At 31.2% G+C, this 230,686-nt stretch carries 227 protein-coding genes, 4 tRNA genes, 2 pseudogenes and 1 riboswitch (2 of these 234 cut by a window edge); of the genes and pseudogenes, 145 read left to right on the forward strand and 88 right to left on the reverse strand.

Features of this window, described 5'->3' with window-relative positions; all coding sequences use genetic code 11:
• The 4 genes from ABD766_RS00825 to ABD766_RS00840 all read left to right on the forward strand — a co-directional run.
• Positions 1-160, forward strand: the end of a protein-coding gene (locus ABD766_RS00825; RefSeq protein WP_344814935.1) for a hypothetical protein. The gene continues 569 nt to the left of window position 1, outside the view; only the last 160 of its 729 coding nucleotides appear in the window; the start codon falls outside the window, past its left edge; the stop codon is at positions 158-160.
• A gap of 123 nt (positions 161-283) precedes the next feature.
• Positions 284-784, forward strand: a complete 501-nt coding sequence (locus ABD766_RS00830; RefSeq protein WP_344814936.1) for an RNA polymerase sigma factor — start codon at positions 284-286, stop codon at positions 782-784.
• A 25-nt stretch (positions 785-809) separates the two neighbouring features.
• The gene (locus ABD766_RS00835; protein WP_344814937.1) at positions 810-1,721 is read left to right on the forward strand and encodes a hypothetical protein; all 912 of its coding nucleotides are present in this window, start codon (positions 810-812) and stop codon (positions 1,719-1,721) included.
• A 30-nt stretch (positions 1,722-1,751) separates the two neighbouring features.
• Positions 1,752-2,102, forward strand: coding sequence for a carboxypeptidase-like regulatory domain-containing protein (locus tag ABD766_RS00840; RefSeq protein ID WP_344814938.1), 351 nt, complete (start codon positions 1,752-1,754; stop codon positions 2,100-2,102).
• A 142-nt stretch (positions 2,103-2,244) separates the two neighbouring features.
• On the opposite strand, the gene ABD766_RS00845 is transcribed toward ABD766_RS00840, so the two are convergent.
• A complete protein-coding gene (locus ABD766_RS00845; protein WP_344814939.1) occupies positions 2,245-3,879 on the reverse strand; it encodes an ABC-F family ATP-binding cassette domain-containing protein in 1,635 nt (544 codons plus the stop codon).
• Between the two features lie 247 nt (positions 3,880-4,126).
• On the opposite strand from ABD766_RS00845, the gene ABD766_RS00850 reads away from it, so the two are divergent.
• Complete coding sequence (locus ABD766_RS00850) at positions 4,127-5,356, forward strand: MFS transporter (protein WP_344814940.1); 1,230 nt, start codon at positions 4,127-4,129, stop codon at positions 5,354-5,356.
• 71 nt (positions 5,357-5,427) lie between these two features.
• Here ABD766_RS00850 and ABD766_RS00855 read toward each other — a convergent pair whose 3' ends face one another.
• The 14 genes from ABD766_RS00855 to ABD766_RS00920 form a co-directional block, all read right to left on the reverse strand.
• On the reverse strand, positions 5,428-5,727 hold the full coding sequence (locus ABD766_RS00855) for a type II toxin-antitoxin system RelE/ParE family toxin (RefSeq protein WP_344814941.1): 300 nt from the start codon (positions 5,725-5,727) through the stop codon (positions 5,428-5,430).
• Position 5,728: 1 nt separating this feature from the next.
• Complete coding sequence (locus ABD766_RS00860; protein ID WP_290836053.1) at positions 5,729-5,974, reverse strand: hypothetical protein; 246 nt, start codon at positions 5,972-5,974, stop codon at positions 5,729-5,731.
• Between the two features lie 34 nt (positions 5,975-6,008).
• Complete coding sequence (locus ABD766_RS00865) at positions 6,009-6,224, reverse strand: DUF2007 domain-containing protein (RefSeq protein ID WP_298307043.1); 216 nt, start codon at positions 6,222-6,224, stop codon at positions 6,009-6,011.
• A 112-nt stretch (positions 6,225-6,336) separates the two neighbouring features.
• A complete protein-coding gene (locus ABD766_RS00870) occupies positions 6,337-6,957 on the reverse strand; it encodes a DEAD/DEAH box helicase (protein ID WP_298307045.1) in 621 nt (206 codons plus the stop codon).
• A gap of 78 nt (positions 6,958-7,035) precedes the next feature.
• The gene (locus tag ABD766_RS00875) at positions 7,036-8,199 is read right to left on the reverse strand and encodes a sigma-54-dependent transcriptional regulator (protein WP_344814942.1); all 1,164 of its coding nucleotides are present in this window, start codon (positions 8,197-8,199) and stop codon (positions 7,036-7,038) included.
• 202 nt (positions 8,200-8,401) lie between these two features.
• Positions 8,402-9,709: an ABC transporter permease gene (locus tag ABD766_RS00880; RefSeq protein ID WP_344814943.1), complete on the reverse strand. Its 1,308-nt coding sequence runs from the start codon at positions 9,707-9,709 to the stop codon at positions 8,402-8,404.
• An 87-nt stretch (positions 9,710-9,796) separates the two neighbouring features.
• On the reverse strand, positions 9,797-10,717 hold the full coding sequence (locus ABD766_RS00885) for an ABC transporter ATP-binding protein (protein WP_344814944.1): 921 nt from the start codon (positions 10,715-10,717) through the stop codon (positions 9,797-9,799).
• A gap of 163 nt (positions 10,718-10,880) precedes the next feature.
• Positions 10,881-12,005: a molecular chaperone DnaJ gene (gene dnaJ, locus ABD766_RS00890; protein WP_344814945.1), complete on the reverse strand. Its 1,125-nt coding sequence runs from the start codon at positions 12,003-12,005 to the stop codon at positions 10,881-10,883.
• A gap of 66 nt (positions 12,006-12,071) precedes the next feature.
• On the reverse strand, positions 12,072-12,590 hold the full coding sequence (locus tag ABD766_RS00895; RefSeq protein WP_396144748.1) for a nucleotide exchange factor GrpE: 519 nt from the start codon (positions 12,588-12,590) through the stop codon (positions 12,072-12,074).
• Positions 12,591-13,060: 470 nt separating this feature from the next.
• Positions 13,061-13,966, reverse strand: a complete 906-nt coding sequence (locus ABD766_RS00900; protein WP_344814947.1) for a TIGR01777 family oxidoreductase — start codon at positions 13,964-13,966, stop codon at positions 13,061-13,063.
• 307 nt (positions 13,967-14,273) lie between these two features.
• On the reverse strand, positions 14,274-15,005 hold the full coding sequence (locus ABD766_RS00905; RefSeq protein ID WP_344814948.1) for a head GIN domain-containing protein: 732 nt from the start codon (positions 15,003-15,005) through the stop codon (positions 14,274-14,276).
• A gap of 2 nt (positions 15,006-15,007) precedes the next feature.
• Positions 15,008-16,756, reverse strand: coding sequence for a PspC domain-containing protein (locus tag ABD766_RS00910; protein ID WP_344814949.1), 1,749 nt, complete (start codon positions 16,754-16,756; stop codon positions 15,008-15,010).
• Between the two features lie 5 nt (positions 16,757-16,761).
• A complete protein-coding gene (locus ABD766_RS00915; protein WP_035126226.1) occupies positions 16,762-17,091 on the reverse strand; it encodes a PadR family transcriptional regulator in 330 nt (109 codons plus the stop codon).
• A 95-nt stretch (positions 17,092-17,186) separates the two neighbouring features.
• Positions 17,187-17,642 (reverse strand): DUF4870 domain-containing protein, encoded by a 456-nt coding sequence (locus ABD766_RS00920; RefSeq protein ID WP_298303850.1) that lies wholly within the window; start codon positions 17,640-17,642, stop codon positions 17,187-17,189.
• A 198-nt stretch (positions 17,643-17,840) separates the two neighbouring features.
• Between ABD766_RS00920 and ABD766_RS00925 the strand changes: the two genes are divergently transcribed.
• Both ABD766_RS00925 and ABD766_RS00930 read left to right on the forward strand, forming a co-directional pair.
• A complete protein-coding gene (locus ABD766_RS00925) occupies positions 17,841-18,293 on the forward strand; it encodes a DUF4442 domain-containing protein (RefSeq protein WP_344814950.1) in 453 nt (150 codons plus the stop codon).
• A 66-nt stretch (positions 18,294-18,359) separates the two neighbouring features.
• The gene (locus ABD766_RS00930) at positions 18,360-19,193 is read left to right on the forward strand and encodes a GIN domain-containing protein (RefSeq protein WP_344814951.1); all 834 of its coding nucleotides are present in this window, start codon (positions 18,360-18,362) and stop codon (positions 19,191-19,193) included.
• Positions 19,194-19,293: 100 nt separating this feature from the next.
• Here ABD766_RS00930 and ABD766_RS00935 read toward each other — a convergent pair.
• A tRNA-Pro gene (locus ABD766_RS00935) sits at positions 19,294-19,368 on the reverse strand.
• A 152-nt stretch (positions 19,369-19,520) separates the two neighbouring features.
• Between ABD766_RS00935 and trxB the strand changes: the two genes are divergently transcribed.
• The 4 genes from trxB (at position 19,521) to ABD766_RS00955 (ending at position 24,509) form a co-directional block, all read left to right on the forward strand.
• Entirely contained in the window at positions 19,521-20,468 is a 948-nt protein-coding gene (gene trxB / locus ABD766_RS00940; protein ID WP_344814952.1) for a thioredoxin-disulfide reductase, read from the forward strand.
• 278 nt (positions 20,469-20,746) lie between these two features.
• Positions 20,747-20,992, forward strand: a complete 246-nt coding sequence (locus ABD766_RS00945; RefSeq protein WP_344814953.1) for a hypothetical protein — start codon at positions 20,747-20,749, stop codon at positions 20,990-20,992.
• 63 nt (positions 20,993-21,055) lie between these two features.
• Positions 21,056-21,811 (forward strand): GLPGLI family protein, encoded by a 756-nt coding sequence (locus ABD766_RS00950; RefSeq protein ID WP_344814954.1) that lies wholly within the window; start codon positions 21,056-21,058, stop codon positions 21,809-21,811.
• A gap of 37 nt (positions 21,812-21,848) precedes the next feature.
• Entirely contained in the window at positions 21,849-24,509 is a 2,661-nt protein-coding gene (locus ABD766_RS00955) for a peptidase associated domain and porin domain-containing protein (protein ID WP_344814955.1), read from the forward strand.
• A gap of 226 nt (positions 24,510-24,735) precedes the next feature.
• On the opposite strand, the gene rho is transcribed toward ABD766_RS00955, so the two are convergent.
• Positions 24,736-26,484, reverse strand: coding sequence for a transcription termination factor Rho (gene rho / locus ABD766_RS00960; protein ID WP_344814956.1), 1,749 nt, complete (start codon positions 26,482-26,484; stop codon positions 24,736-24,738).
• Positions 26,485-26,666: 182 nt separating this feature from the next.
• On the opposite strand from rho, the gene ABD766_RS00965 reads away from it, so the two are divergent.
• A complete protein-coding gene (locus ABD766_RS00965) occupies positions 26,667-27,080 on the forward strand; it encodes a DUF4293 domain-containing protein (protein ID WP_344814957.1) in 414 nt (137 codons plus the stop codon).
• 156 nt (positions 27,081-27,236) lie between these two features.
• Here the strand turns inward: ABD766_RS00965 and ABD766_RS00970 are convergent, their stop codons facing one another.
• The 4 genes from ABD766_RS00970 to ABD766_RS00985 form a co-directional block, all read right to left on the reverse strand.
• Positions 27,237-27,947 carry a HesA/MoeB/ThiF family protein gene (locus ABD766_RS00970; RefSeq protein WP_298306816.1) on the reverse strand — a complete coding sequence of 237 codons (711 nt, stop codon included), beginning with the start codon at positions 27,945-27,947 and terminating at the stop codon, positions 27,237-27,239.
• Positions 27,944-30,514, reverse strand: coding sequence for a DUF4132 domain-containing protein (locus ABD766_RS00975; protein WP_344814958.1), 2,571 nt, complete (start codon positions 30,512-30,514; stop codon positions 27,944-27,946). Before ABD766_RS00975 ends, ABD766_RS00970 begins: the two co-directional genes overlap by 4 nt.
• Positions 30,515-30,525: 11 nt before the next feature.
• Positions 30,526-30,915, reverse strand: a complete 390-nt coding sequence (locus ABD766_RS00980; RefSeq protein WP_344814959.1) for a hypothetical protein — start codon at positions 30,913-30,915, stop codon at positions 30,526-30,528.
• A gap of 146 nt (positions 30,916-31,061) precedes the next feature.
• A complete protein-coding gene (locus tag ABD766_RS00985) occupies positions 31,062-31,556 on the reverse strand; it encodes a metallophosphoesterase family protein (RefSeq protein WP_298306807.1) in 495 nt (164 codons plus the stop codon).
• Positions 31,557-31,798: 242 nt separating this feature from the next.
• On the opposite strand from ABD766_RS00985, the gene truA reads away from it, so the two are divergent.
• The 15 genes from truA (at position 31,799) to ABD766_RS01060 (ending at position 48,145) form a co-directional block, all read left to right on the forward strand.
• Positions 31,799-32,548 carry a tRNA pseudouridine(38-40) synthase TruA gene (gene truA / locus ABD766_RS00990; protein WP_344814960.1) on the forward strand — a complete coding sequence of 250 codons (750 nt, stop codon included), beginning with the start codon at positions 31,799-31,801 and terminating at the stop codon, positions 32,546-32,548.
• 52 nt (positions 32,549-32,600) lie between these two features.
• Positions 32,601-34,355: an ABC transporter ATP-binding protein gene (locus tag ABD766_RS00995; RefSeq protein ID WP_344814961.1), complete on the forward strand. Its 1,755-nt coding sequence runs from the start codon at positions 32,601-32,603 to the stop codon at positions 34,353-34,355.
• A 45-nt stretch (positions 34,356-34,400) separates the two neighbouring features.
• Positions 34,401-35,039, forward strand: coding sequence for a DUF2238 domain-containing protein (locus ABD766_RS01000; protein ID WP_344814962.1), 639 nt, complete (start codon positions 34,401-34,403; stop codon positions 35,037-35,039).
• 4 nt (positions 35,040-35,043) lie between these two features.
• Complete coding sequence (locus tag ABD766_RS01005) at positions 35,044-35,499, forward strand: hypothetical protein (protein WP_344814963.1); 456 nt, start codon at positions 35,044-35,046, stop codon at positions 35,497-35,499.
• 173 nt (positions 35,500-35,672) lie between these two features.
• Positions 35,673-37,061: a dihydrolipoyl dehydrogenase gene (gene lpdA / locus ABD766_RS01010; RefSeq protein WP_344814964.1), complete on the forward strand. Its 1,389-nt coding sequence runs from the start codon at positions 35,673-35,675 to the stop codon at positions 37,059-37,061.
• A gap of 180 nt (positions 37,062-37,241) precedes the next feature.
• Complete coding sequence (locus ABD766_RS01015) at positions 37,242-38,852, forward strand: ice-binding family protein (RefSeq protein ID WP_344814965.1); 1,611 nt, start codon at positions 37,242-37,244, stop codon at positions 38,850-38,852.
• A 158-nt stretch (positions 38,853-39,010) separates the two neighbouring features.
• On the forward strand, positions 39,011-39,592 hold the full coding sequence (locus ABD766_RS01020) for a histidine kinase (RefSeq protein WP_344814966.1): 582 nt from the start codon (positions 39,011-39,013) through the stop codon (positions 39,590-39,592).
• Positions 39,593-39,670: 78 nt separating this feature from the next.
• Positions 39,671-41,431, forward strand: a complete 1,761-nt coding sequence (locus ABD766_RS01025) for an Ig-like domain-containing protein (RefSeq protein ID WP_344814967.1) — start codon at positions 39,671-39,673, stop codon at positions 41,429-41,431.
• Between the two features lie 42 nt (positions 41,432-41,473).
• Positions 41,474-43,474: an OmpA family protein gene (locus ABD766_RS01030; protein ID WP_344814968.1), complete on the forward strand. Its 2,001-nt coding sequence runs from the start codon at positions 41,474-41,476 to the stop codon at positions 43,472-43,474.
• A 216-nt stretch (positions 43,475-43,690) separates the two neighbouring features.
• On the forward strand, positions 43,691-44,254 hold the full coding sequence (locus ABD766_RS01035; RefSeq protein WP_344814969.1) for a helix-turn-helix domain-containing protein: 564 nt from the start codon (positions 43,691-43,693) through the stop codon (positions 44,252-44,254).
• Between the two features lie 135 nt (positions 44,255-44,389).
• The gene (locus ABD766_RS01040) at positions 44,390-45,172 is read left to right on the forward strand and encodes an MlaE family ABC transporter permease (protein WP_344814970.1); all 783 of its coding nucleotides are present in this window, start codon (positions 44,390-44,392) and stop codon (positions 45,170-45,172) included.
• On the forward strand, positions 45,169-45,918 hold the full coding sequence (locus tag ABD766_RS01045; protein ID WP_344814971.1) for an ABC transporter ATP-binding protein: 750 nt from the start codon (positions 45,169-45,171) through the stop codon (positions 45,916-45,918). Before ABD766_RS01040 ends, ABD766_RS01045 begins: the two co-directional genes overlap by 4 nt.
• An 8-nt stretch (positions 45,919-45,926) precedes the next feature.
• Entirely contained in the window at positions 45,927-46,883 is a 957-nt protein-coding gene (locus tag ABD766_RS01050; protein WP_344814972.1) for an MlaD family protein, read from the forward strand.
• Between the two features lie 114 nt (positions 46,884-46,997).
• On the forward strand, positions 46,998-47,711 hold the full coding sequence (locus ABD766_RS01055; protein WP_344814973.1) for an SIMPL domain-containing protein: 714 nt from the start codon (positions 46,998-47,000) through the stop codon (positions 47,709-47,711).
• A gap of 80 nt (positions 47,712-47,791) precedes the next feature.
• Positions 47,792-48,145 carry an iron chaperone gene (locus ABD766_RS01060; RefSeq protein WP_344814974.1) on the forward strand — a complete coding sequence of 118 codons (354 nt, stop codon included), beginning with the start codon at positions 47,792-47,794 and terminating at the stop codon, positions 48,143-48,145.
• Position 48,146: 1 nt separating this feature from the next.
• Here ABD766_RS01060 and ABD766_RS01065 read toward each other — a convergent pair whose 3' ends face one another.
• The 3 genes from ABD766_RS01065 to ABD766_RS01075 all read right to left on the reverse strand — a co-directional run bounded on the left by ABD766_RS01065 (position 48,147) and on the right by ABD766_RS01075 (position 50,076).
• Complete coding sequence (locus ABD766_RS01065) at positions 48,147-49,268, reverse strand: cysteine desulfurase family protein (RefSeq protein ID WP_344814975.1); 1,122 nt, start codon at positions 49,266-49,268, stop codon at positions 48,147-48,149.
• Positions 49,269-49,349: 81 nt separating this feature from the next.
• On the reverse strand, positions 49,350-49,913 hold the full coding sequence (locus ABD766_RS01070; protein WP_344814976.1) for a Smr/MutS family protein: 564 nt from the start codon (positions 49,911-49,913) through the stop codon (positions 49,350-49,352).
• On the reverse strand, positions 49,894-50,076 hold the full coding sequence (locus ABD766_RS01075; protein ID WP_344814977.1) for a hypothetical protein: 183 nt from the start codon (positions 50,074-50,076) through the stop codon (positions 49,894-49,896). The genes ABD766_RS01070 and ABD766_RS01075 overlap by 20 nt, the downstream gene beginning before the upstream one ends.
• Before the next feature lie 97 nt (positions 50,077-50,173).
• On the opposite strand from ABD766_RS01075, the gene ABD766_RS01080 reads away from it, so the two are divergent.
• Positions 50,174-50,455: a DUF2752 domain-containing protein gene (locus ABD766_RS01080; protein ID WP_344814978.1), complete on the forward strand. Its 282-nt coding sequence runs from the start codon at positions 50,174-50,176 to the stop codon at positions 50,453-50,455.
• 26 nt (positions 50,456-50,481) lie between these two features.
• Positions 50,482-50,814, forward strand: a complete 333-nt coding sequence (locus tag ABD766_RS01085) for a CCC motif membrane protein (RefSeq protein ID WP_298306765.1) — start codon at positions 50,482-50,484, stop codon at positions 50,812-50,814.
• Between the two features lie 58 nt (positions 50,815-50,872).
• Here the strand turns inward: ABD766_RS01085 and rocD are convergent, their stop codons facing one another.
• From rocD to tnpA, 5 genes are all read right to left on the reverse strand, one after another.
• Positions 50,873-52,153: an ornithine--oxo-acid transaminase gene (gene rocD / locus ABD766_RS01090; protein WP_344814979.1), complete on the reverse strand. Its 1,281-nt coding sequence runs from the start codon at positions 52,151-52,153 to the stop codon at positions 50,873-50,875.
• A gap of 189 nt (positions 52,154-52,342) precedes the next feature.
• Positions 52,343-53,044 carry a DUF1003 domain-containing protein gene (locus ABD766_RS01095; protein WP_344814980.1) on the reverse strand — a complete coding sequence of 234 codons (702 nt, stop codon included), beginning with the start codon at positions 53,042-53,044 and terminating at the stop codon, positions 52,343-52,345.
• Between the two features lie 138 nt (positions 53,045-53,182).
• Positions 53,183-53,593 (reverse strand): OsmC family protein, encoded by a 411-nt coding sequence (locus tag ABD766_RS01100; RefSeq protein WP_344814981.1) that lies wholly within the window; start codon positions 53,591-53,593, stop codon positions 53,183-53,185.
• A gap of 159 nt (positions 53,594-53,752) precedes the next feature.
• A complete protein-coding gene (locus ABD766_RS01105) occupies positions 53,753-54,292 on the reverse strand; it encodes a DUF1697 domain-containing protein (RefSeq protein ID WP_344814982.1) in 540 nt (179 codons plus the stop codon).
• Positions 54,293-54,452: 160 nt separating this feature from the next.
• On the reverse strand, positions 54,453-54,914 hold the full coding sequence (gene tnpA, locus ABD766_RS01110) for an IS200/IS605 family transposase (RefSeq protein ID WP_344814983.1): 462 nt from the start codon (positions 54,912-54,914) through the stop codon (positions 54,453-54,455).
• Positions 54,915-55,229: 315 nt separating this feature from the next.
• Between tnpA and rlmD the strand changes: the two genes are divergently transcribed.
• From rlmD to ABD766_RS01130, 4 genes are all read left to right on the forward strand, one after another.
• The gene (gene rlmD / locus ABD766_RS01115; protein ID WP_344814984.1) at positions 55,230-56,645 is read left to right on the forward strand and encodes a 23S rRNA (uracil(1939)-C(5))-methyltransferase RlmD; all 1,416 of its coding nucleotides are present in this window, start codon (positions 55,230-55,232) and stop codon (positions 56,643-56,645) included.
• A 73-nt stretch (positions 56,646-56,718) separates the two neighbouring features.
• A complete protein-coding gene (locus ABD766_RS01120) occupies positions 56,719-57,222 on the forward strand; it encodes a DUF6452 family protein (RefSeq protein WP_344814985.1) in 504 nt (167 codons plus the stop codon).
• Entirely contained in the window at positions 57,194-57,925 is a 732-nt protein-coding gene (locus ABD766_RS01125) for a DUF6048 family protein (RefSeq protein WP_344814986.1), read from the forward strand. Before ABD766_RS01120 ends, ABD766_RS01125 begins: the two co-directional genes overlap by 29 nt.
• 19 nt (positions 57,926-57,944) lie before the next feature.
• Complete coding sequence (locus ABD766_RS01130) at positions 57,945-58,445, forward strand: hypothetical protein (protein ID WP_344814987.1); 501 nt, start codon at positions 57,945-57,947, stop codon at positions 58,443-58,445.
• 21 nt (positions 58,446-58,466) lie between these two features.
• Here the strand turns inward: ABD766_RS01130 and ABD766_RS01135 are convergent, their stop codons facing one another.
• Together ABD766_RS01135 and ABD766_RS01140 are read right to left on the reverse strand one after the other, a co-directional pair.
• A complete protein-coding gene (locus tag ABD766_RS01135; protein ID WP_344814988.1) occupies positions 58,467-58,700 on the reverse strand; it encodes a hypothetical protein in 234 nt (77 codons plus the stop codon).
• A 41-nt stretch (positions 58,701-58,741) separates the two neighbouring features.
• Positions 58,742-59,908 (reverse strand): THUMP domain-containing class I SAM-dependent RNA methyltransferase, encoded by a 1,167-nt coding sequence (locus tag ABD766_RS01140; protein WP_344814989.1) that lies wholly within the window; start codon positions 59,906-59,908, stop codon positions 58,742-58,744.
• A 134-nt stretch (positions 59,909-60,042) separates the two neighbouring features.
• Here ABD766_RS01140 and ABD766_RS01145 point away from each other — a divergent pair, with 134 nt between their 5' ends.
• From ABD766_RS01145 to ABD766_RS01180, 8 genes are read left to right on the forward strand one after another with little or no spacing between them, the layout of a single operon-like run.
• The gene (locus ABD766_RS01145) at positions 60,043-60,807 is read left to right on the forward strand and encodes a class I SAM-dependent methyltransferase (protein ID WP_298306731.1); all 765 of its coding nucleotides are present in this window, start codon (positions 60,043-60,045) and stop codon (positions 60,805-60,807) included.
• Positions 60,807-61,475: a ZIP family metal transporter gene (locus tag ABD766_RS01150; protein ID WP_344814990.1), complete on the forward strand. Its 669-nt coding sequence runs from the start codon at positions 60,807-60,809 to the stop codon at positions 61,473-61,475. Before ABD766_RS01145 ends, ABD766_RS01150 begins: the two co-directional genes overlap by 1 nt.
• A 9-nt stretch (positions 61,476-61,484) precedes the next feature.
• Complete coding sequence (locus ABD766_RS01155; protein WP_344814991.1) at positions 61,485-61,841, forward strand: hypothetical protein; 357 nt, start codon at positions 61,485-61,487, stop codon at positions 61,839-61,841.
• The gene (gene murQ, locus ABD766_RS01160) at positions 61,838-62,647 is read left to right on the forward strand and encodes an N-acetylmuramic acid 6-phosphate etherase (RefSeq protein WP_344814992.1); all 810 of its coding nucleotides are present in this window, start codon (positions 61,838-61,840) and stop codon (positions 62,645-62,647) included. The genes ABD766_RS01155 and murQ overlap by 4 nt, the downstream gene beginning before the upstream one ends.
• A 19-nt stretch (positions 62,648-62,666) precedes the next feature.
• Positions 62,667-63,128 carry a hypothetical protein gene (locus tag ABD766_RS01165; RefSeq protein ID WP_298306720.1) on the forward strand — a complete coding sequence of 154 codons (462 nt, stop codon included), beginning with the start codon at positions 62,667-62,669 and terminating at the stop codon, positions 63,126-63,128.
• 1 nt (position 63,129) lies between these two features.
• A complete protein-coding gene (locus tag ABD766_RS01170; RefSeq protein ID WP_344814993.1) occupies positions 63,130-63,357 on the forward strand; it encodes a DUF6095 family protein in 228 nt (75 codons plus the stop codon).
• Between the two features lie 8 nt (positions 63,358-63,365).
• Entirely contained in the window at positions 63,366-63,740 is a 375-nt protein-coding gene (locus tag ABD766_RS01175) for a DNA topoisomerase IV (RefSeq protein ID WP_344814994.1), read from the forward strand.
• A gap of 42 nt (positions 63,741-63,782) precedes the next feature.
• Positions 63,783-64,640, forward strand: coding sequence for a TerC family protein (locus tag ABD766_RS01180; RefSeq protein ID WP_344814995.1), 858 nt, complete (start codon positions 63,783-63,785; stop codon positions 64,638-64,640).
• 117 nt (positions 64,641-64,757) lie between these two features.
• Here ABD766_RS01180 and ABD766_RS01185 read toward each other — a convergent pair whose 3' ends face one another.
• From ABD766_RS01185 to ABD766_RS01200, 4 genes are read right to left on the reverse strand one after another with little or no spacing between them, the layout of a single operon-like run.
• Positions 64,758-66,326 (reverse strand): hypothetical protein, encoded by a 1,569-nt coding sequence (locus ABD766_RS01185; RefSeq protein ID WP_344814996.1) that lies wholly within the window; start codon positions 66,324-66,326, stop codon positions 64,758-64,760.
• A 5-nt stretch (positions 66,327-66,331) separates the two neighbouring features.
• The gene (locus tag ABD766_RS01190; protein WP_344814997.1) at positions 66,332-66,742 is read right to left on the reverse strand and encodes a hypothetical protein; all 411 of its coding nucleotides are present in this window, start codon (positions 66,740-66,742) and stop codon (positions 66,332-66,334) included.
• A gap of 7 nt (positions 66,743-66,749) precedes the next feature.
• Positions 66,750-66,983, reverse strand: a complete 234-nt coding sequence (locus ABD766_RS01195; protein ID WP_344814998.1) for a hypothetical protein — start codon at positions 66,981-66,983, stop codon at positions 66,750-66,752.
• Positions 66,984-67,015: 32 nt separating this feature from the next.
• Positions 67,016-67,792, reverse strand: a complete 777-nt coding sequence (locus ABD766_RS01200) for a hypothetical protein (protein WP_344814999.1) — start codon at positions 67,790-67,792, stop codon at positions 67,016-67,018.
• 114 nt (positions 67,793-67,906) lie between these two features.
• On the opposite strand from ABD766_RS01200, the gene ABD766_RS01205 reads away from it, so the two are divergent.
• A complete protein-coding gene (locus ABD766_RS01205) occupies positions 67,907-69,133 on the forward strand; it encodes a hypothetical protein (RefSeq protein WP_344815000.1) in 1,227 nt (408 codons plus the stop codon).
• Positions 69,134-69,136: 3 nt separating this feature from the next.
• Here the strand turns inward: ABD766_RS01205 and ABD766_RS01210 are convergent, their stop codons facing one another.
• Together ABD766_RS01210 and ABD766_RS01215 are read right to left on the reverse strand one after the other, a co-directional pair.
• Positions 69,137-70,024 carry an EamA family transporter gene (locus tag ABD766_RS01210; protein WP_344815001.1) on the reverse strand — a complete coding sequence of 296 codons (888 nt, stop codon included), beginning with the start codon at positions 70,022-70,024 and terminating at the stop codon, positions 69,137-69,139.
• Positions 70,025-70,078: 54 nt separating this feature from the next.
• Positions 70,079-71,752: a formate--tetrahydrofolate ligase gene (locus tag ABD766_RS01215; RefSeq protein ID WP_344815002.1), complete on the reverse strand. Its 1,674-nt coding sequence runs from the start codon at positions 71,750-71,752 to the stop codon at positions 70,079-70,081.
• A gap of 172 nt (positions 71,753-71,924) precedes the next feature.
• Here ABD766_RS01215 and ABD766_RS01220 point away from each other — a divergent pair, with 172 nt between their 5' ends.
• Genes ABD766_RS01220 through ABD766_RS01230 form a run of 3 tightly spaced genes read left to right on the forward strand, consistent with a single transcriptional unit; the run spans position 71,925 to position 73,814 of the window.
• Positions 71,925-72,761 carry an alpha/beta fold hydrolase gene (locus ABD766_RS01220; RefSeq protein ID WP_344815003.1) on the forward strand — a complete coding sequence of 279 codons (837 nt, stop codon included), beginning with the start codon at positions 71,925-71,927 and terminating at the stop codon, positions 72,759-72,761.
• Between the two features lies 1 nt (position 72,762).
• Complete coding sequence (locus tag ABD766_RS01225; RefSeq protein ID WP_344815004.1) at positions 72,763-73,248, forward strand: RNA polymerase sigma factor; 486 nt, start codon at positions 72,763-72,765, stop codon at positions 73,246-73,248.
• Entirely contained in the window at positions 73,245-73,814 is a 570-nt protein-coding gene (locus ABD766_RS01230) for a hypothetical protein (RefSeq protein WP_344815005.1), read from the forward strand. The genes ABD766_RS01225 and ABD766_RS01230 overlap by 4 nt, the downstream gene beginning before the upstream one ends.
• A gap of 32 nt (positions 73,815-73,846) precedes the next feature.
• Here the strand turns inward: ABD766_RS01230 and ABD766_RS01235 are convergent, their stop codons facing one another.
• Genes ABD766_RS01235 through ABD766_RS01245 form a run of 3 tightly spaced genes read right to left on the reverse strand, consistent with a single transcriptional unit; the run spans position 73,847 to position 79,572 of the window.
• Positions 73,847-76,561 carry a DNA gyrase/topoisomerase IV subunit A gene (locus tag ABD766_RS01235; protein ID WP_344815006.1) on the reverse strand — a complete coding sequence of 905 codons (2,715 nt, stop codon included), beginning with the start codon at positions 76,559-76,561 and terminating at the stop codon, positions 73,847-73,849.
• A gap of 37 nt (positions 76,562-76,598) precedes the next feature.
• A complete protein-coding gene (locus tag ABD766_RS01240) occupies positions 76,599-77,702 on the reverse strand; it encodes a PDDEXK nuclease domain-containing protein (RefSeq protein WP_344815007.1) in 1,104 nt (367 codons plus the stop codon).
• 10 nt (positions 77,703-77,712) lie between these two features.
• Entirely contained in the window at positions 77,713-79,572 is a 1,860-nt protein-coding gene (locus tag ABD766_RS01245; RefSeq protein WP_344815008.1) for a DNA topoisomerase IV subunit B, read from the reverse strand.
• A 288-nt stretch (positions 79,573-79,860) separates the two neighbouring features.
• Here ABD766_RS01245 and ABD766_RS01250 point away from each other — a divergent pair, with 288 nt between their 5' ends.
• Complete coding sequence (locus tag ABD766_RS01250; RefSeq protein WP_344815009.1) at positions 79,861-80,262, forward strand: hypothetical protein; 402 nt, start codon at positions 79,861-79,863, stop codon at positions 80,260-80,262.
• A gap of 102 nt (positions 80,263-80,364) precedes the next feature.
• Here the strand turns inward: ABD766_RS01250 and ychF are convergent, their stop codons facing one another.
• Positions 80,365-81,459: a redox-regulated ATPase YchF gene (ychF, locus tag ABD766_RS01255; RefSeq protein ID WP_298306695.1), complete on the reverse strand. Its 1,095-nt coding sequence runs from the start codon at positions 81,457-81,459 to the stop codon at positions 80,365-80,367.
• A gap of 144 nt (positions 81,460-81,603) precedes the next feature.
• On the opposite strand from ychF, the gene ABD766_RS01260 reads away from it, so the two are divergent.
• Positions 81,604-84,279 (forward strand): TonB-dependent receptor, encoded by a 2,676-nt coding sequence (locus ABD766_RS01260; RefSeq protein WP_344815010.1) that lies wholly within the window; start codon positions 81,604-81,606, stop codon positions 84,277-84,279.
• Positions 84,280-84,426: 147 nt separating this feature from the next.
• Positions 84,427-84,966: a hypothetical protein gene (locus ABD766_RS01265; RefSeq protein ID WP_344815011.1), complete on the forward strand. Its 540-nt coding sequence runs from the start codon at positions 84,427-84,429 to the stop codon at positions 84,964-84,966.
• A gap of 53 nt (positions 84,967-85,019) precedes the next feature.
• Here the strand turns inward: ABD766_RS01265 and ABD766_RS01270 are convergent, their stop codons facing one another.
• Both ABD766_RS01270 and ABD766_RS01275 read right to left on the reverse strand, forming a co-directional pair.
• Positions 85,020-86,177 (reverse strand): hypothetical protein, encoded by a 1,158-nt coding sequence (locus ABD766_RS01270; protein WP_344815012.1) that lies wholly within the window; start codon positions 86,175-86,177, stop codon positions 85,020-85,022.
• 163 nt (positions 86,178-86,340) lie between these two features.
• The gene (locus tag ABD766_RS01275) at positions 86,341-86,691 is read right to left on the reverse strand and encodes a 4Fe-4S binding protein (protein WP_344815013.1); all 351 of its coding nucleotides are present in this window, start codon (positions 86,689-86,691) and stop codon (positions 86,341-86,343) included.
• Positions 86,692-86,835: 144 nt separating this feature from the next.
• On the opposite strand from ABD766_RS01275, the gene ABD766_RS01280 reads away from it, so the two are divergent.
• The 6 genes from ABD766_RS01280 to ABD766_RS01305 all read left to right on the forward strand — a co-directional run bounded on the left by ABD766_RS01280 (position 86,836) and on the right by ABD766_RS01305 (position 91,712).
• Entirely contained in the window at positions 86,836-87,894 is a 1,059-nt protein-coding gene (locus ABD766_RS01280; protein WP_344815014.1) for an acyl-CoA reductase, read from the forward strand.
• A gap of 134 nt (positions 87,895-88,028) precedes the next feature.
• Complete coding sequence (gene serC, locus ABD766_RS01285) at positions 88,029-89,099, forward strand: 3-phosphoserine/phosphohydroxythreonine transaminase (RefSeq protein ID WP_344815015.1); 1,071 nt, start codon at positions 88,029-88,031, stop codon at positions 89,097-89,099.
• Positions 89,100-89,171: 72 nt separating this feature from the next.
• Positions 89,172-90,125: a D-2-hydroxyacid dehydrogenase gene (locus tag ABD766_RS01290; RefSeq protein WP_298306678.1), complete on the forward strand. Its 954-nt coding sequence runs from the start codon at positions 89,172-89,174 to the stop codon at positions 90,123-90,125.
• Between the two features lie 131 nt (positions 90,126-90,256).
• The gene (locus tag ABD766_RS01295) at positions 90,257-90,817 is read left to right on the forward strand and encodes a DUF937 domain-containing protein (RefSeq protein ID WP_298306675.1); all 561 of its coding nucleotides are present in this window, start codon (positions 90,257-90,259) and stop codon (positions 90,815-90,817) included.
• A gap of 118 nt (positions 90,818-90,935) precedes the next feature.
• Positions 90,936-91,367, forward strand: coding sequence for a DUF6146 family protein (locus tag ABD766_RS01300; protein ID WP_344815016.1), 432 nt, complete (start codon positions 90,936-90,938; stop codon positions 91,365-91,367).
• Between the two features lie 30 nt (positions 91,368-91,397).
• Positions 91,398-91,712, forward strand: coding sequence for a DUF6787 family protein (locus ABD766_RS01305; RefSeq protein WP_344815017.1), 315 nt, complete (start codon positions 91,398-91,400; stop codon positions 91,710-91,712).
• Between the two features lie 9 nt (positions 91,713-91,721).
• Here the strand turns inward: ABD766_RS01305 and ABD766_RS01310 are convergent, their stop codons facing one another.
• Both ABD766_RS01310 and folE read right to left on the reverse strand, forming a co-directional pair.
• Positions 91,722-92,042, reverse strand: a complete 321-nt coding sequence (locus ABD766_RS01310) for a hypothetical protein (protein WP_344815018.1) — start codon at positions 92,040-92,042, stop codon at positions 91,722-91,724.
• Positions 92,043-92,092: 50 nt separating this feature from the next.
• A complete protein-coding gene (gene folE, locus ABD766_RS01315) occupies positions 92,093-92,764 on the reverse strand; it encodes a GTP cyclohydrolase I FolE (protein ID WP_298306666.1) in 672 nt (223 codons plus the stop codon).
• 157 nt (positions 92,765-92,921) lie between these two features.
• Here folE and ABD766_RS01320 point away from each other — a divergent pair, with 157 nt between their 5' ends.
• The 4 genes and pseudogenes from ABD766_RS01320 (at position 92,922) to ABD766_RS01335 (ending at position 96,637) form a co-directional block, all read left to right on the forward strand.
• Positions 92,922-93,584 carry an ABC transporter ATP-binding protein gene (locus ABD766_RS01320; protein WP_344815019.1) on the forward strand — a complete coding sequence of 221 codons (663 nt, stop codon included), beginning with the start codon at positions 92,922-92,924 and terminating at the stop codon, positions 93,582-93,584.
• A gap of 5 nt (positions 93,585-93,589) precedes the next feature.
• Positions 93,590-95,290, forward strand: a complete 1,701-nt coding sequence (locus ABD766_RS01325) for an LIC_10190 family membrane protein (protein ID WP_344815020.1) — start codon at positions 93,590-93,592, stop codon at positions 95,288-95,290.
• Positions 95,283-95,798: pseudogene (locus tag ABD766_RS01330) on the forward strand (DUF2400 domain-containing protein); the annotation flags it as partial. The gene ABD766_RS01325 and the pseudogene ABD766_RS01330, both read left to right, overlap by 8 nt.
• A 71-nt stretch (positions 95,799-95,869) precedes the next feature.
• Positions 95,870-96,637: a TIGR02757 family protein gene (locus ABD766_RS01335; RefSeq protein ID WP_344815021.1), complete on the forward strand. Its 768-nt coding sequence runs from the start codon at positions 95,870-95,872 to the stop codon at positions 96,635-96,637.
• Here ABD766_RS01335 and ABD766_RS01340 read toward each other — a convergent pair.
• A complete protein-coding gene (locus ABD766_RS01340; RefSeq protein ID WP_344815022.1) occupies positions 96,634-97,059 on the reverse strand; it encodes a hypothetical protein in 426 nt (141 codons plus the stop codon). The two genes, ABD766_RS01335 and ABD766_RS01340, sit on opposite strands and share 4 nt — an antisense overlap.
• Before the next feature lie 188 nt (positions 97,060-97,247).
• On the opposite strand from ABD766_RS01340, the gene ABD766_RS01345 reads away from it, so the two are divergent.
• From ABD766_RS01345 to ABD766_RS01375, 7 genes are all read left to right on the forward strand, one after another.
• Positions 97,248-97,733 carry a T9SS type A sorting domain-containing protein gene (locus ABD766_RS01345; protein ID WP_344815023.1) on the forward strand — a complete coding sequence of 162 codons (486 nt, stop codon included), beginning with the start codon at positions 97,248-97,250 and terminating at the stop codon, positions 97,731-97,733.
• Positions 97,730-98,341, forward strand: a complete 612-nt coding sequence (locus tag ABD766_RS01350) for a hypothetical protein (RefSeq protein ID WP_344815024.1) — start codon at positions 97,730-97,732, stop codon at positions 98,339-98,341. The genes ABD766_RS01345 and ABD766_RS01350 overlap by 4 nt, the downstream gene beginning before the upstream one ends.
• A gap of 14 nt (positions 98,342-98,355) precedes the next feature.
• A complete protein-coding gene (locus ABD766_RS01355; RefSeq protein WP_344815025.1) occupies positions 98,356-101,163 on the forward strand; it encodes a DUF7151 family protein in 2,808 nt (935 codons plus the stop codon).
• Positions 101,164-101,350: 187 nt separating this feature from the next.
• A complete protein-coding gene (locus tag ABD766_RS01360; RefSeq protein ID WP_344815026.1) occupies positions 101,351-102,028 on the forward strand; it encodes a hypothetical protein in 678 nt (225 codons plus the stop codon).
• Positions 102,018-102,476, forward strand: coding sequence for a hypothetical protein (locus tag ABD766_RS01365; protein ID WP_344815027.1), 459 nt, complete (start codon positions 102,018-102,020; stop codon positions 102,474-102,476). Before ABD766_RS01360 ends, ABD766_RS01365 begins: the two co-directional genes overlap by 11 nt.
• A 29-nt stretch (positions 102,477-102,505) precedes the next feature.
• Positions 102,506-105,856: an Ig-like domain-containing protein gene (locus tag ABD766_RS01370; RefSeq protein ID WP_344815028.1), complete on the forward strand. Its 3,351-nt coding sequence runs from the start codon at positions 102,506-102,508 to the stop codon at positions 105,854-105,856.
• Position 105,857: 1 nt separating this feature from the next.
• Complete coding sequence (locus ABD766_RS01375; RefSeq protein WP_344815029.1) at positions 105,858-106,775, forward strand: PorP/SprF family type IX secretion system membrane protein; 918 nt, start codon at positions 105,858-105,860, stop codon at positions 106,773-106,775.
• A 175-nt stretch (positions 106,776-106,950) separates the two neighbouring features.
• Here ABD766_RS01375 and ABD766_RS01380 read toward each other — a convergent pair whose 3' ends face one another.
• Entirely contained in the window at positions 106,951-107,145 is a 195-nt protein-coding gene (locus ABD766_RS01380) for a hypothetical protein (RefSeq protein WP_344815030.1), read from the reverse strand.
• Positions 107,146-107,258: 113 nt separating this feature from the next.
• Positions 107,259-107,897: a recombinase family protein gene (locus tag ABD766_RS01385; RefSeq protein WP_344815031.1), complete on the reverse strand. Its 639-nt coding sequence runs from the start codon at positions 107,895-107,897 to the stop codon at positions 107,259-107,261.
• Positions 107,898-108,314: 417 nt separating this feature from the next.
• Between ABD766_RS01385 and ABD766_RS01390 the strand changes: the two genes are divergently transcribed.
• Entirely contained in the window at positions 108,315-109,889 is a 1,575-nt protein-coding gene (locus ABD766_RS01390; protein ID WP_344815032.1) for a DUF5131 family protein, read from the forward strand.
• A gap of 198 nt (positions 109,890-110,087) precedes the next feature.
• Here the strand turns inward: ABD766_RS01390 and ABD766_RS01395 are convergent, their stop codons facing one another.
• A complete protein-coding gene (locus ABD766_RS01395) occupies positions 110,088-111,584 on the reverse strand; it encodes a hypothetical protein (RefSeq protein WP_344815033.1) in 1,497 nt (498 codons plus the stop codon).
• Positions 111,585-112,084: 500 nt separating this feature from the next.
• On the opposite strand from ABD766_RS01395, the gene ABD766_RS01400 reads away from it, so the two are divergent.
• Both ABD766_RS01400 and ABD766_RS01405 read left to right on the forward strand, forming a co-directional pair.
• On the forward strand, positions 112,085-113,881 hold the full coding sequence (locus tag ABD766_RS01400; protein WP_344815034.1) for a recombinase family protein: 1,797 nt from the start codon (positions 112,085-112,087) through the stop codon (positions 113,879-113,881).
• A 14-nt stretch (positions 113,882-113,895) separates the two neighbouring features.
• A pseudogene (locus ABD766_RS01405) lies at positions 113,896-114,165 on the forward strand (DUF2400 family protein); the annotation flags it as partial.
• 1 nt (position 114,166) lies between these two features.
• Here ABD766_RS01405 and ABD766_RS01410 read toward each other — a convergent pair.
• Positions 114,167-114,904 carry a hypothetical protein gene (locus ABD766_RS01410; RefSeq protein ID WP_344815035.1) on the reverse strand — a complete coding sequence of 246 codons (738 nt, stop codon included), beginning with the start codon at positions 114,902-114,904 and terminating at the stop codon, positions 114,167-114,169.
• Between the two features lie 229 nt (positions 114,905-115,133).
• Between ABD766_RS01410 and udk the strand changes: the two genes are divergently transcribed.
• The 7 genes from udk (at position 115,134) to ABD766_RS01445 (ending at position 121,500) form a co-directional block, all read left to right on the forward strand.
• Positions 115,134-115,742, forward strand: a complete 609-nt coding sequence (gene udk / locus ABD766_RS01415; RefSeq protein ID WP_344815036.1) for a uridine kinase — start codon at positions 115,134-115,136, stop codon at positions 115,740-115,742.
• 17 nt (positions 115,743-115,759) lie between these two features.
• Positions 115,760-116,113 carry an FtsB family cell division protein gene (locus ABD766_RS01420; protein WP_344815037.1) on the forward strand — a complete coding sequence of 118 codons (354 nt, stop codon included), beginning with the start codon at positions 115,760-115,762 and terminating at the stop codon, positions 116,111-116,113.
• A gap of 242 nt (positions 116,114-116,355) precedes the next feature.
• Positions 116,356-117,729, forward strand: a complete 1,374-nt coding sequence (locus tag ABD766_RS01425; RefSeq protein WP_344815038.1) for a methylmalonyl-CoA mutase subunit beta — start codon at positions 116,356-116,358, stop codon at positions 117,727-117,729.
• Positions 117,730-117,755: 26 nt separating this feature from the next.
• Complete coding sequence (locus tag ABD766_RS01430) at positions 117,756-117,989, forward strand: hypothetical protein (protein WP_344815039.1); 234 nt, start codon at positions 117,756-117,758, stop codon at positions 117,987-117,989.
• Complete coding sequence (locus tag ABD766_RS01435; RefSeq protein WP_344815040.1) at positions 117,979-118,272, forward strand: type II toxin-antitoxin system RelE/ParE family toxin; 294 nt, start codon at positions 117,979-117,981, stop codon at positions 118,270-118,272. Before ABD766_RS01430 ends, ABD766_RS01435 begins: the two co-directional genes overlap by 11 nt.
• An 11-nt stretch (positions 118,273-118,283) precedes the next feature.
• Positions 118,284-120,407, forward strand: coding sequence for a methylmalonyl-CoA mutase (scpA, locus tag ABD766_RS01440; protein WP_344815041.1), 2,124 nt, complete (start codon positions 118,284-118,286; stop codon positions 120,405-120,407).
• Positions 120,408-120,444: 37 nt separating this feature from the next.
• A complete protein-coding gene (locus ABD766_RS01445; protein ID WP_344815042.1) occupies positions 120,445-121,500 on the forward strand; it encodes a hypothetical protein in 1,056 nt (351 codons plus the stop codon).
• Between the two features lie 71 nt (positions 121,501-121,571).
• On the opposite strand, the gene ABD766_RS01450 is transcribed toward ABD766_RS01445, so the two are convergent.
• The 4 genes from ABD766_RS01450 to ABD766_RS01465 all read right to left on the reverse strand — a co-directional run bounded on the left by ABD766_RS01450 (position 121,572) and on the right by ABD766_RS01465 (position 128,879).
• Positions 121,572-122,672, reverse strand: a complete 1,101-nt coding sequence (locus tag ABD766_RS01450; RefSeq protein WP_344815043.1) for a homoserine dehydrogenase family protein — start codon at positions 122,670-122,672, stop codon at positions 121,572-121,574.
• The gene (locus tag ABD766_RS01455) at positions 122,659-123,654 is read right to left on the reverse strand and encodes an alpha/beta fold hydrolase (RefSeq protein ID WP_344815044.1); all 996 of its coding nucleotides are present in this window, start codon (positions 123,652-123,654) and stop codon (positions 122,659-122,661) included. Before ABD766_RS01455 ends, ABD766_RS01450 begins: the two co-directional genes overlap by 14 nt.
• Positions 123,655-123,763: 109 nt before the next feature.
• On the reverse strand, positions 123,764-125,056 hold the full coding sequence (locus ABD766_RS01460; protein WP_344815045.1) for an O-acetylhomoserine aminocarboxypropyltransferase/cysteine synthase family protein: 1,293 nt from the start codon (positions 125,054-125,056) through the stop codon (positions 123,764-123,766).
• A 574-nt stretch (positions 125,057-125,630) separates the two neighbouring features.
• Complete coding sequence (locus ABD766_RS01465; RefSeq protein WP_344815046.1) at positions 125,631-128,879, reverse strand: VIT domain-containing protein; 3,249 nt, start codon at positions 128,877-128,879, stop codon at positions 125,631-125,633.
• Between the two features lie 119 nt (positions 128,880-128,998).
• On the opposite strand from ABD766_RS01465, the gene ABD766_RS01470 reads away from it, so the two are divergent.
• The 8 genes from ABD766_RS01470 to ABD766_RS01505 all read left to right on the forward strand — a co-directional run bounded on the left by ABD766_RS01470 (position 128,999) and on the right by ABD766_RS01505 (position 136,603).
• Positions 128,999-130,126 (forward strand): methionine aminotransferase, encoded by a 1,128-nt coding sequence (locus ABD766_RS01470; protein WP_344815047.1) that lies wholly within the window; start codon positions 128,999-129,001, stop codon positions 130,124-130,126.
• Between the two features lie 58 nt (positions 130,127-130,184).
• The gene (locus ABD766_RS01475; RefSeq protein WP_344815048.1) at positions 130,185-131,066 is read left to right on the forward strand and encodes an SDR family oxidoreductase; all 882 of its coding nucleotides are present in this window, start codon (positions 130,185-130,187) and stop codon (positions 131,064-131,066) included.
• 214 nt (positions 131,067-131,280) lie between these two features.
• Positions 131,281-132,048 (forward strand): ParA family protein, encoded by a 768-nt coding sequence (locus tag ABD766_RS01480; protein WP_344815049.1) that lies wholly within the window; start codon positions 131,281-131,283, stop codon positions 132,046-132,048.
• A 3-nt stretch (positions 132,049-132,051) separates the two neighbouring features.
• Complete coding sequence (locus ABD766_RS01485) at positions 132,052-132,951, forward strand: ParB/RepB/Spo0J family partition protein (protein WP_344815050.1); 900 nt, start codon at positions 132,052-132,054, stop codon at positions 132,949-132,951.
• Between the two features lie 71 nt (positions 132,952-133,022).
• Entirely contained in the window at positions 133,023-133,511 is a 489-nt protein-coding gene (locus tag ABD766_RS01490; protein ID WP_344815051.1) for a DUF5683 domain-containing protein, read from the forward strand.
• A gap of 49 nt (positions 133,512-133,560) precedes the next feature.
• Positions 133,561-134,262 carry a 4-hydroxy-tetrahydrodipicolinate reductase gene (gene dapB / locus ABD766_RS01495; RefSeq protein ID WP_344815052.1) on the forward strand — a complete coding sequence of 234 codons (702 nt, stop codon included), beginning with the start codon at positions 133,561-133,563 and terminating at the stop codon, positions 134,260-134,262.
• A 90-nt stretch (positions 134,263-134,352) separates the two neighbouring features.
• Positions 134,353-135,936 (forward strand): signal peptidase I, encoded by a 1,584-nt coding sequence (lepB, locus tag ABD766_RS01500; protein WP_344815053.1) that lies wholly within the window; start codon positions 134,353-134,355, stop codon positions 135,934-135,936.
• 52 nt (positions 135,937-135,988) lie between these two features.
• Complete coding sequence (locus ABD766_RS01505; RefSeq protein ID WP_344815054.1) at positions 135,989-136,603, forward strand: WbqC family protein; 615 nt, start codon at positions 135,989-135,991, stop codon at positions 136,601-136,603.
• On the opposite strand, the gene ABD766_RS01510 is transcribed toward ABD766_RS01505, so the two are convergent.
• The 6 genes from ABD766_RS01510 to ABD766_RS01535 all read right to left on the reverse strand — a co-directional run bounded on the left by ABD766_RS01510 (position 136,604) and on the right by ABD766_RS01535 (position 142,724).
• Positions 136,604-137,650 carry an endonuclease/exonuclease/phosphatase family protein gene (locus tag ABD766_RS01510; protein ID WP_344815055.1) on the reverse strand — a complete coding sequence of 349 codons (1,047 nt, stop codon included), beginning with the start codon at positions 137,648-137,650 and terminating at the stop codon, positions 136,604-136,606.
• A 76-nt stretch (positions 137,651-137,726) separates the two neighbouring features.
• Entirely contained in the window at positions 137,727-138,593 is an 867-nt protein-coding gene (locus tag ABD766_RS01515; RefSeq protein ID WP_344815056.1) for a rhomboid family intramembrane serine protease, read from the reverse strand.
• Positions 138,594-139,343: a rhomboid family intramembrane serine protease gene (locus tag ABD766_RS01520; RefSeq protein WP_344815057.1), complete on the reverse strand. Its 750-nt coding sequence runs from the start codon at positions 139,341-139,343 to the stop codon at positions 138,594-138,596.
• Positions 139,340-141,193: a DNA mismatch repair endonuclease MutL gene (gene mutL, locus ABD766_RS01525; RefSeq protein WP_344815058.1), complete on the reverse strand. Its 1,854-nt coding sequence runs from the start codon at positions 141,191-141,193 to the stop codon at positions 139,340-139,342. Before mutL ends, ABD766_RS01520 begins: the two co-directional genes overlap by 4 nt.
• Before the next feature lie 163 nt (positions 141,194-141,356).
• Entirely contained in the window at positions 141,357-141,854 is a 498-nt protein-coding gene (ribH, locus tag ABD766_RS01530) for a 6,7-dimethyl-8-ribityllumazine synthase (RefSeq protein WP_344815059.1), read from the reverse strand.
• Positions 141,855-141,929: 75 nt separating this feature from the next.
• Positions 141,930-142,724 carry a tetratricopeptide repeat protein gene (locus tag ABD766_RS01535; protein ID WP_344815060.1) on the reverse strand — a complete coding sequence of 265 codons (795 nt, stop codon included), beginning with the start codon at positions 142,722-142,724 and terminating at the stop codon, positions 141,930-141,932.
• Between the two features lie 142 nt (positions 142,725-142,866).
• Between ABD766_RS01535 and recF the strand changes: the two genes are divergently transcribed.
• From recF to ABD766_RS01595, 12 genes are all read left to right on the forward strand, one after another.
• A complete protein-coding gene (gene recF, locus ABD766_RS01540) occupies positions 142,867-143,946 on the forward strand; it encodes a DNA replication/repair protein RecF (RefSeq protein ID WP_344815061.1) in 1,080 nt (359 codons plus the stop codon).
• Positions 143,947-144,000: 54 nt separating this feature from the next.
• Complete coding sequence (locus ABD766_RS01545; protein WP_344815062.1) at positions 144,001-144,720, forward strand: rhodanese-like domain-containing protein; 720 nt, start codon at positions 144,001-144,003, stop codon at positions 144,718-144,720.
• 78 nt (positions 144,721-144,798) lie between these two features.
• Positions 144,799-145,473 carry a DUF2461 domain-containing protein gene (locus ABD766_RS01550; RefSeq protein WP_344815063.1) on the forward strand — a complete coding sequence of 225 codons (675 nt, stop codon included), beginning with the start codon at positions 144,799-144,801 and terminating at the stop codon, positions 145,471-145,473.
• A 96-nt stretch (positions 145,474-145,569) separates the two neighbouring features.
• Positions 145,570-146,583: a UDP-N-acetylmuramate dehydrogenase gene (gene murB, locus ABD766_RS01555; protein ID WP_344815064.1), complete on the forward strand. Its 1,014-nt coding sequence runs from the start codon at positions 145,570-145,572 to the stop codon at positions 146,581-146,583.
• A 2-nt stretch (positions 146,584-146,585) separates the two neighbouring features.
• On the forward strand, positions 146,586-147,317 hold the full coding sequence (locus tag ABD766_RS01560) for a phytanoyl-CoA dioxygenase family protein (protein ID WP_344815065.1): 732 nt from the start codon (positions 146,586-146,588) through the stop codon (positions 147,315-147,317).
• 57 nt (positions 147,318-147,374) lie between these two features.
• On the forward strand, positions 147,375-148,481 hold the full coding sequence (locus ABD766_RS01565; RefSeq protein ID WP_344815066.1) for a glycosyltransferase: 1,107 nt from the start codon (positions 147,375-147,377) through the stop codon (positions 148,479-148,481).
• Positions 148,472-149,023 carry an RNA polymerase sigma factor gene (locus ABD766_RS01570; protein WP_298308368.1) on the forward strand — a complete coding sequence of 184 codons (552 nt, stop codon included), beginning with the start codon at positions 148,472-148,474 and terminating at the stop codon, positions 149,021-149,023. Before ABD766_RS01565 ends, ABD766_RS01570 begins: the two co-directional genes overlap by 10 nt.
• A 337-nt stretch (positions 149,024-149,360) precedes the next feature.
• Entirely contained in the window at positions 149,361-150,176 is an 816-nt protein-coding gene (locus ABD766_RS01575) for an energy transducer TonB (protein WP_344815067.1), read from the forward strand.
• Positions 150,177-150,351: 175 nt separating this feature from the next.
• Complete coding sequence (gene lipA, locus ABD766_RS01580) at positions 150,352-151,221, forward strand: lipoyl synthase (protein WP_344815068.1); 870 nt, start codon at positions 150,352-150,354, stop codon at positions 151,219-151,221.
• Positions 151,222-151,225: 4 nt separating this feature from the next.
• Positions 151,226-152,107: a cation diffusion facilitator family transporter gene (locus ABD766_RS01585; protein ID WP_298308376.1), complete on the forward strand. Its 882-nt coding sequence runs from the start codon at positions 151,226-151,228 to the stop codon at positions 152,105-152,107.
• Positions 152,100-153,092, forward strand: coding sequence for a type I glyceraldehyde-3-phosphate dehydrogenase (gene gap, locus ABD766_RS01590; RefSeq protein WP_344815069.1), 993 nt, complete (start codon positions 152,100-152,102; stop codon positions 153,090-153,092). The genes ABD766_RS01585 and gap overlap by 8 nt, the downstream gene beginning before the upstream one ends.
• Positions 153,093-153,133: 41 nt before the next feature.
• Positions 153,134-155,302 (forward strand): ATP-binding protein, encoded by a 2,169-nt coding sequence (locus ABD766_RS01595; RefSeq protein ID WP_344815070.1) that lies wholly within the window; start codon positions 153,134-153,136, stop codon positions 155,300-155,302.
• 33 nt (positions 155,303-155,335) lie between these two features.
• Here the strand turns inward: ABD766_RS01595 and ABD766_RS01600 are convergent, their stop codons facing one another.
• Positions 155,336-156,148 (reverse strand): purine-nucleoside phosphorylase, encoded by an 813-nt coding sequence (locus tag ABD766_RS01600; RefSeq protein ID WP_344815071.1) that lies wholly within the window; start codon positions 156,146-156,148, stop codon positions 155,336-155,338.
• Positions 156,120-157,136 (reverse strand): tetraacyldisaccharide 4'-kinase, encoded by a 1,017-nt coding sequence (gene lpxK, locus ABD766_RS01605; protein ID WP_344815072.1) that lies wholly within the window; start codon positions 157,134-157,136, stop codon positions 156,120-156,122. Before lpxK ends, ABD766_RS01600 begins: the two co-directional genes overlap by 29 nt.
• Positions 157,137-157,185: 49 nt before the next feature.
• On the opposite strand from lpxK, the gene ABD766_RS01610 reads away from it, so the two are divergent.
• The 5 genes from ABD766_RS01610 (at position 157,186) to rluF (ending at position 161,402) form a co-directional block, all read left to right on the forward strand.
• On the forward strand, positions 157,186-157,749 hold the full coding sequence (locus tag ABD766_RS01610) for a hypothetical protein (RefSeq protein WP_344815073.1): 564 nt from the start codon (positions 157,186-157,188) through the stop codon (positions 157,747-157,749).
• A 27-nt stretch (positions 157,750-157,776) separates the two neighbouring features.
• Positions 157,777-158,871 carry a Nif3-like dinuclear metal center hexameric protein gene (locus ABD766_RS01615; protein ID WP_344815074.1) on the forward strand — a complete coding sequence of 365 codons (1,095 nt, stop codon included), beginning with the start codon at positions 157,777-157,779 and terminating at the stop codon, positions 158,869-158,871.
• A 3-nt stretch (positions 158,872-158,874) separates the two neighbouring features.
• On the forward strand, positions 158,875-159,654 hold the full coding sequence (locus tag ABD766_RS01620) for a zinc ribbon domain-containing protein (protein WP_298306941.1): 780 nt from the start codon (positions 158,875-158,877) through the stop codon (positions 159,652-159,654).
• 34 nt (positions 159,655-159,688) lie between these two features.
• Complete coding sequence (locus ABD766_RS01625) at positions 159,689-160,528, forward strand: alpha/beta fold hydrolase (protein WP_344815075.1); 840 nt, start codon at positions 159,689-159,691, stop codon at positions 160,526-160,528.
• Positions 160,529-160,610: 82 nt separating this feature from the next.
• Complete coding sequence (gene rluF, locus ABD766_RS01630; RefSeq protein ID WP_344815076.1) at positions 160,611-161,402, forward strand: 23S rRNA pseudouridine(2604) synthase RluF; 792 nt, start codon at positions 160,611-160,613, stop codon at positions 161,400-161,402.
• A gap of 30 nt (positions 161,403-161,432) precedes the next feature.
• Here the strand turns inward: rluF and ABD766_RS01635 are convergent, their stop codons facing one another.
• From ABD766_RS01635 to ABD766_RS01670, 8 genes are all read right to left on the reverse strand, one after another.
• Complete coding sequence (locus tag ABD766_RS01635) at positions 161,433-161,924, reverse strand: GNAT family N-acetyltransferase (protein WP_344815077.1); 492 nt, start codon at positions 161,922-161,924, stop codon at positions 161,433-161,435.
• A gap of 1 nt (position 161,925) precedes the next feature.
• The gene (locus ABD766_RS01640; protein WP_344815388.1) at positions 161,926-162,810 is read right to left on the reverse strand and encodes a bifunctional 5,10-methylenetetrahydrofolate dehydrogenase/5,10-methenyltetrahydrofolate cyclohydrolase; all 885 of its coding nucleotides are present in this window, start codon (positions 162,808-162,810) and stop codon (positions 161,926-161,928) included.
• Between the two features lie 65 nt (positions 162,811-162,875).
• On the reverse strand, positions 162,876-164,213 hold the full coding sequence (gene ffh, locus ABD766_RS01645) for a signal recognition particle protein (protein ID WP_298306954.1): 1,338 nt from the start codon (positions 164,211-164,213) through the stop codon (positions 162,876-162,878).
• Between the two features lie 133 nt (positions 164,214-164,346).
• On the reverse strand, positions 164,347-164,811 hold the full coding sequence (locus ABD766_RS01650) for a hypothetical protein (protein WP_344815078.1): 465 nt from the start codon (positions 164,809-164,811) through the stop codon (positions 164,347-164,349).
• A gap of 74 nt (positions 164,812-164,885) precedes the next feature.
• Positions 164,886-166,661: an arginine--tRNA ligase gene (gene argS / locus ABD766_RS01655; protein ID WP_344815079.1), complete on the reverse strand. Its 1,776-nt coding sequence runs from the start codon at positions 166,659-166,661 to the stop codon at positions 164,886-164,888.
• Positions 166,662-167,047: 386 nt separating this feature from the next.
• The gene (locus ABD766_RS01660; protein ID WP_344815080.1) at positions 167,048-167,242 is read right to left on the reverse strand and encodes a hypothetical protein; all 195 of its coding nucleotides are present in this window, start codon (positions 167,240-167,242) and stop codon (positions 167,048-167,050) included.
• A 153-nt stretch (positions 167,243-167,395) separates the two neighbouring features.
• The gene (locus ABD766_RS01665; RefSeq protein ID WP_344815081.1) at positions 167,396-168,403 is read right to left on the reverse strand and encodes a 3-oxoacyl-ACP synthase III family protein; all 1,008 of its coding nucleotides are present in this window, start codon (positions 168,401-168,403) and stop codon (positions 167,396-167,398) included.
• Positions 168,404-168,559: 156 nt separating this feature from the next.
• Entirely contained in the window at positions 168,560-168,892 is a 333-nt protein-coding gene (locus ABD766_RS01670; RefSeq protein WP_298307712.1) for a YegP family protein, read from the reverse strand.
• A 568-nt stretch (positions 168,893-169,460) separates the two neighbouring features.
• On the opposite strand from ABD766_RS01670, the gene ABD766_RS01675 reads away from it, so the two are divergent.
• The 4 genes from ABD766_RS01675 to ABD766_RS01690 all read left to right on the forward strand — a co-directional run bounded on the left by ABD766_RS01675 (position 169,461) and on the right by ABD766_RS01690 (position 173,227).
• A complete protein-coding gene (locus ABD766_RS01675) occupies positions 169,461-170,015 on the forward strand; it encodes an REP-associated tyrosine transposase (protein WP_344815082.1) in 555 nt (184 codons plus the stop codon).
• Positions 170,016-170,237: 222 nt separating this feature from the next.
• Positions 170,238-170,873 carry a hypothetical protein gene (locus ABD766_RS01680; RefSeq protein WP_344815083.1) on the forward strand — a complete coding sequence of 212 codons (636 nt, stop codon included), beginning with the start codon at positions 170,238-170,240 and terminating at the stop codon, positions 170,871-170,873.
• A 117-nt stretch (positions 170,874-170,990) separates the two neighbouring features.
• A complete protein-coding gene (locus ABD766_RS01685) occupies positions 170,991-171,575 on the forward strand; it encodes a hypothetical protein (protein ID WP_344815084.1) in 585 nt (194 codons plus the stop codon).
• A gap of 1,046 nt (positions 171,576-172,621) precedes the next feature.
• Positions 172,622-173,227, forward strand: coding sequence for a hypothetical protein (locus tag ABD766_RS01690; protein WP_344815085.1), 606 nt, complete (start codon positions 172,622-172,624; stop codon positions 173,225-173,227).
• 109 nt (positions 173,228-173,336) lie between these two features.
• Here ABD766_RS01690 and ABD766_RS01695 read toward each other — a convergent pair whose 3' ends face one another.
• Positions 173,337-174,596, reverse strand: a complete 1,260-nt coding sequence (locus ABD766_RS01695) for a T9SS type A sorting domain-containing protein (protein WP_344815086.1) — start codon at positions 174,594-174,596, stop codon at positions 173,337-173,339.
• Between the two features lie 151 nt (positions 174,597-174,747).
• Here ABD766_RS01695 and ABD766_RS01700 point away from each other — a divergent pair, with 151 nt between their 5' ends.
• Entirely contained in the window at positions 174,748-177,156 is a 2,409-nt protein-coding gene (locus ABD766_RS01700) for a prolyl oligopeptidase family serine peptidase (protein WP_344815087.1), read from the forward strand.
• Between the two features lie 57 nt (positions 177,157-177,213).
• Here ABD766_RS01700 and ABD766_RS01705 read toward each other — a convergent pair whose 3' ends face one another.
• A complete protein-coding gene (locus ABD766_RS01705; RefSeq protein ID WP_344815088.1) occupies positions 177,214-178,134 on the reverse strand; it encodes an ABC transporter ATP-binding protein in 921 nt (306 codons plus the stop codon).
• A 193-nt stretch (positions 178,135-178,327) separates the two neighbouring features.
• On the opposite strand from ABD766_RS01705, the gene ABD766_RS01710 reads away from it, so the two are divergent.
• The 4 genes from ABD766_RS01710 to ABD766_RS01725 all read left to right on the forward strand — a co-directional run bounded on the left by ABD766_RS01710 (position 178,328) and on the right by ABD766_RS01725 (position 187,860).
• Complete coding sequence (locus tag ABD766_RS01710) at positions 178,328-179,743, forward strand: autotransporter outer membrane beta-barrel domain-containing protein (protein WP_344815089.1); 1,416 nt, start codon at positions 178,328-178,330, stop codon at positions 179,741-179,743.
• Positions 179,744-180,337: 594 nt separating this feature from the next.
• Positions 180,338-183,976 (forward strand): carbohydrate binding domain-containing protein, encoded by a 3,639-nt coding sequence (locus ABD766_RS01715; protein WP_344815090.1) that lies wholly within the window; start codon positions 180,338-180,340, stop codon positions 183,974-183,976.
• Positions 183,977-184,063: 87 nt separating this feature from the next.
• A complete protein-coding gene (locus tag ABD766_RS01720) occupies positions 184,064-186,031 on the forward strand; it encodes a beta strand repeat-containing protein (protein ID WP_344815091.1) in 1,968 nt (655 codons plus the stop codon).
• A gap of 227 nt (positions 186,032-186,258) precedes the next feature.
• Complete coding sequence (locus tag ABD766_RS01725; RefSeq protein WP_344815092.1) at positions 186,259-187,860, forward strand: hypothetical protein; 1,602 nt, start codon at positions 186,259-186,261, stop codon at positions 187,858-187,860.
• A 71-nt stretch (positions 187,861-187,931) separates the two neighbouring features.
• Here the strand turns inward: ABD766_RS01725 and ABD766_RS01730 are convergent, their stop codons facing one another.
• The 4 genes from ABD766_RS01730 to ABD766_RS01745 all read right to left on the reverse strand — a co-directional run bounded on the left by ABD766_RS01730 (position 187,932) and on the right by ABD766_RS01745 (position 191,285).
• Complete coding sequence (locus ABD766_RS01730) at positions 187,932-189,245, reverse strand: ABC1 kinase family protein (RefSeq protein WP_344815093.1); 1,314 nt, start codon at positions 189,243-189,245, stop codon at positions 187,932-187,934.
• 24 nt (positions 189,246-189,269) lie between these two features.
• Positions 189,270-189,941 carry a TetR family transcriptional regulator C-terminal domain-containing protein gene (locus ABD766_RS01735; RefSeq protein ID WP_344815094.1) on the reverse strand — a complete coding sequence of 224 codons (672 nt, stop codon included), beginning with the start codon at positions 189,939-189,941 and terminating at the stop codon, positions 189,270-189,272.
• A 154-nt stretch (positions 189,942-190,095) separates the two neighbouring features.
• Complete coding sequence (locus ABD766_RS01740; RefSeq protein WP_344815095.1) at positions 190,096-190,791, reverse strand: YiaD family glycine zipper/OmpA-like lipoprotein; 696 nt, start codon at positions 190,789-190,791, stop codon at positions 190,096-190,098.
• Between the two features lie 20 nt (positions 190,792-190,811).
• Positions 190,812-191,285, reverse strand: coding sequence for a lipocalin family protein (locus ABD766_RS01745; protein WP_344815096.1), 474 nt, complete (start codon positions 191,283-191,285; stop codon positions 190,812-190,814).
• Positions 191,286-191,460: 175 nt separating this feature from the next.
• On the opposite strand from ABD766_RS01745, the gene htpG reads away from it, so the two are divergent.
• From htpG to ABD766_RS01785, 8 genes are all read left to right on the forward strand, one after another.
• Entirely contained in the window at positions 191,461-193,347 is a 1,887-nt protein-coding gene (gene htpG / locus ABD766_RS01750) for a molecular chaperone HtpG (protein WP_344815097.1), read from the forward strand.
• A gap of 114 nt (positions 193,348-193,461) precedes the next feature.
• The gene (locus ABD766_RS01755; RefSeq protein WP_344815098.1) at positions 193,462-193,989 is read left to right on the forward strand and encodes a hypothetical protein; all 528 of its coding nucleotides are present in this window, start codon (positions 193,462-193,464) and stop codon (positions 193,987-193,989) included.
• Positions 193,990-194,106: 117 nt separating this feature from the next.
• Entirely contained in the window at positions 194,107-194,514 is a 408-nt protein-coding gene (locus ABD766_RS01760) for a DUF2721 domain-containing protein (protein WP_298306460.1), read from the forward strand.
• Positions 194,515-194,625: 111 nt separating this feature from the next.
• Positions 194,626-195,162 (forward strand): hypothetical protein, encoded by a 537-nt coding sequence (locus tag ABD766_RS01765; protein WP_344815099.1) that lies wholly within the window; start codon positions 194,626-194,628, stop codon positions 195,160-195,162.
• Complete coding sequence (locus tag ABD766_RS01770; protein ID WP_344815100.1) at positions 195,163-196,971, forward strand: tetratricopeptide repeat-containing sensor histidine kinase; 1,809 nt, start codon at positions 195,163-195,165, stop codon at positions 196,969-196,971.
• A complete protein-coding gene (locus ABD766_RS01775; protein WP_344815101.1) occupies positions 196,968-197,579 on the forward strand; it encodes a response regulator transcription factor in 612 nt (203 codons plus the stop codon). The genes ABD766_RS01770 and ABD766_RS01775 overlap by 4 nt, the downstream gene beginning before the upstream one ends.
• Before the next feature lie 119 nt (positions 197,580-197,698).
• Complete coding sequence (locus ABD766_RS01780; RefSeq protein ID WP_344815102.1) at positions 197,699-197,998, forward strand: hypothetical protein; 300 nt, start codon at positions 197,699-197,701, stop codon at positions 197,996-197,998.
• Between the two features lie 55 nt (positions 197,999-198,053).
• Entirely contained in the window at positions 198,054-198,917 is an 864-nt protein-coding gene (locus tag ABD766_RS01785) for a hypothetical protein (RefSeq protein ID WP_344815103.1), read from the forward strand.
• A gap of 59 nt (positions 198,918-198,976) precedes the next feature.
• Here the strand turns inward: ABD766_RS01785 and ABD766_RS01790 are convergent, their stop codons facing one another.
• A complete protein-coding gene (locus ABD766_RS01790) occupies positions 198,977-199,570 on the reverse strand; it encodes a murein L,D-transpeptidase catalytic domain-containing protein (RefSeq protein WP_344815104.1) in 594 nt (197 codons plus the stop codon).
• Between the two features lie 99 nt (positions 199,571-199,669).
• Here ABD766_RS01790 and ABD766_RS01795 point away from each other — a divergent pair, with 99 nt between their 5' ends.
• From ABD766_RS01795 to ABD766_RS01845, 11 genes are all read left to right on the forward strand, one after another.
• Positions 199,670-201,067, forward strand: coding sequence for a DUF1800 domain-containing protein (locus tag ABD766_RS01795; protein WP_344815105.1), 1,398 nt, complete (start codon positions 199,670-199,672; stop codon positions 201,065-201,067).
• A gap of 10 nt (positions 201,068-201,077) precedes the next feature.
• The gene (locus tag ABD766_RS01800) at positions 201,078-202,244 is read left to right on the forward strand and encodes a DUF1501 domain-containing protein (protein ID WP_344815106.1); all 1,167 of its coding nucleotides are present in this window, start codon (positions 201,078-201,080) and stop codon (positions 202,242-202,244) included.
• A gap of 71 nt (positions 202,245-202,315) precedes the next feature.
• Complete coding sequence (locus ABD766_RS01805) at positions 202,316-203,221, forward strand: DMT family transporter (protein ID WP_344815107.1); 906 nt, start codon at positions 202,316-202,318, stop codon at positions 203,219-203,221.
• A 77-nt stretch (positions 203,222-203,298) separates the two neighbouring features.
• Positions 203,299-203,670: a DoxX family protein gene (locus ABD766_RS01810; RefSeq protein ID WP_344815108.1), complete on the forward strand. Its 372-nt coding sequence runs from the start codon at positions 203,299-203,301 to the stop codon at positions 203,668-203,670.
• 28 nt (positions 203,671-203,698) lie between these two features.
• A complete protein-coding gene (gene aqpZ / locus ABD766_RS01815) occupies positions 203,699-204,421 on the forward strand; it encodes an aquaporin Z (RefSeq protein WP_344815109.1) in 723 nt (240 codons plus the stop codon).
• A gap of 67 nt (positions 204,422-204,488) precedes the next feature.
• Entirely contained in the window at positions 204,489-205,091 is a 603-nt protein-coding gene (locus ABD766_RS01820) for an alpha-ketoglutarate-dependent dioxygenase AlkB family protein (protein ID WP_344815110.1), read from the forward strand.
• Positions 205,092-205,125: 34 nt separating this feature from the next.
• Positions 205,126-205,953 carry a sterol desaturase family protein gene (locus ABD766_RS01825; RefSeq protein ID WP_344815111.1) on the forward strand — a complete coding sequence of 276 codons (828 nt, stop codon included), beginning with the start codon at positions 205,126-205,128 and terminating at the stop codon, positions 205,951-205,953.
• Between the two features lie 103 nt (positions 205,954-206,056).
• The gene (locus ABD766_RS01830) at positions 206,057-206,332 is read left to right on the forward strand and encodes a TIGR03643 family protein (protein ID WP_298306501.1); all 276 of its coding nucleotides are present in this window, start codon (positions 206,057-206,059) and stop codon (positions 206,330-206,332) included.
• Between the two features lie 53 nt (positions 206,333-206,385).
• Positions 206,386-207,318, forward strand: a complete 933-nt coding sequence (locus tag ABD766_RS01835) for an alpha/beta hydrolase family protein (RefSeq protein WP_344815112.1) — start codon at positions 206,386-206,388, stop codon at positions 207,316-207,318.
• Between the two features lie 51 nt (positions 207,319-207,369).
• The gene (locus ABD766_RS01840; RefSeq protein ID WP_344815113.1) at positions 207,370-209,229 is read left to right on the forward strand and encodes a M61 family metallopeptidase; all 1,860 of its coding nucleotides are present in this window, start codon (positions 207,370-207,372) and stop codon (positions 209,227-209,229) included.
• 85 nt (positions 209,230-209,314) lie between these two features.
• Positions 209,315-210,031 carry a DUF4369 domain-containing protein gene (locus ABD766_RS01845; protein WP_344815114.1) on the forward strand — a complete coding sequence of 239 codons (717 nt, stop codon included), beginning with the start codon at positions 209,315-209,317 and terminating at the stop codon, positions 210,029-210,031.
• A gap of 32 nt (positions 210,032-210,063) precedes the next feature.
• On the opposite strand, the gene bamM is transcribed toward ABD766_RS01845, so the two are convergent.
• Positions 210,064-211,092: a BamM family beta-barrel-assembly machinery protein gene (gene bamM, locus ABD766_RS01850; RefSeq protein WP_344815115.1), complete on the reverse strand. Its 1,029-nt coding sequence runs from the start codon at positions 211,090-211,092 to the stop codon at positions 210,064-210,066.
• Between the two features lie 79 nt (positions 211,093-211,171).
• Here bamM and ABD766_RS01855 point away from each other — a divergent pair, with 79 nt between their 5' ends.
• The 3 genes from ABD766_RS01855 to ABD766_RS01865 are packed head-to-tail and all read left to right on the forward strand — an operon-like array spanning position 211,172 to position 212,628.
• Positions 211,172-211,558: an RNA-binding S4 domain-containing protein gene (locus ABD766_RS01855; RefSeq protein WP_344815116.1), complete on the forward strand. Its 387-nt coding sequence runs from the start codon at positions 211,172-211,174 to the stop codon at positions 211,556-211,558.
• A complete protein-coding gene (locus ABD766_RS01860; protein WP_344815117.1) occupies positions 211,545-212,126 on the forward strand; it encodes a methyltransferase domain-containing protein in 582 nt (193 codons plus the stop codon). The genes ABD766_RS01855 and ABD766_RS01860 overlap by 14 nt, the downstream gene beginning before the upstream one ends.
• A gap of 4 nt (positions 212,127-212,130) precedes the next feature.
• Positions 212,131-212,628: a phosphoribosyltransferase family protein gene (locus tag ABD766_RS01865; protein WP_344815118.1), complete on the forward strand. Its 498-nt coding sequence runs from the start codon at positions 212,131-212,133 to the stop codon at positions 212,626-212,628.
• Here ABD766_RS01865 and ABD766_RS01870 read toward each other — a convergent pair.
• The gene (locus ABD766_RS01870; protein ID WP_344815119.1) at positions 212,620-213,138 is read right to left on the reverse strand and encodes a shikimate kinase; all 519 of its coding nucleotides are present in this window, start codon (positions 213,136-213,138) and stop codon (positions 212,620-212,622) included. The genes ABD766_RS01865 and ABD766_RS01870 overlap by 9 nt on opposite strands.
• Before the next feature lie 125 nt (positions 213,139-213,263).
• On the opposite strand from ABD766_RS01870, the gene ABD766_RS01875 reads away from it, so the two are divergent.
• From ABD766_RS01875 to ABD766_RS01915, 9 genes are all read left to right on the forward strand, one after another.
• Positions 213,264-213,336, forward strand: a tRNA-Lys gene (locus tag ABD766_RS01875).
• Positions 213,337-213,365: 29 nt separating this feature from the next.
• Positions 213,366-213,438, forward strand: a tRNA-Lys gene (locus tag ABD766_RS01880).
• Positions 213,439-213,479: 41 nt separating this feature from the next.
• Positions 213,480-213,561, forward strand: a tRNA-Leu gene (locus tag ABD766_RS01885).
• A gap of 265 nt (positions 213,562-213,826) precedes the next feature.
• The gene (locus ABD766_RS01890) at positions 213,827-214,306 is read left to right on the forward strand and encodes a hypothetical protein (RefSeq protein WP_344815120.1); all 480 of its coding nucleotides are present in this window, start codon (positions 213,827-213,829) and stop codon (positions 214,304-214,306) included.
• 193 nt (positions 214,307-214,499) lie between these two features.
• Complete coding sequence (locus ABD766_RS01895) at positions 214,500-214,910, forward strand: hypothetical protein (protein WP_344815121.1); 411 nt, start codon at positions 214,500-214,502, stop codon at positions 214,908-214,910.
• Positions 214,911-215,156: 246 nt separating this feature from the next.
• The gene (locus ABD766_RS01900) at positions 215,157-216,053 is read left to right on the forward strand and encodes a MerR family transcriptional regulator (RefSeq protein WP_298306538.1); all 897 of its coding nucleotides are present in this window, start codon (positions 215,157-215,159) and stop codon (positions 216,051-216,053) included.
• Positions 216,054-216,108: 55 nt separating this feature from the next.
• Positions 216,109-217,569 (forward strand): phytoene desaturase family protein, encoded by a 1,461-nt coding sequence (locus ABD766_RS01905; protein ID WP_344815122.1) that lies wholly within the window; start codon positions 216,109-216,111, stop codon positions 217,567-217,569.
• A gap of 11 nt (positions 217,570-217,580) precedes the next feature.
• Complete coding sequence (locus ABD766_RS01910) at positions 217,581-218,420, forward strand: phytoene/squalene synthase family protein (RefSeq protein WP_344815123.1); 840 nt, start codon at positions 217,581-217,583, stop codon at positions 218,418-218,420.
• A 3-nt stretch (positions 218,421-218,423) separates the two neighbouring features.
• Complete coding sequence (locus ABD766_RS01915) at positions 218,424-218,870, forward strand: sterol desaturase family protein (RefSeq protein ID WP_344815124.1); 447 nt, start codon at positions 218,424-218,426, stop codon at positions 218,868-218,870.
• 71 nt (positions 218,871-218,941) lie between these two features.
• On the opposite strand, the gene ABD766_RS01920 is transcribed toward ABD766_RS01915, so the two are convergent.
• The 5 genes from ABD766_RS01920 to ABD766_RS01940 form a co-directional block, all read right to left on the reverse strand.
• Positions 218,942-219,478, reverse strand: a complete 537-nt coding sequence (locus ABD766_RS01920) for a DUF4252 domain-containing protein (protein ID WP_344815125.1) — start codon at positions 219,476-219,478, stop codon at positions 218,942-218,944.
• 4 nt (positions 219,479-219,482) lie between these two features.
• Positions 219,483-219,998: a DUF4252 domain-containing protein gene (locus ABD766_RS01925; RefSeq protein ID WP_344815126.1), complete on the reverse strand. Its 516-nt coding sequence runs from the start codon at positions 219,996-219,998 to the stop codon at positions 219,483-219,485.
• Positions 219,999-220,022: 24 nt separating this feature from the next.
• Positions 220,023-220,475, reverse strand: a complete 453-nt coding sequence (locus tag ABD766_RS01930; RefSeq protein ID WP_344815127.1) for a hypothetical protein — start codon at positions 220,473-220,475, stop codon at positions 220,023-220,025.
• The gene (locus ABD766_RS01935; RefSeq protein WP_298306558.1) at positions 220,462-220,971 is read right to left on the reverse strand and encodes an RNA polymerase sigma factor; all 510 of its coding nucleotides are present in this window, start codon (positions 220,969-220,971) and stop codon (positions 220,462-220,464) included. Before ABD766_RS01935 ends, ABD766_RS01930 begins: the two co-directional genes overlap by 14 nt.
• A 136-nt stretch (positions 220,972-221,107) precedes the next feature.
• Positions 221,108-223,060, reverse strand: a complete 1,953-nt coding sequence (locus ABD766_RS01940) for a TonB-dependent receptor plug domain-containing protein (protein ID WP_344815128.1) — start codon at positions 223,058-223,060, stop codon at positions 221,108-221,110.
• Positions 223,061-223,141: 81 nt separating this feature from the next.
• Positions 223,142-223,481: riboswitch (cobalamin riboswitch) on the reverse strand.
• 240 nt (positions 223,482-223,721) lie between these two features.
• Here ABD766_RS01940 and ABD766_RS01945 point away from each other — a divergent pair.
• The 4 genes from ABD766_RS01945 to ABD766_RS01960 all read left to right on the forward strand — a co-directional run bounded on the left by ABD766_RS01945 (position 223,722) and on the right by ABD766_RS01960 (position 227,668).
• A complete protein-coding gene (locus ABD766_RS01945; RefSeq protein ID WP_344815129.1) occupies positions 223,722-224,858 on the forward strand; it encodes an ABC transporter substrate-binding protein in 1,137 nt (378 codons plus the stop codon).
• Between the two features lie 159 nt (positions 224,859-225,017).
• On the forward strand, positions 225,018-226,043 hold the full coding sequence (locus tag ABD766_RS01950) for an iron chelate uptake ABC transporter family permease subunit (RefSeq protein ID WP_344815130.1): 1,026 nt from the start codon (positions 225,018-225,020) through the stop codon (positions 226,041-226,043).
• A gap of 15 nt (positions 226,044-226,058) precedes the next feature.
• On the forward strand, positions 226,059-226,844 hold the full coding sequence (locus ABD766_RS01955; protein ID WP_344815131.1) for an ABC transporter ATP-binding protein: 786 nt from the start codon (positions 226,059-226,061) through the stop codon (positions 226,842-226,844).
• A 62-nt stretch (positions 226,845-226,906) separates the two neighbouring features.
• The gene (locus ABD766_RS01960) at positions 226,907-227,668 is read left to right on the forward strand and encodes a dienelactone hydrolase family protein (RefSeq protein ID WP_344815132.1); all 762 of its coding nucleotides are present in this window, start codon (positions 226,907-226,909) and stop codon (positions 227,666-227,668) included.
• Here ABD766_RS01960 and ABD766_RS01965 read toward each other — a convergent pair whose 3' ends face one another.
• From ABD766_RS01965 to ABD766_RS01980, 4 genes are read right to left on the reverse strand one after another with little or no spacing between them, the layout of a single operon-like run.
• A complete protein-coding gene (locus tag ABD766_RS01965; protein WP_344815133.1) occupies positions 227,669-228,496 on the reverse strand; it encodes a hypothetical protein in 828 nt (275 codons plus the stop codon).
• Between the two features lie 2 nt (positions 228,497-228,498).
• Positions 228,499-228,981, reverse strand: a complete 483-nt coding sequence (locus ABD766_RS01970) for a hypothetical protein (protein ID WP_344815134.1) — start codon at positions 228,979-228,981, stop codon at positions 228,499-228,501.
• A 3-nt stretch (positions 228,982-228,984) separates the two neighbouring features.
• Positions 228,985-229,437 (reverse strand): tRNA (cytidine(34)-2'-O)-methyltransferase, encoded by a 453-nt coding sequence (locus tag ABD766_RS01975; RefSeq protein ID WP_298306582.1) that lies wholly within the window; start codon positions 229,435-229,437, stop codon positions 228,985-228,987.
• 34 nt (positions 229,438-229,471) lie between these two features.
• Positions 229,472-230,056 carry a pseudouridine synthase gene (locus ABD766_RS01980; RefSeq protein WP_344815135.1) on the reverse strand — a complete coding sequence of 195 codons (585 nt, stop codon included), beginning with the start codon at positions 230,054-230,056 and terminating at the stop codon, positions 229,472-229,474.
• A gap of 89 nt (positions 230,057-230,145) precedes the next feature.
• Here ABD766_RS01980 and ABD766_RS01985 point away from each other — a divergent pair, with 89 nt between their 5' ends.
• A protein-coding gene (locus ABD766_RS01985) for a DNA recombination protein RmuC (RefSeq protein WP_344815136.1) crosses the window boundary here: on the forward strand, positions 230,146-230,686 show its 5' portion. 842 nt of this gene lie beyond the right edge of the window; only the first 541 of its 1,383 coding nucleotides appear in the window; the start codon lies at positions 230,146-230,148; its stop codon lies beyond the right edge, outside the window.

Consider the following 230,686-nt stretch of genomic DNA (forward strand, 5'->3'; position numbering starts at 1 on the left):
TAAAAATAAATTGGTAAATTTGGATGTCAATCAGGTAATATTGGATATACTTCCGAGTAAATCAAAATTTGGTAAAGAATTTAATTATCAAAACGTTATGGATAAGTATATAGATTGGTATATTCTAAGAGCTATTGAAAAAAACTTTCCTACAGAATGACAAACAACTTTTGAAACTGAAAACTTTTTTTCATCTCTTCCCAACCTTTTTATAAAAAATGTTCTCTTTATAATAAATACCTTAATTGTGATAAACGAAACGATACTTATTAACTGCCGAAAAATGCAACGCGATGCACAGCGACAAGTTTACGAACTGATGTCGCCTAAGTTGTATCGCACTTGTAAAAGGTATTTAAAAAAGGAAGAAGAGATTGAAGAAGTATTGGCCGATGCTTTCTATACTATTTTCACCAAAATGGATCAGTTGAAAGAATTGGGCGCTTTTGAAGCTTGGGCAAGAAAAATAACAGTAAATCAATGTTTGCATCAATTGAAAAGAAACGTAAACTTTAATATTTACATTGAAGACGCAAGTATCCAACTGCAACCTGAAACGTTGCCGGAGACTCATTTGGAAGAAGAAGATTTGTTGAATTTACTCAATTTTATTCCAGAAGGATGCAAAACTATTTTTAACCTCTTTGTGATTGAAGGTTACGGTCATAAAGAAATAGCAAGCATGCTAAAAATATCGGAAGGAACATCAAAATCACAATTGAATGTGGCTAAAACCAAACTAAAAGAATTAGTCAACAATCATTATTATCAACAAGTAAAATAGTACTGAAATACATTCAGCATATATCATGGACAATCAAGATAATTTATTCAACAAAATAAAATCGGCTGCTGAAAATGCTGAAACCAAAGATTTTCCCTCGATGGAAAAAGTTTGGTCGATAATTGATGCAAAACTAGATACCAAAGTTGAAAAGAAACATAACAACAATTGGAAGAAACTTTTAGTTGCAGCCTCAATTATATTAGTAGTTACCATTGGTTATCAGTTTTTTAAAACCGAAAAAGAAATTGTTTCACCCAATAATGAAATCGTAACAAAAGAAGCTGAAAAGCCAATAATTCAAGATTCATTAGAAAATCAAAATGCCATAGTTTCTACAGAAATTGAGAATCCGAATATTAAAGAAAATGTGGATGAAATTTTGAAAGAGCAAATTACAAAACCGAATCCAGTAGTTATCTCTGAAAAAGCAGAAGAAAAAGTTAAAGCAAAGAGTTATGATGATATTATGGAAGTACCAAGCGTAGTAAAAAATAATCAAGCTCCTAGAAATTCTAACACTACTTGGTATGGCAATAACAATTTTGAATCACGTGGAGTAACGTATGAAGAAGTTAAGGCAGAAAAGAATGATGATAATTTAAAAAAGAGTAAGGATACTAAAAAACTAGATCCAATTGTTGTAGTAGATGGTGAAGTTACTAGAGAAAAACTATCTAACATTAATGATGAAGATATTGAAATCATTTTAGAATTACCTGAGCCGCTTTATATTATTAATAAAATATATTACACCGAACAAGAATTATTTGGTCCGAATCCGACAAGTCCTTATGCGCCTTTGAATAAACAAAAGATTGAAAGTATTTCTATTTTACCTCCAGAAAAAGCAGTTTCAATTTATGGAGAAAAAGGAAAAAAAGGTGTTGTAATTGTAACAACAAAAGACGGAAAACCTATGCCTAAAAAGGAATAAACCATTTTTACATATTAAAAAAATCAAACCATGAAAAGTCTTAAACTTATTTCATTAGCTATAACTATGTTTTGTTGTTTCCTTAGTTTTAGCCAAGAAAAAACAATAACAGGAACCGTTTCTGATGAAAACGAAGTACTTCCATTTGTAGTTGTTCAAATAAAAGGAACTAAAACGTTTACTCATACCGATTTCGATGGAAAATTTTCTATCAAAGCAAAGGTTGGCGATACATTGCTATTTAGCTTTATCGGATACGATTCTGTTAAAGTAAAAATAAAGAAGCGAACAAATACCTTAAACATAGTCTTAATAAGTAATACCATTTTATTACAAGAAACTTATCCAGTTGAGAGTTCCATTAGAAAACAAAAAACTTAAACAGAAATAATTGAAATTTCAAAAGAAGCTATTGAAAAAACGTAGCTAGAAAATAATTAGGTTAAATTTGGTTAATTAAAAAACCCGATAAGTTCATAGAATTTATCGGGTTTTATATATTTAATTGTCTTAATACTAAAATCTACTTCTCAATCTCTTTCAAAGAATCCATTTTCTTGTGAGCTAAGAAACCTTTTATGTCTTCAAAATGTTCTTTTACTCGCTTGTTTCCGAATTCAAATACTTTGGTAGCCAATCCGTCAAGGAAATCTCTATCGTGTGAAACTAAGATTAAAGTTCCGTCAAAGTCACGTAAAGCATCTTTGATAATGTCTTTAGTTTTCATATCTAAGTGATTTGATGGCTCATCCAAAATTAGAAGATTTACAGGTTCTAACAATAATTTAATCATTGCCAAACGCGTTTTTTCACCACCAGAAAGTACTTTTACTTTTTTGGTTGTATCATCGCCATGAAACATAAAAGCTCCAAGAATATTTTTTATTTGAGTACGAACATCACCAACTGCAATGTTATCAATTGTTTCAAATATAGTAGCGTTTTCGTCTAATAAAGCTGCTTGATTTTGAGCAAAGTAACCAATTTGAGCATTGTGTCCAATCTCAACCGAACCGCTATTGATTTCGATTTCTTTCATGATGGCTTTAATCATAGTTGATTTTCCTTCACCATTTTTTCCAACAAATGCTACTTTATCTCCACGTTCAATTACGATATTGGCATCTTTAAAAATCAATTTATCACCATACGATTTCTCTAAATCTTTAACAATTACTGGATATTGACCTGAGCGAATTGATGGTGGAAATTTCAACTTTAAAGCCGAATTATCAATTTCATCAACTTCGATAGGAACAATTTTTTCTAACATTCTAACACGCGATTGAACGGCATCGGTTTTTGAAAAAGTACCACGAAATCTATCAATAAATGCCTGATTATCTGCGATATATTTCTGTTGTTCATCATATGCTTTTTGCTGATGAATACGTCTCTCTTTTCTTAATTCTAAATAATGAGAATATTTGGCTTTGTAATCATAAATTCTTCCCATTGTAACTTCGATAGTTCGGTTTGTAATGTTGTCTACAAAGGCTCTATCGTGCGAAATTACCATTACTGCTTTAGCTTGATTGATAAGAAAATCTTCCAACCATTCGATACTATCCATATCTAAGTGATTAGTTGGCTCATCTAGAAGAATTAAATCTGGTTTTGTCAATAAGATTTTAGCTAATTCAATTCGCATTCTCCATCCACCTGAAAATTCTTTCGTTGGACGATTAAAATCTTCTCTTTCAAATCCTAAACCTTTTAAAATTTTTTCAACTTCGGCTTCATAATTCACTTCTTCAATTGAATAGTATTTTTCAGATAGCTCCGAAACTCTTTCAATCAATTTCATATAGTCATCACTTTCGTAATCGGTACGAATGGTCAATTGTTCGTTGATTTCGTCGATTTCTTTTTTCATATTCAACACCGCAGCAAACGCTTTTGATGTTTCTTCCATTACCGTACAATTATCTTCTGTTAATAAATGTTGAGGCAAATAGGCAACAACCGCATCACTTGGCGCTGAAATATTTCCGCGTGTTGGTTTATTTGCACCGGCAACAATTTTTAACAAGGTAGATTTTCCTGCACCATTTTTACCCATTAAGGCAATTTTATCAGTTTCATTGATAGCAAATGTTACTTCACTAAAAAGAGTTGTTCCACCAAATTCAACGGCAATATCGTTAACTGTAATCATTTTTAATATGTTGGAAGTTAGAAGATGGAAGTTGGGTACTTCTATCTATTTAAATTTTTGAAGGTGCAAAGATAGATTAATTAAGGAATTTATCAATTTCAATATCAGAAAAAAAAGGTTTGTTTTTCAATGATTTATTAATTGAAATGCTAATTTTTTAAAGTTTAAATAATTCGGAAGATTTAGTTACATAATTTGAAAGACAAAAAATAAATTTAGAGTAATTTTGAAAATCTAATGAAACCTTATGCCATTAATTGACTATAGTTTTTTAAGCAAAATTTTACCTAAAGCGAAGATTAAAAAATCGTTCCAAAAAGCGAAACAATCTTATCTTATTCGAATAAGAATAGCAACTTCGTTATTTTTCTTCGGAATGGGTTTTTGCTTTGCAACTTGGGCAAGTAGAATTCCTGATTTAAAATTAAGTTTGAATTTAAGTGAATCTGATTTAGGTTCGATTTTATTTGCTTTACCGGCAGGTCAATTAATTGCTATGCCATTGTCTGGAATAGTTGTTGCAAAATATGGCAGTAGAAAAATAGCCATTTTAGGACTTTTTGTTTATGCTTTTTTCTTGACTTTATTGGGTTTACCTACCGAAAGTTGGCAACTAGCTTTAGGTTTATTTCTCTTCGGATTTTTTGGTAATTTTTGCAATATTGCGGTAAATATTCAAGGCGTTTTTACACAACAATTGTTTGACAAACCTATAACAGGATCGTTTCATGGTTCATGGAGTTTGGCTGGATTTTCTGGTGCATTATTAGCATTGTTGATGTTGTTTTTAAAACTATCTCCTTTTCAACATTTCTTAATAGTTTTATTGATTATAACTTTATTAATTGCAACTAATTATAATTATTTAGTAAAAGTCAAACCTCAAAAACCAATAGAAAAAGAAAAAACTTCCTTCTTTAAAATTCAAGATAAGACTTTGATTTGGTATGGTTTGATTTGTTTTTTATGTATGGCGAGTGAAGGAATAATGTTTGATTGGAGTGGCGTTTATTTTAAAGAAATTGTAAAAGCTCCAGGTGCATTAGCCATTTTGGGTTACACTTCCTTTATGATAACTATGGCAATTGGACGATTTTTGAGTGATATTTTAGTTCGAAAATTTGGTTCAAGAAATGTGATTCTTACAAGTGGATTTGTGATATCAATCGGATTATATTGCGCTGTTTTATTTCCTTATTTGATTCCTTGTACGATTGCTTTTATGTTAGTTGGATTTGGAGTTTCTAATGTAATTCCGATTGTATTTAATGCAGCTGGAAACAGTAAAAAAGTTTCAACAAGTGTTGCGTTAACAATAGTCTCAAGCATCAGCTTTGTCGGATTTTTAATTGGACCACCAATAATAGGTTACATCGCCGAACTTACAAGCTTGAAATATTCGTTTGCCTTTATTGGAGTTTTTGGAATATTGATTTCGGGCTTAACCTACCAATTAAAATTGTTTAAAGATCTATAAACTCAATCGAAATTCCTCAATTAAAGGACTTGCTTTTCTGTAATCAACTTCTTGAATGAATAATTCAATTACTATTTTTCTAGTTTTATTGGATTTTGCCGAGTGTCAAAAATTTGTAGAATTCTGATTTCTGTCTCAGATTGAATTTTATATATAATTTTATAATTTCTAACAACCATTCTTCTAAAAGGTTCTCCAAGAAATTCGTCAATTTGATATTGCTCTGCAAAATGGATGCTTTTACTTTGGATAATTATATCTCGAATAACATTTTTTGCTCCTTGAGGGGATTTTAATTTAATGAATTCAAAGATTAATTTCAAATCGGCTTTTGCTTGATTATCCCAAAGAATCTGTATTGGTTTTTTCATTCTACCAATTTTCAATTTCCTTTTCTAAATCTTCAATTGTTGTGAATTTTCCAGATGAAATTCTTTCGTCGGCTTCTTTAACCATATTGATATACTCTTCTTTATCAACAGGATAGCCACTAATTGTGTGCGCAACTACTTCTTTATCTAAAACTGATTTAAGTGCAATGATTTTTTTTAGTTTACTTTCATCATTTAGATTAAGTAGCCAATTAACTAATTCATTTTTTTTTGCAGTTATATCCATTTTAAATAGTTTTTAAAAAACAAATATACAAAAATTACAAACTCAATCTAAATTCCTCAATTACTGGACTTGCTTTTCCGTAATCAACTTCTTGAATGAATAATTCAGCAGCTTTTGATGTTTGAATACTTGGTAGAACATTCGCTTGATTGTTGTGTCTTAAAACTGTATTTATCCCAACTGCTTCTATCTTTTCTTGTAATGAAATAGCTAGAACTTCTTCTCCTGAAAATATTTTGATTAAACCCATTTTGTTGTATATTGTATTGTTGTATATTGTATGATTGTAATTTATTGTGAGATTCCTTCGTAATAACAAATTGAGTGGGAAGATCTGAAACCTGAAACCTGGAACCTGAAACCTACTCCTCGTCTTCCATTTCGAAGAAAAGCGGCTCAATCATGATTTTGTCAGCTAATACCTCAACTCTTTCTGTGATTTCTGAGCAAAAGAAAATGCGTTGTGTTTTTTCTACACTTGCTGAAAGGCGCAAAATGATGGCATCCATTCGTTGCTTGAATAATAAATCAGCATCATCAACGATAAACATTTTTATCGTATTCATATTGAATCCTGCTGACGAAAATAAGGCGTTGATTTTATTTGGTGTTCCAATAAGTATATCTAAACCCATAGAAATTACATTTTTGTCATAATCAGTATCGCCTTTATCGTGAACTCCAAAAATACTTAAATCAGTATAATTTCCGTATTTCAAGAAAAGCTCTTCCATTTCTAGAACTCGCTCTTTGTTTTCAACAATGATTAAGGCACGCGTACTCTCGTCGTGGGTTTTTTCTAATCGCTGAATCACATTTAAAACAATAGTTGTAGTTTTTCCTGTTCCGCTTGGTGATTGAATTACTGCGTCTTTCCCACTTTTAATTGTAGAAAATGTTTCTTGTTGCATTTCATTGGCTTCGATTAAATCGTTTTCAATTAGTGCTTGCTGTAGGTTTGGGTTTATTTTTTTTAATTGCATTTTTTTTCTAGTAAATAGTGAATAGTGAATAGTAATTAGCATTGACTTTTAACTAATTACTATTCACTAATCACTTAATTATTTGCTCGCGAATAACTTCACGTCTGTTTCAGAAATTTCGTTTCCTCCTAATATTATAAGGCGTTCTACTACGTTTCTTAATTCACGGATGTTTCCAGTCCAATCGTATTCTTGTAACAATTTGGTTGCTTCTTGTGAAAATGTTTTTTGTGCATTTCCTTGTTCTTCAGCTATTTTTGAAGCAAAATGTTCGATTAGCAAAGGTATGTCATCTCGTCGGTCATTCAATGCTGGAACTTTAATTAAAATTACCGCCAATCTGTGATACAAATCTTCACGGAAACGTCCTTCTTCGATTTCTTTTTTCAAATCTTTGTTGGTTGCAGCAACTACACGAACATTGACTTTTATATCTTTATCAGCACCAACCCTTTGAATCAAACTTTCTTGTAAAGCTCTTAAAACTTTAGCTTGTGCTGCTAAACTCATATCTCCAATTTCATCAAGAAAAATAGTTCCGCCATCTGCTGCTTCGAATTTTCCTGCTCTATCTTTAACCGCAGAAGTAAACGCACCTTTTACGTGACCAAACAACTCACTTTCAATCAATTCTGATGGAATTGCAGCACAGTTTACTTCGATTAATGGATAAGCCGCTCTTTCGCTTTTTTCGTGCAATTGATGAGCTACTAATTCTTTTCCTGTTCCGTTTGGACCTGTGATTAAAACTCTTGCGTCAGTTTGAGCTACTTTTTCAATCATTTGTTTGATGTGATTGATTGGTTCAGAATTCCCAATCATTTCGTAGTTTTTGCTGACTTTTTTCTTTAGAATTTTGTTTTCAACAACCAATTGTTTTTTGTCTAAAGCATTACGAACTGTATTCAAAAGACGATTTAAATCTGGTGGTTTTGAGATATAATCGAATGCGCCAAGACGCATAGTATTGATAGCAGTTTCCATATCGCCGTGACCTGAAATCATTACGATTGGAATTTCGGGTTTGATTTTTTTTACAGCTTCTAATAATTCTTCGCCGTCCATTTTTGGCATTTTGATGTCGCAAAGAACTAAATCGTAATCTGAATTTTTAATTTTTTCAAGCCCTTGAACGCCATCTTCGGCTTCTTCTACTTGGTAAGTATCATTTTCTTCAGAAAGAATTTTGGTTAAAACTCTTCTGATGGATGCTTCGTCTTCTATGATTAGTATTTTGCTCATGCTTTTTGTTTCGGGTTTCGGGTTGCGAGTTGCGAGTTTCGGGTTACAAAGTTAACAAAAATTAAAATGGTTATTCAATTTGCCCTGATTGAAATGGAAATCCTTTTTTCAATTGCCTCTGGTTTAAACCAGAGGCAATTGAAAAAAGATTGAAATGAAAAGCAGGAACAAGGATTACTGATAAAACCCGAGCCATTCGCTCCTAGTATTTAAGCCATTTGAATAGTTCTTTCCAAGTTGGTTTTTTACCGTACATTAGAATTCCGACGCGGTAAATTTTACTTGCGAACCAAACTACACCAAGAAATGTACCAAAAAGTAAGGTCATTGAGATGGCGATTTGCCACCAAGGCACACCAAATGGAATTCGCATCATCATTACGATTGGTGAGGTAAGCGGAATCATTGAAAAAACGGTTGCCACTGTTCCGTGTGGATCGTTTATTACGGTGAAAAATCCGATGTAAACTCCTAGAATTAAAGGCATTATTATAGGTAACAAAAATTGTTGTGAATCGGTTTCGTTGTCAACAGCTGCGCCAATTGAGGCGTAAAATGAACTGTAAAGAAAATATCCTCCTATGAAATAGAAAATAAATGATATTAGAATTGTTGCTATTGGCAAATTCCATAACTCTTTAATATACATTTGAATATCGCTACCCATTCCTTTTTGAGCCATTTGCATTGCTTCTTGTGTTTGTGCCGATGATGTTGCTCCCATTTGAACTCCAAAAATCGACGACATTATAAACATTGCTGTCATACCTAGTAATGCCCAAATCATGAATTGCAAGATTCCTGCTAATGAGGTACCGATGATTTTTCCCATCATTAATTGGAATGGTTTTACGGATGAGATGATGACTTCAATAATACGAGACGTTTTCTCTTCAATAACGCTTCTCATAACCATGTTACCGTAAATAACGATGAACATCATGATTAAATATCCAAATGCGCCACCGATTCCGATTTTGATTTCGTTTAATCCTTTCAAGGCAGTTTCACCCGAAGCTTTGTTTAGTTTTATAGAAACATCTGCTTTCGATTGATTGATTTTTAAGGTATCTAAACCTTGTTTTTGATAATTTTCAGCCGTAATTCTTTTAGCTATCACGTCTTCAATATCTTCCACGAACATAACACCTGGACTATCATTAGAAACATATTGAATGTTCTTTTGAAGTGAAGTATTATCAGTAGATCTTGGAATGATTAGAAGTCCTTCATAGCTTTCGCTGATGATGCTATCCTTTAGGACTTTTAAATCTACATTGGAAAGATTTAGGTATTTGTATTCGTCATCGCTTTTGAAATCATTGACAAATCTTCCGGTTTCGTCGTGTATGGCAATGGTTTTTAAATCGGCTTTCATTTGACTTAAATAACCAACAAAAACTCCAATTCCAACAAATAACAACGGACTCAAAAACGTCATTACAATGAAGGATTTATTGCGAACTTTGGCAATGAATTCTCTTTTTATGATTAGTAGTAGCTTGCTCATATATATTTTAAATTCCAATATTTTAAATTCCAAATTCCAAAATTTATTTCGCTTCTTTATTGGAATTTGGGATTTGAAAATTGATTTTTACTCTGTTACAGTTTTAATAAAAATATCGTTTACACTTGGGATTTTTTCCATAAAATGGGTTACTTGTCCGCGTTGAATTAAGGTATTTAATAATTCATTTGGAGTTGCAGTTCCAAGGTTGATTTCTAGTTTTAATTCGTCGTTTAGTGATTTGAAATCGGTTTGAGAAAGTGTGAATTTTTGTGATAAATCATACATTAAACCTTCGATATTGTTGCTTAGAATTCCGACTTCGTAACTGTTGGTTCTGAATTGTTTTTTGACATCAGTTAGTTTTCCTTCAATCAGTTTATTGGATTTGTGAATTAATGCAATGTAATCACACATTTCTTCAACGCTTTCCATTCGGTGTGTTGAAAAAATTACAGATGTTCCTTGCTTGTTCAATTCGATGATTTCGTCTTTAATCAAATTGGCATTTACTGGATCAAATCCTGAGAAAGGTTCGTCTAGAATTAATAATTTGGGTTTGTGCAAAACTGTTACCACAAATTGCACTTTTTGAGCCATTCCTTTGGAAAGTTCTTGCATTTTTTTGTTCCACCAACCTTGAATTTCTAGTCTATCAAACCAATAATCTAATTGCGTTTTGGCTTCTTGCTTAGATAAACCTTTTAGTTGAGCTAAATACAAGCATTGCTCACCAACTTTCATTGTTTTGTACAAACCACGTTCTTCTGGCATATATCCAATGAAGGCAACGTGTTCTGGTTTTAAAGGTTCGCCATCTAGGATTACTTCACCACTATCGGGCATTGTAATTTGGTTGATGATTCTAATTAAGGATGTTTTTCCGGCGCCATTCGGACCTAGAAGTCCGTAGATACTGCCTTTTGGAACTGAAAGAGAAACTTCGTTTAGCGCTGTGTAATCACCATATTGCTTTACGACATTTTTTACTTCGAGTATATTGCTCATTCTGAAAATTAATTTGTGTAAAAGTACTGAATTAGTAGCTATTTGAAAGTGTTTGTTACAAAAAAAACCCACCCTTATTTTGACACAAGGATGGGAAAAATTGCTATGAAAAAGAAATTACCTGTTTCCAAGTAATTAGTCAAATGTAGAAATTATTTTATAATTATGAAAACATATCTTTAACTTTTTCAAAAAAAGATTTATCGCTCTTTTCTGGATGAGGAATAAAGTTATCATCCGTCAGCGATTTTTCAAAGAATTGTCTTTGTTCTTTGTTTAATGTCTTTGGTGTCCAAACGTTTACGTGAACTAATAAATCACCACTTCCGTAGCTGTTTAAACTCGGAATTCCCTTACCTTTTAGCCTTAAAATTTTACCCGATTGGATTCCTTCTTCTAGTTTGATACGAACTTTTCCGTTTACGGCTTCAATTTCTTTAGAAACTCCTAAAGCGGCTTCTGGGTAACTTATATATAAATCGTAGTGAAGATTTTCACCTTCACGTTTCAAAAATTCGTGTTCTAATTCTTCAATGGCTACAATTAAGTCACCTGCAATTCCGTTTCCTGGTGCGTCATTTCCTTTTCCGGAAACTTTAAGCTGCATACCATCAACAACTCCTGCTGGAATTTTGATTGAAACAGTTTCATCTTCGAGAATCATTCCTTGAGCATCAGCGTTGGCTGGTTTGCTTTCGATTGATTGACCTGCACCACCACATGTTGGACAAGTAGTAGCGGTTTGCATTCTACCTAAAATAGTGTTGGTAACTCTCAAAACCTGACCTTGACCATTACATGCCGAACACGTTTTATAACGAACACCTGGAGCTTGGATTTTTCTTTTAACTTTTACTTTTTTCTCAACACCATTGGCAACTTCTTCTAAAGTTAATTTAACTTTGATTCGAAGATTGCTTCCTTTAACGCGACGTTGTCCACCAGAGTTTCCACCGAATCCACCACTGAATCCGCCACCGCCAAAAGCACTTCCGAAAATATCACCGAATTGGCTGAAAATATCATCCATATTCATGTGACCGCCACCACCATAACCTCCAGCGCCATCGAATGCTTGATGTCCGTATTGGTCGTATTTTGCTTTTTTGTTTGGATCGCTTAAAACTTCATAAGCTTCTGCACAAGATTTGAAATTTTCTTCCGCTTCAGCATTTCCTGGATTTTTGTCAGGGTGAAATTCTATGGCTTTCTTTCGATAGGCTTTTTTAATTTCTTCTGGTGTGGCACTTTTTGTGATGCCTAATATTTCGTAAAAATCTTTTTTCATGTTCTTGTATTAAGATTTAAGTATTGAGTATTAAGACCAAGTCAAAACCCAATACATAAAAATATATTATTGTCCTAAAATAACCTTTGGGAAACGAATTATCTTGTCTCCTAATTTGTAACCTTTTTCTATTACGTCAACGATTTTTCCTTTTAAATCGTCTGATGGTGCAGGGATTTGGGTAATTGCTTCTGCAAAATCGGCATTGAAAGCATCACCTGTTCTAATGTCAAGTTCTTCTAATCCTTTGGAAACTAGTGTTGATTTTAATTTTTCGTGAATTAATTCCACTCCTTTTAATAAAACCTCATCTTCAGATTTTGCTATTTGAATCATAGCTCTGTCAAAATCGTCAAGAACTGGCAACATGGCTTGCAAAACTTCTTGATTGGCAGTTCTGAATAAATCGATACGTTCTTTTGAGGTACGTTTTTTATAGTTTTCGAATTCGGCAAAAAGGCGTAGAAATTTATCTTTTTCTTTGGCTAATTCTTCTTCTAATTTTTGCTCAACGGTTAATTCTTCAGCGGCTTCAACTCCTGGCGTTGCTTCTTCAGTAGGGTTTCCTTCTGATTGGGTTGCCATTTCATTTTCATTTTCAAGAATTTCTTTATCAGTATTTTCAGTACTCATTGTGCTTTTATTTTTAAATATATTTTTGATGTTCATTGTGATTTTTTGAAGTGCAAAAGTACTGCCATTTCTTTAAAAATGTCAAATTGTCACGTATTTTTTACCACAAAGTCTCGAATAAAATACGAAGAGCATAAAGTTTAAATTTGTTATTTTAAGAAAATATCTTGTGAAAAACTGAATTTATAAGCCTAAAGATTGAGTTTAGCCGTGATGGGAGAAGTTACCATGTAACTCGGACAGCGCGAAAATGGATTAAAAAATGCCTGAAGTGATGCTTCTTAAAAACTTTAATAAAACTTTAAGAGTTTTGCTCCTCGAAATCGTTATATTTGGATTTATAAAAGGTTATGATTCGCTGAAAAGCAAAAGATATTATTAATTCAAGTTGAAAAAAGTTCTAGTAAAAGCTAGAACTTTTTTTATTTTATGATGTTTTCAAGCGCTTCTTTAACTGTTGGAAATTGAAATTTGAATCCTAATTCTTGTGCTCTTTTTGGAAGAATATTCTTGTTGTTGAAAAGCAGAATATGCATTTCACCAAGGATTAATTTCATTACGAATTGAGGAACATTTGGCAAAAACAAAGGTCTTTTTAGCTGTTTTGCAATGGCTTTAGTTAACTCTTGATTGCTAATTGGATTGGGTGAAACGGCGTTGATAATACCTTCTGTTTGATTTTGAATCACAAAATAATAAAGATTGGCAACATCGGTTAAATGAATCCATGATTGCATTTGTTTTCCAAAACCAAAACCTGAACCAACATACATTTTGATTGGTTTTATCATTTCTAAAAGTGCGCCTCCTTTTTCGGAAAAAACGATTCCGGTACGAAGTTTTGTAACTTTTAAATTTAGCAATTTGAATTGATCAGCACTTTCCTCCCATTTAATAACAACATTACCTAAAAAAGTAGTATCAATTTCTGTAGAGGATTCATCATATATTTTAGAATAACTATCAGGATAAATGGCTGTTCCTGATGCTGAGATAAAATGTTTTACTTGATTGGGTGCTTTCCTTATTAGATTGAAAAGTAAATTAGCAGATAATACACGACTTTCTATCAACTCTTGTTTGTAAGCATTAGTCCAACGTTGTGAAATAGATGCACCAGCAAGGTGAACAATAGTATCAACACCATCGAGACAATTATCATCGATTTTTCCTTCTTGTGGATTCCAATAAAAGCCGTAATAATTGGTTTTATTCTGGATTTTTTGTGGCGATGTTGTAAGATAGTGAACGGTATGATTGTTTTCTAGAAGCAACGCTACCAATTCTTTTCCTATTAAACCTGTTGCACCTGTAATTAAAACTTTCATTTTCTTTTTTTATTCAAAATTACGATTTATGATTCTAAAATGTACGTTAATTGTTATTGGTTTAACTTTTGTTGAATTTTGTCAACACTAATTTTTAGATTATCAGGTTGGAAAGTAGCCACGAATTACACGAATTGACACGAATTATTTTGAACTTATATTACACAAATTTAAAAGCACTTCGACTGCACTCAGTGCTACAAAATTAACTGAAACGAGTTCTTGAGAATCTGAAACGAGTTCAGATTAAATAAAAAATCCCAACTTTCGCTGGGATTTTCGTTACAACTAAAACTATAAATAAATTCTAAAGGCCTGAAACGCTTCCGCCTGAAGTTTCTTCTTTGACAATTGTCTTTGGTTTGTTGGTATATTCAATGGAACTTCCACTTGATGCTTTTGCTTTTAACAAGACTCTTGGATTAACCTGAGTTGAACTTCCGCTTGTAGATTGAGATACTACTTCGTTTGCTAAAAGATTTCCTGCTTCAATTTCGCTTCCGCTTGATGCTGCTGATGTGAATTTTAATGCCTTACCTGATAATGTAATATTACTTCCGCTAGTAGATTCGCTTGAAATAGTATCGAATTCGGCATTGACGTCTATTTCGCTTCCGCTACTTGATTTAACATACATTTTTGAACCTTTTATAACTGATGCGCTAGATAAATTAGAACCACTTGTTGTTTCAAAACCCTCAATTACAGGCATTGTAACTCTTACAACTTCTTTCTCAGCACTGTAAATATTTTCATCAGATGAAACTACTAAAGTTCCATTTTCAACCTTGGTTGTGATGAGTTTAAGCAAATTTTCATCGGCTTCAACTTCAACTTTTACAACATCACCTTGCTCAACGATTACTTCTATTCCTCTATTTACAGAAATTTTAGTAAAAGCTTCTGATATTTTTCGTTGCTCTGTTTGAACGTTTCCGTTTCCTTTAGTTCCATTAATTGCAAGATTACAAGAAGAAAAAAGTAATGATACAATTGCTATGACCAATATTTTTGTACAAAAAACTATAAATTTTATCATGACTATTTAGTTTTAATGATTATTCCGTCTTTGTTTATTGTTAAACTTCCTTTTTCGTCTTTTCCTCTTAAAGTTTGGATAACTTCTTTACCGTTCACTTTTACAGAAATAGTTTCTGTTGAATCATTTTCATCAATTACGTTGATTTCTTCTGATTGAATTTCATCCTTGTTTTCGTTATCTTCATTTGGACAATTTAAACAATCTAATTCGGTACCTTTTACTTTATATTTATAACCTTCTGGACCATAGTAGTAATCGAAATCTGCATTGTGTCCGCTTAAATAAGCTTCTACATTTTCGTTTGGATAATATACAATTCCCTCAGGTAAATAAAGATAAACCTCAACCATTTGACCTCTGAACTTGTTTTTTGTTTCTGTCGTAAAATAGTTATCTAAAATTAATTCATTACCAACTATTTTGTAGTTGTATTTAATTTTTTGAGCTCTTTGATTGGCTTCAGCAAATGATTTTCCTTGCGCTAATTTTTCAATTTGAACGTATGGGAAAGCTTTATCCGTTTTTTTCAAATGGATGGTAACATTTGTAGAGTGAATTACTTCATTTCCAAGTGAATCTTGTACAATTCTATATTCGCTTCTATCTTCAATTCTTTTTGAATAAAAATCATTGTAAGCAAATCTTACTTTTAAAGTATCCGTTGCTGCAACAGTCATACTTTGTTTTTCTAAAGCTTTTCCAGAATAAGCCAATTGATTAGCTTCGCTGATTCCTAATGAAATTAAAATTCCGATAGCAATAATCCAAAGAGCTAGCAAACTGTATTTAGCAATGCTTCCAATTGATTTTAAGTTAGTTACTAATAATTTCAATCCTAAAATTAGAAGAAAAAACAATGGAATTCCAGCTGCAAAGAAGAATAATATTCCTTGAGCCCATATTGGCGTTTCTAATCCGATTGGCGTTTTAATGAATTCAACAATTTTATTATCAGGCATTGATGATGAGAATAACATTACCACAGATGTAACTGAAACAACCAACAAAACAATTGAAGAGAAAACAACTATTAAAGCTCCCAATACTTTAGCAAAAGCTCCAAAAACTGATGTAAAAGCACCTCCTAATTTAGAACCTGCTGATTCGGCTCCTGACTTTATATGGTTTCCCATTTTGTCGTAATCTGCATTTTTTATTTTATCAGAAACGTTTTCAAACTCTTCTCTAACTTTTTTTTCAATGTTTGAAATGGTTACCGGTTCACCAGTCATTTCTAATTTTTCAGAAGTTGTAATGGCTTTTGGAGTTGCAATCCAAAGGATTAAATATACAATTAAAAACCAACCAAAACTTACTAATGCAAAAATTAAGAAAATTATTTTTATCCAAACAGAGTCAATTCCTGTGTAATGACCTAAACCTGTACAAACACCGGCAATTAAACCTCTATCCTTATCACGATATAATTTTTTAGTTTTATTTGGAGTATAAAATGGTTCGTTTTTAGAAGCTTCAGCATCATCGTCAATTCGATAATCTTCTGGTTGTCCCATAACGGCAACTACTTGATCAACATCAACATTATTGATAACATGTTTGTCGCTTTTTTGTCTTTCTGTAAAAAGCTCAGCCACACGCATTTCAATGTCTTTCATGATTTCATCTTTACCTGATGAATTAGAAAGTGAACGTTTTATAGCATCAAAATATCTTGATAACTTTTGGTATGCATCTTCATCTATGTGAAAGAATAAACCACCTATATTAATATTTACTGTTTTGTTCATGATTGTTATTTTTGATTGGTTATGATGTTTACGGCGTCAGAAAGTTCTGTCCAAGTTCCGTTTAATTCGTTTAAAAATGTTTTTCCTAATTCGGTCAACTCATAATATTTTCTTGGTGGACCTGAAGTTGATTCTTCCCAACGATAGTTGAGTAAACCGTCATTTTTTAATCTTGTCAATAGCGGATAAACTGTTCCCTCTACTACAAGCAATTTTGCGTTTTTTAAAGTGTCTAGTATTTCAGATGTGTAGGCTTCTTTTTCTTTTAAAACAGATAAGATGCAGAACTCTAAAACACCTTTTCGCATTTGGGCTTTTGTGTTTTCAATGTTCATAATTCGATTTTGATTTTTTAATTAAACTGTTCATTTTTTGATTTAATCTGAATTTAGTTCAGATTCTGATGATGATTTTTGATGATTGAAACTTATTATTTAAAGAATGGTATTGTTAAAGGATATTTATAACGCTCACCATTAGATGCTTTTACTGCTGCATATATGATAAGTATGAATTCAAATACTTTTAGAAACATAAAAAGTACAAATGCTACAATTGCAATTCCGATGAAAGTTGTGATTTCTTGATTTCTAAAACTATTGAATTCAATTTCAAAATTACTAAAGGTGCAATTGGTTCCTATCAAATCTACAAACCCATAGATTAAAAGCGGTAAAGAAATTAAAACTAAAATTAAACTATACATAAAAACGCTTAACTGAAAATTCAAAATTTGTTTTCCGTTATAGTCTACAAATTCAGAATCATTTTTTTTTGCACTCCATATAATTATAGGAGCAATAAAATTTCCTAATGGAAAAACATATTGAGCAAAGGAACTCAAATGTGTTACTGATGCAATGGTACGTTCGTTAGCTGGTGTCATTTTATTTTGATTTTTAATTGATGATTAAAACTTGATTTCAATAATACTATAGATAGCTTATTAATTTCTTATACAAAGATACAACTAAAAAAAGGTATTATGCATTACAAAGTACTTAAATTTAACATTTTATTAACATTAGTGTTTTAGTATGAGTGCATAGTATTTTTTGTATATTTACAACAAAATCAATACTTCATGGAATTTTCACCTTCAAAATTGAATACTTTTTTATTTTTCAAATTACCTTCTGCATTTTGGTGTGGAGTAAGAACAAAATACATTTCACCTGAAAAATGTGTTGCGACAGTAAAACACCGATGGTTTAATCAGAATCCGTTTAATTCAATGTATTTTGCGGTTCAAGCTATGGCAGCAGAGCTTACTACTGGTGCTTTAGTTATGTATCAAATAAAAAAAAACGGTAAAAATATTTCGATGTTAGTTGCCAATAACAAAGGAAATTTTACAAAGAAAGCAAAAGGAAGAATAACATTTACTTGCAATGATGGCACTATAATTGAAGATGCTATCAAGAAAACCATAGCAACTGGTGAAGGACAAACACTTTGGCTAAAATCAATTGGTGTTGATGAAAAAGGTGACCAAGTTTCTGAAATGGATTTCGAATGGAGTGTTCGTGTGAAATAATTATGATATATTTTATAATTCTATTAACATTGCTTTTTATAAATTTGACATCAAATTAAATACCTAATGAAAAAAACAATCTTCCTTACCTTATTATTGATAACTACTCTCTCCTATTCTCAAAAGAAAGAAAAAGTAAAAGGTTCAAAAATTGTAACTACAGAAATAAAAAAAATAGAGCCTTTTGAAGCTATAGAAGTTTTAGATAATATTGAAGTTTTTATTGTAAAAGGAACTGAATGTGGATTAGAAATTGAAGCCGACGATAATTTACATGATGCTATTGATATTGTTTTAAATGGCTCAACTTTAAAATTATCAACTTTAAAAAATGCTTTTGGTTACAAAAAATTAAGTGTTAGAATTACATATACAGATACTTTTAAATCAATAATTACTAGAAACGAATCAAGTGTGACTGCTCTTGCAGACATAGAGCTAGAAAATATTACTCTTAAAAGTTATGACGAATCCAAATTGTTCATCAATTCAAAAGCGAAGAATTTTACTTTAATTATGGATGATAAATCTAGAATTGAATTGAATTCAAAAGCGGATAAATCTTCGATAACGTTGAGTAAAAACGCTAAACTAAAAGCTTTAATCACTTCAAAAGATTTAACCTTTGATATGTATCAAAAAACGGATGCAGTTGTAGAAGGAGATGTTAACGATTTAAAACTTCGTTTAGATAATAACGCAACATTTGATGGAAAAAAATTAACATCAAAAAATGTTTCCGTCATATCGGAATCATACACTAATGTTAGTGTTTTATGTACTACACATATAATTATAGAAGCATCAGGAAAATCGGAAATAGATTTGTATGGAGATCAAAAAGTAGAATTAAAACGATTTGTTGATAGTGCTATTTTAAGGAAAAAACCAACGAAATAATTATTATAACCGAGTTTAGCTCGGTTTTTTTATTTTTAAAAATAAATATTGAATTTGTTAAAAAGAAAAAAGTCCTTTCAAATAAATGAAAAGACTTTTGTCGGGGTGGCAGGATTCGAACCTGCGGCCTCCTGCTCCCAAAGCAGGCGCGATAACCGGGCTACGCTACACCCCGAAAGCGAGTGCAAATATAATACTAAAAATTACTTCTCAAAATCTTTTCAAAGAATAATTAAAATTTATATTAAAATAGTTTTTTGTCAACTACTTTACATTAAAATATTTTAAGAAAAACTTACCTTTGCATTTCATAAAAACAAACAAGTCATGTCTGATACAATAGAAAAAGTAAAATGTCTTATAATAGGTTCTGGTCCTGCTGGTTATACAGCGGCAATTTATGCAGCTAGAGCTAATATGAATCCGGTTCTTTATCAAGGAACGCAACCTGGTGGACAATTAACCACTACCAATGAAGTAGAAAACTGGCCTGGAAATCCTGAAGGAATTACTGGACCACAAATGATGATTGGTATTGAAGAACAAGCCAAACGTTTTGGAACTGATGTTCGTGATGGTTGGGCTACAAAAGTAGACTTCTTAGGTGATATTCATAAAGTGTGGATTAATGACACTAAAGAAATTCACTGCGAAACCGTAATTATTTCAACTGGTGCAACGGCAAAATATTTAGGACTTCCATCTGAACAACATTATTTGAATATGGGTGGCGGTGTTTCTGCGTGTGCGGTTTGCGACGGATTTTTCTACAGAAATCAAGAAGTTGTAATTGTTGGTGCAGGAGATTCTGCGTGTGAAGAAGCACATTATTTATCTAAACTTTGTAAAAAAGTTACAATGTTGGTAAGAAGTGAGAAATTTAGAGCTTCTAAAATCATGGAACAACGTGTTAGAAATACTGAAAATATCACAATTTTAATGAACCACGATACAGTTGAAGTTCTTGGTGATGGTCAAGTTGTTACTAGCGTAAAAGCTTTAAACAAAACTACCAATGAAGAAATTGAAATACCTGCAACTGGATTTTTTGTAGCTATTGGACACAAACCAAACACTGATATTTTTAAAGACTATTTAACACTTGACGAAACTGGTTATATTGTAAATATTCCTGGAACTTCTAAAACGAATGTTGCTGGAGTTTTTGTTGGTGGTGATGCTGCTGACCACGTTTACAGACAAGCTATTACTGCTGCAGGAACTGGTTGTATGGCGGCTTTGGATGCTGAAAGATATTTAGCTGCTAAGGAGTAATTTGACACGAAGACGCTAAGTCACAAAGTTTAAAAAAAATAAATTATAAAAGCTGTTCCTTTATTGGAATGGCTTTTTTGTTTTATATAATCAATGTTTAATATTTGTAATATGTATAATAAATTAAGGCCATCAAAGTACAATCTATTAAAACATATTAATTTTAAATAATTGACAAAAATAATATCAATTTTAAATATATCTAAACAATTTTAGAGTATTTCGATAATTTTATTTATTGTAAAATTAATCATTATTAACTTTTAAATTATAAATTTATGAAAAAATTATTTTTTACAGCTATCGCATTGGTAGCATTTAGTAGTGCTTCTATGGCAAACACAATTACTGATGAGGAAATTATTACAGAAAATGAGAAAGATGTTCAAATTGTTAGAAATAAATGTATTGAAATTGCAAATGCTCTTATGGAACTTCATCCTGAAGCTTGGGGTGATCCTGGTACATATATAGCTACATGGTCAATCATCTACAGCAATTGTAATGATTCTCAACCAAAATAACTCATTATTTTAAGTCAGTATGTTTATCATACTGACTTATTTAATATTTTAATAAAATGAAAAATGAAAAAAAAATTTTCTTTCCTATTATTTATAGTACTTTTAAATAATTTATTCGGTCAAGAAAGTAATTATGCAAAGATAACTTACAAAGCTGTTTATAATGAACCTAGCGAAGTATCAGAATCTTTAAAAAAACTAAGAACAGAAAATCAACAATATGTAAAAGATTTTTTAGAAAGTTTTAAAAAAATTGAATTTAAATTACTTTATACCAAAAACGAAAGCTTGTTCGAAGTAGTTGAAGATATAGAAAGCACTGATGATATGCACAGAAAAATTGCAATTATTCAAATATCTGAAAACAAAATAAGATATGTTAATAATTTAACAAAACAGAAAATGGTACAATTGGAATTTATGGGTAATAAATTTAATGTACCTCAAAAATTCGAAAACTACAATTGGGAAATTACAAAAGATACGACTACAATTAATGGCTTAATGTGCTACAAAGCAACGACAACTAAGCAAATAGCCGGAATTGGAGAATTTACGGGTAAAAATTTGCTTGTTACAGCATGGTTTACTCCTTCAATTCCAGTTTCTTTTGGCCCAAATGGTTTTGATGGTCTTCCTGGTTTAATTTTATCTGTTTCTTATGGTTCAATACAATTAAATGCGTCTGATATAAATTTAGATTATAAAACTTCAAAAAAAATAGAAAAACCAAAAGGTGGAATAGATATAAAAGATGATAAAGAAATGACAGAAATAATGTTCAAAAAATATAAAGAACTCAATAGTGAAAAAAATTAAAAAAATTATCTGTATAATTTTAAATAAACTCATTTAAGTGAAATTTTTTTTTATTTTATTATTTTCACAATTTATTTTATCTCAATCCAAAAATATATCAGGCTTGGTCTCTGATGATAATGGTAAACCTTTAGAATATTCTAATATTATAGCAAAACCATTACAAGAAAAAGCGTCTTTAAAATTTGCTATCGCTGATTATAAAGGTCTCTATCGCTTAGAATTAGAATCTAATGTAAAATATGAAATAACTGTTTCTTACATTGGTTATATTAAAGAAGTATTAATTTTAGAACCTAACTCAAAAATAACTACGCACGATTTCAAACTAAAATCAACTGGTGAAGTACTCAAAGAAATCGTAATCAAACACGAATACAAACCAATTGTAATAAAAAAAGATACGCTTACTTATGATGTAAAAGCTTTTTCTAATGGAAATGAGCGAAAAATGAAAGAAATTCTTGAAAAGCTTCCTGGCATTGAAGTTGATAAAAAAGGTAATGTGACCGTACAAGGTAAAAAAGTTACCAGAATGATGGTAGAAGGAAAATCATTTTTTGGAGGTGGTTCCAAACTTGCCGTAGAGAATATTCCTGCTGATGCACTTGATAAAATTGAAGTAATTGATCATTTCAACGAAGTTGGTTTTATGAAACAAGTTTCTGATAGTGATGACTTGGCAATGAATGTAAAACTAAAAGAGAACAAGAAAAAATTTGTTTTTGGCGATGTTGAAACTGGAGCAGAAATTGCTAATGATAACGGTTTTCATTTAGCACATGCTGGATTATTCTACTATGCACCAAAAACAAACATAAGTTTCATTGGAGATATTAATAACATTGGTAAAAGTACTTTCGCTTTTGAAGATTTGATGCGATTTGATGGAGGTTCAAGTAGTTTTCTTTCAAATAGGAAATCATTGACAAATTTATTTCTTTTTACTAATGACAACAATGATGTTGTTGAAAATAAATCACAATTTGGTGCTCTAAACTTCAGTTTTGATACTTCACCTAAATTATCCATTTCTGGATTTGGTATATTTTCTAAAGTATTCATGCAGTCCAAAATTGAAAGTGAAAACGACTATCTTCAAAATAGTTTAGTATCTTTTGAGAATAAACTTCAAGATAACAACTCTAAAAGTCTGCTTGGAATTGGTAACATAAAACTAGACTATTCACCAAACAAAAAAGAAAAATGGTATTACAATTCACAATTTCAATCGAGTGCCAATGATATTGATAACATCATCAATTCCATTACAAATGTAAATTCAAATACTTTTGAAACTATTTCTAAAGCAGATAATGTTTCTGTAAAACAGTTTATGGAATGGCACAAAAGTTATAACGAACATCACACAACCACTTTTGTAGTAAATCAAGCTTACGAAAAAAATACACCTCAAAATCGTTGGTTAACTAATCAATCTTTTCTAACTGGTTTAATTCCGTTACAAAATGATATCATCTATACTATTGACCAAATTAAAAGAGTAAAAAGCAATAACGTTGATGCACTTTTCAAGCATTATTGGATTATCAATAACTTTAATCATTTATATACCAATATTGGAAACAACTATATAAATTCAAATTTTGAAACCTCAGAAAAGCAATTGCTTACTAACGGAACTATCAATAATTTTGGAAATAATGGTTTCGGAAATAATGTAAAATACCAGCTGAATGATACTTATATTGGTTTGGAATATAAATTCAAAATAGGAAAATGGACTAACAAACCCGGAGTATATTTACATTGGTATAACTTGAGCACTAAACAAAACCAATTGGATTATACAATTTCAAAAACCTTATTGCAACCTCAATTTAATAGTGAATTTGAATTTAATAAATCGGAGAGTTTAAACTTCAATTACAAATTATCAAATACATTTCCAGAAGTTAGCCAAATGGCAAATCAGTTTACTTTGCAAACTTATAATTCAGTTTTTAAAGGAAATGCACTTTTAGAAAACGAACAATATCACGCAGCTAACTTGAGATATTCCAAAATGAATATGTATCGCGGTATAGTTTGGAATGCAACAGCCAGCTTCAATAAAAAAGTAAAAACTACACGAAACGAAATACAACTAAGCGGAATTAATCAATTTTCTACTCCTATTTTAACCGATAATCCTGAAACAAATTGGAGATTTATGGGTTCGGTGAGTAAAAAAATTTATCGATTTAACTTAAAATTAAACTCTAATTTAAGTTGGTTTAATTATTTGCAATCGGTAAATAATGTTGCTACATCAAATGATAGAAATAATCAAAATATAGGATTGACTTTCAAAACGGCTTACAAAAAATGGCCCGACATTAGTATTGGTTACAACAAAGGATTCAGCCAATTTAACGGATTAACAAAAAGCAATTATCAATCTGATGAACTGACATCAGAAGGAGAATTTACTTTCAAAAAATATTTTACTTTTAGAATTGATTACGAAAATATAAAAAATACAGATAATTTTAATCAAACTAACTTTTATGATATCGCAAATACTTCTTTAAGATATCATAAAAAAAATAGTCCGTTTGGTTTTGAGTTATTTGTCAATAATCTATTTGACAACAAAGTAAAAAATGATTATTCGTTTTCAGATTTTATGATAACCGAAAGAAGAACTTTTGTTTTACCTAGAGTTTTTATGTTTTCTGTGAGTTATAAATTGTAGAAAATTTAAAAAAAGACAAATACTATCTAGCCCTGATTGAAGTGGAAATCCTTTTTTTGTTGCCTGAGGCTCTCGAAGGCAACAAAAGAAATGATTGTAATGGATAGCAGGAACACGGAAACCAAAAACTCCCAATCCATTCGCTACTGATATTTATCAGCACAAGTCCTAAAAACAAAAAAACCGAACATTGCTGCTCGGTTTATTATATATTGAATAATTGAAATTAATCATTCATCGAAATTAAAAACTCTTCGTTATTTCTAGTCTTTTTGATTTTATCATTTATAGTATCCATTGCTTCTACTGGGTTCATATCGGCTAGGAATTTACGTAGAATCCACATGCGTTTTAAGGTGTTTTCGTCTAATAATAAATCGTCGCGACGTGTACTTGAAGATGTTAAATCGATAGCTGGGAAAATTCTACGATTAGCAATTTTTCTGTCTAATTGTAACTCCATGTTTCCTGTTCCTTTAAATTCTTCGAAGATTACTTCGTCCATTTTTGAACCAGTTTCTGTTAAAGCCGTTGCGATAATACTCAACGAACCACCATTTTCTACATTACGAGCTGCTCCGAAGAAACGTTTTGGTTTTTGCAATGCATTGGCATCAACTCCTCCAGAAAGTACTTTTCCTGATGCAGGTTGAACCGTATTGTAAGCTCTTGCCAAACGTGTAATCGAATCTAAAAGTATAACTACATCGTGACCACATTCAACCAAACGTTTTGATTTTTCAAGAACAATATTGGCAATTTTAACGTGTTCCATTGGTTCACGGTCGAAAGTTGACGCAATAACTTCTCCACGAACGCTTCGTTGCATATCAGTTACCTCTTCTGGTCGTTCATCTATCAATAAAACAATTAAATATACCTCTGGATGATTGGCCGCAATGGCATTGGCAATGTCTTTTAACAACATTGTTTTACCTGTCTTTGGTTGTGCCACAATCATTCCACGTTGTCCTTTACCTATTGGTGAAAACAAATCGATTATTCTTGTTGAAGTGCTGGCTTGTCTGTCGGCAATTCTGAATTTTTCTTGCGGAAATATTGGTGTTAAATGATCAAACGAAACTCTATCGCGAACCACTTGCGGATCGTGACCATTTATTTTTAAAACTCTTACTAATGGGAAAAATTTTTCGCCTTCTTTTGGAGGACGCACTACTCCTTTTACAGTATCACCGGTTTTTAATCCGAACAAACGAATTTGTGATGTTGAAAGATAAATATCATCTGGTGAAGCCAAGTAATTATAATCTGATGAACGTAAAAATCCATATCCATCGGGCATCATTTCTAAAACGCCTTCACTTTCAATGATTCCGTCAAATTCGTAATCAGCATCACGGAAGTTGGGTTTGTTTTTATTCTTGAAATTAGGGTTTTGATTTGGATTCTGATTTGGATTCTGATTTGGATTTCCGTTACCATTACCGTTTTGATTCGGATTCTGGTTTGGATTCTGGTTTTTATGCTTCTGATTTGGATTTTGATGATTTACAGGAGCATTTTCTGAAGCTTCTTGAGTTCCTTCGTTTGAAGTTTCTTCTTCTTTTGGAGTACTTTCTGCTGTATTCTCTTTTGATGTAACCCTTGCTGGTTTTACAAATTTAGGTTTCTTTTGAAATTTTTCTGGTTTAGAAGCGACTTCGTTTATTGGAGCAACTTCTTCCTGAACTGAAGGTTCTGCTTGTTCAACAGGAGTTTCAGAAAATAAGTCTTTCGATTTTTTTTCAATTTTCGGAGAAGCATCAGGAGCGATTCTAGCTCTTTTTGGTTTTTCTTCTTTTGGCGCAGCTCCTTTTTCCTGAGAAGTATCAGATGAAGTTGCGGCTTGATGTTGTAAGATTTGCTCTATAAGCGCTTCTTTCTTTACACCGTTAAATTTTATGGTTTTGGCCAATTTGGCAATTTCTTGAAGTTCAGATAACTTCATTCCTTTTAATGCAGAACTATCAAACATAAATGTTTATATATATTTTAATGGATTGAATGACAATACAAAATGTGTGGTGATTTTTTTATTGGAACATCCGTGTTTTTGAAGTACTTACGGATTTATTATGCAATAATACGAATAATTTTCTATCAAGCAATAGTTTTTTAAAAAAAGAAAATATATTTTTGCGTTATAAATAAGTAATAATGTTACAAAGAATTCAAACCGTTTATTTAGCTATTGTATTCATTCTTGTAGGAGTGCTTCCATTTGTGTTTCCGCTTTGGAAATTTGAAGATGGAAAAGAATTCTATTTTATGAGTAAAATGCTATACCAAGTTTTGTTTGGATTGAGTACTGCTTTAACAGTATTAAGTATAATATCCTTTAAAAAAAGACAACAACAATTTGTTTTTAACAGATTGAATATGATATTAAATTTAATTTTATTAGGATTATTTGTTTATCGTTCACTAAATTTATCTGGAGAAACTCCTGTAGTTTCTGAGAAAGGTATTGGGATGTTTCTACCTATCATTTCTATCGTTATGCTGGTTTTGGCCAACAAAGCCATCAAGAAGGATGAAGATCTCGTAAAATCTGTTGACCGATTGAGATAAACCTATAAACTTAGTTTATTAGTGCGAAGAAAATCCTGAACGAAAGTTTGGGATTTTTTTGGTTTAATCTGAACTTGTTTCAGATTCTAAAATATATAAACTACATACAGATAAACATGTATTTATTACTAAATTCTAAATATTGCAAAAAGGCTATTAGCTAATATTTTTTTTAATATTTATTTTTCTTATTTGATTATTAAGTAGGTTAACATATAGGATTTTCCCTTCCAATACATCTTCAAGATTCAAAATAACCTTAATTGTTTCAGTCGTCATATAACTACCAATTATTCCACAAATAGGACTAATTACACCTATTTCAGAACAACTTTCGCTTTTTAAGTAGTTGTTAAAATCAAAAATATCTTTCAAACTAAAGCCGTTTAAATAATGAAAAACCGTTATATATCCTTGCCAATCTGAAACTGCTCCATGAACTAATACTTTCTTATGTTCAGCACAATAATCATTTATTATTGTTCTACTCATACCCTGATCTGTGCAATCGCAAATTATTTGATAATTTTTAGCAATTTCTATAACAGAATTTTTCTCAATCTTTTTCTCAATTCTATTTATAATAATATTAGGATTTTGCAGCCTTAGTTTTTCCGCCAATACCGAAACCTTGCTTTTTCCAATATCGCTAGGTGTAAAAAGTATCTGCCTATGTAAATTAGATACTTCTACTTTATCAAAGTCACAAATACCGATAGTACCTACTCCCATTGCAACTAAATATGATGCAACAATTACTCCTAATCCTCCTGCTCCAGTAATTAAAACAGATGCATTTGCTAAATGTTTCTGCCCAGATTCACCAATTTCGGGAATGACAATTTGCTTTTGGTATCTATCTATCATCTATTTATTTGTGAGGTGATTGTAGTATCAGTTATCTTATCATCATTTGCAAGTAACAGTGCTTTAGATATAATTACCGACAATCCGTTATCGCCTTCAAAAGGTAAAAACAAATTATTATTTGTTTCTTTTAAACTTCTATCGGGAACGATACATAAATATTGGTCATTAGGTTCCATCAAAATATTAGTACTCCCAATATGAATTTTATAGGTTCTTATTTTGCCTTTAACAACCACAAATCTATCCTCAATGTGCGTTACAGAAGCTATTTTTAATCTAGGAATAAGTCCAAGTAAAATTTCTTTTCTGTTTTTGGCAATTTCTGATAAATCACCAAAAGAATAAGACTGCCAATAATCTCTGTAAGTAAGTAAGCCTCCTGAGTCGCTCCAAGTAGGATCGTTACCAACGCTAGATACACCCACAAACAAATCAACATCTCGCATAACTTCTGAAAAAGCAATAGCTGGAATATCAACTAAATCAACTAATTCATTTGTTTCCGTATTTATGAAACGTATTTGGTCAGTTGTAATATAATTCCAAATTCCAGTTGCATTAAATTGGTCATCTGCATTTAAACTATTTACCCAAAATTCTGCACAAAGCTTATATTCAAGTAAATATAGTTTAGCAACATCATCGTCACCACCATCCCATGCACCTATTAATTTAGCTTTCCAATTTCTTCCTTTTGCTAGAGTAACATATTGATGTTGCTTCAAAATATGCGATGCCATCCGATTGCTATATGTCCTAGTGTTAACTTCGGCATCAGTTAACAAATAAATTTCTCGGTAAGCTTGCTTAAATGGTTGTTGAATTTGACCTTCCATTAAGAAATTTCTCCAATTTTTAACTTCTTGAGTGCTACTAGTAGCCGGATGCCAAAGTGAAACATGAGTGAACTTTTCTAATTCCAACACTTCAAAATCAATTGTATAGAATTGATCTTTTAGGTAAATTGCCAAAACATTTTTTGAATTATTTGAAAAATTAAAAATTATTTTTTGAATCACAAAAGAGAGTAATCCATGTTGTTGATATTTTTCTTTAAAGTAATCTAAAGTCATTACTCTGTCGCATCTAAGCATCCTGTCAATACGTTCCTTTTGTGCAGATGTGGTTTGGTCAATTTGCTTTTGTATGCTTTTTAGTTTTTTTAATTTGGCATCAAATTTATCTTTAACCAATTGCGGAACAGATTTCTGCTCTGTACCATCGGCTTTATACCATTTGATAATTGATTTACCCATCCCGATGAGCGAAAGAGTTCCTTTAATTTCATCAAATTGATAAGTAAATTCATGATTTTCTAGTTTAAAATCATCTACAGCTAAATCTTCAATTTCTGAGGAAGAAACCCCTAATTTAGTAGCTGCTTCTGCTATATACTTTTCAATTAATGCTAAAGTATTATTTTGTTTAATTTTTAATCTTAACCTAGATAATTGTGCTATACCGTCTAAACCTTTTGAAGCAAATAAAGTATATAAACACGCATTGCCTAATCCAGCCGAAACTGGTCCTTTTTCGGGAATTTTTTTAAAACATCTTTCAGATAACTTACTTATAGTGATTATAGTGTTGCTATCATAATACCATGAAGACATCCATACAAAGCCTTTTAAAATATCTACATTCGGACTTGATAAAAATTCTATTGAATTATATTGGTATTCTTGTTTATAATAAATTTGAGTATATGTAGTAATTGTTTCCTTTAAATTTATGATTTCTTGAAACCATTCTTGTGTTACTTTTTTAAACTTATCCGAACCTATTTTATCCATTGTTATTTTGGCTTCAGCTAAAAATTTTTGTGTAGGTTTTGCATCTGTAGCTTTTTGAGCCAATTGCATAAGTGTAAACCAATTTTGCTGGTCTTCTTTTTTGATTTGATCTAAAATTGCATTTCCAATATTTTTAAAATTGTCTTCACCAACAAAATATGTTGGTTTTACTGAATTCTCGTCATTTTCACTTTTAAATAAAAAGGATTTTATTTTTTCTTCTAATTTTAGTTGGTCTTTGTAATAATAAGAATTTGTCTCTTTTTCAAAACTTAAAATATCTTCCAGTATCGTTTTGATTGTGTTAGGAATATCAACATCAGGGTAATTAAACTCAATTTGTTTAAAAAAACCTGCTAAAGGCCACCAATGCATTTTATCATAGCCTTTCTCTGGAAAACTATTTTTAAAGGAACTGTACAAAGAAACAATTGTTCCTTCTGTAAATTTCATTTTACTTCTAAAAAGTGCGGGAATCATTTGGTTGGCCAACTGAAAATCTTTAGTTTCTTTTTTGGAGCCTTTTTGATAGCCTTTGAAGTTGCTATTCAAGGATTCTGTCAAGAAAACTATAAATAATCCTTTTTTCTCGTCATCCCATTTTTTGATTATCTGGTTGTAACTTTCAATATTGGAGAAATTAACAGTATAAAAATAAGAGGATTCTTTTGTAGCTTCTTCAACACAATTTTCGAAAACTGTTATGAATTCATTTGATTGCTGTTCTCCTTGGATTCCAAAAGCAGATTTTAATTTATCTAAAATTCCCATAATTTAAAAAATTAACCACCGACCAAAGGTGTAAGTTTAACAAAAGAAATAATTGATTGATTATTTAGATTTACTATTTGACTTAATTCTTCTAACTGTTGATTGTCAACTAATATAAAAAAACCATTTTTTTGAAATGCATCTAAAGCAACATATATTTGTTTTTCAACATCGATGATTTGCTTCGGCTTTAGTTTAAAACCATTAAGAGTCCTTTCAGCATCTGAAGGTTTCACCAAACCATTGAAATAATCGGGAAATTTCTTATTGTAGATTTCTATTTCATGCGTTACTCTCTTTTCTATGAGTTCTTGGATTGTAATGGATAATCTTTCGATTTCTATTTCAAATTGATTGGTAACTGTTCCATTTAATTGTTCGTCTTTGATAAGTACATTCATATATTTTACGTTTTAAAATATCAGCTAACATCAAAAATATGCGTAATTTCCGCAAATTGCAGTATTAAACTTTCTCAAAGTAACAAATTATTTTCAACTTAAAAAAACCTGAAATCAGGAATATATAGATAGTTCGCGAACTGTCACTATCGTTTCCCTATTTCCACAATCTCTAAACTTTGAATTTTATCGCCATCGATTTCAAATCGTAGCATTGTTCGCACTTGATGAAATCCTGAAATTCCGCAAGCTCCTGGGTTCATATGAAGCAAATTCAAACTTTTGTCAAATTGCACCTTTAATATATGGGAATGTCCACAGATGAATAATTTAGGTGGATTCATTTTTAATTCTTCACGAACCGCTTGGTTGTATTTTCCCGGATAACCTCCAATATGTGTAATCCATACATCAACACCTTCGCACAGGAAGCGATTATTTAAAGGAAATTCCATTCGAGCTTTGTCGTCGTCAATGTTTCCATAAACTGCTCGAAGTGGTTTTAGCTTTTTAATTGTATCGGTTACAACCAAATCACCAATATCTCCGGCATGCCAAACTTCATCAGCTAGATTTACATATTTTAAAATTGTATCATCAATATGACTGTGTGTATCGGAAAGTAAAAGGATTTTTTTCATATTATTTGCCGCAAAGGCACTAAGTCGCAAAGTTAATTATTTAGGAAAACTTTAAACATTTTATCAATTAAAATCTTTGTAAATTTGCCGAAGTGTTTCTAACTGAACACTGAACACTGAACACTGAACACTGAACACTGAACACTGAACACTGAACACTGAACACTGAACACTGAACACTGAACACTGAACACTGAACACTGAACACTGAACACTGAACACTGAACACTGAATACTAAATTTTGAGATATTTTCTAGAATTTGCTTACAAAGGAACTAACTATCACGGATGGCAATATCAGCCAAACGCAACTTCTGTTCAAGAAACTTTGACCAAAGCACTTTCCACGATTTTGAAAACAGATATTGAACTCGTTGGCGCAGGTCGAACGGATTCTGGTGTTCATGCCAAGCAAATGTTTGCACATTTTGATTTTGACCAAGAAATTGATATTCCTTATTTAAGTCACAAACTCAATTCATTTTTACCAAAAGATATCGCCATTTTGAATATTCATAAAGTTCACGATGAAGCTCATGCCAGATTTGATGCAACAAAACGAACTTACGAATACCATATCCATACCAAAAAAGATGCATTCGAAAGTGACGATTCATGGTACAATCAAAATGATTTGGACCTTGACAAAATGAATGATGCATGCAAAATACTTTTCAATTACATTGATTTTGAATGTTTTTCAAAAGTACATACGGATGTAAACACTTTTAACTGTAAGATTTTTGAAGCTAATTGGACCAGGAATGACAATCGATTAGTATTCACAATTTCAGCAGATCGATTTTTACGAAATATGGTTCGAGCAATTGTTGGAACTATGGTAAATATAGGATTAGAAAAAGTATCTTTGCAAGACTTTATTCAAATAATTGAAAGCAAAGACCGAAAAAAAGCTGGATTTTCAGTTCCTGCACACGGATTGTATTTGACGAAAGTGGAATATCCTTATCTAGTGATTAGTAAAGAGTGATTAGTGAAAAGTAAAGAAAAATAGTAAAGATACTGAAACAAGTTCAGCATTAATGAAAGCAAAAGCATTCGACATACGTTTATTTAAACGAATTTTAAAATATACAAAACCCTATAAAACAGTTTTTTATGGCGTAATTGCTGCTGCAGTTTTGTTAGCGGTTTTCGCTTCATTACGACCATATTTATTGAAACAAACCGTTGACCATTACATAAAACCTCATGATCAAAATGGGTTGTTACTTTATGTTTCATTGATGGGAGTTGTATTATTATTAGAAGGAGTTTTTCAGTTTTTCTTTGTTTTTTGGGCAAATCTTTTAGGACAAAACATTATCAAGGACATTCGAACCAAACTATTCAAACATATGTTGAGTTTCAGAATGAAATATTTCGATAATGCTCCTGTTGGTCAATTGGTTACACGTTCTGTATCCGATATCGAACAGATTGCTAGAATCTTCAGCCAAGGTTTGTTTATGATTATCAGTGATTTGCTAAAAATGTTTGTCTGTCTAATCATCATGTTTTACATGAACTGGAAACTAACTTGGATTGTAATTGCAGCCATGCCAATCTTGGTCTACATCACAAGAATCTTCCAACGAAAAATGCAAGTGGCTTTTGAAGAAGTAAGAAATCAAGTAGCAAATTTGAATACTTTCGTTCAAGAACGTGTTACTGGAATGAAAATCGTGCAACTTTTTAATCGTGAAGATATTGAATATCAAAAGTTTAAAGATATTAATCAAAAACACAATGTTGCTTGGATTAAAACCATTTTATACAACTCTATTTTCTTTCCAATCGCCGATATTATTTCGTCGCTAACATTAGGATTTGTAGTGCTTTATGGAGGTTTTCACATTTTAGATGGTGACAAATTTACAACCTTTGGAGATTTATTCTCCTATACAATGTTCATCGGAATGTTGTTCAATCCATTGCGTCAAATTGCAGATAAATTCAACGAGATGCAAATGGGAATGATTGCTGCCAACAGAGTTTTTGATATTTTGGACACTGAAGAAGATGTACAACAAACCGGAACTATTGAAGCCAAACATTTTGCAGGAAACATCAGTTTTGAAAACGTTCGATTCAGTTACATTAAAGATGAAGAAGTTTTAAAAGGTATTTCTTTAGAAGTAAAATCGGGTGAAACTATTGCGATTGTAGGTTCAACTGGCGCAGGAAAATCTACAATTATTAATTTACTAAATCGTTTTTACGAAATCAATTCAGGAACAATATCAATTGACAATCAAGATATTAACACCTTTACTTTAGAAAGTTTACGTGCTCAAATTGCGGTAGTTTTGCAAGATGTATTCCTATTTGCTGATACAATCTATAACAATATTACTTTAAACAATACTAATGTCTCTCGTGAAGAAGTTATCGCTGCTTCTAAGAAAATAGGTGTTCACGAATTCATTATGAGTTTGCCTGACGGTTATGATTATAATGTAAAAGAACGCGGCGTGATGTTATCTTCTGGGCAACGCCAATTGATTGCTTTTTTACGCGCTTATGTTAGTAATCCTAGTATTCTTATTTTGGATGAAGCTACTTCTTCTATTGATACCTATTCTGAAGAATTGATTCAAAGAGCAACAGAAACTATTACAAAAGATAGAACTTCCATAGTAATTGCACATCGATTAGCGACTATAGTAAATGCCGACAAAATCATTGTTATGGACAAAGGTCAAATTGTAGAATCTGGAACGCATCAAGAATTGGTTACCAAAGAAAATGGTTATTACAAGAACTTGTACGATTCACAATTTTCTGAAGCAATCTAAAAACCATTTCGTTTTTATTATATTTGATAAAAATTAAATAAAACTATGGCATTTACTATTGCAATTTCAGACGAAAGAACTCCTTTAAAAAACAATACTTGGTTAAAAATATTTATCGGATTTTTTCTGATAAATTGGATAAATTCTTATGTAGGAAATACCGATACAGCCAATTGGATTTTAGAAAATACCTTAGTCTTTCTATTTCTAGGTTTTATGATTTTTACCTATAAAAAATTTATATTCAGTGATTTAAGTTATTTATTAGTTTGCATTTACTTATGTCTTCACGTTTATGGTTCCAAATATACTTATGCCGAAAACCCTTTTGGCTATTGGCTTAAAGACGCTTTAGATTTATCTCGAAATCATTATGATAGAATTGTTCATTTTAGTTTCGGATTTTTATTGGCTTACCCAATGCGAGAAATGTTTTTGAAATGGTTAAAATTTCCTTCGTGGGTTGCTTGGACATTACCTATTGAAGTTACACTTTCTATTAGTGGCTTTTACGAATTGATAGAATGGGCAGTTGCCGATGTTTTCTTCAAAGCGCAAGGTGATGCTTATCTTGGAACTCAAGGCGATATTTGGGATGCGCAAAAAGATATTTTCTTAGCATTTTCAGGAGCCATAATTGCAACCACTATTGTTTCAATAATCAAAAGAATGATTACAAAATAATTTTATGAATTACAAAAAAGTAAAAACTAAAATTAAAGCCTATCACAATGAAGGAAAAACAATTGAAGCAGCAGAATGGTTGCTAAAAATGTTTGATATTCAAGATCACAATTTAAAAGGGTTTGCTTTAAGAGAAAAAGCAGATAGAACTTGTATAATGTTAACAGCTGAAGGCGATTTTGGAGAACAGCAAGTAATTAGAATGCCCGAAAATGTATTTGAATTTTCAATCCCATTGATACTTACTCTTTTGACACACGAAATGGTTCATGTGCGTCAAAAATCAAGAAAACCTTATGTTGAAGACCGATTAGAGCGTGAATGGCAAGCTTATTATGAAATGCTTTTTCACAAAATTTTTCCCAACTATCTTGAAGTTTCAAATTTTCATAAAAAGTTCTTTGCGAAAAAGCTTTTAGCTATTACAAAAGAATGGGTGAAGGTTCCGAATTACAACTAAAATATGCTGAGCAAAAGAAAGAAATAGAAGATTTAATTGCTTCATTAGGTTAGAAGATGGATGTTGGATGATGGAAGATGGAAGTCAATCAAACTTTTAAACTTCTAAACTCCTAAACTTTTAAACTTTTTTCTTAAATTCGCAGTCTCAATTAATTTAGAAAATCATACAAAATGAAATACGATATTATTGTTTTAGGAAGTGGTCCAGGCGGTTATGTTACAGCAATCCGTGCTTCACAATTGGGCTTTAAAGTAGCTGTAATTGAAAAAGAAAGTCTTGGTGGAATTTGCCTTAATTGGGGTTGTATTCCAACAAAAGCGCTTTTAAAATCGGCTCAAGTATTTGATTACCTAAAACATGCTTCCGATTATGGATTAACCATCAAAGAATTTGACAAAGACTTTTCTGCCGTTGTAAAACGTTCACGTGATGTTGCCGACGGAATGAGTAAAGGAGTTCAATTCTTGATGAAAAAAAATAAAATCGACGTTATTGATGGTTTTGGTAAAATAAAACCAGGTAAAAAAGTTGATGTAACAGCTGCTGATGGAAAAGTTACTGAATATTCAGCAGACCACATTATTATTGCAACTGGAGCTCGTTCAAGAGAATTACCAAATCTTCCTCAAGATGGTGTAAAAGTTATTGGATACAGACAAGCAATGACTTTACCTACTCAACCAAAGAAAATGATTGTGGTTGGTTCTGGTGCAATTGGAGTTGAATTTGCTCATTTCTATAATTCAATGGGAACAGAAGTTACTATTGTTGAATTTATGCCAAATATTGTCCCGGTTGAAGACGAAGATATTTCGAAACAAATGGAACGTTCTATGAAGAAAGCAGGTGTAAATATAATGACTAATTCTTCTGTAGAACGTATTGACACATCAGGAAGTGGCGTAAAAGCTTATGTAAAAACAGCTAAAGGTGAGGAAGTTCTTGAAGCTGACATTTTACTTTCTGCAGTTGGAATCAAAACAAATATTGAAAATATTGGCCTTGAAGAAGTTGGAATTGCAACAGATAGAGACAAAATTTTAGTAAACGCTTACAACCAAACTAATGTTCCAGGATATTACGCTATTGGTGATGTAACTCCAGGTCAAGCCTTGGCTCACGTTGCTTCTGCTGAAGGAATTAATTGTGTTGAAAAAATTGCAGGTTTACACGTAGAACCAATCGATTACGGAAACGTTCCAGGTTGTACTTATGCAACTCCAGAAATTGCGTCTGTTGGTTTGACTGAAAAACAAGCTAAAGAAAAAGGATACGAATTGAAAATTGGTAAATTTCCATTCTCAGCTTCAGGAAAAGCAAAAGCTGCTGGTGCTGCGGATGGTTTTGTAAAAGTAATTTTCGATGCAAAATATGGTGAATGGTTAGGTTGCCACATGATTGGTGCTGGTGTAACTGATATGATTGCAGAAGCAGTTGTAGCAAGAAAACTAGAAACTACTGGTCACGAAATTCTAAAAGCAATTCATCCACACCCAACTATGAGTGAAGCTGTTATGGAAGCTGTAGCTGCTGCTTATGATGAAGTAATACATTTGTAAGTAAGAAATACAAAGTTTAAATCAATCCGTCTTGTTTAATTACAAGACGGATTTTTTTTATTTTATTAATTTGAAATGAGTAAACAATGTAACATAAAGGTGAATATATGTAACTTTTAACAAAGCATATCTTGTTTCCTTTGTTGCGTAGAAACTAATCTACATCTTACATTAATTATTATGAGACTAATATTACATTTCAAATTATTCTTGACCTTTTTGCTTTTTATTCCATTAATCAGTTTTAGTCAAGCTCCAACTATTGGAACTGCAGAAAATTTTGTTCTTTTTACTTCTGTAGGAGCAATTACAAATACAGGAATTTCGCATTTAACTGGAAACATCGGATCTAACAGTGGATCAAGTACCGGATTTGGCAATGTTGATGGAGTAATGCATACTGGTAATTTAACTACCAATCAATGTGCAGCTGATTTAACAATTGCTTACAATCAATTAAATAATGCTATTCCAAATTTTTTTCCAGCATCCTTGTTAGGAAATGGACAAATACTAAATGCAGGTACTTACTCAATTCCAAGCGCAGCGACTCTTAACCTAGGTTTGACATTAGATGCCCAAAATAATCCTAATGCAGTTTTTATTTTCAAAATAGGTGGAGCTTTCTCGTCTGCGGCTAACTCACAAGTAAATTTAGTTAATGGAGCTCAAGCATGTAATGTTTATTGGAAAATTGAGGGTTTAGTTGATTTGGCAGCTGGAACAAGTATGAAAGGAACAATTGTTTCAAATAATGGAGCAATAATTATGGGTACAGGAGTAACTCTTGAAGGTAGAGCTCTTTCTACATCTGGAGCTATTTCGGTTGACGGAGTTTTATCTTTTAAACCTATTGGTTGCGGTAGTCCAACTTTAAATGGACCAACAGCACCAAATTTAAATAGTACAATTTGTTATGCAATTTTTTCTACAAATGGTTCTGTATCTAATGCTGGTATAACGTATGTTACAGGAGATGTTGGTACAAATGTAGGATTAACAACTGGTTATGATGCATTAAATGTTAACGGAACAATACATCCAATTCCAGATACTTCAACTGCTGCTGCTGCTGTAGATTTACTTACTGCATACAATTATTTAAACGTATTACCTTTTGATATTGAATTATTATATCCAGCACAATTTGGAAGTGATTTAGTTTTAACACCACATACCTATTTACTAAATGCTGCAACAGTGTTGACAAATACAGTTTATTTAAATGCTCAAAACAATCCAGATGCAATTTTTGTTATTCAAATTAATGGAGCACTAACTACTAGCACTTATGCCAAAGTATTACTTTTAAATGGAGCACAAGCTAAAAATGTTTTTTGGAAAATAGATGGAGCGGTATTAATAAGCGATTATTCACAATTTAAAGGTACAATTATCTGTAATAATGGAGCAATCGATTTGCTTACTGGAGTTGAACTTGATGGAAGAGCTATGACAACAACAGGTGCTTTAAGTACAGCTGCTATAACAGCAACAATGACACCTGGTTGCATTTCATTGGGAGTAAATCAAAATAGCGCTACTATTAATGCAGCCATTTTTTACCCAAATCCATTTAATGATTTTGTAAACATAACTTTAAATGATGCATCTTATTTGAATAATGCTCAACTAAATGTTTATGATATTTCTGGAAGAGAATTATATTCTATAACAATAACTGATTTGAATACGCAACTAGATATGAGCAAATTAGCTTCAGGTATTTATATTTATAAGATAAATAGCTTTGGCAAAAACATTCAGTTTGGAGAACTGATTGCAAGATAATTTGCAAGCGTTTTAGTTGAAAAGCCACAACAAATTGTTGTGGCTTTTTTTATTTCACTCATATGTGATTTTTATAATTATCATAACAATATATACAATTATTACTGCTAAACGTTTAGTAGTTTTGTGATATAAAATTCTCCTTTAAATATTTTAAAATGAAATCTTTAGCTATTAACACTATTCACTCAAAACAGAAATTCATAAATAGAAATGCAAATAAACGTGTTCATAATACAACAAATATTATAAGGCTTAAAAATGCAAATAAGCTTTTGCTTTTTCAAAATCAAGAATGTAAAAATAAATCTACAGAATTAAAAATAGCTAATAATAAACTTCAATTTCAAAACATAGAAAAAGAAAAAAGAGCATCAGAGTTAGTAATTGCAAATAAAGAATTAACATTTCAAAAAAATGAAAAAATTAAAAGAGCAAGTGAATTAAAATACCTACTCAAAGAATTAGAAAAAGCGGAAAAATTCCAAAACACATATATAAACGGATTAAAAGAAATCATATTTATTACTTCACATGACGTAAGACTTCCATTAGCTAACATAATTGGAATATCTGAGTTATTAAATGAAATTGACAATACACCTGAAGAAATAAACATGTGTATTGATTACTTAAAAAAATCTGCTCTTTTATTAGAAAATTCAACTAAAGAATTAACTTTCTATTTAACCAATTTAGAGCACTCAAGTAAAAAATATAATGCAATAAATTATATGTGAAAAATACAAGACTTAATTAAAACAATGTAACACAATTTTCATTACATCTAATCACCTTTGTTTCAAATAATATATAACATGAAACAAAAAAAAATATTGGTAGCTATGGCGATAGTCTTAGTTACAATAATTACAAGTTGTGCAAAGGATGATTTTCAGGAAACACTTGGGTTATGCCCAGTTGTTACATCAACAAATCCTATTAATGGTGCTACATCAGTGCCTCTTAACCAAGTTGTAGTTGTAACCTTTAATGAGGAACTTAATCCCAACACTATTAATGCTAATTCATTTATAGTAACCGGAAGTTCAACTTTATCTGGGTCGATAACCTATTCTGGATTAACAGCTTCATTTACACCTACAGTAAATTTATCTCCAAACACAACTTACTCCATAAAAATAACTACTGCTGTAAAAGATTTAAGAGGCAACGCTTTACAAGAAGATTACATCTTTACATTTAGTACTGGTGCTACATTACAACCTATTGTAATTTCAACTAGTCCAACATCCAATGAAACTGGAGTTGCATTAAATAAAGTGGTAAGAGCAACCTTTAACATGCCAATGGATGCAACTACCTTAAATACTTCAACATTCACTTTAAAACAAGGAACAACAACTATTACAGGAGTTGTTACCTATTCTGGAAACAACGCCTTTTTTACCCCAAGTACTAATTTAGTTTCAAATACAATATATACAGCTACAATAACAACTGGAGCTAAAAATTTAGCAAATACTCCTATAGCTTCAAATTATGTTTGGAGTTTTACTACAGGAACAATAGTTGCTCCAAAAGTTATTTCTACAGATCCAAGTAATAATGAAACTGGTGTATTACTTAACAAAGTTATTACCGCTACTTTCGATATGCCAATGAATCCTTTAACTATTAACTCATCAACATTTACTTTAAAACAGGGAACAACAACTATCGCAGGAACTGTAAACTATAGCGGAACAACTGCTTCGTTTTCACCAGCAAATCCGCTTTTGGCAGATGCATTATTTACAGCTACAATTAGTGTTGGAGCTAAAAACCTCGCAGGAACTTCAATTACTCAGGATTATGTTTGGAAATTTACAACGATAAATCCATCAATTGGTCCTAATTTAGGAACAGCATCACAATTTGGTGCTTTTGGAGGAAATGCTGGTGTAACTAATCAAGGAATTAATACTGTGGTAAACGGTAGCATAAGTACAACGGCTGCATCTACTCTAATTACTGGATTTCATGATGCAACGGCAATTTATACTGAAACACCTTTAAACAAAGGTCTTGTAACTGGTTCAATTTTTACAGCACCACCAATACCAGGAACAGCTGCTTCTTTTGCAATTGCAACTCAAGGATTGATTGATGCTAATGCAGCTTACATAAGTATTTCACCAGCAATGAAGCCCGGAGGAACTGATCCTGGCGCAGGAGAATTAGGTGGATTAACCTTAACACCCGGAATATATAAATCTGCTAGTGGCACTTTTAATATCTCAAATGGAAATTTAACTCTAGATGCTCAAGGTGATCCAAATGCAGTATGGATTTTTCAAACTGCTACAGGTTTAACCGTTGGTATTGCTGGCCTGACTGGAGCTAAAAGCGTTATTTTAATTAATGGTGCACTACCTAAAAATGTATTCTGGTACGTTGGAAGTGCTGCCACAATAAATGGTGCTGGTGGCGGAACAATGGTAGGAACTATTATCGCAAATTCTGGTGTTACATTTTCAACAGCCGGAAATTCAACCCAAACAATTTTAAACGGAAGAGCGTTATCACTTGTTTCATCTGTAACAATGGTTAATACTACAATTAATGTACCTCAATAACTATATAAAATGTCTTTAAAAGAGATTTATAAAACTTAAATTATGAAAATAAAAAACACAATAATCATTGAATCTCCATTGTTGAGAATCATAAATCAGCTTAAATTTCAAACATTAATTATAGTAACAATATTTGTTATTATGGGTTTGACTAACCTTTATGCTCAAGAAAAACAATATACAAAACCATCATGGAAGTTTGGTGTTGCAGCCGGAACAAACCTTAATTTTTATCGTGGTTCAACGCAAATGTTAAATGCTAATTTCACACCACCAACTGCTTTTCATAACGGATTTGGCGTAGGTTTATTTATTGCTCCCAGTATTGAATATTACAAACCAAATACAAGACTAGGATTTATTTTACAAGCAGGTTATGATAGTCGTCGAGGAAATTTTAGTGAAGTACTTACACCTTGCAATTGTCCTGCAGATTTAGAAACTAAACTTAGTTATATTACAATAGAACCAAGCTTGCGCTTTGCTCCTTTCAAATCAAGTTTTTACTTATTTGGTGGACCAAGATTTGCATTTAATCAAGATAAATCGTTTACTTATATTCAAAAAACAAATCCAGATTTTCCGCTTCAAGTTCAAAATCCAGATGTTAAAGGAGATTTTAGTAATGTAAACGAAAACATAATTTCAATGCAAATTGGATTAGGCTTTGATATTCCACTTAATGCGACAACAAGTAAAACACAATTTATAGTATCGCCATTTGTTTCTTACCATCCTTACTTTGGTCAAAATCCGAGAAGTACTGAAACATGGAATGTAAATACATTGAGAGCCGGTTTAGTTTTAAAATTTGGTCAAGGTCGTTTAATTGAAACTCCAGTTGACGGAAAAGTAACTTTTACAATTAATCCTCCAACAAATGTAGAAAATGTAAAAATTATAAGAGAAGTATTTCCTATTCGTAATTATATCTTTTTCAATACAAATTCTAATGAAATTCCAAGCAGATATGTTCTTTTAAATAAAAATCAAGTAAAAGATTTTAAAGAAGACAAAGTTCAATTCAAAGCTTCTAAAAATTCGTCTAAACGTTCTGAACGTCAAATGTTAGTGTATTACAACATATTAAATATTCTTGGCGACAGAATGGTTAAATACCCAAGTACATCAATTAACCTTGTAGGATCATCAGAAAATGGTCGAGAAAGCGCATTAACCATGGCTAAAAATGTAAAAACCTATTTGGTTACTATTTTTGAAATTAAAGAAAGTAGAATCACAATCGAAGGAAGAGATAAACCTGCAATTCCATCAGAAGTTGAAGGTGGAACTCGTGAGCTTGAACTAATAAAAGAAGGAAATAACAGAGTTTCTATTGAAAGTAATTCACCAGAATTATTGATGGAATTTCAAAGCGGAAAAGATGTTCCTTTAAAAGCTATTGAAATTGTAACTGGAAACGAAAACCCTAACGGTGATGTTATTTTTAATGTAAGTGGAGCAAAAGAAGCATTATCATCTTGGACCTTAAAAATTAAAGATGAAAAAGGAAAATCACAAAATTTTGGTCCATATAGTGAAGAACAAATTAGTCTTCCAAGAAAAACTATAATGAATAATCAACCTGAAGGCGATTATGTTGTTACTATGAATGGAATAACTAAATCTGGAAAAAACATATCTCATGAAAACATAATTCATCTTAAACCTTATGTTGCTCCAATTATTCAAGAAAGTATCCGATTTAGTGTGATTTATGAATATAACGAATCTAAATCAATAGCCATTTATGATAAATATTTAACTGAAATTGTTGCACCTAAAATTCCACAAAACGGAAGAGTTATTATTACAGGTCATACCGATATAATTGGTGAAGCTGATTACAATAAAGGATTATCATTAGCTAGAGCAAACGATGTAAAATCTATATTAGAAAAAAGTCTTGCAAACTCTGGTAGAACTGATGTGAAATTTGAAGTTCGAGGCGATGGTGAAGATGAAAATTTAGCACCTTTTGAAAACAAATTTCCTGAAGAACGCTTTTACAATAGAACTGTTGTAATTGATATTTTAAAATAAACCCCATAAATAAACCGTCTTTTATAAACATATAAGGCGGTTTATTCATTCATTAAAATGTATAAATAAAAATCTAAATCATATAAATCTAAAGGTATTCTAATAATTAGCTTTGCACCGCTAAAAATAGCTTACCTTTACAAGAATAGAAATTAGAAAAGTACATGATATAAATCAACAACTAGCTAATACGCTACTGTAAAATAGATTTATATTATGAAAATACACATAAAATACATGGTTTCACTTCGTTGCAAAATGGCAGTGAAAGAAGAATTAGACAAATTAAAACTGAAACACACTTCAATTGAACTCGGTGAAGTAAATCTGAAGAAAGATATTTCTGGAGATGACAGAGAATTTTTAAGAAAAGGACTTTTAAAAAAAGGACTTGAACTCATAGATGACAAAAAATCTTTATTAATAGAGAGAACTAAAACAACTATAATAGAACTTATTCATTATTCTGAAAAGAATCCGAAAGTTAATTATTCTGATTTTATAGGTGAAAAACTTGATTACAACTACAACCATTTAGCGTCACTTTTTTCTGAAGTAACCGGAACAACAATAGTTAATTACATAATAATCAACAAAATAGAAAGAGTAAAAGAACTACTTTTATATGATGAGTTGAGTCTTACAGAAATAAGTTTATTGATGGAATACAGTAGTGTTGCACACTTGTCACACCAATTTAAAAAAGTTACTGGCTTAACTCCTACTTATTTCAAAAAAATAAAACAATATAAAAAACGAATTATGCTAGAAGACTTATAAAATTTAAGCATCATAAAAAAATTAAATCTGTTTGTTATTCAAACGGATTTTTTTTGTTCATTTTTTTCACAATATATTCAATAAAATGTTGTAACTTTATTATAATCGTTTCATAATGAAACTAATTCTTTAAAAATGGACATGATTTCGAAGTTTATAGAATCTTTAAAATCGTTCTTTATTGAAATCGGTGAACTCTCCTATTTCACTGGTAAATTTTTTGTTGAAGTTTTCAAACGTCCTTTTGAGTTCAAAGAATTTATTCGACAATGCTATTACATGGGAAACAAATCCTTATTACTAGTTGGAGTAACTGGCTTTATTATCGGATTAGTTTTTACCTTACAATCAAGACCAACATTAGAAGAATTTGGAGCAGCTTCTTGGATTCCTTCAATGGTAAGTGTTTCATTAATTCGTGAAATAGGTCCAATTATAACAGCTTTGATTTGCGCAGGAAGAATTGGATCAGGAATTGGAGCCGAATTGGGTTCTATGCGAGTTACTGAACAGATTGACGCCATGGAAGTTTCTGGAACAAATCCTTATAAATATTTAGTTGTTACAAGAGTTTTAGCTACAACTTTGATGTTGCCTCTTTTAGTTTTTTTTGGCGATGTAATAGGAATTTATGGTTCTTACTTAGTTGAGAATCTAAAAGCTGACGTATCGCTAACGCTATATATCAATCAAGTAATAAATATTTTAGAATTTAGTGATGTAATTCCATCAACCATCAAAAGTTTTTTCTTTGGATTTGCCATCGGAATTGTAGGATGTTTCAAAGGATATAATTGTAAAAAAGGAACTGCAGGAGTTGGAAAAGCTGCTAATGAAGCAGTTGTTTTCATTTCTATGTTGCTGTTTATTATTGACTTCATAGCGGTTTTTGTAACTAATATATTTTATGATTTATGATGCAAAAAAAGAACATAAAACCAATTATTGAAGTAAAAGATTTACATAAAAGTTATGGAACGAATCATGTTTTAGATGGATTTCATTTAGACTTATATGAAGGTGAAAATCTTGTAGTTATGGGTAAATCGGGTTCAGGTAAATCGGTGATGATAAAATGTTTAATCGGATTAGAACAATCTGATAGCGGTACGATTATTATCATGGACAAAAACATGAACGATATTCATAGAGAAGATTTAGATGAAATTAGAACCGAAGTTGGATTTCTTTTTCAAGGAAGTGCTTTGTATGATTCAATGTCAGTAAGAGAAAATTTAGAATTTCCGTTACGAAGACATACCAAAAAATTTGGAGTAATTGAAGATACAACTCCACTTGTTATGGAAGCTTTAGAAAATGTTGGCTTGGCAAATACAATCAATTTAATGCCAAACGAACTATCTGGCGGAATGAAACGAAGAATCGCTTTAGCTCGAACTTTGATTCTGAAACCTAAAATAATTTTATACGACGAACCCACAACTGGTTTAGATCCAATTACATCAAAAGAAATTATTATGTTAATGAAATCAATTCAAGAAAAATATAAAACTTCATCAATTATAATCACGCATGATATTGACTGCGCAAGAGTTATTGCAAATCGTATGATTTTATTAATCGACGGAATTAATTATGCTGAAGGAACTTTTGCAGAATTATCTGCATCAAAAGATCCAAAAATTGAAGCTTTTTTTAAATAAAATAGAACATGGAAAAATCAACAAATCAAAAAATTAAACTTGGAATATTTGTCATAATTGGCTCATTATTTTTCATTATTGCTATCTATTTTATTGGTAATAAAAAAGATATGTTCAATGAAACCATTCAAATAAGTGCCGTTTTCAAAAATGTAAATGGTTTACAACACGGAAACAATGTGCGTTTTTCAGGAATAAACGTTGGAACTGTGAAAAAAATAATTATTGTAAATGATTCACTTATAAAAGTTGATATGCTAATCGAGGAAGATATTGCATCCCACATTAAAAAAGATGCTATGGCTTCAATAGGTTCAGATGGTCTAGTTGGAAACATGATTGTAAATATAATTCCAGGTAAAAAATCTAATGAAATGGTTAAAGATGGTGATGTCATTTTATCGGAAAACAAAACATCAACCGATGAAATTCTAAAAACAATAAATTCTACAAGTGAAAATGCTAAGTTAATAACAGATAATTTGGTAAAAATCACTAATCAAATCAATAGTAAAAAAGGTACCATCGGAATGTTGATAAACGATACCGTGATGAGTGACGATTTGAAACAAACAATATATAATTTAAAAGTAACAACCCAAAGTACTTCAAAATCAATGGCTAATTTGAATAAAATAATCACTGATTTAAACAATAAAGACAACGTTGTTGGAGCATTAAAAGATACTATCACAGGAAGAAAAATCAAAATGATTATTGTGAATTTAGAAAAATCAAGTGAGCAAATCAATAAAACCATAACTAATTTAAAAGACGGAAAAGGAGCTTTAAATTACCTTTCAAATGATCCTAAATTGGTAAAACAAATTGATTCTACTATGATTAATTTAAACCAAGCAAGTAGTAAACTGAACGAAAACTTAGAAGCTTTGAAACACAATTTCTTTTTCAGAGGATACTTCAAAAAACAAGAAAAAGCTAAAGCTAAAGCCGCAAAAAAATAAAACACAACATCAATTTAAAAAGATACAATCCTCAATTACAAAAAGTAGTTGAGGATTTTTTTATACTATTTAATAAAATAAATCGTTTTCAGAGGAAATCAAAACTATAACTAAATGAAAAACTTTTTCTTCTTAATTTGTTGCTTGTTTAGCAGCATTGTATTCTCTCAAAACGCTATTAATGATGACAGTACCATAAGTGTTGTAGGTGTTGGAACCAAATCTACTTTCCCAAATGCTGCACATATTACTATTGCCGTTAGATTTGTAAAACCAGCACTTCGTGACGCTATGAACGAAACTCAAAAAACTTCAAAAGACGTACTTACAATAATCAAAAAATACGTTTCAGACACTACCGATATTAAGGTAAGTCTAATTTATACTGACAAAGAATTCAAATACGACAATGCTCAAAAGAAAGAAGTTTTTGTAGGTTTTGAATCCAATCAAAAAATTATTTTTACTCTCAAAGACATCAAAAGAATGCAAGATTTTACCGAAGAAATTCTAAAAACTAAAATCTACGAAATTGAAAAAGTAGCTTATTTCCATACAGAAGCGGCCACTTTTATGAAACAAGCGCAAGAACTTGCCGTAGCTGATGCCATTGAAACAACCGAAAGATTAGCTAGAGCCGCAAAACTAAAAGTTGGAAAAATCACATATCTTAAATCCACTAACAGTCCTGTGAATGCAATTAATATGTCGGTAAACTCAGGAAATCTTCAAACGTATAATAAAAGTATGGGAGGCGAAGGCGTTTCAGCAAGTGGTCAATTACTGAATTATACAGCAAATGTAAATATGAATACTAAAATTGATTAATCTTTTTAAATGCCAAATACGAATCCTCAATTGCAAAAGTAGTTGAGGATTTTTTATATTTGATAGATTAAAAGACACAAATGGACAAACCAAAATCTACCGACGAGTACATTTCTAGCTTTCCAAAAGCAACACAAATTCTCTTACAAGAAGTTAGAGAAACTATAAAAAATGCCGCACCAAAAGCCAATGAAAGCATTAGTTATGGAATGCCTGCTTATAAATTAAATGGAAAAGCTTTGGTCTATTTTGCTGGTTACAAAAACCATATTGGATTTTATGCAACACCAACTGGACATGCCGAATTTACAGAAGAATTAGCTAAATACAAACAAGGAAAAGGTTCTGTTCAATTTCATATAAACGAACCAATGCCTTTAGATTTAATAACAAAAATTGTGAAATTTAGAATTTCAGAAGTACTCAAAAAATAATTTAAATCCCTTTCAACCCATCAATCAAAGCATCAATATCTTCTTTGGTATTGTAATGACTGAAAGAAATTCTTAAACTTGGTTTTTTCAAATCTTCTTCTGCTAAGATTTCTGATAATACGTGTGATGGTTTTACACTTCCACTTTGACAGGCGCTTCCGCGAGAAACAGCAATTCCTTTCATGTCTAAATTAAACAAAATCATAGCAGTCTTTTCTTCTGAAAAAGGAAGTAAAACATTCAAAATATTATAAAAAGTATCGCTTCCGTTAACTTTTATTTCTGGAAAATTAATTTTTAATTGTGATTCACAATAGCATTTCAAATCTGAAATAGCTTGTCGTTCTTCCACTAAATGTTCGTAAGATAGTTCTAATGCTTTAGCCATTCCAGCTACTTGATGCACTGCTTCAGTTCCGGCACGAAGTCCTTTTTCTTGCTCGCCACCATATAAAAAAGGCTGCAAAACGATACCTTTCTTTACGTAAGCAAATCCTGCTCCTTTTGGTCCATGGAATTTATGCGCACTTGCAACTGCGAAATCAATAGGAAGTTCGTGTAAATTAAACTCCTTTTTTCCAACAGATTGCACCGTATCACAATGAAATAAAGCATCATGCTGATGACAAATTCTACCTACTTTTTCAATATCTAAAACAGCACCAATTTCATTATTCACGTGCATTAATGTTACTAAAGTCTTTCCACTTTTAGCCAATAACGTTACCAAATGAGTAATATCAATAGTTCCTGAAGGCAAAATATTTACGTAATCAACTTCAATTCCGAATTGCTTCTGCAAATTTTTAACCGTGTATAAAGTAGCGTGATGCTCTACTTTACTAGTTATGATTCTTTCTACTTTCAAGTCATTTACAGCGCTTTTAAGAATCCAATTGGTACCTTCGGTAGCATTAGCTGTAAAAATAATTTCTTGCGCATTACAACCCATAAGTTTGGCAACAGACTTTCTTGATGTTTCTAAAATCGTTTTTGCACTTCTACCAAAACTATGTGTAGACGATGGATTTCCAAAATCATTTTGAAGTACTTGAATCATTTCATTGATTACTTCATGTCGAACTTGTGTTGTTGCAGCGTTATCGAGGTATATTTTTTTCATGAATTCTAAACTAGTTTCAACATCTTTTTGTGTTGAATTTACATTTCTATTTGGATATTATAAATGCAAAAATACTGATTATTATTTTACATTTTGCTTAAAATAAACTTCCGTTGCACCCAATCCATATTTTTGATAATTGGCATCTTGGAACGAAATATTATCATATCGTTTTAACATAAAATCCAATTCAGCTTTCAAAACTCCTTCACCAACACCATGTATAAAAACGATTTTCGGAATGCGATTTCTGATAGCAAATTCAATGTGTCTTTTTGCCGTTTCTGTTTGGATATTTAGGATGTCGAAATTGTTCATTCCACGAAAATTTTTAACTAATTTTTCGATGTGCAAATCAAATTCAGGGATGCCTTTTTCAATCTTATCCGACTTAAAAACTGGAACATTATTCTTTTTTTTAGGTGTTGAATCAATATTTTTTTTATGTAAAGTATCAGTTGTATTGATTGAACCTAAATAATTGATATTGTTTTCTTTAATTAATTCATTGACAAAATATGTCATCAAAAATCCGTCTGTAGTTTCGATAGTGATATCATTATTTTCAACAGCAACAACAACACCATTTATTGCCTCATCCAAAACCGAAACACTATCTCCTACTTCAAATTTTTTCGCTGTCATTTTCATCATCTTTTGGTGGAACTTTTGCCGATAATTTCATCATGCCAAACATAAAAATTAGGACGGCAATTATCGTAATATACAGGTTTGACTTCTCACTATTTTGGTTCCAAAAAGCAACAAAAAAAGCAATCAGCAAAATGGGAATTAATATTTTTTTCATCATCATTATTTTAAAAAATCAAAAATAGAAAACTTAATATTAGAATGATGTATTTTAATTTTTTATTTGTAAAATTGTAAAGTAATTAATCAGAACAATGGAAGAATATATGTTGCCTTGTTTTTTTAAATCCTACACCGGACTAGATTGTATTGGTTGTGGAATTCAACGCTCCATTAATTTTCTGTTTCATGGAGAGTTTATAAAAGCACTCGAGATTTTTCCGGCTATTTATACCACAATCCTATTCTTTGTATTTATTGGATTGCACCTTTTAGACAAAAGAAGAGAATACCATAAAGTGGTAATATTTTTAGCAATTGTAAATGCTAGTATTATGATTATTTCTTATGTTTACAAAATGAAATTTCTTTATTAAACTTTAAAACCAAAAACTATATAAAAATGGAAAATCGAAAATTACCCAACGCAACCGCAGTTTTAGTCTTAGGAATATTATCAATTCTTTTATGTTGGTGCTATGGTATCATAGGATTGATTCTAAGTATAATAGGACTAGCTATTTCAAGAAAAGATTTCGCAATGTACAATGCTGCTCCTCAAGATTTTGACAACTATCAAAACTTGAACATCGGTAGAATTCTTTCAATAATTGGAATCGTTCTGAACATTCTTGTACTTGCTTATTTCATTTGGATTATTTCAATGATTGGAATGGATGCATTAAGTGATCCTGCAGTATTACAAGAAAGAATTAAAGAATTACAAGGAAACTAATTCACATAAAAAAAACCGTCTCGTTTTACACAAGACGGTTTTTTTTTATCTAAATAATCTACTTTTCAAATTGCTTCAAAGTAGTTATAATAATCGAAATACAATCTAATAATTGTTCTTCGTTCATAACTAATGGCGGAGCGAAACGAATAATATTTCCGTGAGTTGGTTTAGCTAACAAACCGTTATCGCGTAATGCCATACAAATATTCCAAGCTGTGTCGCTTTCTTCTGTATCGTTGATTACAATCGCATTCAACAATCCTTTTCCACGTACTAAAGTTGCGATATTGGATGATTCAACAAATTCTCCTATTTTTTCTCTGAAAATTTTTCCTAAACGACGTGCATTTTGAGATAAATTTTCATCATTAACAACTTCCAAAGCAGCAATAGCAACAGCACCTGCAACAGGATTTCCTCCAAAAGTAGAACCATGCTGACCTGGTTTGATAACATTCATAATGTGATCATTAGCCAAAACAGCCGAAACTGGATAAGCACCACCTGACAAAGCTTTTCCAAGAATTAAAATATCTGGAGCTACATAAGTTGCTTGTTTTTCGCAAGCATTTTCGCAAGTACAATTTCCGCAAACTGCCAATATCGAACCTGTTCTTGCAATTCCGGTTTGAACCTCATCTGCGATAAACAAAACGTTGTTAGCTGCACAAAGAGCTTTAGCTTTCGCCAAATAATCTTCTGCTGGCGTATAAACTCCTGCTTCACCTTGAATAGGTTCTACAAGGAAACCTGCAATATTTTTAGACGATTTAAGCGCGTTTTCTAATGCTTCGATGTCATCGTAAGGAATTTTGATAAATCCTGCTGTATAAGGTCCGAAATTCTTTCTAGCATTTTCATCATTAGAAAACGAAATGATAGTCGTAGTTCTTCCGTGGAAATTTCCGTCACAAACGATAATTTGTGCTTCGTTTTCATTAATTCCTTTTTTCTCATACGCCCATTTTCTACAAAGTTTTAAAGCCGTTTCTACCGCTTCAGCACCAGTATTCATTGGAAGTACTTTATCAAATCCGAAGTATTTTGTTACAAATTCTTCATAAACTCCCAACTTATCGTTGTAAAAAGCTCTTGAAGTTAAAGTTAAAGTCTGCGCTTGATTAACCATTGCTCCAATAATTTTTGGATGACAATGTCCTTGATTTACTGCAGAATAAGCCGAAAGAAAATCGTAATACTTTTTTCCTTCAACATCCCAAACATAAACACCTTCTCCTCTACTCAAAACTACTGGTAGTGGATGATAATTGTGAGCTCCGTATTTATCTTCTAATGCAATAGCATCAGCTGAGCTCATTTTTTCTAAAACTGACATAATTTTTCTTTTTTTACCCAAACTCGTTATGGGCTATTCTAAAATATCAATTCCTTCTTGTGGAGAGAAATCATCCATAGTTGCCAAAATTACAAAAAAAGAAATTCCAAATTCCAATTACAATACTAAATATATCTAATTTAAAGATTGAAACTTCATGTTTGGATTTTGGAATTTTAAAATTGGAATTTATTTCTTAATCTTTTCCAAAATATCATTCATCATTTCGATTTGCACTTTTTGGATTTCTATTAATTCCTGTTGTTGGTGCATGATTAGATGATCTAATTTTTCGTCGAGCATTCTAATTTCGAGTTCCGATTTTAGATTAATCATATAATCTTTTTTGGCTCTTTCTCGGTCTTTTTCTTCTTGACGGTTTTGACTCATCATGATAACTGGAGCTTGAAGTGCAGCCAAACAAGACAAAATCAAATTCAGTAATATAAATGGATACGGATCAAATCCTTTGTTCATCAATAAGTATACATTTGACGCTATCCAAATCATAATAAAGATAAAAAACGATATAATAAATGTCCAACTTCCACCAAAAGCAGCTACTTTATCAGCAATGACTTGACCATACGTTCGATTATCTACTTTATCTTCAACCTTGTTTACAAAAGATTTATTGCCTTTAATAGATTTGACAACTCTCTTTTGTAAATCAGTAAGTTCACCAACTTCCGATTGAAGGAATTTAGAAATATACTTCTCACGATAAATATTCAATTCGCTATCTGCGATAAATTGATTGGAATCGAAATCGGGATGTTCTTCTTTGATTATGTTTAAAATAGGAATGCGTATAGAATTTCCCAAAACTTTTTCTTTCTGTGGGAATTCTATTCCTGAAATAGCGCTAGTAAATGTTGCTTTATCTTTCATAAATAATTTATTGATTTGCTTGTACAAACTTCAAGCTAATAATTTCAAATTTTAAATTCTTGCTAATTTACGATATTTTAAAAACAAAAAACCTCACTTCAATTAAGAAATAAGGTTTCTATTAACTATTTAAATCGATTAAACTAAAGTAGCTGTTGAAGTGATTTCTGTATTTAATAACTTAGAAATTGGACAATTTTTCTCTGCTTTAGTAACTAATGCTTGAAAATCTTCTTTAGAAATTCCTGGAATTTTTGCTTCAACTGTTAAATGTGAACTCACAATTGAACCAGTTACCAAATTGATTTCGCATTTGGTTTGAATGTTTTCTACTGTAAAGCCATCTTCTGTTAAAAAAGCCGAAAGTTGCATAGTAAAACAACCTGCATGAGCTGCTGCAACCAACTCTTCTGGATTAGTTCCAACGCCATCTTCAAAACGTGAGTTGAATGAATATTGTGTATTGTTTAATGTGGTGCTTTGAGTAGTAAGCGAACCTTTTCCTTCTTTTACCGAACCTTGCCATTGGGCTGTTGCATTTCTTTTCATAACTTTTTAATTTTAAATTTTACCAAAACTAAATAATGTTTGTTACAAGAATGTTACATAATTATTGTTATTTCTAATAAAAGAATAGCTTTTTCCTTCTGAAAGTTACATTTGTAATTTCTTATAACTTTTTACTTAGTATTTCGTACTTCGTACTTTCTACTCATATATTTCCAACAACTTTGTAACCGTATTCCAATTTCTGATGGTTGCTGTTACGTTTAGTTTTTTCTCGATGTATTTTTGGTCAAGTCTAGTTTTTCCTGCGCCGATGTCGTATTTTATGAAGATTCTGTTGCCATCAATAACGGCTTCGTCGGGTTTGAATTGGCTTATTTTTAATTCGTTTATAGCAGAACTTGACAATTCTTTAGAAATAAAAGCAACATACAATTTCTTAGTATCAACGTCTTTTTGTTTCAAAAAAGGATTGTTTTTAAAACACAACTCCAAATCATTTTTACCAATTACAATCACGGGAACTTCGTGACCAAAGGTTTTGAAAATTTCTTGTTTGATTTTGAAACCCACACCAAAACCGCTTTCTTCCTCAGTTTCAACAAAAACATTACCACTTTGAATATAAGTAACCACATTAGTAAACCCAATGGCTTCTAAGGTAGTTTTTAACGCTTCCATTTTTATCATGTTGTGTCCTGAGACGTTGATGCCGCGAAGTAATGCTAGGTATTTAGTCATAGTTACAAAATTATCAATATTATTAACCCATATGGAATAATTGCAAAATTACAGAAAGCAAACTACAAGTTCTTATCAATTACATTTTATTAATCCCGTAGGGATAAAATTTGGGTAAAGAAAATAACTTCCTTAAGAAAAAATCCCGTAGGGATGATATTTAGATTGGTTCTTTAAAAATATAATGCTCATCATACTCTATTTCAAATACTTTCAAAAATTTCAGATATTCGTCTCTAAAAGTTTCTTTTTTGTGATGATTCTCTTGATTTTGAATGTAATTAATGACATTATTGACGTGTGATTTGGAATATGAAAATGCGCCATATCCTTCTTGCCATTCAAATTTTACTTTTAAAAACTTCTTTTCATTTATCCATTTAGAAGAACTGCCTTTAATATCTTGCAATAAATTAGAAATTGATTGTGTTGGTCGCATTCCAATAAAAATATGCAAATGATCAGGCATTCCATTAATAGCAAGTAATTTATGATTGTTTGCTTTAATAATACCTGAAATATATTGATATAATTCCTCTTTGAATGATGCATGGATTAGTCCGTTACGGAATTTTACTGCAAAAACAAATTGAACATGTATTTGTGTGTAGGTATTTGCCATTTTTAAATATCGTCCCTATGGGACTTCGCATACTATTGAATTATTTTTATCTACCAGAATTTAATCCCTAACGGGATTTAGTGAATTGCTAAATTATAAAAATACTTTTATTCATTGTTATTCTAAATTTTAGGATATTGATAATGAAACTAATTTTCATATGTAAATATTATTTGTTATTGTGCATATGTATCACTATTTTCATTGGTGTTTGCAAGCAAACGACTTGATTATGGTGATTTCATAAAAACATAAAATAAATAAAATTTTGCCAAACCCAATCCAAAAAACAAACCAATACATTATTTTTGCCTCATGGGAAAAAAGAAGACAGACAGAATTATATTTGAAAACGTTACCGTACTTGATGCTGGTGCCAAAGGTGTTTCAGTAGCCAAAGCTCCTGAAGGACAAGTAATATTTATACCAAACGTTGTGCCTGGCGATGTGGTGGATGTACAAACTTTTAAGAAACGTAAATCGTATTTTGAAGGAAAAGCGATAAAATTTCACTCTTTTTCAGAAAATCGTATTGAACCGGTTTGCGAGCATTTTGGTGCTTGTGGCGGTTGTAAATGGCAAAACATGAAGTATGAACAACAATTGTTTTACAAAAATAATGAAGTCTTCAATAACCTAAAACGCATTGGTAAAATCGATTTACCTGACTTTGAACCGATTTTAGGTTCAGAAAAACAATTGTTCTACAGAAACAAAATGGAATTTGGGTTTTCAGATACGCGTTGGCTAACCGAAAGTCAGATTCAATCGAGTGAGGAAAATTTGAGCAAGAAAAATGCTTTAGGGTTTCACGTTCCGAAAATGTGGGACAAAATATTAGATATTGAAAAATGTTGGTTGCAAGAAGATCCATCGAACGATATTAGAAATTCGATAAAAGAATTTGCCGATAAAAACGGAATGACGTTCTTCAATGCAAGGAATCATGAAGGTTTGTTGCGAACTTTAATGATTAGAACCGCTTCGACTGGCGAGATTATGGTGTTGATTCAGTTTTTTGAAGACGACAAAGCCAATCGTGAGTTGATGATGGATTTCATTCATGAGAAATTCCCACAAATTACTTCGTTGCAATATGTAATCAATAGCAAAGCTAACGACACACTTTACGACCAAGACATCAAATTATATAAAGGAAGAGATTACATTTTGGAAGAAATGGAAGGTTTGAAGTTTAGTATCAACGCTAAATCATTTTACCAAACCAATTCCGACCAAGCGTATGAATTATACAAAATCACAAGAGAATTTGCTGGTTTAACAGGAAACGAAGTCGTTTATGATTTGTACACAGGAACTGGAACTATTGCACAATTTGTTTCTAAAAAAGCGAAAAAAGTAATTGGTGTAGAAGCTGTTCCAGAAGCAATTGCTGATGCCAAAGAAAACGCCAAACGCAATGAAATTACAAATTGTGAGTTTTATGTTGGCGATATGAAAAATGTTTTCAATGACGATTTTATTGCAAAACATGGTAAACCAGACGTTATCATCACCGATCCACCAAGAGACGGAATGCATAAAGACGTTGTTGAAATGTTATTAAAAACTGGTGCTCCGAAAATTGTTTATGTAAGTTGTAACTCAGCAACGCAAGCAAGAGATTTGGCTTTGATGGACGAAATGTATAAAGTTACTCGTGTGCGACCTGTAGATATGTTTCCGCAAACGCATCATGTGGAAAATGTCGTACTTTTGGAACTTAGATAAGTAAATAGTGAAAAGTGATGAGTAAATAGTCCTTGCTAATCACTTTTTACTAATCACTAATTACTAAAAAACTATGAAAAAGATATTTTTATTATTATTTGTGTTTTCGCTTTTAGGATGTGAGAAGGATGATATTTGTGATGCAACTACGCCTACTACTCCTAGATTAGTGATTGAATTTTATGATTTTAACGCATCTACTGAGACTTTGAAAAACGTAACTGCATTGGGAGTTATTGCACCAAGCTTTACAGAAGGAATAGGTTTTACTGGAGTTAACAAGATTCAAGTTCCATTAAAAACTACAGAAGATTCCACTACATTACGTTTCATTAAGAACGGAAGCGATACTGATGCAACTAATGATAACGAAGATATTTTACAGTTTAATTACTCAAGAAATGAAGTTTATGTTTCACGCGCTTGTGGTTTTAAAACTTTATTTACTTTAAATGCTACAAGTCCAATAGTTCCAACAGAACCATTTAGTAGCGCTAGCTCTTGGATAAAAAATATAGTAATTGTAAAAGCTAACCTTGAAAACGAAAATGAAGTACACGTTAAAATATTCTTTTAGTCTACTATTGCTAGTGGTTTCGTTTTTGGGAAATGCTCAAGAAGTGAAAGTCAAAGACAGTATCAAACCAAAAACAGAACGTTATGGTTTGCGAGTTGGTGTTGATTTGTTCAAATTAACTCGTTCGTTTTATGAAAAAGACTATCGTGGAATTGAATTAGTTGGTGATTTCAAATTGACCAGAAAACACTACATAGCAGCAGAAATTGGAACAGAAAACAAAACTGTAGATGATGACCGATTGAATTTTACTACCAAAGGAACTTACTTAAAAGCAGGTTTTGATTTTAATGGATATGAAAATTGGTTGGGCATGAACAACATGCTATACGTGGGTATGCGCTACGGATTTAGTTCGTTTAGCCAAACTTTGAATTCTTACACCATTTATAATCCCAATCCTTATTTTGGGCAAGCTCCAGAAATACCATCAGGTGAAAAATTCAATGGACTCACAGCACAATGGGTTGAAGTTTTGGCTGGTGCAAAAGCAGAAATGTTTAAAAATTTCTATGTTGGAATGAGTGTACGATTAAACTATTTAGTTTCCAACAAAAAACCAGATGGATTTGACAATCTGTACATTCCAGGTTTCAATAGAACTTACGACGGAAAATTTGGCGTAGGAATAAACTACACCGTTTCCTATTTTGTTCCTATTTTTAAATCCGAGGTTAAACCTAAAGAAGGAAAAAAGAAATAGTAAAGCGAAACATCATAAAATGATAAAAAATCTATTCAATTTAAAAAAAGTAAAAATTTGGGTAATTGGTGTAATGATTTTTTATATATTATTGTCTTATGAGTTATGCTACTTCTTAAGATTTGCAAAAAGTGAAACTCAGAGTCACTACCTTTACTTTTATGCTGTTTTTTCTCAACTATTTATTTATGCTTTTTTATATAAAGCATTGAGAGATATTAAAGTATATTTATTTATTTTTATTATTGGTGTTTTACACCTTTACCTATTTTTCATATTAAAAGAAAATGCATCGCTTATTGGTTTGAAAAATAATACAATTATTAGTCTTAGAAATACAATCATTCTACTAATTATATTTAAAGTCTTACAGTTTGTTAGTATAAAAACTCAAAATCAAGAATTAGTAAGTATCGGTAGAAATAATAAAGATGTCTATGGAACTAGAAATGTTACTAGAGTAGATTACATTCTAGAAATAATCTATATCACAGTAACTTTTATATTATTGATAAAGTAGAAAAACTATATCTAACAAACATTAATTTATCTCCTTCACTCCTTTTACAAAGATAACTTTCATAAACAATTTTTCACCGTCTTTAGTTTTAACGGCTTGAAATTTTGGAGCAAGTATTGTTGCTATAACAAAAGCTACAATCAAAATCCAAATTCCTTTCAAATCTGTAAACGCTTGGATAGCTACTTGCAACGGCAAAAAGAAAGCCGCAAAACTTAACATATTGTAAATAAATGATTTTGTTGATTTACTCATTTGTCTGTAGTGAAATTATATATTGTACTTTTATAAAACTGCTATTCGCCTTCTGCTATCTGAAACTTTGTTCGTTTACTTCCTTCATACATTTCGTATTTTACCAATCGCGCTTCTAAACTTCCGTTAAAAAGTTTAATTTTTCTCGAAGGTTTTAGTCCAACATGTTTCAATGCTTCTAAGTTTGCTGTAATAAACCAAGCATGAGTTCCTGGATAATTTTGTTTCATGGTATCGCCCATTTCTCTGTAAAAACGCTCTAAATCAATATCTAAACGTTCGCCATAAGGTGGATTGAAAACCATTTGCAACGGACCAGAAGTTTCTTTTTTAGTATCAAAGAAATTTTGTTGTTCTACTTTAATATAGTCATCAAGGTTGGCATTTTTTATATTATCAATAGCTTTATTGACAGCACTTGGCGCTTTATCGTATCCTTTTATAGTGTAATGAAATTCACGTGTGCGTTTCATTAATGCATCAATGATTTGATCAAACAAATCGTTATCCCAATCGTTCCATTTTTCGAAAGCAAATTCTTTTCTATTGATGTTGGCTGGAATATTACAAGCAATCATTCCGGCTTCAATAAGAATTGTTCCAGAACCACACATTGGGTCTAGAAAATCAGTTTTTCCTTCCCAACCAGCTAGCAATAACATTCCTGCTGCTAGAACTTCGTTTATTGGAGCAATGTTCGTTGCTGTTCTATAACCTCTTTGATGCAAAGAATTTCCAGAAGTATCCAAAGCCACCGAAACTTGGTCTTTATCGATGTGAATATTGATTCTTAAATCTGGATAATCTTTATCAATACTTGGACGAACTCCAGTTTTCTCACGAAATTGATCTACAATAGCATCTTTAGCTTTTTGCGATACAAATTGTGAATGTTTAAAAAAATCAGAGTGAATGGTAGTATCAATTACAAAAGTTTGATTGGCATTCAAATACTTACTCCAATCAATTCCTTGTATTCCTTTGTAAAGTAACACATCGGTTTTTGCTCTGAAATAATAAATTGGTTTTAAGATTTTTAAAGCGGTTCTCAAAGACAAATTGGCTTTATACATAAAACCTTTATCGCCTTTGAAACTTACCATTCTTGTCCCTATTTCAACATCTTGCGCACCTAAAACACGTAATTCTTGAGCTAATATTTCTTCAAAACCAAAGAAGGTTTTGGCAATCATTTTAAAATTTTCCATCTTTATAAAATCCAATATACAAATAACAAATTCCAAATAAATTTCAAAAGATAAAATATCAAACTTCAAACTTGGAATAACTTCTGCAAAAATACACTAAATTTGCACGCTAGGAATTTTATGAACAAGAATTAATGTCAGAAACAGATAAACCCGGAACTCGAAACTCGAAACTCGCAACCAATAACTGGTTCGCCTCTTGGTTTGATACACCTTATTACCACATTCTTTATAAAGATAGAAATTACCGTGAAGCACAGATTTTCATGGACAATTTAACGCATTATTTAAACTTACCTGAAAAGGCAAAAGTATTAGACTTAGCTTGCGGAAAAGGACGTCATTCTATTTACTTGAATCAATTAGGATTTGATGTAATTGGTGCCGATTTATCTGAAAACAGTATTGCTGAAGCTACTAAAAATGCGAATGCAACTTTACATTTTGAAGTGCATGACATGCGAGAAAAATTTGAAGATAAATTTGATGCTATCTTTAATTTATTTACCAGTTTTGGTTATTTTGAAAATGATAATGATGATTTAAAAACATTAGTTGCAATAAAAGAAAGTCTGACCGATTACGGATTCGCTGTAATTGATTTCATGAATGTGCATCAAGTAATTCCGAATTTAGTTCCTGAGGAAGTTAAAACTGTTGATGGAATTGATTTTCATATTAAAAGATATGTTGCCGATAATCATATCATCAAAGAAATTGATTTTGAAGATAACAATGAAAAATATCATTTTACAGAAAAAGTGAAAGCGTTGACGTTAGAGGATTTTCAAAATATGATGAACGATGCCGGAATTTATTTATTGGATACTTTTGGTGACTACAAGTTGAAGAAATTCCATAAAAATACTAGCGAACGATTAATTATGATATTTAAATAATGAATTATTTATTACCTTTATTATCGGTTTTAATTGGTTTTTTTATAGCGATAGCATTAAAACCTAGAGCCAAAAAGAATTTAAAATTACTATTAGCTTTTAGTGGTTCTTTTTTGCTTTCACTTACAGTAATTCACTTGCTTCCAGAAGTATACGAATACCATAATCACAATGTTGGGATTTTTATAATGATTGGTATTTTGTTTCAAATAATATTAGAATTTTTTTCAAAAGGAGCAGAACATGGTCACGTTCATGGACATGATAAAATGGCTCAAATGCCTTGGCTATTATTTATTAGTTTATGCATTCATGCTTTGTTAGAGGGCTTTCCTGTTGGTCATCATCACGAATTGGCGCTGGGAATTGCTATTCATCACCTTCCAATTGCCATCATCTTAACTACTTTTTTCTTGAATGCTGAGTTAAATAAAACTGCTTTGTTCCTTTTTATGTTAACCTTTGCCATAATGACACCGCTTGGGACTTTCATTTCTGATATTTTTCCAGCTTTAAATCAATACTATAATGAGATTACTGCAATAGTAATTGGAATTTTATTCCACATCTCTTCCACTATTATTTTTGAAAGTAGCGAAGGACATAAATTCAATATTGCAAAAATCTCTATGATAATTTTAGGAATTGTTTTGGCTTATTTTATGTAGATTTACAACATGAAAAGATTTCTATATTTTACATTATTTATACAATTACTTGCTTCTTGTAATAATGATATAAAATTTGATAAGAATAAATGGCAGGTAAATTCTGATGGGTTTTACATTCATAGAGATAAAATGATTAATGATTTATTTTCTAAACATAATTTATCAAATTTAACTTATGATGAAATTATAAATTTACTAGGTAAACCAGAAAATTATGCTAATGTTGATGAAAATGAAATTTATTACAATATCGTAACTGATTATGGATGGAATATCGATCCTGTTTATACAAAAAATTTAAAAATTCAATTCGACACACTAAATAAAGTCAAAGATTATAAAATTGAAGAAATAAAAAAATGAACTTCACTAAAACCACCGAACAATCTTCCAAATACGAGCATTTAGAAAAAATGTCTGTTTCCGAATTGTTGACAAACATCAATAATGAAGATAAAACCGTTCCGTTGGCAGTTGAAAAAGCTTTGCCTCAAATTGAGTCGTTAGTTTCAAAAGTGGTTGAAAAAATGAAACTTGGTGGACGACTTTTTTATATTGGAGCAGGAACTTCTGGAAGATTAGGAATCGTTGATGCTTCAGAATGTCCTCCTACATTCGGAGTTCCATTTGATTTGGTAAACGGAATTATTGCAGGTGGAGATAAAGCTATTAGAAAGGCAGTTGAAAATGCAGAAGATAACACAACACAGGCTTGGATAGACTTACAAGAACAAAACATTTCAGAAAACGATGTTGTAATAGGAATTGCTGCGTCAGGAACAACTCCATATGTAATTGAAGGTTTGAAAAAATGCAATGAAAATAATATTATTACTGGTAGTATCACTTGTAATGAGGGAAGTCCTTTGGCTCTAACAGCAAACTTTCCAATAGTCGTTGTCGTTGGACCTGAATTTGTAACTGGAAGTTCAAGAATGAAAGCAGGAACAGCTCAGAAATTAGTATTAAACATGATTTCAACTGCAACCATGATTCAATTGGGAAAAGTGAAAGGCAACAAAATGGTAGATATGCAATTGAGTAATGACAAATTAGTTGATAGAGGCGTAAAAATGATTATGGGTGAAATTCCTGTGGATTATGAAAAAGCCAGTCAGTTGTTGAAAGAATTTGGTAGCGTTAGAAAAGCCGTCGAAAATTGGAAATAAAAACTTTAAAAATAAAAATATGAAAAAAATACTTTTAACATTCGCATTATTACTTTCTGTTCTTTCCTTCTCTCAAGAAATCTCTTTAGAAAGAGGTAAATATTATGTAAACGGAAGTCAGATTTCTACAAGAGAAACCAAACAATTATTAGCTTCTAATGCTGAAGCTTTGAGTAAATTCAAATCTGGACTTGGTAAAGAATCTGCTGGTGGTTTCCTAATTGGATTTGGTGGTGCTTTGGTTATTACCGATTTGGTAGTAGGTTTGGTTTCAGATGTAAAATATCCAACTGCAGCAACCTATATTGGAGCTGGAGCCTTAATTGTTGCAATTCCTGTTTTATCTGGAAAGAATAAAAAAATTAAAGAAGGAATTGATTTGTATAATAGCGGTTTGAAAAATCTGGGAGAAACAAATTCAAATTTTGAAGTGAATTTAATCGGAAACCAAAGAGGTTACGGCATCCAAATTCGTTTTTAATATGGCAACTAACAAAGAACTTTTGGCTAAAGGTGTAAAGTATTTATTTGGCGCATTGCCGATGATGTTTATTGGACCAAGTTTAATGTATAATGCTTTCATGAACAAGCATACCAATTGGCATTATTTAATTTTAGTAATTGGTTGTGCTGTTTGTATAACATCGGTTTTTTTAGCTTTCAAAGGAATAAAAACTATGACTGATGCACTTTTTAATGATAAACAATAGTAAATTTTATGAAAAAAATAATGCTTTTCTTTTTTACAATAACACTTCTTAGTTGCCAAAACAAATTAGAGTGTAATCCAAAAGAGTTTAAAACTGGTAAATTTGAATTCGTTCAAGAAGTTAATGGCAAAAAAGAAATTACAACATTTGAACGAACAGATAAATTACAAATTGAAACCTACAACGGAAGAACTGATACGGCTTCGGTTCGTTGGGTAAATGACTATGAATTTGTTCTTCAAAAATTGTATCCTAGAAATATGGCTGAAAAAAAGGCAATTTCTATGCGATTCATTTCTACTAAAGGAAAAACCTATACCTTTGAATATTCTTTTGTAGGAGAATCAAAAAAACAAATGGGAACTGTAACAAAAATCGATTAATTCCGTAAAACCACTTTAACAATAACTTTTTTAAACTAACCAATGGAAGTATTATTTACCACAGATGCACTAATTGCACTTTTAACATTAACCTTTTTAGAAATTATTCTTGGTATCGATAACATCGTCTTTTTATCAATTGTATCAGGAAAATTAAGAGCCGAAGACCAACCAAAAGCTAGAAGAATTGGACTATTGTTAGCTATGGTTTTTCGTATCATTTTACTTTTCGGAATCACTTGGGTAATGAGTTTGAAAGAATCTTTCTTCGATTTTGACTTAGGCTTTTTCTCAGGAGGAATTTCTGGACAAAGTTTAATCATTTTTGGTGGAGGATTGTTTTTGTTATACAAATCTGTATCCGAAATTCACCACAAATTAGAAGGTGAAGACGAAGCAACTAGTGGAAAAGCTAGTAACAGTTTGTCATCAGCAATTATTCAAATCGCTTTATTAAACATTGTTTTCTCTTTTGATAGTATCTTAACAGCGATTGGTTTAGTAAGTTCTGCCGAACCACCAAAAGGTTTTGGACCAGCTGGAGCAATAGAAATTATGATTCTTGCTATTGTAATTTCAATCGTAGTAATGCTTGCCTTTGCAGGACCAGTTTCTAAATTCGTAAACGAACATCCAACCATACAAATTCTTGGACTTTCTTTCTTAATCCTAATTGGAGTAATGCTTCTTGCAGAAGGTTCGCACTTGGCACACTTTAGATTTGGTAATGATGTAGAAGTTCATAGTATACCAAAAGGATACTTATATTTTGCCATTTTCTTCTCTTTATTTGTAGAATTCTTAAACTTAAAAATGAAGAAAAGTAGCAGAAAACCTGTTGTTTTACATAACAGTAAAATAATTGATAAAAAATTAGAAGATAGCGATATTACTAATTAATCGTATATCTTTAAAAGCAAAAATGGTCACTTCGAGAGCCTCAGTGACTATTTTTGCTTTTCATTCCAATAAGGGTTAGATTTTATCAATATTAAGTTTTTAGATATTTAAAATTTATTACCAATTTGAAATTTTAAAAACCTTTTTATTAATAACAGTAATTAATAATTTTCTATCAGTATTTAACCCAAAACTACAATACAATTTATATCCATTAGGATACTCATCTCTGGATTTTATAACCCAAGCTTGCAAAGGAATTGGTAATAATTCTTCAGGCATACCAATTGTAATATTTCCATTTAAAGCATCATCAACATATTTTTTTCCATATTTTTTGGTCATATCTGCAATAACCTTTTTATTTCCTTGTACTCTATTTATTTCTTTTGTTTTTTCATTGTATAATTCTTTAGTTTCTCTTTTTAACTTAGATGTAAGAGAACGTAACATTTCAGTTGGGAAAAAACCGCCTGAATAGTAAGTTTTAAATTCTAGAACAGCTATTCCAATATTTGTCTTTTCATCTATATATTCTCTAGGCTGGTAAATCTCGTCTTTCTCAAAGTTTAATTTTGGAAAAGCAAATATGTTATTCAAGTCAGAATTTAAATTAATCGATAAAGCATCGATTTTCAAATCTGAAACATCTAAAACACTTTTAAATTTTTCTTCTTCTTTAAATATGTTCTCCCAATAATCATCCTTATTCATTCCATTTAAATCGTTTGTACTTTTAGATTCTAAATAGAAGTAAAAAGAATCTGAATCAGTTTTTGGAAAATTACCGTTCCAATCAGCAAAATAATTTTTATGTAATTTTGAATAATTAATTTTTGATATTTTTAAATTATTTAAACCAACTGAAATATTAGCTTTTATATTTCCACTATTGTCTTTAAAAGCATTTATATTATCAATACTTAAATCTTTACCATCTAAATCAATAATTTCTTTATAGTCAATATTAAAATTTAAACCATTTATTTGAATAGATTTTGAAAAATTAAAAGGAATATTTAAATCATAATTGTTTTTACTTAAAAAAACAGTCATAAACTTTCTACTTTTTCCAACATAATTATCATAATCATTTGAATTAACTATTTCCTTTTGTTGAAGTATTAACAATTTAAATTTAGATTTTTCTAAATTAACTTTAAATGAATTTATTTGATTTTCTAATTGCTTTAACTTATCAATCAAATTTATTAATTCTTTTTTTTCAATTACTAGATATTTATCTTTATAATCTCTATTATAAAGTTTACTCTGATATGTTATAAAATCTTTATATTCAATTAAATAATATTCATTTTCATCCTTTCTAAAACTAAATATATTATTTATTTTTTTTGATAAATCATTAAAGTAGATAATCTCATGTTTAGATTTAAAACCATTAGGAAAAAAAACCAATATTTCTGAAAAAACATCATTAATTTTTCCAATGAAGTAAAAATTAATTGGCCAAAAATCTGATAAATTGTATTTGTTTAATAGCTCAATTTCTTCATCAAAATTATCAACGTTAGAAACATCTTTTATCTTAAAATAATTATTTATATTTTGGTTAAAATCATGTAAAACTGCATTTAACTTAATTTCTTTAATTATTTCTTTACTAGTTTGGGGATAAATGTTACAATAAATTAATAAAGTAATGTATAAAATACCTTTTTTCATATTTTCTAATTTAAATTATTGATTTGATAAAAAACACCTGAATTTAGTTGTTCTTTTATTGTTAATATATATTCTTGTTTTGAATCAAATGAATCTGGCCAAAAACTAGAAACATAACACCACATTAAATCAGCAACATCCTCTTTCTCAACAGTCAAACAATCTAAATAATAATGATACCTTTCACTGCAAAAATAATCTTCATCTAATTCGTCTTTTATTTTCTTTTTTTCAGTTGGAAAGCCTTCAATTAAATATTTTTTTTCTTCACAATAGGCAATAATTAGATTTTCAGCCTCTAATTCTAATAATTCAGAATCCTTAAACTCATCAATACCATATTCGTCATTAGATTTATGTTTTTGGGCGAGTATGTTAATTCTTAATTTGATTTCTTCAATAAACATAAAATTCAAAATAAAACTATTTAATTCTTTCGATTATCCATTCATTTGAAGATGTAGTTTCACCAACTTTCAGTACCCCACCACCAATTGAAGAATATGTTGTAATAGTTCTTCCCATTTTTCTTAATTGTGCTTGTAAGCTAGCACCGCTAGCAGCATTTGTTCCTTGATCAACTATGAAAGTTTCTCCAGCTTTAACTGCTAGGCCCCATGTATCTTTTGTAGCAGTATATTTTAATAAATAACCCATATTTTATATTTTAATACGTTATTAAGTTAATCTTACATTTTATTTATAATTTTATTATTTATTATAATATCAAATTCCTTTGATGAAATTTTATTTGAACCTGGTGCCCAAGTATTAAGATATATTCCACCCGATGGAGATTGCCACAAACTAATACTTCTATTTATTTTGGTACCCAATTTATTTTTAGGCCAATTATCAATCGTGGTAGTTTGATCAATTTCTTTGATTAATTTGTAATTTAGTAAGTTGAATAAATGATAATAATCTTTTCCTACTGAAATAATTGTTTTTAAAGCTGATTGTTTGGCTACTTCTTCAGCGATTTTCAAAACATTGCTTTCAATATAACTTGATGCAGTAAAAATATCTAGAGCCGATAATTTAAAACTACTTGAATGAAATGGGCAAATCTCGAGAGCAAATAAAGAAGTATTTTCAAAAGGTTTATTCAAAAGACGTGAAAGAAAAAATTGTCTATCAAACCAAAAACCCTTTTTTCCATTAAAGTAAGGAGTGTTAATTGCAAAATGCTGGTAATCATTAATTGCGTTATAATCATTTATAAATATTCCATTGACTTTGTGTTGCTCTAACTCTAAGATTGGACCAGGATTATAATTAAGAAAAACACCATCTGCTTTGTATGGGTTTCCTAAATAAGGTTCGGGTAAATAATCTAAAAAAGGTGTAATCTTATTATTTACACTTTTTAATGTAGAAAAAATACTTTTCTCAAATTCTTTATCTGGTGAATTTGCCCAATTTTCAATAAAAACTTGTTGTGACTTTAAAAAACTGTCAATCATAATAATAATATTTACAAAAACAAACTTAACAAATATTGCGTTTAAGAATCCCTCCAAGTTACTTCAAGTTTTAAATGATTATATCAGATAACTAGATTTTATTATTTTTACTTTATGAATGAAACTAAAAAACATATTAAACAAATTTGTACTCAAATTGAAGTTTCGGTAAATCGGAAAATAAATAGTTATCAAGATACTATTTGGTTATCTGACTTGTTTAAAGACAAAAAAATACTCATTTCTGCTTCAACTTTTGCTAGAATTTTTGGTATAACTAACTCCAAAACTAAACCTTATAAAGCTACATTAGATAATCTAGCTAAGTTTCTTGATTATAAGGATTGGGAAAACTATATAAATTATCAATCTAAATATCATTCCCATACAAATACATTTTTAAATGAAGATGTCAATGGTTTTTCAAAAATTAATCTTGAAATAGCATTACTAGTAAAAAACTATGAAGCTGTTAAATTGGAATTGGATAAATACGAAAAATTTATTACTATCAATAGTATTCATTTTGATGTAGCCAACTTAATTGGTAAATACGTAAAAATAAATAACTATGATAATGAACTTCTAATCATTTTAGCTAAATCAGCTGCTGGAAGAAGATTATTTTATGGTTGTTTTGTAGATGAAAATAATGAAAATAATTATTTTACAAAAGCGATATATAATTACTATTTACCACAAGTTCCAGATTTTGAAAATACACTTTTTGTTACTTGTTATATATTAGCACAAAAAATATATTTCGGAACAATTGATTATCCAATACTTAATAGCTATCAAAATTTAATAAAAGATATTGATATAGAAAACCTTCATTACCATTTAATTTCAAGATATTTTGAATGTAATATTCTTATAGATGGAACAAATAAAATATTACATAAAAATGTAGAGAATTATTTAAACTTAATTTCTCATTTTGCTTTCATTAAGCAAAAAAACGAGTGGTTATTGGCAAGAAGTATTAAAGCACTTCTACATTTTGGATTCAAAAAAGAACTGATTAATCATAAAAAAATTAATGAAATAATTCTCACTTCATTAATGAAAAAAAGAAAATCAAATAACTCAGCAGCACTTTATATTATTCAGCTTTATTACTTATATTGTAATTATAATTTAAATAATGGCACCTATCATCCGTTTTATTTATCAAATGAATACTTACAAGGAAACTCTAAAGAAAAAATCGCTATTGAATCCGCAACTACTTATGTTTTTGCAAAAGGGAAAAACCAAAAATTAATTAAACAAAATCTACAAGAGTATTGTAAATTAAATAAAATAAATTGGATTCTAAATTTAGTGTTTAAGGAATAAAAATTAGATCAATAACAAAACAGTACTTATTGTAATAAAAGAAATTAATATCCAATCTTCTTTAAATAATTTTTCATTAAAAAAATAGAATCCAGTACCTAAAATTAATACTTCAAATATCAACCCAATCAATATATTTAGACTTACGGGAAACAATATTAATGTAAAATTACTTAAAAAACTTCCACCCGCAATTAAAAACCCCATAAGAAGACAATACAGTAAATCTCTATTACTAATTTTAGGTGGCAATATCTTTTTGTCATAATAAACAATTAATAATAAGCATGACGCAAAAACACAAATTTCAAGGATAATACTAAAATTTAAAACACCAAACTTTTTAATTGGGATTAAGTATAAAACAAAAGATATCCCCCAAACAAAATTTGATAATAGCGTAAAAAGAAATTCTTTTGAAAACTTTATTTTCATAATATTATTTTTTTGATGAATTAGTAAGCCAATTACAATTATTAGAAATGATAAATATTTAGACCAACTTATTATTTCATTAAAAATTAGTATTGAAGTAATAAATGAAAAAAAAGATGTAATACCGCTTACAGGTACTATAAAACTTAACCTACCATTCTGCAAAGCTTTTGTATAAAAATAAAGTCCCCAAAAACTAAATAAGCATATCAGAATACAGACAATCCAATCATATATAGATGGTGAAAATTCATCATTTATAGTTAGATCAACTTCAAAATATAAAAAATAAAACTTGATTAATAATAAAAAAAATAATGATGATACTACTCGATAAAAAATAAAATGATAGTTTTTAACATTCAAAGTCAATACTTTCTTCCAAACAATCCCTGAAATAAAAAAAAATATTGCAGAAATAATTTTTATTATTAGGGATGTTTGAAAATCAAGCATTATAATTTTTTTTAATTTTTTTTAAATTGAACTTAACTTCAACTATAACCTTTACTAAGATAATCCAGATATTTTTCCGTTATTGTCAATATCAATTCGTTCAGCATTTGGAACTGCTGGCAAACCAGGCATTCTCATCACATCACCAAGTAACGGAACAATAAATCCTGCACCGCTTGCAATTTCAAACTCACGAACCGTTATAGTAAAATCCGTCGGACGACCTATTATCTTTTCATTATCAGAAAAACTTGCCGGTGTTTTTGCCATACAAATCTGAAATTCATTAAAACCCAACTCATTAATCATCTTCAATTGTGATTTCGATTTTGGAGAAAACTCAACTGAATTGGCTCCATAAATTTCTTTCGAAATCGTATTTATTTTATGTTCAATCGAATCTTCTTTTTGATATAAAGGTTTATAATTTGCTTCACCTTTATTGATTTCAGCTATTACTTTTTCAGCTAATTCAGCCGAACCTTTCCCACCATCAACAAAAGCTGTGCTTACAATTGCTTTAACACCTTTTGCTAAACACAATGCTTTCAATTTATCATATTCAGCTTGAGTATCATCCGGAAAAGCATTTATAGAAACCACAGGATTAATACCAAATTTCTGAATGTTTTCAATGTGTTTTTCTAAGTTGCAAAATCCTTTTTCAATTGCAGCTACATTTTCAGTTTTAAAATCTTCTACACCTAAACCAGCATGATGTTTAATTGCTCGAATCGTTGCAACTAAAACCACTGCATCAGGTTTCAAACCACTTTGTCCGCATTTTATATGAAAGAATTTTTCGGCACCTAAATCGGCACCAAATCCTGCTTCAGTAACTACATAATCTCCAAGTGAAAGTCCCATTTTTGTTGCAATTACTGTATTCGTTCCTTGCGCAATACTCGCAAATGGTCCGCCATGAAGAATGGCTGGATTTCCTTCTAAAGTTTGCACTAAATTAGGTTTCAAAGCATCTTTAAGTAAAACAGCCATTGCTCCTACTACTTTCAAATCACGAGCAAAAATTGCTTTTCCATCAAAAGTTTTTCCAACAAAAATATTGCCTAATCTGAATTTTAAATCTTCTAAATCTTTGGAAAGACATAAAATCGCCATCACTTCAGAAGCTGGAGTAATATTGAAACCATCTTCTCTCATTGTTCCATTGGCTTTGGCTCCAACACCAATAATGATTTGGCGCAACGAACGATCATTCATGTCCATCACACGTTTCCAAGCAATAGATTTTGGATCTAAATTCAAAGAAAACTTCGGATTTTGAAGATTGTTATCAATCACCGCAGAAAGTAAATTATTAGCTTTTTCAATAGCCGAAAAATCACCTGTAAAATGCAAATTAATATCTTCCATCGGAACAACTTGAGCATATCCGCCACCAGCAGCGCCACCTTTCAAACCAAAAACTGGTCCGAGTGATGGTTCACGCAAAACTCCAATAGCTTTTTTTCCGATGTAATTCAAACCGTCTGTTAAGCCAATTGACATTGTGGTTTTTCCTTCACCATATTTAGTTGGAGACATAGCAGAAACCAAAATAAGTTTTCCCTTAGGATTTTCAGCTTGTAATTCTAATGGTAATTTAGCTTTGTACTTTCCGTAGTATTCTAAATCGTCTTCTTGAATATTTATTTTTTCAGCAATTTTTCTAATGTGTTGTAAGGTTGCATTTTGAGCAATCTCAATATCGGATGGAAATGTTGACATTTATAGGAGTTTTGTTTTGAATTTAATCTGTTTTATTTCAAAATAAGTATACAAATATATAAATCAAAGAGTAGTATTTATGAACATTTCAAGCATTAATTAAAAAAAAATATTTTTTTATGTAACAATTTAAACACTACTGTATCAAAAGTAAAACTTTAAAAAAAATATCATGAAAACAAAATCATTATTACTCGTATTCGTTTCTGTATTAATTACACAAATTTCAACAGCTCAAAAATCCTTTTCTGTTTCTGTAAAAGGAAAAGGAGAACCAATTTTACTATTTCCTGGTTTTGGATGCACAGGCGAATTATGGGATGAAACTGTTGCTGAATTGTCAAAAACAAATGAATGTCACATTTTTACATTTGCAGGTTTTGGAGATGTACCTCCTATTGAAACACCATGGTTATCATCTATAAAAGACGAAATTATAAGCTATGTAAAAGAAAAAAAATTAAAAAAACTAACACTTTTGGGACATAGTTTAGGTGGAACTTTAAGTCTTTGGTTAGCATCATTAGAAACTGAATTATTTAAAAAAGCCATTTTAGTTGACGCACTACCTGCAACAGCCGCTTTGATGATTCCAAACTACAATGGTGAAATCATTGAATATGACAATCCACAAAGTAAAATGATGCTTCAAATGGATAAAAATAGCTTTGATGCTATGAATCTACAATCTGTAGCTTATATGTGTCTAAATAAAGAAAAACATAAAGTTATTAGTAATTGGATGAGTATGGCTGATAGAAAAACATATGTTCATGGTTATATTGATATGCTTAACTTAGATTTGAGAAAAGAAATTGCAAAAATTAAAATTCCTGTCGTAATTTTAGCAGCAACTAGTTTAGGTATAGATGTAGTGAAAAACACATATGCAACGCAATATCAAAATTTACCTACTGTTAAAATTCTTTATGCAGAAAATGCTGCACACTTTGTAATGTATGATCAACCTGATTGGTTTATCGAAAATGTCAAACTAGCACTAAATTAAAGTGAAAAAGGAAGAACAATTCAATCAAATTTTTCAAGAGCATTACCCAAAAGTATTTCGACTTTGTAAGGGTTATTTTAATGGTGATGAGTATTTTGCAGATGATGCTACACAAGAAGTATTCATAAAAGTTTGGGAGAAGCTTGAGCAATTTAGAAATGAATCAAGCATCAGTACTTGGATATATAGAATAACCGTAAATACATGTTTGCTTTATTTAAGGAAGGAAAAAACTAAAAAAGAAGTTTCAACTGATTCTTTCCCGATACTACAAATAGATGATTATTCCGAAGAAAAAGAAATGAAACTTAAAAAAATGTACGAATGCATCCAAAAATTAGATGAAACTGGAAAAATGATTATCCTCATGGTCTTGGAAGGAATTGACTACGATAAAATATCAGAAGTAGTAGGAATAAGCGAAGAAACGCTTAGAGTGAGAATTCACAGAATTAAAAAAAGTTTAACTCAATGCATACAACAATGAAAACATTTGAAAATTTACAAGATATTTGGAACCAACAAAATGACTTCAATACAAATAAAACAGCTTCTGAACTAATAAAAAAATCAGAAGAACATAGAAAAAAAATAAAATTAAATCATATTGCAACACTCATTATTATTGGCATTACAACTTTAATATTACTGTGTTATTTTATTTGGTTAGGAATTTACTCGGTTTCTATTTTTACAATAGGTTTAGTTTTGATGATTAGTTCAATGATTTTACGAATTATTTTAGAATTGATAAGTATTAAAAAATTTAATACTATAAATATTGAAACTTCTTTACTAGAGTATAGCAAAAACGCAGCATCATTTTACACCTGGAGAAAATGTATTCACTTCATTGCAACGCCAATTATTTACATAGTATATACTATTGGGTTTTCGTTATTAATACCAACGTTTCAAGAACAATTTTCAACACCTTTTTTTATCTATCTTCTAGTAAGCGGCTACGGATTTCTGATAATTTTTGCATTCTTTCTAAACAAAAAATTGAAAAAAGAAATGGAAATTTTAGCTTTCTTAAAAAATATTGAATAATAAAAAAGCCTTTCAAATGAAAGGCTTTTTTATTATTCTAAAGACAAAGTAATTTGTCCATCGTCATCTAATTCTGTTTGAATATCATCAGTAACGTTATCTTCGCCTGAGACTTCCATTTCTTCTGGAGCTTCCTCCACAGGTTCTTCATAAGGCAATGGCTCTAGAAGATTGACTTGTTTCAATTTATCGGCCGTTAATTGGTTTCCTAATGCCTTGATTCCTTTTACAGCAATAAATTGTTCTAAATCTATTGTTTGATTATCCTTTTGAACACCTTTCACTTTAGCAAAAATTACCTCAGCAACTGGACGCCAATCGGTAGAAACAATTTCTAATTGCGATTTCTCATGTTCGGTAATGAAGGTTTCTTCTTTATTTTCATTTTCAACCAAGAATCGTTTTACAAAATAACGTTCCTTTTCACCATCGTAATAAATCGTAGAAATTGGTTTCTTTGGATTCCATTTTTCAAGAACAATCATATCTTCGTCAAAATGCGTAGTCAATTCTGGAATAATGGTTTTCAATTTTCCACTTTGATTGATAATCAAAAGTCTATCGTTTGGACGGAATTCTCCCAACAACTCACCTCTTCCATCAACATTTAAACGTTGCACAGTGTCATCAAACCAAACTTTTCTCGGACGCAAAGTAGAAATTCCTTTCTCCTTCAATTCGATTTTCTTGATTGGATATTTGGTAACCGTATTTCCACGTGAAGCACGACCTTTTATGGCAATATCGGTAAAATCAACATCCCATTTTAGTTTTTTCACACTTCCAACTTGACGCAATAATATGGTTACAACCTCAGCTTCACCATTTGGATTTGCTGAGAAATATAAAGTTTGTGAACCTGGTTTTTCTTGTGTTAAATCGTAAAATTTATCACGAGTAACACCAGAAACATTGAAACGTTTTATAAATGTTGAACCATTTTTACCATCACGATAAATCATGTTATAAATAGTTCGCTTGTCATTTTTATCAAATACGTCAATGTGTATGATATCTTTTCCTACGAATTTTTTGTCATCTACTTTAGAAATCATCATTTTTCCATCGCGTAAGAAAACGATAACATCATCAATATCAGAACAATCGGCAACGTATTCGTCTTTTTTCAAACCTGTTCCAAAGAAACCTTCTTCTTTGTTTACATATAATTTTGTATTTCTTAAAACCACTTTGGTAGCTTCAATATTTTCAAAACTTCTCAATTCGGTTAGACGTTCGCGACCTTTTCCGTATTTCTCTTTTAATTTGGCAAAATAATCTATGGCAAAATCAATTAGATTATCTAAATGATGTTGCACTTCTTTCATTTCGTCTTCCAATTTGGCAATAAAATCATCCGCTTTATCCGAATCGAAACGAGTAATACGAATCATCGGAATTTGGGTTAATTTTTGCAAATCTTCGTCTTCAATTTCACGCACAAATGACTTTTTGAAAGGCTCGAAACGATCGTACATATATTTATAAAGCGCTTCTCTATCAGAATACAATTTGAAATCGATGTACATTTCCTCACGAATGAAAATCTTTTCTAAAGTCGAGAAATGCCATTTATTTTTAAGTTCTTCTAATTGAATTTCGAGTTCTTTCTTCAATAAATCAACCGTTCTTTCAGTTGAAATTTTCAACATATCGGAAACCCCAATGAACAACGGTTTGTTATCTTCAATCACACAACCCAAAGGAGCAACAGAGGTTTCGCAAGCCGTGAAAGCATACAAAGCATCAATCGTTTTATCTGGAGAAACTCCTGGAAATAAATGAATTAGAATTTCAACTTCGGCAGCTGTATTGTCTTCAATTTTCTTGATTTTGATTTTACCTTTTTCGTTGGCTTTCAAAATACTATCAATCAAAGTCGATGTATTGGTTGAAAACGGAATTTGAGTAATCACCAAAGTCTGTTTGTCTAATTGCGAAATTTTGGCACGAACACGAACACGTCCGCCACGCAAACCATCGTTATAATTGGAAACATCGGCGATTCCTGCAGTTTGAAAATCTGGATATAATGTAAATGGTTTACCTTTTAGAATTTTAATCGAAGCATCAATTAATTCGTTGAAATTGTGAGGTAACACTTTAGTTGATAGTCCAACCGCAATACCTTCAGCACCTTGAGCCAAAAGCAAAGGAAACTTTACTGGAAGATTGTTCGGCTCGGCACGACGACCATCATAAGAAACACCCCAATCGGTAATTTTTGGAGAATACAAAACTTCTAAAGCAAATTTTGACAAACGTGCTTCAATATATCTCGAAGCCGCAGCGCTATCTCCAGTTAGAATATTTCCCCAGTTTCCTTGACAATCAATCAACAATTCTTTTTGACCAATTTGCACCATCGCATCACCAATACTCGCATCACCGTGAGGATGATATTGCATGGTGTGTCCAACAACATTCGCCACTTTGTTGTAACGACCATCATCCAACTCTTTCAGCGAATGCATAATACGACGTTGCACTGGTTTGAAACCATCTTCAATCGCAGGCACAGCACGCTCAAGAATTACATAGGAAGCGTAATCCAAAAACCAATCTTTGTACATTCCTGTAACTTTGGTAATGGTATCTTCTGGATTCTCGTCGTTTTCGTAAAAGTGATTTCCGCCTCGAGAAACTATGTCCTCAAAGCCTTCATCAGCAATTTCGTCGTTGGTAGATTCGTCTAACTCGTCGTTAGTTTCTTCTTCGTTAATGTTATCTTCTTCTTCGTCTTTCATTTATGCTGAATATTTCAGTATCTGTTTAAATTAACTTCTATTTGCTATTAATTAATTTTATTAAATCTTCTTTACTTGGTAAAATTGTTTTGTATTTACTTGCAAAAATTTGTTCGTTATTATCAGGCAATGTGTATTCTACAACTAAATCGCTTTTGTTTTGACATAGTACAATTCCTATTGTTTTGTTTTCTCCTTCGAGGCACATTTCTCTATCATAATAGTTGACATACATTTGCATTTGACCTAAATCTTGATGTTTCAATTCGCCAATTTTCAAATCGATTAAAACAAAACTTTTTAAAACTCGATTGTAAAAAACTAAATCAATATAAAAATGTTTATCATCAAATGTAATTCGTTTTTGACGTGCTACAAAAGCAAAACCTTCACCTAATTCTAGTAAAAAATGTTCTAATTTATTGATTATTTCTTGCTCTAATTCTGATTCAGAATAGTTATGCAATTCTGGTAATCCTAAAAATTCTAAAATGTAAGGATCTTTTATAATGTCTTTTGGTTTTTCAATAATCTGACCTTCTTCTGATAATTTTAAAACACCTTCTTTATCTCTGCTTAAAGCCAATCTTGTATATAATGCAGAATCATATTGACGTTTTAATTCACGTACACTCCAATTGTGTTTTTCTGATTCAATTTCGTAGAAACTTCGTTCTTTTTCATCATCAATTCGCATTAGAAAGGTGTAATGTGACCAAGTAAGTTTAAAAAAAGATATAAGTGTTTGAAAATCAATATTTTTAAATTCCGTAGACAGTGACTGCGTTTTTTGCGAATCCAATTCCGTAGACAGTGTCTGTGGAATTTGAATATTTAATATCCGTAAGAGCATAGTCGAATTTGAATAAATCAAATAAAATTTTCTAATTTGCTCTAAACTACTTAACGAAAATCCCTTCCCAAACTCCTTCGTCAATTGTTGAGAAAGTCCTTTTAGGATTTGTTTTCCGTATTCGGCGCGTTCTTTTCCATTTTGTTCTTCTTCAACAATCATTCTTCCAATTTCGAAATACGTGTAGGTCATTGTTGAATTTACCGTACGCAAAACTTGTTGTTGTGCATTTTGCAATAACACAACGACTTGTTGGAATAACGCTTTATTTTGAAGTTCTTTTGACAAAATTCTAAATTTATTTCTCCACTAATTCCTTATCCAATTCGACTTTCAAATTATTGATGATAAAGTTTTGTCTATCAGGTGTATTTTTACCCATATAAAACTCTAATAAGGTTTCGATTGATGTGGCTTTGTCTAACATCACAGGATCTAATCGGATGCTTTCGCCAATAAAATGCTTGAACTCATCAGGCGAAATTTCTCCTAATCCTTTGAATCGGGTAATTTCTGGTTTTGGTTTCAATTTTTCTATGGCATCAATTCGTTCTTGGTCGGAATAACAATAGATGGTTTCTTTTTTATTTCGAACACGGAATAATGGTGTTTGCAAAATATACAAATGTCCTTCTTTAATCATTTCTGGGAAAAATTGAAGGAAAAACGTGATTAACAATAAACGAATGTGCATACCATCGACATCGGCATCGGTTGCAATTACGATGTTGTTGTAACGTAAATCTTCGATACTCTCTTCAATATCTAATGCTGCTTGAAGCAAATTGAACTCTTCGTTTTCGTATACAATTTTCTTCGACATTCCATAAGAATTCAAAGGCTTACCACGTAAACTAAAAACAGCTTGTGTATTCACATCACGGCTTTTCGTAATCGAACCCGAAGCCGAATCACCTTCGGTAATAAAAAGCGTACTTTCTAAACTTCGTGGATTTTTAGCATCGGTTAAATGCACACGACAATCGCGTAATTTTTTATTGTGCAAACTTGCTTTTTTAGCTCTGTCTTTGGCTAATTTTCTAATTCCTGAAAGTTCTTTACGTTCGCGCTCGGCTTGCAAAATCTTACGTAAAAGCGAATCGGCAACTTCTGGATTTTTATGTAAAAAATTATCTAATTTGGTTGTAATAAAATCGTGAATGAAGGTTCGAACCGTCGGACCATTCGGACCTACATCATTAGAACCCAATTTGGTTTTGGTTTGCGATTCGAAAACTGGCTCTTCCACTTTAATGGAAACCGCAGAAACTATCGATTTACGAATATCAGAAGCTTCAAAACCTTTGTTGTAATATTCACGAATGGTTTTTACAATGGCTTCACGAAACGCGTTTAAGTGCGTTCCACCTTGTGTTGTATTTTGTCCGTTTACAAAGGAATGGTATTCTTCTGAATATTGTGATTTACTGTGTGTTAAAGCAATTTCGATATCATCACCTTCTAAGTGAATGATTGGATATTGCATGTCTTCCTCAGTAATTGTTTCTTCTAACAAATCCTTTAAACCAAATTCAGAAAGGTATTTTTCACCGTTGTAATATATTGTTAATCCGCGATTTAGATAACAATAATTTTTGAGCATTTTGATAATATACTCATTTCGGTATTTATAATTTTTGAAAATAGCTTCGTCAGCAATAAAGGCAACTTTTGTTCCTTTACGTTTTGTGGAATCTTGAACTTCTTCTTCTAAAGTTAGATTTCCTTCAGAGAATTCGGCTGCTTTTTGTTGGTTGTCACGAACCGATTCCACGCGGAAATAATTAGACAAAGCATTCACGGCTTTGGTACCAACTCCATTCAAACCAACCGATTTTTTAAAGGCTTTAGAATCGTATTTTCCACCCGTATTCATTTTGGAAACTACGTCAACGACTTTTCCTAATGGAATTCCACGACCGTAATCGCGAACGGTTACCAATTTATCTTTAATCGTTACTTCGATAACTTTTCCTGCACCCATAACGAATTCGTCGATGCAGTTGTCGATTACTTCTTTTAGTAAAATATAAATTCCGTCATCTGGAGACGAACCGTCACCGAGTTTCCCAATGTACATTCCGGGACGCATTCGGATGTGTTCTTTCCAATCGAGTGAGCGTATATTGTCTTCGTTATATTGTGTTTCTTGAGCCATTTTAAAATGTATCGATTTTGTGCTAATATAGTGCATTTCGAGTCATTTTTGAAATGATATTTGTCAAAGTTATTAAGAATGTTTTTGACAATTTGAAATAAGAAAATAGAGAATAGAATATAGAAAAAAGAGGATGAATTTTGGGGATTTATTTTATATATTTTAAAGATTATGTTTTCAAGTTAAGTAAATATACTAGTTATAGACAACTAACCAGAAAAAATAGAATTAGTTTCTTTTTGAAAAAATTCATAAAGATTTGAAATGATATAAAAAATTACATTAGAAATGAAAACAATAATTAAAATATTGCCATTAGCTTTTTTGTTTGTATTTCTAGTAAGCTGTGACCCAGCACATGACATTATATTTACAAACAATACAAATTCAGTAGCTAAGGTTAAATTCAAATTAAACCCTAAATTTAAAAACTATAGTTTAAGCGAATCAATAACTGGAGATTCAATTGTATTTAATCTAAAGCCGAATGACACTTCAAATTTATATTTTGGAATTGGAGTTTGGGATGACAAAGAAATAGAACAATTATGTAATTCCATAACTAGTTTAGAAATTGAAAATAATGACTTAAAAACTGTTTATAAATCAAAAAAAACAATAAAAAATATCCTTGAAAATAATCAAGAAGGATTTTGGTGGAAAACGAGAATATCGATTGATATTGAATAAAAACACTACTGCAAACAGCTACTCAACTTTCCACAAAAAAACCGCAAAATCTCTTTTGCGGCTAGTCTATTTTCTATATTCTATTCTCTATTTTCTTAAAAACTACACGTTAAAACGGAAATGCATCACATCTCCATCCTTAACGATATATTCTTTTCCTTCCACTCTTAGTTTTCCGGCTTCTTTGCATTTAGCTTCTGAACCCAATGTAGAATAATCTTCGAATGCAATAACCTCAGCACGGATGAAACCTTTTTCGAAATCGGTGTGGATTACTCCAGCTGCTTTTGGTGCTGTATCGCCAACGTTAATTGTCCAAGCGCGAACTTCTTTAACTCCAGCTGTGAAATACGTTTGTAATTTTAATAATTTGTAAGCTGCACGAATTAAAACTGCCGAACCTGGTTCTGTCAATCCCATATCTTCTAGGAAAACTTGACGCTCTTCATAGCTTTCTAATTCAGTAATATCAGCTTCTGCTCCTACTGAAAGTATGATAACTTCAGCATCTTCGTCTTTTACTAATTCGCGAACTTGATCTACATATTTGTTTCCGTTTACCGCTGAAGTTTCGTCAACATTACAAACATAAAGTACTGGTTTGTTTGTAATTAACTGAAAATCTTGCATCAATTCTTCTTCATCTTGATTTTGAGGAACAACTGTTCTTGCAGATTTTGCTTGCAACAAGGTTTCACGAATTCTATCTAAAAGTGCTTTTTCTGTTTGAGCTTCTTTGTTTCCAGTTTTAGCTGCACGATTTACTTTTTCTAAACGTTTTTCAACGGTTTCTAAGTCTTTTAATTGCAATTCGATATCAATCGTTTCTTTATCGCGAATTGGATTTACATTTCCATCAACGTGAACGATATTATCGTTATCAAAACAACGTAAAACGTGAATAATAGCGTTACATTCTCTAATGTTTGCAAGGAATTGATTTCCTAAACCTTCACCTTTACTTGCTCCTTTTACTAATCCTGCAATATCAACAATATCAACAGTTGCCATTTGAACACGTTCTGGTTTTACCAATTCTTCCAAACGATTGATTCTTGGATCTGGAACGTTTACCACACCAATATTTGGCTCGATAGTACAAAACGGAAAGTTAGCACTTTGCGCTTTAGCATTAGATAAACAATTAAATAAAGTTGATTTTCCTACGTTTGGTAATCCTACAATTCCTGCTTTCATTGGTCCGTTTTATTTTTTAAAAGTGTGCAAATATAAGATTTTAAATTGTTTAAAAAATAATTGAAAGTAATTTATAATTTTAGTTAATTCAATCTCTAAAAAACATTATATTGCGACAAATTATTAACTAACCAACTACTTTTTATGAAAAAAATTACATTATTATTTTTTTTCATTGCTTTAAATAATGTTTTTGCACAAAAACAAATTTCAGGTAATGTTAAAGACGACAAAAACGAACCTTTATTTGGTGTTAATGTCATAGAAAAAGGCACTTCCAATGGTGTTTCTACAGATGCTGACGGAAGTTTTAAAATTAAAGTTAAAGAAGGTGCAATACTTGTATTTTCTTACATTGGATATAATGCTGTAGAAAAAAGCACAGACAATACGTCTACAATTGATGTTGTTTTATCTGGTGCACAAGTTCTCAATGAAGTACAAATTGTTGGTTCACGAAACTCAAAAAGAACCATTGTAAATTCGGCAGTCCCAATTGACGTTATTGACATTAAAAATGTAACAACTCAAAGTGGAAAAATTGAAATCAATGAATTATTACAGTATGCTGCTCCATCGTTTAATGCTAACAAGCAATCAGGTTCAGACGGTGCAGATCACGTTGATCCAGCATCTTTAAGAGGAATGGGACCAGACCAAACTTTGGTATTAATTAATGGAAAAAGAAGACATCAATCTTCATTAATAAATTTATTTGGAACTCGAGGAAGAGGAAATACTGGAACCGATTTGAATGCAATTCCTGCTACTGCAATAAAAAGAATTGAAATTTTAAGAGATGGTGCAGCAGCTCAATATGGTTCTGATGCAATTGCAGGTGTAATCAATATTATTTTAAATGATAATGTAAAAGAGTTAACAGGTTCGATTACAACTGGAGCATACAACACAAACGCACAAGGAGATTTTCCATTAGGAACAGCTAATACTCCTGGATTTAGATTAGACCAAAATGGAAATGGAAATACATTTGGAAGTGATAAAAATCTTGATGGTTTTTCAACTAAAGTTGGCTTGAACTATGGAGTTTCTTTAGGAAAAAAAGGTGGATATGTTAATTTTACAGGAGAGTTTTTAAATAAAGAAAAAACACTTCGTCCTGGTTTTGATTTTAGAAAAGGATTTGGAGAAGCTGCTGTTCAAGGATTAAACTTTATGGCTAATTTATCAATTCCTATTTCAAGTAAAACAGATTTTTATGCTTTCGTAGGAAGCAATATCAGAAATACTGATGCTTATGCGTTTACAAGAAATGGTGGTGCTAGAGTTGTTGAATCTATTTATCCTGGCGGATTTACACCAAGAATTACATCTGATATTTTAGATCATTCAGTAGCAGTTGGAATTAAAACAAAATTTGATAATGGTTGGAAAATGGATTTGAGTAATTCTTTAGGTAACAATTCATTTCAGTATAATATTGAAGGCACATTAAATGCGTCATTAGGTGCAAATTCCCCAACTAGTTTTGATGCTGGTGGACATAAATTATTGCAAAATACCACAAATTTAGATTTTTCAAAAAATTATGACACCGTTTTAGAAGGGTTCAATTTGGCTTTAGGAACTGAGTTTAGAGTTGAAAAATTCAATATTTTTGCTGGAGAAGTTGGTTCTTATGCAACTTACGATATTAATGGAAATGTAGTTACAGATCCAACAATTCAAACAATTCCAATTGACCCAATTTCTGGAGATCCAAGACCAGGTGGTTCTCAAGGTTTTCCTGGATATAGTCCAGCAAACGAAGTAAATGAAACGCGTTCAAATTTTTCTCTATATGCTGATGGTGAATTAGATATAACAAAAGCATTCATGATTAGTACGGCAGTACGTTTTGAAAATTATAGCGATTTTGGTAGTACATTAAACGGAAAATTAGCTTCAAGATTAAAATTAACAGACAATATTAATTTAAGAGGCTCTATTAGTACAGGATTTAGAGCACCATCATTAGCACAAATTTATTACAATACAAGTTTTACAAATTTCAGTAGCTCAGGAGCAACAGAAGTTTTACTTTCTGGAAACGAAAGTCCTGTTACAAAAGCATTTGGTATTGGAAAATTAAACGAAGAGAAAGCTGTAAATGCCTCATTAGGATTTACAGCAAATTACGGAAGTTTTACAGCTACAATTGATGGATATATGATCAATGTAAAAGATAGAATTGTACTAACAGGGTATTTTGATGCTTCATCATTAGGATTAAATGTTGATGCAGCTCAATTTTTTACTAATGGAGTAGATACAAAAACTAAAGGTTTAGACGTAGTCTTATCATGGAAAAAAACTTTTGGAGATTCTAAATTTGGAGCTACAATTGTTGGAAATATAAATGATATGGAGATTACTAAAGTAAAAAATAATGGTTTAGACGAGCAAACCTTCTTCGGAGAAAGAGATAAAGCATTTTTATTAGCTTCTGCGCCTCAAAGTAAATTTGGTTTAAACTTAAATTATGGGTACAAAAAATTTGATAGTGGTTTAGCTTTTACACGTTTTAGTGAAGTAAAATTATTAGACTACCAAGTTTATGAAGATGTAAATGATTATGGTGGTTCTTTTGCTAATCAAATCAAAGCTGCAACTGATACTTATGGTGTTAAAATTGTAACCGACTTAACTTTGGGTTATAAAATATCTAAAGCATTCAAAATAACTTTAGGTGCAAATAACTTACTAAATGTTTATCCTGATCAACAAGATGACTGGGTTGAAGCTGGTGGATATTGGGATGCCGTTCAAATGGGATTTGGAGGAGCATATTATTATACTAGGCTAGGTTTCAATTTCTAAAAAACAATTTCCTATAATAACTAAATCCTGAAAGTTGTCTTTCAGGATTTTTTTATGCGAATTATATAATATTTAATAAAAATTATATAATAAACTTAGTTGAAGTTTAATTTAAGTTTGCTTCTATAAATTTCTAAATTATTTATTATGAAAACTCTATTTATTGGAATACTATCATTGTTTGCGACAACAACTTTTCAGGCTCAAAACAAAAACATAAAAGACGAAACAAAAACGACGACAACTACTATTACTGATTCTAATGGTAAAAAAACTTATGTAAAGAAAGAAAACACAAGAGAAGTTCAAAAAATTGAATTGAAAGAAGAAAAACCAAACACTTTGAACATCGAAACCAAAGATTCTCCTGTTGTAGTTACAACTACTACAAAAATTACTAATCCTGATGGAAGTACTCGTACAGTAGATGTTGATCGTTCATCATATTATATGTATAACAACAAAAAATACGATGTTAAACTTGACGCAAGTGGCTATAGAATAACTGGTGATGACATCAAAAAAAGTGCTTTATTAAGAAAAACAACTACCAATAGTTTTATTTATTACAATGGTAAAGAAACATCTATTGGTTATTTTGATACTGATGGAAATTTGGTTTTAGAAACCTATAATTCCAAAACCGATACTGTTACTTATAAAACTTATGTTATTGTGAAACAATAGAAAAAAAAGCGAATCAAAAACTATTTAAGAATTAGTTTTTGATTCGCTCTATTTTAATCATCAATACTCAAAATTATCTTTTCCTCTTCTTCTGTAGCAACCATTCCAGAGATTTCCCAATAATTACTTAGGATTGTATTTTTCTTATTGAATAAGGTTTTATCTTTAAAAACCTCACTTTCCTTAAAGCTATAATTTTGGTTGCTGAAATTAGTAGTTATAAAGTAATTCCTCACTTCAATATCTGTCGTTTTATTCTTAACAACTTTTTCATATCCTATTTCCTCTTTTGAACCAATTAAATAATAATTATTGGAGTCAAATCGATACATGGTTTTGAAAAAAGATTTATAAATATTTTTTCCATTTTTTCCTGTTTTATCTTTTGCTTTTGCAAATGAAGTTGGAGAAATCTCGGAACTCACTTCAATAATTATCTTTTTCTTTCTATCATAAGTTATAGTATAATCGTCTAACATTGCTGAACTATTATCTGCTGGTATAGCAGTCATAACATAGTAATCTTCATTGATTGGATGTGCTTTTACTAAAAAATCGTACTCTTTCTTAGCTCTCGGCTCCAAAAGCGGATTCAAATATTTGAAATTGTAATAGTTTTGCATAATATTATTCAAATTGTATCCTACAAGTTCATCCATTATATAATCTTCAACCAATCCGAAAGACCTATTTTGCTCTACCAAAATTGTTGTACTAAAATCATTTGGCTTTCCAGAAAGTTGAAAATTTAAAAGTCCGTCATTATAATTAGAATAAACTCCGTTAAGTTTAAAAAACTCTCTAGAATATACTTTCAATCTTGCTGGAACCGTTAGTTTTTTGGAAGAATTTTCTATTAAAGAAGCGAGTATTTTTTGTGGATGTTGCTTTGTTAAAATTATTTCATCTAATTTATTAAAACTACTTTTAAGATAAATTACTGTTTCTTTTTCTTTTAATATTGTAGACCTAATTGTCTGAGAAACATAGGAAGTATGCGTTATTTGTATATTTGATATTCCTTTTAGAAGAAAACTGACTTTTCCTTCAGCATTACTTAAATTAAGTTGCTTTGTTTTTAAGACTAAAACAGTAGCATCTTCAATAGATAAATTAGTATCTGCATCTTTAAGAATTATAGATTTTTCTACCTCTTGTGAATAAAGATGACTTGAAAAAAATAAAAAAACAAATGCAATAAAACACTTCATACTTGAATTAGTTTATTAACAAATATATAAATTCTTTTAAAACATTGATAAATAATAGATTAAATATGTTTTCAAAAATAATAACCTTTTAAAATAAAAAACAAAAAAACCACCAACTATATCAACAGTTGATGGTTTACTCTATATTTCACAAAAAATTAAGTTACTCGTTATGCAAAAACGATTGTCTGTTTAAAAGTGTTTCTTCACTTTCTACATGATTGTCATCAGGAATACAACAATCCACTGGGCAAACTGCTGCACACTGAGGTTCTTCATGAAAGCCTTTACATTCTGTACATTTTCCAGGTACGATGTAGTAAACATCATCAGATACCGGCGTTTGAGCCGCATCAGCATCCACCTCAGTTCCATCTGGAAGAATTACCTTTCCTCTCAACTTTGTTCCATCTTTCCATCTCCAATCATCTGCACCTTCATAGATTGCAGTATTCGGACATTCTGGCTCACATGCACCACAATTGATACATTCGTCTGTTATTATAATTGCCATCTTTAAAGTTTATGAGTTTAAAAGTTTAAAAGTTTATGAGTATAAAAAAAACATATAACTTTTTGAACTATTTACTTATTACTATTTACTTATTACTAATTTTGTGCAAAATTACAATCAAAACCATTCATAAACAAGTTACAAATGTTACAAAAAGAAAAAATTAACGCTTTTGTAGAATTAGGAAAGTTTTTAAGCCAATTTTCATTGGATAATAACACCCAAAATGAAGCTGTTCTAAATAATAATTTGTTCTATGATGATTTTATAAATTTGATTGAATTATCACAATCACATAATGGTTGGTTTACACCAGAACAAGTTTATTTTGCTATAAATTCTTGGGCAGAAGCTTTGACAGAAGAAAATTTAGACAAATGGTTATCAAATTACGATTTCTCTAATGTACAACCAAAAACAGTTGGATTAATCCTTGCCGGAAACATTCCATTAGTTGGTTTTCATGATTTTTTATCGGTAGTGGTTTCTGGTCATAAAGTTTTGGTAAAGACCTCTTCCAACGATCAAAAATTATTGCCTTTCCTTGCTAACTACTTAATCTCTGTAAATTCTGAATTAGAAAATTACATCAAATTTACAGAAGGAAAATTAGAAAATTTTGATGCTGTAATAGCAACTGGAAGCAATAATACAGCAAGATATTTCGAATTTTATTTCAAAGACAAGCCAAGTATTATTCGCAAAAACAGAAATTCAGTTGCCATTTTAACAGGAAATGAATCGCATGAGGATTTAGTAAATTTAGGCGAAGATATTTTTAGATATTTTGGTTTAGGTTGCCGCAATGTTTCAAAACTTTTTGTTCCAAAAGACTACAATTTTGAAAACTTCTTCAAAGCAATTTACGAATATAAAGACGTAATTTTTTACGAAAAATATTCTAACAACTACGATTATAATAAAGCCGTTTTTTTGATGAGTAATTTCAAATTGTTGGATAATGAATTTCTTACAATCAAAGAAGACACAAGTTACTCCTCACCGATTTCATCTGTTTTTTATGAATATTATGAGGACTTGAATGAAATAAAATCACGTTTAGAAAACGATGCTGACCAAATTCAATGCATTGTTTCAAAAGATGCAATAGAAAATTCAATACTATTTGGACAAACACAAAAACCAAAACTTTGGGATTATGCCGATAACGTTGACACTTTAGCATTTCTAAAGGAAATTTGATTGCATTTTTCTCAAAAATTGTTATAAACTATAACGATTTCGTTAATAACAAGGGCTGATTATTGTCAAATTCTAACCGCTTTTTCGTAGGCTATTTACGAAATTTGCGCTTTAAAATTTGCATTAACTTAACAATGAAAAAACACAACTACAGCGCCGGACCATGTATTCTTCCTCAAGAAGTATTTGAAAAATCTGCACAAGCCATTTTAAATTTTAATAATTCTGATTTATCTATTTTAGAAATTTCCCACAGAAGTAAAGATTTTGTTGCCGTAATGGACGAAGCAAGAGCTTTAGTTTTAGAACTTTTAGGATTGGAAGGAAAAGGATATCAAGCCTTATTTTTAGCTGGTGGGGCCAGTTTAGAATTCTTGATGGTTCCTTATAATTTAATGAAAACGGATGGTAAAGCTGCCTATTTAGACACCGGAACTTGGGCAAGTAATGCTATAAAAGAAGCCAAACATTTTGGAGAAACTTTAATAGTAGGTTCATCTAAAGAGCAAAATTATAATCACATTCCAAAAGGGTATTCAATTCCTGAGGATGCTTCCTATTTCCATTGTACAAGTAACAATACCATTTTTGGAACGCAAATGAAATCGTTTCCAACAACAAATGTTCCTGTAGTTTGTGATATGAGTTCCGATATTTTTTCAAGAACTTTAGATTTTTCAAAATTTGATTTGATTTATGCTGGAGCTCAAAAAAATATGGGTCCAGCTGGAGCAACTTTAGTAGTCGTTAAAGAAGAAATTTTAGGAAAATCTGGAAGTTATATTCCAAGTATGTTGGATTATGAAAAACATATTAAAGCAGAAAGCATGTACAATACGCCACCTGTCTTTCCTATATATGCATCGCTTCTAACATTACAATGGTTGAAAAACCTTGGCGGAATTGCTGCTATTGAAAAAATCAACGAAGCTAAAGCCAACTTATTATATACAGAAATCGACAGAAATCCATTATTTAAAGGAACTGCAGCTGTTGAAGATAGAAGTATCATGAACGCAACGTTTTTATTAAATGATGAAAACCACGCTCCTATTTTTGACAAAATGTGGAAAGAAGCAGGAATTTCAGGATTGCCTGGACATCGCTCTGTTGGAGGTTATCGTGCTTCAATGTACAATGCTTTGCCTCTAGAAAGCGTTCAAGTTTTGGTCGATGTAATGCAATCACTTGAAAAGAACCTCTAAATTTTAAAATTTAATATATCAATTGAGTTTTAACTTTTAAACTCATAAACTTTTAAACTTATAAACTTAAAAATGAAAGTATTAGCTAACGACGGAATTTCAAAAAGCGGAATCAAAGCTTTAGAAAAAGGTGGATTTGAAGTAATTACTACCAAAGTAGCTCAAGAACAAGTTGCCAATTTTATCAATTCGAATAATGTTGATGTAATTTTAGTTAGAAGTGCAACCAAAGTTCGTAAAGATATTATTGACGCTTGTCCAAATCTAAAAATCATTGGTCGCGGTGGCGTTGGAATGGATAATATTGATGTAGAATATGCTCGTTCCAAAGGAATTCACGTTATCAATACGCCAGCATCTTCATCAGAAAGTGTGGCAGAATTGGTTTTTGCACACTTATTTACTGGTGTTCGTTTTTTACACGATTCTAACAGAAATATGCCTCTTGAAGGTGATACTAATTTTGAAGGTTTGAAAAAAGCTTACGCAAATGGTATTGAACTTCGTGGCAAAACATTAGGAATTATCGGTTTTGGAAGAATTGGTCAAGCGGTTGCAAAAATGGCACTTGGACTTGGAATGAAAGTAATTGCTGCAGATAAGTTTTTAAGTAATGCCGAAATTAGAGTTGATTTTTACACTGGTCAATTCATAAATGTTGATATTATTACAGAACCGCTTGAAGATTTATTCAAACATTCTGATTTTATTACACTTCACGTTCCTGCGCAAGAAGGTTATGTAATTGATGCCGATGAAATTGCACAAATGAAAGACAATGTAGGAATCGTAAACTGTGCTCGTGGTGGCGTGATTAATGAAGTTGCTTTAATTGAAGCTTTAGAAAGTGATAAAGTCCTTTTTGCAGGATTAGACGTTTTTGAAAAAGAGCCAACGCCAGAAATTCAAATTTTGATGCATCCAAGAATTTCGTTAACTCCACATATTGGAGCTGCAACTTTAGAAGCTCAAGACAGAATCGGAACCGAATTAGCCGAACAAATTATTGGTCTATTAAAGAAGTAATCAATTTCAAAAAAATAGAATCCAAATCTGAAGTAAAATTTAGATTTGGATTTTTTTGTAGAATAAATTTGACGTTTTATATATTTGATTTTAAACTTTTATACCTTTGTTAAAACTAAAAACAAAAAACTATGTTTGAACAACTTACAGAATTAGTAAAACAATTTGGTGGTGATGCAGTAGTAAACAATCCTGCAGTGCCAAACGAACAAAATGAAGCCGTAATGGAAGAAGCCGGAGGTTCAATCCTTTCTGGTTTAAAAGATATGGTTGCTAGTGGAAATATTGGTGATTTAGCAGGATTACTTTCGGGTAAAACTCCAATTGACATGAACAATCCAGTAGTTCAAGAATTAACAGGAAAAGTAACAGGAAACCTTGGAGAAAAATTCGGTTTATCTTCAGAAGCTGCTGGAAGTGTAGCTGGTGGTTTAATTCCTCAAATATTAGGTGGATTGATAAATAAAGCTAAAGATCCAAACCAACCTGGATTTAATATTACAGATTTGATTAGCTCAATTTCAGGTGGAAATGGTGGTGGATTGATGGATGCTGTAACTAAATATGGTGGTCAATTTGGTTTAGACCAAGATGGTGACGGACAAGTTGGAATGAGTGACGCAATTTCTGCAGTGACTAAAAAATCTGGTGGACTTGGAGGTTTATTAGGAAAACTTTTTGGAGGAAAATAATTCCCAACGTTATAATTTTAAAAAACACTTTAACTTGGTTAAGGTGTTTTTTTTGTTAAAACATTTTTAAATCAAATCACAATAGATTGAATTTTAGTAACTTTATAAAAAATATTTTGTGAAAAATCTAATTTACATTTTTGTAATACTTCTTTTTATAATTGGATGCTCTTCAACAAATCAATCTATTTCAACAACTAATGAGAATTCTACAAAAACATCAGACACTATTAGAATTGCTAATGACTCTTTAGAATATGAAGTCATAATTATTGATGGTGGATTTAATTCATGGTTATATTCTCATGCAAGACCAAGAGGATTTTATTCAGAAAGTTATTTGGAAAACCGAAATAGAATCTATGTAAATGAATGGAATAATCGCGCAAGACAACCACTACAATACAATCCTAATTTATATGAAATGCAAATAAATTACGATTTTAATATTCACTATGGTTACGAAGTAAACTACTTGATTTATAATTATTTCATTTATTTTCAAATAACATACAAACAACAACTCGCCGGATTTGTACCACGTCCATAAATTGAGTAAATTTGCACTTTATTATAGAAAATGGGAAGCTTTAAAGAACGTTGGAACATAACATCAGATTGGCAAGTAGTTGTCATACTTGTTGTATTTGCAGTTACAGGTTCTACTTCTGCACTTATTGCAAAACCCATTTTAGCTCTTTTCGGAATTACAAAAGAAAGTGTTTCCTTATGGCTTTATTATCCTTTATACATTGTTATGATTTTTCCTGTTTATCAAGTTCTTCTAGTAAGTTTCGGATTCCTATTTGGACAATTCAAATTCTTTTGGGCTTTTGAAAAGAAAATGCTTCGCAGCATGAAACTTGGATTTATTGCCGATTTTTTTGAGAAATAAAAAAAGGAACTATTGAAGTTCCTTTAAATTATTATCCTCTTGATTTTTAATTACATAAGTGTAAATCCATGTCAGCGTAAATGTTGGTATAAAATCACTAAAAGGTAATATCTCTTCTAAAAACTCGATTATACCACCCACTTTACCAATGGAACCTTTATACATATAAGATAACATAAAAGCGGCTAATGGTGCCCAAATGGTATCTGCAAGTTCTCCAAAAACTGGAACTAAATAGGTTAACATACCAACCAAATCAAGAAAAATACCTAAAAATAAATTTCTTTGTTTGTTACTTAAGTTGGTCAATGCATCCGATTGTAATATCATTTCTAATTTAATTTATAATTTGGAAATGATATTACAAATCTAATGCCAAACTATTTAGGCTGATTAATCATATTGAAAAAGTCGTTTCTGTTTTCTTTTTCATTAAAAATTCCACCATATTGAATGGTTGAAGTATAACTCGATTCGTCTTTAATTCCGCGACTTGACACACACAAATGTGTTGCTTCCATTACTACAATTACATTATCAGTTTCTAAAACAGTTTTCAATTCATTGTAAATTTGCATAATCAAACGCTCTTGCACTTGTGGACGACGAGAATAATAATCAACTATTCTATTCAATTTAGATAAACCAATTACTTTTCCACTTGAAACATATCCAATGTGTGCTTTCCCAACTATTGGTAGAAAATGATGTTCGCAAGTTGAGTTGAAACTGATGTTAGCTTCAACCAACATTTTGTCATAATTATAACTGTTGTCAAAAACCGATATTTTGGGTTTGTTAGCAGGATTTAATCCTGAAAATATTTCTTGAATAAACATTTTAGCTACTCTGTGAGGTGTTCCTTGAAGACTATCATCAGTCATGTCTAATCCCATTTCTTCCATGATTATATGGAAATGCTTTTCTATGGTTTGCATTTTGTCAGCATCAGATTTGTCAAATGCATCAGGACGTAAAGGTGTTTCTGCCGATGTCATCTGATGATTATCGCCAATCAATTCGTAAATTTCTTTTTCAATTAATGTGTTCATGGCTATTTTATTTTGGGTTTATTTTGTTTAACAAATTTACGATAATTTTAAACAAAAAGTTTTCTTTAACTTTTATTTATTATTTATTCAACGATAAAAAAAATCGATATCACTCATTTTTTATAAAATACTTTGTTACTTTGTGAAAAATTGAAGCATGATTACAGCCAAAAATATTCACAAGTTTTATGATAGTTTACAAGTCTTAAAAGGTGTTGATTTACATATAAAAAAAGGTGAAATCGTATCCATTGTAGGTGCATCTGGTGCTGGAAAAACAACGCTATTGCAAATCCTTGGAACGTTAGACAAACCTTCTTTAGAAAATGGAACTTCATTAACCATAAATGATGAAGACATTTTAAAAATGAACGATAAATTGTTATCTAAATTTAGAAACCAACATTTGGGATTTATTTTTCAATTTCATCAATTATTACCTGAATTTACAGCTTTAGAAAATGTATGTATTCCTGCATTTATTGGTGGAAAAGAAAAAAAAGAAACCGAAACCGAAGCAAAAAGACTACTAGATTATTTGGGATTATCGCACAGAATTGATCACAAACCAAACGAACTTTCAGGTGGCGAACAACAAAGAGTTGCAGTTGCAAGAGCTTTAATCAACAAACCAGCCGTTATTTTCGCCGATGAACCTTCAGGAAATTTAGATACCGCTTCCGCAGAAAATTTACATCAATTGTTTTTCAAACTCCGTGATGAATTTGGACAAACCTTCGTAATTGTAACCCACAACGAAGAATTAGCCAACATGGCAGACCGAAAATTGGTGATGGTTGATGGATTGATTTCAAAATAAAATTTATGGTTCTAATACTTCTATCATGGATTTATATTCTCTTCACTACAATCAATCTTGGTTTTGGTTTTGATAGATGTATTGGATTGAAAAATAAAAATTTCGCGATTACATCCATTTTAGGAATGTTTTCTGTTACTGTTCTTGCGAGCGTTTGGGCAATTTTTGGTAGAATCAATATTGAATTTCATGGATTTCTCTTAATTCTAAATCTTTTACTCTTTTTCAAATTCCGAAAGGAGATTATTGAAATTTATAAAAGCTTTTGGATTGAACTACAATCACTATCAAAAACGCTAAAACTCTTTTTATTCACAATCACTTTAATGATTGTTGCTCAATGTAGCTCCATTCCGTATGTAATCGATAATGAATCTTATTACATTCAAACTATCAAATGGATTAACGAATACGGATTTGTAAAAGGAATAGTGAATTTGCATTTTTTTCTTGGTCAAACGAGTGGTTGGCACATCACACAAAGTATTTTTAATTTTTCGTTTCTGTATTCCAATTTCAATGATTTAAGTGGATTTGTAATGCTTTTAGGAACTGTTTTTTCGATTCAAAAACTTCAAGAATTTTACCAAAATAAAAACTCTAATTATCTTTTAATAGGATTATTTCCGATAACGAGTATTTTCCTTTTTCAATTTATTAGCGCGCCATCGCCTGATATTCCGGTTTATGTTTTATCGTTTATCATCTTTTTTTACTTTTTAGAAAATTTCAAAAAATGTACTGTTGAAGTATTTAATTTGATTGTAATTCTGATACTTTTTACACTTTACATAAAAAATACCACTTTAACTTTTGTACTAATTCCAATTGTATTATTGGTTCAAAACTTCAAAATTCTTTCTAAAAACTTATCAAAGTCGTTTCTATTGGCAAGCATCGTTTTAGTGCTTTTTATAACCAAAAACATGATTATTTGTGGTTCGCCAGTTTTTCCATCCAAATTATTTGCATCCTTTACTATGGATTACGCGATTTCTGATAGTATTGAAAATTTTTATTACGACCAATTAAAATATTACGGATACTTTGTCGATTTGCAACAATACAATTCTATGTCGGCTTTCGATTTGTTTTTAAGATGGTTATCACTTCCAAAACTCAATGGTTTATTCAATAAAATCAGTATTTTACTTCTTCTAATTACACCCTTTTTTATCTATAAATTTCAAAACAAGAAAGCCGTTTGGATACTTTATATTTTGATGGTTTTGCAATTAATCATCCTTTTCGCAACATCGCCTCAATATAGATTTTTCATGAATTTTATTTTATTCTTTTCGCTGTTTTGCTTCATTTGCTTTTTTCAAAATAAAAGAATAATCAATGCTGTTTTATTGCTTTCGTTAGTTCCGACGCTACTAATTCTATTTCTTCCTATCAATTTAAACCGTTTTTCAAATTACAAATTCATGATGGAACTCAGTAATTTCTCAACAGAAAACGTAGTTTTTCCTCATGAAAACACTAAAAACACCACCGCATTTGAAGTCATTCGATTAGGCAATTTGAACTACAACTCACCTATCCAAAACGATTTCTTTTGGGCAAGCGGAAATGGTGCACTTCCTTGTGTAAATAAAGACCAAATCGCTTATTTCAAGAAATACTTTTATATCATTCCACAGCAGAGAACCAAAGATTTAAAAGACGGATTTTATGCAAAAAAAATCAATGAAAATGACTAACTCCGAATTAAAAACATTTCTGGACGAAAAAGTAGAATTATACAACAATCCGAAGTTTATTGAAAGTGATCCAATACAAATTCCGCATGCTTTTTCTTTGAAAGAAGACATTGAAATTGCAGGATTTTTATCGGCAACAATTGCATGGGGAAACCGTAAAATGATTATCAATAATGCAAAAAAAATGATGGATTTCATGGGAAATTCTCCTTATGATTTTGTACTAAACCATCAAGATTATCAACTTGAAAAATTAGAAAATTTTGTTCATAGAACCTTCAATGGTGGCGATATGATTACGTTTATCAAAGGTTTACAAAATATTTACACCAATCATAATGGTTTGGAAGCTGTTTTCTCAAAAAATATTGAGAAAGATTCCATGCAAAAAAGTATTTCCGAATTTAAGAAAGTATTCTTCGAAATCAATCATCAAAATCGCACACAAAAACATATTTCTGATCCATTAAATAATTCGGCTGCCAAAAGAATCAATATGTTTATACGGGTAATTAGTGTTGTAAAAATATTAAGTTTAACAAATACTATATTTGTAGCATATATAATTAACGATACTATATGGGTTTAAGTGAGGAAGAAATTAAAGAGTTTTTAGATGAAAAGGTAAAAGAATTCAATACAGTTGCCTTTATTGAACCTGACCCAATCAGTGTTCCACATCGTTACTCTTTAAAAGAAGATATAGAAATAGCTTGCTTTCTGGCATCTTCCATCGCTTGGGGTAATCGCAAAATGATTACTAAAAATGGTCATCGCATGATGGATTTATTGGGAGATTCACCCTATGATTTTGTAATGTCACATCAAGAACATCAACTTGAACGACTTGAATCATTTGTGCATCGTACTTTTAATGGTGAAGATTTTAAATACTTTATAAAAGCATTAAAACATATTTATACTAATCATAATGGATTAGAATCAATTTTCATTAAGCACCAAACTGATGATTCGTTGCAACCTGCCATTCATGCACTACATGAAATCTTTTTTGAGATTGAACATCCGCAACGTACAAGAAAACATGTTGCCGACCCGCTCAAAGGCAGTGTCGCAAAGAGAATTAATATGAATCTTAGGTGGTTATGTCGAAAAGACAATAAAGGTGTTGATTTCGGTATATGGGATATAAGTCCATCTAAACTTTCTTGTCCACTTGATGTACATTCTGGAAATGTAGCTAGAAAATTAGGGTTACTTAATCGGAAAAACAATGATTTAAAAGCACTTGAAGAACTGGATAAATCGCTAAGAAGACTAGACCCAATCGACCCTGTGAAATACGATTTTGCTTTATTTGGATTGGGTATTTTTGAGGGGTTCTAAATACCAAAACACTTGGTAATATCGAACCAAAACTCATAATTACTGGTGGAGCCATCATCCATCAAACCAATCACACCAATCTTATCATACTTTTTATCGTTGGCAAAAATCAGCGATTGTTCAGTTTTTGTCCAATGCATATCGTCCATTAAATAATGAATAATGCTGGTTTCTATTGGAATAACATGATTAAAATATACTCCAGATATTTCAATTGCCGCTTCCATTGACTCCCCACATGTTTCTTTTAATGGGATGGATATGGTTAGTTTGTCTGGGGTGGTTTTTGGTTTTTCCATGCTAGGTGTTTTATAATAAATATCTGGATGATATGGAAAGGGTATTAAATTTTTGGCTAAAAATTCTGGTAAAAAAATTTTTTTGAAAAAGGGGGATGTATTTTTTTTGGGTTGAATTTTCAAAAATATTTAAGATTTAAAAACAGCTTTATGTACCCCACAAAAGGAGTATGCAGGGAGGTCTGCTCAAGTGGGTAACGGGGGATGGAAGGGGATTGGTAAATATGGTTATAATTGATGTATAATTAAGTTTTTTTAGAAATTAGGATTCTTACAAATGTTTTATTAAATTTGGCTTTTTAAATCTAAATATGAGGATATTATTATTTTGTTTTATTTTATCGTTTTCAACGCTTTACAGTCAAGAACTCCATCACCAAGCACTATCTTCTCAAGGAACCAGCAAAGAGCTTCCTAACGGTGTATATGTCAGTCAAACCATCGGACAGCAAAGTGTTATTGGCAACTATACCAAAGATGGAAAAACATACGGTCAAGGATACCAACAAAGCGTTTGGAGCAAGTATATCTTAAGTACTGTAAACAATCCAATAACAACGGTTACTTATCCAAATCCGTTTATATCTACAATAAACTTTCAATTCTCACAACCCATCAAAGAACGAATCAAAATGGAACTATTTGATGTGAGAGGAAGGCTTATTTTTCAAACAGAACAAATGCCAACAGATAATCTTCTTACTGTTGCGATGCCTAACCTAGCTTCAAGTAACTATTTGGTTAAGCTAACAGCACCAAACTATACCTATTACACACAAATCCTAAAACAAGAATGAGAAAGCTTCTATTATTAGTTGTGCTTGTATTTTCTTTCCAGAATATACATTCACAAGAAATTTATCTTAAAACAGGTAAAAATTATACCAAATACGATTACAAATCAAATTCCAGTTCTTCCCCTAGTCTTCAATCAGGTAGTGGCAACTTCTACGAAATTGGTTATGTAATGACCCTTAACAACGAAAAGTTGAAGTATGCTGTTGGATTAAGCCTTAACGAATACAACGCTTTGGGTGGTGATATAAACAGTTCTTATTCTTGGAATACCCAATACATGGGAGTTGAAAATACGTTTTCAATTGCCTTTGTGAATTGGAATGGATTGCAAGCTTCAGCCAACGGTGGTGTTGGAATATCAACTCTCATCTATGGCAAACAAAATCTTAATGGTCAGTATTTGGACTTGGCGTCTCAAAAAGAGTTTTCAGGGCTTTGGATAGCGCCTAAACTAGGACTTACAGCAAGTTACAATGTTGATAACGATATATACTTGAGCATTGGGTATGCTTATTCAAAAAGCTTCAATGTTTCCAATAGCACGGATGAAAAACTATCGTTTAACAATAGTCAAATTCAATTTGGCGTTCACTTTATGCTTAGATAATACACAATACAGTTATGAAAAAAATATACTTATTCTTATTACTTGTTTTAACTACAACAACATTTGCACAAACGCAAGGCATCACGTATCAAGCGGTGATATTGAATCCTTACGGTCAAAACATCCCAGGGTACAACAACCAAAGAGCGCCACTTGCCAACAAAGAAATTTGTATCCGTTTCAACATCCTAGCAGGAACTGCTCTTGAATATCAAGAAACGCATTTGACCACCACCGATGAATTTGGTATGGTCAATCTTGTTATTGGTAACGGAATTCCTGTTGGTGGCAGTGCATCAACTTTCTCAGGAATTGTATGGTCTGGAGCACCAAAGAATTTAAAGGTTGAAGTTGATTTGAAAGCATTATGTTCCAACTATACTGAAATCAGTGACCAACCGCTTACAGCTGTTCCTTATGCCATGTATGCTGTTAATTCAGGTTCAACGGGACCTCAAGGGCCTCAGGGACCTGCTGGTCCACAAGGACCGCAAGGAGTTCAAGGAACAACTGGAGCAACGGGTCCTCAAGGTGCACAAGGACCGATTGGATTAACAGGAGCACAAGGACCTCAAGGTATTGCTGGAGCCAACGGAGCAACTGGACCTCAAGGACCAATTGGATTAACAGGGCCACAAGGTCCAGCTGGTACTAACGGTACAAATGGAACAAACGGAACTGATGGACAACAAGGCATTCAAGGGGTTGAAGGACCTGTGGGACCGCAAGGGCCAATTGGATTAACTGGTCCTCAAGGACCTGCTGGAACCAACGGTTCAAACGGAGCTAACGGAACTGATGGAACTGATGGAAAAAATGCGTTGGTAAATACAACTATTGAAATTGCTGGTGTTAATTGTCCTAATGGTGGAACGAAGATTGAAGTTGGATTGGATGCCAACAACAACGGAATATTAGAAGCTAGTGAAATAAACGCTGCTCAAACCAAGTACATCTGCAATGGAGCTCAAGGGCCTGCTGGTGCCAACGGTGTTGATGGAGCTGTTGGAGCAACTGGACCTCAAGGGCCAATTGGATTAACTGGTCCACAAGGTGAAGCAGGTGCCAACGGTATTGATGGTTTACAAGGACCTCAAGGTATACAAGGTGAACAAGGACCAATTGGTTTAACAGGACCTGCTGGTCCGCAAGGAATAGCTGGAACCAACGGAACCAACGGTTTAGATGGTGCGCAAGGGCCACAAGGTATTCAAGGCGAACAAGGTCCTATAGGGCTAACAGGACCTGCTGGACCACAAGGAATAACTGGAACCAATGGAGTTGATGGTGCAACTGGACCTCAAGGACCACAAGGAATTCAAGGCGAACAAGGACCTGCTGGTCCACAAGGAATAGCTGGAACAAACGGCACTAATGGATTAAGTGCATACGAAATAGCGGTTCAAAACGGTTATACGGGAACTGAATCACAATGGTTATCAACTGCTATTGTTGGAGCACAAGGCCCTCAAGGTCCTGCTGGTCCTCAGGGACCACAAGGTATTGCAGGAACAAACGGTTTAAATGGTATTGATGGAGTTCAAGGTCCACAAGGTATCCAAGGAGAACAAGGACCTATAGGGCCACAAGGTGTATCAGGTACTAATGGCATCGATGGAGCTCAAGGACCTCAGGGACCTACTGGACCACAAGGTTTGTCTGGAGCTCAAGGACCTCAAGGGCCTGCTGGTCAAAATGGTTTAAGTGCTTATGAAATAGCGGTTCAAAATGGATATACTGGTACAGAATCACAATGGCTTACAACTGCTATTGTAGGACCACAAGGGCCTCAAGGAATAGCTGGTGCAGTTGGACCGCAAGGGATACAAGGACTGCAAGGTATTGCTGGAACCAATGGGACTAATGGTGTTGATGGTGCTCAAGGGCCTGCTGGTCAAAACGGAATTAACGGTCAAGATGGTCTATCAGCATATCAAATATGGCTAAATGCTGGAAATACAGGAACTGAAGCTCAATTCTTAACATCTTTACAAGGAGCCACAGGTACTCAAGGGCCTGCTGGAATTAATGGCGCTATAGGACCACAAGGCCCAGCTGGCGCAAGCGGTATTAATGGTACAGATGGAACTAACGGCACCAATGGTTTATCTGCTTATCAAGTTTGGTTGAATCTTGGGAATGTTGGAACAGAAGCTGATTTTATTACTTCATTAACTGGACCACAAGGGATTCAAGGAGCTCAAGGCACAAATGGAGATGACGGTCAAGATGGTAAAAATACTCTTGTAAATACAACTACTGAACCTGCAGGAGCAAATTGTGCTAATGGTGGTGCAAAAATTGAAGTTGGGCTAGATTTGGATGGTAATGGACTATTGGACACTTCAGAAGTAAATAATAACTTAACTAAATATGTTTGTAACGCAACTAATTTATCTAGTTCTTCAGCTGGACAATTATTTGTTCAAGGTCAAAAACAATATTTATGGCCTGGTTTAAATTACGACGGCTCTACTTTACCTGAAGTTGTATTAAGTTTTAATGCAATAGCTGGAAATTCATATTACATATATTCTAAAATTTCTGCTAATAAAAGAAGAGCTACATGCGCAAATGGAGTTTATGGTTGGATTGAAGACTCACAATCAAATATTATAACGATAAATAGTATTGATACTTTTAACTTTTCAACTGGAGATTGTAACAATGACAATGGTGGAGAAAAAGTTTTTTATGGATACTTTATAGCGCCAAATGATGGAGTATATTATTTAAAGTCATCATATTTTGTTCAAGGATATAATGCTGCTTTTGGCGGCGGCTTTAATGAAGGCAATATTAGTGCAATGATTTTTAAATAACTTCAAAATAAATTTAATTTTAAATTCAAAATAACATACTGAAAAAATAGTCTTGTTTAGAAACTTATATATTTTGTAAAATGAAATAATTGCTCAAATTTTATTGAAATATTTCAAAAATCAATTAAATAATTTTTAACTATGAATAAAAATATGGGTATTGTATTGAATGATTTAAAGAATTAATATGATTGATAATGATAATTTAAAAATAAAAGAGTTAGTTAATAATGTTTTTAAAGAAATCTGTGCATCTAAATCTATTTCTGGTTTAGAAAAAATATTGGATAAAAGAAGAGTCGAAAATAAATATAGAATTAAAATAGATGATTATCCAAAAATTGAATTTAACATTACTATTGAGGAAATACAAAAATTAGAAGAAGAATCTTTTATATGTAAAAATATTTTTAATCATAATAAAATTGGTGAAACGGAAAATACAATAGTGAAGTTATTATACGCAATGGCTTGGAAAAACGGTGACTTAAAAAAAATCAGACATATTATTCAAGGAATCAAAAATGTTGGAGAATCTAGTTCTGAAAAAAATGATGGTTTAGTTTTTTATCAGTTTGGTAAATATTTAACCAAAAAGGAAGGTCAACCTATAATTGACCAACATGTTTTAAGAGCTTTTAAAGTATATCGAACAGACTTAAATAATATCTGTGATATTAAAAAATCCAGAAATTTAACTACTATTGGAAAAAATGAAAAAGCACTAATTATTGACTATAAAAATTGGTTAATATCTGAAGCTATTTCAGATGAATTGAAAAAAGAAACAGATTATGCTTATCATATAGATAAAATTCTTTACGCAGTTGGAAAGAAGATTAAATTTAAAAATAATGAGAAATAGAATTAACAAAAATTCCCAACATCTGATAAATTTTCTCGAAGAAAAAAGCAATAATGGCCTAAACACTATAACAATTCCACTTCAGAAGAAAAGAAAGGTTTTTGATAGTTTTGAAATTCATCCTATTTATAAAAATTTCAAAATTTGTGGAATTAATGTTGAGCGGAGGGTAATGCCTGCTGATACAGTTTTTCCTATCGAAATTTTCAATCTTGTTTTAAACTCACTATCAAAAGCGGAAGATTTTACTTTACCTAATGGAAAAGCACAAGGTAACAGAATGGATGATGAAGCTTTGTCTTCCAACACAATAGAATATATTGTAGCGAAAGAAATTTACAAAAAGAATGATGGAGATACTATAGATAGAAGGATTTCAGTTATTTCAAATGTTCTTATTGCTTCAGAATTGTGTGAGTCCAGACCTTCAGCTCTAAAATTAAAATAATTAGTATTTAAAGCTTCACAAATTTTAAAATGGGTATCAAAAAAATTTTATTAGGATTCTTGTTTTTTTGTTCAATAGTTCATTCTCAAACATGTACTGATTTCCCTGAAATAACAGCTTCCACTACAAATTTATGTGCTGGTTTATCGGCAAATTTGTCTATCAACTATACCCCGCCTACCATATGTAATATGAATATTACCCCAAGTACTATTCCTTTGGGTAATCCAATCCCAGGGTTTACTTATGCTGGCATTTTCAATGGACATTATTATTATGTTTATAATACCCCAACATCATGGACACAAGGAGAACTAATTTGTAGACAAAATGGTGGTTATTTGGTATGTATAAATGATATCAACGAAAATGCTTTTGTGAGTAATTCTACAAACAATAACATTTGGATAGGAATGTTTAGAGACCCAGTCACCTGTAATTTTAGATGGTTGGATTGCTTGAATATTACTTTCACAAATTGGAGGCCAGGTGAACCAAACAGTGGCCCATGTGGCGAACCCTATGTTCAAATTATTAGAGGGTGTGGCTTTGGATTGAATACATGGAATAATTTGGATAATAATTCTTCAAATGGTTCATGTTATTCTAATATGGTTCCAATTATGGAAATTGACCCTTCTATTTACAATACCCCTATAACCCCCTCAACAACCTATCTCTGGTCTACAGGAGAAACTACAAGTTCAATAACTGTATCACCAACTGCAACAACGAACTATTGGGTTGATATAACAACAGGCACTTTAACTTGTAGAAAAAACATCACTATTAATGTAGGACCATCTATATCTCCTACTGCCAACCCAACCCAAACCTTTTGTGGTTCTGCTACAATAGCAGATTTATCTGCCATTGGAACAAATATTCAATGGTATGCTTCAAGTACAGTTGGAGCACCTCTGGCACCAACCACAACTTTGGTAAATGGGGGGTCATACTATGCAACTCAAACCATAACTGGTTGCGAATCTCAAATCAGAACACTTGTAAATGTTACTATTTTACCTCAAACAGCATCACCATCAGGAAATAGTACACAAAGTTTTTGTAGTTCAGCTACATTGTCTGAAATAGTCGTTACTGGAAATAATATTCAATGGTATTCTTCTATAACAGGAGGCACTTCTTTAAATTCGAATTCATCATTAATAAATGGCACAACTTACTATGCTTCACAAACTATAAATAGTTGTGAAAGTACTACAAGATTAGCCGTAACTGTTAACATAAATAACCCACAAATATCAGCAACTTCTAATACAATTTGTCTTGGCGAGTCCTCAACATTAACAGCATCTAACACGAATAATCCAACATCAAACAGTTGTTCTATGCCATCGAATCTGCAAAATGGACTTGTTGGCTATTGGCCATTTTGTGGCAATGCTAATGATGAAAGCGGTAATGGAAATAATGGAACAGTCAACGGAGCTGCTTTAACAACCGATAGGTTTGGAAATGCTAATAACTCCTATTACTTCTCAAGTGCTGGCTGCGCTACTAGAATAGATGCTCAAGTAAATACAAGCTCAATACAAACTGGTCTAACAATATCAATATGGGTTTTAAGAGTTGGTGATGGTTGTATTAGTCCTAGAATATTAGAATTTTGGCCTGCAGCTAATCCTAATGGCCCTGGAATGGCACAATGGGGCTGGGGAAATGGTTTTAATACAATTGGTATTGGAAGTACAACTTCATCTGGATTTGGTTGCTATGCTGGAATTCCTGTGGGAGGAAATAATATCTGGTACAATATTGTTTACACTAATGATGGAACAACGGGTAAATTTTATAAAGATGGTGTATTAATATCGACTTTAGCTTCAAATGGAAATCCTATACTGGCAGGAAGTGCTGCTTTTGGCAGAATGAACCACCCAGCTTATGACAACCTCAATGGTAAATTAGATGATATTGGAGTTTGGAACAGAGCTCTTACTCAACAAGAAATACAACAATTATACAGCCAATCAATTACAACTTATTTATGGTCTACAGGAGAGACAACAGCTACCATAACAGTAACTCCAAGTACAACAACCAATTATTGGGTAGATGTTACTTCAAATGGTGTGACTTGTAGAAAAAACATATCAATAACAGTAAATAGTTCTACACCTGCTCCAACTGCTCCATCACCTCAAACTTTTTGTAATTCAGCTACGGTTGCTGATTTGATTGCTACTGGTAATAATATTAAGTGGTATTCAAGTGCTACTGGTGGTAGTCCATTATTAAATAGTACTGTATTAGTTAATGGCACAACTTATTATGCTAGTCAAACCTTAAACGGATGTGAGAGTATTATTAGACTTCCTGTAAATGTTATTATAAACATTCCTGCAGGTCCTACAGGTAATTCAAACCAATTATTTTGTAATTCGGCGACAGTTGCTAATCTCTTAATGAATGGACAAAATATTCGATGGTATACTTCAGCAACTGGTGGTACTCCATTGACAAGCACGACAACACTAACAAACGGGACAACTTACTTTGCCTCGCAAACCATTAATGGTTGTGAGAACTTAGTTCGAACACCTGTTATAGTTACAATTGATGTTGTCTCTACCCCAGATGGTGGTGCAATTCAAGAATTCTGCAAGATTGATACTCCCCGAGTATCTAACTTAACCCCAAATTCATCTAACATTAAATGGTATACTGTTCCTGTAGGTGGTAATCCATTAAATCAAAATACTTTGTTGTTAGATGGTGCAACCTATTATGCTGAGTCTACTAATTTAACTACTGGATGTAAAAGCCCAACAAGATTAGTAGTTCTTGTAAAAATTAATGATTCAAATCCTCCTGTTGGAGAAACAAATCAGGTATTTTGTGCTGAAGACAATCCTACTTTATCAAATGTATTGATGAATGCTGAAAATTCACTCGTATGGTATGATACTAATACTGGAGGGAATATTTTGCCCTTAACTACTTTACTTGAGGACAATCAAAGTTACTATGCAGGTAATCTTGATAATTTAACTGGTTGTTATAGTTCAGCGAGAACAAAAGTAGATATTACATTACTTCAGTGCGAATTAGAAATTAATAACATATTAACATTAAATGATAACAATCTAAACGATTTCATATTTATTAAAAACATTGATAATTTTCCAAAAAGTGAATTTCAAATTTTTAATAGATATGGTAAATTAGTTTGGAGAGGATATAATTACAACAATATTCAAAATACTTTTACTGGAAAAGCAAATGTTCAAGGTGTATACAAGCAAGATGAATATTTGCCTACAGGAACTTATTTTTATGTTTTGACTTATTTTGATAGGTATCGTAACGAAAACAAGGAGGTAAAGGGCTTTTTACAAATTAATAATAACCAATAATATGAAATGGTTTAAAGTTATTATTTTGTTTTTCGTTTTCAATCCTAAAATTTATTCGCAAAACGACCCTAAACTATCTATTTTTTCTTTTAACCCAATTATGTATAACCCTGCGTATGCTGGTTCTTTTGATGGTTTAACAATAAATTCCATATATAGTACTCAATGGGTTGGATTTGATGGAGCACCAAAAACACTTTTATTATCTGGTCATTCGATACTGTATAATTCTAATGTGGGTGTTGGTTTAGATGTTATTTCAGATAAAATAGGGGCAGTAAACGAAAATGCAATTAACGGAAACTTTGCATATCATGTCAACTTAAGTGAAACTATACGTTTATCGCTTGGATTGAAAGCTGGTGTAAATTTATTTAATATTGATTATAATCAATTTTCAATTCAGGACCCCAACGAAAATGATTTGGCAGACAGAAATGTATCAAGTAATAATTTATTAATTGGAACTGGAGCCTATTTGTATAATGAAAAATGGGCTTTAGGATTTTCTGTTCCAAATATGCTTGAAACCAAATATCTTAATGATGTTAATAATCAAATTGCGAATAAGAAGCCATATTACTTTTTTACTGGTGCCTATAAATTTGAACTGGATGAAGAGATATTTCTTCAACCTAATTTTATAACGAGAGTAACAGATGGTGCTCCAATTTCAACATTGGTAGCGTTAAACTTAAATTGGGAAGATAAATTTGTTACAAGTCTAAATTTTGAAATGGATGTTTCAGTTGGCGGATTTGCAGGGTTTAGATTTTTTGAAAACTTTTTGGCTGGATACTCTTATGATATTTCAGTTAATGATTTTGGCAGATATAATGGTGGTGTACATACCTTCTTACTTAACTATAGATTAGGTGATTATTGGAGTAAGAAAAAATGTGCTTGTTTTACTTTTTAATTATTGTTGACATTTTCATTTATACAACCTCACATTTACAAACACCATTTCAACTCCCGTTGCCTTTTTAATCCTATCAACTTCTGAGTTGGTCAGCTTATCTGGGTCAATAACCATAATATGATGCTGGGTTTTCTACAGTTGATGCGTAATTGAAGTTCTTGTCTTTTTCATATTAATTGGAGCTAAATTCAAAATCATAATCCTTATACATTGGCTTATCATACATTATCACATAGACTTGAATCTTATTTTCTTCTTGGATAATGTTTAAGTTGAAATGAACCCCAAAAATGTATCGTCTTAACTTTCTCAGCAGAATTATATAGTCAATTTCAATTGTTGGGTCATAATCAAATATCAACTTCATACTGTAGGGATTTATAAAATTTTTATCCTCCACATTTGTTTCCATTGTCATGTGTCGGCTACCATAGTATCGAGTCAGTATTCTGTGGATACCTGTAATGTCAACTTTTCTCATTAGGCAACTTGAAAATTTGCATTCAACATCAATTCTTTTATCTTCTTAACCGTATTGGCTGACACCTTATAATCTGTATCGCTGGCCAACTTGGCAATTTGTCTTAGTGATAGTGTTGGATATGTTTTGATAGCCCGAACCGTTTTCTTATGCTTCTGAAGTGTCTGCACTGGTGTATCAACTGTACCTAATTGACGGCCTTTATAAACATCACCTCGAAGCTTGGCTTGTTGAACCCCTTCAGCTTGTCTCTCAAGCAGGGTTGTTCTTTCTAAAGAATAAATCTCAGATAGCACCGTTGTGATTAGGTTAAATATTGGATTGACCTTGCCATCAATGATAGATTCCAATCCCAAGTTGTCAATCTTCACAATAACACCCTTGGATTGGAAAAAATTAAGGGTCGTCAATACATCCACCGTGCTTCTTCCAGCTCTGGACAAATCGTGGAATGTGACATAGGTTATCAGGCAAGCTTCAACAGCTTGGATGAGTCGTTTGCCTTCAGGTCGTTCAGCAAATGGAATTGAACCAGATATAATGTCAATGAATAATTCTTCATCGGGGTGGGCTTTTGCAAGTTGACGAAGGTTGGTTTGATTTTTTGTTGATTGGCGAATGTAACGAGCTTTTTTCATGGTGACCTTTACTTAAAATTGTGCAATTTTAGGATTTACCCTTTTGCACAGGTTTAACATTGCATTTTATTGAAATCCGATTTATGTATTTTGTGCAGCGTATGACTAAAATCTAATTTTGAACAAAACGAACATGGTTTGGATTTGGTTTTAAATTTAGGTGCTTAATTAATTTGAAAGTATTGAAACGGATTTGTTGAAATCGGTTGTTTCAATTTAGTTTTTTTAAAGAGCTATAATCTAAATTTAAAACTTGATGCAAAGTTCTGAAATGCAAATAACCAGGACAAGAAAAACAACTGAAAACCAGGCTTTTAATTGAATTGTTGATTGAATTGTTCATAAAATTCATCTATATTCAAAAATGAATTTGTCAAATAATAAATAGTTTTGCCATAAAATTATAAAATTGGTATTATGGCTGATTCAAATATCGAATGGACTGAAAAGACATGGAACCCCACAACTGGTTGCACCAAAATTTCAAAAGAATGTGATAATTGCTATGCAGAAGTTATGACCAATCGGATGATGCACATGCCAAATCAACCAAGATACAAGGCTGGTTTTGGTGTGTTTGCAATGCATGAAGATGCTCTTGGAGAACCTTACAAATGGAAGAAGCCAACAACTGTTTTTGTAAACAGCATGTCCGATTTGTTCCATAAGGATATGAAAATTGAGTTTCTTCAAAAGATATTCAAAGTGATGAATGATACGCCTCAGCATACATATCAAGTGCTTACCAAAAGACATCATGAAATCACAAAGTACTCCAAAGACTTAAATTGGGCAGATAATATTTGGATGGGAGTTTCTGTTGGAAGCGAAGCTGGAGTTAGAAGAATTGAACATCTTGTAAATTGTGGTGCTAAACACAAGTTCTTATCTGTTGAACCTCTTCTTGAAGAATTACCAGATTTGAATCTAAAAGGAATCGACCTTGTTATCGTTGGTGGTGAGAGTGGTGATAATTCCTCAAGACCAGTTGAATTGGATTGGATACTAAAGGTAAAAAAGAATTGCGACCAACAAGGAGTCCCATTCTTTTTTAAACAATGGGGTATGAAAAAATTCAATCCTAATCTAAACGACCCTACAATGGATAAACGCCACCGTTACTATGCTAAAGGAGGTTGTATGATAAATGGTAAAATCTATTTATCAAATCCAAGTAATCCTAATAGTCCAGATACACCAACACTCGAATTATTTGGCAACGAATACTACATAATGGATGATTATTCCGATTTGAAATCAATCTGGGAGCTTAAATCATATTTGCCATTTATGGAGGATGATTTGTATGAACAATTAAAAACCGACATTAAAATAAACGGGTTAAACGACCCTATTCTATTTGTTGCAACACCTAATGGAGAAAAGCTTGTGATTGAGGGGCATACACGCTTAAGAGCTTGTATTGAGCTTAAACTTAAAAATATTCCAACCAAAGAGGTAAAAGAAAACTTTGAAAGCATTGACGATATAAAGCTTTGGATGGTTCGCCACCAATTTCAAAGAAGAAACTTGTCCAGTGTAGAAAAGATAGAACTAGCTCTTTTATCAAAGGAAACCATCGAAAAAATGGCCAAAGACAACTTGTATAAAGCTGGAAAAAACAAAGAAATCGATAAGTCAATAGATACTTATGCTGAAATAGCTAAGATTGCTGGCGTTGGAAGAACTAGTGTATTTATGTATTCTGCAATTATTGAGAAAGCTTCTGATTCGGTTAAACAAAAATTGCGTAAAGGCGACATTAGCATTACTTCTGCGTACGACAAAGTAAAAGATATACCTGAGAAAAAAATAACTAAACCAAAAAACAAAGCCAATAACTATAAAATTTTGGACTCCATTGAAGAAGCTCAAAAATTATTAGAAGATGGAAAGATTCAAGGTGTCACTATATTAAAAAACAAAGCTCAAATCGATATGCTAAACAATTATGTGAAGACTAAGTTTGGTATTGTTATTACTGAGGCTTAAGAGGGTTTGTCAGAAATGACAAAGGCTGTTTTTTATCATAAATCGAAAGTATATTATTAATTTCGGTTCGTTCTGCATCAAAAAGAGTGAATCCCTTTAAGGCATAGGCCTCATTCAATATTCTGTAACCGTATTCATTGTGCAACGTTACATAGCGAATACTGGAGAATCAGAACAATTTTTGCGTGCTTAAATCAACTAAAATCCATACTCATCATCTAGATTAGGTCTTAATAATGCATCTAGAATTTTTTGTTTTTCAGCCATAGACATTTGAGGTATTTTGATTTGAATTGGTTCTATTTGTAGGTCCTCATCTTCATCCTCATAGTCAAAGTAGTCATCAGTCATTTCCCAAACTTCCTCGTCTTCTTGAACTTGAGTGTTTACCTCTTCAACTTTAAGTGTTGGACATACTCCAAATAACTCTTCCATCTTCTGGGTTATCACTGACACAATTGTGTCCACTTGGGATTGTTTGCACATGAAGCTATCATGAATTGTATACGGTATGATGCCTAATTTTTCCAATTCTGGCATTATCACATCCAAAACAGCATGTGATTCGAGTGTTTGCATCTTAACAGCCAATATTTTGTTACTGTTTGCGTTTGTGTTGTTGATGAATTCCATAATAGTTGGGAACCATGATGCAAAGAAGTTTTTATACTTTAGATACGATGAAGTCTTGGAATAAAATATTTTAAATACCATATTTTTCATCTGGTCACGAATCCAAATCTTTTGATATTTTTTATTAAAATCCAACACTAGTGCATCATACAGTTGTCCTGATAGCACCATTTTCTTGTACAATTCCAATTCTTCTTGGTTTATAGACTTCTGAAACTTCAATAGCGTATACAAGAAGAAGGGTTGCGAGTTTTTTATATCAGGATTAAACAAAGGTTCATCCGATTGAATATAGGGTCTTAAATAGCTTGGAAGCGATGTAAGGTTGGAATCCAATCTGCCATTGGTTTTGTTTCGTTTAAAAAACAAAAAACCATCACCAATAGCGGTTATTCTCATGCTTGATACCATGTAGCGGTGAAGGATGTTTTTTATTTCTTTGCCAGCTCTTATTAGTAACTCAAATCTATTTGCAACACTACTTTCATCACAATTAATTATAGCGTGAATCTGGTCACTTGACAGCGGAAATTTCAGTCTGTTGCAAAGCTCATTGATTTCTGAATGTGCCATGTCAAGTATTGCCTTGTTAGCACCCTCCACATCAATCTTGAAATTTTTAAAGTATTCCGACTTCACAAACTCGAGCCGTTTGACTTTAAGCCGTTTGTTTCTTATAATCTGCTTGGCTATGCGTTTGTTTATGTTGTCGTTGGTTATTTTAACAGGCAACGATTTACCCATAAATTCACTGGAAATTTTATATCCCTTGGGCTTAACACCCATTGTATAATAATCATTTCTGCGAATGAACCCGCTATCAACTAGAAAGTTAATGTCATCGTTGAGATTATCGCTTGTTGGCAATAATTCTTTGAATTGCTGTTTGGATATTTCAGTATATCCATAGACCTTTTGCAATTCGTTTTTGAAGTAAATCTCTTTGCGATAGATTAGGTCGATTATTGTGTAAAGATTATCCTTTCGAGAATAATCAAGTTTATCCAGTGCTTTTTTTAATGCAATTGGAACGTAACGGTTGAATTGTAGTTTTTTGTTCATTTTTCATATTATCACTACTTTTATGTTATTGTGTTTTGGCCTTTTCACTTCCTTTTCAGGGTAGTGACCAACTGGGAGCTACCCAGTTGGAACCTGATACCGATTTAACGATATTTATAATTATACTAATAAATATGAAAAAAGTCAACAAAATTTAGAAATTTATTTTCAATTCCCAAAACATGTTAAAGTTGAAATCTTTGTCAAGTATATATTTTATTGGGGCTCACAACGATTTAAAATTAAAAAAGGACACTATAAGTATACTCGCAAAATACCCCACGGGCTTATAGCATCCTTTTTTTAAAAAATATCTTTGTAAAGGCTTATGAATAAAGGTCTAGGGAAATATTCAACTTTTACATATTTTTACTAAATATCAAAACACTTTTGCATCCTTGATATAATTTAATCATTAAATGACAAAATACAACAAATCGCTATCCACTCTAATTAACCGATTAAGAGGTTAAATAAATATATTTGTAAAAAAATAAAATATGTTAGCTATATATTGCCGAATTAGCGGTAAAAAAGGTGAAGACAAGGATACATCAATTGCAACCCAGAAAGAAGAAGGAACTAAACTAGCAATAAGTTTGGGTTTAAAACCAGTTTTCTTTGTTGATGAAGGAATCAGTGGCACCAAAGAAGAAATCACTGATAGACCAGCTTTTGCAAGTATGATAAAGGAACTCAATTCAAAAAAGTATCATGGTGTATACACATTAAATCAGAGCCGTATCGAAAGAAATTCGTTAATATGGCAAATATTTGTTGGTGTTATGCTTACCAATAATTGTAAATATTATCCAAATGGAGTTTTATTTGACCTTGACAACCCTCACAATAGGTTTATTGCAACAATTCAAAGTGCAAATAATGCTCTATATTCAAGTTTAACATCTCAACTAGTTAAACTGTCAATAAGAAATCGAGCTGAAGAAGGTCGATTTAGAGGACAATTACCTTATGGTTTTATCTATGACGATAAGAATCGCATCAAAATTAATGAAGCGGAAGCTAAGTGGGTAAGATTGATGTATGAGTGGTCTTTGAGTGGTATAGGTTCTTATACCATAGCAAACATGCTTAATGAAAAACAAGTGCCCACAAAATTCAACAAATACGATGGTAACATAAAGCGAATTGACCCATATACAAAAGAAGTTTATTACCATAGTAAGAGTAATGTGAAATGGAGAGGAAATGTAGTACACGATATATTAATAAATCCAATAAATAAAGGAAAGAAAAAACTTGGGGAGGAATATTACGATGTACCAGCAATAATTGAAGAGAAGTATTGGGAGAAAGTAATTGCAAATTTGCAAGAGAATAAGAAAAAAGTTGGAAAAAAAGTTCACTACAAGTACTTACTTAATGGAATAATTTTTTGTTCACACTGCGGAAGACAAATGGTTGGAAAAAAAAGGGTAGCATCTGGTGATAATTCATATAAATGCAAAGGTAAAATCTACCCCAATAATCTGTGCGTTGAATCAAGAGCCATCAATATATACAAATTAGAAACATTTCTCATCAAGCATCTTTTTGAATCAAAAGAGTTAGAAAAACACCTATTAGAATTACCTGAAAAAGAAAATGATTATACAGCATTACAATTCGAATTAAATGAGCAGAAAAAGAAACTATCATCTTTTGAAAGAGATTATAAGCACCAGTTTTCTTTGTTAACAAATCCTGATTTTGCTGAAGACATTAACATCAAAAAATCTTATCTGACTTCAAAAAGAATGCTTGAAGGACAAAAAAATATTGTAGATGATTTAGAAAATAAAGTTGCATTGGTAAAGAATTTCAGTCCAAAAGAAAACGTAAAAAGAGTTATTGCAGAGAATATAAACCTGAGAGAATTTGAAGACTTTAAAAGACTGATTCACTCGCTAATTGAGTGGATTAAAATAGGTCAGGTAAAAGAAGATGGCAAAATGGGCACTTTTATTATCAATATTAAATATCGAGGTTTTGATGAAGTTTCAACTTTTATTACCAATTGGTTTGCCATGAAATGGGTTTGGATTTCAAAATATAGAAAAGAGGCATATACGCAAGAGCAAATCGAAGAAGACAGGGAACATGCCATCGCCTTGTTAGAATACCACAAAATTGTGGTGGATGAAAAGTATAAGGATGAGTTACGACAAAATGGTATGACTGATGAAGAAATCGACCGACAAAACCCTTGGAGCAAGAATTATATAGGAAGTGAGTCAAATTCTTCAGAACATTCTGTCATCGTATTAAAAGACGAAGATTTGGTAAATTTTAATTAACCACCCTAATTAACCGTATAAACATGTTTCTTCGTTGGATGGTTCGAAACGATAAAAAAGGAGTTGATTTTGGAATTTGGAAAACCATTCCTACGTCCGCATTATCTTGTCCATTGGATGTTCATTCAGGAAATGTAGCTCGAAAATTAGAATTACTTTCTAGAAAACAAAACGATGCAAAAGCACTTTCAGAATTAGATAATAACCTTCGAAAATTAGATGCAAATGATCCTGTAAAATACGATTTTGCATTATTTGGTTTGGGAGTTTTCGAGAAGTTTTAAATTAATAGTTACGCATTTTTTTAAAAGCATCACTTTTGGCGATAAGAAATTCATAAATTCTAAGGTATTCCATTTCTTTCATTAAAACAGAAGATTGCACATCCACATCACAGTATTCTTTGAATATAGTTATATCTTCTTCTTTTAATTTTAAAGTTTTAACATAAAAATCTTTGTCAAAATTAGACTCCAAATAATCGATAAAACGAACTTTTTCATTCTTTTTATCTTCATCATCATCTCCAAAAAGACTTTTCACAAACTTTGATACTCCTTTACCCATTCTAACAAAATCTAATCCATTGGGAGTCCTACCGTCATAAACACCCACTACTTTTGGTGCTGAAGCTTCTTTAGCAACGGTAATCTTATCAATATCTTCCTGACTTACTATATTTTTATACTTAAATTTATTAGCAACTTTAACTTCATCAAGTTCAATTGGCATTTTAGATAAATTAATCTGTAGCCAATTAGCATCAATATCTTTCTGAGTGATAATTAATTTATAGTTATTAAATTCGTTTACAAACAACACTAATTTATCCCCAACAGCAACTTTAATTTTAAACTCGCCATTGTTATTAGTTACAACAAGCGTATTTTGTGTAAAATTAATAACGTCAACTTTAGCCATAGGAAAATTGTCGTTCACAACTTTTCCTGAAATCACTTTCTCGGTTTGAGCACAAACATTTTGAATAAAAAAAAGTAAAATAAAAAAGTAGTTTATCTTCATAAGGTTCTGTTATACTTCATAAAAGTATTGGAAACATTCAAAATAAAAACACAAGTAACCTATAATCTTATGTTAAATAAAAACTTACAACTGCAATACAAATAAGAAAAAGTAACCTCAAGTTCATTAAAATTTTAAGTTTTAATCAAATATAATTTGAACTAAAAATTGCAATTGATATTGATTTTTTATGCTATTTTTGTCCAAATAATAACACAACAACACAACTATGCTTATCATCGGAATTGCAGGAGGAACAGGTTCAGGAAAAACAACTGTTGTTCACCAAATTATGAACGAACTTCCAGAAACTGAAGTCGGAATTATTTCTCAAGACTCTTACTACAAACAAAATGTAGGCATGAGTTATGAAGAAAGAAGCAACATCAATTTTGACCATCCACGTGCCATTGACTTTGAACTTTTAGTACAACATTTAAAAGAGTTGAAAGCCGGAAAAACCATCAATCAACCTGTTTATTCCTTCGTAACGCACAACAGAACCGACGATACCATTTCAACACATCCAAGAAAAGTAATGATTGTAGAAGGAATTCTTATCCTAACTAATCCAGAACTTCGCGAGATGTTTGACGTAAAAGTTTTCGTTCATGCCGATTCAGACGAACGCTTAATTCGACGTCTAAAACGTGATATTGCAGAGCGTGGTCGTGACATGGAAGAAGTTTTAAACCGTTACCAAACGACACTAAAACCAATGCACCAACAGTTCATCGAACCAACAAAAGCATTTGCAGACATCATCATTCCAAACGACAAATACAATACCGTTGCCATCGATGTAGTTCGTGCCGTAATCAACCAACGCTTAGTCTAATTTTATATCTGAAATAAATGAAAAATTGGTTTCAAAACCTTATTAGTGATTTTCCGTTTCTTAAATTTTTAGGAAGCAAATACACTTTGGTTTCCTTATTTTTCATCGTTTGGATGCTTTTTCTTGACAACTATTCTTATATGGATAGTCGTGTTTTAGATAAAGAAATCAACGAATTAGAAGACAATAAAAAATACTACCAAGAAGAAATCGCAAAGGACAAACAAAGCATTAAAAACTTAAACAATCCTGGCCAAACCGAAAAATATGCTCGCGAGAAATACTACATGAAAAAAGACAGCGAAGACATATACATCATTGACATCGAAGAAGATAGAATTAAAGACAGTTTAGAAGGAGCGAAACAGTAGGTGTTTCGAAAATGGCAATTCCTGCTTTCCGCGTTACATGGTAACTGCTCCAATCAGGGCTAGATTGTGAACTTTAAACTAGATATCACGATTTTAAAGAAACTCATTCTAAAAAACAAATTTATCATTTTTAGAATTTAACCATCGAAAAAGTATATACCTATTTTGCAAAAAATCAAATTTAAATCTTCAAAAAAAGATAATTTTTGACTAAATTTGAAGTATCAAAAAGCAAAATACTTGTGAGCACAAATAAACCACTTTTTACAGATTTTGAAAGCGTAAGTTCCAAACAATGGAAACAGCAAATTCAATACGAACTCAAAGGCGCCGATTATAACGAAACACTAGTTTGGGAAAGCCCAGAAGGCATCAAAGTAAAACCATTTTATCACAATGATGAAGTGGAAGAAACAGATTCTAAAATTTCAATAAATTCTCCTGAAAAAGCTTTTGAAATCCTTCAAAACATCTTCGTTCACGACGTCAAAAAATCTAACGAACGTGCTATAGATACATTAAATCGCGGTGCAGAAAGCATTCGTTTTACGATAGAAAACGACACCATTTCTATTGCAGATTTGATGCAAAATCTTCCTTTAGAAAAAACAACTTACTATTTTAATTTGCCATTTCTATCGGTAGATTTCGCAACTCAAGTAAGTGAATATGCTGCCAAAAATCATGCAAAATTCGTAATCCAAATTGATCCAATTGGTCAACTTACTAAAGACGGAAATTGGTTTGAAAACCTAGAAAGCGATTTTGAAAAATTAAATACTATTGCAAGTTCATCAGCAATCAATTACCTAAATATAAGCTCAGGAATTTACCAAAATGCAGGAGCAAATATGGTGCAACAATTAGCTTACACTTTGGCTCATGCCAATGAATATTTCAATAGAATTCCGGCATTAAAACATCCCATAACTATTGAAGTTGCTGTTGGAACCAACTACTTTTTCGAAATTGCAAAACTTAGAGCTTTACGACTTTTGTTCAACACTTTAGCAAAAGAATACCATCACAATTTTGATTGTAACATCATAGTAACACCAACTCGCAGAAACAAAACCATCTACGATTACAACGTAAACATGCTTCGAACTACAACCGAATGTATGTCGGCAATTCTTGGTGGAGCGAATGTTGTAGCCAATTTGCCTTACGACGCATTATATCATAAAGACAACGAATTTGGTGATAGAATTGCTAGAAACCAACTTTTAGTTTTAAAACACGAAAGTTATTTTGATAAAGTCAATAATCCTGCCGATGGTGCTTATTATATTGAAAATTTAACGCAACAATTAGCAGAAAAAGCATTAGAATTATTCAAAGACATTGAGAAAAATGGTGGTTTAATCACCCAATTAATCGAAGGAACTATTCAACGAAAAATCAGCGAAAGTGCCAATAAAGAGCAAGAGTTGTTCGACAATGGTAAAGAAATTTTATTAGGAACCAACAAGTATCCAAACAAAAACGATAGCATGAAAAACGATTTGGAATTGTATCCTTTTGTAAAACAAAATCCGCGTAAAACCCTAATCACTCCTATCATAGAAAAAAGATTGGCAGAGAAATTAGAGCAAGAGCGATTAGCATCTGAATAATTGATAACTTTAACAAAAAAGAAACTATGGAAGCGATAAGACAATTTGTAAAAGTGAAAGATCAAAAAGTAAACATTACTTTACCTGACGATTTTATCGCAGATGAAGTTGAAGTAATCATTTTGGCAAAAAATGATATTAGTTATCACCTTTCAGAAGAACAAATAAAACTTTTAGATAACAGATTGAACGAACCTGAATCAGAATATATTACATCTTCAGAATCTTTAAATCTACTAAAAAAGAAATATGGGTTTTAGAGTTATTGTTTCTAAAAAAGCACAAAAAGAAATTGAAAATGCGATAGAATACTATTCTGAAATTAATTCAAAACTTGCTTTACGATTTTACAATGAGTTATCTGAAACCTACAAAAAACTAGAACTAAATCCTGATTATCAAATAAGACATAAAAATTATAGAGCAATTCCATTAAAAGTTTTTCCTTTTTTATTGTTCTACGTTTATGATGAAAATAGTGAACTAATTAAAATTCTTTCTTGTTTTCATACATCAAAAAACATAAAAAAATATCCTAAATAGTTTTAGAAACTATGAGAAAAAATATACAACACATCACTTTGGAAAATTCCAAAAAGGAAACTCCAAATAACAATACTACAACTTTTCACACTGCTGAAAATATTGAAGTTAAACCAACCTACACTAAAGAAGACATTGAAAATTTGAAACATATTGGTTTTGGAGCAGGATTTGCCCCAAATCTTCGCGGACCTTATGCTACCATGTACGTTCGTCGTCCATGGACCATTCGTCAATATGCAGGATTTTCAACTGCTGAAGAAAGTAATGCTTTCTACAGAAGAAATCTTGCTGCTGGACAAAAAGGACTTTCGGTAGCATTTGATTTAGCTACTCACAGAGGTTACGATTCTGACCATGAACGTGTTTTTGGAGACGTTGGAAAAGCTGGAGTTGCTATCGATTCTGTGGAAGACATGAAAATTCTTTTCGACCAAATTCCATTGGGTGAAATGTCGGTTTCTATGACTATGAATGGTGCTGTTTTACCAATTATGGCTTTTTACATTGTTGCTGCCGAAGAACAAGGTGTTGCTCCTGAATTACTTTCAGGAACGATTCAAAACGATATCTTGAAGGAATTTATGGTTAGAAACACCTACATCTATCCGCCAACACCTTCGATGAAAATCATTGCTGATATTTTTGAATATACGAGCAAGAAAATGCCAAAATTCAACTCGATTTCAATTTCGGGTTATCATATGCAAGAAGCTGGAGCTACTGCCGATATTGAATTGGCCTACACTTTAGCAGATGGTTTAGAATATATTAGAACAGGATTAGCAACCGGAATGAAAATCGATGAATTCGCTCCTCGCCTATCTTTTTTCTGGGCTATTGGAATGAACCATTTTATGGAAATTGCCAAAATGCGTGCCGGACGAATGTTGTGGGCAAAATTGCTAAAACAATTCCATCCACAAGATGAAAAGTCATTGGCTTTGAGAACGCATTGTCAAACATCAGGTTGGAGTTTAACCGAGCAAGATCCTTTTAATAATGTGGCTAGAACTGCTATTGAAGCAGCTGCTGCGGCTTTTGGAGGAACACAGTCGTTGCACACTAATGCTTTAGACGAAGCTATTGCGTTACCAACCGATTTCTCTGCTAGAATTGCTAGAAACACCCAAATATTTTTACAAGAAGAAACTAAAATTTGCAAAACGGTCGATCCTTGGGCTGGAAGTTATTATGTGGAAAGTTTGACCAACGAAATTGCACAAAACGCTTGGAAACTTATTGAAGAAGTAGAAGAATTAGGTGGAATGACAAAAGCCATCGAAGCTGGAATTCCGAAATTGCGTATTGAAGAAGCTGCCGCTCGAAAACAAGCAAGAATCGACAGCAGTCAAGATATTATTGTTGGCGTTAACAAATTTAGATTAGAAAAAGAAGATCCATTACAGATTTTGGATGTCGATAACGATATGGTGCGCAAGCAACAAATTGAACGTTTGACACAAATAAAAAGCACTCGCGACAACACCAAAGTTGCCGAATGTTTAGCAAAATTAACTGATTGTGCTCAAAACTCTAATGGAAATTTATTAGATTTGGCAGTAGAAGCTGCAAGAAACAGAGCAACATTAGGAGAAATTAGTGATGCTTTGGAAGCTGTTTTTGGAAGATATAAAGCACAAATTAGAAGTTTTAGCGGCGTGTATAGTAAAGAAATAAAAAACGACGAAAGTTTTGAAAAAGCAAAACAACTAGCCGATGCCTTCGCAAAAAAAGAAGGTCGTCGTCCTAGAATTATGATTGCTAAAATGGGACAAGACGGACACGATCGTGGTGCGAAAGTAGTTGCCACAGGTTATGCCGACGTAGGTTTTGACGTGGATATTGGACCCTTATTTCAAACGCCACAAGAAGCTGCGAAACAAGCAGTAGAAAACGATGTTCACATTCTTGGAGTTTCCTCATTGGCTGCTGGACACAAAACACTTGTGCCACAAGTTATTGAAGAACTAAAAAAATACGGACGCGAAGATATTATGGTCATTGTTGGTGGCGTAATTCCTGCGCAAGATTACCAATTCCTTTTTGATGCAGGTGCGGTTGCTGTTTTTGGTCCTGGAACTAAAATTAGTGAAGCTGCAATTAGTATTTTGGAGGTACTTTTGGAAGAGTAGAATAATAAAATTTGTGTATAAAATATTATCGTATTTAATGAAAAGAAAGTTCCTATTTATATTTATTTTTTTGATTTCATTATCAGTTAAAGCTCAAGATTATTCTAAATTTTTGCCCTATTTTTCAAACAATTTATATGGCTTAGTTAATGACAAACAAGAGCAAATTGTTGAACCAAAATACAAAGAAGCAGAAATTATCAATGAGTTTTCCTTTGTTATATTTGATAAAATTCATTGCTATGATTTGTTCAATGGAAAATATGTAAACATTCCTTATTCTAAAGAAAATTCATTTGTAGTGATTAGTAATGAACTTTTTGTTTTTAATTCAAAAGGCAACACTTTAATAAATCCTTACACTAAGGAAAAAATTCCTTTAAAATTGAAATACAAATTCATGTACAACAGAACTTTTTATGATTTTAAATCTAAAAAGAGTTATGATATGATTTTTGCTAACACCAATGATGAAAAACAATTATTTCTTAAAAATGATAAAACTCTAAGTCTTGCTATCAATGGGAAATTTATATATAAAAATTTTAAAATTACCCAATGTCCGGTTGACAATTTTGAACAAAATGTAGGAATCCTGATTTTGAACAATGATAAATCTTTAAGCTGCTACAACTTTGACGGAAGCAAATCGTTTAAAATTGAAACTAATGAAATAGAAAAAACGACTGAATATGCTATTGAGTTTAAAAAAAGTGTTCATCAAAAATTTGTAGATTTCTACGGATTTGAATCAATCTTTTTTCCTGAATTTTTCTCGTTAAGTGATTTGGTTGGTGCTAGTTCTGGAAAGTTTTTCAATCGATTTATTGACAATATTAAACTTGGTGATGGATACACTTTGAAAATCAATGATTACAACTACGACTTGAATTCACCAAACAAATCGTATTTCAAAGACACAAAATACAATAATATTTACCACTTCAATTATACTGAAAATCAATATTATTTAAAATTCACAAAAAAATCTACAACAGATGAATTGCATTTTTTTGTCAATCATCCAAAAATAAATCCCACAGTTTTAATGTGTCCCAAAGAGGAATTAATAAAGTTTGAATTAATCAAATAATTGTATTCAAAACTTAAATTAAATCAAAGTCAAAAAAAGCCACAAATCAATGTAGCTTTTAATAAATTTCTCTAAACCCAAACCTCATTTTTAACTTTAATTTTCTCTGCTAATTTTAGGATATCGGTTAAAACTCCTCTTGCAGTTACAGCTTTTCCAGCACCAGCACCTTGAATTACTATTGGAATTTCACCATAAGATTTAGTATAAATTTCAATAAGGTTATCTGCTCCTTTCAATTGACCTAATGCAGTAGTTTTGGGAACCGAAACTAGTTTTACTTCCAATTGGTTTTTCTCTAAATCCAATTCACCAACGAAGCGCAACACGTGATTATCGGATTGTGTGATTTTGGCTATATTAAAGGATTTATCAAATAGTGATTTGTTGATTGCATATTGGGCTTTCGAATGTTTTTCATTCAATTCTGGCAACAATAATGAAGCTACTTTTATATCTGAAAATTCTACTTTTTGCTCTAATTCACGAGCTAAAATCAATAATTTTCTAGCCACATCGTTTCCAGATAAATCTTCCCTTGAGTCCGGTTCGGTTAATCCGAGTTTTTCGGCATCTACTAAAATCCTTGAAAAAGGCTCATTTTCTGATGAAAACCTGTTAAAAATATAACTCAACGAACCAGAAAATACGCCTCTAATCTTAGTAATTTTCTCACCAGAATAATACAAATCACTAATGGTTTGAATCACTGGCAAACCTGCTCCAACATTGGTTTCATACAAAAATGATTTATCAAACTTCTTTGCTATTCTTCTCAAATCGTTATAAAAATCTAAATGTTGTGTATTCGCTTTTTTATTGGCAGCCACAATATTAAATCCGTTTTGAAGTAAAGGAATGTAATTTTTTAAAATATCCGAACTTGCTGTTGCATCAACTGCAATTAAGTTTTCTAATTCTAGTTCTTTCACATAATCAATAATATCTTCTACTTTGAAAGGAATTGCCGATTGTGCAAAATTGGCTTCCCACTGATTTTTAACTCCATCTTTTTCAAAAAAAGCTAAAGTTGAATTGGTAATTATTGGAAATCGCAATTCGATATTTTTCTTTTCTAAAAAGAATTTCTGACTTTCTAAAACTTGATTCACTAACGTACTTCCTACGTTTCCGATTCCGAAAAGGACTATATTTATTCTAAGCGTTGACATAATTTTGTTGTTTTTGTTTATTAAAAATAGGTTTCAAAAATTGTTCTAATTGAGCATATTCTATTAAAAAAGCATCATGACCGTGAATGGATTCAATTTCATGATAGTAAATATTATCTTTTACAGATTTTAGTGCTTCAAAATCTTTCCGATTCTCGTGAGCAATAAAAAAATAATCGGTATCGACTGCAACTATGTGAATACTCGCTTGTATTTCATTTGCCACAGCTAAAAAATCGCCTCTATTTCTAGTAATATCATTTGTTTTTAAAAGATGATTCATGAGTTTGTAAGCTGATAATCGAAAACGATTCTTCAGTTTGATTCCGTGATTTAACAACCAATTTTCAATTTGAAAAACCGCTAACCTATCGTTTTGAGCTCTTTTAAATCGTTGATTAATAGATTGTGGCGTTCGATACAAAAGCATAGCATGCAAACGAGCATCTGCAATAGGATCATCGGAATTGTTCAAAATTTGATCTTGAATCAACACATTGGCAATTACCCAATCGGTGGCTTTCCAATCGGTCGCAATTGGAATGAGATTTTGAATTTTATTAGGTTGCAACACCGCCATTTCCCATGCAATCGCACCTCCAAGACTTCCGCCAATGACTGCATAAACCTCTGAAATATCTAGAGAAAACAAACCTTCCCAAAAAATATTGGCAATATCACGAATGGTGAATTGTTTGTAATCTGAAATTAAATTTCTGAAATTGTTATCAAAACCATTTCCGGGAATATTGAAAGCAATGATTGTAAAAAAATTGGTATCTATCGTTTTTCCTTCTCCTATCAAGTCGTTCCACCAACCGTTTTCACCAGAGACATTGGAGTTTCCTGTCAAAGCATGATTTACCACCACAATTGGTGCTTCACCCAAAGGTTGCCCAAATAATTGATAACTCAGCGGAAGATAGGGCTTTGTAGTTCCGTTTTCTAAAGTGAAATTAAATACATCTATTTTTTCTAACATTTTTTATTTTTTAAACCATTAAGGAATTAAGAAAATTAAGATTTGGCAAATCTTGGTGAAAAACTGCCTCCAACCGCGAAATCGGAGGCAGTTCAAAACAAACAAAAACCTAAATCAATTTTTCTACTGGAAGCTTTACAAAAACCGACTTTAAATCGGATTTCAAATCTTCAATATCTTCTAAACCTACCGACAAGCGAATCAAATCTTTAGTTACGCCAGTGGTAAGTTGTTGCTCTTCTGAAAGTTGCTGGTGTGTTGTACTTGCTGGATGAATAATCAATGATTTGGTGTCACCAATATTAGCTAGTAATGAAAACAACTTGGTTTCATCGGCTACTTTTTTTGCAGCTTCAAATCCACCTTTTAATCCGAAGGTTACGATACCACTTTTACCTTCTGGCAAATATTTATCAGCTAAAGTTTTATATTTTGAAGTCGCTAAACCTGGATAATTTACCCAAGCAACTTCGTCTTGTTCCTCCAACCATTGCGCCAAAGCCAAAGCATTTTCACTATGTTTTTTAATACGAATTTCTAAAGTTTCCAAACCTTGAATCGTTTGAAAAGCATTGAACGGACTTAAAGCCGCGCCAAAATCACGCAATCCTTCAATTCTAACTTTAGCAATAAATGAGGCAGCTCCAAGAGCTTCATAATATTTTAATCCGTGATAACCTGCTGAAGGCTCGGTAAATTCAGGAAATTTTCCGTTGCTCCAATCAAAATTTCCTGCATCAATAATTACGCCTCCAAGAGAAGTTCCATTTCCTGTGATGTATTTTGTAAGTGAGTGAATTACAATATCGGCTCCGTATTGAATTGGGTTAAGTAAATAAGGAGTTGCGACAGTATTGTCAACAATAAAAGGCACTTTGAAAGATTTTGCCTCGTTAGCAATAGCTTCCAAATCCAAGACATCAAGTTTTGGATTTCCTAGACTTTCTGCAAAAAATACTCTGGTGTTTTCTTGTGCTGCTTTGGTAAAGTTTTCAGGATTTGATGGATTAACAAATGTAGTTGTGATTCCGAGTCTTGGCAAGGTGACATTCAGCAAATTATAGGTTCCACCATACAAGCTATTGGATGCTACAATGTGGTCGCCAGCTTTTAGTAATGTTAGAAAAGTGGTTGCAATTGCTGATGTTCCTGAAGCGGTAACCACTGCTCCTATTCCACCTTCTAGTTTTGCCAAACGTTGCTCCAAAATATCGTTGGTTGGGTTGTTTAATCTTGTGTAAATGAATCCTGCTTCTGCTAAACCAAATAAATTGGCAGCATGTTGCGAATCATTAAAAACGTAAGAAGTGGTTTGATAAATTGGAACAGCTCTAGTTCCTGCATTTTTTGTTACGTCGTGTCCTGCGTGTAAAGCGCTGGTTGCAAATTTTTGTGTACTCATGATTTTTAATTTTAGATGTTAGATATTAAATTTTTGAATTTTTGAAATAAAAAAAGTCCCTTTGGATGGCATACCAAAAGGACTTTTACACTAGAAATATATATTTCTTTTACGTTTTCCGTTTTTGGTAATAGCAAATGCCGATACAACACATCATCATGTGCATCATCATACAAGACATCATATTTTTTGCTATTACGTTCATTTTAGAATTATTATTTTTTGAAATTAGTTGAAATAAAAAAACCTCTGCGATTTGCAGAGGTTTGATTGTATATATTTTAAAAACTTAAAATTATGCAATAAATGTCCTCTGCGGAAACTTCCACATCATACAACACATATTGCAAATAGTTAAATTCATTTTTTCTTCTTTTTGATGACGCAAACTTCTGAACTATTTTTCAATTGACCAAATGAAATTTGAAAATTTAACATTTGAAGAAGTAAAAACTGAATATATAATACTACGTATTATGTTTTTAAAAAGTCTTTTTATTTTAACATAAAGGTTAAAAAAAACAGCCTTGAACTTACTTCACAGCTGCTTTCACAATTAACCTCAACTAATTAACTAATCTATTGTAATTTCTGCTAAATTTTGGTTTTCTTTTACTTTTCCTAATTGGATTGTTTGCAGTTTTCTTTCTATACTACCATTTCCTTTTCTAGTATAAACCTCAACCATTACAGTCGCTGGACCATTTTCTGTTAATGCACTTTCACCAAAATAATTGGTTTTAATGATGTATTTTCCTTTTACAGCATTGCGTAATAAATATTGCTCAGGTCCATAACCTTGGGTAAAATCTTTAGAAAATCTTGCTCCTGCTTGTGTATCCCTATGTCCGTAATAACATTCTTCACCTGTTGGTTCAATAATATGCAAATCGATATCAGTATCCATTTGATTCCAGTTTAAAATTATTCTAATTTCTACTGGCATTTTATCTAGATATTTTTTTTCTAATTTATCTGTTTTAATGCTTTTGTGTTCTTGCATCATGCGGTTTAAATCCATTAAAATAATATCTTCAACACCTGCATATTGTCCGCTCATTTCACCATAATAATTCACTTCCAATCCTTTTATCAATTCATCAAAAGCCGCTTGAAACTGTCCATTATCTTCTAAAGTCAAAGCCAAATCACGATGTGCTTGTGGTTCTTGTTCTCTCCATACTGCAACTTGTTTAGCCGTATGCAATGCATCGTCATAAGCTTCCCATTGACGCAAAACATAAGTCAAGGATTTATACAATTGATGATTTTCTAATCCTAAATCGGCAATGGAACTAACAATTAATAATGCTGTTGTTTTATCTCCAGAATCATAAAAATGATTAGCTACATCAAAATAAAAACTCGGATTGGTTTCTTGACCTTCTCTTAATTCCAAATACAAACCATATTTTTTATCTGCCGGAGCATTAGCCAAAGCTTTAAGATAAATTCTATCTGGATTCCATTTACTTATTTTAGTCCTATCATTGTTTACAAAACCATTTTGATATGTAACATTAGCATTTGAATCGTTTGACCAAGCTGTATTTGTTTGAACATTTATTCCAGATACTTGACCTGATAATGTTCTTACAGCATTTGGATTAGAAGCCACTGATATTTCTTCAGATTTGACTACACTGTAAGCACTAGTTATACTTCTTTTTTCTCTTACATTTTCTTTTTCATCATCTTCATCATCTTGACTTGAATCTCTCATTACCCTATATCCTTGCACAACAACTTCATCTAGAACTCTACTAGATTCTCTCAAAGTAACATCAATTCTTTTATTATTTCCAACTGTAATTGTCGTGCTTTCCATTCCAACAAATTGAACAACTAGTTGATCGCCAACTTTAGCATCAATAGAATATTTTCCATCAAAATCAGTACTTACACCTCTTGTTGTACCTCTCACCATAACAATTGCACCAGGTAATGGACCTTGATTATCGTAAACTAAACCTCTAACAAAACTTGGATTAACTCCACTAAAACTAACATTTCTTGGAGGAGTTACCACAACTGGTTTTGGCTTAGGAATTTTTACTGGTTTTGGTTTAGAATACTTGGTATTATTATCCCACCACAATTTTAATGCTTCGTAATATTGAGCAACATTTTGCCAATTGTTGTATTTTTTTGCCTCTGCATTAGCAATTTGCTGTTTCATCATTCTATCAAACTCAGGACGCAATTCAGCAGGTGGAACAATATCGTATTGGATATAATCGGATAAATTTTCTAAAACAATTAGGGATGTGTTATTCGTTACAATTCCATATTTCTTTCCTAAAGTTTCAATTTCTTCTGCATTCTGTTTGTATTGGATTTCTAAGTTGGCAATTTTCTTCTGAGCCCAAAATTTTTCTATACTAACATCTGTTGAAGCTTGTGTTGAAGCATTGATAACTATAGTTTTTTCTAAAGTTGGAGTATCTTCATAACCAAACAATAAAACAACTTGATTTTGTTCTTTCAATGAAATTCCGGCTACGCTAAAACTTCCTGAAACTGGTGTTCCGACCATAGGATATAAATCGGTTACCATGTAATTTTCTTTTACACCCAAAAATTTCAAACTTTGATAAACCAATTTATCTAAAGCATCTTCAACTTTTAATTGATTCAAATTGATAAAATTACCACCAGTTTTTATAGCATTATAATTCAAAAAAGCATAATCAGAAGAAGGCAATGAAGTAATGGTATATACTGGTTTTTTAGTTGATGGCAAAACATTAGAACTCAATGAAGATAATCCATCAGTGAAGTACAAATACTCATCATGAACCGGTAATTTGATTTTAGAAAAACGTGTTCCTCCATCGTATTTTGCTTGTTTTAATGCTGCATTCAATTCACTCCAATCACCATTTTTAATTTGGTAAGTCGCTTTTTTATCAAAAGTATATCCTGAAAAATAAAGTACAACTTCTACTGTATTTAATTCTTTAAAATAAGCATCCAATAAAGCTAATTCTTTTATCAAATCGCGTTTTCTACAACTTAAAGAAACGTCCCAAATTAATCCGATTGAGTTTGGATTTTTCTTTTTTACGTTGGCACCATCTAAAACTGTGTTTGCATAAAAATAATATTGCCCATCAACAGATTGCACGACAACACTTGGAATGTCTTGACGAATTGGAATAGAAATCAAGAGTTTGTCTTTAGGTTTGTAGTTACTTTTGGTCAACGAAGTTTGATAACTTTGATTCAAATTTTCTAAAGCTAAAACACCTTCATCATTAGTAACAGTTGGAGTTGCAGAAGCTCCAAGAACGGCAACTGACAATTCAAAAACATCTAATGCATAAGGATAACTACTCAACATTTGATATCCTAAATGGGTTGGATCCAAACTACTTAATTCTTGTTCGTAGCCAATAATCACAATACGTTTCCCATTTGGTGGTAAAGGATAAATGCGTGTACGAAAATTATTTCCTTCTACTTTTTCCAACAATCCTGGATCTACACGACGGTGTTCTATGGCTTCAAAAACTTGTTTTCCTTTATTCTTATTCACTGGAACAGCTTCACGCATTTTACCGTTAATATCAATTGCATATCGCGAAACTGATACGCCTTCTGGCAAAGGAAACAACAGCTCTGCTTCCATCTGACGATTGGTTCCATTAAAAAAGTGCATCTCTGTAGTAGTATAGGCAATATTTCCAACGACTTTTACATTTACTTTTAACTGACTCAATCGCACCAACGACGAATCTTTACCTTTAACATTCAACTGAGGATTTTGAGCTTGAACCCAACTTCCAAAAAACAAAAGCGAGATTAGAATTAGATTTTTCATATGGATATTTATTTGTTCTCTTTCAAAACTTGTTACAATGTTATAGAGTAGTTATTTTATAAAAAGGTTGGGATAGAAAATATATTTATTTACTTTTATGCATAAAATAATTGTTCAGCATGTCCAAACTACCTCATATTACCACTAGTATTTTCAGCATAATGTCTCAACTGGCAGCAGATTATAAAGCCATAAATTTATCGCAAGGCTTTCCGAATTTTCCTGTCGATGAACGTTTAAAAAACTTAGTTGCTCAATGGTCAAAAAAAGAAATTCATCAATATTTGCCGATGGCTGGTTTTCCTCCACTACTTGAGAAAATCGCGACACTTACCCAAAATTCTTATGGTAGAAAAGTGAATCCGAGAACTGATATTTTGATTACTGCAGGCGCTACAGAAGGTATATTTGCAACCATACAAGCATTAGTTGAACCAAAAGAAGAAGTTATCATTTTGGATCCTAGTTATGATTGCTATGAAACACCTATTTTATTATGTAATGCTATTCCAAAACGCATCAATCTGAATACCGATTTCTCTCCAAATTGGGAACTTATTGGAGCTACTATGAATAGTAAAACCAAAATGATTATCATTAATAATCCTCATAATCCTACTGGAAAAACTTGGAGTGAAAACGACTTTGTACAACTCGAAAAATTATTAGAATTGTATCCAAAAGTTTTAGTTCTTTCCGATGAAGTTTATGAATACATCACTTTTGAAAACAAACATATTTCTATACATCATAGTGAAAAACTTAGAGATAGAAGTATTAGCGTTTCCTCATTTGGCAAATCATTTCACATCACAGGCTGGAAAATTGGCTACTTAATTGCTCCTGAACATTTAATGATAGAAATAAAAAAAGTACATCAGTTTTTAGTGTTCAGTGTCAATAGTATTGCTCAATATGCCATCAATGATTATATGGATTTGGTGCAAGTTTCTGAACTTGGAAATTTTTACCAACAAAAGCGAGATTTATTTAGAAACTTAATGCAAAATTCTAAATTTGAACTACTTCCATGTGAGGGTTCTTATTTTCAGATAGCTTCTTATGCTGCTATTTCTGATGAAACAGATTTGGATTTTACTAAGCGCTTGGTTACAGAATTTGGAGTGGCTACGATTCCACTTTCTCCATTTTATGCTGATGGAAAGCAAACACAATGCATTCGTTTTTGTTTTGCCAAAGAAGACAACACTTTGATAGAAGCAACTAATCGATTGTTAAAATTATAATATTATGCGTGCATAATAAATTATTTTCTATATTTACACTTCTAAAACAAACTAAACTATGGATTTTTCAGCAAAAATGCTTCGTGACGATGCTCTAAAAGGTATAACAATTGTAGTAACAGGTGGCGGAAGTGGCTTGGGAAAAGCAATGACAAAATATTTTCTAGAATTAGGTGCTAATGTTGCAATTTCTTCAAGAGATTTGGAAAAATTAAAAACTACAGCATCAGAATTAGAAAAAGAAACTGGTGGTAAATGCTTACCTGTTCAATGTGATGTAAGACATTATGACCAAGTAGAAGCAATGCTTGCAGAAGTATTAAAAACTTTTGGAAAGGTAGATGTTCTTCTAAACAATGCTGCTGGAAACTTCATCTCTCCTACTGAAAGATTATCTGCAAATGCTTTTGATACAATTATTGATATTGTTTTGAAAGGTTCGAAAAACTGCACTTTAGCTTTTGGAAAACATTGGATTGAAACAAAACAAACCAATTGTAATGTTTTAAATATTGTTACAACTTATGCCTGGACAGGTTCTGGTTATGTGGTTCCGAGTGCTACAGCAAAAGCTGGAGTTTTAGCTATGACCAGAAGTTTAGCCGTAGAATGGGCAAAATATGGTATTCGCATGAATGCGATAGCTCCTGGACCATTTCCAACTAAAGGTGCTTGGGACAGACTATTGCCAGGTGACTTAGCAGAAAAATTTGACATGGCAAAAAAAGTGCCATTACGAAGAGTTGGTGATCATCAAGAATTAGCAAACCTAGCTGCTTATTTAGTTTCCGATTTTTCTGCCTATATCAATGGCGAAGTTGTTACTATTGATGGTGGCGAATGGTTGCAAGGCGCTGGACAATTCAATATTTTAGAAAAAATTCCACAAGAAATGTGGGATATGCTTGAAGCAATGATTAAAAATAAAGGAAGTAAGTAATAGTATTCTGTGATCAGTATTCAGTGGTCAGTAAAATGCTTTTCAAAAAAGTCAGTTAGAATTTTCTATCTGACTTTTTTATTTGAAAGAGAATTATTGTCTAACAATTTAGTACTGAACACTGAAAACTAAATTTTACAAGATTGTTAACAAATAACACTTTTATAAACCATAAAAAATTGTATTTTTACAACTCAAAATTTGAATCAAATAAATGGGTAAAATCATTGCAATCGCCAACCAAAAAGGTGGTGTAGGAAAAACGACTACTTCGGTTAATTTAGCTGCATCACTAGGAGTTTTAGAAAAGAAAGTTTTATTAATCGACGCCGATCCACAAGCCAATGCGAGTTCGGGTTTAGGCATTGATGTAGAAAGTGTAGAAATTGGAACGTATCAAATTATTGAACAAAGTAATATTCCGGAAGAAGCAATTGTAAAATCTACTTCTCCAAATGTTGATATAATTCCTGCGCACATTGACCTTGTTGCCATTGAAATTGAATTAGTAGACAAAGAAAATCGCGAGTATATGCTTAAACAAGCTTTAGAAAGCATTAAAGAAAAATACGATTATATTTTAATTGATTGTGCACCATCACTAGGATTACTAACATTAAATGCTTTAACAGCAGCCGATTCTGTAGTAATTCCTATTCAATGTGAATATTTTGCTTTAGAAGGTTTAGGAAAATTATTGAATACTATAAAAAGTGTTCAAAAAATTCATAATCCAAACTTAGATATTGAGGGATTGCTTTTAACAATGTATGATTCGCGTTTACGCCTTTCAAATCAAGTTGTGGAAGAAGTTCAAAAACATTTTAACGATATGGTTTTCAAAACTATAATTCAAAGAAATGTAAAATTAAGCGAGGCACCAAGTTTTGGAGAAAGTATCATTGCTTTTGATGCAACTAGCAAAGGAGCGACGAATTACTTGAGTTTGGCAGAAGAAATTATTAAAAAAAACAGTAACTAATTTATGGCGAAGGCACTAAAAAAACAAGCTTTAGGAAGAGGATTGTCTGCTTTGTTAAAAGATCCTGATAACGATATTAAATCAATTGATGATAAAAATGCTGACAAAGTTGTTGGTAATATTCTTGAAATTGAAATTGATTCTATTGAAATAAATCCGTTTCAACCTAGATCTAATTTTAATGAAGAAGCATTAAAAGAATTAGCTTCATCAATCAAGGAACTTGGTGTTATTCAACCTATTACTGTAAGAAAATTAGATTTCAATAAATACCAATTAATTTCTGGTGAACGCCGTTTACGCGCTTCCAAATTAGTTGGAATGACAACAATTCCTGCGTATATCAGAATTGCTAATGATAACGAATCATTAGTAATGGCATTGGTTGAAAACATTCAACGTCACGATTTAGATCCAATCGAGATTGCTTTATCGTACCAACGTTTGATTGAAGAAATTCAACTAACTCAAGAACAAATGAGTGAACGAGTTGGAAAAAAACGTTCTACAATAACTAATTATTTACGTCTTTTAAAATTAGACCCGATTATTCAAACAGGAATTCGTGATGGGTTTATTAGTATGGGACATGGTCGTGCAATGATTAATATAGATGACCAAGATGTTCAAACTGATATTTATCAAAAAATTGTAAGCCAAAACCTTTCTGTTCGTGATACAGAAGCTTTGGTGAAAAAACATCAAGACGGATTAAAACCTACTGCTGCGAAAGCAAAAAAAGCAAGTTCATTTTCTATTGCAGACGACCAAAAGAAAGCCTTTACTAATTTCTTTGGAGCAAAAGTTGATGTAAAAGTTGACGGAAAAGGAAAAGGTAAAATTGCAATTCCATTCCATTCAGAAGAGGATTTTAATAGAATTGTAAAATTAATCAACAGTTAGTGATTAAGTCGATTTACATATCATTATTCTTACTTCTTTTGGGAAGTAATTTGTCATTTAGCCAAACTGAATTGGGTAAAGATTTAGTAGCTTTAGATACTATTAGCAAATCACAAATCAATCCGCTTGCTCCTGCAAAAGCAGCTTTTTATTCAGCTGTTCTTCCTGGGTTAGGTCAAGCTTACAATAAGAAATATTGGAAAATCCCCATTGTTTATGGAGCTATGGGAACTAGTATTTATTTTTATATTAGTAATAATAAAAAATACCATCAATATCGAGATGCTTACAAAAGTCGATTAGAAGGTTATACAGGCGATGAATTCTCATACTTGGATGATTCGCGACTTATTGCTGCACAAAAATTCTATCAAAGAAATCGAGATTTATCGATGCTTATCACAGGATTGTTTTACATTTTAAATATTGTTGAGGCTAATGTTGATGCACACTTAATGCATTTCAACGTAAATGAAAAACTTACTGTGAAACCAGATATTTATAGAAATGACTTCACTTCAAGACAAAATCTTGGCATTTCTGTAATTTTAAAATTATAAAGTTTTCTTAAAACTGTAACAAACAACATTACAAGCTAACTAACTCATCATGAAAATAGCACTTCTTGGATACGGAAAAATGGGTAAAGTAATTGAACGAATTGCTTTAGAAAGAGGTCATGAAATCGTATTAAGAAAATCAAGTGCTTCTACTTTTGATGGACTAGATAATGCTGATGTTGCCATAGATTTTAGTGTGCCAAGTTCTGCTGTCACCAATATTTCTGAGTGTTTGAATAACGGAATTCCAGTAATTTCAGGAACTACAGGTTGGTTGGAGGATTACAATAAAATGGTAGCACTTTGTGAAGAAAAAAATGGTGCTTTTATATATGGTTCTAATTTTAGTTTAGGAGTAAATTTGTTTTTTGAATTGAATAATTATTTGGCAAAAATGATGTCAAAGTTCAATCAATATAAAGTTACAATGGAAGAAATTCATCATACACAAAAATTGGATGCTCCAAGTGGAACTGCTATTTCATTAGCAAAAGGAGTTATTGAAAATTCAAATTATTGCAATTGGACTTTAGAAAATCCAAAGGAAAACGAAATTCAAATTGATGCCAAAAGAATAGAAAATGTTCCAGGAACACATAGTATTTTTTACACATCTGAAGTAGATACTATAGAAATCAAACATACTGCACATAATCGCGATGGGTTTGCTTTAGGTTCAATAATTGCTGCCGAATGGTTAGTAGGAAAAAAAGGTGTTTTTTCAATGAAAGACGTTTTAGAATTAGAATAAAGTATAGAAAATAGAATATAGAAGATTAAATGAATTTAAGATATTTGGCTCTTAAACTTTTAATCTCTTAACCTTTTAAACAAATATAAAATGACAGCATATCAATGGTTTGTGTTTTTCCTAATTGTTCAACTAATTCACGGATTGGGAACATGGAAATTATATGAAAAAGCAGGAAGAAAATCTTGGGAAGCATTTATTCCAGTTTACAATTCGATAGTTTTGATGAAAATCATAAATCGTCCAACTTGGTGGACATTTTTATTATTTCTTCCGGTAATCAATCTAATGATGTTTCCTATTGTTTGGGTAGAAACCTTGAGAAGTTTTGGAAAAAATTCTTCAACTGATACTTTTCTTGGAGTGATTACTTGTGGGTTTTACATTTACTACATGAATTATACTCAGAATGTTGAATATATAAAAGATAGAAGTTTAACTCCAGCAACCAAAACTGGTGATACTATAGGTTCTTTGCTTTTTGCAATCATTGTTGCAACTTTTGTTCATACTTATTTTATTCAGCCTTTTGTAATCCCATCATCCTCTTTAGAAAAATCTTTACTAATTGGTGATTTCTTATTTGTAAGTAAGCAAAATTATGGTGCAAGAACTCCAATGACAACTATTGCAGCGCCAATGGTTCATGACACCTTACCATTTATTAAGACAAAATCATATTCTACTTTTCCGCAATTACCTTATTTTAGATTTCCTGGTTTTGAAAAAATAAAAAATAATGATATTGTAGTTTTCAACTGGCCAAGAGATACCTTATTCCATATGTATCTTCCAGCCGATAAAAGATATGACAAGCCCATCGATAAAAAGACAAATTATGTAAAACGTTGCGTTGGAATTCCTGGTGACAGCCTACAAATCAAAGACGGAATTGTTTTTATCAATGGAAAAGAATTGATTTTACCAGATAGAGCTAAACCTCAATATTCTTATAAAGTAACTTTAGATCCAAAATCTACAACAGATTTTGACGCTGTTTTCAAAGAATTAAATATTACTGATGGATATGGATTTGAAACTGCAGACAGAGATTCATTAACTATTCGTGCGCTTACATTTGAAAATGCAGAAAAACTAAAAACAGTTTCTGGAATTACTTCTATAAAAAGAAATATACGAAAAGGTCGTGAAAATGGAATTTTCCCATGCAAACATCACGATGGTGCAGATGAAAATAAAATTGCTTGGAGTGGCGATAATTATGGTCCTATTTACATTCCACAAGCTGGTAAAACGGTGGCATTAACTTTAGAATCTCTTCCATTCTACAAGATTATTATCAAAGAATATGAAGGAAATAAATTGAAAGTTGTTGGCAATGATATTTATATTAATGACAAAATAGCTACTACTTATACTTTCAAACAAAACTACTATTGGATGATGGGAGATAATCGCCATAATTCTTTAGATGCTCGTTATTTTGGTTATACTCCAGAAGATCATATAGTAGGAAAACCAATCTTTATTTGGATGAGTTGGGATTCAAATGGTCAAGGAATTATGAATAAAATTCGTTGGGAAAGATTGTTTACAACAGTAAGTGGTGAAGGACAGCCTCAATCTTATTTTAAATATTTCTTAGCTTTATTAGCAATATACTTTGTAGGAGAATATTTCTGGACTAAGAGAAAAGCAAAAAAATCAGAATAGTTTATAGTTTATGGTTCATAGTTTGTGAGCCATAAACAACAAACCATAAACAATGAATCATATAATTTTATATCCTACTTATTTCCCATCAATAAGTCAGTTTATTGCAATGGCGCAAGCAGATTCGATTACGTTTGAAATGGAAGACAATTTCCAAAAACAAACCAATCGCAATAGAATGTATATTTACAGTCCGAATGGCTTACAAATGTTAAATATTCCTATCAAACATAGTAAAGAACGTCATCAAAAAAGTAAAGATATTAGAATTGAAAACGACTTTGATTGGCAAAAACAACATTTTAAGTCGCTAGAAGCGGGCTACAGAAGCTCACCTTTCTTTGAATATTTTGAAGATGAAATAGTACCTATTTTTGAAAAAAAATATGAATTCTTAAAAGATTTAAATTTTGATACCATGACTTTGGTTTCAAAATGTTTGCGAATGCCATTAACATATAGTGAAACTGCCGAATATTTTCAAGAAGTTCCCAACTTTAATGACTTTAGAGATTTGGCTAACGGAAAAAAAGATACCACCATCATTACTCCTTACACTCAAGTATTTGATGATAAACATGGTTTTATAAACAATTTGAGTATTCTCGATTTGCTTTTTAATGAAGGTCGTTATGCTTTAGATTATTTAAAAAATCAATCACTATAATCACTCAATCATCAACCTTGCAATTATTGGATAATGATCCGAATTTTTGAAGTTTGGAAAGCTTTGAAAGCTCTTAACTTGAATTGATTTGTCAGCAAAAATATAATCAATTCGTGCAGGATAATATTTGAAGTTATAGGTTTGACCAAAACCATTTCCTACTTCTTCAAAACAATCGTTTAGGTTACCTTTAATACTTCTATAAACATACGAAAAGGCACTATTATTCATATCGCCACAAATAATCATTGGATACGAACACTCTTTTTTGTTTTTTACTAAAATCTCAGCTTGCAATTGTTGTTTTGTAAATGCTTTACTAATTCTTTTTACAACTAATTCCGATTTGTGTTGGTTTATAGAATCAACATTGTCTTGCATTTCGTTAACATCTGGCGATATTTTAATGGATTGCAAATGCATATTATAAACTCTTATTGTGTCTTTTCCTTTTCTAATATCGGCATAAACGATTAGATTATTAGATTCTGGAAACTCAATATTACCTTTGTCAATAATAGGATATTTTGAAAAAATCGCTTGACCAGTTCTAATTTTATTTCCTTGCATAAAAACAAACTTATGCTTGTACACACGTAAATCTACATTAGCAGTTTCTGAATATTCTTGAATACAGAGAATATCTGGATTTTGATCATTAATAAATTGCTTAATTTCATCGCCTACATTTTCCTTTGGCAACCATTGAAAAAGATTGAATAGTCGAACATTATAGCTCATAACCACAAAATCCTTTTCTTCAAAAGTCTTTTCATTAGAAGAAAACTTGTAAAACTTATTTACGAAAGTAATACCCAGCATTAATACAATGCCAGAAAGTATCATTTGTCTCTTTATTTGGAACAACCAATAAATAAAAAACAATCCGTTCAGTATTAAAAACAAAGGTAATACAAGAGTTAAAACAGATAAAAAAGGGAAAAACTTAGGCGCAAGAAATGGCAAAACATAAGCAAGAAAAGTCAATACAGTCAACACTATATTGAAAAAATACATTACTTTATTAAACCATGAGAGTTTCTTCATATTACATTGCCGCAAAGGCACTAAGACACAAAGTTATTTTTTTTAATCTACAAAACTGAACACTGATTACTGAATACTATTTACCAGCTTTAAACAAAAACTCCTTTTCCTCTACTGTCAAACTATCATAACCCGATTGACTTATTTTATCTAAAATTTCATCAATCTGTTGTTGTGTTTTATCTTTTAATACTATCTTACTTTTAGTTGTAGTATTTGCTTTTTTTGTATTAACATGAACTTTTTTGAATGGTGTTGATTTCTTCGGTTGAAACAAATTAACAAAAAAATCAATTACTATGGTTACAATTCTACTTAAATCGGTACCGCTTTGAAGTAACTTGATATAAATAACTCCAAAAAAAGCACCTGCAATGTGTGCAATGTGTCCACCGGTATTCTCTACTAAAATTTGCATTATATCTAAAATCAATATAACAGCGGTTATGTGCCAAAGTTTTACATTTCCAATTAGTAATAACCTTACTTCCATCAAAGGCTGATATGTTGTTGAAGCGAACAAAATAGTTAAAACTGCAGCTGAAGCACCAACAATTGGAGCATTTATTCCCATTAAGAAATAGGAAATAGCAAATGTCAAACCTGCAAAAATTGAACTAAGAACATATAGTCCAATAAATTGTTTTTGAGTAAAAAAAGTAAGAAACAATCGACCTGAGAAATTGAGCATTACCATATTAAAAAACAAATGCCAAAATCCAGAATGAAGAAAAGCATAAGTCAAAAATGTCCAAGGAAATATCAAAAAATTATTTGGATTCGAAGATAAAGCTAACCATGAAGGATAATCAAATTGATATTCCTTAAACTTAAAAAAAAGCACTAACGACAATAGAAACATTCCAACATTCCAATAAATTACTTTATTAGTGATGTCGCCAATTTTGTATTGCAATTTTATATCGTCAAAAATCCTACTCATTTAGTTCCAACGTTTATGATTAAATTGATTTTTCTTCCAATACCACATCATTATAAAACCTGTTAATGCACCACCAATGTGAGCAAAATGGGCAATTCCTGTACTTCCTGCGCCAAAAATTGAACTTCCTTTAAATCCTAAAAATAAATCAATTGCTAACAACCCAGGAACAAAATATTTTGCTTTTATTGGAATTGGAATAAACATCAAAGCTAATTCAACATTTGGAAACATAAAAGCAAAAGCTACTAAAAGACCATAAACAGCTCCTGAAGCTCCTACTGCTGGAACGTGATAGGAAATACTTAATGCATCAACCCCATCTTGTCCAATTACATTTAACCATCTTTGATCAAACATATTTTGATTTAGTAAACTAAGCACATCCTCTTTTTTAAAACCAGAATCTAGTAAATACGATAGTTCATTTCTAAACTCTAAATAATTAATAAAACTATGCAACAAAGCTGCTCCAAGTCCACATGAAATATAAAAAAACAAGAACTTATTTCCACCCCAAAAATGCTCTAAGGCACTTCCAAAGGAATATAGAGCAAACATATTAAAGAAAATATGCATCAATCCACCATGCATAAACATATGCGATAATGGTTGCCAAAACTTAAACATTGGGTTTTCAAAATAGAACAATGCAAAATAACTTTCTGCAACTGGAACCAACTGACTTCCAATAAAAAAGATAATATTTATTATCAAAAGTTGTTTTACAACAGGTGTGATATTCATCATAGGGCAAATCGTTTATCAATGTCTTCCACGCGCATAGTAATGAAAGTAGGTTTTTGAAAAGGTGAAACATTTGGTTCTTTGCACGCAAAAAGATTATTAACCAAATTCTCTTGTTCTTTTTCTGTTAAATAAGTTCCTGTTTTTACAGCTAAACTTTTGGCCATAGACTTAGCAATAGTATCATTTTGACTAAAACTACTATCCGGAATTCCGTCTTGCAAATCGGAAAGTAATTGCTCTAAAACCATTGAAATTTCACTTTCTGTAGTATTTACAGGAATTCCAGAAATATGAATAGAATCCGTATCAAAAGCTTCAAAAACAAATCCGGTGTTTTCTAAAGAAGGTTTCAATTCGGCTATCAATTTCAGTTCATTATTTGAAAAATACATCTGCAAAGGAAACAACAACTGTTGACTTGAAGCTTGATGAACCGTCATATTCGTAAGAAATTGTTCATACAAAACACGTTGATGCGCACGACCTTGATCCATAATAACCATTCCAGACTTTATTGGACTTACAATGTATTTTTTATGAATTTGATACGTTCTATTTATCGTTTGTTCTTCTTTTTCGTCAAATAATGATGCGGTCACTTCTTCACTTTCAAATGAAAAGGTTTCTACTTCTGAAGTATCATTTTTCAATCCTACATACAAACTTTCCCAATTAGAACTAGCAACTTCTTGCTTTTTATAAGAATTAGAACCTCCTGAAAATTGTTTGCTTGGCTTTTCGTCTGCAAATGGATTAAAAGTGCTATCCACTTGAACTGTTGGATATTCCGCAGTTTTATTTTGATATTGATAAGGCGTATCTAAATTTGGATCTCTGTCAAAATCTAAAACAGGAGCTACATTAAATTGTCCTAAACTGTGCTTGATTGTGGAACGCAAAATCGCATACAAAGCATGTTCATCATCAAACTTAATTTCTGTCTTAGTTGGATGTATATTAATATCAATAGTATTTGGCGGAACATTTAAGTAAATAAAATACGTTGGTTGCGAACCATTAGGCAACAAACCTTCATAAGCAGCCATCACCGCATGATGCAAATAACCACTTTTTATGAATCTATCGTTTACAAAAAAGAATTGCTCGCCACGATTTTTCTTAGCGAATTCAGGTTTTCCTACAAATCCTTCAATGGTAACAATTTCAGTTTCTTCTTGAATTGGAACCAACTTTTCATTGGTTTTACCCGAAAAAACATTTACAATTCGCTGACGGTAATTAGAATTTGGAAGATTAAACATTTCACTTCCATTGTGATACATTGTGAAATAAATGTTTGGATGCGCTAACGCTACACGTTGAAATTCATCAACAATATGACGAAATTCAACTGTTTCCGATTTCAAGAAATTTCGTCGAGCAGGAATATTAAAAAACAAATTCTTCACAGCAAACGAAGTTCCTTTTGGCAAAACTGATGGTTCTTGCGAAACAAATTTGCTTCCTTCAATAATTATATGAGTTCCAAGTTCGTCTTGTTCTTGTTTGGTTTTCATTTCCACATGAGCAATAGCAGCAATAGATGCTAAAGCTTCACCACGAAAACCTTTGGTATGAAGCGAAAATAAATCTTCCGCTTGACGAATTTTGGAAGTGGCATGACGTTCAAAGCACAATCTTGAATCGGTCACGCTCATTCCTTTTCCGTTATCAATAACTTGAACTAACGATTTTCCGGCATCTTTTATAATTAACTTTATATCTGTTGCTCCAGCATCAACAGCATTTTCTAATAATTCTTTTACTACAGAAGCAGGACGTTGCACCACTTCACCAGCGGCAATTTGGTTGGCAACATGATCGGGAAGTAATTGAATTATGCTAGACATTTATTTGTACATGGTTTGGAGTTTTCTTTCATGGTTAAAAACCAAAGTTAGCAAATTTAAGGAAAATCTATTGTTTATTATAGTTAACAACTTACTAAAAAAGAAAAAACCTACTCTTTGAAAAAGCAGGTTTAAATTTTATGTTTTATAACTTGAGTTAGAATTACTTATTTTCAGAATTTCTTCTTAAATCAGCCATTTTAATTGCCGCAATTGCTGCTTCTGTTCCTTTATTACCATGAACTCCTCCACTTCTATCGATAGATTGTTGCTCGTTATTATCAGTTAGCAAACAAAATATCACTGGAACATCAGTTTGAACATTCAAATCTTTTACTCCTTGAGTCACACCTTCGCAAACAAACTCGAAATGCATTGTTTCACCTTTTATAACACAACCAATCGTAATTACAACATCAACTTCTTGTGTTACAATCATACGTTGTGCACCATAAACTAGTTCAAAACTTCCTGGAACATTCCAACGAATTATATTTTCTTTAGTAGCACCACAATCTAAAAGTGCCTCAAGTGCACCTTTATAAAGTCCTTCTGTGATGTGGTCATTCCATTCTGAAACAACAATCCCAAACCGAAAGTTCTTCGCGTTTGGGATTGTGTTTTTATCGTAATTGGATAAATTTTTATTAGCTGTAGCCATTTTATTAGTGTTCAGTGCTCAGTTTACAGTGTTCAGCAACAAACTGCTAACTGAACACTGAATACTGAATACTAATTATTGAGCCATTCCAATTAAAGCATCAATTTGTTGTGCTTCTGGTGCAGTCTCATATTTTTCTTTGATTTGAGTAAAATATTTCAAAGCATCTGATTTTTTACCTAAAGCTAAAGCCGTTTGTCCTGCTTTATATAAATATCTTGGAGTTGTAAACTCATTTACATTTTGTTCTGAAGCTTTCACGTAAAAATCTAAAGCTTTTTGTGTGTCATTCTTTTGAGCATAAGCATCACCAATAGCTCCAGTTGCAATAGCACCTAAGAAAGCATCTTTAGATGAAAATTTCTCAAGATATTTGATAGCATCATCATACTTTTTAAGATTCAAAGAAGCAATACCAGCATAATAGTTAGCTATATTTCCAGAATCAGTACCAGAATATTGGTCAGCGATTCCAGGAGCTCCTTGTTTTCCTTCAGAACCTTTAAGAACTAAAGTATATAATGAATCTTGTTTTTTAGCATCAGTAGCATCAGTAGCTAATTGAAAATTTTGTTGAGCAACAAATAAATCTTCAGTAGCATCAACTTGTTTTGGCTCAGCAATAAACTTTTGATAAAGTAAATAACCAATAGTTACAAGAGCAACAGCTCCTAAAAATCCTAAAATATATTTTTGGTTTTTAGCAACAAAATCTTCTGTTTTCGATGCTGTTTCATCTAATGCGTCAAATGCTTTTGCAGTTGTACTATCTTTAGCATCAACATTTGGAGTATCTTCAATAAAATTAGCGTCTACTTTTTCTTCTTTTTCTTTTGGTGCTTTGTAACCTCTCTTATTATAAGTTGCCATTTAAATTTAATTTAGTGTGCGCAAAAATAAAATTTTTATTCTAATTTGAAAGTCATTTTGTCGATAATTTTCAATAATTTGCACCAACTTAAAAAAAAACACTCTCAAAGTCGCTGATTATAGTGTTTTCAAGCTATTACAAATGTTTTTAAAAAAAATTTCTTTATTCAATTATAAAAATTTTTCCGAAGCTTCCTTCGAATTTGATTCCAAAATCAATTGTTTTGTTGGAAAAAATGGCATTGGAAAGACCAATATACTGGATGCTATTTATCATTTAGCGTATGGAAAAAGTTATTTTAATCCATTAGCGGTTCAAAATATTAAGCATAATGAAGAGTTTTTTGTAATTGATGGCGAATTTGAAAAATCGGAAAGAAGTGAACAAATTGTAAGTAGTTTCAAAAAAGGTCAGAAGAAAATTTTGAAAAGGAACGGAAAACCTTACGAGAAATTTTCAGACCATATTGGATTTATTCCGCTTGTGATTATTTCACCGGCAGACAATGACTTGATTATTGAAGGAAGTGAAACCAGAAGAAAATTTATTGATAGTGTTATTTCGCAATTGGATTCCTCCTATCTGCAAGAATTGATTCAATATCAAAAAATTATCAGTCAACGGAATGCTTTGCTGAAATATTTCGCACTAAATCATGTATTTGAAACCGATACTTTATCAATTTACAACGAACAGTTGAATGATTTAGGTCAGAATATTTTTGAAAAAAGACAACAATTTATCAATGATTTTTTACCGATTTTTAACAAACATCATCAAGCTATTTCTGGTTCAGAAGAAAAAGTGCAATTGGTTTATGAAAGTCATTTATTTGAAGGAACAACATTGCAATTATTGGATCAAAATTTGGCGAAAGACAGAGCTTTGCAATATACATCTGTCGGAATTCACAAAGATGATTTAGCCTTTCAAATTGATGGTTTTCCTATAAAAAAATTTGGTTCTCAAGGTCAGCAAAAATCGTTTTTAATTGCTCTTAAACTTGCTCAATTTGAATTTGTAAAAAAACAAAGTGGCGAAAAACCCATTTTATTATTTGATGATATTTTTGATAAATTGGATGAAACGCGTGTTAGTAAAATTGTAGCAATGGTCAACCAAGAGGAATTCGGACAATTATTTATTTCTGACACACATCCAGAACGCACAGAAAGTATTGTAAAAACCACCCATCAGAGTTATAAAATATTTAGTTTGTAACATTTGTTATATTATTCTATTTTTACTTCATTAATTTTGCATCAAAAAAATATTATGAGAAAAATTCTATCAATACTATCGTTATCCATCCTATTTATTAGTTGTCAAGGACAAACAAGTAAATCTGTTGAAACTGCAGAATCAAATCAACCTATCAAAACTCTTGCAGGAATTGATTATGAAACAAAATTATTAGGAACAAAAAATCCTCAATTATTAGACGTAAGAACTCCTGAAGAATATTCTGGTGAACATCTTGAAAATGCCTCAAACGTTAATTGGAACGGAAGTGATTTTACTGCAAAAGTTGAAAAATTAGACAAATCAAAACCTGTATTTGTGTATTGTAAAGTTGGAGGAAGAAGCAGTCAAGCAGCCAATAAGTTATCAGAACTTGGATTCAAAGAAATCTACAATTTAGATGGCGGAATCATGAAATGGCAAGGAAAGAAAACTTCAAATTCAGTTGTAACACCAAAAGGATTATCGGTTTCAGAATTTGAAAAATTAATCAATTCCGACAAAAAAGTAATCATTAATTTTTCAGCAAAATGGTGTGCACCTTGCAAAAAAATGGCTCCATATTTGACTAAAATGCAAGACGAATTAAAAGGTAAAATCGCCTTAATTAGATTAGATGCAGATGAAAACAAGACTTTGTTAGAAACTATGAAACTTGATGAATTACCAGTAATTTTGATTTATGAAAATGGTAAAGAAACTTGGAGACATTTAGGTTTTTTATCTGAAGAAGATTTGAGAAAACAGTTGTAAAATAGTTAGAAGTTGGAAGTTGGAAGAAATTCTCTTAACTTTTAAACTTTTAAACTCATAAACTTTTAAACTTAAAAAATGATAACAAAAGAAGCGCTTCAATTTCTAGCCGATTTAATTGCAAACAATAATACCGAATGGATGCATGAGAACAAAAAAAGATATGAAAGTTATAAGAAAGACTATCATAACTTCATTGCGTCTATTCTCAATGAAATGAAGCCATTAGACAAATCGCTTGAGCCTTTAGAAGTTAAAAATTGTACATTTCGTATCAATCGTGATATTCGTTTTTCTAAAGATAAATCGCCTTATAAAACCAATATGGGTGTTTGGATGTCTCAAAATAAAAACAGCAAAAATGCTCCTGGCTATTACATTCATTTTGAAAAAGGAAATTGCTTTATCGCAGGTGGCGTTTGGTGTCCAGAACCTAATGAGTTAAAATTGATTCGTAAGGAAATAGAATTTTTTCACGATGATTTAGAGGCCATTGTTACTGATAAAACTTTTAAAAATGAGTTTAAAGAACTGACTAGAGATGAAAGCAATACTTTGAAAAAAGCACCAAAAGATTTTGATCCAAATCATCCAGCGATTGAATTTTTAAAATTGAAAAGCTTTACCGCTTCACATAAAATCGACGAGAAACTATTTACTGATAAAGATTTTAGTAAAATCATAGCTCAAAAACTAGTCGCACTAAAACCTATGAATGACTTTTTGAGAAGAGCTTTAGAAACAGAAGAATAAAATCAATTAAAAATTAAAAATTAAAAATTACGAATTACGAATTTTTAATTTCCGTATTTAGAATCGTAATTCGTAATTTCAAATTCGTAATTTTTCATGCAAATTCAAACAAATTTCTCCTTAAAAAAATACAATACTTTTGGTATTGAAGCCAAAGCCAAACAATTTGTCGCGGTTCAGAATCTTGATGAATTGAAATCTATTCTAAAAAATCACGCTTCAGATAAGAAATTCATTCTTGGTGGCGGAAGCAATATGCTGTTAACAAAGGATATTGATGCTTTGGTAATCCATGTTGATTTGAAAGGAAAAAAAATCATTAAAGAAGATGACGATTTTGTTTGGGTTGAAAGTCAAGCAGGTGAAAATTGGCACGAATTTGTACTTTGGACCATCAATCAAAACTTTGGTGGATTGGAAAATATGTCGTTGATTCCTGGTAATGTTGGTACAACTCCAGTTCAAAATATTGGTGCTTACGGAACCGAAATTAAAGACACTTTTGTTTCGTGCGAAGCCATGAATATTCTATCTCAAGAAATGAAATCCTTCACAAAAGAAGATTGCAATTTTGGCTATAGAGAAAGTGTTTTCAAACAAGAAGCAAAAGATAAATATGTGATCACTTCTGTGGTTTTCAAACTCACAAAACGCAATCACAAAATCAATACTTCGTATGGTGATATTACAAAAGAATTGGAAAAACAAAATGTTACAACTCCAACATTAAAAGACGTTTCCAATGCTGTTATTGCCATCCGTCAAAGTAAATTACCTGATCCAAAAGAGCTTGGAAATAGCGGAAGTTTCTTTAAAAACCCAATTATTTCAAAAGAATTATTCGAAAAAGTACAACAAAAATTTCCAGAGGTAAAATTCTTTGAAGTTTCACCAACCGAAGTTAAAGTTCCTGCAGGTTGGCTTATAGAACATTCAGGATTAAAAGGTTATCGAAAAGTCGACGCAGGAGTTCATAAAAACCAAGCACTAGTTCTAGTAAATTACGGAAACGCAAGTGGACAAGATATTCTAAATCTATCTAAATACGTTCAAAAAACTGTTTTTGATAAATACGGAATTGCAATTGAGGCAGAAGTTAATGTAATATAATTATGAATTTATCAAAAGAATTTCATGAACAGGGCTTTCATGTTGTAAATAATGTTTACAATAAAGATGAAATCAGTACAATTTCAAATTTTATCAATAATTTAGATACAACAAATCCAATTTTTAGAAAAACGAATGATTTATTTGCAATTAGACAATTCATTAAAGAATTTCCAGAAATCAAGAAATTACTTTTCAATGAAAGACTTAAAGAGATAATAAAAAACATTGGAGGAGAAGACTATTTTATTGTAAAATCCATATATTTTGATAAACCTGAAAAATCTAATTGGTTTGTTTCTTATCATCAAGATTTAACTATTTCTGTTGACAAAAAAATTGAAGATGAAAATTTTTCAAATTGGACCAATAAGCACAATCAATTTGCTGTTCAACCACCAAAAGAAATATTAGAGAATATAGTTACAGTTAGAATTCATTTAGATGATACCAATGAAGATAATGGAGCCCTAAAAGTTTTAAAAAAATCCCACTTAAAATCAATTTGTAGAATCGATTCAATAGAATTTAAAAAAGAAACAGAAGTTTTTTGTAATGTAGATTCAGGCGGAATAATGTTAATGAAACCTTTACTTTTTCATGCTTCAAATAAAAATACAAATGAAAAAAATAGACGTGTCATTCATATAGAATTTTCAAATAAAGAGTTGCCCAAAAATCTACATTGGTCTGAATTTTCCGAGATTGAAAATTTCACAAAACATAATTCGTAATTCAAAATTGAATTTCATACTTTTGCAATCGTTTTTAAATAAGACCATAAAGCCATTATGTTACTAATTTTACTTTGTTTATTCATTGCTGTTGTAGTTGTTCAATTCCTATATTATGTAGTGTTTTTTGGTAAATTTTCTTTTACTAAACCACAAACTTCTACACCAAAAAGAGTTCCGATTTCAGTAATTGTTTGTGCTAAAAACGAAGAAGAAAATGTAAAAAGTTTCGTTCCCTTATTGGCTGAACAAAATTATCCAGATTACGAAATAGTGCTTATTGACGATGCTTCGAGCGATGAAACCTTAGAAGTTTTTGAAGCTTTTGAAAAACAATATCCTAATGTTAAATTAGTAAAAGTAGAAAATAACGAAGCGTTTTGGGGAAATAAAAAATTTGCTTTAACACTTGGAATCAAAGCTGCTAAAAACGAATACCTACTTTTTACAGACGCTGATTGTTACCCAAAATCTAACGATTGGATTAAAGAAATGTCAGCCCAATTTACTCAACAAAAAACGATTGTGTTAGGTTATGGCGCTTACGAGAAAATCAAAAATTCGTTTCTAAATAAAATCATCCGTTTTGAAACTTTATTGACGGCTACGCAATATTTTTCATGGGCAAAATTAGGAAAACCTTACATGGGTGTTGGTCGAAATATGGCCTACAAACGTGAAGAATTTTTCAAAGTTCGCGGTTTTATGGATCACATGAAAATTCGTTCAGGAGATGATGATTTGTTCATTAATCAAGCGGCAAATGCGAAGAATACAACCGTTTGTTACACACCAGAAAGTTTTACTTTTTCTAAACCAAAAACTACTTTTAAAGATTGGTTTACACAAAAAAGAAGACATGTTGCCACTGCACAACATTATAAAGCATCTGACAGAACGCAATTGGCAATTTTTTATGCTACCCAATTATTATTTCTAATTTTACCAATAATCCTTTTAGCATTTCAATTTCAGTGGATTATTGTACTAAGTTTGATAGGTTTCCGTTATCTATTTGCATGGTTATCACTTGGATTTGCAGCCGGAAAACTAAAAGAAAAAGACGTAATGTATTGGTTTCCAATTATTGAAATCGTTTTAATATTCACGCAACTTAACGTTTTCATCACCAATACCTTTTCAAAACCCGTTCAGTGGAAATAAATCCGTACATAGAAAAAGCTAAAAAAGGCGATCAAGTAGCCTTCACTTACCTACTCGACCATTATTGGAATGAGGTCTATGGATTTATGCTAAAACGTACCGAAAATGAAACCGATGCCGAAGATATTACTATAGAAACATTCTCCAAAGCATTCGATAAATTAACCACTTATAACCCAGAATTTCAATTCAATACTTGGTTAATTGCTATTGCAAAAAATGTTCATATCGATTTACTTCGCAAAAAAAAATCAACACTTTTTGTTGAAATTACCGACGAAGAAGATCAACAAGCTTACAATATAGCTGACACATCTCCAACGGCTGAAGATGAATTGATTACAGAGCAAAATTTATCACAACTCTTACAATTTATAAAAGAATTAAAACCTCATTATCAAGAAGTAATACAACTTCGTTACTTTCAAGAAATGAGTTACCAAGAAATTGCCGAACAACTTGAAGAACCTTTGAGCAACGTCAAAATCAAACTCCTTCGCGCCAAAAAACTATTGGCAGAAATCATTCAAACAAAACGATAATTATTTCTGGAAACGAATGGCTTGGTTCCTTTTGGTTTCCATTTTCCTGCTTTCCATTACAATCTTTGTTTATCAACAAAGGATTTCCATTGCAATCAGGGTTAGTTTATAAGCGTATTGAAGCAAGCTACAGATTAACAAAAACACATCGTAAACTTTATTTCTTAAACAATAATTTATACTTATTACAATTTTCTTACAAAAATCACACAATATTGAAATAATCTTTGCGTTATTAAAGTAAGATAACAAATAAATCTATTCTCTATTTTCTTTACTCTATTTTCTAAAAACTAGCTTATGTAACATCGATACTTAACAATTAAAACTATAAATTATGTCAAACTTAAGTATCTTTGAAAAAAAGTGGTTAGACCTTGTATTTGAAGGCAAGAACCAGGAGTATGGTGCATACAAATTACGTCAAGACAGCACCAAAACAACCATTATTGCATTCTTCTCAGGAATTCTATTCCTTGGTTTTGTATCAGGAATGGGTATGCTTTTAAGTTCTTTTGGAGCAAAACCTGTAATCTTACCAGAGGAACCATTAGATGATTCTATAATAGTAGTAAAGTACGAAGAACCATTAGTTGAAAAACCAAAATCTGCTGAACCAATTACTAATAATAGCACTCCTGTTGAAAAAGTTCCTGTTAACAAAAAAATTGTTGTTGCTGCTACAGTTGATGCAAAAGAACCAGTTCCAATAACTTCTGAATTGCCAAAAATCAACACTCCAATTGGCACACCAGGAACAGGAACTCCAGGAACACCAGGTGTAATTGATGGTGGCGGAACAGATCCAAAACCTGAGGTAATTACTCCAAAAGGACCAGTTCCTTCAGCTGAATTAGACAAACAACCTTTTTTTCCTGGTGGAATTAAAAAATTCTATGAGTATGTAGGAACAAATTTTGAAAAACAAAATATTGATGAAGAAGAAGGTCAAGCAATAAGAGTTTTGGTATCTTTTGTAATTGAGAAAAATGGATCAATGACAGATATTGAAGTAACAAGAAAAACAACTCCAGAAATTGATAAAGAAGCTATCAGAGTTTTAAAATCTTTAAAAACTAAATGGGCACCTGGAATTAAAAATGGAGAACCAGTAAGAACTCAATTTACGCTACCAATTACTGTAATGCTATAATTATTGATTCCTGACTTGTAATTCAAGTTAATAAATGTGTGAACTGCTTTGCCATAAACAAAGCAGTTTTTTTTTGAAACAAAGTATAAATATTTCTTAATGATCAAAAATCTGAAATAGAATAATCAAAATCTAAAATCTACATTCGTATCTTTGCATTTCAAAAAAAGTGAATATGGAAACGGCTACTGAAAATAACCTTCCAATTGGAAAACCAAAATGGCTAAAAGTTAAGTTACCTATTGGTCAAAAATATACCGAACTTCGTGGATTAGTTGATAAATACAAACTAAATACTATCTGTACCTCAGGAAGTTGCCCAAATATGGGCGAATGTTGGGGTGAAGGAACAGCTACTTTTATGATTCTTGGTAATATTTGTACGCGTTCTTGCGGATTTTGTGGCGTAAAAACAGGTCGTCCAGAAAATGTTGATTGGGACGAACCAGAAAAGGTAGCGCGTTCTATAAAAATAATGAACATCAAACATGCAGTTATCACAAGTGTAGACAGAGATGATTTGAAAGACATGGGTTCCATTATTTGGTTAGAAACCGTTCAAGCCATTCGCAGAATGAATCCTAACACAACTTTAGAAACTTTAATTCCAGATTTTCAAGGAAATACTAGAAATATCGATAGAATTATTGAAGCCAATCCAGAAGTAGTTTCTCACAATATGGAAACAGTTCGTCGTTTAACTCGTGAAGTTAGAATTCAAGCGAAATATGATAAGAGTTTAGAAGTTTTAAGATATCTGAAAGAAAAAGGAATTAAAAGAACTAAATCGGGAATCATGTTAGGTTTAGGTGAAACTGAAGCAGAGGTTATTGAAACTATGCAAGACATTCGCAACCAAAATGTAGATATCATTACTATTGGACAATATTTGCAACCAAGTAAAAAACACTTACCTGTAAAAGAGTTCATCACTCCAGAACAATTTGAAAAATACGAAAAATTAGGTAAAGAAATGGGATTCCGTCATGTAGAAAGTGGTGCTTTAGTGCGTTCTTCTTATCATGCTGAAAAACATATTTTATAAATAAATGTCAAGAGATTTAGCCAACCAACAAGCAGCCATCAAAGCAACCTATTTTAGTTTAATAGGCAATGCATCTTTAGCTGTAATTAAAGGATTGGCAGGTTTTTTTGGCAATTCTTATGCTCTAATTGCTGATGCAATTGAATCAACAACCGATATTTTTTCTTCATTTTTAGTATTATTTGGAATCAAATATTCCAGCAGACCAGCAGATGAAAATCATCCTTATGGACATGGACGTGCCGAACCTTTGATAACATTTATTGTTGTTGGTTTTCTAATAACATCAGCAACAATTATTGCTTATGAAAGCATTTTAAATATCGGAACACCACATGAATTGCCGAAATCTTGGACCTTAATTGTGTTAGGATTAATAATTGTTTGGAAAGAAATCTCTTTTCAATTAGTTATGAAAAAAAGCATCGAAACCAATAGCTCTTCACTAAAAGCAGATGCTTGGCATCATAGAAGTGATGCAATAACATCTGTTGCAGCATTTATAGGTATTTCTATTGCTCTATTTCTTGGAAAAGGATACGAATCTGCAGATGATTGGGCAGCGCTTTTTGCTTCAGGTTTTATTTTATATAACAGCTATTTAATTTTCAGACCTGCTTTGGGCGAAATAATGGATGAGCATTTATATGATGATTTAGTTGAAGAAATAAGAACCGTTTCGCATAAAGTGAAAGGTGTAATTGACACTGAAAAATGTTTCATAAGAAAAGCTGGAATGAAATATCACGTTGATTTACACGCCATTGTTGATGCTACCATTTCTGTAAAAGAAGGTCATGATATTTCACATCGTTTAAAAGATACTTTGCGTGAAGAAATTCCACAATTAGGTCACGTTTTAATACACATAGAACCCAATGACTAAAACAAAAATTGCCATAAATGGTTTTGGAAGAATTGGAAGAAATCTTTTCAGATTACTTATCAATCACCCAAATATTGAAGTTGTTGCCATAAATGATATTGCTGATAATAGAACTATGGCACATTTAATAAAATATGACAGCATTCATGGTGTTTTACCTTATCAAGTTTCATTTGATGAAACATCAATAATCGTTGATGGAAAATCATATGCCTTTTATCACCAAAAAGAAATTTCAAATCTAAATTGGAATGGAATCGATATTGTAATTGAATCTACAGGAAAATATAAAACTTTTGACGAAATTAATGCTCACATCATTTCTGGTGCCAAAAAAGTAATTCTTTCTGCACCTTCAGAAGTTTCCGAAATAAAAACTGTGGTTCTTGGAGTTAATGAAAGCATCCTTGACGGAACAGAAAAAATTATTTCCAATGCAAGTTGTACTACTAATAATGCAGCTCCAATGATGAAAGTCATTAATGATTTATGTGGTATTGAACAAGCCTACATTACAACTGTTCACTCTTATACAACTGACCAAAGTCTTCACGATCAACCACATAAAGATTTACGTCGTGCTCGTGGAGCAAGCCAATCCATTGTACCAACAACAACTGGTGCAGCAAAAGCTTTAACAAAAATATTTCCAGAAATGGAAGGAAAAATTGGAGGTTGTGGCATTAGAGTTCCTGTTCCTGATGGTTCGTTGACCGACATAACTTTTAATGTAAAACGAGCTGTTTCTATTGAAGAAATTAATGAAGCATTCTTAAAAGCCTCTCAAACAAATTTAAAAGGAATTCTAGATTATACTGAAGATCCTATCGTTTCAGTAGACATTCTAGGCAATAGAAATTCTTGTCTTTTTGATTCACAATTGACTTCTGTAATCGATAAAATGGTAAAAGTTGTGGGTTGGTACGACAACGAAATTGGTTATTCATCGAGAATAATTGATTTAATACTACTTATTCAAAAATAATTTCTTTATTTTAGACCTCGAAAAAAAGGAATTTTCCTATTATGAGGTATATTTTTGTTTTATTTTTTTTACTTCCGATAATTTCATTTTCTCAAATAAAAAATTCTGAGAAAATTGATAGCACTAATTATTATATTGATTTAGTGAAGTTTAACCAGAAAAAAAACAATTATAGAAATTGCCTTATTTATTCTCAAAAAGCATTAGATTTTGCGAATAAAACCAACAATCAAAAATCAATTGCTGATAGTTATTCTAACTTAGGAGTTATATACTTAGAATTAAAAAAAATTGATGATGCTATAGATGTTTTTGTAAAAAGCATTGCAATTTATGCCACATTACCATTCTCCTCTCAACAAGCATTGGCTCATTACAGCATAGGCGTTTGCTATCTTGAAAAGAATAATTTAGCTATGGCTGAAAAGAATTTCAATACCGCTGGAGTTATTTATGAAAAAATCAAAATTCCTAGTGCAATTGAAATGCTAAATCTTCAAAAAGGAATTGTTTATAAAGAAAAAGGCAAAATTCACTTAGCAATGCCTTTATTTGAAAATATTATAATAAAAAAAGACACTAGCGATACTTATAAAACTAAAGCTGAAGCATTATACCAAGTAGGAACAATTGAATTTGGGAAAAAGAGATATAACTTAGCTATTAATTATTTCAATAGAGCTCTTGAAATAAACAAAAACAATTTAGAACAAAAAGCTAATATAATTTTGGCGCTTAGTGAGTGTTTTGAAAAATCATTGAATATTGAAAAGTCGCATTATTTATTGAAACAATATCTAAGATTGAAAGATAGTTTAACCTATTTAAATGATAAAAAAATAGGGAATGAAGATTTTGCTTCTTTCAAAGATTCCGAAAAATTAAAACTGATTGAACAAATTGATAAAGACAACAAGAATCAAGAAAAAGCGAATACTTTTGCTAAGCTTATAAGCATATTGGCTATTGCACTAATCTCAATTTTGTCACTCTTAAGTTTGTCTTTGTATAAAAACAATGTACTAAGAACAGAATCTAATGCTTTACTAAAAGAAAAAAACAAAGAGCTGGAAATAGCAAAAGAGAATGCCGAAAGAGCAACCAAAGCTCGTTCAGAATTTCTTTCTACTGTAAGTCACGAATTACGAACTCCTTTAAATGCAATTAATGGGATTACACATTTATTATTAGAAGAAAATCCAAAAGATAGCCAATTGAATTACCTTAATTCATTGAAATTTTCTGGAAATTATTTAATAACATTTATAAATGACATATTAGAGATTAATAGAATTGAATCAGAAAGAATACCAATTGAACAAATTAATTGCAACTTAAAACTTCAATTATCTAATATTCAAAAATCTTTCAAAGAAATTGCTCAAGAAAACAATAATACATTTATCTTAGAAATTGAAGATACTATTCCCGATAATTTAATTTGTGATCCTACAAAGCTGTCTCAAATTTTTATTAATCTAGTTAGTAATTCATTAAAATTTACTAAAAATGGTTATGTAAAACTAATTGCTAAACTTGAAAAAGTTGAAGACAAAAAAATACAAATCCAATTTAAAGTTTCTGATAATGGAATTGGAATACCTGAAGATAAACAAAATGAAATTTTTGAAAGCTTTTCTCAAGGTTCAATAGAAATAAATAGAAAATATGGTGGTACAGGACTTGGACTAGCCATTGTAAAACGATTAATAGAATTATTGGGAGGAAAAATTCAAATTAATAGTAAAGTTGGATTGGGAACTACTTTTTCATTTTCGCTTCCATTCGAAGTTGGTAAAAATGAAATCGTAGAAATAAAAGAGCAAGCCATAGATAATGCCGCAATTGAGAACAAGAAAATTCTATTGGTAGAAGACAATAAAATCAATCAAATGATTACCAAGAAGATGATTGAAAACAAAGGTATGTTCTGCAAAATATTAGATAATGGTGAGGATAGTGTAACTTATTTGAAACAAAAAAATGATTATGATTTAGTTTTAATGGACGTTCACTTACCAGGAATAAATGGCACAATAGCAACGCAACAAATTAGAGAATTCAATACCGAAATTCCAATTATTGCACTTACAGCAATTTCACTAAATGAAAACAGAGAAATGCTCCTTTCTTATGGAATGAATGATGTAATCACCAAACCATTTGATCCAGAGCAATTTTATAAAATCATTGCAGAAAATTTATTATAAAAAAAAGACGCTTTTGATAAGCGTCTTTCTTTTTTAATATTGTTTGATTAGCTCTTTTATCAGTAATCTAACACTTGGTTCGGCTTTTTGAGCAGCTTTTAGAACCTCTTCGTGGTTTACTTCTTCAATGTTTTCTTCGTCTCCCATATCTGTAATAACTGAAAGACCAAAAGTTTCTAATTCCATGTGGCGTGCAACAATAACTTCTGGTACAGTTGACATTCCAACGCAATCAGCACCAATGTTTTTTACCATCTTGTATTCTGCTAAAGTTTCAAAAGTTGGTCCTTGTAAACCCATATAAATTCCATCATGAACTTCTATATTAGCTTCACTTGCAATTGCTTTTGCCTTTGCAATCATTTTCAAACTATAAGGTTCGCTCATGTTTACAAATCTTGGTCCGAAACGTTCATCATTTTTTCCACGCAATGGATGTTCTGGCATCATGTTGATATGATCTTTTATCAAAACTATTGAACCAACTTTATAATTAGGATTAACGCCACCAGATGCATTAGATACTATCAATTTAGTAACACCCAAATATTTCATAACTCTCACGGGAAAAGTCACTTGCTTCATATCATAACCTTCATAGAAATGAAATCTTCCTTGCATTGCAACAACTTTTTTATCACCAATTGTTCCAAAAACTAAAGCTCCTTTATGACCTTGAACCGTTGATACAGGAAAATTAGGAATTTCAGAATAAGGCATCGTAAATTCAATTGCAATATCATCTGTAAAGCTTCCCAATCCTGAACCTAAGATTACTCCATATTCTGGTGTGAAACCTGTTTTTTCTTTGATGTAATTAACGGTTTCTTGTACTTGTTCCCACATAATTTAAAATTGTTTGGTTAAAATCATCACCTTTAGAAATGAAACTACTTTTAATAGGTAAATAAAAAAGTGATTTCAAATTCTGATTTTTCAATCTAACGTAATCCTTTTCTGTTGTGATAATTAACTTATTGTTTGCTTTATTTTTAATTTCTTCAATATCTTTTTCTGAAAAATGATGATGATCTGGATAAACTAGTTTTACATTTTTTTCAGCCTGCAAATATGCAAAAAAGGGTTCGGGTTTTGCTATTCCAGCTAAAAGTAATTTATCAACATCAATTATTTCCTCAACTTTTTTAGATTCAAATTCGTTATAAACTTCTGAATCATAATCTATAAAACTAAAAAAGATTGGAACATTTAATCCTATCTTTTTAATGATATTTTCTTGTGCAAGTTCCGATAAATCTTTGGGACATTTAGTGATAATTATCACGTTTGCTCTTTTCGCTCCGCTTCTACTCTCTCTTAAATTGCCTGTTGGCAGCATGAAATCATTAAAATACAAATCATCAAATGAAGAAAGTAAAATGTAAAATCCAGCTTTCACTTTTCTATGTTGAAAAGCGTCATCTAATAAAATAACTTCTGGTTTAGTATCTAATTTTAATAATTGCTCTATTCCATTTTTTCTTTGAGCATCGACTGCTACATGAATATTTGGAAATTTTTGATGAATTTGAAATGGTTCATCACCCAAAATTTCAGCATTTGAATTTGAATCTGCCAAGACAAAACCTTCCGACTTTCTTTTATAACCACGACTTAGTGTTGCAATTTTATAATTTGACGAAAGCAAACGAATTAAATATTCAATTTGAGGCGTTTTCCCAGTTCCGCCGACACTAAGGTTTCCGACAGCAATTATAGGAATATCAAACGAATAGGATTTTAAAATTCCTTTATCAAAAAGAAAGTTTCTGATGGAAGTTATCCAACCATAAAGAATTGAAAAAGGAAAAAGTAAATACCTTAAAATAATCATAGTACGAAAGTATAATTTTTTATCTTTGAATTGAAATTAATTTTACAAAATGAACTTTAGAATTAAATTATTATTTGCTTTTATCTTTTGTTTTCAAATTGGATTTAGCCAAGAAAACAACGATGTTGCAATTTTAAAAGTGCTTTTATCAAAATATTACGCCAACGAAAAAGTAATTGTAAAAAACAGATTACAATTGCTGAGTTTCTATTGCAATAAAGCTCCTAATAATGAAGAAACTTTAGAAGTAATTGCTAAAAGCGATTTACTAAAGAAAAATGCTCAAGAAATAAAAAATCAAATTAATATCAAACTAAACGAAAATTGGTCAAAGGAATTTGATTTACTTTTTACAAATCAAAATCAGTATTTGAAAAGTAAAGTCAATAATTGTTTGAGTTTGGAAGAGTTTCAGAAAGTTTCTGATAGGTTTCACGACAATAATCAAAGGTTAATGATTGTAGGTAAACCCATGTATTTTGCTCAAAAATATTGTTTAGTAAAAGTGGCTTTTTACAGAAGTATTGAGCATAATTCAGGAAGCTTTTTCTTATTTGAAAATACCAATGGAGTTTGGAATATTAAAGAAGTTTTGAACGAATGGGCAACTTGATTTAGATTGCAGAACACAAAATAAATTATGAAAATAAAAGAAATACTCACAATTCTTGAAGAAATGGCTCCTTTGGCTTATGCTGAAGATTTTGATAACGTCGGATTATTGGTTGGAAATCAAAATGATGAAGCTATTGGAGTTTTAGTTTGTCATGACGCTCTTGAAAGCATTATTGACGAAGCCATAGCCAAAAAATGCAATTTGGTAGTTTGCTTCCATCCTATTCTTTTCAGTGGCTTGAAGAAAATTACTGGAAAAAATTATGTAGAACGTGCTGTTCTAAAAGCTATAAAAAATGATATTGCCATTTATGCCGTTCACACTGCTTTGGATAATCATAAGAATGGTGTCAACAAAATTTTCTGTAATGCTTTGGGTTTGAAGAATACTAAAGTATTAGTTCCTAAGCAAAATTTCATTCAAAAGTTGGTAACTTATACCATTCCTGAGAATGTTGAAAAAGTACGCAATGCTTTATTTGATGCTGGTGCTGGAAAAATTGGTAACTATGAAGATTGCAGTTTCAACTCTCAAGGAATTGGAACTTACATGGGAAATGAAAATAGCAATCCCGAAATTGGAGAACGATTTGAATTTGTTGAAGCGCAAGAAATTAAAATCGAAGTTACTTTTGAAAAACATTTGCAAAGCAAAATTTTGAAAGCTCTTTTTTCTAATCATGTTTATGAAGAAGTAGCTTATGAAATTTACGATTTACAAAATTCTCATCAAAATATTGGCTTGGGAATGATTGGTGAACTAGAAAATCCAATGTCTGAAATTGACTTTTTGGAATTTGTAAAAGACAAAATGCAATGTGGAGGAATTCGTCATTCGCAATTACTTGGAAAACAAGTTAAAAAGATTGCCGTTCTTGGTGGTTCGGGAAGTTTTGCTATAATAAACGCAATTCAATCCAATGTTGACGTTTTTTTAACATCTGATTTGAAATATCACAACTTTTATGAAGCTGAAAATCAGATAGTTTTAGCCGATATTGGTCACTTTGAAAGCGAAAGATATACAAAAAATTATATTGTTGATTTTCTTAAAGAAAAAATTACTAATTTTGCAATCGTTTTATCAGAAGAAAATACAAATCCAGTTAAGTACTTATAAAATATGGCTACTACAAAAGAATTGAGCGTTGAAGAAAAATTAAGAGCGCTTTACGATTTACAAATAATCGATACTAGAATTGACGAAATCAGAAATGTAAGAGGTGAATTGCCTTTAGAAGTGGAAGATCTTGAAGATGAAGTAGCAGGTTTGACTACTCGTTTAGAAAAACTACAAAGCGATTTAGTAACTATTGAAGATAGTATTAAAGCTAAAAAGAATGCTATTGAAAATCATCAAGCAGCAATCAAAAAATATACTGAACAACAAAAAGATGTTCGTAACAACAGAGAATTCAACTCTTTAACTAAAGAAGTAGAATTTCAAGAACTTGAGATTCAATTAGCTGAAAAGCAAATTAAAGAATTGAAAGCTTCAATTGAACATAAAAAAGAAGTGGTTTCAAATTCTAAAGAAAAATTAGAACAAAAAACAACTCACTTAAAGCACAAAAAAGCTGAATTGAACGACATTATGGCTGAAACTCAAAAAGAGGAATCTTTCTTGATAGAAAAATCAGCTGAATATGAGCAACAAATTGAAGAGCGTTTATTAGCTGCTTACAAAAGAATTCGTTCTAGCGTGAGAAATGGTTTGGCTGTAGTTTCTATTGAACGTGGAGCTTCTGCAGGTTCATTCTTTACTATTCCACCACAAACGCAAGTTGAAATTGCTTCAAGAAAAAAAATCATCACTGATGAGCATTCTGGAAGAATTTTAGTTGATGCATCGTTAGCAGATGAAGAAAGAGAAAAAATGGAAAAAATATTCGCAAAAATGTAATATCTTGAATCCCGATTAACGTCGGGATTTTTTTATGGAAAAAACTATTCAATTTTTTATTGTAAAAAGTGTTGGATTGTACATCAATACACTTAGTTATATTGCTCCAAAAAAAGCATTCGCATTAGCGTATAAACTCTTTAGTCAACCCAGAAAAGGTAGAATTACCGAAAACAAAATTCCGAAAACATTACTTAAAGCAGAACATGTTAGCCACAAGCATAATGAACATGAATTTCAAACTTATATTTGGAAAGGTAATGATGACATCATTTTACTGATTCACGGTTGGGAAAGCAATGCATCTCGTTGGAAAAAATTACTTTCACATTTAAAGAAAACTGGAAAAACAATTATTGCAATTGACGGTCCAGCTCATGGAAAAAGTAGCGGAAAAGAATTTAATGTTCCTACTTATGCCGAATTCATTGATGTTGTTGTTCAAAAATACAATCCAAAAATTGCTATTGGACATTCTATTGGTGGAAATGCAATTGCTTATTTTCAGGCGCACTACAATCATAATTTTGAAAAGATAGTTTTACTTGGTGCGCCTTCAGATTTTAAAGTGATTTTAGATAATTACATTAAAATGTTAAGTCTTAACAAACGTATTCATCAATCTTTAATCGATTACACTAAGAAAAGATTCAATCTAACTATAAACGATTTTTCGGCTTCTAAATTCTTAAAAAACAGTTCCATTGAAGGAATTGTAGCTCATGATGTTCAAGACGCTGTGGTTTTATTTGAAGAAGGAAAAAAGATTTCAAAAGCTTGGGAAAAAGCACAATTTATTGATACAAAAGGACTTGGACATAGTATGCATGATGCTTATTTATATCAAACTATAGTAGATTTTGTTGAGAAATAATTTTTTTATTAAGTAAAATGTAAAAAAAGATTCCTACGGAATGATAAATCGGTTTTCTGAAAAATAAATCTATCTTTGCATAATGGAAGAAAACCTAACTCGTATCAACAAATTTCTATCAGAAACTGGATTTTGCTCACGTCGTGAAGCAGATAAGTTAATTGAGCAAGGAAGAGTTACGATTAATGGAACTGTGCCAGAAATGGGTACTAAAATTGCACCAACAGATGAAGTGCGTGTTGATGGAAAATTAGTTAGAGAGAATAATAAAAAACGAGTTTATCTTGCTTTCAATAAGCCGCCCGGAATTGAATGTACAACCAATCTTGAAGTAAGAGATAATATTGTTGATTACATCAATTATCACGAACGTATTTTTCCAATTGGTAGATTAGATAAAGCCAGTGAAGGTTTGATTTTTATGACTAATGATGGCGACATTGTAAACAAAATTCTTCGCGCCAGAAACAATCACGAAAAAGAATATATAGTAACTGTAAATAGACCTATAACTGATAGGTTTATAGATAGAATGGCTAATGGAATTCCAATTCTTGAAACGGTTACTAGAAAATGCAAAGTTGAACAAGTTAGCAAATACGTATTTAGAATTGTACTTACGCAAGGACTAAATAGACAAATTCGTAGAATGTGCGAATATCTTGATTATGAAGTAACAGCTTTAAAAAGAACTCGAATCATTAATATTTCATTGGATGTTCCATTAGGAAGATATCGTGAACTTACTGAAGCCGAAATTACACAATTAAATCAATTGATAGAGCCTTCAAGCAAAACAGAAGAAGCAAGTTTACCGAAAGTAACTCCAAAAATTTCATCTCAAACTCGAAGAGATTTTAGAAAAAGACAATAAAAAAACTCCAACAGAAAAGTTGGAGTTTTTTTAGCATTCAATTTCCATAACATAATCGTCCATAATGTAGTTATTTCCTATGTCGATTACTTCTTCTTTTATAATTTGGAAACCATATTTTTGGTAAAAGTCTTTAGCTTTATTGAATTTATTCACATTCAAAAACAAAGCTAAATTATTCGATAGAACAACTTTTTCTTTAATATAGTCTATTACTTGCTTTCCTATTCCTTTTCCTTGAATTTCTGGTAAAACATATAATTTTTGAAGTTTTGTTTTATTTGAATTGTTACAATTTAATTCATAAGATGCAAAACCTATAAAATTTTGATTATCCTCTATCAATAGAAAAATATGCCCATCATCAAATTGTTTTTCTAAAGAATCGACAGAATAAATCATCTTTAACATATAGTCTAATTGCGCTTTAGAAAGAATAGTTTCGTAAGCATTAGGCCAAATTTTATATGCCAAGTTTTTAACTATTACTAATTGTTCTTTAGTGGCAACAACAATGTTCATACTATTTTTTTAGGCGTTTTTGTTCTCTTGCTAAAAGTGTATTTTTCAATAACATAGCAATAGTCATTGGTCCAACTCCACCTGGAACTGGAGTAATAAATGATGCTTTTTTAGAAACATTTTCAAAGTCAACATCACCTACAATTTTATATCCTTTTTCAGAAGTTTCGTCAACAACACGAGTGATGCCAACATCAATAACAACCACATCATCTTTAACCATTTCGGCTTTTAAATAATTTGGAACTCCTAATGCTGTGATAATAATATCAGCTTGTGTTGTAATTTGGTTTATATTTTTAGTGTGACTATGTGTCAAAGTAACTGTAGAATTTCCTGGAAAGTGATTTCTTCCCATCAAAATACTCATTGGACGCCCAACGATATGACTTCTTCCAATAATTACGGTATGTTTTCCATCTGTTGGAACATTATATCGTTCTAACAATTCCAAAATCCCAAAAGGAGTTGCCGGAATAAATGTACTCATATCTAAAGCCATTTTTCCGAAATTTTCTGGGTGAAAACCGTCAACATCTTTACTTGGATCAATTGCATTGATAATTTGTTGTGTATCGATTTGTTTTGGAAGTGGTAGTTGCACTATAAAACCATCAATATCATCATTTTGATTTAATTCATTAATCTTCTTAAGCAGTTCTGTTTCAGATGTTGTACTTGGTAATTTTATCAATGTAGATTCAAATCCAACTCTTTCGCATGCTTTTACTTTGCTTCCAACATAAGTCAAACTTGCTCCATCATTTCCAACAATTATTGCTGCTAAATGAGGAACTTTTTCGCCTTTGTCTTTCATCTTTTGAACTTCAGCTGCGATTTCGTTTTTAATATCTTCAGATACTTTTTTTCCGTCTAAAATGGTCATTGTAGTTGCGTGTGTTGTGTTGTTGTTATAGTTACAAAAAAGACGCGATAAATCGCGTCTTTCCATTATTTCATACCTTTCATTCCGCCCATCATGCGCATCATGTTTTTTCCTCCTGGTCCTTGCATCATTTTCATCATTTTGCTCATTTGGTCAAACTGCTTCATCAATTGATTTACTTCTTCTATCTTTCTACCAGAACCTTTTGCGATTCTAGTTTTTCTTTTCATATCGATTATTGAAGGTTTTGATCTTTCAGTTGGTGTCATCGAATGGATAATTGCTTCAATATGTTTGAATGCATCATCTTCAATTTCAACATCTTTAAGTGCTTTTCCAGCACCTGGTATCATTCCAACCAAGTCTTTCATGCTACCCATTTTTTTAATTTGTTGAATTTGAGCTAAGAAATCATCAAAACCAAATTCATTTTTAGCAATCTTCTTCTGAATTTTTCTTGCTTCTTCCTCATCATATTGCTCTTGAGCTCTTTCTACAAGCGAAACAACGTCTCCCATTCCAAGAATTCTATCAGCCATACGTGAAGGATAGAACACATCAATTGCATCCATTTTTTCACCAGTACCAATAAATTTAATTGGTTTATTTACAACAGATTTAATTGTAATCGCTGCTCCACCACGAGTATCACCATCTAACTTTGTAAGGATAACTCCATCAAAATTTAATCTATCGTTGAAAGCTTTTGCAGTATTCACAGCATCTTGTCCAGTCATTGCGTCAACAACAAATAAGGTTTCTTGTGGCTGAATAGCTTTGTGAACATTTGCAATCTCAGTCATCATTTCTTCGTCAACAGCTAAACGACCAGCAGTATCGACAATTACTACATTAAAACCATTGGCTTTAGCGTAAGCAATAGCTTTTAACGAAATATCAACTGGATTTTTGTTTTCTGGTTCAGAATAAACCTCAACACCAATTTGATCTCCAACAACATGCAACTGATTGATAGCCGCAGGACGATAAATATCACAAGCAACCAAAAGTGGTTTTTTGTTCTTTTTAGTTTTAAGATAATTTGCTAATTTTCCAGAGAAAGTTGTTTTACCAGAACCTTGCAAACCAGACATTAAAATAACAGTAGGATTTCCTGAAAGATTAATTCCTGCAGCATCACCACCCATTAATTCGGTTAATTCATCTTTAACCAATTTCACCATTAATTGTCCAGGTTCTAATGTAGTTAATACATTTTGTCCTATTGCTTTTTCTTTTACTGATGTAGTAAAATCTTTAGCAATTTTAAAGTTAACATCGGCATCAAGTAAAGCACGACGAACTTCTTTAAGAGTTTCTGCAACGTTTACTTCTGTAATTTTTCCGTGTCCTTTTAGGATATGGAATGCTTTATCTAATTTATCGCTTAAATTATTGAACATAATTTGTGGTGTTTTCTAAAAAATGAAGTGCAAATTTAAGCATTTGAAATTGAAGTATGAAAGTATTAGAAAGAAAAAAACCACTCGAATGACGAATGGTTTTTAAACTAGTCTTTATTTATGTGGAATTGATTTAATTTTTTTCAAAAGTTAATAAATCTGTTCCTCCATTTCCACCGCTAACATCTCTTAATTCGATTTTTGAAGCAGTGTAGGTTAAAATATCCCAATCATCAGTAAGGTCTGCAAAATTGGTTGGAGTAGTGAATCCAATATTGAAATCTAAATCATTACTAGGATTATCATCATTACTATCACCTGATGTTACTGACCAAGTTCCGTTGTATGTATTAGAACCATTTGAAGCTGTTAAAGCACTTCCTGTTCCAAAAGTGAAGTTATAACCAGTAAAATTTGAAGTCTTAATTGTTCCAGAATCGTTATAAAGAGTTATCCTCCATGTTCCTTGATTGACCGTATTTATTACAGGAGTTGGATCGGCAGGTGGATTTGAATTATTATCATCGTTACTGCACATAGAAGCAACGTTTAGCATAAAAACGCAAAGCAAAATTGGTATTAATTTTAGTGTTTTCATAATATTAATTTTATTTGTTTAGTAAAATAACTCAAAAAAATCAATTAAATTACTTTGTTAAGCAAATCTTAAGTTTACATTCTCTCAGGAACTTCAATTCCTAATAATTGAAAAGCAAGTTTTATAATATCAGCAACTTTCTTAGATAGTTGAACTCTGAAAACTTTTTTATCTTGATTTTCTTCTCCAAGTATAGATACATTTTGATAAAACGAATTAAATTCTTTCACCAATTCATAAGTATAGTTGGCTATTAAAGCCGGACTATGATTACGAGCTGCATCTTGAATAGTTTCTGGGAAAAGTTCTATTTGTTTAAGTAGTTCTTTTTCTTTTGGATGCAATTCAATTGAAACAGACAAAGTTGTATCAAATTCTGCTTTACGCAAAATCGATTGAATACGAGCATAAGTATATTGAATAAATGGACCTGTATTTCCAGCAAAATCTACAGATTCCTCTGGATTGAACATCATTTGCTTTTTCGGATCTACTTTTAGCATGTAATATTTTAAGGCTCCAAGACCAATTGTTCTATACAATTTAGCTTTCTCTTCCTCAGAATAACCAGCTAATTTTCCTAATTCTTCCGAAATTGATTTGGCTGTTGTAGTCATTTCTTCCATTAAATCATCGGCATCAACTACAGTTCCTTCTCTAGATTTCATTTTTCCAGAAGGCAATTCTACCATTCCATAAGATAAATGATACAAACTATCAGCCCAATCAAAACCAAGTTTCTTAAGGATTAAGAACAAGACTTTAAAATGATAATCTTGCTCATTTCCAACGGTGTAAACCATTCCGCCAACATCTGGAAAATCTTTTACACGCTGAATTGCAGTTCCAATGTCTTGTGTCATATACACTGCAGTTCCGTCTGAACGAAGCACGATTTTTCTATCCAATCCATCTGGTGTTAAATCAATCCAAACCGAGCCATCAGGATCTTTTTCGAAAATTCCTTTTTCCAAACCAAATTGAACTACTTCTTTTCCTAATAAATAGGTATTTGATTCATAATAATAACTATCAAAATCAACACCTAAACTTTTATACGTTTGAGCAAAACCATCATAAACCCATTGGTTCATAGTTTTCCAAAGTTCAATAACTTCAGGCTTTCCAGCTTCCCAATCTAAAAGCATTTGTTGTGCTTCTAAGATAATTGGAGCTTGCTTTTTAGCTTCTTCTTCCGTTTTTCCTTGAGCCATTAGCTCATTGATTTGAACTTTATATTCTTTATCAAAAGCAACATAAAAATTTCCAACCAACTTATCTCCTTTTAAACCTGACGTTTCTGGAGTTTGTCCGTTACCATATTTCTGCCAAGCCAACATCGATTTACAAATGTGAATTCCTCTATCGTTGATGATTTGAGTTTTGTAAACTTTCTTTCCTGAAGCTTTAATAATTTCGGCAACAGAATATCCTAATAAATTATTACGAACGTGACCAAGGTGCAAAGGCTTGTTGGTATTTGGCGAAGAATATTCCACCATAACCGCTTTGGAATTTGATGATGCCTCAACAAATCCATAAGAACTATTATCTTTTATTCCGTTGAAAAAAGTAAGATAGAATGCATCAGAAATTACAATATTTAAAAATCCGGCAACTACGTTGAACTTTTCAACTTCGGCTAAATTTTCAACTAAATGAGTTCCAATTTTGGTTCCGATTTCTACAGGGTTTCCTTTAATAACTTTCAATAGCGGAAAAATTACCATAGTAATATCACCTTCAAAATCTTTCCTCGTAGCCTGAAATTCAATTTTGTCGATAGTGATATCAAACTGTTTTTGAACGGCTTCAATAATGGCTGGAGTTAAGATTTGTTGTAAAGTCATTTTTATTATTTTTTGAGGTTGCAAAGATAGAATATAATTGGAAAAAGTTTTTATAAAATTTAAGTAGGGTAACTATTTTTTGAATTGTTTTATTGTAGAATTAAATTTACATAAAATATAAGAAAATAAATACAAATAAATAAAATACATGTATTTAAACGATTTTATTTGCTTTTTATCGTTTTTTGTATAATATTTATCGGGCTAAATAAAATTCATCTAATGATGTTACTTTTATTGAAACAAAAACCTAACTAAATACATTAAAAAATTAAGCGCCTTTTTTGCCCCAACAGAAAACAGCTTTTATGATTCAAATTATAATGCATTTGAACTAAAAAACCCCGAAGTGCAATTCGGGGTTTTTATTTTTAATTAAATATCATTTAGAATAATCCTTCTGATGTGCACAATCCAAAACCAATAATTAATAAGACTATCAATGTTATGGCAATTTTTAATTTAGTTTCTGTAGAACTATTTTTTAATTTGAAAATTTTAGGAACTCCAACAAGAAAAATTATAAAACTTAATAATCCTACGACACCTCTGGCAATAGCACCTTCAACTGAGTAACCCAACTCATAAATTGCATAGCAAATTGCCGAAAAATTTATAACTAATAAAATCCAAGAGGAAATATTTGATTCTTAGTTTTTCTCTGAAAAAAATAATTTATCAATGTAATAACCTAGAAATATTGGACAGAATAATATCAGTAAAAAAATCATTTTTTACCATTTAATTATAGCACTTGCCCAAGTAAATCCGCTACCAAAAGCTGCTAAAACAACAGTATCGCCATCTTTAATTTTACCTAATTCCCATGCTTCTGTAAGCGCTATTGGAATAGACGCTGCGGTTGTATTTCCGTATTTCTGAATGTTATTGAAAACTTGATCATCAGTCAATTTAAACTTTTGCTGAATGAATTGAGATATTCTCAAATTAGCCTGATGCGGAATCAACATATCTATATCAGAAACTTGAAGATTATTGGCTTGCAAACCTTCATTGATAACTTCGCTAAAACGAACTACAGCATTTTTAAACACAAATTGACCATTCATATGAGGAAAATAGCTTTCGTCATCTGGATTGTTATCGGCAATGATATCCGTAATCCATCTACCACCCATTCCTGGTGCTAACACTGCCAATTCCTTTGCATGTTGACCTTCTGAATGTAAATGTGTAGAAAGAATTCCTTTGGTAGTATCTACCTCTCTTGATACCATTGCTGCTCCTGCTCCATCTCCAAATATAACTGATACACCACGACCTCTATCGGTCATATCTAAACCAAGTGATTGCACTTCTGAAGCTACCACAAGGATATTTTTATACATTCCAGTTTTAATAAACTGATCGGCAACAGAAAGTGCATAGATAAATCCAGAACATTGATTTCTAATATCTAAAGCTCCAACCGTTTTTAAACCAAGTTCTTGTTGTAAAGCAACACCAGGTCCAGGAAAATAATAATCTGGTGAAATTGTTGCAAAAACTATGAAATCAATATCATCATTGGCAACACCAGAACGTTCAATAGCAATCTTTGCAGCTTTAACTCCCATAGAAGTTGTCGTATCTTCACCTCTTACTATATGTCTACGTTCTTTTATACCAGTGCGTTCTTGAATCCACTCGTCTGTGGTGTCCATAATTTTAGACAAATCATCATTAGTAACCACATTATCAGGAACATAATATCCTAATCCTATTATTTTGGAATTATACATGTATTATCGTTTTATCAATTTTAGTGACACAAATTTAGTCATCTTTTAAAAAAGCACATCATTTATCGCTATAAATTTTGAATTTAATAGTTTAATAAACCATTATAAAACAAAAAAACCAGTCGCAAAACTGGTTTCTTTAGTATTCAAAATTGATTATGCCGATTGATCATCAACAGTTGCATCTGGTGCATTTTTCTTAACTGATTCAATTCCGTTATCTCTTGAAGCTACACTTTCATACATTTCACTGTTTCCAATGATTTGACCATTACCAGCTTTCAAGTTGAAATAAGGTTGTCCGCTTTTAGCTTCCAATCTATCAAAACGACCATCGTCTTGCGAATTTTTTCTAACTGATTCTATACCATTTAAGCAAGCTGCTTTAGTTGTATAACCTTCACTAGCAAGAATAGTTTGCCCATTTCCTGCTTTTAAATTGAATTGAAACTCACCATTTTTTCTTGTTGTGATTACAAATTTTCCCATGATTTATGTTTTAGTTTTTTAATTTAAAATTTTAATAAAATTAAAAGTTTTTTTTAAAATAAACAAATAATATCTGTCCTATTTTTACTACTTCATTACTTTAACCGACTGTCTTCCAGTATCAGTGTGCAAATTTATGAAATAGATTCTTTTTGATATTAAAAAACAAACTCCGTAAAAAAGTCCAACTGAAATAAATGATTTAGAAAAAGTTCTATTTTAAAGAGTCATAAATATCTCCTGACTTAGCTAACTTTTTTTTAATATATTTGAGGAAGCATATAATATTAATATTTGTGATTAAAGAGTCTAACAATGATTACATTGAAATTCATTTGGAAAGTACTACAGATATGAAAAATGAAATTAGTAAGACGCAAAGTCAGGAGACATTTGCGCAGCGCAGTGTTAGAAAGAATCCCGACCGCGCGGATATGTTCCAAGGTCGATAGCGCGGAATTGCATTCCGTGCCCACAAAGAAACTAAAAAAGTGCCCACAAAGAAACTAAGAACTACAACAATAAAAGTTGTAGTTTTTTTATATATTTGTTATTCAACTTTACGCCAATGTCAACAAAATACAAAGCCACAACAACAGAGGAATGCTATTTTATCACAATCACAACTGTTGGTTGGATAGATGTTTTTACTCGATTAAATCAAAAATACGTTATAATAAATGCCTTAAAACATTGCCAAGAGCATAAAGGTTTAGAAATTTATGCTTATGTGTTAATGAGTAGTCATCTTCATATACTTTGCAAAGCAACAGAAGGTTTTATACTATCTGATGTAATTAGAGATTTTAAAAAATTTACTTCAAAAAAAATAATACAAACAATTATTGAAGAACCTGAAAGTAGAAGAGAATGGATGCTAGATTATTTTGAAAAAGCTTGCGAACATTTAAAAAGGAATCAACAATACAAAGTTTGGCAAGATGGTTATCATGCAGAACTTATTTATAGTAATTCATTTATCAAGCAAAAGGTTGATTATATTCACAATAATCCAGTTAAAGATAAAATTGTTGCCTATCCTGAGGATTATTATTTTAGTTCCGCAAGAAATTATTCAGGATTAGACCATGATTTAGAGGTTGTATTGTTAGATTTATTTTGATGATTATTGTGGGCACGGATTGCAAATCCGCGCTATCGGGTTATTTAAAGTTAGGGTAATGTTTAAAGGTTAGTTATGACTTATTTTCAAACATCTAACAAACCGGACATAAGAGCAGCGCAGAGCTAGAAAGAACTCTTTGCGGAGCTTGAATAGATTGGCAAGAAAGGTATGATTGCTTAAAGAAAAATTATCCAGTTCCTAAAATTAATTTTTATACCAATGAAAAAACTTTTTAAAATTACAATGATACTAACCTTTATTTCTTTTAAAGGATTTAGTCAGGAAAATTTAAACTTTGATTATGAACACATTTTTAAAAACTGGATTTATCTTGAAAAACCTTCAGAATTTGAAAAAAAAAGTAATAGTTTAGAAACAATTACGGTTAAAAATGATTCTATTTATAGAATTTTTATGGCGAATGTACAATTAAAATTATCTGATGTTAGTTCTAACTTGCCTAAAAAATTTATTGTCAAATGTTTAGAATTGAATGAAAAAAGTATCATATATACTGATAAAAACTTAACAGCATATAATGTTGGTATTCATGGTTTTTTATATACAAGTCAATGTGGTGGTAGGATGATTTTAGTTTTTGATTCAGAAACTGGAATGTCTTATCGTGTGTCTGGATTTATTGGAAATGATTTATTAAGTTTAATTACCAATTTAAAAGATTATAATTATAAAGAAGAAAATAAAGATTTAAAGAGTAAATCAATTATTAAGAAATATTTCATTAAAGATGTTGATTTATTGTGTATTTATAAAGGATTGACTTGTGAGGATTCAGATAATTATATTAAGTATCCATGTTTAAAATCTTGTTTGGGTTACATAATTACAGAATAGATGAACACTATCTCCAGCTCTGCAAATAGTTCCCATGAAAAGCTCCGCAAACGTCTCTTGACTTTGCAGATTAACCTAGCTTAGTAGAGAGTTATCTTAATTTTAATCATTAAAAAAATGAAAAAAGTAATATGGTTATCAATGTTTTTATTATTGTCATGTGGTAATGATAAAAATTCAGGTTCATTAAAAACAACCCACAAATATTTAAATGAATATCTATTAACCCGTGATAAAAAATTTCTAAAAAAAGGGTATGATGAATTAAATAGGAATGTTGGCTTCAACGAAAAAGGGATTACTGATAAAAATCGAGAAATAGTAATTCCATTATTAATGTATTTAAGAAAATATGATGAGTTAGAAAAATTAATGATTAATTATAAATCTATAGATATTAATAAAAAAGAAATTTCATTAAATCTGATTAAATCATTAAAAGTGAATAAAAAAGATAAACTTTTATCAAAATCATATATTGATAAAAATTTAAAATTGATAAAGGAGATGATTTTAAAAAACCCTAAAGATTCATTATTGTATGGGGAGTACTTTGTAATGAAGTTATATAATAGTGACAAAAATACAGTATTAAAACAAATTGATAGTATGCAAAAAAGTAATAAAGTTTATTCGTCAGAATTTTATAATTTATTACTAAAAGATTTGATAAACAATTATCCTAAAGAATTTTTGTATTAATTATGGCAACTCCCAGCGAAATTTATGTAGCGCAGCGTTAGAAAGAACTCTTTGTTTAGCTTCGGTTATTCTACTTTGTTGGAACAGCAATTTAAGATGCAAATAATCCTTAAAATATTTTAATTTATGTTAAAATTATATTACAGAATAATGTTGAGTTCGATATATACAGCTCAAAATAATGGAACTATGAGTTCTATATGGAAATTTGCTTCAAATTTTTATTTTGCTTTCTCCTCGTCAATTTACATTTTGTATATCTACTTACTTTTAGATAATTTCTTATTAAATGATAAATTAGAACTTCTAATTATACGATTTACCTATTTTAATGGTTACAATTTTCTTCTTAACATGCTTGCGTACTTAATAATACCAATTATGTTAATTAATTATTATTGCTTTTTTTATAAAAATAAATACGAAAAAATAATTATTAAAAATAATAAATACTATTCAAAAATATATTTTGTCATTTACTTTTTAATGTCTTTTGCTTGCATGTTTTTAATTTTATTCACTGCAAAAAAATAAACTCTATTTCAAATAAGGTAAAAATAGGATTATTATATTTAAACATAACTAAACAAAATGTTTAAATTGAATGATCCTTAAATTTTCTTAACTTTGAGGAATCGCTATATTTAAAAATAAATAGTATCCATACTATTTTTATTACTTCACTACTTTAACCTACTGTCTTCCAGTATTAGTGTACAAATTGATGAAATAGATTCTTTTTGATATTAAAAAACAAACTCCGTAAAAAGTCCAACTGAAATAAATGATTTATCAAAAATTCATATATTAAAGAGTCACAAATATCTCCTGACTTTGCAATTTTTTTAATATTTTTGATAAAGTATAAAATATGAATATTTGTGATTAAAGAGTCTAATACTGATTAAATTCAAATTCATTTGGAAAGTACTACAGATATGAAAAATGAAATTAGTAAGACGCAAAGTCAGGTGACATTTGCGCAGCGAATTGCTAGAAAGAACTCTTTGCAGAGCTTGGGAAAAACTATTAAACAATAGATAAATATGAAAAATTTGTTAAGCTTAATGTTTATTTTAACATCTTTATCTATATATGGGCAAATAAATTATGATAAATGGGATAGTTTGACTGAAAAATCATTCCAACATTCTGTAGAATTAGTAAAAAATCACGAGAGATTTTATGCGATAGGAGCTAATAAAACTTGTTGCTATACTAATGGTGAAAGAATGGATTTTATAAAGTTTATTGATTCAGTGAAAATTATAAAAAAAAGCTGGAAAGAATATTTTATAATTGAAACTATTTTGAATGGAGAGACAGTAGTAATTCAAAATTACATTATTCATAAAAAAAGCAAGAATTATTTTGAAGTGATTTTGGTTGAAAGAAGTGGTGAAAGATGGACAATAGCAAAAAAAAGCAAAATCAACCTTTCAAAAGAATTTACTCAATATTTTGAAAGGGTTCCTCTTTTTGAAGGTATAAATGTTAAAGAAGTTATTTTATCTAAATTCACCAATGACAAAGTTGAATCTTCTGAATATTTTATAATCGGAACAATAAAGCAACCTTTGCCCTTTATAAGAGTATTTGCAAAATATATTTATTCTGAAAAAGAGAAAAAATTCATATTAGATCCTCTGTAGGAACCGTGCCCACAGCTCCGCAAAAAGTTCCTCTGAAAAGCTCCGCAAATGTCTCCTGACTATGCGGAATCGCTATATTTAAAAACAAATAGTAGCTATCCAATTTTTTCTACTTCACTACTTTAACCGACTGTCTTCCAGTATTAGTATGCAAATTGATGAAATAGATTCCTGCAGGATAAGGAAAATCAAAAGTGTACTTTTTGGTCATAGCGCCTTCAATTTCGTCAAGCTTTAGTTGTTTTATAAGTTGTCCTGTGCTAGAATATAATCCTAACATTAAATGATCTACACCTTTAAAATCAATTTCTAAATTCAGCTTGTCTTTTATTGGGTTTGGTGCAACCCTAACAGCTAATGGTATTCTAGCTTGCTCTTGAAATTGATTAACTGCTAAATTATTAGTCATTTTGTAAATTGTAGTTCCACAAGCATAAGCCAAATCATTATTTAAAATAAAAATTCGATTCAAGTTACTTCCTACTGTTGTGTTTGTCCAAGTATCGCCACCATTTGTAGTTTCATAAAAACCTGTGGCATGACCGCCCATCCAACCATGATTTTCATCTAAAAAACCAACTGCTTGAACATCTACTTCTGGAGCAACTTTTGTTGTCCAAGTAGCACCATTATTTATAGATTTTATAAGTTTACCATTATTTGGAGCTACAGAAGAAACAGCTCCAAAAATTACATTGGTATTATTGTGTAAGGTTTGTAATTTCCAAACATATTCACCAGGAATAGTTCCGTTGTAAAGAATTGACCACGTTGTTCCTCCATCGGTAGTTTTTAAGATTACTGCTCCAGTAGCGTTATTTCCGGCAGCATAACCTGTATTTTCATCTAAAAATAATACTTCTACTAGTGTATTTGCGTGTGCACTCATATCAATATATTGCCAAGTAGCACCACTATCGGTAGATTTTATAATGTAAGCCGGAGAAAAATAAGCACCACAGCCATAAACCGTTGAAGTTCCAACACAATCCAATCCACAAATAGCAGCTAGATTTGGCGTTATGGTAACCAAATTCCATGTGGCTCCACCATCAAGAGTTTTGTAAAATTTACCATTCAAACTTCCTAAAAAACCAATATTGGCGTCAAGAAATTCTATATTTCTAAAATAATGACTGCTACCAAGTATCGCATTATTGGTTTGTAGATTCCAATTTAAACCACCATCGGTTGTTTTGTAAACTGCAGCATAAAATCCATTAGCGGCCCAACCTAAATTTTCATTCAAAAAGAAAACATCATCAAATCGTTGTCCGTTGGTGTTCACAGCAGTATTTGGAAGTGGTGACCATGTTAATTGCGCCGAAGCAAAAGAAGAAATCAGCGATAAAAAGTAGAATTTTTTCATCAATCAATATTTTGCATAAAATTATAAAATTAATTGGCTGTAGCTTAAAATTGATAACTTTTTTTAAGGATATTTTTAACACAAACCAAAACAATTATGTAACAAGTTTGTTTTACTTTAGTCCAATAAATTTTCACTAAAACTAAACTTTATGAAATTACGATTTATTGCATTATTGTTTTTGGGGGTTATTAGCTTCACTTCTGCACAAGAAAATCTGAGCTACCAAAAGCCTTCAGCAGAGATTTTAGCTCTTGCCGATTATGAAAGAGCACCATCTGTAAGTATGGATTCTAAAAAAGAGTACATGCTTTTAAGTTACAGAAATACTTACAAAACGCTTGACGATTTAAATCAAGAAGAAATGCGATTGGGTGGTTTACGTATTAATCCAGTAACTAATATTTCGAGTACTGTTACGTATATCAGCAATTTAAAAATCAGAAAAATTGCTGCTAAAGATGAAACTCAAGTATCAGGTCTTCCTCAAAATGCAAGACTAACTAATATTTCTTGGTCGCCAGACGAAAAGAAAATTGCATTTACGAATACTACGAATTCTGGAGTTGAACTTTGGATAATTTATGTGGCAACAGCTTCGGCAAAAAAAATAACCTCAGACAATTTGAATGCCAATTTAGGAAGTCCTTATAGTTGGATGAATGACAATCAAACCTTATTGGTGAAAGTTTTGCCAAAAAATCGTCCGGCTTTAATCAATGAGAAAAAAGATTTACCAAAAGGACCAACCGTTTCTGTAAGTGATGGTTCAAAATCTCAAAATAGAACATATCAAGATTTGTTAAAAAACAAAAATGACGAAGCTAATTTTGATGCTTTAGTAACTTCGGAATTGTATAAAGTGACGATTTCTGGAGCTTCAACTTTATTCAAACCAGCAGACATTTATGCTGGAGAAAGTTTTTCACCTGACGGAAATTATTTGATGCTTACTACAATTCAAAAACCTTATTCTTATATTGTTCCATTGAGTCGTTTTCCACAAAAATCTGTAGTTTATGATTTGAATGGAAAAGAAATCAAACAAGTAAATGAAGTTCCTTTAACGGAAATTATGCCAAAAGGTTTTTCTTCAGTAAGAAAAGGAAAAAGAAGTATGAGTTGGAGAGCAGACAAACCTGCAACTTTAGTTTATGTAGAAGCACTTGATGAAGGTGACCAAGCTAAAAAAGTAGATTATAGAGATGAAGTTTTTCAATGGAATGCGCCTTTCAATTCGGCACCAACTTCTATGATGAAGACACAACAACGCTTTGGCGGAATCAGTTGGGGAAATGACACATTTACAATAGCATACGATAGTTGGTATGATACTAGAAATGCCAAAACTTATTTGTTAAATCCATCTAATCCAAATGAAACTCCAAAAGTAATTTCGGATAGAAATTCTCAAGATATTTATTCAGATCCAGGAAATTTTGAAACCAAAAAGAATGAATTTGGAAGATATGTAATTGCAACAGAAAATGGCAATGCTTATTTAATTGGTGACGGACATACCAAAGAAGGTCAATTTCCTTTTATCGATGAATTAAATTTGAAAACATTAAAAACAAAACGTCTTTACACTTCAAAAATGAAGGACAAAAAAGAAGATTTAATGTCTATTGAAGATTATAAAAAAGGAGATGTTTTAGTGATGATTCAATCTAAAAATGATTATCCTAATTACTATTTTAGAAACATTAAATCTGGTAAATTAACACCAATTACAGCTTTTAAAAATCCATTTGAAAGCATTAAAAATGTGTATAAAGAAGTAATTAAATACAAAAGAAAAGATGGCGTAGATTTGTCTGGAACATTATATTTACCAGCAGGTTACGACAGAACTAAAAAAGAAAAATTACCTTTATTAATTTGGGCTTATCCAGCAGAATTTAAAGATAAAAACTCAGCTGGACAAAATGATAAAAATCCAAACGAATTTACATTTCCAAACTATGGTTCGTTTGTTTATTGGGTAACTAAAGGTTATGCTGTTTTAGATGATGCATCATTTCCAATTATCGGTGAAGGAACAACTGAGCCAAATGATACTTTCATTACACAACTAGTTGATGATGCTGAAGCTGCAATTAACGCTGTAGATAACTTAGGATATATCAATCGTAAAAAAGTTGCGGTTGGCGGACATTCATATGGTGCATTTATGACAGCTAATTTATTAACACATTCTAATTTATTTGCATGTGGAATTGCAAGAAGCGGAGCTTATAACAGAACTTTAACGCCTTTTGGATTTCAAAGTGAGCAACGTAATTACTGGGATGTTCCTACAATTTACAACGGAATGTCTCCTTTTATGAATGCAGATAAAATGAAAACACCATTACTTTTAGTTCATGGTGAAGCTGATAACAATCCTGGAACATTTACACTTCAAACGGAACGCTATTTTCAAGCATTGAAAAACTTGGGAGCACCAACTAGAATGGTAATTCTACCTAAAGAATCACACGGATATGCAGCTAAAGAAAATATTTTCCACTTACTTTGGGAACAAGATCAGTTTTTAGAGAAGTATTTGAAGAATTAGTGAAGAGTGATTAGTAATAAGTGAATAGTAAATAGACCTTTGAAGAAATTTGAAGGTCTATTTTATTTTTAGATAAGTTTGTGTTGTTTTGGGAATTTCTGAATTGTGTTCGAAAAATAAAATTTCGTTTCCCAATTTTGCTTCAATCAAGTAATGACTTCCTCTGAAATAAGAGTTTAAAACCTCAACTTTTATATCAGAATTTTCAACAACTTTAATTTGATGTGGGTAAATGTATTGTAATTTACCATCAATATTAATTTCATTCACATCACCAAAAAGTGAGGCAATATATTTAGATTTTGGATTTTCAAAAATTGCTTTTGGAGTTCCACTTTCAATGATTTCTCCATTTTTCATTATTAAAACTTCATTAGCAAATGAAAGAACATCAGTGCTGTCGTGAGTTGCTGTTATACAAGTAATTTGTTTTTCCTTTAGATAAGCGAATAATTTTCTTCGCAAACTGTTTTTTCTAAAGTTATCGATATGACTGAAAGGTTCGTCAAGTAATAAAACCTCTGGTTCTAAGGCTAAAACTCTTGCAATTGCAACTCTTTGCATCTGACCACCACTAAGATTTTTGGCTTTTATATCGAAAAAGTCTTCCATTTCTACAATTTCTAAAAGCTCCTTTACCCTATTCCATTTTTTTTCAGCATCAATATTTGACAAATACTTTCCAACGTTTTCTGCTACTGTAATATAAGGCATCAAATCGAAATCTTGTGCGAGATATTTCATGAAATCCATGCCTGGAATCAAATTGTATTTTGGTCCTAAAACTTCTATATCATTCCAAAAAATATTTCCGTCGTTCAAGTCATGCAAACCATAAATTAATTTTAGAAGCGTACTTTTTCCACAACCACTCTCGCCAATTATAGAAACGTTATGACCTTTATGGATTGAAAAAGCACTTTTTTTAATGGTAACTTCTTTCGAATAAGAAAAAATTATGTCTTGAACTCTAAGCATTTTACAAAAATAACAACTTATTTGATACATTTTATCAGTGATTTACGCCATTTACGATAAAGTTTTGATAATTAGCTAAATGAAAAAAAAATATTTTATTTAATGAGATAATTTAGTGAAATTTGTAGCCCCAATTCTTTTAATAACCTTTGCAATTTTTGAATCGATATTTTTCAAAATAATTTGAATAACAATGGAAATTAAAAAAATATTATTTTATTGTATTTTCTTAATCAGCTTTATTTCTAAAGCTCAAGTCGGTATTGGAAGAGTTAGTCCCAATGCTTCTTCTATGTTGGATATTACTTCTAATAATAAAGGTTTACTTATTCCCAGAGTGTCCTTAACAAGTTCTTCCGATGTAACAACTATAGCATCTCCAACAACTTCATTATTAGTTTATAATTCAGGGTTTGCACCGAACGGTTATTATTACTGGAATGGTACGCTTTGGGTTCAATTAGCAACCGTAAATAATACAAATTGGACGATTTCTGGAAATAGCGGAACAAGTTCAGCAACAAATTTTATTGGAACTACAGATGATGTAGATTTAGTGATAAGAAGAAATAACATTCGTAGCGGATTTATTGGAAACCCTACAATAGCTTCTGGTAATAAGAATACTTCTTTTGGTGCAAATTCTTTAAATGCAGTTGGAACAGGCATACGAAATACAGCTATTGGAACCAATGTTATGCCTAGTAATACTACAGGACAATTAAACGTTTCTATCGGTGACCAATCCATGTTTTCAAACTTGACTGGAAATACTAATACCGTGATAGGTGTTGGCGCTTTATATTCTAATTCATCAGGAAATGAAAATGTAGCTCTTGGAAGAAATGCTTTAACAAGCGCTAATGCTAATAATAATACCGCGCTTGGTTTTGCATCACTTCGTCAAAATTCAACTGGAACTAATAATGTTGCCATTGGACATCAAGCTGGTTATAACGAAACCGGAAGTAATAAATTATATATTGAGATGTCTACTGCAGCAAACGGAACTGACTCAAGTATAGATAATGCTTTAATTTATGGTGAATTCAACAATAGAATTGTTAGAACTAACGGTACAATTCAGGTAGGCAATCCAGCCACATCTGGGTATTCTTTTCCTACATCAAGAGGAACTGTGGGTCAAGTTCTTCAAACTGATGGTACTGGAGGAACAAGTTGGGCTAATTCAGTAAATAGCTTATCATTAGTAAGAACTAATTTATCAGCAAATCAAAATGTTGCATCAACTGGTTGGCAAAAAATCACTTTTAATACTATTGCTTTTGATACCAACTCCGAATTTAACACAACTACTAATAGATTTACTGCAACAAAAGCTGGCTATTATGAAGTAAATGCCGGTTTTCACACTTTCAATAAATCAGATGCTGAATATTATGGTATTGCCGTTTATAAAAATGGTGTAGAATATCAAGAAACTTCTTCACATCATTATGGAGACAAATTGATTTCGAGAATTATCAACTGTACCATTAACTTAATTCCTGGTGATTATTTAGAAATATATATTTTTAATGGAAATGCACCTTCAACAATTGATGCTTATACAGGGAAAAGTTATTTTGAGATTAAGCAGTTAAAATAAGTCAAAAAAACGAGTGTGCCATTTCTAAAAAAATATCGATCTTGCAGCTTAATCAATAAGCTTCCTGGATTTGGATTGGCAAAAACTTACTTCTAATTATAAATTTTCATCATCAATACATTATTTGTCAAAATTTATTCAGAAGATAACTTTGGATAATATTTTGGGAAACGAAAACTGCATAACAAAAACTTTTAAAAATAATTTTGGTGACATATTACTTTTATGCATGCTAAACATTGATGCGTTTTAAAAACATTTTCATTTAAATTTTTATATAATTAATAAAACCCAATAACAATAATTACAATATTGATATTTTTATTGTTATTTTTTTAGACAATGCACAACTCAAACGTTGTATTAACATAAGATTAAAGATATTTTACCTATACATTAGTACAACATTATATCAATTAATGTTTAATTATCAAGAAGTAAGTATCTAAACAATCATTGTTGAAACTGAATAATAATCTAATTTTTTATAGTTTTTTTAAACATTTCAAATTTCGTATAGTTTTTATACACTAAAACTTTATTAATTGAGAAAATTAAACTTGTAAGTTTGAAATTGAACAAAATCAAACAATTATGAAAAAATTTTATTTACTACTATTGATATTCCTATCGAATTTTGGGATATCGCAAAACTTACTCACCAATGGTGATTTTGAAAATGGTACAACAGGTTGGACGTTTGGTTCTCCTGGAGTAGTTGCTTCCGGAGAAGCTTTCTACAGCACAGCTAATGCTGGAGGAGATCCTTGGGGAACAGAACTGAAACAGACAAACTTGTCATTTACTGGAGGGTCTTCTTACACGTTAACTTTTAGAGCCCGTGCTGCAGCAAACAGAACGATGTCTGTTAATATCCAAAATACAAATATTTGGAACGATCAGTTTAGAAACAATGCTGTTGCTTTGACAACTACAATGACAACTTATAGCTATACTTTTAACGCTACATCAACTAATGGCAATGCTCAACTTAATTTTCATATGGCTAATATGGGAGTTAACACAACAGCAGCTGTATATATTGATGATGTTGTACTTGTTCTAAACGGAGGTGGTGGACCAGTAGCTCCAGCAGCACCTGTTGGATATGTTGTAAATAGTCCAACTTCTTCAAGTGTTTTTATGGCATGTGGACCTAACAATGCTGGAAGTGGTAATATCGTTTACCGTTTATTCTATTCACCAACTGCTACAGCTCCTGCAAATCCTACAACAGCAACTCAATATACGTTTGGAAGCATTGGAGGTGATGGAAACGGAATAAGTGCATTTGGATTTACTTTAACTGGACTTAATGAATCAACACCTTATACTTTTTGGTTATATCAATATGATACTGTTAGTGGTTTGTATTCTTCGCCTACCTCAGCAACTGCAACTACAACATCATCAACTAACGTTCCTCAACCTGTGGGATTTGTTTCAAATACTCCACAATCAACATCTATGTTTTTAGCGGTTGGTCCAAATAATGTTGGTGGAAATATTGTATATAGATTATTTTATTCACCAACGGCTACAGCACCTGCTAATCCATTAACAGCTACACAATATACTTTTGGAAGTATTGGTGGCGATGGAGGCGGTACTAGTGCATTTGGATTTAGATTAACAGGTTTAAGTTCATCAACACCTTATACTTTCTGGCTATATCAATATAATACTGCAACTGCAATTTATTCTCTACCTGCTACTTCTTTTGGTACTACATCAGCACCTCCAGTTGTTTTGGTACCACCAACAACTAATGCACCAGTACCTACGCGTAATGCTGCGAATGTAGTTTCAGTTTTTAGTAATACTTACTCAAATATTGCAACTAATTATAATCCTAATTGGGGACAATCAGGTTTTGGCGTTTTAAATCAAGCGTTTGAGGCTGTTCCAGGTTCGGGTAATACTATTTTACATTATGCTAATTTTAATTATCAAGGAACTAATTTAACTCCAACCAATTTATCATCAATGGAATTCTTACATGTTGATCTTTGGACACAAGCTTCAACATCTTCTGCTATAATCAAAGTGAGTCCTATTAATTCAGGTACTGGTCCTAATGAAGTTCAAGTGACTATTAATCATACTCCTGGACAATGGACAAGTGTAGATATTCCTAAAAGTGCTTTTGGTGGTCAGACATGGGATAATGTAATTCAAATGATATTTGCAGCAAATGGTCCTGGTAGTACAACACCAATTGACATCTATGTAGATAATGTTTATTTCTGGAATAATCCTGGGATTAATACTGATGCCACTTTAAGTGACTTACAAGTAGATTTTACTCCTGTTGATGGATTTAGTTCTTCGCAATTTTCTTATACTTATACTGTACCATTTGGAACTACTACAATTCCTCAAATTACTTCTGCTACACCAAATGCAGGTACTTCAACAGCTGTCATAACTCAAGCAACTGCTCTACCAGGTAGTGCAACAGTTGTAGTTACTTCTCAAGATCCTGGGGTTCAACTAACTTATACTGTTAACTTCTCTTTCCCACCACCTCCATCACAACCTGTTGGTTTTGTTGCAATAAACCCAACAACAACTAGTGCATTTTTAGCTTGTGGTCCAAATAATGTTGATGGAAATATTGTTTATAGATTGTTTTATGCTCCAACAGCAACTGCTCCTGCAAATCCTACAACTGCTTCAGAATATACTTTTGGAACAACAGCAGGCGATGGAAGTGGAGCTAGTCCATTTGGATTTGTTCTAACCGGACTTACTCCAAATACAAATTATACTTTTTATTTATATCAATATAACATTGCAACAAATCAATTCTCTGCTCCAGGTACTGCTTCATTAACTACTTTATGCTTACCTGTAAATTGGTATATTGATGCTGATGGTGATGGATATGGAGCTGATTCTACAGTAGTTACTTCTTGTACTTCTCCTGGTGCAACCTATGTATTATTAGGTGGCGATTGTAACGATGCTAATGCTGCTATCAATCCAGGAGCAGTTGATGTTTGTTATGATGGAATCGACAACGATTGTAATGGTATAATTGATAACAATTGCACACCAATTGTTGGTTCATTACCAGCAGGAACATGTGGTACAACTCTTGCAGGTTGGTTCTCAACTGTTACTGCAAATTGGACTAATTTTGCTCAAGGATACAGATTCAGAATCACGAAAGTTGATATGAATACAAATGCTCCTATAGCTGCAGCAGTTATTGTTGATAGACCAGTAAATAACATTTCATTGGCTAACGTTCCAGGAACGACTTATAACTCAAGATATATGTTTGAGATTGCAGTTCGATACAATAACGTATGGCAACCCTTCTTTGGAGCACCTTGTTACTTAAACACACCAAATCCAGTTTCAACAATTGGCGCACAATGTGGAAGTACATTAACAGCTATGAACCAATGGATAAATGCAGGAGCTGTTTCTAATGTTTCAGCTTATAGATTTAGAGTTACAAGAGTAATTGCAGGTGTTCCAACAGGAGCTTCTCAAGAAACTACACAGCCATCTAATAAGTTTAACATGACTCAATTGTCTGGTATCTTGTTTGCAAGTACTTATAGAGTAGAAGTTTCATTAAGAAATACTGATGGTACCTTCTTACCTTATGGTACACCATGTGATATTAATACCCCAGCTTATCCTACTACACAAGTAAGAACAGTTCAATGTAATAACTATCAAGTTACAAGCAACTCTGAGTTAATTATTGCAGACGGAGTTAATGGAGCAACCATGTACCGATTTAGAGTTTACAACGGAGTTGATTATGATACATTCTACGACAACCAATTCAACAGATTTACATTAAACAACTTCCCAGGATTAATTCCAAACGGAGCCATTTATTCTGTACAAGTAGCGGTTAGGTTACCAAATGAGACTAGTTTTGGTCCATATAGTAAATCATGTACCATCAAAACTCCAATGCAAGCAAGAGCTATTGCATCAGATGTTCAATTAGAAGTAGTAAATGTATTCGAGGCTTTGGCTTATCCAAACCCATTTGCAGAAAACTTCAAGTTGGATGTGAAAACTAATAGCGAAGCTAACATTCAAGTTAGAGTTTACGACATGATAGGAAAACTAGTTGAGGACAAAATGATAAACGCTTCTGATATTCAAAATTTTGAATTAGGAAACCAATATCCATCTGGAGTTTACAATGTAATTGTATCTCAAGAGTCTAACACTAAAACACTACGTGTAATAAGAAGATAATTTAAATTAAAGCTAAATATTAAAAATACCTCTCTTTCTTTGAGAGGTATTTTTTAATATTTTTTCATGCATATTCAAGAAGTAATTATGAAAAATTTCACATCAATTCGAATCATAATAGTATTTCTATTTACCATAGTGAGTCAAGCTCAAGTAGGAATTAATACCCCAACACCTCAAGGAGCATTAGATATAACATCATCAAATGATGGATTATTAATACCTAGAGTAGCTTTAACAATTACCACAAGTGCATTGCCACTAACATCACCAACAATTTCTGAATTAGTATACAATTCTGCGACTGTTGCTGATGTTACACCTGGTTTTTATTATTGGAATGGAACAATTTGGGTTAGATTGGCAACTGGAGCATCAAATGATTGGAGCATTATAGGAAATACAGGAATTGTAGACGGAACTAACTTCATAGGAACTGCTGCAGGAACAAACGTTGATGTTGCGTTTAGGAGAAATAACTTAGCTGCTGGAAAAATTGGAGCAACAAGTACTTCTTTTGGACTTGGAGCTCTTACAGCCGGAGCAACATCGAATAGCACTGCTTTTGGAACTAATGCTTTACTACTCAATACCGGTGATAATAATGTTGCTATTGGAAACGGCACATTAGCAACCAACATTACAGGTATTCAAAATACAGGTATTGGAAATAGTGCATTAACATTAAACACAGGAAATGCAAACTCTGCACTTGGATTTGAAGCATTATTTACAAACTCTAGCGGAAACAACAATACTGGAGTAGGATTTGAAGCCATGCGAGGAAATACTACAGGAAGCAACAACACCGGAATTGGATTTCAAGCATCAAGAAACAATCTTATAGGATCCAATAACACCGCATTAGGATTTCAAGCATTAAACGATAATAGAGCTAACTTTAATACAGCTGTTGGAACACAAGCATCAGCTTTACTTAATTCTGGAGCTTCAAATACTTCAGTAGGTTATCAAGCTCATGGAAATGCAACAACAGGCTCACAGAATGTAGCTATAGGAGAACGATCACTTGGAAGAAATAACGGAAGTGCAAATACTGTAATTGGTTGGGAAGCAATGTTTGGAGCTACTTCTACTGCAAGTAACTCTACTGCTGTTGGATGGCATTCTTTATTTAATAACTCAGGGGCTAACAATACTGCAATAGGCTACAATGCTTCGCAAGGAAACTCAACTGCAACAGAAAATACTGCAATTGGTGCTGGCTCATTAAATGATAACAGTACAGGTTCACGAAATACAGCTGTGGGACGTAATGCAGGTTTTGCAACTACATCAAATGATGGTACTTTTGTCGGATTCAATGCAGGTGCCTTTTCTACTGGTACACAAAATGCAGTTCTTGGTGCTTATGCATTAGATGCTAGTGGAGCTTCAGCTAGAAATGTTGCCATTGGATATAATGCACTAACAAACACTACTTCAGGAGTAAACAATACAGCCATAGGCCATAGTGCTTTGTCTAGTTTGGCAACAGGTTCAGGTAATGTAGCTATCGGTTATCAAGCAGGATTTACAGAAACAACTAGTAATAAATTATATATTTCTAATTCAAATACTACTCCAACCACTTCACTGATTTATGGCGAATTTGCTCCAACAAGAATTCTTAGAACTAATAGTACCTTTCAAATTGGTGATCCAACAGGAACAGGTTATGTTTTTCCTATTGCTCGTGGTGCAAATAATGAAATTCTACAAACAGATGCTTCTGGAGTTTTAAGTTGGAACTCGAAAACAGTTAAACCTTATCTTACAACTGGAGCATTGGCAGGAGTATATATAATCCCACTAACTGAGTACACAGTAAGAGTTTTTAATAGTGTATCAGAGGTTAGACTACCTTCAGCTGTGGGAAATATTGGAAAAATATTCATTGTTATTGGAAGCAATACTATTTCTGCAAAAATATTCTCTACTGCTGGAGGTGTTATTTATGATGATGTTTCAAATACTTTTATTAATACACTAAATCCAAATGAAAGATATATGGTGCAAAGTGATGGTACAGATTGGATTGTAATTGGAAGATAAAAGATAAATTATAGTCTATCCTCTTCTTTTTATGAGCTTTATAATATCTTCAACTAAAATATGTAAAGACTTTTTTGAAGTAAGGCAAATAAAAAAAATTGTAAAAATTATATTTTATTCTACATTTTATCGATTTTAATAGTTTTTTATCGATAAAAAATATCTTTAAATATGTTTTGTTAGTAATTTTAAGAAAATGTTTGAATTTGTCTTAAAACTAATGAATCATGAAAAAGATAATTTTACTCCTCTGTTTTATAGTATTTAATCTATACCAAACCAATGCTCAAATTGGAATTGGAACAACATTACCAAATGCTCAATTAGATATTCGTTCAAGTAATCAAGCGACTCCTGCTAATAACGATGGGATTTTAATTCCAAAAGTTAATGTATTTCCTGCTACTAATCCTACAGTTGCTCAACAAGGTATGCTTGTTTACTTAACAACAGCTACAACTTTTTTAGCAACTTCAAGACAACCAGGTTTTTATTATTGGAACAATCCTACTTCCGATTGGATTGGATTGAATTCTGTTGCTAATGGCGATCATGATTGGTATGAAGTTGCAACAACTTTACCTCCAAATGCCATCACTGACGATATGTTTCATACAGGAAATGTTGGTATAGGAACTTCAACAATTGCAGCAAATACAAAACTTGAAGTTAATAGTGGAACTACTAGTGATGCTGTTTATGGTCATTCTAACAATGTTGGTGGTATTTTAGGTAGAGAAGTGAATTTTTCTTTTGGAACACCAGCACAAACTTTATTAGGATCTGGTGTTTATGCAAATAATCCTGCTGCAGGCTATACAAGCATTTTTGCTCAATCAACAGGTTTGGCAACAGTAGCTGCAAATATTAATTATTCAAATGTTTGGATGGCTAATTACAGCTATGTCGATAATGCTTCTTCAACTGTAAATCCATCTGTTAGCTATAATCAATTAAATAATACAAGTACAACATTAGGAGGAACTCAAATTGCACTAAGAGGGTTTAACAATAGAGCCACAACCACCGGAAATCCTGGTTATTCAGTAGGGGTTCAAGGTTTGGCAAACTCCCAATTTCAAGACTCATATGGTGCTCAAGGTTTGTCATTTTCTGATGCCCCAGTTAGTACTGGTGGCTATTTTTCAGGAAACAATTATGCAGGAACAAGTATTGCTTATGCCTATGTTGGTGGTTGGACAAACGGATTAACTGCAAGAAAAATTGTTGGAACAGGTACTGTTTCTGAAATTATTCCAACTGAAAACCATGGCAGAGTAACATTAACATGTCCAGAATCTCCTGAATATTGGTATCAAGACTATGGAACTGTTGAAATGGTTAATGGTAAAGCAACAATAATTGTGGATGAAATTTTAGCAGACATCATTGTAGTGGATGAAGAAAATCCTTTAAGAGTAATTTGTACACCTGTGGGAATGCCATATTTTAACGGAATAACAATTATGTCTCAAACTAAAAACTCAGTTGAAATTTTAGAATTAAATGGCGGAAATCATTCAGGGAAGTTGCAATACCAACTAGTTGCAAAGCCTAAAACAAATTTTGGAGAAGGCCGTTTTCCTCAAGCTCCAGGTCCAGGTTATCTAAAATCTGACAAAGAACCAATAGCAGCAAAAGCTAAAAACCAACCAACTGATGGTAGAAAAATTTTCAGTTGGCCAACAGATCATATCGTTTACAAGTATAATCCAGAAGATTATGTTTCTATAGGCGATGTAATTCCTGCAGGTCCAAATGCTGGTAAAATTAAACTTGGAGATGGCAAATACGGTGAAGGCATTCCTGCTGAAAAACCTAAAAGATAAAAAACAATAAGAGCGATGCTAAAACGTGTAGCCATCGCTCTTATCAACCTAACCAATAAACAAACAATCTTTTATTTCTTGATATATTTTTCAAATTCTTTTGTTTGAACTCTTGCTTTTAAATCATGCAACAAGTTATACAAACCAAAAAACGTTCTGTTTATATACAAAAAGTGTTTTGAACCTCTATTCCCATTCATTTTTCTTAGTTGAGTATCTTTAGCGAACTCCTCTCCCATTGTTGCAATTTGACCAAAGAAATCATCATCAGAAAAATCAAAGAAGTCTCCATGAAATGGTTTGGTAAACAAACTCAACAAATCATGAAATAACTTTGTAAAATATTTTATTTCTTCTTTGGAATCATCTAATCTTAAAATCTCTAATTCATATAATTTTTCGTCGAACAATTTGGGATTATCAATCACTGCTGGATTTGCTAATTCAAAATAAGGAACATAAAATTCTAAGGGAACATGTTTGATACAACCAAAATCAATCGCAACTAATTTATCGTCTTTATCAATCAAAAAGTTTCCAGGATGCGGATCAGCATGTACTTGTTTTAAATGATGCATTTGATACATATAAAAATCCCAAAGCGCCTGACCTATTTTATCACCTTTAACTCTATCCGTATTGTGAGCTGCAAATTCTGACAAATGTTCTCCGTCAATCCACTCCATTGTCAAAATTTTCTCTGATGACAATTCTGAATAATATTTTGGGAAACGTAAATTTTCAATATGCTTACACCAATCAGATACTTCTAAACTTTGCTTTAACTCTAAATTATAATCGGTTTCTTCTAATAATTTATCTTCAACTTCTTTAAAATATTTATCAGAATCTTTACCTTTTATGTTGAACATTCTAATCGCGAATGGTTTTACTAAAGCCAAATCAGAACTTATACTATCCGCAACACCTGGATATTGGATTTTCACAGCAAGATTTTTCCCATCTTTGGTTGCTTTGTGTACCTGACCAATACTCGCAGCATTCATAGCATCTGGCGTAAACGTGTCGTATAAGTTCTCTGGATATTGACCTAAATATTTTTTAAATGTTTTTCTAACTAATGGTGCCGACAATGGTGGAACCGAAAATTGTGACAACGAAAATTTATCTACATATTGTTGTGGCATAATACTTTTGTCCATGCTCAACATCTGAGCAACTTTCAAAGCACTTCCTTTTAAATTCTTTAAACCATCATAAATATCTTCGGCATTGCTTTCGTTTAATTTATCACGATTTAAAGATGGATTTACAATCTTTTCACCATAATAAGCAACATAGTTTCCTCCAACTTTGAATCCGGTTTTAACTAATTGACTGGCGCGCTCTATCTTTCCTGTTGGAATTTTATCTAATGTTTTCATACTTGTGCTGAATTTATTTCAGTATTAATTCATTTTTTCTTTCCAAAGGAATTTTCCTAAATCGAATAAACTTTCTAATGGTTTTGTATCTAACAAATCAACCACTGTATTTACGGATTTTTCGATTAAGACATCTGTTTTTTCAAAACCTACAGAAGTATCATCTATCCAAAATTTCAATAAAAATAAGAACTGAATCCATGCTCCTTCTGCAAATACTGGTTTGGTGATTTTAGAAATTCTATCATTTACCATATTTTCATTCTCATCAATAATACTTACGATAAAATCTTTGAAATGGTTTCTGAATTGTTTTAAACTTTTCAAATTCTTCAATCCTTCTTTGTTCTCTTTTAAAGAAAACACTACATAACTTCTGTTCAAGGTTAAAATTTCGAACAAAGTAAAATACAATGTCAAAAGCTTATTTTTATCTGAATAACTTTCAAAAGCTTCGTCTTTCTTGATGGAACCTTCAGCATTCTCAAAAAATTTAACCCAAATTTCCTGCCTCAATACATCCAACGAACCAAAGAATTTGTAGAAATCTGCTTCCTCAATTTTGTGCTCTTTACAAAACGAGAATACATTTTTAGGTTCGGCATTATTGCTTAGAACATAATCCATGTACATAGAAATAATGGCATCATCGGTTACCAATTTCTTTTTGCTTGTTGTTTTCTTAGAAGTTTCCATTTGAAATAAATTTGATTGTAAAATTACTTATTGTTTAACAATTAATGAAATTATCTAAACAAAAAGTTTTGTTAAATGTTGTTCAAAATATTTGAAAATAAAAAGGCGACCAATAGTAATTGATCGCCTTTAATGATATTATTAACTCTAAAATTTAGTTTCCTGCTTGTTTTTTTGCGTCTTCAACCATTTTTTCATTTGCTGTAATTGCAAACTCAACTCTACGATTTTGAGAACGACCTTCAGGAGTATCGTTAGTTGCAATAGGATCAGCAATTCCCATTCCGACCATTTTAAATCTTGACATATTTAAACCTTTAGATTCTAAATATTTTTCTACAGAAATTGCTCTCTGTTCAGATAATGTCAAGTTATATTCTGGTTTACCTGTAATATCAGTATATCCATAAATAACGATATCTGTATCAGCATAACTTTGAAAAACTGGAACTAATTTGTCTAAATTAGCTTTTGCTGCAGCAGTCAATGTAGATTTATTAGTGTCAAAGCGTACAGAATTTTCACCTAAAACCAATCTGATTCCTTCACCTACTCTCTCAACTTGAGCTCCAGGCAAAGCTGTTTGAATTTCTCTAGCTTGCTTATCCATTTTATTTCCAATAACTCCACCGGCTACACCACCTATAACACCTCCTAGTACAGCACCAATTGCGCCATTACCACCTTTTCCAATGTTATTTCCTAGAACTGCTCCAAGAACACCACCTGCAACTGCACCAATTGCAGCACCACGTTGAGTTTTATTAGTATTTTTAACTGACTCACAGCTTGTAAAAAGTGAACCAATACTTAACATTCCTATCAATATATAAATTGTGATTTTTTTCATTTTTTATAATTTTAAATTATTTAATTTTTTTGAAATTGATAAACAACATCAATTGACTTCCCTCCAACATTAGCTTTATCAATTAACTGAAATGATGTTTCAGTTTGATTAGCTACAGTTAAAATATAACCTTCAGCAACTTTTTTTGCTTTAGTTTCGTTTATAATTTTCATGACAAAATTTCCATTATCATTGATAAACCAAGTTATTGGCGAAGTGAAGTTAGTACAACTAGAATTATTCAGAGCCATTTCACCTTTATTGTTATTTGAAATAAATTTCCAAGTACTTCCAACAAAACATTTAGAATCTGCAATATCAAATGAAGTAACCTTGATATAATCTGAACCCGGATAAGTAACAGAACTTATTGTCCAAGTTCCTTTTACTAAAACTTGAGAACTTTTATCAAGTCTTGTATTTGTTACATTTTGCTTTGGTTTACAACCAATTACAAAAGAAACCAATAGTAATAGAAGAATACCTTTTTTCATATTTTTTTTAAATTTAGTTTAATGTACAAAGGTAATTATAAATCCATTGGAAAATTTACATGATTTCAAAAATAACTTATAGAATTACTTCTACGTCATTTTGTCAGATTAAAAGCTTTGGTACTGAATTTGAATAGTAATAAAGCATAAATTGTTTAACTTAAAAGTTCAAAATATGTCAACAGGAAAAATTAATGTTTCAGTAGAAAACATTTTCCCTTTAATCAAGAAATTTCTTTACAATGACCACGAAATTTTTCTTCGTGAATTGGTTTCAAATGCTACAGATGCAACTTTAAAATTAAAACATTTAACTAGTATTGGTGAGGCTAAAGTAGAATATGGCAATCCGATTATCGAAGTAAAAATCGATAAAGAAGCCAAAAAACTTCACATCATCGACCAAGGTTTAGGAATGACTGCCGACGAAGTTGAAAAATACATCAATCAAGTGGCTTTTTCTGGCGCTGAAGAATTTCTTGAAAAATATAAAGATTCTGCCAAAGATTCTGGAATTATTGGTCATTTTGGATTGGGATTTTATTCTGCTTTTATGGTTGCTAAAAAAGTTGAAATCATAACAAAATCATTTAAAGACGAACCAGCTGCACATTGGACCTGCGATGGAAGTCCAGAATTTACTCTTGAAGCATCAGACAAAACGTCTCGTGGAACAGAAATTATTCTTCATATTGCAGAAGATTCTCTAGAATTTTTAGAAGAATATAAAATCAGAGAATTACTTACAAAATATAATAAGTTCATGCCAATTCCAATTAAATTTGGAACTCGCAAAGAAACTTTACCAAAGCCAGAAGATGCTGCAGAGGATTTTGTTGCAGAAACTATTGAAGTAGACAATATCATCAATAATCCAACTCCTGCTTGGACAAAATTACCAACAGATTTAACGGATGAAGATTACAAAAGCTTTTACCACGAATTGTATCCAATGCAATTTGAAGAACCTTTATTCAATATTCATTTGAATGTGGATTATCCTTTTAATTTGACTGGTATTTTGTATTTCCCAAAATTGTCTAACGACATGCAAATGCAAAAAGACAAAATTCAAATGTATCAAAACCAAGTTTTTGTAACTGATAATGTTGAAGGAATTGTTCCAGAATTTTTAGTAATGCTGAAAGGTGTAATTGATTCTCCAGATATTCCTTTGAATGTTTCGCGTTCTGGATTACAAGCAGATAGTAACGTAAAGAAAATATCGAATTATATCACAAGAAAAGTAGCTGATAAACTAAAAGGTTTATTCAACGAAAATCGTGAAGACTTCGAGAAAAAATGGAATGACATCAAAATCGTTTTAGAATACGGAATGTTATCGGAACCAAAATTCTACGAAAAAGCAGGCGATTTTGTTTTATATCCTTCAGTTGATGATAAATATTATACTTTATCAGAATTGAAAGAAGCCATTACTCCAAATCAAACTGACAAAAACGGAAAATTAGTAGTTTTATATGCTTCTAGTAAAGATGCTCAACATGGTTATATTGACATTGCAAAAGAAAAAGGGTACGAAGTATTATTATTAGATTCTCCAATTGTTTCGCATTTGATTCAAAAATTAGAGTCTAATAATGAAAACCTAACTTTTGTTCGTGTGGATTCTGATCATATTGACAAATTGATTCAAAAAGAAGAAACTCAAATTTCTAAATTATCGGAAGACGAAGCAACTAATTTGAAAACGGTTTTAGAGGAAATTGTTCCAAAAACTAACTATTCTGTTCAATTAGAACCAATGGATAGTTCGGCTGCACCATTCATGATTACGCAACCAGAATTCATGAGAAGAATGAAAGAAATGAGTCAAACTGGTGGTGGCGGAATGTTTGGAATGGGTAACTTCCCAGAAATGTATAATTTGGTTGTAAATACGAATTCTGAATTAGCAACAACTATCTTAAACACCTCTGACAAATCAGCTCAAGAAAGTTTGGTAAAACAAGCATTAGATTTAGCCAAAATCTCACAAGGATTATTAAAAGGTGAAGAATTAACAGCTTTTGTGAAAAGAAGTTTTGAGTTGATTAAATAAGTATTAAGACGAAAGTATTAAAAATTAAGATTAACCTGTGAGTGAAAACTTGCAGGTTTTTTTTTGTAAAATTAAATAATAATTTAAGTTTTAGTAAATTTGGAAAAAAACATAATGGATTCAAGTATCTGTAGACTTTTGAAAAATTATCACAATTCTAGAAAAAGTTGGGAGGCATGGTGTTTTTTAGATAACATAGATTTAGAAGAGGACAATCAAAAAATTAAAGATCTAACAGATAATAATCAATTTTTGAAACTTACTCGATATCTATTTCTAAAAGATTTGCATATTGAACTTTACAAAATATTAAAAAACAGTCGTTCTTCTGAAGATAATTTAATAAAGCTTTTAAAAAATAAAAACACAAAAGAAAGTAGAAGTCATTTAAGAAAATTTATTTTATTTAAACCCGAAATAAATTCGACATTAAATGCAAGAGATAAATTTTATGCTCATCTTGATAGTGATTATGAAAGTTATTTAAAAGGTTTTGATGTGAGAATTTACAATGATATCTTTGTACTTATAGAACAAGGAATAATTATTCTTGGATATGAAAAAGAATTAATAAATACTTTGAAAAATATTCCGTCAAGAGATGAATATAAATCAATAACGAAGGATATATTCAATTTTTAAACAATAGTTGTGTAATAAAATTTCAAAAGAAAAATTTTCACATCATAGTTTTGAATAATTTACATTAAACTATTGTATCTTTAATCTATAAAAAAGTTAAAGCATTCTAAATAAATCATGAACCTATCCATAGAAACTCCTGCATTATTATTTTCTGCAACTTCGTTAATTCTGTTAGCTTATACTAATCGATTTTTAACCATTGCACAAATCGTTCGTGGATTGAAGAAAACCTACGATGAAAAAGAGAACAAAAGCATTTTGATAGAAATCAAAAACCTCAACTTGAGATTAACATTAATTCGATACATGCAACTTTTCGGTGTGTTGAGTTTGTTTCTTTCCGTATTCGGAATGTTAGTTTTGTTTATGGAATGGAAGCTTGTTGGTATTTATATTTTTGGTGCAAGTTTGCTTAGTTTACTTATTTCACTTGGCATCTCTTTTTGGGAAATTAGTATTTCTGTCAAAGCTTTACGTGTGCACTTAAGCGATCTAATTGATGATGAAATTACAAAAGATTAATTATCAAAACGTTAATTTTAATTATATCTTCTTAAAATCCCTATTTGTAGGGATTTTTTTTATAATTTAATGGCTGAATTTTGAATTGTTAAACACTTTAAACTAAAAAATATGAGAGCATACAAACCTTGTGGAGAATTTGATGAAACTAATTTAACTGCTAAAGTTTACACATACTTACCAACGAGAGAAGATATAGGATTTAAATACAAATGCTTTATTAATATTTCAAATGAAAAACATTATGGCATTGTCGGGATATTAGTTAATAACAATGAAAATATTGATTGGTCTCGAACAAATGAAAATATGTCTAATATATTAGTTGAAAATAGTGAATTTTCATTGAAAAATTTAAACAATAAATTCTCAGAAGAATCATTTGAAGAAATAACAAAAAATGATAGAATCATATTTTTTTGCTATCATGATGATGAATTTGACTGCGAAATTGGAGTCGATGAAATGGACGTTTTAAAAGATTTTCAAGATTCTATGCCTTTAGCTTGGCTTTTAAATAGTAAAAAGTTTAAAAAAGCTACAGAATCAAATAAAGTTATCGAAACAGAATCTATTCCTACTGTAATGAAGTTAAACATACCAAAAGTAGGAAATGGTGGAATTCTAACAGTTGATGGTTCTTGCTAAATGACATTAAAAAAAATCAAAATATTTTTTATAAAAGCAGCACTTTTGTTGAGTGTTGCTTTTACTTATTCGCAATCAAACGCTTTAAAAAAACTTGAATTACAAATAAAAAAACAAGATTTTGAACAAGCCAAAATTATTAATGAAAAGATAAATACAAAAAAGTTCAATGCTTTTGAACTTGCACAATACAACTATTTATTAGCCATTATAAACGTTCAAGAAAACAAAGACGACTTGGCTTTCAATCACTACATTGAGTCAAAAAAACTATTTAAATCAATTGATAGTGTTGATAAAGTTGCTAAAATTAACATTGAAATTGTTTCGCTTTTATTAGCAATTAATAGAAATAAAGTTGATTATAAAAAGTTTTTAAAAGAGTATAATGACTATGCTGAAGAGAAAAAAGATCCGAAAATTTTAACGGAGTTTTACATTCAAATTGGAAAGTCTTTTTATGACACTATTCCAAAAATGGCATTAGAATATTTCAAAAAAGCAGAAAAAGAAAATCTAAAAACAAATGATGAAATTACACAGGTCAGAATTCTTCAAAACATTGGAGCTACTTTTTCACATGATAGAATAAACAAAATTGACTCTGCTCTATACTCCTATCAAAAAGCTTTAAAAATTTTAAACAAAAATAAAAAGAATAGCAATCAACAAAAAATTACAGGATTTTTCTTCAATATTTATACCAACACCGGACTAGCATATAGTAAAAAAAAGGATTTTGAAAAGGCACTTTATTATTTTAACAAGGCAGATTCTATTCCGCTTAAAGATTATTTAAATAAAAATAAAGAGATTTTATATGGTTACTTATCTGATTTATATAAAGAAAAAGGAGACTATATAAAATGTATTGAATACATCGAAAAACAAAAGGTTCTAACCAATACATTAAATGAAAATGAACAAAAAATTTCTATTACGGAAATTGATACAAAATACAAAACTGAAGAAACAAAACTTCAAAATCTAACCCTAAAAAACAAGCTTCAAACAAATAAAATAATACTATTTATTGGACTTGCTTTATTACTGATAATTACAACAATAGGAGTTCTAGCATACAAGAATGTTTCGAAAAAGAAAACCATTGCCGAACAAGAAAAACTAATCCAAACGCAAAAACTTGAAACATCGCTTAAAGAACAAGAACTCCATGAAATTGACATAATGCTTGAAAGCCAAGAAAAAGAACGCCAAAGAATAGCAAATGAATTACATGATAATCTAGGTAGTTTATTAGCAACTTTAAAGTTTAACTTTCAAAATCTTAAACGTCAAAAAGAAGTTGTGGAAGACAAAGAAAATCAATTGTTTGATAAAACTGATTCGCTTATTGACGAAGCTTATCAGGAAGTAAGAAATATTTCACATCTAAAAAACCTTGGTGTTATTGGAAGTCATGGTTTGGAAATTGCTGTAAAAAAAATGGCAGAAAAAATGAGTATTCTTAAAAAGTTGACCATAAATGTAATTCCATTTGGATTAAACGAAAGATTGGAAAATCAAAAGGAAATAACTATTTTTAGAATGATTCAAGAGTTGTGTACCAATATTATCAAACATTCTCACGCCACAGAAGTTAACATTTATCTTACTCAGCATAATAAAACCGATATCAATGTCATTATTGAAGACAATGGCAGAGGATTTGACATCAAAACAATTGTTTCTAAAGACGGAATTGGTCTCAAAAGTATAGAAAAAAAAGTAGAACAAATGGGAGGAACTTTCACGATAGATTCAGTAATAAATAAAGGAACAACCATAATTATAGACCTACCAATATGATAACATTAGTAATTGCAGAAGATCATCAAGCTCTAATTGATGGCATCCGTTCTTTTTTGGAATATGAAGAAGATATTACCGTTTTGGGTGAAGCAAATGATGGTGAAATGTTAATCGATTTGGTTAGAAAAAAGCAACCACAAATTGTTTTAACCGATATTAGAATGCCCAAATGCGATGGAATTTGTGCTACAAAAACAATTAAAAAAGAATTTCCAAACACCAAAATAATTGCTTTTAGCATGTTTGACCAAGCAGAAGCTATTCATCAAATGAAAGATGCAGGAGTTTCTGGTTATATCATGAAAAATTCTTCTCTTAAAAAAGTTCTAGAAGCCATAAGAATTGTTGCTAAAAATGGAATTTATTTTGATGATTCCATAACAACTACAGATGTAACAAGTAAAGAAGAAATTGTATTAAGCACACGAGAAAAAGAAATATTACGACTAATAGGTGAAGGAAAAACATCTCAAGAAATTGCTGATATTTTATTCATTGGTAAAAGCACTGTTGACACGCACAGAAAAAATATTCTGAAAAAAATGAACATTCAAGGAAAAACGGATTTAATAAGATTTGCCGTTGAAAGAAAATATGATTTTTAGGAAATAATCTTCCATTCAAAAATTAAAAATAGTATTTCATAAACTAAAAAGGCTGTTTCATAAAAAAAATAAATATCTCTCATTTTTTTTATTTAACTTACAAAGAAATAAAACTAAAAATGATAACTTTCACTAAAGACGATTTATTTTATTCAGATTATGAATGGTCGACCTATATTTCATATGACCCTAAAATTTCTGGAAAAATAGATGAAACCCGATTTAATAAAAATCAAGGTATGGAAGTGTTGTATCTTATTAACAAACTAGTCGATTTGTGGGATTTTAGTAAAATTGAAAGTTGTATTAAAATTGAACGCTGCATTAGAGAAAAACTACCTCCTAAAATAACCAAACAAGAAGAAGTAGCAACATGGGTTCAGTTAAATTGGAAAACTATTGAATTCAAAAAAAAATAAAATAAAATTAAACCTTTTATCAATTTCATAGTCTTATGCATAAACTTATTTGATTATGAAAAAAATAACCACACTTTTACTTATCCTTCTTGCAACATCTGTAGGATTTAGTCAAGAAGACGAAAGACCAGATAATACTGGCGACAACTTCAGCTTAGAAGGTGCTTTGGCATTATTCAAAAAATCAAACTCTTTAGAAGAATTTGAAAAATTACTCAACGAAGAAAATAATAATGTAAATAACCTTGATCTAAATGATGATAATGATATTGATTACATTATGGTGGACGACATTCGTGAAGGTGATACACATGCAATCGTTTTAAGTACTTATGTAAACGATAAAGAAAAACAAGACATCGCCATAATTGGAATTGAAAAAACTGGAAATGAAAGTGCAACGCTTCAAATTGAAGGCGATGCTGATTTATACGCAGAAAATACTTTTGTAGAGCCAAATGAAGTTGTAGAATCTTCAACTGGTGGAAAAGGCGGACCAAGTGTTAGCGAATTATACACTAAACAAGTTATTGTAAATGTTTGGTTTTGGCCAAGTGTAAGATTTCTTTACGCTCCAACCTATGTAGTATGGCATTCTCCATGGAGATGGGGTTTTTATCCAAAATGGTGGAGACCTTGGCGACCATACAAATATCATGTTTTTTACAACAGATGTGCTCCTCATAGAGTTAACTATCATCGCGTTCCTGCAAGAAGAGTTGTTGTAGCTCATAGAATATATGCACCAAGAAGAAATCATTCAACTTTAGTTGTTCATAACAATAGAAGAACAACTGTAGTGAAAAGCAATAATCGCAAAACAACCGTTGTAACAAAAAATAAAAGAGGGGAAGTAAAAGCTGTAAGAGTTAAAAAATCAAATCCAAACAGAGTTAGAACTTCTGGTGGAAGAAGATAAAAGTTAGTTAGTATGGTAAATGTTTGAATTAATCTCATGATTTTTTTCATGGGATTTTTTTATTCAATTATCCAAAGTAGAACTGGTTTTTTTGTTTGCTTCAATTTAGCATCCAATTTCCTCATAAATGCATCAGAAACTGCAGGACAACCCCAACTTAAAGGAGAAACTTTAGGATATATTTCTTCATTAGAAACAGCATTCCAAGAATGTAAAACCACTACTCTTTTCATTGCACTTTCATTGGTTTTTTCTAATCCGTGCAACCAATATTTTACATTTATTCCCCAAGAACTATAATCTCTCTTTCCAATTTTATACTTTCCTTTCATGGAACAATGACTATCGGTTTTATTACTAAACTTAGCCTTTTCCCATTTATCTGGATTTTCTTCAAATTGATCGCAACTTCCATGCGTTACCAAGTTTTTATCAGAAATTTTACTTTCTTTGAAATCATAAACAAAAAATCGATTCTTTCCAGGATGAATACTTAAATCCAAAAGAAAATAGTACTCTTCATTGAATCCGTTCTTCTTACAATATTCTAAGGCTTCAGAATTATTCGATTTATAATCTTTTGTTGGAGTTTCAACTTTTGAATTGTTACAACAGATAAAACCTAAACATAGAATAAGGAAAATGTTTTTCATGAAGGAGATAATTTAAACCATATTCAACGTTATATTTTGAATTATATTTAAACCTTTTGTGTTAAATAAAGTCTAAATTTATAATTCAATTCATTTGTTATGAACAAAAGCAATCTTTGGTCACTTCGACTTGGTTTTTCAGGAAAGCAAGCGCAACTTATAGAACAATTAGGATTTGAAAAATTCCTAAATCAATCGTATGCAACTACTTTTGAAAAAACACTTCCAACATTTCTTGATGACGAACCAAAATCCCTTGCTGAGTTGAAAGAACTTCGTCAATCGATTAAAAATGGAACTGCAGATGACCAAAAGAAAGTTATCAAAAAGCAAATCAAAAATGCTACCGAATTAAAAAAATGGTGGATTGATAAATTTCTAACAGAAAAATTTCCGCTGAGAGAAAAAATGACCTGCTTTTGGCACAACCATTTTGTAGCAACTTCTCAAAAAGTAAAATCTACGTATTGGATTTACCAACACAATATGATTTTGCGTGAAAATGCTTTTGGAAACTTTAAAGAACTCACCAAACTGATTGTAAAATCGAATGCAATGGTTCGTTATTTGGATAATGTAGACAATCGAAAAGACAAAATCAATGAAAATTTAAGCAGAGAACTTTTAGAGCTTTTCACCATCGGAATTGGAAATTATACTGAAAACGATATTAAAGAAGGAGCAAAAGCATTGGCTGGATTAAATCTTGGCGAAGAAAGCGCTGTTTACAGAAGATTTTTAGAAGATAATTCAACAAAAACCTATTTCGGAAAACAAGGAAATTTTAAAGCAGATGATTTAGTTGATATCATATTTGAGCAAAAAAACACGCCATATCTCATTACAAGAAAAATACTAAAATGGTTTATTTATGATAATCCTTCAGAAGATTTAGTGGTTTATTATGGCGATTATTTCAGAAAAATGAATTTTGAAATCAAACCACTTTTAACCAAAATTTTTACCGAGGAATATGCAAAAGAAAATTCTGGAAGCAAAATAAAAGATCCATTAACCTATCTATTTCAATTAACAGACGAGTTAAATATTACAAATTCAAATAGTAATTTAATTAGTTTTTTCTTGAAACAACAAGGAATGGATTTATTCAATCAACCTAATGTTAAAGGTTGGGATGGCGGAAATTCATGGTTAACATCACAAATCTATTTACAAAGAAATAATGCCAGCGATTTACTTTGCAACGGAAGAAACATAAGCCGAAAAGTATTTGACAAAATTCCTGAAGAAGGTGATGATTTAGAAATTAAAATAGAAAAAATCAACGTCAGCATAGATTTTAATAAAAATGGAAATAACAAACAGATAATTTCAGAATTGTCAAACAGATTGCTTTTTCGAGTAGATGACAATTTACAAAAAGATATGGAAAATTTACTCAAATACGATTTTGATGCTAAAGATTTCAATGCCAATTACGCCGTTTTAAGACTATTCAATTACATTACAAAAACTCCTGAATACCAACTGATTTAAAGCTAAAATTATGAACAGAAGAAACTTTTTATCGCTCACAGGAACGTTCACTGGCGGAATGCTTTTGGTTCCAGATTTTTTACATGCTTTTGGTTCTCAAAATAATTTGGTAATCGGAGAGCAATGCTTGGTTTTTATTCAATTAAATGGTGGAAATGATGGATTGAATACTTTCATTCCATACGAGAACCCTTTATATTACGACCTTCGAACTAAAATCGCAATCAATAAAAATGATGTAGTTGGAAAAAATAAAGGAATGGCATTTCATCCGGCTTTAAAAGATTTTGCTCAAATGCAACAAAATGGCGATTTGTCAGTAATTCAAAATGTGGGTTATCCAGAACCTGTTCGTTCGCATTTTAGAAGTCAGGAAATTTGGCAAACTGCAACCGATTCCAATAAGTATTTGAATGAAGGTTGGCTTGGTCGTTATTTAGATTTGCAATGTAAAGAACACCAACCAACAGCTGGAATTAATTTAGACTCCATTGACAATTTAGCTTTAAAAGGTGTCGAACCCAATTCAATTACTGTAAAAGATCCAAACCGATTTAAAATTAGAAGCGAAAAAGAAGAAAATGTAAAATTATCTGACAATCCGCAATTGGATTTTGTTAGAAAAATTGCCAACTCAGTTACAGAAGGTTCTGATGATATCCAAAAAGCATTATCTAAATCAACATCTGAAATTAGTTATCCTAAAACTGGTTTGGCGAAAAATTTAGAATGGATTGCTCGATTAGTCAAAGGAAATTTGAACTCTAAAGTATATTACACTTCGCTTGGAGGTTTTGATACACACGACAATCAATTGGATATTCACAAAAGAAAATTAACCGAATTGAACGATGCTATTTTTAGTTTTTATACCGATTTGAAAAAAGCGCAATTATTACAAAATGTGACGATAGTAGTCTTTTCAGAATTTGGAAGAAGAGTCAAAGACAATGGCAATGGAACCGATCACGGAACTGCTGCACCAATGTTTATTATTGGAGGAAATAACAAATCGAAAATTATAGGAAGTAATCCAAATTTATCTGATTTAGACAATGGCGATTTGAAACATCAAATTGATTTTAGAAGTGTTTATGCAACATTGTTACAACAAAAAATGTCTTTTGATTATGCTAAAATTGGCATCAAAAATAAACCAATCGAAGGATTATTCTAAACTTTAAGTATATAAACTTTTGAACTCAGATACATAAGGACTATCTTTGTCGGCTTTTTAAAAAATAAAAAATGTTAAAGAATAGTGTCCTTAAAGGTGTGATTTTAGTAGGTCTTGGTGCGTCAAGTTACGGAATGCTAGCCACTTTTGTAAAACTTGCTTATCAAGAAAATTATACAACAGCTGAAGTTACCATATCGCAATTTATATATGGAATTCTTGGAATGCTATTGATTAGTGCCTTCCAAAAATCGACTTCTAAAACTGCTGTTGAAAAAGCAACTCCAAAGAACATTTTTCAGTTAATGTTAGCTGGAACTTCTTTAGGAATGACAAGTGTTTTCTACTATTTATGTGTACGATATATTGATGTTTCAATCGCAATTGTTTTATTGATGCAAACCGTTTGGATGGGCGTTTTATTAGAGTGGTTTCTTGAAAAAAGAAAACCTTCTACACAAAAAACCATCGCTGTATTAATAGTTCTAGTAGGAACCCTATTAGCTACAAACATTTTAAATAGCAAAGTAGCCATAGACTGGAGAGGAATTTTTTGGGGATTACTAGCAGCAGCTTCATTTACAACAACGATGTTTACAGCAAATAGAATTGCTTTAGGAATTTCATCTGCGCAAAGAAGTTTATATATGTTATTGGGCGGAGCGGTTATCGTCTTTGGATTTGCATTGTTTACACAAAATACACCTTTCAATTTTGATATTTTCTTAAAATGGGGAATCTTCTTAGCCTTATTTGGTACTATCATTCCTCCTATTCTTATGAATGCTGGATTTCCTATTACAGGAATTGGTCTTGGAAGTATCGTTTCTGCACTGGAACTTCCTGTTTCTGTGCTAATGGCCTATATTATATTAAGTGAGAAAGTAGTTTTCATTCAATGGATTGGGATAATTTTAATCATTATCGCCATTATTATTATGAATATTAAATTTAATTTTTTATCAAAAAACCAATAAGTTTGTCAAACTAATTCTACAAGTTCATTTTTTTTGTTAATTTTTATTTATATTCGTAAAACAAAACAACAAACTAAATGGACAAACCTTGGCACCTTTATGTCATGGCAGTGTTTTACATACTCGCCGGAATCAATCATTTTAGAAAACCTGATGTATATTATAAAATAATTCCTCCTTTCCTAACAAATAAAAAATTCATAAACGAAATATCCGGTTTGTTAGAAATAATGTTTGGTATTTACTTATGTATTCCGATTTTTTCAAATTTAGCAGCAATCTCAATTATAATATTATTAGCGCTAATTTTTCCGGCCAACATCTACATGTTGATTAATGAAAAAGCAAGTTTAGGTTTCCCAAAATGGATATTATATCTCAGATTACCAATACAATTCATCCTTATGTATTGGGCTAGTCAAAACGCAGATTTTACAAGAATTATTTAAAAACTATTATTAACTAAATTATACTATTATGAAAAAACTATTAGCAGAATTTTTTGGAACTTATTGGCTTGTTTTTGGCGGATGCGGAAGCGCATTATTTGCAGCAGGATACGTAACTCCTACTGGTGTCCATTTAGGAATTGGATTCTTAGGTGTAGCTCTAGCTTTTGGACTAACCGTACTTACAATGGCTTATGCTGTTGGACATATCTCTGGCGGACATTTTAATCCTGCAGTTTCTTTTGGTCTATGGGCAAGCGGAAGATTTTCTGCAAAAGACTTACTACCTTATATAGTTGCGCAATGTGTTGGAGCTATAGCAGCTGCTGGATCACTTTTTTATATTTGGTCTGGTAAAACTGGAAATGTTATAGACAACACTAGTGCTGGTGCTTTTGCATCTAATGGTTTTGGTAAGTTTTCTCCAGATGGATACTCAATGATTTCATGCTTTACTGCCGAATTTTTGTTGACTATGTTTTTCTTATTAGTAATTCTTGGAGCAACAGATAAATTTGCTAACGGAAAATTTGCCGGAATTGCTATTGGACTAGCTTTAACCTTAATTCACTTAATTAGTATTCCAATTACAAATACATCTGTAAATCCTGCTCGTTCACTATCTCAAGCATTGTTTACACAAGGAGAACCATTAGGACAAGTATGGTTGTTTTGGGTAGCTCCAATATTAGGAGCCATTGTTGGAGGACTTATTTATAAAAATCTTCTTCAAAAAACAGATAACGATTAATTAATTCATCTTAATTATTATTAGAACGACGGAATTATTTTCGTCGTTTTTTTTATATTTTTGGAAAATGAATTCTCTATTTCCTTCCGAAAAAATAACCTTTGATTTACCAAACGCAGAAATTGAGTATTACCCTAATTTCTTTGATGCAGAAAAATCCAAAATGCTTTTTGAAAAATTGCTAAATGAGATTCCATGGCAACAAGACAATATTACTGTTTTTGGCAAAACACACCCACAACCTAGATTAACTTGTCTTTTTGGAAACGAAGGTAAGCCTTACTCCTATTCCAATATTGTGATGCAACCTCATCATTGGAATCCACTATTGATGTTTATTAAAAATGAAATTGAAGAAGTTTGCTCAGAAAATTTCACAACTGTACTTCTCAATTTATATAGAGATGGCAAAGACAGTAATGGTTGGCACGCCGATAATGAAAAGGAATTAGGACGAAATCCAGTAATTGCATCAGTAAGTTTTGGAGCCGAACGAAGTTTTCACTTGCAACACAACACTATCACTAATGCTAAACTAAAAATCACCTTAGAGAATGGAAGTTTACTACTTATGAAAGGAGAAACTCAACATTTTTGGAAACATCAAATTCCAAAAACAGCCAAATCTATTGCACCAAGAATTAATTTAACCTTTCGTATTATCAAATAATATTTTGATTATTTTTGATGAAAATCAAATTTCTATGAATGACATAATACATTATTTTGAAAGCATTCCCTCTTTACATAGAGCTTTAATATTAGCTGGTGGTATTGCTATATTTTGGTTGATTGAAAGTGCTGTTCCTTTTTTTAAATTTCAATATAATAAATGGCAGCATGCCGGAATTAATATCTTTTTTACAATAACTACGATTATAGTAAATTTTGCATTAGCTTTTATTTTACTAAGAACCGCTGATTATGCAACAATAAATGAATTTGGAATTTTAAACTGGTTGCCAAAGATTAATCCAATAGCTTTTACTGTAGTTGGAATACTTTTATTGGATTTTATTGGAGCTTATTTGGCCCATTTTACTGAACACAAAGTAAAATTATTGTGGAGATTTCATTTAATTCATCATTCAGATACTTATATAGATACTACATCAGGAAATCGTCATCATCCTGGAGAAAGTGTAATTCGATTTGTTTTTACAACTTTGGGAGTTCTCATTGTAGGTTGTCCAATGTGGATGGTATTTATGTACCAAACACTATCAGTTGTTGCAACTCAATTCACACATGCTAATATTTGTTTGCCAAAAAAATTAGACAAAGTCATGAGTTACCTATTAGTTTCACCAGATATGCATAAAATTCATCATCATTACAAACTTCCTTATACTGATAGTAATTATGGAAATATCTTCTCTATTTGGGATAGAATTTTTGGGACATTTAGCTATATGGAAAGAGAAACTATCATTTATGGAGTTGACACACACATGGATCCAAATGAGAATAATAAACTAGTTAGTTTGTTGAAAATTCCATTCCAAAAAACACGTTCACCTCAAAAAGAATAAAATTTTTACAAACATTTAAAAAAGTAATTATTTTTTTTCTTAATATTGGTATATAAATTGATTGATAAAAAAGAACTAACATTAAAATTGTGCTTTTCGACTAATGAAAAAAAGTAAAAGAGTAGAACTAGACGACGAACAATTAGAGCGAGTTGTAAGTATGGCTCAAGAGGAGAGAAAACCTTTTGAAGTATTAAAAGCTGAATTTGGAATAACCGAAAATGAGGTTACCGAATTAATGCGAAAAAGATTATCCAAAGACAATTTTGAACTTTGGAAGAAAAAAGTTGCAGCAAGTAAACCAAAGCCAAAACCAATGGTTGATGATGACTTTGACGATTTAGATGGCAAATATTATATGAAAAATAAATTTGATTAATAGCGAAACTCTTGTTTTACAAGAGTTTTTTATTTTAAATACATTCACAAAAAATGAAAAAAATTATTCTAATTTCAATTCTATTATTTACAACCCTTTTGTTTTCTCAAGAAAACATAACGACAGAAGATATTGAAATTAATACATTAATAAAAGGCACATTGTTTTCTCCAGAAAAAGTTAACAATAAAACCAAATTAGTAATATTAATTGCTGGTTCTGGTCCAACCAATAGAAATGGAAATAGCATATCTGGTGGCGTAAATAATTCATTGAAATTTTTAGCTGAAGGATTATCAAAAAATGGCATTGCTGTTTTTAGTTTTGATAAACGTATATTATCACAAATGGTAAATAAAACTTTAGACGAAAAAACTCTTTCTTTTGAAGATTTTATTAATGATACCAATGATGTAGTTTCCTATTTTAAAGCACAAAAAAAATATTCCAAAATCATTATTGCTGGTCATAGTGAAGGTTCACTTATTGGAATGATTGCCTCAAAAAACAATGTTGATGGTTTTATTTCAATTGCTGGTGCAGGAAGACCAATAAACGAAGTACTATCTGAACAGGTTGCAAAAAACTCGCCTTTATTGAAAGAGGCAACTGATAAAAACTTAGAACTCTTAAAAGAAGGAAAAACTTTTGAAAATAAAAATCCAATGCTTTCATCACTTTTTAGAGAAAGTATTCAACCCTATATGATTTCATGGATAAAATATAATCCTAGAGATGAAATTAAAAAATTAAAAATTCCAATTTTAATAATTAATGGTACAAAAGATATTCAAGTTCCAGAAACTGATGCACAATTGTTACATGAATCTAATTCGAAATCAAAATTAGTAATTATAGAAAACATGAATCATATTTTTAAAGAAATTAAGATTGATGAAGATAATCTAAAATCCTACTCTAATCCTAAATTACCAGTTATACCAGAATTAATTGAATGTATTTCAAAATTTACAAAATCGATTTAGAGTTGTAACAAATTCAATAGATACAATACTTATATAATAAAACATTTTTAAATGAAAAAAATAATACTTTCCTTAGCAGTTGTTACTTTGTTTTTTGGTTGTAAACCAACTTCGACAGCAGTTTCTTCTGAAAAATCTGAAGTTGTAGTAAGCATCAACTTAAACGATGTAAAAGAAGATAAACTATTGGTTTCTATTAGTGCACCAACTATTACAACTGATGAAGTTGTATATCACCTACCAAAAATAATTCCAGGAACATATTCCGAGGATGATTATGGAAAATTCATTGATGATATGAAAGCTTTTGATGACAAAGGAAATGCTTTGCCAGTTGAAAAACTAAGCACTAATTCTTGGACTATCAAAGAGGCAAAAAAATTAGATAAAATCACCTATTTAGTGAATGATACTTTTGATGTAGAAAGTGGAAGCGGATTTGGTAGTGGAATTTTCTCACCAGCTGGTACAAACATCTTGGAAGGTAAAAATTTCATGCTAAACAATCATGGATTTGTAGGTTATTTTGAAGACAAAAAAGATTTGACTTATAAATTAAATATTACCCATTCTGAAAATCTTTTTGGAGCTACCTCATTAGTGGATTCTGACAGCAGTAATTTATCAGATACTTTTGTTGTTTCTAGATATAATGACTTAGTAGACAATCCAATAATGTATTCTAAACCTGATTACATTACTTTCAATGTTGATGGAATGGAAATCCTTTTTAGCGTTTACTCACCAAATGACAAACATACTGCTAAAGCACTTTCTGCTGATTTAGAAAAATGTATGCGTGCTCAAAAGAAATTTTTAGGTGCTGTAAATAGCAATAAAAAATACACTGTTCTTCTTTATCTGTCTGAAATGAAAAAGACTGATGCAAAAGGTTTTGGTGCTTTAGAACACAATAGTTCCACAACAGTAGTTTTTCCAGAGATGATGCCAACTGGTGCATTAGGAAAACAGATTATTGATGTAGTATCTCACGAATTCTTTCATATTGTTACACCACTTGGAGTTCACTCTAATGAAATTCATTATTTCGATTTTAATTCGCCAAAAATGTCACAACATTTATGGATGTATGAAGGCGTAACCGAATATTTTGCAAATTTATTTCAAGTAAACCAAGGTTTAATTACTGAAGATGCATTTTACAAAAGAATGGATGATAAAATAAAAGGTGCAAAACGTATGAATGACACTATGCCTTTTACAACAATGAGTCAGAATGTTCTTGTTGAACCATACAAAAGTCAATATTTAAATGTTTATGAAAAAGGAGCATTAATTGGAATGTGCATAGACATCATAATTCGTGAAAAAAGTAATGGACAAAGAGGAATCTTAGATATGATGCAAAAACTTACTAATGAATTTGGTCCAACAAAACCATTTAATGACAATGAACTTTTTGCTAGAATAACCGAAATGACTTATCCAGAAGTTGGAGAATTTTTAAACACTTATGTGGCTGGTCCTACTCCAATTCCGTACGAAGTTTATTTTGCTAAAGTTGGAATTGCAAAAGGAAAAATTAAAAAAGCTGTAAATCCATTTTTAAACAGTTCTAAATCGGCAGGAATTTCTGGAAACCCAACAACTAAAGAAATCATAGTAAGAAACAACACCGAATTAAGTACTTTCATGACCAATATCGGATTGAAAGCTGATGATGTTATTCTTTCTTTAAATGATACTAACTACAATCTTGATACACTATCAGAAATGATGACTGCTTCTCAAAACTGGAAAGATGGTGATAATGTATCAATAAAGGTAAAACGAAATGGTAAAGAACAGACTTTAACTGGTAAAGCAATCTTGTCTTACCAAGAATCTGAAGGCTATCAAGTAGTGGAACCAACAAAACAAACTTTAAAAGAAGCTTGGTTAAAAGGATAAACTTGAATATATCCATTTTTTAAATCCTCAATTTATGCAATAGATTGAGGATTTTTTTATTATTTTGCCGAAAATAAAATAAACCATGCAAAAAATAATTATTGCTTTACTAGCACTTGTAGTAATCACTTCATGTTCTGAAAAAAAATCAGACAAAAACCTTCAAATAACCGGTAATATTAAAGGTTTAAAAAAAGGAACTTTATACATTCAAAGAATTAAAGACACTACTCTTGTAGCTATTGATACCATTATTATTGATGGTGACTCTCATTTTACAAGCGAAATGAATATTGATTCACCTGAAATGCTTTACCTTTTCTTAGACAGAGGAGTTTCTAATTCGGTTGACAACAATTTACCTTTCTTCGTTGAACCAGGAAAAATAAATATTGAATCTTCATTAGAATTTTTTACTGCTGATGCTAAAATTACAGGTTCGAAAAATCAAGAGTTATATGATGAATACAAAAAAGTAGTATCACGTTATGTAGATGAAAATTTAGAATTAGTTATAAAAAGGTTAGATACTTCTAAAAATAAAAACACTACAGAATTAGACAAAATTCAAATAGAACAAGATAACATCTTAAAGAGAAAATATCTTTATACAACAAATTTTGCTGTTAACCACGGAAATTATGCCGTTGCACCTTATGTAGCCGTTGCAGAAATTTACGACATCAATTTAAAATATCTTGATACCATTCAAAAATCGCTTACTCCAGAAATCTCAAAATCGCTTTACGGAAAAAAATTAAAACAACTAATTGAAGAAAGAAAGAAGTTGGAAACTAAATAAAAAAATCCCGTTCATTCGAACGGGATTTTTGTTTAGTAACAATTTTTATCTAAATGTTTTCTTACTCTTGTTGGATTTGTAAAATTACCAGAACAATCAGGAATTCCATGTGTTTCATTAACATTAGGTGTCGCAAGATTATCAACAGCTGCACCATTAAAAGGATAATAATAAGTAGTAGTCCCTACCACATATTTTCTTTCAAATTTAGTTTGATATCCATCACCATCATCATCTATATCTAACATATTAGGAATTCCATCACCATCTGTGTCATAAATCTCTACAGTACCATTGCCATCATAGTCATATCCTAAAAAAGGATTTTCTCTCCAACGCAAATCTGCTGGGATAGATGGATCTAGTTTTCTTTCATCTTTAGATAAAATTCCATCCCGATCATGATCACGATATCTTAATTCATATAATTTGAAACTAAAAATAATTGGAGAGTAAGCAGGAATAGAACCCGAAGAATTATTATAATAGGCTAAACCAGATGGTAAAAACATAATTCCAGCACCAAAATCATTAAATGTAATTGGATTTGGACCAGAAGCAGTTGTGTACGTACCTGTTTTAAAATTTGGCATTATATGTGTCCAACCAGTAATCACGTCTTGTAAACCAAACCAAATAGGGTTTGCGGCTTCATCAAATTGATCATCGGTTAATCTAATTCCTCTATAAGAAACGTGAATAGAATCAACTTGTGTTGGTCTTTTTCCATTTACAGCATCACCTTCTCTAAATTTAATAAAATATACTTTATATTCAATACCATCTTCTTTAACAATAGTATCTTTAAGTGGATATTGTGTTTGAGTTCTTATAGATTGCTGAGTTCCACCAGTAGGAATTTCTGTAAAAGTCACATCAAAATTTGTTGCATCTACAGTCATGTAATGCGTATCTATATAGTCATCTATAGAATCAAGATCTGCCGCATACTGTACTGCAAAATCTCTTATTGGAGTGACAGTAGGTTCATCTTCACGATCACAAGAAGTCATTAAACTACAAAATACTAAAGCAATAAGTATTTTAAAAATATTTTTCATTATTCATCAATTTTAAGTGCGCAAGATACAATATTGATTTATTTTTGTAAACTATTTAACGTTGATTTTAGATATTTTTATGAGAGTAGATAAATACCTATGGTGTGTTCGATATTATAAAACCCGAAATATGGTTACAGAAGCTTGTAAAAAGAACCATATTACTGTGAATGGTCAAGTGGCTAAAGCATCTAAAGAGGTTTTCCCGAGTGATAAAATCACTTTTAGAAAAGATCAAATAACCCATATAATTTCTGTTTTGGATGTTCCTGCCAATCGTGTTGGCGCAAAACTTGTTGATGTTTATCGAAAAGATGAAACTCCAGCCGAATCTTTTGCTCATTTAGAATTATTAAAATTATCAAAAGAACATTACCGAAAAACTGGAACTGGTCGACCAACTAAAAAAGACCGACGCGATTTGGATGACATAGAATTTAGTACTGATATTGATGAAACTGAATAGCAACTATTGGGAAGAACGTTATCAGAATAACGAAATTGGTTGGGATATTGGCACTATCTCAACTCCTTTAAAAGAATACATCGACCAAATTGAAGACAAATCCATCAAGATTTTAATTCCAGGAGCAGGAAATAGTCATGAATTTGATTACTTAATGGATAATGGTTTTCAAAATGTTTTTGTGTTAGATTTTGCCCAATCTCCTTTGGATAACATTCAAAAAAGAGTACCTAATTGTAATCCAAATCAACTAATAAAATCAGATTTTTTTGAACATGAAAACAACTATGATTTAATTATTGAACAAACCTTCTTTTGTGCCTTAGAACCTTCTTTAAGAAAAGATTATGTCCAAAAAATGAAAGAGTTATTAAATCCAAATGGAAAATTAGCAGGATTATTATTTCAATTTCCATTAACCGAAGTTGGTCCGCCTTTTGGTGGTTCTAAAGAAGAATATAGTTCTTTATTTGAAAATGATTTCTATTTAAAAACATTAGAAACTGCACATAATTCTATAAAACCTAGACAAGGAAACGAACTCTTTTTTATATTTACAAAAAAATAAAACCATGAGCCAAAATATCATTCTTACTAATCAAGAAATTGAACATAAAATTAAGAGAATTGCTTATCAAATTTATGAAACTTTCGTAGAGGAAGAAAGCATTGTTTTGGCAGGAATAGCTTCCAATGGTTATGTTTTAGCAGAAAAACTAGCGGTTTCTTTACAATCTATATCACCAATCAAGGTAATTTTGTGTGAAGTAAAAATCGATAAAACTAACCCTAATTCTACAATTCATACTTCTATTTCAAGTGATATTTATCAAAATAAAGGCATTGTTTTAGTTGATGATGTATTGAACTCTGGTTCAACGTTGATGTATGGCGTGAAACATTTCTTGGATGTTCCTTTAAAGAAATTCAAAACTGCGGTTTTAGTAGATAGAAATCATAAAAAATACCCAATCAAAGTTGATTTTAAAGGAATTTCGCTTTCAACATCTTCACATGAGCATGTTTCTGTGGTTTTTGAAGACAATAATAGTTTTGCCGAACTAAGTTAATAAACTTGCTATCTCAGCGACGATTTCATCAATATTTTTATCGTCTACATTTACCTTAAAAGTTGCTTGATTGTAGTAAAAACTTCTATCAAAAAGATGTTTTGCTATGAATTCTTTAAATTCATTATCATCCAAATTAGCTATCAAAGGACGCTTTTGTTTTCCTTTTAAAAGACGATTATATAATGTATCAATCGACGCTTTTAAATAGATTGAAACCACGTTTTCTCCATTTAATAATTCATGATTATTGAAATAACAAGGCGTTCCTCCACCGGTGCTAATCACTATATTCTTCTCCTCTGAAAGTAATTCTAAAAAAAGTTGGTGTTCTTGCTTTCTAAAAAACAATTCGCCTTTGGTAGAAAAAAGTGTTTCGATAGACATTTCGCATTTTTCTTCGATCATTTCATCCAATTCCACGACGGAAAATCCAATCTGTTGTGCTAATTTTTTAGACACAACCGACTTACCGCTTCCCATATAACCTATTAAAACAACTTTTTTCATAAAATAAAACCTTATAAATTAAGGCATTAAGAGATAATATTAAAAAAAGGTAAATTTAAAACAAAATTGCTTTGAAAAATAAATAATATCGCCTTATATTTGCACCCGCATTGAGGAAATGCAATGACTTGGTAGCTCAGTTGGTAGAGCACATCACTTTTAATGATGGGGTCCTGGGTTCGAGCCCCAGCCAGGTCACTTTTTTTTATAAAATTTCTTCAAGCAATGACTTGGTAGCTCAGTTGGTAGAGCACATCACTTTTAATGATGGGGTCCTGGGTTCGAGCCCCAGCCAGGTCACAAAATAAAGTCGAGCATTTTGCTTGGCTTTTTTTATTTACGGCTTCGTGGAGAAATTGGTAGACTTGCTACTTTGAGGTGGTAGTGCTGAAAGGCGTGTGGGTTCGAATCCCATCGAAGTCACGGATGAATGAAATTCCAAGTTAAAAGCTGAAAGCTCGCTTTCAAGTTTTTGATTTGGAATTTTATTTTTAAACCGGAGTTTTAAAGGATGGACGAAGTCAATCCCATCAAATTAAATAAGAATAGAATTCTAAACTAAAATTTAAAGTTATTTAAGTTTTGGTTTGGAATTTTTTGTTTTTATTGAGTTTTGTTTTTAGTATATTTGATTTTAATTAATGACATAGTAGCGAATATATACAAGTTAGGCGTCATAATACCAAAAATGAGTAAAAAGGAATTAACAAAAGAAGATATTTCTAAAATTAAAAAAATTAATCTTTTTAGATTTAGCAACGATTGGTATTCAGTTTTGTATGGATCAACTGTATTAATATATGCATATTCATTTTTCTTTCCATATTATGGTTGGAGAAGAAAACCGACTCATATACCTGAAAATACTGAGGAATATATAAGTTCAGTTATTGACTTTCATTTATTTTTTTTACCGCTTGTAATTTTATCAATTTTGAATATACTCATAAAGAAAATCGAAATTCTAAAAAATTATAAAACAGAAAAAAAAGCAAAAGTTGTTGTTAAATTAAAAATTTTTAAAAGAGTTCGAGTTATAATATTCGACTCTTATCATTTACTATTCTTTAGCAATACTTTTAAATTTAATGATGTGGAAATAAATAACAAAGTAGTAATTGAAAGAACATATTTTAGAAGACTTTTAAATTATAAAAAAGAAACGTAAAAATCACTAACGAATAACAACCGCTTAACATGATTGCGATTTTTTGTAGTTAACACTCGTTTACAATTCGCAAGAAATTTTATCTTTAACAGAAAATAATCTGTTACGAAGTTCACAAGCGCCAAGCGACTAAACTTAGAGCGAGACTTCAGAAAAATCGAAAGAAAGATAACGATATACAAAATTATAAACTTTGAAAGATTTCATTAATAATAATTTACTTTTATTTGGAGGCATTGTAGTGCTGTTCTTTTCTAGTGTGGTAATTTGGGGAAATTTAATTGACTATGATATTTATCGAAACGGAATTGAAATTACAGCAAATATTATTGAAGCACCTGAAGATTGTGAAAACATTTCATCACGTGGAGGGTTTTGTAAATTAGAATATAATGGTAAAATTTACGTTGAAAGAGCTGGAAATAAATTTTGTCACTTAGTTTCGGGAAAAAAGAAAGTTAAAATGTTGACAAACGAAAATTCTTCAGATTTAATTTTTCCTGAAGAATTTAATAATTTTGAATTTGCATCAGGATTTATTTTACTTGCGTTCGCTATATTTGTGATAATTAAAAATTTTAAACAGAAAAAAGTATTAGAATAATAAAAGGAATCTCAAAACTCCTGTTTGCAACAATGACGTGTTTGGACTCAATTTAAAGTTGAAAATGTGCTTTCATAGTAAGTGAAAAAACGAAAATTTAGCATACAAATCTCCTACTTCTTGAAGCCGCATCACCTCAAACCCGCAAAAACCCCCTCATTCCCAACCCAATTTCCCAAAAAAATTCAAAAATTTATCATTTGTTTAATTTTTTTAGTACTTTTGTTTAACAAAAATATCAAAACAATGAACAGTGTTAAAAATACTTTCAGCATTAAAGACTTAGAAAACCTTTCAGGAATCAAGGCGCACACCATTAGAATATGGGAAAAACGATACAATGTTTTGGAACCTATGCGTACGGATACCAACATTCGTTTTTATGATTTGAATGCTTTACAGAAGCTTTTGAATATTACATTGTTGCACGATTATGGTTACAAAATTTCGAAAATTTCGAAAATGCCTCAAGAAAAAATTCCTGAATTAGTTCGCGATATTGTTTCTGCTAAAAGTGCTAAAAGCCATGCCATAAGTTCTTTTAAAATGGCAATGATGAATTTTGATCAATCCTTGTTTTTTAATACATATAACACGCTTCTTTCAGAGAAATCTTTTAGAGAAATTTTCTACGAAGTATTTATTCCTTTAATGGAGGAAATTGGTTTCTTATGGCAATCTGATACAATCACACCAGCACATGAACATTTTATTAGCTATTTGATAAAATTGAAGTTACTAACAAATACTGAGAAAATTCAAACGCAGCAGCCTACAAGAAATGATAGATTATTTGTGTTGTATCTTCCGATGAATGAAATACACGAACTGGGATTGATGTATCTTAATTATGAAATATTGCACAGTGGTTATAAAACCATATATCTTGGCGAAAGTGTACCTCTAGAAAGTTTGAAAGATTTAAAAAAATATTTCGATAACATAACTTACATTTGCTACATGACGGTTGAACCAGAAAAGGCAGAAATCAACAATTATATGAAACAACTTAAAGAAGAAATTCTTGACGACACTTCAGAATTATGGTTGATGGGAAGAATGACTGAACATGTAGAACAAAAAAACTTAAATAATAAAACGAGAATTTTTAAATCTATCAACGAACTAGTTGAAAACATATAAATTTTTCTTAAAACTTTTTTATTGTTTAACTTTTTATTACTTTTGTTAAACAATTATGAGAAAAAATATAAAAATAATAGGTTCAGGATTTTCGGCTTTGGCTGCAGCTTGCTATTTAGCAAAAGAAGGCAACAAAGTAACTATCTATGAAAAAAACAGCACCATTGGTGGTAGAGCTAGGCAACTAAAAAAAGATGGTTTCACTTTTGACATTGGACCAACTTGGTATTGGATGCCCGACGTTTTTGAAAGATTCTTCAATGATTTCGGCAAAAAACCTTCTGATTATTACGAATTAATAAAACTTTCTCCAGCATACCAAGTGTATTTTGGAGTGAATGAATTTGTAACCATTGCAGACAATCTTCCAGAAATTATTACAACTTTCGAATCTATCGAAAAAGGTAGTGGTGAAAAATTGGCCTCTTTTATGAAAGAAGCACAAAGCAACTACGACATTGCTATCAAAGATTTAGTTTATCGTCCAGGAGTTTCGCCATTGGAATTGATTACAGTTGAAACTGCCTTAAAAGTAAACCAGTTTTTTGGAAATATTTCTAAAGACATTAGACGCCGATTTAAAAATAAAAAGTTAGTTCAAATATTAGAATTTCCAGTTTTGTTTTTAGGTGCAAAACCTTCCGATACGCCATCTTTCTATAACTTCATGAACTTTGCCGATTTCGGATTGGGAACTTGGCATCCAAAAAACGGAATGTATTCCGTAGTTCTTGCGATGGAACAATTGGCTAAAGAACTTGGAGTTAATTTCAATGTGAATTCCAATATTGAAAAAATTGAAGTTACTGATGGAAAAGCAACAGCATTGGTTGTAAATGGTGAAAAAGTTGCTGCAGATATTATTTTATCAGGAGCAGATTATCATCATTCAGAAACTTTATTGGATGAAAAACATCGTGCTTACTCAGAAAAATATTGGGAAAAGAAAACTTTTGCTCCTTCTTCACTCCTATTCTATGTAGGTTTTGATAAAAATATTGCAAATGTTGAACACCATTCATTGTTTTTTGACGTAGATTTTGATATTCATGCTCAAGATATTTATGACAATCCGAAATGGCCGAAAGAACCATTGTTTTATGCAAGTTTTCCTTCTAAAACCGATTCAAATTCGGCTCCAGAAGGCAAAGAAGCTGCTATATTTTTGATTCCATTAGCACCAGGATTGAACGATACAAATGAGTTACGTGAACAGTATTTTGAAAAAATTATTACTCGTTTAGAAAAATTAACAGCGCAAAGTTTAAAAAATAATATTATCTTTAAGGAGTCGTTTTGTGTGAATGATTTTATAAAAGATTATAATTCTTACAAAGGAAATGCTTACGGAATGGCAAATACGTTATTACAAACAGCATTTTTAAGACCAAAATTGAAAAGTAAAAAAGTTAAAAGTTTATACTTTACAGGACAATTAACCGTTCCTGGGCCAGGAGTTCCGCCAGCATTAATTTCGGGAAAACTTGTTGCAGATTTAATAAAAAAACACCGCTAAAATTTAAATAGATGAAATCACTTTTTGACACCGTATCTTTTGAATGTAGCAAGAATGTAACCAAGTCGTACAGCACTTCGTTCTCCTCTGCTGTAAAAATGTTGGCTCCAAGTATCCGACAAGATATTTATAATATTTATGGATTTGTGCGCTTTGCTGACGAAATTGTAGATTCCTTTCACGATTACAACAAAGAAGAGTTATTCAATTTATTTGAAAAAGATTTGGAAGCCGCTTTACAAAATAAAATCAGTTTGAATCCGATATTAAATTCGTTTCAGCACACAGTTCACAAATATGAAATTCCAAATGATTTGATTGATGCTTTTATGAAAAGTATGAAACTTGATTTGGTAAAATCGGAATATAAAACAAAAGAAGAATACAACGAATACATTTACGGTTCGGCAGATGTTGTAGGTTTGATGTGTTTGAAGGTTTTTGTAAACGGAAACGAAGCAAAATATGAAGAGTTGAAACATTCAGCAATGCGATTGGGTTCGGCATTTCAAAAAGTAAACTTCCTAAGAGATTTGAAAGCCGATTTTGAAGATTTAAGTCGTACTTACTTTCCAAATACTGATTTGACAAAATTAGATGAAGCTTCAAAAAATGAAATCATTAGAGAAATAGAAGCCGATTTTGAAGCCGGTTACCAAGGAATTGTTGGATTGCCATTGGAAGCTAAATTTGGTGTTTACACCGCTTATATTTATTATAAAAAATTACTTTCAAAATTAAAGAAAACACCTTCAACTGAAATCAAAAATACTAGAATAAGAGTTCCTGATTATCAAAAATATGGTCTTTTTGCTAAATGTTATTTCTCTTATAAATTAAATATTATATAAATTATGTGGTTACATGTATTAGTCTTTGTTCTAACGTTTGTCATAATGGAATTTATGGCTTGGTTTACTCATAAGTATGTTATGCACGGCTTTTTATGGTCACTTCATGCAGACCATCACAAAAAAGATCACGATTCGTGGTTTGAAAGAAATGATGCGTTCTTTATTTTTTATGCAGTTGTAAGTATTGGATGTTTCTTGCTTTGGCAAAAAGGAATACTAGAAATTGGAATTTCAATTGGATTAGGAATTTTTGCCTACGGATTAGCTTATTTTATTGTGCATGATATTTTTATACATCAACGTTTTAAATTGTTTAGAAATGCCAACAATATTTACGCAAAAGGTGTAAGAAGAGCACACAAAATGCATCATAAACATATTGGTAAAGGTGATGGTGAATGCTTTGGAATGCTGTTTGTTCCGTTAAAATATTTCAAACAAAAATAAAAAAATCCGATTCGTAATGAATCGGATTTTTTGTTTTACAACTAACCTTAACCTTATAATTATTAAAATAACTATTTCATTAATCCTTTTAATGCTTCTAATTGCTTCATATCGATATTAGATTCTTTCAAAACCGATAGAAAAGTCATTGCATCAGCTGGATTCATATCTTTTCCTAAAATTCTTACTACTGCAAATCCGTTATCGCTTTTAGCTCCGTAAAGGATGAATTCATCTATATGGTCTTCATCACCAACAAAACTTATTGAAGCTCCATCTTTACCAGAACCAAATTTCATTAATTGCTGATAATTGATAGTATCTTTCAAAATCTCATTGATTTTCTTTCTTTCTACATCAAACTCCGATTTATTTTTATCGTTAATTTGATAAGCCAAAATATTCATTTTTTCAAAAGATGATAATGCTTTACTTTGATCTGCTGTCAACTTAGTTTTATCTAAATTCAATATACTTGGAGAAACATCTACAACCACAAAACCAGATTTTTCTTGATTGTCAACAAAATATTTCTGTAAACTTGGCTTCGAATTACAACTGAATAAAAGTAAACTCAAAGCGATAGCTAAAAAGGTGATTACTCTCATGATATTATTTTTTACCAGCTTTTTTCAACTCAGCACCACCAGGTAAATTCATTTTATCTGTAAGAGCAGAAAGCTCATCTAAATCAAAGTTTCCTGTTAAAGACATCAATACAGACTCTTCTTTTCCAGAACCTTCTATGAACATTAAAAGTTCTTTTACTTGAGATTCGGTTGCACCAGATTTAACATAAATTTTTACTGTTTTACCTTTTTCATTTATTCTCATTAACTCTTCTAATCCAACAGACTTGACATATTTATCAGCTACAGCTTTCATATCGTCACTCTTTTTATCATTAGCAGTTACAAACACTTTTAAGTTGTCTAACTTCTTGATTAAGTTGATGTATTGTTGTGATTGCTTGTCTTTAGCATCTACTTTACTCAACATAGTAAACATTTTTTTATTTACAATAATAGTAGTGATATCGTCTTGATTATCAAATTTATCAAAGACTGATTGTGCAAATAAGGTATTAGAAACTAATACTAAAGCGATAATTAAAATTAATTTTCTCATGATTTCTATTCGTTTTTTGACTGATTATTTTTTAAAAATTCTGTTTTTTGATTGTTCATATTCATTAATATAACTTACACTTTCTATGCCAGTATTTAAATGTTCTGAAACTAATGCTAAAGCTTTTTCTGTTTGTTGAAGCGCCAACTCCGGATTATCTTCTGGAGAACAAGCTACAAATTGTTCTTCTTTATCATTATTAAAGTACATAATCGTACCAACACCAAGCATTACAACAACTGATGCTGCAATAGATAACCACAATACGACATTACGTTTTTTAGTTTGTAGTGGAATTTCTTGCGTAAACTGTTGTTCTTTTGCTTGAGAGAAATAACCAAAAATGGTTTGGTATTGTTTCAAATGCTGCGCAACATCTGTGGAAGAAAAATAAACTTTTAATTCATTTTCTTCGGAAATACTTGTTTCTCCTTCAAAGTATTTGTCTATTAAATTTTCTATTCTATCCAATGCCATAATTATGTGTTTTGGTCATTATTTCTCTAATCGTTTTTCTAGCTCGTGAAAGTGCTACTCTAATAGTTGCCTCACTCATGTCTAGTATTTTTGCAATATCTTCAAATTCGTATTGCTCAATGTCTCTCATTTGGATAATCAACTTTTGCTGTTCTGGCAAATCGTTAATTATTTTTTCAACCCAACTCAAACTATCTTCATCCTCTAACTTTTGTTGCAAACTTGCCTGATTGTCAGTGTAATTATTGTGAACAATCGTCATATTACTTGCTCGTTTCGACTTTAATTGATCTAGACAATAATTCTTTGTCATGGTCATTGCCATAGCTTCAACACTTTTCAATTCTGATAGTGTTTCGTTTTTAGTCCACAATTTCACAAGAACTTCTTGAGTTGCATCTTCTGCTTCTTCTGTGCTTACGAGTAGGCGTTTTGCCAATCTAAAGAGTTTATCTTTAAATGGTGAAACTATCTTTATGAACTCGTTTTGTTGCATTTGTTTGGTTGGTTATATAGTGAAGACGAGTCACTATTTATTTTGTTACAAGATACTTTAATTTTTTTACAAAAAAAATAACGCTTTCAAAGAAAATCCTCTGAAAGCGTTATAAATAAAACAATTTAAAAAAATCTTATAAACTGATATTCAATCCCAATCGGAAGTTTCGACCACGAGTTGAATAACCAATATTTTCTGTAAATTCTTCATTTAAAATATTAGTAGCAGCTCCAAAAATTGACAATCTGTTTTTTATCAATTCATATTTTACTAAAGCATTAACCAATTGATAAGAACCTAGTTTTACTGAAGCAGTTCCAAATGTATTTCCGTCAAAGTAAACATCTTTTCTGCCATCTAAGTATTGATAATTTAAATTGAAAAATAATCTTTCAGAAGCAAAATAATCAACTGAAGCATTAGCTTTATGCTTTGGTATCAATCGATCTAAATTTTTATCTACTTGAGTAAAGGTATAATTTGCGTTTAGTTTAAACTTACTATTTAAAACATAACTCAACTCAGTTTCAACACCTTTTGCTTTATTGATTCCTTCAATATTAATATAGTATGAATCAAAAGTTACATTATCAAAATAAAATCCGAAACTATTATTTTGTTCTCTATGAAAAGCTACTGCGTTAAAAATCAACTTTTTATTCAATAATCCAACTTCAAATCCAGCTTCGATAGTTGCATTTTTTTCTGGAGTTAATTTGGTATTTCCAAATTCTGAATACAATTGATATAAACTTGGAGTTACATAAGCTGTACTATATGAAGCTAACAATTTTACCGGAACTTCTTTTCCAAAACTAAACGAAGGATTGATGTTATAAACTACTTGATTTCCATATTCACTATGAACGTTTAGTCTTGCACCAGCATTAATATTTAATCCAAATTTAGAAGTATAAACTCCGGTCAAATAAGGATCAATCATATTGAATTTTGTTGATTCTCTAGTGATATTAGCATAAGGAGTTTCACTTAACATATCGTAAAATTGATAATTTACTCCGGTTACTAAAAAGAAATCGGATGTAACTTTATATTTATTGAAAGCATCTAAATTAATACCTCTTGATTCATAAAGAGAATTTTCTATAACACTTGTCCAAGAATTAAACTCCGAATAATCACGTTGCAACTTTGTAAAACTCGAATTAATTACAAACTCACCGCGATTGTATTTATATTTTGGAGAAAATCCGAAGCGAAATTGTTCAGTATTACTTTTATTCAAATCGGTGTCATTAAAACCTGTATTATCAAACGAAAAATCATAATCGTTTTTTAGCACGTCATAATTTCCGAAGAAATCTAAAGTCAATTTCTCTGATGCTTTAAAACCAATTTTAGACATATAATTAACCCTTGAAAATCGGTCGTTTTCATAGATTTGATTTTCTGGAGCAGCAATTTGAGACATTCCATCTGATTCTGTACTATTTATTGAAGCTAAATAATTCACTTTTTTTACTGTTCCATTTACAGAAAAACCTTGATTAAAATCTTGACCATTGTATTTACTATTAGTCGAAGTATTATTGGAACCAATATTTACATAAGCGTTAGCTTGAAGTGGCTTTTTGCTTGATTTTTTAAGAATAATATTGATAACAGCAGTAGCTGCTCCAGTTCCATACAGTGTGCTAGCGGCGCCTTTCATGACTTCAATACTTTCTACTTGATCAACCGGAAGTAAACGCAAGTCATATTCGAAACTAATTCCGGATGCATCTGTTACAGGATTTCCGTCTATCAAAACTAAAACTTGTTGATTTTTTCCACCACGAATGTAATAACCTAAGTTCTTTCCGTTGGCAGATTGATTTCCGTTAATTTCTACTCCTGCAACCGAACTTAAAACAGTAGCTAAAGATTGTCCCGATTTTTTCTGAAGTTCTTGGGCAGAAATTTTGGTGATTACTTTTCCAGATTTTTCTTTGCTTTGCGCAAATTTGGTATCCGAAATTACCAATTCTTGAAGTTGATTCACTTTAGTGGAATCTTTTTCTTGGGCATAGCCACAAGTTGACATCAATGCTACAATTGCACTGATACGAATGAAATTTTTGTTCATTTTTTTTGTTAAACAATAATTTAATAATAATGGGAGAAAAGCACAGAATTACCCATACCCAAACCTTTTTTCCCGAAAGTTTGATACTCAGTGTATATGGCAGGTCTCCTGGCTTGCGTCTTGATGTTTACCTTCTCATTTTAGATTTAGGATTTAGGATTTTTAGATTTAGGATTTTAAAGTCTTAATCAAAAATTTTCTTTCCAAAATATTCAAACAATGGTTTTGTAGATAACAACAAGCTTTCTAGCATACAGTTGCGGGTACAGCGTAAGATTTTTGAATTTTGAATGATGATTTTTGAATTTTGATTTTACATCTAAAATCAGAAATCGCTAATCTTCAATCTTCAATTACTTCCTTCCCTTTTAATGTTTCTCTGAAAAAAATCAAAGTCACAACCGAAATACGAGTGCAAATGTAGATTAATTGTTTTATTTATCGTCTTTCTTTTTAGAAAATTTAAAAATCAACCAAACAAATCCAACGACAAAGTGAAGTAGAATTATTCCACCTACGACATACATAAAAGTATTTGAATTATCTCTCATGATTTAATTTTCGTCAAAGTTACTTTACTTTATATTTAGATTTTGCATCAAATGTTACACAAAAGTCAATTTGTAAAAACATTGTTTTACTTTTGCAAAAAAAATAATCAATGTCGCGTTTTTTAAAATCCTTCTTTTCGTTACTAATTGTTTTCAGCTTTGTTCAATGCAAAAAAGAAGTTAGCAATGCCGATGTAATAATTCCTGTAAACGAAGTAAAATATGCCAAAGGATTTTCGATTATAAACTATGAAGGGTTTTCTATTGTTAAGGTTTCTAATCCTTGGCCAGAGGCAAACAAAATCTACACTTACATTCTTAAAGAAAAAAATGGAATTGTTCCAGATTCTTTAAAAAACAATCTTACAATAAATGTTCCTATAAAAAATATTGTGGTTACTTCTACCACACATATTCCTTCATTAGAAATGCTTGGAGAAGAAAATTCTTTAATTGGTTTTCCAAATTTGAAGTACATTTCATCGCAAAAAGTTCGTGCCTTAATCGATACAAAAAAAGTAAAAGAATTAGGAACCAATCAATCCTTAAATACCGAAGTTCTAATTGATTTACAACCTGAAGTCATTATTGGATATGGATTAGATAATAGCAATCCAACATTAGATAATTTAGAAAAAAATGGTTTAAAAGTGTTACTTAATGGCGATTGGAATGAGCAAACACCTTTAGGAAAGGCAGAATGGATTAAGTTTTTTGGAGCATTATATGGCAAACAAGAATTGGCTAATAAAATATTTACCAAAATTGAAAAGGACTATTTAAAAACATTAGAAATTGCTAAAAAAGCAACCTCTAATCCAACTATATTAGCTGGTGATATGTTTGAAGACAAATGGTATTTACCTCAAGGTACAAGTTGGGGTTGTCAATTGTTAAAAGAAGCTAAAGGCAACTATTTGTGGGCAGAGACAACTGGTACAGGAAGTTTATCACTATCATTTGAAACCGTTTTAGAAAAAGCAAAAGAAGCCGATTTATGGATTACATCAGGACAATTTTCTACTTTGAAGGAAATGACAGACGCTAATCCACATTACGCACAATTTAGTGCATTTAAAAATAAAAATGTATATTCGTTTAGTGGAAGAAAAGGTAAAACAGGCGGTGTTTTATACTATGAATTAGCTCCAAATCGACCAGATATTGTTCTAAAAGATATTGTCAAAATACTACATCCCGAATTATTGACTGGTTACAAACCGTTCTTTTTTGAAAAATTGAAGTAGTTTTTCACACGAATTTCACGAATTATCACAAATTTATATGATCTTGAAATTTCACTAATTTTTATATTAACTTTGTCATTTCGACCTTTTGGGAGAAATCACATAATCTGAAGTACTTTGTGAGATTCCTCGTTTCTTGGTATGACAAAAAATTAAAAAATGTACAAAACTCGAAATACTTTTCTTTTTTCAATTTTGTCAATACTTTTGTTATTGACATTTTTATTAAATATTTCGTTCGGACAAGTTGCTATTCCTTTTAAAGAAGTTATCAAGAGCCTTTTTGGTTCTCATGCAAGCAAAGAAACTTGGGAATATATCATAGTAAACTTTAGACTTCCAAAAGCAATAACTGCTATTTTAGTGGGAATTGGATTATCCATTTCAGGTTTATTGATGCAAACATTATTCAGAAATCCATTAGCTGGTCCTTATGTTTTGGGATTGAGTTCTGGTTCGAGTTTGGGAGTAGCTTTTGTAATTCTTGGAGCCGGAATTTTACCCTTATCATTAGCAGATTTTTTATTGTCTTCCTACGGAATTATTTTAGCTTCTTGCTTAGGAAGTTTTATGGTATTATTATTGGTTTTAACCATCTCCAAATTCTTGCGCGACACCATGACTATTTTGATTGCAGGATTGATGTTCAGTAGTTTTGCAAGTGCTATTGTTTCTATTTTAACCTATTTTAGTTCAGCAGAAAAACTACAAAAATTTACTTTTTGGAGCATGGGAAGTATTGGAAATATTTCATGGCCAAACCTACTTATTTTATTTATTGCAATTTGTATTGGATTGTTAATCAGTTTGTTTTCTATTAAATCATTAGATGGTTTGCTATTAGGTGAAAATTATGCCAAGAGTTTAGGCTTAAAAATCAAAAAATCAAGAAGAATGATTATTCTTGCTACAAGTATTTTAGCAGGAAGTATCACGGCTTTTGCAGGACCAATTGCCTTTATTGGATTAGCAGTGCCACATTTGTCAAAACTTATTTTTCAAACCAGTAATCATTTAGTTTTGTTTTGGGGAACAATAATAATCGGTGCAATTATTATGCTTTTTTGTGATATGGTTTCACAAATGCCAGGATTTGACTTTACATTACCGATAAATGCTATAACTTCAATCATTGGTGCGCCAATTGTGATTTGGTTATTGGTTAGGAAAAATCGACTGATTTAAAATGATATCATAAAAATGAGTAATAACAATAACATACTTACAACCACAAATCTTTCGATTGGATACAAGTCTAAATCGACAGAAAATGTTATTGCTAAAAACCTCAACTTGAAACTACAAGAAGGAAAACTAATTTCTTTAATCGGCGAAAACGGAATTGGAAAATCAACTCTTTTAAGAACGCTTTCAGGACTTAAAAAACCATTAGATGGTTCAATTCATTTAAATGATATAAACCTCAATAACTTCAATCAAATTGATTTAGCCAAAAGTTTGAGTTTAGTTTTAACAGAAAAATTACCTCCAAGCAACTTGACTGTTTTTGAACTAATCGCTCTCGGCAGACAACCTTACACTAACTGGATAGGAAAATTAACTTCTGAAGACTTTGAAAAAGTAAATGAGGCAATTCATTTAACCCAAATTGAACATTTAGCTACTAAAAAGTATTACGAAATCAGCGATGGACAATTTCAAAATGTACTTGTAGCAAGAGCTTTAGCACAAGACACACCTTTGATTATTCTTGACGAACCTTCAACACATTTAGATTTATTTCATAAAGTATCGTTGTTCAAATTATTAAAAAAACTTGCTACTGAGTCGAATAAATGTATTTTGTTTTCAACTCATGATATTGATTTAGCGATTCAATTATCTGATGAAATGATAGTTATGACAGAGAATTTAGTTATTCAAGATCAACCTTGTAATTTAATTTCAAAAGGTATTTTTGACACACTTTTTAAAGATGAAAACATAAAATTCGATAGCGAACGAGGAAAATTTATTATCAAATAATTATGATTTGTTTTAATTCATAAACTAATTCGAAAATTTACTTTTGCTTAAAATAATCAACTATGAAAAATCTATCTATATTTCTTTTTGCTATTACAATGATTAGTTCACAAGCACAACAAGCAGTTTCTTATAATGATGAAAATCAAAAATTGGAAGGAATAGTTGCTGTTCCTGAAAAGAAAATTGCTAATGGTAACGCCGTTTTGCTTCTACCTGCATGGATGGGAATTGATAACAATGCAAAAGAGAATGCTGCTGAATTAGCAAAACTAGGATATCTAACATTCGTTGCAGACATATACGGAGTTGATAAAAGACCTACAAATCCAAGTGAGGCTGGAAAATTGGCAGGTTTCTACAAAAAAAATATCAAAGAATACCAAAAAAGAATTCAATTAGCATTAAACGAACTAATAAAACAAGGCGCAAATCCTGATAAAATTGCAGTTATTGGTTATTGCTTTGGAGGAACTGGAGCTATTGAAGCTGCAAGAACAAACATGAATGTTAGAGGTGTTGTATCATTTCATGGAGGATTAGGAAGAGATGCGTCAAGAACAATTGAACCAATCAAAACTAAAGTTTTAGTACTTCATGGCGCAGATGATTTTTATGTTCCAGAAACAGAAATCAAAGCTTTTCAAGACGAAATGAGAACTGCAAAAGCCGATTGGCAAATGGTTTATTATGCAAACTCAGTTCATGCCTTTACTCACAAAGATGCAGGGAATGACAACAGTAAAGGTGCTGCTTACAATGAAAAAGCTGCAATGCGTTCTTGGGAAGCAATGAAAGTGTTTTTTGAAGAAATATTTAGATAACTAGAAGTTACTCTTTTCAAATCTAACCCGGTAAACACGCATAAGTTGCTCTAATTTTTCTGGAGTAATCGCCAATTCATCTATGTGATATTCCTGATGTTTATTGCGATAATTGAAAACTAAATAATAGTTTACATGCTTACCGCTTCGTCTCATATCAACATATTCATTGTCAATAAATTCCCATTCCATTAAACTTGATTTATAGAATTGAATTCCTTTAGCGTTGATAATAATTTGAGGTTGATTGTTAATCAATTTAGGAATTGAATTGTAGAAAAAGTATAGTCCTAACCCTAGAAAAAACAAGTAACAATAATTTTTCGAATTCTCCATTAGAACATAAATACCAACAGATAAAAATAGAATTCCAAAAACAATTCCGAACGCAATAGTAGCTTTAGAATAATGAATGAGCGTTTCTTTCGGAACAGTTATATCATCATGATATACATCTTTTTCAAGAAATTTTCTTTCAAGAAGTTTTAATTTTTGCTTATGCTCATAATTGATGATTTCGGTTTTATTAAACCAACTATCATCTTTCCAAATTAAATTATTTTGAATGGCTTTTCGTTTTAACTCATGAACATTTCTAACATTTTCAAAAGCCCATATTTTCCATTCAACAACAAAATAACTCCAAGCTAGCCAAGCTAATAAAAATCCTCCAATAGCAAAAACTGCCATCATCCAGTCTTCAATTAATTCGATAGTTTTTAGATAAACTCCTACTCCAATAAAAACTAAAATAAGAAATAAAGGAAGGTAAACCAGCTTTATTTTCCCTTTACTAATCGCTTCACTAACAGTAATATTTTCTCCCATAATTAATTTAATTCTATTTCATTATTTCTAACAAACCTTTCTCGATGAATTTTAACCGATTTCATCAACTCAAATGGACTAAAGTTAAAATCATCAGCATTAAATTTATAACTTTTATGCAATTCAATATCATAAAATTCAAAAAAAGAAAGGCGTCCTCTGTTAACTTTAACGTAAGTTATTCTTTCATTTTTTATTGAAGCCCATGATATTAAAGATTTATTTTTGACTTGAATACCTTCTGAATTAACTCTTAATTGTATTCTATCCCATTCAAGTAAAAAGTGAAAGTTTTTTTGAAATAAAAATCCAGAAGCAATAAAAAGTAAAATTGAAACAATAAAAAGATTTACAAATAAAAGATAAAATCCAACCAAAATGAATAGTAAAAAAACAACAACTTTAAATATCGTGTTAGATCTTGAATAATAAACCAAAGTTTCCTCTGAATACCACAAATTATTTAAGTCAATTCCTGGTCTCATAATTTATTTCAAATTAATTTGCCTTTTCGCCTCACCAACTACAAATGCTACCGAATTAGCAATATTATAACTTCTAATTAAATTGGACATAGGAATCGTTAAATGATTTTCAAATTTAGCTAAAACTTCTTGAGACAAACCAACGCTTTCCTTTCCGAATACTAACCAATCTTCATCCTGAAATTCTACTTCATAAATAGATTTTGAAGCATGCGAACTCATTAAGAAAACTCTTGATTTATCTTTTATTTGAGTCATCCATTCCTCAACGTTTTGATATTCTGTAACGTCCAAATGTACCCAATAATCTAATCCGGAACGCTTCAAATTTTTGTCGTTAATAACAAATCCAAATGGATGAATTAAATGTAATCGACTTTCAGTTCCAACGCTCAAACGTCCGATATTACCTGTATTATTTGGGATTTCTGGCTCTACTAAAACTATGTTTAACATGGGATTAAGGATTTACGATTTTTGATTTTAGAATTTAAGAATTACTAATGTTTGAAAAATCTCCAACTTCTAGAACTTCTCCTGGATTTAAATCATTTAAATAGATGTTTCCAACTCGAACTCTGACCAACCTTAAAGTTGGAAATCCAACAGCCGAGGTCATTTTTCTAACTTGCCTAAATTTACCTTCATTAATGGTTATTGAAAGCCATGATGTTGGTCCGTGACGTTCATCTCGAATTTTCTTGGCGCGTTCAGGAAAATTTGGGATTTCATTTAAAATATGAGCAGTACATTTTTTGGTTAAATACTTCTTTCCGTTAAAACCAATTAAAACACCATTCTTTAATTCTTCAATCGCTTCTTGAGTTACAATTCCGTCGACTTGAACATGATATTCTTTTTCTACTTTTTTACTTCGAACAATTTCGCTCATCATTCCATCTGTTGTCAACAAAAGTAGTCCTTCTGAATCTTCATCTAATCTGCCAATAGCCATTGTATTCTCTGGAAAATCATACAACTCTCCGAGTAACTTTTTTGGTCTTTTTAGTTCGTAAATAAACTGACTCAAATAGCCATAAGGTTTGTAAATTAAGAAATGTTGGTGATTAGACATGAATTTATTTTGTGGCAAAAATACTATTTAATCTGATAAACAACTATTACATTTTTTAGTACATTTACATTCTTATAATATTCAATACCATGAACGCAGTTTTACCTTTTTTATTAATATTTATCGTTGCCCTAGCCATTGGACTTTTCCTTGGTAAACAATTATTTTCAGCCAATTCTAAATCAGAAAAAGCTTCGTTAGAAGAAAAAATTAATGGCTTAATTTCACAAATCAACCAACAAAAAGAGCAATCAGTTTTAGAAAGAAATCAATTTGAAAAACAATTAAATACTTCTAATCAAGAAAAAGAAACCATCCGTTCAGAAAAAGAAGCATTAGCCATTCTATTATCTAAAAAAGAAACCGATTTTGAAAATCTTTGGGAACGCAACAAAGAGCAAAAACAAGAAGTAGATCAACTTCAAGAAAAATTCACCAAAGAATTTGAAAATTTAGCCAATAAAATATTAGAAGAAAAAACAACCAAATTCACCGAACAAAATAAAGAAAATCTAAAAAATATTCTTTCACCATTGCAAGATAAGATTCAACTTTTTGAAAAGAAAGTTGAAGATACTCACAAAGAAAGTATCGATTACCATGCTGCTTTACGTCAGCAAATATTAGGCT

Source organism: Flavobacterium cheonanense (assembly GCF_039539185.1).
GTDB classification, from domain to species: domain Bacteria; phylum Bacteroidota; class Bacteroidia; order Flavobacteriales; family Flavobacteriaceae; genus Flavobacterium; species Flavobacterium cheonanense.

Bases quoted from the DNA above. Each gene is read 5' to 3' on its own strand.
- ABD766_RS00830 (WP_344814936.1), top strand. From the start codon at position 284: ATGCAACGCGATGCACAGCGACAAGTTTACGAACTGATGTCGCCTAAG.
- ABD766_RS00835 (WP_344814937.1), top strand. From the start codon at position 810: ATGGACAATCAAGATAATTTATTCAACAAAATAAAATCGGCTGCTGAA.
- ABD766_RS00840 (WP_344814938.1), top strand. From the start codon at position 1,752: ATGAAAAGTCTTAAACTTATTTCATTAGCTATAACTATGTTTTGTTGT.
- ABD766_RS00845 (WP_344814939.1), bottom strand. From the start codon at position 3,879: ATGATTACAGTTAACGATATTGCCGTTGAATTTGGTGGAACAACTCTT.
- ABD766_RS00850 (WP_344814940.1), top strand. From the start codon at position 4,127: ATGCCATTAATTGACTATAGTTTTTTAAGCAAAATTTTACCTAAAGCG.
- ABD766_RS00855 (WP_344814941.1), bottom strand. From the start codon at position 5,727: ATGAAAAAACCAATACAGATTCTTTGGGATAATCAAGCAAAAGCCGAT.
- ABD766_RS00860 (WP_290836053.1), bottom strand. From the start codon at position 5,974: ATGGATATAACTGCAAAAAAAAATGAATTAGTTAATTGGCTACTTAAT.
- ABD766_RS00865 (WP_298307043.1), bottom strand. From the start codon at position 6,224: ATGGGTTTAATCAAAATATTTTCAGGAGAAGAAGTTCTAGCTATTTCA.
- ABD766_RS00870 (WP_298307045.1), bottom strand. From the start codon at position 6,957: ATGCAATTAAAAAAAATAAACCCAAACCTACAGCAAGCACTAATTGAA.
- ABD766_RS00875 (WP_344814942.1), bottom strand. From the start codon at position 8,199: ATGAGCAAAATACTAATCATAGAAGACGAAGCATCCATCAGAAGAGTT.
- ABD766_RS00880 (WP_344814943.1), bottom strand. From the start codon at position 9,709: ATGAGCAAGCTACTACTAATCATAAAAAGAGAATTCATTGCCAAAGTT.
- ABD766_RS00885 (WP_344814944.1), bottom strand. From the start codon at position 10,717: ATGAGCAATATACTCGAAGTAAAAAATGTCGTAAAGCAATATGGTGAT.
- dnaJ (WP_344814945.1), bottom strand. From the start codon at position 12,005: ATGAAAAAAGATTTTTACGAAATATTAGGCATCACAAAAAGTGCCACA.
- ABD766_RS00895 (WP_396144748.1), bottom strand. From the start codon at position 12,590: ATGGCAACCCAATCAGAAGGAAACCCTACTGAAGAAGCAACGCCAGGA.
- ABD766_RS00900 (WP_344814947.1), bottom strand. From the start codon at position 13,966: ATGAAAGTTTTAATTACAGGTGCAACAGGTTTAATAGGAAAAGAATTG.
- ABD766_RS00905 (WP_344814948.1), bottom strand. From the start codon at position 15,005: ATGATAAAATTTATAGTTTTTTGTACAAAAATATTGGTCATAGCAATT.
- ABD766_RS00910 (WP_344814949.1), bottom strand. From the start codon at position 16,756: ATGAACAAAACAGTAAATATTAATATAGGTGGTTTATTCTTTCACATA.
- ABD766_RS00915 (WP_035126226.1), bottom strand. From the start codon at position 17,091: ATGAACATTGAAAACACAAAAGCCCAAATGCGAAAAGGTGTTTTAGAG.
- ABD766_RS00920 (WP_298303850.1), bottom strand. From the start codon at position 17,642: ATGACACCAGCTAACGAACGTACCATTGCATCAGTAACACATTTGAGT.
- ABD766_RS00925 (WP_344814950.1), top strand. From the start codon at position 17,841: ATGGAATTTTCACCTTCAAAATTGAATACTTTTTTATTTTTCAAATTA.
- ABD766_RS00930 (WP_344814951.1), top strand. From the start codon at position 18,360: ATGAAAAAAACAATCTTCCTTACCTTATTATTGATAACTACTCTCTCC.
- trxB (WP_344814952.1), top strand. From the start codon at position 19,521: ATGTCTGATACAATAGAAAAAGTAAAATGTCTTATAATAGGTTCTGGT.
- ABD766_RS00945 (WP_344814953.1), top strand. From the start codon at position 20,747: ATGAAAAAATTATTTTTTACAGCTATCGCATTGGTAGCATTTAGTAGT.
- ABD766_RS00950 (WP_344814954.1), top strand. From the start codon at position 21,056: ATGAAAAAAAAATTTTCTTTCCTATTATTTATAGTACTTTTAAATAAT.
- rho (WP_344814956.1), bottom strand. From the start codon at position 26,484: ATGTTTGATAGTTCTGCATTAAAAGGAATGAAGTTATCTGAACTTCAA.
- ABD766_RS00965 (WP_344814957.1), top strand. From the start codon at position 26,667: ATGTTACAAAGAATTCAAACCGTTTATTTAGCTATTGTATTCATTCTT.
- ABD766_RS00970 (WP_298306816.1), bottom strand. From the start codon at position 27,947: ATGATAGATAGATACCAAAAGCAAATTGTCATTCCCGAAATTGGTGAA.
- ABD766_RS00975 (WP_344814958.1), bottom strand. From the start codon at position 30,514: ATGGGAATTTTAGATAAATTAAAATCTGCTTTTGGAATCCAAGGAGAA.
- ABD766_RS00980 (WP_344814959.1), bottom strand. From the start codon at position 30,915: ATGAATGTACTTATCAAAGACGAACAATTAAATGGAACAGTTACCAAT.
- ABD766_RS00985 (WP_298306807.1), bottom strand. From the start codon at position 31,556: ATGAAAAAAATCCTTTTACTTTCCGATACACACAGTCATATTGATGAT.
- ABD766_RS00995 (WP_344814961.1), top strand. From the start codon at position 32,601: ATGAAAGCAAAAGCATTCGACATACGTTTATTTAAACGAATTTTAAAA.
- ABD766_RS01000 (WP_344814962.1), top strand. From the start codon at position 34,401: ATGGCATTTACTATTGCAATTTCAGACGAAAGAACTCCTTTAAAAAAC.
- ABD766_RS01005 (WP_344814963.1), top strand. From the start codon at position 35,044: ATGAATTACAAAAAAGTAAAAACTAAAATTAAAGCCTATCACAATGAA.
- lpdA (WP_344814964.1), top strand. From the start codon at position 35,673: ATGAAATACGATATTATTGTTTTAGGAAGTGGTCCAGGCGGTTATGTT.
- ABD766_RS01015 (WP_344814965.1), top strand. From the start codon at position 37,242: ATGAGACTAATATTACATTTCAAATTATTCTTGACCTTTTTGCTTTTT.
- ABD766_RS01020 (WP_344814966.1), top strand. From the start codon at position 39,011: ATGAAATCTTTAGCTATTAACACTATTCACTCAAAACAGAAATTCATA.
- ABD766_RS01025 (WP_344814967.1), top strand. From the start codon at position 39,671: ATGAAACAAAAAAAAATATTGGTAGCTATGGCGATAGTCTTAGTTACA.
- ABD766_RS01030 (WP_344814968.1), top strand. From the start codon at position 41,474: ATGAAAATAAAAAACACAATAATCATTGAATCTCCATTGTTGAGAATC.
- ABD766_RS01035 (WP_344814969.1), top strand. From the start codon at position 43,691: ATGAAAATACACATAAAATACATGGTTTCACTTCGTTGCAAAATGGCA.
- ABD766_RS01040 (WP_344814970.1), top strand. From the start codon at position 44,390: ATGGACATGATTTCGAAGTTTATAGAATCTTTAAAATCGTTCTTTATT.
- ABD766_RS01045 (WP_344814971.1), top strand. From the start codon at position 45,169: ATGATGCAAAAAAAGAACATAAAACCAATTATTGAAGTAAAAGATTTA.
- ABD766_RS01050 (WP_344814972.1), top strand. From the start codon at position 45,927: ATGGAAAAATCAACAAATCAAAAAATTAAACTTGGAATATTTGTCATA.
- ABD766_RS01055 (WP_344814973.1), top strand. From the start codon at position 46,998: ATGAAAAACTTTTTCTTCTTAATTTGTTGCTTGTTTAGCAGCATTGTA.
- ABD766_RS01060 (WP_344814974.1), top strand. From the start codon at position 47,792: ATGGACAAACCAAAATCTACCGACGAGTACATTTCTAGCTTTCCAAAA.
- ABD766_RS01065 (WP_344814975.1), bottom strand. From the start codon at position 49,268: ATGAAAAAAATATACCTCGATAACGCTGCAACAACACAAGTTCGACAT.
- ABD766_RS01070 (WP_344814976.1), bottom strand. From the start codon at position 49,913: ATGACAGCGAAAAAATTTGAAGTAGGAGATAGTGTTTCGGTTTTGGAT.
- ABD766_RS01075 (WP_344814977.1), bottom strand. From the start codon at position 50,076: ATGAAAAAAATATTAATTCCCATTTTGCTGATTGCTTTTTTTGTTGCT.
- ABD766_RS01080 (WP_344814978.1), top strand. From the start codon at position 50,174: ATGGAAGAATATATGTTGCCTTGTTTTTTTAAATCCTACACCGGACTA.
- ABD766_RS01085 (WP_298306765.1), top strand. From the start codon at position 50,482: ATGGAAAATCGAAAATTACCCAACGCAACCGCAGTTTTAGTCTTAGGA.
- rocD (WP_344814979.1), bottom strand. From the start codon at position 52,153: ATGTCAGTTTTAGAAAAAATGAGCTCAGCTGATGCTATTGCATTAGAA.
- ABD766_RS01095 (WP_344814980.1), bottom strand. From the start codon at position 53,044: ATGAAAGATAAAGCAACATTTACTAGCGCTATTTCAGGAATAGAATTC.
- ABD766_RS01100 (WP_344814981.1), bottom strand. From the start codon at position 53,593: ATGAAAAGAAATGCAACAGCCCAATGGCAAGGTTCGGTAAAAGAAGGA.
- ABD766_RS01105 (WP_344814982.1), bottom strand. From the start codon at position 54,292: ATGACTAAATACCTAGCATTACTTCGCGGCATCAACGTCTCAGGACAC.
- tnpA (WP_344814983.1), bottom strand. From the start codon at position 54,914: ATGGCAAATACCTACACACAAATACATGTTCAATTTGTTTTTGCAGTA.
- rlmD (WP_344814984.1), top strand. From the start codon at position 55,230: ATGGGAAAAAAGAAGACAGACAGAATTATATTTGAAAACGTTACCGTA.
- ABD766_RS01120 (WP_344814985.1), top strand. From the start codon at position 56,719: ATGAAAAAGATATTTTTATTATTATTTGTGTTTTCGCTTTTAGGATGT.
- ABD766_RS01125 (WP_344814986.1), top strand. From the start codon at position 57,194: ATGAAGTACACGTTAAAATATTCTTTTAGTCTACTATTGCTAGTGGTT.
- ABD766_RS01130 (WP_344814987.1), top strand. From the start codon at position 57,945: ATGATAAAAAATCTATTCAATTTAAAAAAAGTAAAAATTTGGGTAATT.
- ABD766_RS01135 (WP_344814988.1), bottom strand. From the start codon at position 58,700: ATGAGTAAATCAACAAAATCATTTATTTACAATATGTTAAGTTTTGCG.
- ABD766_RS01140 (WP_344814989.1), bottom strand. From the start codon at position 59,908: ATGGAAAATTTTAAAATGATTGCCAAAACCTTCTTTGGTTTTGAAGAA.
- ABD766_RS01145 (WP_298306731.1), top strand. From the start codon at position 60,043: ATGTCAGAAACAGATAAACCCGGAACTCGAAACTCGAAACTCGCAACC.
- ABD766_RS01150 (WP_344814990.1), top strand. From the start codon at position 60,807: ATGAATTATTTATTACCTTTATTATCGGTTTTAATTGGTTTTTTTATA.
- ABD766_RS01155 (WP_344814991.1), top strand. From the start codon at position 61,485: ATGAAAAGATTTCTATATTTTACATTATTTATACAATTACTTGCTTCT.
- murQ (WP_344814992.1), top strand. From the start codon at position 61,838: ATGAACTTCACTAAAACCACCGAACAATCTTCCAAATACGAGCATTTA.
- ABD766_RS01165 (WP_298306720.1), top strand. From the start codon at position 62,667: ATGAAAAAAATACTTTTAACATTCGCATTATTACTTTCTGTTCTTTCC.
- ABD766_RS01170 (WP_344814993.1), top strand. From the start codon at position 63,130: ATGGCAACTAACAAAGAACTTTTGGCTAAAGGTGTAAAGTATTTATTT.
- ABD766_RS01175 (WP_344814994.1), top strand. From the start codon at position 63,366: ATGAAAAAAATAATGCTTTTCTTTTTTACAATAACACTTCTTAGTTGC.
- ABD766_RS01180 (WP_344814995.1), top strand. From the start codon at position 63,783: ATGGAAGTATTATTTACCACAGATGCACTAATTGCACTTTTAACATTA.
- ABD766_RS01185 (WP_344814996.1), bottom strand. From the start codon at position 66,326: ATGAAAAAAGGTATTTTATACATTACTTTATTAATTTATTGTAACATT.
- ABD766_RS01195 (WP_344814998.1), bottom strand. From the start codon at position 66,983: ATGGGTTATTTATTAAAATATACTGCTACAAAAGATACATGGGGCCTA.
- ABD766_RS01200 (WP_344814999.1), bottom strand. From the start codon at position 67,792: ATGATTGACAGTTTTTTAAAGTCACAACAAGTTTTTATTGAAAATTGG.
- ABD766_RS01205 (WP_344815000.1), top strand. From the start codon at position 67,907: ATGAATGAAACTAAAAAACATATTAAACAAATTTGTACTCAAATTGAA.
- ABD766_RS01210 (WP_344815001.1), bottom strand. From the start codon at position 70,024: ATGCTTGATTTTCAAACATCCCTAATAATAAAAATTATTTCTGCAATA.
- ABD766_RS01215 (WP_344815002.1), bottom strand. From the start codon at position 71,752: ATGTCAACATTTCCATCCGATATTGAGATTGCTCAAAATGCAACCTTA.
- ABD766_RS01220 (WP_344815003.1), top strand. From the start codon at position 71,925: ATGAAAACAAAATCATTATTACTCGTATTCGTTTCTGTATTAATTACA.
- ABD766_RS01230 (WP_344815005.1), top strand. From the start codon at position 73,245: ATGAAAACATTTGAAAATTTACAAGATATTTGGAACCAACAAAATGAC.
- ABD766_RS01235 (WP_344815006.1), bottom strand. From the start codon at position 76,561: ATGAAAGACGAAGAAGAAGATAACATTAACGAAGAAGAAACTAACGAC.
- ABD766_RS01245 (WP_344815008.1), bottom strand. From the start codon at position 79,572: ATGGCTCAAGAAACACAATATAACGAAGACAATATACGCTCACTCGAT.
- ABD766_RS01250 (WP_344815009.1), top strand. From the start codon at position 79,861: ATGAAAACAATAATTAAAATATTGCCATTAGCTTTTTTGTTTGTATTT.
- ychF (WP_298306695.1), bottom strand. From the start codon at position 81,459: ATGAAAGCAGGAATTGTAGGATTACCAAACGTAGGAAAATCAACTTTA.
- ABD766_RS01260 (WP_344815010.1), top strand. From the start codon at position 81,604: ATGAAAAAAATTACATTATTATTTTTTTTCATTGCTTTAAATAATGTT.
- ABD766_RS01265 (WP_344815011.1), top strand. From the start codon at position 84,427: ATGAAAACTCTATTTATTGGAATACTATCATTGTTTGCGACAACAACT.
- ABD766_RS01270 (WP_344815012.1), bottom strand. From the start codon at position 86,177: ATGAAGTGTTTTATTGCATTTGTTTTTTTATTTTTTTCAAGTCATCTT.
- ABD766_RS01275 (WP_344815013.1), bottom strand. From the start codon at position 86,691: ATGGCAATTATAATAACAGACGAATGTATCAATTGTGGTGCATGTGAG.
- ABD766_RS01280 (WP_344815014.1), top strand. From the start codon at position 86,836: ATGTTACAAAAAGAAAAAATTAACGCTTTTGTAGAATTAGGAAAGTTT.
- serC (WP_344815015.1), top strand. From the start codon at position 88,029: ATGAAAAAACACAACTACAGCGCCGGACCATGTATTCTTCCTCAAGAA.
- ABD766_RS01290 (WP_298306678.1), top strand. From the start codon at position 89,172: ATGAAAGTATTAGCTAACGACGGAATTTCAAAAAGCGGAATCAAAGCT.
- ABD766_RS01295 (WP_298306675.1), top strand. From the start codon at position 90,257: ATGTTTGAACAACTTACAGAATTAGTAAAACAATTTGGTGGTGATGCA.
- ABD766_RS01305 (WP_344815017.1), top strand. From the start codon at position 91,398: ATGGGAAGCTTTAAAGAACGTTGGAACATAACATCAGATTGGCAAGTA.
- ABD766_RS01310 (WP_344815018.1), bottom strand. From the start codon at position 92,042: ATGATATTACAATCGGATGCATTGACCAACTTAAGTAACAAACAAAGA.
- folE (WP_298306666.1), bottom strand. From the start codon at position 92,764: ATGAACACATTAATTGAAAAAGAAATTTACGAATTGATTGGCGATAAT.
- ABD766_RS01320 (WP_344815019.1), top strand. From the start codon at position 92,922: ATGATTACAGCCAAAAATATTCACAAGTTTTATGATAGTTTACAAGTC.
- ABD766_RS01325 (WP_344815020.1), top strand. From the start codon at position 93,590: ATGGTTCTAATACTTCTATCATGGATTTATATTCTCTTCACTACAATC.
- ABD766_RS01335 (WP_344815021.1), top strand. From the start codon at position 95,870: ATGGGTTTAAGTGAGGAAGAAATTAAAGAGTTTTTAGATGAAAAGGTA.
- ABD766_RS01345 (WP_344815023.1), top strand. From the start codon at position 97,248: ATGAGGATATTATTATTTTGTTTTATTTTATCGTTTTCAACGCTTTAC.
- ABD766_RS01350 (WP_344815024.1), top strand. From the start codon at position 97,730: ATGAGAAAGCTTCTATTATTAGTTGTGCTTGTATTTTCTTTCCAGAAT.
- ABD766_RS01355 (WP_344815025.1), top strand. From the start codon at position 98,356: ATGAAAAAAATATACTTATTCTTATTACTTGTTTTAACTACAACAACA.
- ABD766_RS01360 (WP_344815026.1), top strand. From the start codon at position 101,351: ATGATTGATAATGATAATTTAAAAATAAAAGAGTTAGTTAATAATGTT.
- ABD766_RS01365 (WP_344815027.1), top strand. From the start codon at position 102,018: ATGAGAAATAGAATTAACAAAAATTCCCAACATCTGATAAATTTTCTC.
- ABD766_RS01370 (WP_344815028.1), top strand. From the start codon at position 102,506: ATGGGTATCAAAAAAATTTTATTAGGATTCTTGTTTTTTTGTTCAATA.
- ABD766_RS01375 (WP_344815029.1), top strand. From the start codon at position 105,858: ATGAAATGGTTTAAAGTTATTATTTTGTTTTTCGTTTTCAATCCTAAA.
- ABD766_RS01380 (WP_344815030.1), bottom strand. From the start codon at position 107,145: ATGAAGTTGATATTTGATTATGACCCAACAATTGAAATTGACTATATA.
- ABD766_RS01385 (WP_344815031.1), bottom strand. From the start codon at position 107,897: ATGAAAAAAGCTCGTTACATTCGCCAATCAACAAAAAATCAAACCAAC.
- ABD766_RS01390 (WP_344815032.1), top strand. From the start codon at position 108,315: ATGGCTGATTCAAATATCGAATGGACTGAAAAGACATGGAACCCCACA.
- ABD766_RS01395 (WP_344815033.1), bottom strand. From the start codon at position 111,584: ATGAACAAAAAACTACAATTCAACCGTTACGTTCCAATTGCATTAAAA.
- ABD766_RS01400 (WP_344815034.1), top strand. From the start codon at position 112,085: ATGTTAGCTATATATTGCCGAATTAGCGGTAAAAAAGGTGAAGACAAG.
- ABD766_RS01410 (WP_344815035.1), bottom strand. From the start codon at position 114,904: ATGAAGATAAACTACTTTTTTATTTTACTTTTTTTTATTCAAAATGTT.
- udk (WP_344815036.1), top strand. From the start codon at position 115,134: ATGCTTATCATCGGAATTGCAGGAGGAACAGGTTCAGGAAAAACAACT.
- ABD766_RS01420 (WP_344815037.1), top strand. From the start codon at position 115,760: ATGAAAAATTGGTTTCAAAACCTTATTAGTGATTTTCCGTTTCTTAAA.
- ABD766_RS01430 (WP_344815039.1), top strand. From the start codon at position 117,756: ATGGAAGCGATAAGACAATTTGTAAAAGTGAAAGATCAAAAAGTAAAC.
- ABD766_RS01435 (WP_344815040.1), top strand. From the start codon at position 117,979: ATGGGTTTTAGAGTTATTGTTTCTAAAAAAGCACAAAAAGAAATTGAA.
- scpA (WP_344815041.1), top strand. From the start codon at position 118,284: ATGAGAAAAAATATACAACACATCACTTTGGAAAATTCCAAAAAGGAA.
- ABD766_RS01445 (WP_344815042.1), top strand. From the start codon at position 120,445: ATGAAAAGAAAGTTCCTATTTATATTTATTTTTTTGATTTCATTATCA.
- ABD766_RS01450 (WP_344815043.1), bottom strand. From the start codon at position 122,672: ATGTCAACGCTTAGAATAAATATAGTCCTTTTCGGAATCGGAAACGTA.
- ABD766_RS01455 (WP_344815044.1), bottom strand. From the start codon at position 123,654: ATGTTAGAAAAAATAGATGTATTTAATTTCACTTTAGAAAACGGAACT.
- ABD766_RS01460 (WP_344815045.1), bottom strand. From the start codon at position 125,056: ATGAGTACACAAAAATTTGCAACCAGCGCTTTACACGCAGGACACGAC.
- ABD766_RS01465 (WP_344815046.1), bottom strand. From the start codon at position 128,879: ATGAAAAATCTAATTCTAATCTCGCTTTTGTTTTTTGGAAGTTGGGTT.
- ABD766_RS01470 (WP_344815047.1), top strand. From the start codon at position 128,999: ATGTCCAAACTACCTCATATTACCACTAGTATTTTCAGCATAATGTCT.
- ABD766_RS01475 (WP_344815048.1), top strand. From the start codon at position 130,185: ATGGATTTTTCAGCAAAAATGCTTCGTGACGATGCTCTAAAAGGTATA.
- ABD766_RS01480 (WP_344815049.1), top strand. From the start codon at position 131,281: ATGGGTAAAATCATTGCAATCGCCAACCAAAAAGGTGGTGTAGGAAAA.
- ABD766_RS01485 (WP_344815050.1), top strand. From the start codon at position 132,052: ATGGCGAAGGCACTAAAAAAACAAGCTTTAGGAAGAGGATTGTCTGCT.
- dapB (WP_344815052.1), top strand. From the start codon at position 133,561: ATGAAAATAGCACTTCTTGGATACGGAAAAATGGGTAAAGTAATTGAA.
- lepB (WP_344815053.1), top strand. From the start codon at position 134,353: ATGACAGCATATCAATGGTTTGTGTTTTTCCTAATTGTTCAACTAATT.
- ABD766_RS01505 (WP_344815054.1), top strand. From the start codon at position 135,989: ATGAATCATATAATTTTATATCCTACTTATTTCCCATCAATAAGTCAG.
- ABD766_RS01510 (WP_344815055.1), bottom strand. From the start codon at position 137,650: ATGAAGAAACTCTCATGGTTTAATAAAGTAATGTATTTTTTCAATATA.
- ABD766_RS01515 (WP_344815056.1), bottom strand. From the start codon at position 138,593: ATGAGTAGGATTTTTGACGATATAAAATTGCAATACAAAATTGGCGAC.
- ABD766_RS01520 (WP_344815057.1), bottom strand. From the start codon at position 139,343: ATGATGAATATCACACCTGTTGTAAAACAACTTTTGATAATAAATATT.
- mutL (WP_344815058.1), bottom strand. From the start codon at position 141,193: ATGTCTAGCATAATTCAATTACTTCCCGATCATGTTGCCAACCAAATT.
- ribH (WP_344815059.1), bottom strand. From the start codon at position 141,854: ATGGCTACAGCTAATAAAAATTTATCCAATTACGATAAAAACACAATC.
- ABD766_RS01535 (WP_344815060.1), bottom strand. From the start codon at position 142,724: ATGGCAACTTATAATAAGAGAGGTTACAAAGCACCAAAAGAAAAAGAA.
- recF (WP_344815061.1), top strand. From the start codon at position 142,867: ATGTTTTTAAAAAAAATTTCTTTATTCAATTATAAAAATTTTTCCGAA.
- ABD766_RS01545 (WP_344815062.1), top strand. From the start codon at position 144,001: ATGAGAAAAATTCTATCAATACTATCGTTATCCATCCTATTTATTAGT.
- ABD766_RS01550 (WP_344815063.1), top strand. From the start codon at position 144,799: ATGATAACAAAAGAAGCGCTTCAATTTCTAGCCGATTTAATTGCAAAC.
- murB (WP_344815064.1), top strand. From the start codon at position 145,570: ATGCAAATTCAAACAAATTTCTCCTTAAAAAAATACAATACTTTTGGT.
- ABD766_RS01560 (WP_344815065.1), top strand. From the start codon at position 146,586: ATGAATTTATCAAAAGAATTTCATGAACAGGGCTTTCATGTTGTAAAT.
- ABD766_RS01565 (WP_344815066.1), top strand. From the start codon at position 147,375: ATGTTACTAATTTTACTTTGTTTATTCATTGCTGTTGTAGTTGTTCAA.
- ABD766_RS01575 (WP_344815067.1), top strand. From the start codon at position 149,361: ATGTCAAACTTAAGTATCTTTGAAAAAAAGTGGTTAGACCTTGTATTT.
- lipA (WP_344815068.1), top strand. From the start codon at position 150,352: ATGGAAACGGCTACTGAAAATAACCTTCCAATTGGAAAACCAAAATGG.
- ABD766_RS01585 (WP_298308376.1), top strand. From the start codon at position 151,226: ATGTCAAGAGATTTAGCCAACCAACAAGCAGCCATCAAAGCAACCTAT.
- gap (WP_344815069.1), top strand. From the start codon at position 152,100: ATGACTAAAACAAAAATTGCCATAAATGGTTTTGGAAGAATTGGAAGA.
- ABD766_RS01595 (WP_344815070.1), top strand. From the start codon at position 153,134: ATGAGGTATATTTTTGTTTTATTTTTTTTACTTCCGATAATTTCATTT.
- ABD766_RS01600 (WP_344815071.1), bottom strand. From the start codon at position 156,148: ATGTGGGAACAAGTACAAGAAACCGTTAATTACATCAAAGAAAAAACA.
- lpxK (WP_344815072.1), bottom strand. From the start codon at position 157,136: ATGATTATTTTAAGGTATTTACTTTTTCCTTTTTCAATTCTTTATGGT.
- ABD766_RS01610 (WP_344815073.1), top strand. From the start codon at position 157,186: ATGAACTTTAGAATTAAATTATTATTTGCTTTTATCTTTTGTTTTCAA.
- ABD766_RS01615 (WP_344815074.1), top strand. From the start codon at position 157,777: ATGAAAATAAAAGAAATACTCACAATTCTTGAAGAAATGGCTCCTTTG.
- ABD766_RS01620 (WP_298306941.1), top strand. From the start codon at position 158,875: ATGGCTACTACAAAAGAATTGAGCGTTGAAGAAAAATTAAGAGCGCTT.
- ABD766_RS01625 (WP_344815075.1), top strand. From the start codon at position 159,689: ATGGAAAAAACTATTCAATTTTTTATTGTAAAAAGTGTTGGATTGTAC.
- rluF (WP_344815076.1), top strand. From the start codon at position 160,611: ATGGAAGAAAACCTAACTCGTATCAACAAATTTCTATCAGAAACTGGA.
- ABD766_RS01635 (WP_344815077.1), bottom strand. From the start codon at position 161,924: ATGAACATTGTTGTTGCCACTAAAGAACAATTAGTAATAGTTAAAAAC.
- ABD766_RS01640 (WP_344815388.1), bottom strand. From the start codon at position 162,810: ATGACCATTTTAGACGGAAAAAAAGTATCTGAAGATATTAAAAACGAA.
- ffh (WP_298306954.1), bottom strand. From the start codon at position 164,213: ATGTTCAATAATTTAAGCGATAAATTAGATAAAGCATTCCATATCCTA.
- ABD766_RS01650 (WP_344815078.1), bottom strand. From the start codon at position 164,811: ATGAAAACACTAAAATTAATACCAATTTTGCTTTGCGTTTTTATGCTA.
- argS (WP_344815079.1), bottom strand. From the start codon at position 166,661: ATGACTTTACAACAAATCTTAACTCCAGCCATTATTGAAGCCGTTCAA.
- ABD766_RS01665 (WP_344815081.1), bottom strand. From the start codon at position 168,403: ATGTATAATTCCAAAATAATAGGATTAGGATATTATGTTCCTGATAAT.
- ABD766_RS01670 (WP_298307712.1), bottom strand. From the start codon at position 168,892: ATGGGAAAATTTGTAATCACAACAAGAAAAAATGGTGAGTTTCAATTC.
- ABD766_RS01675 (WP_344815082.1), top strand. From the start codon at position 169,461: ATGTCAACAAAATACAAAGCCACAACAACAGAGGAATGCTATTTTATC.
- ABD766_RS01680 (WP_344815083.1), top strand. From the start codon at position 170,238: ATGAAAAAACTTTTTAAAATTACAATGATACTAACCTTTATTTCTTTT.
- ABD766_RS01685 (WP_344815084.1), top strand. From the start codon at position 170,991: ATGAAAAAAGTAATATGGTTATCAATGTTTTTATTATTGTCATGTGGT.
- ABD766_RS01690 (WP_344815085.1), top strand. From the start codon at position 172,622: ATGAAAAATTTGTTAAGCTTAATGTTTATTTTAACATCTTTATCTATA.
- ABD766_RS01695 (WP_344815086.1), bottom strand. From the start codon at position 174,596: ATGAAAAAATTCTACTTTTTATCGCTGATTTCTTCTTTTGCTTCGGCG.
- ABD766_RS01700 (WP_344815087.1), top strand. From the start codon at position 174,748: ATGAAATTACGATTTATTGCATTATTGTTTTTGGGGGTTATTAGCTTC.
- ABD766_RS01705 (WP_344815088.1), bottom strand. From the start codon at position 178,134: ATGCTTAGAGTTCAAGACATAATTTTTTCTTATTCGAAAGAAGTTACC.
- ABD766_RS01710 (WP_344815089.1), top strand. From the start codon at position 178,328: ATGGAAATTAAAAAAATATTATTTTATTGTATTTTCTTAATCAGCTTT.
- ABD766_RS01715 (WP_344815090.1), top strand. From the start codon at position 180,338: ATGAAAAAATTTTATTTACTACTATTGATATTCCTATCGAATTTTGGG.
- ABD766_RS01720 (WP_344815091.1), top strand. From the start codon at position 184,064: ATGAAAAATTTCACATCAATTCGAATCATAATAGTATTTCTATTTACC.
- ABD766_RS01725 (WP_344815092.1), top strand. From the start codon at position 186,259: ATGAAAAAGATAATTTTACTCCTCTGTTTTATAGTATTTAATCTATAC.
- ABD766_RS01730 (WP_344815093.1), bottom strand. From the start codon at position 189,245: ATGAAAACATTAGATAAAATTCCAACAGGAAAGATAGAGCGCGCCAGT.
- ABD766_RS01735 (WP_344815094.1), bottom strand. From the start codon at position 189,941: ATGGAAACTTCTAAGAAAACAACAAGCAAAAAGAAATTGGTAACCGAT.
- ABD766_RS01740 (WP_344815095.1), bottom strand. From the start codon at position 190,791: ATGAAAAAAATCACAATTTATATATTGATAGGAATGTTAAGTATTGGT.
- ABD766_RS01745 (WP_344815096.1), bottom strand. From the start codon at position 191,285: ATGAAAAAAGGTATTCTTCTATTACTATTGGTTTCTTTTGTAATTGGT.
- htpG (WP_344815097.1), top strand. From the start codon at position 191,461: ATGTCAACAGGAAAAATTAATGTTTCAGTAGAAAACATTTTCCCTTTA.
- ABD766_RS01755 (WP_344815098.1), top strand. From the start codon at position 193,462: ATGGATTCAAGTATCTGTAGACTTTTGAAAAATTATCACAATTCTAGA.
- ABD766_RS01760 (WP_298306460.1), top strand. From the start codon at position 194,107: ATGAACCTATCCATAGAAACTCCTGCATTATTATTTTCTGCAACTTCG.
- ABD766_RS01765 (WP_344815099.1), top strand. From the start codon at position 194,626: ATGAGAGCATACAAACCTTGTGGAGAATTTGATGAAACTAATTTAACT.
- ABD766_RS01770 (WP_344815100.1), top strand. From the start codon at position 195,163: ATGACATTAAAAAAAATCAAAATATTTTTTATAAAAGCAGCACTTTTG.
- ABD766_RS01775 (WP_344815101.1), top strand. From the start codon at position 196,968: ATGATAACATTAGTAATTGCAGAAGATCATCAAGCTCTAATTGATGGC.
- ABD766_RS01780 (WP_344815102.1), top strand. From the start codon at position 197,699: ATGATAACTTTCACTAAAGACGATTTATTTTATTCAGATTATGAATGG.
- ABD766_RS01785 (WP_344815103.1), top strand. From the start codon at position 198,054: ATGAAAAAAATAACCACACTTTTACTTATCCTTCTTGCAACATCTGTA.
- ABD766_RS01790 (WP_344815104.1), bottom strand. From the start codon at position 199,570: ATGAAAAACATTTTCCTTATTCTATGTTTAGGTTTTATCTGTTGTAAC.
- ABD766_RS01795 (WP_344815105.1), top strand. From the start codon at position 199,670: ATGAACAAAAGCAATCTTTGGTCACTTCGACTTGGTTTTTCAGGAAAG.
- ABD766_RS01800 (WP_344815106.1), top strand. From the start codon at position 201,078: ATGAACAGAAGAAACTTTTTATCGCTCACAGGAACGTTCACTGGCGGA.
- ABD766_RS01805 (WP_344815107.1), top strand. From the start codon at position 202,316: ATGTTAAAGAATAGTGTCCTTAAAGGTGTGATTTTAGTAGGTCTTGGT.
- ABD766_RS01810 (WP_344815108.1), top strand. From the start codon at position 203,299: ATGGACAAACCTTGGCACCTTTATGTCATGGCAGTGTTTTACATACTC.
- aqpZ (WP_344815109.1), top strand. From the start codon at position 203,699: ATGAAAAAACTATTAGCAGAATTTTTTGGAACTTATTGGCTTGTTTTT.
- ABD766_RS01820 (WP_344815110.1), top strand. From the start codon at position 204,489: ATGAATTCTCTATTTCCTTCCGAAAAAATAACCTTTGATTTACCAAAC.
- ABD766_RS01825 (WP_344815111.1), top strand. From the start codon at position 205,126: ATGAATGACATAATACATTATTTTGAAAGCATTCCCTCTTTACATAGA.
- ABD766_RS01830 (WP_298306501.1), top strand. From the start codon at position 206,057: ATGAAAAAAAGTAAAAGAGTAGAACTAGACGACGAACAATTAGAGCGA.
- ABD766_RS01835 (WP_344815112.1), top strand. From the start codon at position 206,386: ATGAAAAAAATTATTCTAATTTCAATTCTATTATTTACAACCCTTTTG.
- ABD766_RS01840 (WP_344815113.1), top strand. From the start codon at position 207,370: ATGAAAAAAATAATACTTTCCTTAGCAGTTGTTACTTTGTTTTTTGGT.
- ABD766_RS01845 (WP_344815114.1), top strand. From the start codon at position 209,315: ATGCAAAAAATAATTATTGCTTTACTAGCACTTGTAGTAATCACTTCA.
- bamM (WP_344815115.1), bottom strand. From the start codon at position 211,092: ATGAAAAATATTTTTAAAATACTTATTGCTTTAGTATTTTGTAGTTTA.
- ABD766_RS01855 (WP_344815116.1), top strand. From the start codon at position 211,172: ATGAGAGTAGATAAATACCTATGGTGTGTTCGATATTATAAAACCCGA.
- ABD766_RS01860 (WP_344815117.1), top strand. From the start codon at position 211,545: ATGAAACTGAATAGCAACTATTGGGAAGAACGTTATCAGAATAACGAA.
- ABD766_RS01865 (WP_344815118.1), top strand. From the start codon at position 212,131: ATGAGCCAAAATATCATTCTTACTAATCAAGAAATTGAACATAAAATT.
- ABD766_RS01870 (WP_344815119.1), bottom strand. From the start codon at position 213,138: ATGAAAAAAGTTGTTTTAATAGGTTATATGGGAAGCGGTAAGTCGGTT.
- ABD766_RS01890 (WP_344815120.1), top strand. From the start codon at position 213,827: ATGAGTAAAAAGGAATTAACAAAAGAAGATATTTCTAAAATTAAAAAA.
- ABD766_RS01900 (WP_298306538.1), top strand. From the start codon at position 215,157: ATGAACAGTGTTAAAAATACTTTCAGCATTAAAGACTTAGAAAACCTT.
- ABD766_RS01905 (WP_344815122.1), top strand. From the start codon at position 216,109: ATGAGAAAAAATATAAAAATAATAGGTTCAGGATTTTCGGCTTTGGCT.
- ABD766_RS01910 (WP_344815123.1), top strand. From the start codon at position 217,581: ATGAAATCACTTTTTGACACCGTATCTTTTGAATGTAGCAAGAATGTA.
- ABD766_RS01915 (WP_344815124.1), top strand. From the start codon at position 218,424: ATGTGGTTACATGTATTAGTCTTTGTTCTAACGTTTGTCATAATGGAA.
- ABD766_RS01920 (WP_344815125.1), bottom strand. From the start codon at position 219,478: ATGAGAGTAATCACCTTTTTAGCTATCGCTTTGAGTTTACTTTTATTC.
- ABD766_RS01925 (WP_344815126.1), bottom strand. From the start codon at position 219,998: ATGAGAAAATTAATTTTAATTATCGCTTTAGTATTAGTTTCTAATACC.
- ABD766_RS01930 (WP_344815127.1), bottom strand. From the start codon at position 220,475: ATGGCATTGGATAGAATAGAAAATTTAATAGACAAATACTTTGAAGGA.
- ABD766_RS01935 (WP_298306558.1), bottom strand. From the start codon at position 220,971: ATGCAACAAAACGAGTTCATAAAGATAGTTTCACCATTTAAAGATAAA.
- ABD766_RS01940 (WP_344815128.1), bottom strand. From the start codon at position 223,060: ATGAACAAAAATTTCATTCGTATCAGTGCAATTGTAGCATTGATGTCA.
- ABD766_RS01945 (WP_344815129.1), top strand. From the start codon at position 223,722: ATGTCGCGTTTTTTAAAATCCTTCTTTTCGTTACTAATTGTTTTCAGC.
- ABD766_RS01950 (WP_344815130.1), top strand. From the start codon at position 225,018: ATGTACAAAACTCGAAATACTTTTCTTTTTTCAATTTTGTCAATACTT.
- ABD766_RS01955 (WP_344815131.1), top strand. From the start codon at position 226,059: ATGAGTAATAACAATAACATACTTACAACCACAAATCTTTCGATTGGA.
- ABD766_RS01960 (WP_344815132.1), top strand. From the start codon at position 226,907: ATGAAAAATCTATCTATATTTCTTTTTGCTATTACAATGATTAGTTCA.
- ABD766_RS01965 (WP_344815133.1), bottom strand. From the start codon at position 228,496: ATGGGAGAAAATATTACTGTTAGTGAAGCGATTAGTAAAGGGAAAATA.
- ABD766_RS01970 (WP_344815134.1), bottom strand. From the start codon at position 228,981: ATGAGACCAGGAATTGACTTAAATAATTTGTGGTATTCAGAGGAAACT.
- ABD766_RS01975 (WP_298306582.1), bottom strand. From the start codon at position 229,437: ATGTTAAACATAGTTTTAGTAGAGCCAGAAATCCCAAATAATACAGGT.
- ABD766_RS01980 (WP_344815135.1), bottom strand. From the start codon at position 230,056: ATGTCTAATCACCAACATTTCTTAATTTACAAACCTTATGGCTATTTG.